The organism is Nonomuraea thailandensis (genome assembly GCF_024172165.1).
GTDB lineage: Bacteria > Actinomycetota > Actinomycetes > Streptosporangiales > Streptosporangiaceae > Nonomuraea > Nonomuraea thailandensis.
In genome coordinates this window covers 9611895-9835775 of the sequence record NZ_JAMZEB010000002.1, presented here as the reverse complement: position 1 = coordinate 9835775, position 223881 = coordinate 9611895, and the positions used below count along the sequence as shown (strand labels likewise).

Here is a 223881-nt window from a genome sequence, read left to right as displayed (position 1 = left end):
CCGGACGGCAGGACCGTGGCCAGCGCCAGCCGCGACCGGACCGTGCGGTTGTGGAACGCCGAGACCGGCGACGGCACCGCGATACTCAACGGCCACACCGACTGGGTGGACTCGGTGGCGTTCAGCCCGGACGGCGCCACGATCGCCACGGCCAGCCACGACCGGACCGTCCGGCTCTGGCACCCGGCGGCCGGCGAGGCCACCGCGGTGCTCTCCGGCCACCGCTACTGGGTCTTCTCGGTGGCCTTCAGCCCGGACGGGAAGACGCTGGCGAGCGCGAGCGCCGACCGCACCGTCCGGCTGTGGGACGTCGCCACCCGCAAGGAGCGCACCGTGCTCGCCGGTCACCGGGGCTGGGCCACCGCCGTCGCCTTCAGCCCGGACGGCAGGACGCTGGCCAGCGGCGGCTACGACCGCAAGGTACGGCTGTGGGAGGTGGCGAGCGGGCGCGGCACCGGCGAGCTGGACGGGCCCGCCGACTGGGTCTACTCGGTGGCCTTCAGCCGGGACGGCGCCACCGTCACCGGGGTCGCCGGTGACGCCACGCTCAGGTTCTGGGGCACGAGCTAGGGAACGGGCTCCGGGGCGCCGGTCACCTCCGCGGACGCGGGCAGCGGGCTACGGGGCGCCGGTCTCCTCCGTGGACGCGGGCAGCGGGCTACGGGGCGCCGGTCTCCTCCGTGGACGCGGGCAGCGGGCTACGGGGCGCCGGTCTCCTCCGTGGACGCGGGCAGCGGGCTCCGCCACACGGTCGGCTCGTCGCCGTGGCCGGTCGCCGTCGAGCCCACGCCGACGAGCTCGCCGTCCACCGTGGTGAACGCGCTCAGCCGCTGGTCGCCGGGCCCTGACATGCCGGTGCCGCGCGGCTGCTCCGGCTTCCACGAGCGGCCGTCCGCGGACGTCCAGATGACCACGTCGCCGGGCCTGCCCACGGTGCCGGCCACGACGAAACCCCGCGGGGTCGCGGCCACGGCCGTGACGCTGGACTGCTCGCCCGCCACCACGGGCAGCGTGATCGGCTGCCAGCTCCGGCCGCCGTCGAGCGAGGCGTACCCGAACGCGGCCGTGCCCGTGCCGTTGCCGGTGACGGCCGTGCCGGCGGTCACCAGGACGTCGTCGTAGGAGGCGATGTGGGGCAACCAGCCCTCGTTGACGCCGGCCGGGATCGGCAGGCGCACCAGCGACCACTTGCGGCCGTCGGGCGAGAGCCACACGGTGGGGCGGCGGACGAAGACGCCGCCGTAGGCGTTGGGGTCGGTCACGCCGCCGGCGGCGACGAAGCCGAACATGCCGCTGGTCACGGAGTTCATCCAGCGCCTGGTGGCCTGCGTGCCGACGAGGTTGTCCTCGCCCGCCGGACGGCCGCGCTCCCAGGTCCTGAGGTCCGGTGACCACCAGGTGGCGGCGCCGAACCCGTCCTCGCCCACGATCACGTAGCCGTCGGGGCCGGCGGCGGTGCCGCGGGCGATCAGCGGGTTCGTGCCGGAGGGCTGGAACGGCGCCGCGCCGTCGGCCCGCCGCCAGCTCTCGCCGTCGGCCGAGGTGACCACCAGGGGGCGGCCGGGTGTCCCGCCGCTCGTCCCGACCGCCAGCCAGCCCGCGAAGCCCGGCGCGACGCCGGTCAGCCGCTGCCGGCCCTGGCCGGTCAGGGCCTTGTCCTTGTCCTGGACGTGCTGCCAGGTGGCTCCGTCGGCGGAGGTCCACACGGCGGCCTCGCCACTGGCGCCGCCGACCGCGATCACCCGGCCGTCGGCCGCGCCGAGCGCGTCCACGACCTTGCCGCTCCCGGTGGTGCCGGGGATGCCGGTGGGGACGTCCTTGCCGGCCTTGTCACGCACCGCGAGCAGGGCTCCCGCGCCGCCGTGGGCCGCGTCGGCGCCCACCGCGACGGTGTTGTCCCCGGCCGCGGCGGCGTCGCGCACCTCGGCGCCCTCGGCCGTCGCACCCGCGGGCTGCCAGGAACGGCCGTCAGCGGTGCGGACCAGCCGGACCCCGCTGTCGGTCTCGATCGCGGCGACCGCGGCCTGCGCCGTGGCGGTCAGCCGTAACAGCCGGCGGAATCCCGGCACCTCGATCTTCGCCGCCGTCGTCCAGCGCACGCCGTCGGGCGAGGTGTAGGTGGTGGCGTGGGAGCCGTCCTGGCGCACCGCGAGCATGGTCGTCGCGGTCGCGGCGAAGGCCAGCTCGGGCTCGCCGGACGTGCCGGGGACGGCGAACGCCTGCCAGGTCTCGCCGGCGTCGGTCGAGCGCCAGGTGATGTCGTACGGCTTGGCGGAGCTCTCGCCGCGCACCACGATGGCGTCCTTGACGCTCGCCACGTGCGTGAGGGCCAGGGTGCCGCCGGTCGGCGGGTGGAGCCGCCAGCCGGCCCGGCGCTCCCAGCTCCGGCCGTCGCCGGACAGCCACACCACCGGGGCGGCGTCGGTGAAGTCGCCCTTGTCGGAGGTCTGGCCCACGGCGGTGAAGCCGTCGCCGGTCCACGCGACGTCGGCGACCCGGTCGCGGGGGCCGAAGGCGAGGCTGGCGGTGGCGTCGGGCTGGCGGGTCCAGGCCGCGCCGTCGGGGCTCGTCCAGACGACGGTGCCGCCGACGCGGTCGCCGAGCGCGACCCAGCCGCCGGGGCCGGCCGCGAGGTGGCGCGGGACCTCGCCCGCGACGGGCGGCTCGCCCTTCGCGGTCCGCACCTGGGCGCGGGCGAAGGTGCGGCCCGAGTCCCTGGACAGGAAGAACTCGGTGCGGTAGCCGGAGTCGGCGTCCTCGCCGCCCGCGACCACCACGGTCGCGCCCGTGGCGGCGACGCCGTTGAGCTCCAGCTGCCGGCCGTCGGCGCTGCTCGCCGATCTTGCCGCGAACAGGTTGCCCGCCAGCTCCGCCGCCGGCTCGTCGCCCTGGCGGGAGGCCACCAGCACGCCGCCGGCCACGATGACCGCGAACGCGACGGAGGCGCCGCCGATCAGCAGCGAGCGGAAGCGCTTGTGCCGGCCGGGGGCCGTCGGGTCGGTCGCCGGGTAGCCGACGTCGGGGTCGGTCAGCTCGGTGGTCGGCGGCACGGACGGCATCGACGGCCGGGACAGCGGCGCCGAGGGCTGGGAAGGCCGCTCGTCGAGCGGCGCCCAGGGCTGGGAGAGCCGCTCGTCCACCGGTGCGGACGGGCGGGAGAGCCGCTCGTCCACCGGTGCCGAAGGGCGGGAGAGCCGCTCGTCGAGCGGTGCGGAGGGCAGCGAAGGCCATTCGCTGAGCGGTGATGACGGCTGGGAGAGCCGTTCGTCGAGCGGTGACGACGGCGGCTGCGAATTCGGCCGTTCATATTCCTGCTCGGGCGTTCCGTCCGGATCGCCCGTCTCGCTCCTCCAACCACCTCCGGTCACCGCAGCCTCTCCCTTTGATATTCTCCCGGCCAGGACGGAGCCCCTCGCCGGAAGTCATTATTTATGGGAAGCGCGACGAAACGAAGTCCGAGCGCGAGCCGGCCCGATGACGGCGGCTGACGGCCCGGCCCGTTCCCGCACCTGGATCCTCGCCGCGGCGATCTGCGTCGCCGTGGTCGCGGCCAGCGCGGCAGGGGTGCGCACGATCGGCGAGACACCCGCTGACGTGGCCGGGAACGGCGAGGCGACGCCACCGCCCGCGCAGTCCGTCGAGCCCCCGCCCCTGGCGCTGCCCGAGGCGTCCTGGAAGCTGAGCTGGTCCGACGAGTTCAACGGGCGGGGCCGCCCCGCCAAGTGGACCGCCCTGTCCGGCACGAGCTGGTCGAACCGCAAGGCGCTGCACTACTACACCCCGGCCAACGCGGTGCGTGACGGCTCCGGCCACCTGGTCATCTCCGCCGAGCGGACGCGGGCCGCGGACGGCACGGCCTGCTGGTACGGCCCGTGCGACTACAGCTCCGCCCGGCTGGAGACCAGGAGCACGTTCGACCAGGCGTACGGGCGGTTCAGCGCGCGGATCAAGCTGCCGCTGGGCAAGGGGCTGTGGCCGGCGTTCTGGCTCAAGCGCACCGACGCGGGCAGCTCCGGCTCCGCGACGTACGGCGAGATCGACATCATGGAGAACCGCGGCCACGAGACCCATCTCGTCCGGGCCTACACCCATTCGAGGGGCCGCAAGGGCGGCGGCCAGATCACGCTGCCGGAGCGCCTGGACGCCGGTTTCCACGTGTACGGCGTCGACTGGACGCCGCAGAGCATCACCTGGTGGGTGGACGGCAAGCCGTACGCGCAGTATCCGCGCCATCCCGGCTGGCCGTTCGACAAGCCCTTCTACCTGATCCTCAACCTGCAGGTGGGCGGCACCTGGGTGGGAGATCCGAGCAGCAGGACGCACTTCCCCGCGCGGATGGTCGTGGACTGGGTCCGGGTGTACCGCCAGCGCTGAGTTCTCCCCTTTTAGCGCGAAGTCCGATCAAATATCCGATTGGAACGCTCCTAAATAACGTTTGTGCCGCCGTAGCCATCAAATTGGGGCACCAGCCGCTCCTGGGACAATAGGATCAACCGTCCCATCAGCATCGTGGTGAAGTCACGCCGTAAATGACGCGATTATTTCCCCGTTCCACTTCTGTTACGACAGCCGCCCTCCTCGGCGCGGTCGTCGTGGCCGTGCTCGGCGCGCAGACCGAGCAGGGGCGCCACCTGCTGCTCGCGGCCGGGCTGGCCGGCGCGCCCGCCGGATACACCGAGCTGGCGTTCGCCGACCCCCAGGCGCTGCCGGAACGGGTGCCCGCCACGTCGTACCTGGCCCCGCCCTCCTTCACCATCCGCAACGTCACCGGGCGGCAGCACGAGTACGCCTGGTCCGTCCGCCTGTCCGAGGCCGGCAGGACCCGTACCGTCGCCGGCGGCCGCGTGACCCTGGCCGACGGCCAGCCGGTGACCATCACGCCGCCCACGAAGGCGCTGTGCGAGCCCGGCCCGATCACTCTGGGGGTCCAGCTCGAAGGCGGCGAGGCCATCGCGTTCCGCGCCACCTGCTCCGCGAACATCGACGAGGGGTAGGCGCGTGCCCGGACGGCCCGTGGTGGCGCTGGTCACCGACGCGATCCACCCGTACAGCTTCGGCGGCAGGGAGATCCGCTACCACGAGCTGTACGCGCACCTCACCGCGCACGCCGACGTGCACGTGTTCACCATGCGCTGGTGGCCGGGCCCCCGCGTGCGCACCGAGGGCGGCGTCACGTTCCACGCCATCTCGCCGCTGCTGCCGATGTACCGCAACGGCGTCCGCTCGACCTGGCAGGCGCTGGTCTTCGCGGTGGCCTGCCTGCGGCTGCTGCGGCACCGGTTCGACGTGCTCAACGTCGACCAGATCCCGTTCCTGCACCTGTTACCGCTGCGTCTGGTCGCCGCGCTGCGGCGCAAACCGCTGATCGCCACCTGGCACGAGGTGTGGGGCCCGGAGTACTGGCGCTACAGCATGCCCACCGGCTGGCGGCCGGCGTGGTGGATCGAGCGGCTGGCGATGCGGGCGCCCGACCGCATCATCGCCGTCTCCCCGGAGACGGCCCGGCGGTTGCGGGCCGAGCTCGGCGAGCGGGCCCCGATCACGATCGCGCCGAACGGGGTCGACCTCGACGGGGTCGGCCAGGCCGTGCCGTACGAGCAGCGCACCGACCTGGTGGTGGTCAGCAGGCTGATGCGGCACAAGGGCCTGGACCTGCTGCTCGCCGCCATCGCCCGGCTGCGGGAGGGCGGCCGGGCGATCACCTGCCGGATCATCGGCGACGGCCCCGAACGCGACGCGCTGCGCGAGGAGGCCGAGCGGCTGGGCATCGCGCACGCCGTGGACTTCCGGCACGACGTCAGCGAGCAGAAGGACGTGTACTCGCTGGTCAAGGCGGGGCGGGTGTTCGCCTTCCCGTCCACCAGGGAAGGCTTCGGCATCGCGGTGCTGGAGGCGATCGCGTGCGGGGTGCCGGTGGTGACCACCTCCGCCAGGGACAACCTGGCCCAGCACCTGGTACGGCGCAGCAGGCGCGGCATCGTCTGCGACCACACGCTGGACGCGTTCGCCACGGCCCTGGCCGCCGCCCTCGACACGCCCGCGGCCGGGCCCCCGGACGGCGCCTTGGCCGAGCCGTGGGTCGGCGAGTACGCCCTGGACTCGATCGCCTCCCACGTGGTGAAGGCGATGCTGCCGTGAGGGTCCTCTACGTCAGCCCGTACCCGCCGGCCCGCGACGGCATCGGCGCCTACACGCAGGTGCTCGCCCGCGCCGTACGCGAGCGCGGCCACGAGATCGCCGTGGTCGCCGCCCGCCCCGATCCCGGCGCGCCCGACGAGGTCATCGGCACGCTGGGCGACGGTGGAGGGGCGTCGATGCGCGCGGCCGTGGCCCGGTTCCGGCCGGACGTGGTGCACGTGCAGTTCGCGGTGCCCGCGTTCGGCGCCCGCAGCCTGGCCGTGGCCCGCCGGCCGGCCGCCTCGGGTGTCCCGGTGGTGGCCACGCTGCACGAGGTCACCCGTGACACGGCGCTGCTGCGCGGGCCGGGCAGGGCGCTGTACCGCCGTCTCGCACGGGGCTGCGACCGGCTCGTCGTGCACACGCGGGCCGCCCTCGAGACCGTCGACGCCCTCGGGCTGGACGCCGAGGTCACGCTGGTCCCGCACTTCTCCGCGCCCCCGCCGCCCGCGACCGGCACCGCCGCCGTCCTGCGGGCCCGCTTCGGGCTGGGGGAGGACCGCGTGCTGCTGGCCTTCGGCCACATCCACGTCAGCAAGGGGCTCGACGACCTGGTGCGGGCGCTGGCGACGCTGCCGCCCGCGGCGCTGGGCGGGGTGCGGGTCGTGGTCGCCGGCGCGGTACGGCGGCGGCACGGCCCGTTCCGCGTGTTCGAGGCCCGCGACCACCTGCACGAGGCGACGGTTCGCCGCCTGGCGCGCCGGCACGGGGTGCGCGACCGGCTGGTCTTCACCGGGTACGTCCCGGACGGCGACATCGCGGCCTGGTTCGCCGCGGCGGAGGCCGTCGTGCTGCCCTACCGCGACGCCGAGCAGAGCGGGGTGGCCAACCTGGCCCGCGCCTTCGGCGTACCGGTGATCGCGACCACGGTGGGCGGGCTGGCCGAGCTGTTCGAGGGCTCCCCGTGGGCGGTCCCGCCCGGCGCCCCCGACCGCCTGGCCGCGGCGATCGACGACCTCCTTACGCGCCCGGCCCCGGCACGCGACACGAGCGCCGTGCGCACGACGGACACCGACCTGGACACGGTCGCGGCGCGGACGATCGCCGTGTACGAGGCCGTCCGCGGCCCCCTGGCCCGCACCCCCGGGAACCGCCCCGATGCCCCCTAGCCTGTCCGTCGTCATCTGCTCCTACAACGGCGCCGCCCGCCTCGGCCGCACCCTCGACGCGCTGCGGGCCCACCCGGTCCTGGAGGTCATCGTCGTCGACGACGGATCCCAGGACGCGACCGGGGACGTCGCGCGCGACCACGGCGCCACGGTCGTCCGCCACGAGGAGAACCGCGGCGCGGCGGCGGCCCGGGACACCGGCCTGCGGGCCGCGAAGGGGCAGGTCGTGGCCTTCCTCGACGACGACTGCGAGCCGTCCCCCCACTGGGCCGAGCGGCTGCTCGACGGCTACGCGGAGGAGGGGGTCGCCGGGGTGGGCGGCCCGATCGTCCCGGTGACGGGGGACGGTTACCTGCCGCGCTTCCTCGAACGCAACAACCGGCACGAGCCGCTGGAGCTGGAGCTCACCGTCAGCGCGGCGTTGCCGTACCGGCTGTGGTTGTACCTGAGACGGCAGTGGGGGACGGCAGCCGGGCCGGCCCGCGGCAGGCGCGACGTCTACGCCTTCAGCGGCGGCAACATGTCGTTCGAGCGGGAGCGGCTGCTGGCCGCCGGCGGGTTCGACCCCAGGTTCCGTTACGCGGCCGAGGAGGAGGACCTGTCCCGCAGGCTGCGGCGGGACCGGCCGGGCCGGCTGGTCTTCGTCCCCGACGCGCCGGTCGGCCACCGGTACACGCCCACGGCGCGCGGGCTGTTGCGCCGCAGCCTCGCCTACGGGCGGGGCGCCGCCATGCAGTACCTGAAGTGGCCCGGGGTGCGGCCGACGCTGTTCCCGTGGCCGGTGCTGGTCGCGGGCCTGGCCGTGGCGGCCGTCCGGTGGCCGGTGCTCGCGGCGGTGGCGGTGCTGCTGCCGCTGCCGCTCTACCCGGCGGGGCCGCGGCACGCGCCGGCGGGCAGGATCGAGGCGCTCGCCGACCCGTACCTCCGGCTCGCCCAGGAAGCGTGCGAGAATGTCGGCTTCCTGCACGGTCTGTGGGCCTTCCGCCGCATGTTCGCCGGGGACAGGGCCGGCCGGGGTGGAGGGCAGAGCACGTGACCGTCCGCGAGCAGGACAGGCGGATGGTGCTGTACGGCGCGGCCCTCGTCCTGATCGTCGGCCTGGCCCAGGTGCGCCACCTCTGGGCGGCCCAGCTGCTGCTCGTGCCGCTCCTGCTGGCCGTGCCCGGGTGCCTGCTGCTGCGCGCGTTGCGGGTGCCGGGCCACCGGGTGGCGGCGTTCCCGCTGTACGTGCCGGCCGCGTCGCTGATCGTGCTCATGGTGTCCGGCCTCGCGGTCACCCTGCTCGTGCCGCTGGCCGACGGAGCCGTGCTCGGCGCGGTGTTCGGCCCCGGCTCGGACCCGGGGACGCCGCTGCGGGCCGGGCCGCTGCTGGCCGGGCTCATGCTGGTCTGCCTGGGCCTGTTCCTCGCCGGGACGGGGGCGCCGCGGGAGACGGCGGTCCCGTGGCGGTCCCTGCCCTCCGCCGGATGGCTGTCGCTGCCGTTGCTGCTGCCGCTCCTCGCCGCCGCGGGCGCGCTGCGCCTCAACCACGGGTACGGCCCCGAGGCGGCGATCGCCGCCGTCGCCGGCTGCGTGCTCGTGACGGCCTTCGGGATCGTCAGGGCCGGGCGGCTGGGCGACGGCCGCTCGGCCGTGCTGCTGTACGCGGTGTCGCTGGCCATGATGTGGTCGTACGCGCTGCGCGGCGAGCTGGTCTACGGGTTCGACATCGCCTCCGAGTACGCCGTGGCGCAGGAGACGGCCACCTCGGGGATCTGGGTGACGGGGCCGCACCCCGACGCGTACGGGGCGATGCTCAGCATCACCGTCCTGCCCGCCCAGTTGCACGCCCTGACCGGGCTGCCGGTCCTGCTGGTGCTCAAGGTCGTCTATCCGGCGCTCTTCGCGATGTTCCCCGTCGCGATCTTCCATCTCGCCAGGCGTTTCCTGCCGGGGCAGTGGGCGTTCGCCGCCGCCGCGTTCGTGACGGCGCAGGGCGCGCTGTCGCAGCAGTTCCCCGCGCTGGCCCGCCAGGAGATCGCCATGCTGCTGTTCGCGGCGCTGTGCGGGGCCCTGCTCGACGCCCGGCTGCGGCACCTGCCCAAGGCGGTGCTGCTGGGCCTGTTCGGGGCGGGCATCGTGGTCTCGCACTACACGACCGCGTACTTCACGGCCGTGATGCTCGGCGGGGCTCTGGTGCTGCAGGCCGTGCTATGGGCCCTGCGGCGGCCGCGGATCGCGCCGCGCGCGGTCGCGGCGGCGCTGCTGCCCGGGCTGCTCGCCGGCGTGCTCTGGTACGTCCCGATCACCCGGTCGACGGCCAACATCGGCGAGTTCCGCACCGCGCTGAGCTCCGAGGGCCTGCGGCTGCTGCCCGGCGCGGAGAGCGCCGGCACACTGCTGTCCGCCTACCTGCGGGGCACCGACGTGACCCGCATCCCGACGTACCTGTACGCCAAGCGGGTGGTGCCCAAGTACCGCCCGCCCAAGGTCGCCGTGACGCCTGCCGCCGACGCCGGCGATCCCCGCTGGGAGCTCGGGGACGCGGGCGTCCCCGTCCCCCCGAAGGCGGCGCCGGCGGTGAGCGCGTCGCTCGACCTCGGCGTGCTGCTGATCCAGCAACTGGCGAACCTGCTCGCCCTGATCGGCGCCGTCGTCATGGCCGTGCGCCGCCACTCCTCGTGGCTGGTCAGGCGGATCGGCGTGCTGGCCGTGCCGATGCTGGGCGCCCTGGTGCTGTTACGCGTCTCGGGCACCCTGGCCGCGTCCTACAACCAGAGCCGCGCCCACCTCCAGGCGCTGACGCTGCTCACCATCGCCCTGTTCTGGCTGCTGCACCGCGTCTCGGCGGCCAAGCTCCCCCTCGTGCTCCGCCGGACGACGTACGGGCTGGCCGGAGCGGCCGTCGTGGTCACCTTCACCACCGGCAGCGGCCTGGACAACGTGCTGCTCGGCGGGGAAAGGGCGACCAACCTCTCCACGCGCGGCGAGGACTGCGAGCGGTACTGCATGTACGAGGCCGAGCTGGCGGGCGCGCGCTGGCTGGAGCAGGCGGCCCGCGGCTCACCCGACCGCCTCTACGCCGACCGGTACGCGCAGCTGCGGCTGTTCGCCGAGCTCGGCCCCGGGCGGCGGATCCAGACCGACATCACCCCCCTGACCCTCGACCGGCGGGCCTGGGTGTACGCGAGCTGGGCCAACACGGCCGTCGGCCGCGCCCGGTCGCTGTTCGACAACCAGCTCGCCCTGTACGCGTTCCCGACCGGCTTCATCGAGGCGCACTACGATCTCGTCTACACGAGCGGAGTCACGAAGGTCTTCCACCGATGATCTCTATCGTCATCATCAGCAAGGACGAGCCCGCGCTCGACGGCACCCTCGGCGCCGTCACCCACGCGGCCGGGGCGGCCGGCCTGCCGTACGAGATCATCGTCGTGGACGCCTCCGAAGGCCGGCTCGACGCCGTCGCCGCCGCCCACCCGCACGTGCGGTGGACGGCCTTCACCCCGCCGCCCGGCGCCCGCGTCACCATCGCGCACCAGCGCAACGCCGGCGTGCGGGCCGCCGAGGGGGAGGTCGTCGTGTTCACCGACGCGGGCTGCCTGCCCCGCGACGGCTGGCTGCGCCGCCTGGTCACGCCGCTGCTCGACGAGGGCGAGAGCGTCGTGTCGGGCCTGGTCACCGGCCCCGAGGGGCACGACAGCCTGTACGACGCCGACGCCCGCCGCCGGGCCGCCGCCCGCTACCTGCCCGAGTGCGGCACCGGCAACCTGGCCGTCCGCCGGGAGGTCTTCGACGAGGTCACCGGCTTCGACGAGACGTTCGGCTACGGCTCCGACGTCGACTTCAGCTGGCGGGTCCAGGACGCCGGGCACCGCATCCGCAGCGCCGGCGACGCGGTCGTCACCCACGACTGGGGGGACCGCCGCCGCCAGCTCCGCCGCTCCTACGTCTACGGCAAGGCCCGCGCCCGGCTCTACCTCAAGCACCGCGGCCGCCGGGCGGACCTGCTGCGCCGGGAGCCGATGGTGCTGGTCTACCCCCTCTTCCTGCTCGGGCTGCCGCTGACCCTGTGGTTCCCGTACTATCCGGCGCTGCTGCTCGTGCCGGCCTGGCGCAACCGGCACAACGGCCCGGCGCGGGTGCTGGCCGACCACCTGGTGTACGGCGCGGGCGTGCTCGCCGAACTCCTCGCCCCCCGCCGATGAAGGTGCTGGTCTTCCCCCGCGACAGCAACCCGTACCAGGAGCTGCTGCACGCGGGGTTACGCGAGGGCGGCGTCCGCGTCCGCTACCTGGGCGAGCTGACCCCCTCCCACACGCTCAACCTCCTGCTGCTGCCCGCCGAGCTGGCCGCCCGGCGGCTGGCGGGGGCCCGGGTCGTGCACCTGCACTGGGTGTGGAAGTTCGCGCTGCCCGGCGGGGACCGGACGCGGCGGGTGGCGCAGCTCTGGTTCGCCGCCGTCCTCGGCGTCGTGCGGCTGCTCGGGCTGCGGCTGGTGTGGACCGCGCACAACGTGCTGCCGCACCGGCCCGTCTTCGCCGACGACGCGGCCGCCCGGCGCACCCTGGTGCGGCGCTGCGACCTCGTGATCGCCCACCACTCGACGGCGCTGGACCGGCTGGCGGCCCTGGGGGCGGCGCCGTCCAGGGCCGTGGTGATCCCGCACGGCCCCTTCCCGGCGCCGCCGGTGCCGCCGCCGGGCCGGTCCGGCAGGCCGCGCACGTTCCTGTTCTTCGGGCGGATCGAGCCGTACAAGGGGGTCGAGGATCTGCTCGCCGCGTTCACGGCGCTGCCCGGCGCGCTGGACGTGCGCCTCGTCGTCGCCGGATCCTGCCCGGACCCGGAGCTCGCGGCCCGGCTGGAGGCGTCGGCCGCCGGCGACGACCGGGTCGAGCTGCGGCTCGGGCGGGTGCGCGAGGAGGACGTCGCCGGGCTGTTCGCGGCGGGCGACGTCGCCGTGCTGCCGTTCCGCGAGATCACCACCAGCGGCAGCGCGCTGCTCGCGCTCGCCCACGGCCGGCCGCTGATCGTGCCCGAACTGCCCGCCCTGGCGGGGCTGCCGCCCGCCGCCCTGGCCTGCTACCGCGGCGGCGTCGCCGGGCTCGCCGCCGCCCTGCGGGAGGCGGCGGGCTGGGACGCGGCGACGCTGGCGGGGATGTCGCAGGCGGCGCTGGAGCACGCGAACGGCGCCGGCTGGCCCGAGATCGCCCACGCGACCCGCACCGGCTACGCCACCGCACTGCGCCACCGGAACCCGACGGAACGCGCCCGCCTCGACCCCGCGGGCGGGCAGGCGGGGGAGCCCGTGACCGGCGATCCCGCGGGCGGGCCGATGGGGGAGCCCGTGACTGGCGATCCCGCGGGCGGGCCGATGGGGGAGCGCGTCCGCTCGCTCTTCCGTGACGTCCTGGTGCGCGGCACCTTCCTGCTGCTGGTGAACACGGTGCTGCTCGCGGCGGGCGGCTTCGCGTTCTTCACGCTGGCGGCGCGCAACTACCCGGTCGAGGCCGTCGGCTGGCTGACCGCCGTGACCGCGAGCGTCAGCCTGCTCTCCACCGTCGCCTCCCTCGGCCTGCCCACCACGCTGCTGCGCCACCTGGTGAAGGCCGGCGACCCGCGCCGCCTGGCCGCGATCGCCGTGACCGCGGTCGGCGCGATCGGCGGCGTGCTCGCCCTGCTGTCCCTGCTGATCCTGGCGCCGCTGCTGCCGGGCGGCCCGGAGCTGATCCGGCAGCCCGGGACGGTCGCGCTGGTCACGGCCCTGGTGATGGTCACCGCCGTCGGCGGGACGCTGGACGCGGGCCTGCTGGCGGTCCGGGGCACGGGGGCGCTGCTCGCCAAGAACGCGGCCGGCACCGTGCTGAAGGTCGGCGCCCTGCTGCCGCTGGTCCCGCTCGGCTTCATCGGCCTGGTCCTCGCCTACGGCGGCGGCACCCTGCTCGCCTGCCTGCTCGGCGGGGCGGCGCTGTGGCGCAGGCTGCGCCGCCCCGCCGGAGCCCGCGCCCGGCCGGTCGACCTGCTGCGGCGGTACCTGCCGTTCTCCGCCGCCGGTTACCTGGCGACCGCGCTCGGCATGCTGCCGAGCACCGTGGTGCCGCTGGAGGTGCTGGCCGTCCAGGGGCCGCAGGCGGCGGCGTACTTCGCGATCGCCTTCCAGGTGGCGGCGTTCCTCAACTTCATCCCTTCGACGAGCGCGCAGGTGCTGTTCGCCGAGGCGCAGCGGATCTCGCTGCGCCGCTACCTGCGCAAGGCCGTGGCGGGCATCTACGGCCTGCTCGTGCCGGCCGTCGCGGTGATCGTGGCCGGCGCGCCGCACCTCCTGCGCGTGTTCGGCGAGGGCTACTCGGCGCAGGCGGCGCAGACCCTCCGGGTGCTGGCCCTGGCGGCGCTGGTCGGGGCGGGGAACTACCTGGTGGACACGATCCTGATCAGCCGGGACCGCACGGTCGCGTACGTCTTCATGAACGGCGCCAACGCGGCGCTGGTGCTGGGGCTGGTGGCGGCGCTGCTCCCGTACGGGCTGACGGCCGCGGCCCTCGGCTGGACGCTCGCGCAGGGCCTGTCGCTGCTGCTGGGGGTGGGCGTGCTGGTCGTCAGCTTCGCCGCCGGGCGGCGCGCGCGGGTCAGCGGGGCGGATCGGCGGCGGAGGCGTACACGCGGACGTGGTCCACGATGAGCTGCTGCGGGAAGCGGGTCGTCGAGTCGGGCGGGCCCGGCCAGTCGCCGCCGACGGCCAGGTTGAGCAGCAGGTAGTAGGGCACGTCGAAGTCCCAGCCGCCGGGCGGCGCGTCCGCCTTGTGCTCGGTGGCGTAGACCTGCCCGTCGACGAGGAAGGAGATGCGGTCGGGATACCAGTCGGCGGCGAAGACGTGGAAGTCGTCGGCGAACCTGCCCCCGCCGGGCAGCCGGTAGGTGTTCTGCTCGTCGTAGCCCTGCTCGCCGTGCAGGCTGCCGTGGACGGTGTCCGGCTCGCGCCCGAGATGCTCCATGATGTCGATCTCCCCGCGCCCGCTGCCCTGCGGGGAGCGCCGCGCCCAGAAGGCCGGCCACATGCCCTGGCCCTCGGGTAACTTGATGCGGGCCTCGATGCGCCCGTAGCGCTGGACGAACTTGCCCGCCGTGAACAACCGCGCGGAGGTGGCCGCGCACACGCGAGGGCTGCAGTCGTGGCCGCCCGCGTCGTCCGACCTGGCGGTGATCACCAGCCGCCCCTGGCCGTCCACGGCCGCGTTGCGCGGCGAGTAGTACTCCAGCTCGTTGTTGTAGCCGAGGTGGTCGTCCACCAGGTTCCACTTCGCCGGGTCCGGCGGCCCGGCGGGCCCGTCGAACTCGTCGGCCCAGACCAGCCGCCACCCCGCCGGCACCTGCTCCGGCGCCTGCCCCGGCGGCGCCGGGGCGGGGTCTCGCGGCGTCACCACGTAGAGCGTGGCCGCGACCGCGACCGCGAACGTGAGGACCAGCGCCCCGGCCACCCACCAGCCCGTCCGATCGCGGCCGGACGCCGCCCTGCCGGTGTGAGGTGAACGGCTCGCACCTCGGCGGGGATCCCGGTGCCATGCGCGGTCATCGGACACGGACCTCTACCCTCCCGGCGGCATGATGTGTCATGGTACGGCCCTTCCCCGATGATCCCGGGGTCCACGTCGTTTTTCTCGTCCCAGTCGTGCTTGAGCCGGGCTCTAGCCGCGCACGCGACCATGAGCAGGAATTGATCAGCGCCATGGCATGACGAGAGACCGGAAGAGGGTCAGATGGCCACCGAAAGCTATCGGCGCGGCGAATTCCCCCGCAGGTGGTTCGCGCTGTTCATCGTCCTCACGGCCATGTTCATGAACCAGCTGGACGTGACGATCGTCAACGTCGCCCTGCCGTACATCCAGCGGGACCTCGGCGCGGGCGTCTCCCTGCAGCAGTGGATCCTGGCGGGTTTCGCGCTGGCGTTCGCGCTGCTCCTGGTCACCGGCGGCCGGCTCGGTGACATCACCGGCCGCAAGAAGGTCTTCCTCACCGGCGTCGCGGGGTTCACCGCCGCCTCGGCCCTGGCCGGGCTGGCCCAGAGCGGCGAGATGATGGCCGCCGCGAGGGTGGCGCAGGGCGTGTTCGCGGCGCTGATGGTGCCGCAGGTGCTGTCCGTGATCCAGGTGATGTTCCAGCCGCCCGAGCGCCTCAAGGCCATGGGGCTGCTCGGCGTCGTCGTGCCGTTCGCCTCGATCACCGGCCCGGTCGTCGGGGCCCTGCTCACCGCCGGGCCGGGCTGGCGCTGGATCTTCTGGGTGAACGTCCCGATCGGCGTGCTGGCCTTCTCGGGGGCGGCGCGGCTGGTGCCGGAGTCGAAGTCCGACCGGCCGCTGCGGCTGGACATCCCCGGCGTGCTGCTGCTCGGGCTCGCCTCGATCATGCTCATGTTCCCGCTGGTTCAGGGCCACGAGCTGGGCTGGCCGGTGTGGACGGTGGTGTCGATGGCCCTGTCACTGCCGCTGTTCGCGCTCTTCGGGATCTACCAGTTCCGCACGGAGGGGGCCTCGCCGCTGGTGCCGCCGGCGTTGTTCCGCAACAGGTCGTTCGTCGCCGGATCCGTGCTGATGGCGCTGGTCTTCTCCGGCATCATGTCCTACCTCATCGTGCTGGTGTGGGACTTCCAGGTCGCGCACGGCTGGAGCCCGCTGCGGATGGCGCTGACGGGGCTGGGCTGGACGATCGGGCTCGGCCTCACCGCGAACATCGCGGTCAGGTACGGAGCCGTCGCCGGTCGCCGGCTCATCGGGCTCGGCCTGGCCGTCATGGTGGCCGGGATGGCGGCCCTGATCCTGGTGCTGCGCCACTACGGCGGCGCCACGGACTCCTGGCAGGTCTTCGCCTGCCTCCTGGTGGCGGGCATGGGCTCCGGCCTGGTCGTGCCCATCCTGGTGGACCTCGTGCTGGCCGGCGTGCCCGCCCGGGACGCGGGCGCCGGGTCCGGCGTGGCCAACGCCACCATCCAGCTCGGCACCGCCGTGGGCGTGGCGATGGTCGGCGCGATCTTCTTCGGGCTGGTCGGCACCGGACCGCGTGACCCGGCGGTGTGGGCGGGCGCCACCTGGCAGACCCTGCTCTACAACGCCGGGGTCTTCCTCCTCGCGGTGCTGCTGGTGCCGCTCCTGCCCCGGCGGACCCGGCGGCACGAGGCCACCGTCGGCGAAGGCCGGTCCACCAGCGCCTCCTGAAAAATGCTCGTCCCTAACGCGACTAATCGCCCGCACAAAAGCGATCGAGTTGTGGACCTGTGCGCATGACAGGAATTGGTGCATAGTCACCAGAGGCCTTGTCAATAAGGCGTGAGTTCGTAAGATCGGAAAAGTGAGGGTGTGCGCGTAGGACGCCACGGCCCCGACGGCACGTCGCGTACATCCGGCACCACGTGACGAGCCGGCGGGGCGAGATCTGGCTCTCCGGCGTTCGTGCAGCTCCATCGCGCACCGAGGTCCACCTGCATGTCGCTTGCCACTAATAACATTCCGGCACGGGGGTCGCTGCACATGGAAAAGGCAATGCGTTTCGCAATCCTGGGTCCCTTGGAGGTGCGGCGGGGGAGCCGGACCATCGCCGTCAACGCCGAGAAACAACGGGTGATCCTGGCGACGCTGTTGCTCTCGGCGAACCGTGTCGTGCTTGCGGACGACCTCATGGAACGACTGTGGGAAGAGCGTTTACCGCGTTATGCGCGGGCCTCGCTGCAGACGCATCTGGCCCGGCTGCGCCGCACCCTTGAAGACGGCAACGGCGACGTGGAGGTGATCAGGACCAGCCCTGGTGGCTACCTCATCGAGGTCGCCCCGGATCATCTGGACCTGCTGCGCTTCCGCGACCTGGTCGATCGCGCCGGGCGCGCGGAGAGCGCGGGCGACCTGGCCGACGAGCTCAGCCTGCTGCGCGAGGGGCTGGCACTGTGGCGGGGCACGGCGCTGGCCGGCATCCGCTCCGACTCCATACTCCGCGACGAGGTGCCGCAGCTCACCGAGGAGTGGTTCCGCTGCCTGCACCGGCGCTTCGACCTGGAGCTCATGCTGGGCAACCACGACCAGATCGTCGCCGAGCTGCGCAGCCTCGTCCGCAAGTATCCGCTGCGTGAGAGGCTGTGCGGCCAGCTCATGATCGCGCTGTTCCGCTGCGGTCAGCAGGTGGAGGCGTTGAAGGCGTACGCGTCCGTCTCCGCGGTGCTGCGCCACGAGTACGGGCTCGACGTCGGTGACGAGCTCGAACGGCTGCAGCACGCCGTGCTCACCGGAGATCCCGACCTGGTGTCAGAAAACGGTTACCGGAAGGCCCACCGCGAGCTGACCCCGGCCGTCTCGCGGTGGGCCACCCCGCGCCAGCTACCCGTCAGCGACGGCGACTTCGTCGGGCGGGCCGACCTGCTCAGGCGGGCCGACGCGGCACTCGACCCGGCCCGGTCCGACGCCATGGCGATCGTCACCATGACGGGGCCTCCCGGCGTCGGCAAGACAGCCACGGCCATCCAGGTCGCGCATCGGGTCCAGGACCGCTTCCCGGACGGCCAGATTTACGTCCGGCTGCACGGGACGGGCGAGCACCCGCGTACCCCCACCGAGGTGCTGGGCGAGCTGCTGGAGGCGACCGGGCTGAGCCCCGGCGCGGTCCCGGAGGGCCAGGAGCAGCGCGCCGCCCTGTTCAGGTCCCGGCTCGCCGACCGCCGGGTCCTGCTCATCCTCGACGACGCCCTCGACCTGGAGCAGGTGCGGCCGCTGCTGCCGGGCACGCCGGCGTGCGCGGTGGTCATCACCAGCCGCCGCCTGCTGTCGGCGCTGCCGGGCACCGTCCTGGTGCGCCTGACGCACCTGCCTGAGCGGGAGTCGCTCGACCTGCTGGAGGCCATGGTCGGCAGCAGGCGGGTCCGGCAGGAGCCGCACGCCGCCGCGCGGATCGCCGCCGCGTGCGGGCACCTGCCGCTGGCCCTGCGGATCGTGGGGGCGAGGCTGGCGGCGCAGCCCCTGGCGCGCCTGGCGACGTTCGCCCACCGGCTGCAGGACGGGCGGCGGCGCCTGGACGAGCTGAAGGTCAGCGACCTGGACCTGCGGCGGAGCCTGGAGCGCAGCTACGTCGCGCTCGACCCGTCCGCGCGCACCGCCTTCCGCCGGCTCGGCCTGCTGTCCGACGCCGACATCACGCCGCGGACCGTGGCGGCGCTCGCCGACGCGGACGACGAGCGCCTGGCCGACCGGCTCATCGAGCACAACCTCCTGGAGCCGGTCGGGCTCAACACGATCCTCGACCCCACCTACCGCCTGCACCCCCTGTCCGCCCTGTACGCGGCCGACCTCGCCAGCCAGGACGACCCGGCCTCCACCGGAGCCGCCCTGCGCCGCTACATCGACTCCCTGCTGGCCTACGCCGAACGGGCGTCGCGGCAGCTGCCCCGGGCGATCGGCCAGCTGCCGCCGGAGGGCGGCGCCACGCCCGCGCTGCCCCATGGCGGCGTGCCGCTCGACGACATCGAGCGGGTGGACGTCAGGCCGTGGAGGTGGCTCGCCACCGAGCGCGACCACCTCAGGGACATGGCCCTGCGCTGCTGCCGGCACGGCTGGCACCAGCGGGCGGCGCGGATCACCGAGATCATCACGCAGCTCGCCAGCCATGACGACGCGATGGAGCCGCTCGGCCGGCTGTGCGTCGCCGTGCGCGACGCCGCGTGGGCCAACGGCGACCAGCGGACCGGATGGCGCACCGAGCACCACCGCGCCATGCTGCTGCTGCGGCAGGGCCGGGTGGAGGCGGCCCGCAGGGTGCTCGGCAAGTGCGTCAACGCCTTCAACCGGCTCGAAGCCACCCGGGAGCTCCCGTACAGCGTGGCGGTCCTGGCGGCCATGAGCGTGATGCAGCTCAGAGCCAGGGAGGGCCTGGCGCTGGCCGAGCACGCCCACAAGCTGGCCACGGCGAACTCCGACCCGCACGCCGAGCTCCTCGCGCTCGCCGCCGTCGGCGACGCGCTGCTGGGCCTGAGGCGCAAGGCCGAGGCGCGCACCACGCTCGAACGGGTGCTGCGGCTGGCCAGGGAGCTGGGGGAGACCCGGCTGGAGGCGGTGACGCTGAACCGCATCGGCTGGTCGTCCCTGCGCGTCGGCGACCTGCGCGCGGCGCCCCTGATGGCCAAGGAGGCGAGAGGGCTGACCGGGATCGGCGACCGGTACGGCAAGGCGCGCCCGCTGGCGTTGCTCGGCGCCGTCGCCCTGGAGCAGGGGCGTCACCGGGAGGCGATCCAGCTCGCCGAGGAGAGCCGCCGCACCTTCGCCCGCCTCGGCGACGCCTGCGGGGAGGCGGAGGTCGCCTGCCTGGTGGGGGAGATCCACCTGTCGGCCGGGCGCGCCCGCGACGCCGTCGCGCTCCTGGTCCCCGGCCTGAGCAGGCTCGACGAGCTGGGCGCCTACCGCGTCCGCGACCGGGCCTCGCGCATCCTCGCCAGGGCGGACGCCGTGCTCGGCGAGCCGCGGCCGGGCGGGCAGGGCGGCCGGTGGGCGGAGGACCTGGCGGTGCGCTCGCTCAGCCGCGACGGGCGCAGCGGTGCCGCCTGACGGGCTCGCCCAGCCGCGGCGGGCGCAGCGGCGCGGCCTGACGGGCTCGCTCAGTCGTGGCGGGCGGCGCGGTGCCGCTTGATGCGGGAGTGCACGAGGCGGACCGTGACGACGGTGGCCACGATCGCCGGAGGGATCAGCGTGCCCCAGACGCCGAGCTCGGCCCCGGCCTCACGATAGGAGGCGCCGACGGCCGTCCCCGCACCGACGTACAGGCACGACCACGTCAGGGCGGCGGGGGCGGCCCAGCCGATGAACCGCCGGTACGGCATGTCCAGCGTGCCGGCCACGATGGGGACCAGAGAGTGGATCACGGTGACGAACCGGGACCCGAACACGGCGGGGCCACCGTGGCGGCGCAGGTACTCCTCGGCCTTGGCCCACTTGGCCGCCCCGATCCGCCTGCCCGCCCAGCTCCGCCGGATCGACGGCCCGAAGCGGCGCCCCAGGGCGTACCCGAACGTCTCCCCCGCCAGGCAGCCGGCGGTGGTGGCCGCGACGAGGAGCGCGTAGCGGGCCGGTGAGCCGACGGTGGTCCCCGCCAGCAGGACCACCGCGTCACCCGGCACGAACAGCCCCACGAGCAGCGACGTCTCCACGCACATGAACCCGAGCGCGGCCGCGCAGAGGAGCAGGGGGTGCAGCTCCGCCAGGTGTTCGAGTAGCGCCATGCCGGGTTGCTCCCCCTCTCCGATATGTCGTGGCGAACGTGCACGCCGGTCATCTCATGATGGCTTTGACTTCTTCCGCCCACTCTCCGATCGCCGTATTGTCAGGGTCATTTCAGGGGGTCCCGGAGAAACGTCAGGGATGTTCCCGATGGCGCCGGCCGGGGTCCCTCGCGATCATGGTGGTACGCGGTCCGATGTCCGGTATCCGACATCAAGGAGCGACTCCATGACCTTCCGCCTCCTCGCCTCCCTGGCGGGATCCCCTCGCGGAGGACACCCGATCGACCCCGCGGAGGACGAACGCCGGCCGCTGCGGCTGCTCATCGGCACCGACACCTACCCGCCCGACGTGAACGGCACCGCCTGCGCCACGTACCGGCTGGCCGGCGCGCTGGTCACACGGGGGCACGACGTGCACGTCGTGTGCCCGTCCGAGCAGGGGCCCCCGCGGGTGGAGCGGGCGGGAGGCGTCACGGTGCACCGGCTGCGCTCGGTGGCCGGGCCCGTGCGACCGGACAGGCGGATCATCATGCCGGTCCTGCTCACGGGAACCCTGGCGAGGATGCTCAGGCGGATCGCCCCCGACGTGGTCCACGTGCAGGACCACTTCGTCGTCGGGCGCGCCCTGATCGACGCGGCCCGCCGGCTGTGCGTGCCGGTGGTGGCCACCACCCGCTTCCTGCCGCACGCGGGGCGGCACGTGCCCGGCACCGCGGTGTGCGATCTCGGCAAGGCCCTGGCCTGGCGCGACCTCGCCCGGGTGTTCGGGCGCGCGGACCACGTCGCGGCCCCCAGCAGGGCCGCCGCGGAGCTGCTCGCCGGCCGCGGCCTCAACCGCCCGGTCGAGCCGGTGCCGTACGGCGTGGACCTGACCCGGTTCCGGCCCAGGGAGGAGCCGAAGACGTGGGCCCGCGGGACGCTCGGCCTGCCCGACCGCGAGACCGCGCTGTTCGTCGGCCGGCTCGACGCCGGGACGCGGCTGGACGAGCTGCTCCGGGCGCTGCGGCAGGTGTGCCGGAGCGCCGACGCGCAGCTCGTCCTGGTGGGCGACGGGCCGCGGCGCGGGAGGCTGGAGCGCCTGGCCGGCGCGCTGGGGCTCGGCGGGCGTACCCACTTCCTCGGCTCCGTCCCCGAGGACGTCCTGCACCTCGCCTACGCCTCGGCCGACGTCTTCGCGATGCCGAAGGTCGCCGGGCTCGACAGCGCCGCCACCCTGGAGGCGATGGCCAGCGGCCTGCCCGTGGTGGCGGCCGAGGCGGGCGCACGCACCTGCCTCGTCCAGCACGGCACGACGGGTTTCCTGTACCGCCCCGGTGAGGTGCCCGCGTTCGCCCGCTTCCTCACCCGGGTGCTGACCGACGGCGAGCTGGCCGCGACGATGGGCACGATCGGCCGCACCGTCGCGGCCACGCACGACCATCTGCGCTCGCTCTCCCGCATCGAGGAGATCTACGCCGGCCTCGCCCAGACGTACGGCGGGCGCGTCCAGCGGCTGGTCTAGAGGCCCTGAGCCGGTCCGGCGGCCTTGTCGGCCACCAGGACGCGGAAGGCCAGCCCGGGCACCTCGTAGCGGCGGCCGTTGACGAACCCGGCCCGATCCAGCATGTGCGTGTAGTCCTGGACGGTGTGCACCTCGCCCTCGAACGTCCACGTCAGCATCAGGATCGAGAACAGGTGCGGCGCGGGGTCCTCGGCGGGCGGCGCGTCCAGGGTGAAGCCCACCAGCACGATCTTGCCGTCGGGCTTGACCGCGGGGGCGAGCCTGGCCAGCAGGTCGCCCGCCCGCTCCGCCGAGAAGTGGTGCAGCACGTTCGTGACGAGCACGACGTCGTACGGGCCGCCGAGCGGCACCTCGAACATGTCGCCGGGCAGCCGGTGCACCCGCTCCCTGACCCCCATCCGCTCGGCGTGCTGCTCGGTCAGCGGCAGCACGTTGGGCCAGTCGAGCGCCCACACCTGGGCCCGCGGGTTGCGCTGCGCCAGGGTCAGCCCGTACATGCCGTGACCGCAGGCCACGTCCAGCACGTCCAGGCTCTCGCGGCCGACCGCCCACGGCTCCAGCGCGTCGGCCACGACGTGGGCCGTGGGGCGGGCCACCGCGACGGCGTAGGACGCGAAGTCCTCCCAGTACTCGTAGCCGGGGGTCTCGGCGTGGACCTCCATGACGGTCCCGCCGTGCCGTACGGCGTCGTGCAGCTTCTTCAGCGCGTCCCACTCCCAGTCGCTGGCCATGACCCGGACCATGTCGCCGAGGTACTCGGGGCTCTTGCTCACCAGGAGCCGCTCGGCCCCGGCGGGCAGGGCGAAGCGGCCGCCGTCCTCGACGGCCAGGCCGACGGCGGCCAGGGCGTTCAGCAGGATCCGCATGCCACGGACGTCGCTGCCGAGCCGCCCCGCCACGGTCTCGGCGTCGATCGGCCCCTCTGCCAGGCAGTCGAACACCCCCATCGTGACGCCCGTCCTGAGCAGGCTCGTCGTCTTGTACGCCTGCATCATCCCGAGCAGCGACTCGCGGCTGATGGTCTTGTCGTTCGTGCTCATCGTCCCTCCCGCCGAAACGGTGACTGTGGTTTCCGGACCGCGCACTCGCCGGCCGGCTGACGTCAGTGCGGAAGCTGGGAGACCCTTCCGGGCTCGGCCTCCCATCGGTAGAACTCGCGGGCCATGGCGTCCCGGGGGGAGCGCCAGGTCTCGGGGTCGTACGGCTCGATGAACTCCGTCAGCCGCTCGCTCAGGCGCCGGAACTCCGGATGCTCGCGGATCTGGCCCATCGTGACCTGGGCGTTGTCGCGCACCTCCATGAGCTGGAAGTACAGGCCGTGGAAGGAGAACAGGCTGCGGCTCACGGCTCCGCCGAGCCACGGCAGCTCGGTGCGGTCCGACTCGGCGAACAACTCGGCGACCTCCGCCTCGGAGGAGGGCCGCATGCGTGCCACGACCAGGATGCGTTCCATTCGGTTCTCCTCGGTGTCTCGCTGGGCCTGCCACGGGCCTCCGCGACCGGCTCAGGAGGCGGGCGGAGGCCGGGATCCGGCGAACGATCTCGGGCTCAGTCTTCCCGGCCCGGCTCGCACGCGGCTTGAGGGAGCCTGGAGGGTCGTGCCGCCCGCCCGCTTCGACCCGTCTTCGACCTGCTCTCTAGCCGTGACCAGGAGCATGAGGTGTCCGGAGACCCGATCACCGGCACGCCACGGACCGCAAGCCCTGGAGGAGTCATGAACCCGCCGTCCGGCACCGCGCGGCCACAAGGCCGGCCGCGCTGGCTCACCACGCTGTTCCTGGCCGACATGTGGGAGAGGTTCAGCTTCTTCGGGATGCAGGCCATCATGATCCTGTTCGCGGTGGCCCCCGCCGAGGAGGGCGGGCTGAACCTGCCGCACTCGACCGCGGTCGCGCTGTACGGCGCCTACGTGGGCCTGATCTTCGTGCTGTCCATGCCGGGCGGCTGGCTCGGCGACCGGTTCCTCGGCGAGCACCGCGCGACGCTCTACGGCGGCATCGTGATCGCGCTGGGCCACTACCTGATGATGGTGCCGAGCAGGCCCACCGCCTACCTCGGGCTGGTGACCATCGCCGTGGGCACCGGCCTGCTCAAGCCGAACATGCTGGCGCTGCTGGGACGTTTCTACGGCCCCGACGAGAGCAACCGGCGCGAGGCCGCGCTCGTCGTGTTCTACATCGGCATCCAGATCAGCGCGCTGCTGGCGCCGCTCGTCACCGGTTTCCTGGGCGAGCGGATGAACTGGCACCTCGGGTTCGGCGCGGCGGGCCTCGGCATGACGTTCGGCGTCATCCAGTACGCCGTCGGCTCCCGGCGGTTCGGCACGATCGGACGTGCTGCGGCGCACCCGGCGAGCCGGGCCGAGCTGCGGGCCGTGGCGAGCCGGATCGCGGTCGCCGCCGCCGTCGTGGGCGTGCTGCTGACCGGCGCCGTCCTGACGGGCAACTTCGCGATCACCCACGGGATCGCGCTCGTCGGCCTCGTCACGCTGACGGCGCCGTTCGTCTACTTCGCGGTCCTGCGCCGCCGGGCCCGGCTCAGCCCGGCCGAGAGCCGGCGGTTGTCGGCGTTCCGCTGGGTGCTGCTGTCGGTGGCGCTGTTCTGGATGTTCGTGATCCAGGCCGGTTCGACGCTCAGCCTGTTCGCGCAGCGGCACACCGCGCGCGAGGTGGGCGGCTTCCTGGTGCCGGCGAGCTGGTTCCAGGCGGCGATCCCGCTGTTCATCCTCCTGGCGGCGCCCGCGGTGGCGTGGTTGCTGATGCGCAGGGGTGGTCAGGTCAGCGTGGTGGACAAGATCGCCTTCGGGCACTGGCTCGCGGCGGCGGGCTTCGGCGTGATCAGCGTGGCGGCCGTGTTCGCGGCAGGCGGGGAGATGGTCTCCCCGCTGTGGCTGCTGTTCGTGCTGTTCACCCTGGCGTGCGGCGAGGTGATCCTGGGCCCGACGGTGATGAGCGCGACCGTGGATCTGGCCCCCTCCGCGTTCGCCGGCCGCACGATGGCCCTGTACTGGATGTTCGCGGGCGTCGGCGGCGGGCTGGGCAGCATGCTCGGCCGGCTGGTCTCCGCGGGGGACCCGCAGCCGGTGTACTACCTCGCGCTGGCCGTACTGGCCCTGTTGACCGCCACGGGGTTCGTCCTGGCCCGGCGGCGGCTCGTGGCCGCCATGTCGTCCGCCTCCCCGGACGCGGCGCTGCAGGAATCTTCCGCCGCAGGCAGGGGCTCCGGCGCGACGTCGTCACCGTCCTGAAACCCGGCGCCTGCTCAGGTGTACGCCCCGTGTCCTCCCCGCTTCCGGGACCTCACGCCCGATGGAGCACGAAAGAGAGACGAAAGCGGCGCTTTACCGCAGTCCATTAGAAAGGCACCTGAGGGGGATCGTGAACTCCCCTCAGGTACGGACAGGCCGGAGAGCCAACGCCGCTACGTGAGGATCGATTCACATGCGTTTTCAGGTGCTCGGAACATTGGAGATCCACGACGGTACGCGCCGGTTGACACCGAGCGCCCCCAAGCAGCGCAGCGTGCTCGCGCTGCTGCTGTCCTCGGCGAACGAGGTCGTGCCCACGCAGGCGCTGATCGAGGAGCTCTGGGAGGGGCGCCCGCCGGTGAGCGCGCTCACGACCCTGCAGACGTACGTGTACCAGCTACGCAAGCTGCTGACGCGCAGCGGTGACGAGCGGGGCGGGCTCCGGCTCGTCACCAAGCACGGGGCGTACCTGCTGCACGTGGACGAGGGCATGCTGGACGCCGTCGAGTTCGAGCGGCTCGTGGACGTCGCCCGCCGGCACCTCCAGGCCGACGACCTGGAACGCGCCTCGGCGGCGCTGTGCGGAGCCCTGGACCTGTGGCACGGGTCGGCGCTCGCGGACGTGGTCTCCGGCCCCCGGCTGGAGATCTACAAGACCCGGCTGGAGGAGCTGCGCGTCCACGCCACCAAGCTCAGGATCGACACCTCGTGGCGCATGGGACGGCACCACGAGACGATCGCCGAGCTCAAGGAGCTCACCGCCGTCCACCCGCTCGACGAGTGGTTCCACCTGAGGCTCATGGAGGGCCTGTCCAGGGAGAGCCGGCGTCACGAGGCGCTGGAGGTCTATCACAACCTCCGCTCCATCCTGCGCGAGGAGCTCGGGCTGGAGCCGGGCTCCGAGATGCGGGAGCTGCAGCAGATGGTGCTGGCCACCGACCACGTGCCCGAGCCCGTCCGTGCCGGGAGGAACGGCCGCCAGCCGGCCCGCAACCCGGTGCACGGGCGAGCGATCGCCCAGAAGGCCGACTGCGCGTTGTGAGAGCGACGCCCGGCACCATGCCCGCGCCGGCAGGGTGCCGGGCAGGGTGCCGGGCAAGGTGCCGGGCAGGGTGCCGGTCACGAAGTCGCGGCCACCATGATGTCCGCGAGCGACGTGGTGTGCCTGGCCTCCTGGAACCGCGCGTCGCCCAGGATGTCCTGCAGGAACTCGATCGTCGTGCAGACCCCGCGTCCCGAGACGTGGAACTCGCTCAGCGCCCGCCGCATGCGGGCGATGGCCTGGTCGCGGTCCGGGGCCCACACGATGACCTTGGCCAGCAGGGAGTCGTACTCGGCGCCGATCGAGACGCCGTCGGCGCCGTGCGTGTCCACCCGCGTGAACGGCCCCCCGGGCGGCAGGAACCTCTCCACGACGCCGGGCGTCGGCAGGAAGCCGCGCCGTGGGTCCTCGGTGTTCACCCGGCACTCGATCGCCACGCCCCGGAGCTCGACGTCCCGCTGGCGCAGGGACAGCGGGCGGCCGGCGGCGATCAGCAGCTGCTCCCTGACCAGGTCGACCCCCGTGACCATCTCGGTCACGGGGTGCTCCACCTGGATGCGGCAGTTGGCCTCGATGAAGTAGAACGCGCCGCCGGGATCGACCAGGAACTCGAAGGTGCCGGCGCCGGCGTAGCCCACGGCGCGCGCCAGGGTGACCGCCGCCTGCCGGATCCGCCCGGTCAGCTCGGCGGACAGGCCGGGCGCGGGCGACTCCTCGATCAGCTTCTGCCTGCGCCGTTGCACGGTGCAGTCACGCTCGCCCAGGCTCACGATGCCGCCGTGGAGATCGCCCAGCACCTGGACCTCGATGTGGCGGGCGTGCTCGACGTACTTCTCGACGAAGACCCGCCCGTCGCCGAACACCGCCTGGGCGCTCGTGCGGGTCTCGGCGCACGCCTTCAGGAAGTCCCGCGGGTCGCGTACGACGGCCATGCCCCGGCCGCCGCCGCCCGCCACGGCCTTGATGATGACCGGGTACCCGATCTCGTCGGCGACCTGCTTGGCCTCCTGGCCGGTGCGCAGCGGCGCGGGGCTGCCCGGCAGGACGGGCAGCCCCGAGGCGGCGGCGAGGTTGCGCGCCTGCGTCTTGTCGCCCAGCGCGGCGATCACGGACGGGGACGGGCCGATGAAGGTCAGCCCCTTCGACTCGCACATCTCGGCGAAGTCGGCGTCCTCGGACAGGAAGCCGTAGCCGGGGTGCACGGCCTGCGCCCCGGCGTTCAGCGCGGCCTCCAGGATCGCGGGCGGGTAGAGATAGCTGCGCTTGGCCGTCGCGGGCCCGATCTGCACCCGCTGGTCGGCCAGGCGCAGCGCGGGGGAGTCACGGTCCGCCGTCGAGTGGATCATGATGACGCGTACGCCCAGCTCGCGACAGCTCCGGGCGATGCGCAGCGCTATCTCGCCACGGTTGGCGACGAGGACCGACGAGAACATGGAGCCTCCAGGCGCTTTCCGTACGCGGTCGGATACCGGTCGTTCAGGGGGTCGCGGGCGGGGCGACGGCGATCAGCTTCTGGCCGTACTCGACCGGCGTCCCGTCCGGGACGAGGACCTCGACGACCTTGCCGGACACGTCGGCCTCGATCGGGTTCATCAGCTTCATGGCCTCCACGATGCCGACCTGCTGTCCCTTCTCCACCGTGTCGCCCACGGCGACGAAGGGCGCGGCGCCCGGCTCGGAGGCCCAGTAGAAGGTGCCCACCATGGGCGCGCAGACGTGGCGCAGGTCGTCGTCCCCGGCGGAGGCGGCGGCCGGGGTGCCGCTGCCGTCCGCCGGCGTGCCGTTCGGCGGCGCGGCGGTCAGCGCGGCGTGCGCGGCGGTGTCCGCCGTGGGATAGGACGTGAGGTTCGGCGGCGCGGCGGCGGGTGGTGCCCAGACGGCGGTGACGGGCGGGACCGCGGTGACGTCCGGCCATTCCAGCTCGACGACCGCGTCACCGGCCTGCAGCCGGACCCGGCGCATCCTGCCGCCGACGGCGATGAGCTCCGCGGCCTGGCGGCACAGCTCTCCCACCAGCGCCTGCGAGGAGCCGTCACCCGCCCGCCCCACGGCCTCCCGCCCGTCGACGCCGCCCTGCCGATCGATGCTGCCGTCCTGCTGGGCGGCGCTGTCGTCCTGCTGGGCGGCGCTGTCGTCCTGCCGGGTGGTGCTGTCGTCCTGCCGGGTGGTGCTGTCGTCCGGCCGCCCCGCGGCTTCGCGCGTGTTCATCGCGACCCCGCGTGGAACTGGCGGAAGCGCTGGCGGCGCTCCGCGACCAGCTTGCGCGGCTCGTGGATGGCGAGGTCGTCGAACGCCTCCGCCACTGCGGCGGCCAGCAGCCGGGCGGTCCCCGCCGGATCCGTGTGGGCGCCCTCGCCCGGCTCGGGGATCACCCCGTCGACGACGCGGTGCCGCAGCAGCTCCCGGGCGTCGAGCCGCAGCGCCTCGGCGGCGCGCGGAGCGGCGGACGGGCTCTTCCACAGGATGGAGGCGCAGCCCTCGGGGCTGATCACCGAGTACACGGCGTTCGACAGGGCCAGGACGCGGTTGGCGACGCCCAGCGCCAGCGCGCCCCCGCTGCCGCCCTCACCGGTGACGACCGCGACGACCGGCACCGGCAGCGTGGACATCAGGCGCAGGTTCTCGGCGATGGCCCAGGCCTGGCCGTTCTCCTCGGCCTCCAGCCCCGGGTACGCGCCCGGCGTGTCCACCAGCGTGAGAATCGGGCACCCCAGCTTGGCCGCCAGCCGCATCAGCCGGGCCGCCTTGCGGTACCCGGCCGGGGTGGGCATGCCGAAGTTGCGCTCGACACGTTCCTTGGTGGTGTGCCCCTTCTGGTGGCCGATGAGGACGATCGGCCGGCCGTGGAGCCTGCCGAGCCCGCCGACGATGGCGGGGCAGTCGCCGCCGAGCCGGTCCCCGTGCAGCTCCACGAAGTCTTCGAGCAGGTATCGGGCGTAGTCGAGCGTCGTGGGCCGGTCGGCGTGCCGGGCGAGCTGGACGGCCGTCCAGCCGCTCCTGGCGGGCAGCCGCTCCGGCTGGAAGAGCAGCCGCGACGTCTCCGTGGCGGGCCCGCGCTCACCGGCGGCCTGAAGAGCGCAGAGGCGGGCCAGCGTGGAGCGCAGCTCGGCGCGGGGCCGCACGTCGTCGATGAGCCCCCGCGCCCGCAGGAACTCCGCGGTCTGGAAGCCGTCGGGGAGTGCCTGGCCGATGGTCTGCTCGATCACGCGCGGCCCCGCGAAGCCGACGTGGGCGCCGGGCTCGGCCAGGATGACGTCGGGCAGGGTGGCGAAGGAGGCGGCCACCCCGCCGTACGTCGGATCCGTGATCAGTGCGATCGTCAGGATCCCGGCCTCGTCCAGCTCGGCCAGGGCCTGGCTGGTCGTGGCCATCTGCATGAGCGACAGCGTGCCCTCCTGCATGCGCGCCCCGCCCGACGCCGTCACCAGCAGGAACGGCACTCGCTCCACCAGCGCGGTCTCGGCGGCGGCGACGATGCGCGCGCCCACGGCGGACCCCAGGCTGCCGCCCATGAACCGGAAGTCCATGACGGCGGCGACGATCCCGTGGCCGTCGATCGTGCCGCGCACGCACAGCACGGCCTCGTCCAGCCCGGACTTCTCCCGCGCCTCGCGCAGCCGGTCCGGATAGGGCCTGCTGTCGGTGAACCCGAGCGGGTCCTCCGGAGTCGTCGGCGCCTCGATGATCACCGTTGATCCGTCGTCGAAGAGCTGCTCGACCCGCTCGCGGGCGGTGATCCTGGTGTGCAGCGCGCACCCGGGGCACACGCCGAGCTCGCGGGCGAATCGCTTGCCGTACACGATCTCCCCGCAGCGCGCGCACCGGATCCATTCGGCCGCCTCGACCTTTGGGGGGAAGGTGATGGTCATCCTCGGTGCTCCTTTTCCTCGCTCAACCACCCGTCGGCGAAGCTGGTCCGCCCGATTGCCTGCAGTCCGGCCCACAGGTGCCGCCCCACCGCGAGCAACGCCCGCCGCACGTCGTGCGGGAGGAGGGGCGGCCCGGCGGGGTCCGTCCGTCCGTGGGGACGGGCCCCGCCGGAGCCGGCGCCGTCAGAACTGGTCCACGACTTCATAGATCCCGTAGCCCTTGCCGCGCTCGTCGTCGCGGTACGACCGCAGCGCGGACGTCTGCCCCTTGTGCCGCGACCCCTGCTCCCAGGTGTTGAACTCCGACAGGCTCGTCCACTCGCTCAGCACGGCGAACTCGCTCGGGTCGAGGGTGGAGCGCAGCAACTGGCTGCTCAGCAGCCCGGCGGTGCCGCGCATGCCCATGTTGACGCGCCGGTAGGCGTCGATCACGGAGCCCGCGTCCCCGTTGGCGGCCGAGTAGTAGACGAGCACCCGGACCACTCCGATCATCGCCTGGCCTCCAGGCGCTCACGGCCGAGGTCGAACACCACGTGCTGGGTCGTCATCGTGCCGTGCGAGCGGTAGGGGTGCAGCTTCTTGCGGTGCTCGACGTGCGCGTCGCTGCCCTCGAAGGCGCGGAACCCGGCCTCGTCGGCCCAGTCGCTCATGATGTAGTAGACGCCCTCCTCCTCGGCGCTCCTCGACAGCCACTGCCCGACGTTCGCCGGGTTCTCGCCGACCACGTCCGCGACCGAGTACCAGACCCGCTCGAACTCCTTCTCCTTGCCGGGCAGGATCTGCATCCTCAGCATCACCCGGAACACCTGCGTGTCAGCCATCTCAGATCCCTCCATCGACGTGCACGGTCTCGCCGGACATGTAGCGGGAACGGTCGCTCGCCAGGAACAGCACGACGTCGGCGATCTCCTCCGGCTCGCCGAGCCGGCCGAGCGCGGTCATGTTGCGGTAGCGCTGCTCCTGCTCGGGGCTGAGCCCTTCGGCGGCGTGGGTGGAGATGATGCCGGGGGCGATCACGTTGATCCTGATCCCCTGCGGGCCCAGCTCCTTGCACAGCGACCTGGCCAGGCCGAGCACGCCCGCCTTGGAGGCCGTGTAGTGCGTGCGCAGCGGCACGCCGACCATCGCCGCCTTGGAGCCGATGGCGACCACCGACCCGCCCTCGGACATCAGCGGCAGCGCGCCGTGCAGGATCAGGTACATGCCGGTGAGGTTGGTGTCCAGCACCCGCTGCCACTCGGCCAGTTCGAGCCGGGCGAACGGCACGTGGCTGATGGCGCCGGCGTTGTGCACGACGACGTCCAGCGAGCCGAGCCGGGCCCGGCACTCGTCGAGCAGGCGGGCGACCTGGTCGGCCCTGCCCACGTCGGCCTGGACGACGCTGTGCTTGCCGGGCGTGGCGGCCAGGTCGTTCTCCAGCCGGGCGGCCGCCTCCGCGTCGCCGCGGTAGCACGCGACGACGTTGCAGCCCTCCTGGGCCAGGCTGAGCACGACGGCCCGGCCGATTCCTCGCGTCCCGCCGGTGACCAGGACGTTCTTGCCGTCAAGCCGAAAACTCATGATGCGTCTCCTCTTGGTTCGCGAGCCGCCGGCGGCGTCTCAGAGCAGCGCGACGGCGGCGGAGCTGTTCAGGACGAGGGCGAGCACGGCCAGCCACGTCCTGGTCCTGTTCCACCACGCCCACGTGCGGCGGAAGGTTTCCATGTCCCACCCGGCCGGCAGCGCGTCCGGGTCCTGCGCCTTGACCCAGCGGTTCATCGGGACGTTGCGCGTGAGCGACACGACCACCACCGAGCCGGCCGTCAGCGCCGCGGCCGCGCACAACACCCGGCCCGCGAGCCGCGGCTCCGTCACCGCGACGAGCACGTCGGCGACGAAGGTGACCAGCAGGCAGGCGGGCTGGAACGGGTCGTACCGCCCGACGGCGAAGGCGTGCGCCCTGACGTAGTCGGGGGTGGCGAGGGTCTTGTAGAACGGCACGACGCCGAGCACCGTGGCCATCAGCACGCCCGCGGCCAGCCCGTTGGCCAGCAGGGCCAGCGGCAGCGCGAATCCGGTCATGAGCCACCGCCCCGGGCCGTCATCCCGGCGGCCCGCGCGGCGCGGGCCCTCAGCGCGGGCATCGCGGCCTCACGCCTTCCCGGCCTGCCGCGCCGCCTGCTCCACCTTCTCCTTGATCAGTTTCATCTGCGTCGGCGAGTTCCCGTCGATCCGCCTGGTCATCTGCTCCAGGTCCACCGGGGAGTCCGGCTTCATGCGGAAGTCCTGGATCCAGCGCATCTCGACGCCGCCCGGCACCTCCCGGTACTCCCAGCGCAGGTTCATGTACTCGAACCAGCCCGTCTCCACGCGGTGCGCCCGCACGGTGCGGGTCCGCGGGTCGGCGGTCCGCTCCGACACCCACGACCAGGCGTTGCCGTTCTCGTCGGGGTGCATGGTCAGGCGGAAGCGCACCGTGTCGCCCGACCGGTGCAGCACCTCCGTCTTGGCGTACTCGTCGAACAGCTCGGGCCACGACTCGACGTCGTTCGTCATGGACCAGACGAGGCCCATCGGCGCGGAGATGACGATCGCGTTCTCGGTGTGTCCTGCGGTCATGGCTACTTCACCGCCGCCCGCTCGTTGACGTAGTCGAGCACCGCGCGGGGCGTCTCCAGCGTGGCGGCGACCTCGTCGGGCACGACCACCCCCCAGTCGCGCTCCAGGCGGCTGGCCAGCTCCAGCACCGCCAGGGAGTCGTAGCCCAGATCCCTGAAGCCGAGGTCGATGATGTCGCCTTCGAGGTCGATCGACTCGTCCTCGCCGGCGCTGATCCGCATCAGGTGCCGCAGGTCGTCGAGCGTGAGTTCCTTCATCGGTCTCCTCCTGTCGAAGTGCTGTGGTCGGGGGCGCGGAGCACGAGCGCGGCGTTGAAGCCGCCGTAGCCGCGGGCGACGATCAGCGCCGAGCGCACCTCGGCGTCGCGGGGCTCGTCCCTGACCAGGTCGATCGCGTAGTCCGGGACGAGCTCGGAGACGCCGATCGTCGGCGGCAGCACCGAGTCCCGCATGGCCAGCAGCGCGGTGGCGACGTCCAGGGACGGCCCGCCCGCGTAGAGCCGGCCGGTCATCGTCTTGGGCGCCGTCACCGGCACGCCGCGGTCCCCGAAGACGGCCGCGATCGCCTCCGCCTCGGCCCGGTCGAGATCCGGGCTGCCGGCGGCGTCGGCGAACACCACGTCGATGTCACCCGGCTCCAGGCCCGCCTGGGCCAGCGCCTGCTCGATGGCGCGGCGCAGCGCGGGCGGGCGCCTTGATCCGGGGGCCGGATCGAAGGTGGCGGCATGACCGGCGATCACCCCGTACACGTTGCGCGCCCCGCGCTCCCTGGCGCTCCCGGCGTCCTCCACGATGAGGATGGCGCCGCCCTCGCCGGGGACGTAGCCGCCGGCGCCGGCGTCGAACGGCCGGTAGGCGAGCTCGGGATCGGTGTGGGTGCTGAGACGGCCGTTGGAGATCTGGCAGGTCAGCCCGTACGGGCTGAACGGCGCGTCGGTGCCGCCGCTCACCACCAGCCGCGCGCCGTCCTCCAGCACCCGCCGGGCCTGTGCGAGCGACTCCAGAGCTCCGGCCTGCTCGGCGACCACGACCCCGCAGGGGCCGCGCATGCCGTGCCGGATGGAGATCTGCCCGGTGGTGGCCGCGTAGAACCACGCGATCGACTGGTAGGCGCCCACGTGCCGGGGGCCCTTGTTCCACAGCTCCTGGATCTCGCGCTGGCCGAACTCCACCCCGCCGGACGAGCTGGCCGTGACCACGCCCATCTCGTACTCGGGCAGGTCCGACGGGTTCACGCCCGCGTCGGCGAGCGCCATGTCGGCCGCCACCAGCGCCATGTGCGTCCAGTGGTCGGTCTGCGGGATCAGCCGGCCGGGCACGTTCCCCGGCGCGCTGAAACCGCGGGCCTCTCCCGCCAGGCGCACCGGGTAGGACTCCGGGTCGAACCGCGTGATCGTGTCGATCGCCCGCGTCCCGCTCAGCGTCGCGGCCCAGTGCTCCGCCACGCCGAGCCCGGTGGGGGCGACGACGCCGATCCCGGTGATCACCGGGGCGTCCTGGGCCGGGCTCATGCCGCCTCCCTCCCGGGGGCGGTGAGCACCATCGCGGTCTGGAACCCGCCGAACCCGCTGCCCACGCTGAGCACCACGTCCACCGGCTGCTCGCGCGCCACGCGGGGGACGTAGTCGAGGTCGCACTCCGGGTCCGGCGTCTCGAGGTTGGCGGTCGGCGGCACCGTGCCGTGCTCGATGGCCAGCGCGCTGGCGGCCACCTCGATGGCCCCGATCGCGCCGAGCGAGTGCCCGACCATGGACTTGATGGAGCTGACCGGCGTCCGGTAGGCGTGATCGCCCAGGCTGCGCTTGAACGCGGCCGTCTCGTGCCTGTCGTTCTGCTTGGTGCCGGAGCCGTGGGCGTTGATGTAGGCGACGTCGTCCGGGTTCAGCCTGGCCCGGTCGAGCGCCACCCTGATGGCCTCCGCCATCTCCCGCCCGTCCGGCTTCAGGCCGGTCATGTGGTACGCGTTGCCCCGCGTGGCGTAGCCGGCCACCTCGCAGTAGACGTGCGCCTCCCTGCGCCGGGCGCGCTCCAGGTCCTCCAGCACGAACACGGCGGCGCCCTCGCCGAGGACGAATCCGTTGCGGTCGCGGTCGAACGGGCGCGACGCGTGCGCCGGGTCGTCGTTGCGCGGCGAGGTGGCCTTGATCGCGTCGAAGCACGCCACGGTGATCGGCGAGATCGGCGCGTCCGTGGCGCCGGCCAGGACGACGTCCGCGGAGCCCTCCGCGATCAGCCGCGCCCCGTAGCCGACGGCGTCGAGCCCGGACGTGCAGCCGGTCGAGATGAGCGTGACCTGGCCCTCCGCGCCGCACGTCCAGGCGACCTCGGCGGCCAGCGAGCTCGGCACCAGGTGGCCGTACAGGTGCGGCACCCCGTAGGAGGGGTCGACGAGCCAGTTGCGGCCGGAGTCGCTGACGACGACGTACTCCTCCTCCAGGCTCATGGTGCAGCCGACCGCGCTGCCCAGCGTCACGCCGGTGCGGGCCAGCTCCAGGTCGGAGGAGTCGAGGCCGCTGTCCGCGAGCGCCTCGCGCGCCGAGACGACGGCGAACTGCGCGGCGCGGTCCATCCGGCGGATCTCGCGGGCGGTGAGGCCCTCGGCGGCCGGGTCGAAGTCGCACTCCGCAGCGATGCGCGACCGGAACGCGCCCGCGTCGAACATCGAGATCGTCCGCGTGGCGGTACGGCCCGAGGTCAGCAGCTCCCAGAACGCCTTGCGCCCGGTGCCGCCGGGGGCCACGACGCCGATGCCGGTGAGCGCCACCCGTCTGCCGGTCATTTCTGGTCCCCCACGTTGAGCGAGGGCTCCGCGGCGTTCGGGAGGGGCTCGGTGTCCACGTGGCCGAGCGACGGCTTCGGCGCGAGCGGGCTGAGATGGAAGACGGCGACGGCCTGCGCCTCGCCGGGGTTCTCCACCCGGTGCCGGACCCCGATGGGGATGTGCAACGCCTCGCCCGGGCTCAGCCGCACCGGCGTCCCGTCCACCCGCACGAGCAATTCCCCCCGGACCAGGCACAGGAACTCCTCGGAATAAGGGTGGTAATGCTCCGACACGAACTCGGCGGGTTCCAGAGTGAGCATTCCCATGAATCCGGAGGTGGCGCCGACCGTCGCCGGGCCGAGCAGGACGCGAATATCACCACCACGCCGCCGATTGGGCGTGATCTCGTCGGCATTGACTTTCGACGCCCGGGTAATCGTCATGTAGAGGCCTCCCTGCCAGCCGGACTACTTTGCTGACAAGCATCATCGCGGCGGCGGCTAGAGAAGACCTCGAAGCGTGCTCAAGCCCCCTCGGGGCCGGCATTTCACGCGCTATTCCCCAGTCATATTCGAGTCCGCCTCAAGGCGCCGTCCGGATACTTCGGGGTGGTGGCAGAGGGAGGAGCGACATCCGTGATGGTCCAGATTCTCACCGCCGCGGTGCTGGTCACCAGCGGTATCGCCGCAGGCGTGCTGTTCACCCACGCCGTCGGCGTGTGGCCGGCGATGCAGGCCATGACCCCCGAGCGCTATGTCGCGGCGCACAAGCTGCTGGGCCGCGCCTACGACCCGATGATGCCGATCATCGTCGGCTCCTCGGCGGTCCTCGACGTCATTCTGGCCATTCTTTCCGAGCCTGGCCAGGCGCGCACCCTGTTCATTGTCTCGGCCGTCTGCCTGGTCGGCGTCGGCGCGGTCTCGCAGACCCGGAACGTGCCGATAAACCGGCGCGTCAAATCGCTCGATCCGCAGGCCATTCCGCCCGACTGGGAGGATCCGCGGGGCCTGTGGGGGAAATGGAACCTCGTGCGGACGTCGTTCGCCGTGCTCGCGCTCGTCGGAAACGCCGCGGCCGCCGTGTCCGCGTTCTGAAATTTTTTCGAAACACCTCTGGCGAAGGGATTCACCATGACCGCGCCCGGTGCCGCGCGGGGAGCCGGCCTCGCCCCTCCCCGCGATCTCGCCCAGCGCAAGGCCGACGTGCTCGGCAAGCTCGCGAGCGAAAGGTACGCCTGGCTCGCGACGAGCGGGGAGTCCGGCGCCCACCTCGTCCCCCTCGGGTGCGTCTGGGACGGCGCCCGGCTGGTGATGGCCACCCAGGAACGGCATGTCACGATCCGCAACCTGCGCAAGGACGGGCACTGCCGCGTCGCGCTCGGCGACCCCACGGACGTCGTCCTCATCGACGGCGCCGTGGACATCGTGGCGCACCAGGACCTGCCGGCCGACGCCCCGCCCGTCCTCGCGGACCTGCCCGTGAACCCCGGCCGGGTGCCGGGCTGCGTCTACCTCTTCCTCACGCCCCGGCGCGTCCTCACCTGGCGGCACCGTGGCGAGATCCCCGACCGGACGGTGATGTCGGACGGCCGCTGGCTCGCCTGAACTCCGTTGACCGTTTCCACGACCTCTTGAGGAGCCCAGATGCCAGAGGCGGCGACAGCCCCGATCGGCAGCATCCCGCATGCGGCCCTGACGGACCCCTATCCCTACTACGAGAGCCTGCGGGCGGCCGGGCGGGTGCACCGCCTCAACACCCCCATCGGGCTGGAGGCGTGGTTCGTCCCGCACTACGAGGACGCCCGCCCGCTGCTCACCGACCCGCGCTTCAGCAAGGCCGCGCACCACTCCGACGTCGTGCGCGAGGACGGGCAGAAGGCGGAGAGCTCGTTCGCCGACAACATGGTCAGCACCGACCCGCCCGAGCACACCCGCCTGCGCAAGCTGGTGCAGAAGGCGTTCACCCGCCGGCGGATCGAGCTGCTGCGGCCGAGGGTGGAGCGGTTCACCGACGACCTGCTCGACCGGATGGAGCGGGCCGGCGAGGCCGAGCTGATGGAGGACTTCTCCTACCCGCTGCCGATGATGGTGATCGGCGAGCTCCTGGGGATCCCGGTGGAGGACCTCGCGGACCTGCGCCACAAGAGCGTCTTCTGGTTCCTGGAGGAGGACTACGCGGGCAACCCGGTGGACCACTTCCGGGCGCGGCAGGCCGCCATCGGCGAGTACGTGCGGGGGCTGATCGAGCACCGGCGCAGCCACCCCAACGACGACCTCATCCAGGGCCTGATCGAGGCCCGCGACGGCGAGAACCGGCTCTCGGAGAAGGAGCTCGTCGCGACGGTGATGCTGCTCATCTTCGCCGGCTTCCTCACCACCGTGAACCTGATCACCAACGGCGTTCACGCGCTGGTGCGCAACCCCGGCCAGCAGGCCAAGCTGGTCGCGCAGCCCGACCTCATCGGCAGCGCCGTCGAGGAGTTCCTCCGCTACGACAGCTCGCTCTCCCTGATCGAGGGGCACGCGAAGCAGGACATCGAGATCGGCGGCACCGTGATCCCCGCCGACTCCCTGATCATCGTCCCCGTGCACTCGGTCAACCGTGACCCGCAGGCGTTCCCCGACCCGCACCGGCTGGACATCACCCGCAACCCCAACCCGCACCTGGCCTTCAGCCACGGCGTGCACCACTGCCTGGGCGCGCCGCTGGCCCGGCTCGAAGCGCAGGTGGCCATCACCGCGCTGCTGCGGCGGTTCCCGGACATGGCCCTGGCCTGCGACCCCGCCGAGGTGCGCTGGCACCGCGACTTCTTCCAGCGCTCCCTGCACGCGCTCCCGCTGCGGCTCAAGCCCTGACCGCCGCTGTCGACCTTCTGAGAAAGGAAGCCCGATGTCTCTTCCCGAGACCGCAACACCCCTTGTCAGGACGGCAACGGGATTCTTCCAGGCGCAGGCCCTGTTCGCCGGGATCGAGCTGGGCCTGTTCGCCCGCATCTGCACCGCTCCCGCCACCGCCGAGGAGATCCAGCGCGAGTTCGGCCTGCATCCCAAGCTGACGCGGGACTACCTGGACTCGCTGGTCGCCATGGAGCTGCTCGGCCGGGACGGCTCCGCCTACAAGGCCTCCCCCCTCACCGCGACCTACCTCGACCCGCGCAAGCCCGAGTACATGGGCGGCTTCCTCGCCCACAACCAGCGCCGCCTGTATCCCGCCTGGGGCAACCTGCCCGGCTTCCTGCGCTCCGGCGAGAGCCTGGTCAAGCAGCTCTCCGAGGGCGACTTCACCGACGGCCTGTACGCCGACCCCAAGCGGACGCGCCACTTCGCCGACGCGATGGACGGCTACGCGGTGCTGCTCGGCCGCCCCCTCGCGCAGAAGTACCCGTGGGAGACCGTCAAGTCCTTCACCGACCTCGGCGGCTGCCGCGGCCTGCTCACGATGCGGCTCGCCGCGGCCCACAGCCACCTGCGCGGGGTGACCTTCGACCTGCCCCCGCTGGAGCCGCTGTTCGACGAGCTCATCGAGAAGGAGGCCGGCGACAGCGACCTGCGCGACCGGGTGTCCTACCACGCGGGCAGCTTCTTCACCGACGACCTGCCCGACACGCAGGTGTACATCTTCGGCCACGTGCTGCACGACTGGGTGGACGAGCGCCGCCGCGCGCTGGTGAACAGGGCCTTCGAGCAGCTGCCCCCCGGCGGCACCCTGCTCATCTACGACAGCATGATCGACGACGAGCGCCGCGACGCCGCTTTCGGCCTGCTGATGAGCCTCAACATGGCCATGATCAGCGGGTCCTCGGAGTACACGGTGTCCGAGGGCGTCGGGTGGATGAAGGAGGCCGGGTTCGAGGTCGAGCGGCCGGTCCCGCTGAACGAGCTCAGCACGCTGCTCGTCGGCAACAAGCCGGTCTGACGGCCGAGAGGGCTGGAGGCCGCCGAGCACCGGGCCGGGGGTCGTGTCGTCAGGCGGCGCCGGCGCCGAAGGCTCGCTCCTTCAGCGCCGGGATCCGCTGGGCGGTGCGCAGGAAGGCGCGGAAGCCGCGCCGCGCCAGCGGGCTCCTGGTGACGAACCGCCGGGCCGTCCGCAGCGAGTCGCGTACGGCGGCGAAGCCGTACTCGCTCATCTGCCGCTCGTAGGCGCCGATCGCCGCGACGACGTCCGTGCCGCCGGCGGCGGCGGCGCTCAGCTCCTGGCAGAGGAGCCGGGCGTCGCGCAGCGCGGTGTTGGCGCCCAGGCCCAGGTGCGGGGCCATGGTGTGGATGGCGTCGCCGAGCAGCGTGATGTTCGTGGCCGGCCACGGCTGCGCCGGCACGGCGCTGCGGATGGGCAGCAGGGACACCGTGCCGGGATCGGTCATGGTGATCATCCGCAGCAGGTCCGGATGCCAGTCACCGATCATCCGGAGGACGAGCTCACGGACCTGCGCCCCCGGCAGCGAGGCGGCGTCCGCGGGGAACTGCCGGGTCTCGGCGCCGAAGGCCCACAACACGTAGCTGCTGGTGTTGTCGTGCATCGCGCCGTCGCGCTCAGTGGCTCCGATGCCGCCGGGCAGCACGACCGGGTCGCCGCCGAAGTCGTGCGGCGCGCAGAACATGGAGTAGCCCCTGGCCGGGACGATGTTGGTCAGCCCCTCGTAGAGCTGGGCCGGGATCTGCCGCTTCGTCTCGTCGCTGAGCGGGAACTTGCCGGCCACGCGGGTGATGCCGGTGTCGATGCGCTCCGCCCCGGGCAGGTACTGCTGCCGCACCCTCGACCCGCTGCCGTCGGCCGCCACCAGGACGTCGGCCGTGGCGGTGGAGCCGTCCGCGAAGTGCAGCGCGATCCGGCCGTCGGCCGTGCGTTCGTACCGCTCGAACGTCCTGCCGAAGCGCACCACCTCGTCCAGGCCGGTGAGCAGGATCTGGCGCAGGGTGATCCGGCTGACCGAGTGGTGGTCGCGCCAGTTGGCGTCCCGCTGGTCGGCCTCCAGTTTGATCAGCGGCTTGAGCTGCTCGGTCATGAAGACGAAGTCGAGCCCGCCCCTGCCGGTGGTGGCCAGGAAGGCCTGCCACAGCTCGGGGCTCAGGCATTCGCGCAGTGCCTGGGCGCCGAGCGGGTTGATGTGCAGGCGGTAGCCCTGCAGGCGGTTGGTCGCGGTGCGGTCCCGCTCGTGGACGGTGACGCGGACGCCGGCTCTGTGCAGGCCCTGCGCCAGGCAGAGCCCGCCCACTCCGGCGCCGATGATCGCTACCTCCAAGGTCATGCTTCCCCCGTTCCGAGTTATCACCCATTCAGGTGACTGTCTCCATCATCGGTATGGAAAGAACGTAACCCGGAACGCCGCCCGCGGCAACGACACGCCCGGAGTGGTCAGGCGTCCCAGGCGACCGGGAGGCTCTTGACGCCGTAGATGTCGGCGAGCTCCGGACGCAGCGCGACCTCTTCCGCCGGTACGGCCAGGCGCAGCGCGGGGAAGCGGCCGAGCAGGGCAGGGAGGGCCACGCGCAGCTCGACGCGGGCGAGCTGCTGGCCCAGGCACTGGTGGATGCCGTGGCTGAAGGCCAGGTGGCCGCCCTCCTGCCGGTGGATGTCGAGGGTGTGGGGGTCGGTGAAGCGCTCGGGGTCGCGGTTGGCGGTGTTGAGGGCCAGGATGACCGTGGTCCCGGCGGCGATGGTGTGGCCGTCGAGCTCGACGTCCTCCAGCGCGACCCGGAAGAACTGCTTGGCGACGGTCAGGTAGCGCAGCAGCTCCTCCACGGCCTGGTCGGTGAGTGAGGGGTCGGCGCGCAGGGCGGCGAGCTGATCGGGGTTCTGCAGCAGGGCGAAGGTGCCCAGGGCGAGCATGTTGGCGGTGGTGTCGAACCCGGCCGAGAGCAGGATCAGGGCCATGCCCTGCAGCTCCTCGTCGGTCAGGTCGCTGTCGAGCAGGTCGCTGAGCACGTCGTCGGTGGGGTGGGCGCGCTTGGCGGCGACCAGCCCGGCGAGGTACTGCTGGGTCGCGACGTAGGCGGCGCCCACCTCCTCGTCGCCGGCCTCGCCGCCGAGGAAGGTGTCGATGTTCTCCTGGAAGAAGCCTCGGTCCTCGTACGGCACGCCCAGCAGCTCGCAGATCACGACGGCGGGGATGGGCTTGGCGAACGCGGTCACCAGGTCGGCCGTCGTGCCGGCCTTCTCCATGGCGTCCAGGTGCTCGGCTGTGATCTGCTCGACCCGCTCGGTGAGCAGCCGCATCCGCCGGACGGTGAACTTGCCGACCAGCGGCTTGCGGTAGCGGCCGTGCTGCGGCTCGTCCATCAGCAGGAACTCGCCGGGCGGCGCCGGGGGCACCTCGATGTCGCCGTAGTCGATGATCGGGTGGTGCTTCATGAACTCCCGGCGGGAGCTGAAGCGCGGGTCGGCCAGGATGGCGCGGGTCAGGTCGTAGCCGGTGACCAGCCAGCCCTGGTGCCCGTCGGGGAAGGGGAAGCGGCTGATCGGGCCGTGCTCACGCGCCTCGATCAGCTCCTTCGGCGGGTCGAAGGGGCAGCCGGGCTGACGGCTGGTGGGCATCGAGGGGAGTGTGTGCGTCATGAGGGCTCCTCAGGAGATCTTGCGGCGGTAGGTGTTCATGGCGAAGGCGTAGGCGACGACGAGGATGCCGACGCACCAGCCCAGGGCGACCCAGATGTCGTTGCCGACCGGCTGCTCGGCGAACAGGGCGCGGATGGCGTTGACGATGGAGGTCACCGGCTGGTTGTCGGCGAAGACGCGCAGCGGGGTGGGCATGGTGTCCGTGGGCACGAAGGCGGAGCTGAGGAAGGGCAGGAAGATGAGCGGGTAGGAGAACGCGCTCGCCCCCTCCATGGTCTTGGCCGACAGGCCGGGGATGACGGCGATCCAGGTCAGCGCCAGGGTGAACAGGACCAGGATGCCCGCCACCGACAGCCACGCCAGCACTCCGGCCCCCGAGCGGAAGCCCATGAGCAGCGCCACGAGCATCACGACCACGAGCGAGACCAGGTTGGCGACCAGCGAGGTCAGCACGTGCGCCCACAACACCGACGAGCGTGCGGTCGGCATCGACTGGAAGCGCTCGAAGATGCCGCCCTGCATGTCCATGAACAGCCGGTAGGCGGTGTAGGCGATGCCGGAGGCGACCGTGATGAGCAGGATGCCGGGCAGCATGTAGTTCACGTACGACGTGCCCGACCCGGTGCTGATCGCGCCGCCGAACACGTAGACGAACATCAGCATCATGGCGATCGGCATGATCGCGGTCGTGATGATGGTGTCGGGGCTGCGCGTGATGTGGCGCAGGGACCGCCCCAGCAGGACGGTGGTGTCACCGAAGAAATGCTTGCTCATTGTCGTGTCCTCTCAGGATTTCGTGCCGACGAGGGAGAGGAAGACGTCCTCAAGGGTGGGCTGCTTCTCGACGTACTCGACCTTCGCGGGCGGGAGCAGCTGCTTGAGCTCGTCCAGGGTGCCGTTGACGAGGATCCGGCCCTCGTGCAGGATCGCGATCCGGTCGGCGAGCTGTTCGGCCTCGTCCAGGTACTGGGTGGTGAGCAGCACCGTGGTGCCGCCCGCGGCCAGCTCCCTGACGGCCTGCCAGACCTCGATGCGGGCCTGGGGGTCGAGCCCGGTGGTGGGCTCGTCGAGGAAGATGACCGGCGGGTCGCCGATCAGGCTCATCGCGATGTCGAGCCGGCGCCGCATGCCACCGGAGTAGGTGGCCACCTTCCGCCCGCCCGCCTCCGTCAGCGAGAACCGGGCGAGCAGCTCGTCGGCGACCTCGCCGGGGTTCCTCAGGTGGCGCAGGCGGGCGACCAGCACCAGGTTCTCCCGCCCGCTGAGGATCTCGTCCACGGCGGCGAACTGCCCGGTGAGGCTGATCGACTCGCGCACGTCCGCCGCCTGCTTGGCCACGTCGAAGCCGTTCACGCGGGCGGTGCCGGCGTCGGGCTTGAGCAGCGTGGACAGGATCTTCACGGCGGTGGTCTTGCCGGCTCCGTTGGAGCCGAGCAGGGCGAAGATGCTGCCCCGCGCCACCTCGAAGGTCACGCCGCGCAGCACGTGCAGGTCCTTGTACGACTTCTCCAGGCCGTGCACCTGGATTGCCGGGGCTTGCTGGGTCGTCATCCCTGTGTCCTGTCTCGTGGTGGGGTGGCCTCGCCGGCGGCGCGGGCGATGGCGCTGGTGAAGCGGTTGCGCTCGCGGGCCCGGTACTGGCCGAGGGGGTAGTTGGCCATGAACGTCTCGACGAACTCGATGGGGTCGTCGCCGAAGAGACCGCGGATCGGGATGCCGTCGGCCACGCTCTGCTCGACCAGGTCGGCCAGGTCCTCGTACATCGTCATCGCGCCCGCGCCGTCGGCCGGCCCGAAGTGCATCAGGTAGCGCTCCAGAGCCTCGACGGCGATGCGGTAGTTCTCGGGCAGTTGCTTGACCCGCGCCCTGTACCGCCGCCAGCGCTTCTTCTCCTCCAGGGAGCCGGTGACGATCTCCAGGTAGTGCAGGTAGCGGCTCTTGTTCTCGTCGGCCACGTCTACTTGCCTCCTCTGCGAAGCTGTTCGAGTCGTTCGGCCAGGAAGCTCCAGGTCTTCCAGAACTCCTCCAGGTACTCCCGGCCCTGGGCGTTGAGGGAGTACACCTTGCGCGGCGGCCCCTTCTCCGACGGCACCTTCTGCACGTCGACCAGGCCACGCTGCTCGATCCTGACCAGCAGGGCGTAGATGGTGCCCTCGGCGATGTCGGAGAAGCCCTGGTCGCGCAGCCAGGCGGTGATCTCGTAGCCGTAGGCGGGCCGACCGGCCAGGATCGCCAGGACGATGCCCTCCAGCGTTCCCTTGAGCATCTCCGTCACGAGCTTGCCCATGGGACACCTCCCTTCAGCTACTCGGTGTTGCTGACTACCGGTACAAAGTAACACCGACTACTGGTACCTAGCAACACCGAATACTGAGGACTCTGCGGGGGGCGGACCGCGCTGACCGTTCATGCCGGCCACCATCGCCCGGCACGCTGACACGGGACCGTCGTCACGCTGACACGACCCCGCCGGGACCTCCGCCGCGCGGGCGCGAACGCGTCCACCCCCTACCGCAGGCCGGCCGCCACCTCGATGTGCCGCACCACGCGGAGCAGCTCCGGCGTCGGCAGCCGTCGCTCAAGCCCCTTCAACCGGGCGCCGAGAAGGCCGCGCTCCGCCTCCGCGAACACGCCACCGGCATCCAGGCACGCCTGTACACATCCGCCCAGCTCCTCCAGAACCGGACCGCCGGAAAGAGGCGGGCGATGCCGCGACCAGAACCACAACGCGTGCCGCGCGGCCTCCTGCGGAGCGCCGTACCAGTACCACCGGCACTGCCGGTTCGGGTTGGCATCTTCCGCCCGCGGAGATCTCCGGCCCTGCCTCTTGGCCTCCCGGCGCCGTGCCGCATAGGTTTCCAGCTCGACACGGAGAGCGGCACGGCTGGCCTCGATGAGATTCAGGGCGCCGAGCAGCGCCGCCTCATCGGACCGAAATCTCCCGGCCTTCGACTGGAGATAACTCAGCGTCGCGTTGAAGCCGAGCGGCCGATACAACTGCACGCAGGAGCGCAACGCCGAAACCCGCCATGGGTACGGCAGCCGGGAGTCGCGCACCTTACGGGCATGGTTGCCGAAGCCCACCGGAGAATGCTAGTCGGTATACCTGCGGCATACCGCCCCTTGGCAGCGTCCCCCGGGCCGACAAGCCGAATGCCGATCGGCAAGACCTGCAACCGCAGCTCCTACCAGCACTGGTCCTGAGCCTTCCGGCGGCGGTTCGCCGATGCCCGGGCTTGAAGTTCTCGACGGCGCTGCTCGCGGCGGGTGGTCGACGTTCCTGAAGCTGTCCACCGCAAGCAGATCCGCCCAGTGCTTCGAGCTGATGCGGCATCGACCGCAGCCCTCAGGCGTCCTTCTCGAGCCAGGCGACGATGCTGCGTACGAACCCCTCGACATTCGTCAGAGGCCGCCCGTCGTTGCCGGCCGTGATCCGCGCGTCGTCGAGGCGGTGGCCGGGGAGGAGAGCGTCGGCGATCTCCAGCAGCTGCTCGGCGGCGGGTTCGGGAGGCTGGGTGATCACGGTCATCTCTTCACGAACCTTCGGGGACGTCACCGCTGAGGCGATCCAGGCGGGAGTAGCCGATCCTCCTCGCGGCCGTTGAACCCGGCGTCGGGCGGCTTGCGTACAACCCGGTTGAGCAACATGTCCCGACAGCCCGCGAGCAGGCAGAGACCTGGGTGATGTCATGACTACCCCAGCAGGCTGGGAGACCCTCGGACTCGCCGGTGACCCCACTCCGGGAAATCCGGACGAGGTGCGCGCGCTGGCAGGCCGCCTGCTGGAGCAGGCGAAGCTGGCCGAGGACAACACCGCCAAGCTCAACAACGTCTCGAGCAACAGCTCGGCGCTGCGGATGCGGGGTGACTACGCGGGCCCGTACGCCGAGGCGCTGGCCGGCCTGCCGACGGAGCTGGCCAAGCTGGGCCGGGCGTACCGCGGCGCGGGCGCCGCGCTGAACACGTATGCCGACAGCTTGCGGCAGGCGAAGTCCCAGGCGGGGACCGCGCTGGCCCAGGGCCGGAGCGCCGACCAGCAGTACCAGGGCGCGTTGCGGGAGGTGCGCGCCCACCTGCCGGCCACGAGCACGACGAGCACGCTGGCCGAGACCGAAGCGGCGGTCACCGCGGCCGGCCCCGCCGTGCAGGCCGGCGTGCGGCCCGCCCTGCAGCGGGCTCGCGACGCCGACGCCGACCGTTCCCGCGCCCGCCGCATCGCCGACGACGCGGCCCGGCTGCGCGGCGACGCGGAGAGGCGGGCGACGGAGGAGATCCAGCAGGCGCTGGAGGGCAGCGGGATCCAGAACAAGTCCTGGCTGGAGAAGGCCTGGGAGACGGTCTCCACCCCGTTCCGGTCGTGGGACGACTTCGTGAACCTGGCCCGTAACGTGGCCATGGTCGCGGGTCTCGCCGTGCTGATCATCGGGACGGGCGGGGTGGCGGGGGCGATCCTGCTCGGGGCGGCGGTCGTGGCCGGAGCCGTGGTCTTCGCCGACAGCCTGAACAAGTACCGCCAGGGCAAGGCAAGCCTGGGACAGGTCGTCCTGGACGGCATCGGCATGTTGCCCGGCGGCAGGAGCGCCGGTCTGCTCGCCCAGGGCGCCAAGGCCTTCGCCGGCTTGAGCGCGGCGGCGGCGGGGGTGCGCGCCGGCGGTGGCCGGCTCCTCGGCTCGGGCGGGCTGCGGGCTGCGGGCGGCGCCATCGCCGGGGCGGGGGTCCGGGCCGGTCAGAAGGCCGCGGATCTGCGTTCCGCGTTCCGGAACGGCGGCGCGCGGGCGGCGACCGCGGCGAGCGCGGCCTGGCAGAAGACCCGGCAGTTCTTCAGCAAGGACCCGGTGCACTTCCCGTCCGGCACCGTGCTGCTGCCGCAGAGCGACCTGGAGCTGCCCGGGGTGCTGCCGCTACGGCTGGAACGCTCCCACCTGTCGACCTATCGATGCGGCCGCTGGTTCGGCCCGTCCTGGGCCTCGACCTTCGACCAGCGCCTCGAGATCGACGACGACGGGGTGTGCCTGGCCACCGCCACCGGCGCGCTGCTCGCCTTCCCGCATCCGTACGACGAGCACCCCGTACGACCAGCGGACGGCCCCCTCCTGACCCTGCGGCGCACGGAGGACGCCTACACCGTCACCGAGCCGGACACGGGCCACCTGCTGCACTTCTCGCCTCTCCCGCCTGGCCCCGGCCAGGCCGGTGAGGAACCGACGGTCCTGCCGCTCACCGCGATCAGCGACCGCAACGGCAACCGCGTCGACCTGCGCTACACCGACGGGATCCTCAGCGCGGTGGAACACACCGGCGGCTACCACCTCGACATCGAGACGTCCGAGGGCCTGATCGTCGCCATCCGGCTGCGGGAGGCCGGGCAGACGCTGCTGTCGTACGGCTACGACCAGGAGGGCCGGCTGACCGAGGTGATCAACTCCTCGGGCCTTCCGCTGCGCTTCACCTACGACGAGCAGGGCCGGTTGACGCGCTGGGAGGACCGGATCGGCACCTGGTACGCCTACACCTACGACGACCAGGGCCGGTGCACAAGTGGCACCGGCATCGACGGCATCTTCGACACCGAGCTCAGCTACGGCGACGGCGTCACCACCGCGCGCGACTCACTCGGCCACGTCACGGCCTACCACTACAACGAGTTGTTCCAGGTGATCCGGGAGACCGGCCCGCTCGGTGAGCAGACCGGCTACCGCTGGGACCGCCACGACCGGCTGCTGGCCCGGACCGACCCCCTCGGCCACACCACCGGCTACGCCTACGACGAGGCGGGTGCCCTGGCCTCGATCACCCGCCCGGACGGCAGGAGCCGCGTCTTCGCCCGCGACGAGCTGGGCCACCCCACGGCCGTCACCGACTTCGACGGCACCCGGTGGCCGCTGACCTGCGACGACCGGGGCAACCTGCTCACGGACAGCACCACCGGCTACACCTACGACGAACGCGGCCGGCTCACGTCGATCTCCGACGCCCTCGGCCACGTCCGTGCCATCGCCTGCAACGCCGCCGGCCTGCCCACCACGATCACCGACCCGCTCGGCGCCACCACCCGCTACGACCGTGACGCGTTCGGCCGCGTCACCGCGGTGACGGACCCGCTGGGCAACCTCACCCGCCTGACCTGGACGGTGGAGGGCCGGCTGGCCGGCCGCGTCCTGCCCGGCGGCGCCGAGGAGCGTTGGGCGTACGACGCCGAGAACAACCTCATCGAACACCTCGACGCGCTCGGCCGGCGCACCCGGGTCGAGGTCGGCCCCTTCGACCTGCCGGCCGCCCAGGTCACCCCGGACGGCATGCGGATCGAGTTCGCCTACGACACCGAGCTGAGGCTGACCCGCGTCACCAACCCGTCCGGATCGACCTGGGACTACACCTACGACCCCGCGGGCAATCCCCTCCGGGAGAGCGACTTCGACGACCGGGTGCTCGCCTACAGGCACGACAGGGCCGGCCGCCTCGTCGAGCGGATCAACGGCGAGGGAGAGGTCACGAGCTTCGTTCACGATCCGCTCGGCCGCGTGATCGAGCGGCGGTCCGGCGAGCTGACCGCCGCCTTCGGCTACGACCTGCTCGGCAGGCTGGTCCACGCGGCCAACGCCGACGCCGAGGTGCGCTTCGGCCGCGACGCGTACGGCCGGATCGTCTCCGAGACCTGCAACGGCCGCACGCTCGCCACCACCTACGACGCCACCGGCCGGCGCGCCGGCCGGCGCACCCCCTCCGGCACGGAGAGCACCTGGGAATACGACGCCGGCGGACGGCTCCGCACCCTGCGCACCGGCGGACGCACCATCGGCTTCACCCACGACCTGGCAGGCCGCGAGACCGGCCGCAGCCTGGGGCCGGACACCGTACTCAGCCACGAATGGGACACCGACTCCCGCCTGCGGGCCCAGACCCTGCACACCGGAACCTCGGCCCCGCACGGCCGCGGCGCCCGGATCGTCCAGCGGCGCACCTACAGCTACCGTCCGGACGCTCAGCTCGCCGAGATCGACGACCTGCTCGCCGGACGCCGCCGCTTCGAACTCGACCCCGCCGGTCGCGTCACGGACCTGTCCGGCCCGAACTGGACCGAGCAGTACGCCTACGACCCGGCCGGCCGGCTGGTCCACGCCACCGGCCCGGGCCTCACGGACACCCGAGGCGAACGCTCCTACACCGGGACCACCGTCCGCCGCGCCGGGCGCGTGCACCTCGACCACGACCGGCAGGGCCGGGTCGTGCTGCGCAGGCGGAAGAGGCTGTCGGGGAAGGACCAGATCTGGCGCTACACGTGGGACGCCGACGACCGCCTGACCACCGTCGTCACGCCGGCGGGCGAGCGGTGGCGCTACCGTTACGACGCGCTGGGCCGCCGCATCGCCAAGGAGCGGGCCGACGGCTCCTCCCGGGTCGAGTTCGTCTGGGACGGTCCCGTTCTCGTGGAGCAGATCCACGACGGGCGGACCACCGTATGGGAGTGGGAGCCGGGCACCTTCCGCCCCGTGACCCAGCTCGAACTCTCGGGCGAGCAGGCAGAACTCTCCGGCGAGCAGGTCGATGAGCGCTTCTACGCGATCGTCACCGACCTGATCGGCAGCCCCGCCGAGCTCGTCGACCCGGCCGGCCGGGTGGCCTGGCGGAGCCGGAACAGCCTCTGGGGCGCCTCCACCGGGCCGATCTCGGCGGGAGCCGACTGCCCCCTACGCTTCCCCGGCCAGTACGCCGACGAGGAGAGCGGGCTCCACTACAACCTCTTCCGCCACTACGACCCGCAAACCGGCGCCTACCTCAGCACCGACCCCCTCGGCCTCGGCGGAGGGCTGGTCCCGCACGGGTACGTGCTCAATCCGGCCCGCTGGGCCGACCCCCTGGGGCTGAGCCCGTACGACCCGGTGCCGAACCGCTACCCCGAACGCCTGGCGGGCGAGAAACAGGCCGCCGCCGAGGCCGGCGTGGCTCCCATCACGGCCGGCACACCCGAGTTCGGCCAGGCGGTCAAGGACGGCGGGTTCTTCCTCTACTCTGTCGAGGCGGACGACACCCTGCGCATCATGACCATGGCCGGGGACATCAAGCATCCGGTCATGACCGACGGCCGCCCGGTGCTGGCCGCCGGTCAAGTCAGGTTCCAATACGGCTCGGTCACGTACATCGACAACAAAACCGGGCACTACACACCGGAGAGGAGTTTCTCCGAGGACTTCTTGCAAGCGGGCGTCCGGGCGTTCGAGAATGCCGGCATCTTCGTCCGCCGGAAGGCTCCTCGCGACATCGGAGAATTCTCGTGAACGACGACTACCGCACTCTCCGCCCGCTGGACGACGCCGCCCGGCGGGCCTGGCTGCGCGAGCGCTTCCCGCAGGGCATGAGCGGCCACTGGTGGAACACCATGGTCGAGCTGGCCGAGCAGCACTCGGCAAGGCCACCGATCACGTCCGAGCCCGAGCGGCTGCAGCAACTGCGTTTCGCCTGCTCACTCCTGGACCTGGGGGTCGAACAAGGCCTGCACCCCGTCTTCGCCGTGCAGTGGGCCGCCCGGCTCGCGCAACGGGAGCTACGGTACGGGACGAACGCCGCCACCCTGCCGGAAACACTGACCCCGGACGGCGTGGCGCACCTGGCCCTCTCCCTCCTGGCAGTCCCGTACGCGGAGGCCGAGGCCCTGACAGAGCGGGGCAAAGCCCTCCTCGCCACCCTGGCGGAGGACGCCTCCCCGGGTGAACGGGGCATGCTCCTGGATTCCCAGCCCGATGAGGACCTGGACAAGGCCGCCCGCATCGACCACATGATCTCTCCGCTGGAACCGCTGGCCGCTCACATCCGGGACGCCGGACTGTCGGCCGAGGTACGGCGGTGGCTCGACGTACTGCGCTACCTGAACTGAGACGCTTATCGAGATGGTGTCCCGCCCGGCCTGCTGGCCGCTCACAGCAGCGCGATGCGGTGCCCCGCCCACCGCCTCGCTCATGGTGCGCCGCATCACGCCGTTCGCGCGGAACACGGCGCTTGTTGCCTCCCAGTCGCAGGAGCGCCTGCCGGTTGACGCGCATTCGGAAACGGGTTCGTGGTGATGGAGAGCTCAGTTGCCTCGCCGTCGGCGCCTCGGTGCGGCCGCAGGGCCGGACACCAGCCACGTCGCCAGTTCCTCCATGAGCTGACCAGCGAGGCGTTCGAACGCCGGGGTCTCCCGCCTGGGGTTGATCTGCAGGGCCATCCGGCGCTGCAGCCGGCGTTCGTCTCGATCATGAGTGACCAGGGCGTACCCATCGAGACCATCGCCGATCTCGTCGGGCACGCCGGCACCAGCGTCACGGAGGCGGTCTACCGGCACCAGCTCAAGCCAGTGATCACCAAGGGCGCCCACACCATGAACACAATCTTCGGCGACAAGCCGACGGGTTGAGTCCGAGTGAGGTGGCTCCCCGATTGGCTCCCATCGACTTCCAGAAACGGAAAAGGGCCCGACCCGCTGAGCGGATCAAGCCCTCTACCTGGTCTAACTCTGTCGGGGTGGCGGGATTTGAACCCACGACCTCTTCGTCCCGAACGAAGCGCGCTGCCAAGCTGCGCTACACCCCGGTGCACACACCCGTCGTGTGCGTGCTTGAAAAGTCTAGCGGACTTCCAAGGTGCTTGTGACCGCCTTTATCTCCGAGGCACCAGCGTCAGCAGAGTCGCCTCCGGGAAGCAGGCGAAGCGGACCGGTGCGTACGGGGAGGTGCCGAGCCCGGCGGAGACGTGCAGCCAGGCCGAGTCGTGGCGGCTGAGCCCCTTGACGCGGGCGCGGTCGATGCCGCAGTTGGTGACCAGGGCGCCGTAGAAGGGAATGCAGAGCTGGCCGCCGTGGGTGTGGCCGGCCAGCAGGAGCTGGTAGCCGTCGGCGGCGAAGCGGGTCATGTTGCGCGGCTCGGGGGAGTGCATGACGCCCAGGCGGAGGTCGGCGTCGGCCGGGGCGGGGCCGGCCACCAGGTCGTAGCGGTCGCGGGAGATGTGGGAGTCGTGGATGCCCGCCACGGCCACGTCGAGGTCGCCGACCTTGATGCGGGCCGTGGTGTTGTTCATGTCGAGCCAGCCCTCGGCCGCCATGCCGGCCCCCAGCTCCTCCCACGGCAGGGAGGGCACGTGCTGGCGGTGGTCGTTCTTGGAGGTGCGCCACAGGTAGCGGGCCGGGTTCTTCGGCACGGGGGCGTACAGGTCGTTGGAGCCGTAGACGAACAGGCCCGGGCGCGACAGCAGGGGCTCCAGGGCGTGCAGGAGCGAGGGGACGGCCTCGGGGTGGGCGATCGAGTCGCCGGTGTTGACGACGAGGTCGGGCTCCAGGGCGCCGAGCGAGCGGACCCAGTTGATCAGCATCGTCCGGCCCGGCGTCAGGTGCAGGTCCGACAGGTGGAGGACGCGCACGGGACGCTGGCCGCGCTCCAGCACGGGCACGTCGAAGCGGCGCAGGCGGAACCAGTTGCGCTCCACCACGGAGGCGTAACCCAGCCCGGCAAGGCCGAGACCGAGCATGGACAGGGGTACTGCGACGGCTTTCCTCACCTCTTCATGATGCCCGAGATCCGGCGCGACATCGGCCGGACCGCATCGAGACGGGGCCGAGACAAGGTGGAGACAGGGCCGATGCGGGGACGGAAGAGGGGCGGGGGAGGGGCGGGACGGCGACGGGACGGTCCTCGCAGGCGGCAAGATGGACCGCATGAGCGCATTGAAGGACAAGCTGAAGGCCGATCTGACGGCCTCGCTGAAGAGCAAGGACGAGGTACGTCTCAGGACGGTCCGCATGGCACTGGCCGCGATCAACGTCGAGGAGGTCGCGGGCAAGGAGGCCAGGCAGCTGTCCGACGACGAGGTCGTCAAGGTCCTCACCAAGGAGGCCAAGAAGCGGCGCGAGGCGGCCGAGGCGTTCGCCAACGCGGGCCGCAAGGAGCAGTCCGAGGCGGAGCTGGCCGAGCAGGCGGTGCTGGAGGAGTACCTGCCCGCGCAGCTCTCCGACGAGGAGCTGGCCGAGCTGGTGGAGGCCGCCGTCGCCGAGACCGGCGCCGCCGGGCCGCAGGCCATGGGGCAGGTCATGAAGGCGGTCAACCCGAAGGTCGCCGGGCGGGCCGAGGGCGGCCGGGTGGCCGCCGCCGTCAAGGCCCGGCTGGCCAAGTAGGCCTTCGCGCGCTTCTCTGCGCCCTGAGCCTCCGCATGGTGCTTCTCCCGCGCCCCTGAAACCCCTCAGGAGCCCTCAGAAGCCGTCAGGAGCCCCGGAGACGAGGCCTCCTCCCACGGATGTGGGCGGAGGCCTCAGCGCCCCGGGGAGCGCCTCTCAGCCGCCCGGCGTGATGATCGGCCCGGCGTCGCCGCCGCCACCGCGGCCGCCGCGACCGCCGCCCGGCCCGTCGCCGCCGCCCGGCCCGTCACCGCCGCGCCCGTCCGGCGGCCCGTCGTCGTTGCCCGGGCCGAAGATGTCGAACGGGTCGTCGGGCCCTTCCTCGTCCTTCTTGTCCTTCTTCGGCTTGGGCGCGCAGTTGTCGGTGCAGCCGCCGAACCGCGAGGTGTCGACCGGGTGGAAGTCGACCGGCTCGACCCCCTTGAGCGCCTGGATCATGGAGTCCTTCCAGATCCGCCCCGAGATCGACGCGCCGTACACGTACGGGTAGTAGCGCCCGCCGATCGTGATCCCGATCAGCTTGTGCGCCGAGGTGCCGCGCGGGTCGCCCAGGCTGACGGCGGAGGACATGTTCGGCGTGTAGCCGGCGAACCAGGCCGACATGTAGTTGTCGGTCGTGCCCGTCTTGCCGGCCGCGTCGCGCCCGATCCCGCCGACCTCGGTCATCGTGCCCTTGGTGAACACCCCGGACAGGATGCCGCTGACCGCGTCGGCGACCTCCTCCTCCAGCACCTGGGAGCACTTCGGCTTGTACTGCTTGGCCTTGCCGAAGCGGTCCTTGATCTCGGTGATGGCCAGCGGCTTGCAGTACTGGCCGCGCGAGGCGAAGACGGCGTAGGAGCTGGCGATCGTGACGGGGTCGACCTCGTTGACCCCGAGCGTGAACGTCTCGACCTCCGACAGCTTCTGCCCGTCGGCCCGCTTGACGCCGAGCTTCTTGGCCATCTTGACGGTGTCGCAGAGCCCGACCTTCTCCTGCAGCTTGATGAAGAACGTGTTCACCGAGCCCCAGGTGCCGGTCTCCAGGGTCTTGAAGCCGCCGCCGCCCTCGCTGGAGTTGCGGACCGTGTGGCTGGGGTCGCCGACGTTCTGGTTCTTGCAGTTCTTGAACGCGCTGTAGCCGTTGGCCTGGTAGCCCGCGGGGGAGGGGAAGCCGTCGTCGTACTTCAGGCCCTCCTCCAGCGCGGCGGCCAGCGTGTAGACCTTGGCCGTCGAGCCCTGCTGGAACCCGCGACCGCCGCCGTGCGCGGCGTCGGCCACGATGTTGTAGCTCATCTCGTTCTTCTTCTTGCTGCCGCCGAACTTGCGCGAGCTGGCCATCGCCTTGATCTCGCCGGTGCCGGGCACCACCATGGCCTGCGAGGCCACGGGCTTGTCCTTGGTGCTGACGTACTTCTTGATCGCCTTCTCGGCGGCCTCCTGCATCTTCGGGTCGAGCGTGGTCTTGATCCGCAGGCCGCCGCGCTGGAGCAGCTTCCTGCGCTCGTCCTGGTTCTTCCCGAAGTCCTCGTTGTTGAGGATCTCGTACTGGACGTAGAGGCAGAAGTACGGATATTTGCTGGCCTCGCAGCCGCCGGGCACCTTGACGTCCTTGTAGCCCAGCTTCTTCTCCTTGGCGGCCGCGGCCTCCTCGGCGGAGATCTTCTTCAGCTCGGCCATCCGGTCGAGCACGGTGTTGCGCCGCTCCAGCAGCCGCTGGCGGGACTCGGGGCCCACGTTGGGGTCGGTCCTGGCCGGGTTCTGGACGGCGCCGGCGAGCGTGGCGGCCTCGACGAGGTTGAGCTCGGAGGCAGGCTTGTCGAAGAAGCGCTTGGCCGCCGCCTGGATGCCGTGGGCGCCCGCGCCGAAGTAGGCGATGTTGAGATATTTCTCGAGAATCTGGTTCTTCGAGTACTTCTTCTCGATCGCCATGGCGTTGCGCAGCTCCGACAGCTTGCGCGAGACCGTGGGGGCGATGGCCGCCGCCTGCTCCTCGGGTGTCTCCGCCTTGTTGACCAGCACCTGCTTGACGTACTGCTGGGTGATCGACGAGCCGCCCTGCATGACGCCGCCGCTGCTCACATTCTTCAGCAGCGCTCTGACCGTTCCCTCCACATCGATCGGCCCGTGCTGGTAGAAACGGAAGTCCTCGATCGCGATCAGCGCTGTCTGCATGATCGGGGCGACCTTGTCGAGGGTCACGGACTGCCGGTTCTCGAAGTAGAACTGGGCGATCTTCTTACCGTCGGCGTCAAAGATCTCGGTGCGTTCGGAAAGAGGAGGTTCGTCGAGCTCTTCGGGCTTGAGGTTGAGTGCGTCCACCGCGCTCCTGGTGGACATGCCCGCCCCGCCGACGGCGGGCAAGGCAACGGCAGCCGCGAGCACCCCCGCAGCCGCGCCCGCGATGATGAGCCGCAGGACGTTGAGCACGGGGTTGGAGCGATCTTTGCGCTGCGCTTGCACGCTACCAAGAGTACGCGGAAACACTGACCGAATCGGTAGCACGACACCATTTCGCCTTGACTGACGGGGGTGACTAGTCATTCCCGGTCAAGACGGCCGCGAGAAATTGGTCCTCTGGGGTCTGTCGGCCCGAACGTGTAGTTGCGTACGTTCTCCTCTGCGGCAACTGAATACGGAGGCTCGGCGCCCGCGCCCGTCGGCCCCAAATGACGACTGACCACCTAAGGGGAGTGGGGTCGAACAATGTGGATCACGGATTGGACCTCCCGTGCCGCCTGTAAGGGTGCGGATCCGGATGCCCTGTTCGTGCAGGGCGCCGCGCAGAACAGGGCCAAGCTCATCTGCCGTGGCTGCCCGGTCCGTACTGAATGCCTCGCCGATGCGCTGGACAACCGCATCGAGTTCGGGGTGTGGGGCGGTATGACTGAACGGGAACGACGTGCGCTGCTTCGACGGCGGCCCGATGTGGACTCGTGGCGAGAGCTGCTCGAGTCGGCCAAGGAAGAGTACGAACGAACCAACGAGCTGATCGCGGGCTGACCCCAGCCCGGCGACCGCGTACGGCCGGCGCCGCCGCCGGCCGTACTTCTATGCGGTGGCCAGCAGGTTTCCGATCTCCCGCAACCCGGTGAGATCGTGAACGTCCTCGGACATGGCGCGGACCTGAACCACGGGCACCGTGGGGTGGGCCGAGACGAAATGCTCCTGCTCGCGGCTTTCGCGAGCGGCGAGCTGCATTCGCCCGGCGTGCAGCCGCAGCACGGCCGCGGTGAGCTCGTGCTCGCCCCTCGACTCCAAGTCCTCCGCGGCGGCGGCGCTGCGGGCGGCGGAGAGCCCCGACGCGGGCACCTCGTGCACCCGGTTGACGACGAGGCCGGCCAGGGGCATACGCTCCTCGGCCAGGCGTTCGACGAAGTAGGACGCCTCGCGCATCGCGTCGCGCTCCGGCGCGGCGACCACCAGGAAGGCCGTGCCTGGCGCCTGCAGCAGCCGGTACGTCATCTCGGCCCGCTGCCTGAACCCGCCGAACACCGCGTCGAGCGCCGACACGAAGGTCTGCAGATCCTTGATCACCTGGGCGCCGAGCAGCTTGGTCATCGCCCCTGCCATCAGCCCGAACCCGGCGTTGAGCAGCCGGAACGCGCTGCGCCCTCCCGCCTTGGCGGGCGCCGTCAGGAGCTTGATGAACCGGCCGTCGAGGAAGCGCCCGAGCCGCTCGGGCGCGTCGAGGAAGTCGAGCGCCGAGCGTGAGGGCGGCGTGTCGACGATGATCAGATCCCACTCGTCGGAGCGGCGGAGCTGGCCCAGCTTCTCCATGGCCATGTACTCCTGCGTGCCCGAGAAGCTGGACGACAGGGACTGGTAGAAGGGGTTCGACAGGATCTGGCGGGCCCGCACGGGATCGGCGTGCGCCTCGATGATCTCGTCGAACGTGCGCTTCATGTCGAGCATCATCGCGTAGAGCTGGCCGCCGCCCTCGGGCGAGCTGACCAGGCGCGGCGTGTTGTCCAGCTCGGTCAGGCCCATCGACTGGGCCAGCCGCCTGGCCGGGTCGACGGTCAGCACGACCGCGCACCTGCCGCGCTCGGCGGCACGCAGGCCGAGCGCCGCCGCGGTCGTCGTCTTGCCCACGCCGCCGGCGCCGCAGCAGACGACGATCCTGGTGCCCTTGTCATCGAGGATGGCGTCGATGTCGAGCCTGGCGGGCTTCTTCACGCTGCTCCCTGGGTGCGCATGCTCTCTGCCAGCTCGTACAGGCCGGCCAGGTCCACGCCGTCGGCCAGCAGCGGCAGCTCGTACCTCGTCAGCCCTGCCCCGGCCAGCGTCTCCCGCTCGGCGCGCTCCAGCTCGGTGCGGCGGGCGTGCTCCACGATCTCCTCGGCGAGCGCCCCGGCCAGCGCCGAGGCCTGCGAGCCGTCGGTCACGCCGGCCGCCTTGAGGCCCAGCGCCAGCTCCTCGGAGTCGAAGCGGCCCTTGACAGCCGTGTCAAGAGCGGCCTGTGGCAGCAGGGACTGGCGCACCATGTTGATGAAGATCCCGCCGGGCGGCAGGCCCGCCGCGCGCAGCTCCGAGATCCCGTCGAGGGTCTCCTGTACCGGCATCTCCTCCAGCAGCGTGACGAAGTGCACAGCCGTCTCGGGGGACTTCACGACGCCGCTGACCAGGTCGGAGTGGTTCTTGATGGGGCCGACCCTGGCCAGGCCCGCCACCTCCTTGGTGACGTTCAGGAAGCGCGTGATGCGGCCGGTGGGCGGGGCGTCGAGCACGACGGCGTCGTAGATGCGGCGGCCGTTCTTGCCACGCCTGCGCACGGCCTCGGTGGTCTTGCCGGTGACGAGCACGTCGCGGAAGCCGGGGGCCACGGTGGTGGCGAAGTCGACGATGCCCATCTTGGTCAGCGCCCGGCCCGCCCTGCGCATCCCGTAGAACATCTCCATGTACTCGAGCATGGCCTCCTCGGGGTCGATGGCCAGCGCGTACACGTCACCGCCGTCCGGCGCGACCGCGATCCTTCGCTCCTCGTACGGCAGCGGCGGCAGGTCGAAGATCTGCGCGATGCCCTGCCGGCCCTCCACCTCCACCAGCAGCACCTTGCGGCCGCCCGAGGCCAGGGCGAGAGCGAGAGCGGCGGCGACGGTCGTCTTGCCGGTGCCGCCCTTGCCGGTGACGACGTGCAGTCGTACGTCGGCCCAAGCCGTGTCCGGAGAGTCCACGCCACCACGCTACCGAACGGTCACTTGTCGTCTGCCTGCGACCAACCTTTGAGATTGCTCACACTACGCTGATCCCCATGAAGAAATGGGAGTACCTCACGGCACCCGTGCTGATCCACAACACGAAGATGATCCTCGACAACTTCGGCGCCGACGGCTGGGAGCTGGTCCAGATCGTCCAGGGCGCCACGCCCGAGCAGCTGGTCGCCTACTTCAAGCGGGAGAAGCAGTGACGACGCCCGAGCAGCGAGTCGAGGAGCTGGGGTTCACCCTGCCGTCGCCCGCCACGCCGGCGGGCTCCTACGTGCCCACCGCCCGCACCGGCGACCTGATCTACACCTCGGGTCAGGTGCCGATGATCGAGGGCAAGCTGCACCAGACCGGCAAGCTCGGCGTCGACCTGGGCGTCGACGAGGGCAAGGCGCAGGCCCGCATCTGCGTGCTCAACGCGCTGGCCGCCCTGAAGGCCGAGCTGGGCGAGCTGTCCCGGGTGCGGCGGATCGTCAAGGTCGTGGTCTTCGTGGCCAGCGCGCCCGACTTCATCGAGCAGCCGCAGGTGGCCAACGGCGCCAGTGACCTGCTCGCCGAGGTGTTCGGGGAGCAGGGCAGGCACGCGCGCAGCGCCGTGGGCGTGGCCGCCCTGCCGCTGGACGCGCCCGTCGAGGTGGAGCTGATCGCCGAAGTCGGCTGAAGCGGGCATATGTCACCATGACCGAGTGATGTTCTAGGAGGAGGTCATGTGACCGGATTGCCACTTCCTGCCGAGCTCGCCGACCGGGCGCGGGACGTCCTGGCCGGCCGGGTCCAGCCGGTGCCGGCGCGGGACGCCGCCACGGTGGTGCTCCTGCGCCCGGGGCCCGAGGTCTATCTGCTGCGGCGCAAGGCGACGATGGCCTTCGCCGCGGGCGCGTACGTCTTCCCCGGAGGCTCCGTGGACGTGCGCGACACCGACCAGGCCGTCGCCTGGGCCGGGCCGTCCCCGGCGGAGTGGGGCGAGGTCTTCAAGGCCGACGAACGGCTGGCGCGCGGGCTGGTGTGCGCGGCCGTGCGCGAGACGTTCGAGGAGTCCGGGGTGCTCCTGGCGGGCCCCGGGCCCGACTCGGTGGTGGCCGACACGACAGGCGACGACTGGGAGGCCGACAGGCTGGCGCTCATCGACCGCAGCCTCGGCTTCGCCGACTTCCTCGCCAGGCGCGGCCTGGTGCTCCGCGCCGACCTGCTCAAGGCCTGGGCCCACTGGATCACGCCGGAGATCGAGCGCAGGCGCTTCGACACCCGGTTCTTCGTCGCCGTGCTGCCCGAGGGGCAGCGCACGCGCGACGTGGGCGGGGAGGCCGACCGGGTGGTGTGGCGGCGCCCCGGCGAGGCGCTGAACGGCGAGTTCTTCCTGATGCCGCCCACCCATCACACGCTGACCGAGCTCACCGCGTACGACAGCGTGGCGGGCGTCCTGGCCGCGCCCAGGGAGATCGAGACGATCATGCCCAGGGCCGTGGAGATCGAGGGTGAGATGCGGCTGGTGACGCGATGAGCGGCCTGCACATCCCGCTCGACACGCCCGACGGTTCCCGTACGGAACACGCCGAGAACCTGCTCGCCCCCAACCCCTCCGCGATGACCCTCGACGGCACCAACACGTGGGTGATCGGAACCGGCGAGGAGGTGGTCGTCGTCGATCCGGGCCCGGACGACCAGGCGCACCTCGGCCGTGTGCGCGACCACCTCGGCGAGCGCCGCGTCACCGGGATCCTGCTCACCCACGGCCACTTCGACCACAGCGGCGGCGCGCGCGCGTTCGCCCGCATGGTGGACGCGCCCGTGCGCGCCCTGGACCCGCGGCACCGCCTGGGCGAGGAGGGCCTCGGCGACGGCGACGTGGTGACCGTGGGCGGCCTGGAGATCCACGTGTACGGCACGCCGGGCCACTCGTTCGACTCGCTGTGCTTCTGGCTGCCCGCCGACCGGGCGATGCTGACCGGCGACACCGTGCTCGGCAGGGGCACCACGATCATCGCCCGCGACGGCGGCCTGGCCGACTACCTGCGCAGCCTCGACCGGCTCAGGGCGGCGGCCGAGGGCCTGGAGGCGCGGGCCCTGCTGCCCGGTCACGGGCCGGTGCTGCCCGACCCCATCGGCGCGCTCGACGGGTACATCGCGCACCGGAGACAGCGGCTCGACCAGATCAGGGCGGCGCGCGCACAGGGCGCCCGCACGCCACGCCAGATCGTCAAGATCGTGTACGCCGACGTCGACCGCTCGCTCTGGCCGGCCGCCGAGATGTCGGTGGCGGCCCAGCTCGACTACCTCGACCGGTTGTAGAGCCGGTCCATGTCGAGGATGACCACGGCCTTGGCCTCGATCCGCAGCCAGCCACGCTGCGCGAAGTCGGCCAGCGCCTTGTTGACCGTCTCACGGGAGGCGCCGACGAGCTGCGCCAGCTCCTCCTGGGTCAGGTCGTGGTGCACCCGCAGACCGTCGTCGGTCTTGGTGCCGAACCGCTCGGCCAGGTCGAGCAGCTGCTTGGCCACCCGCCCGGGCACGTCGGTGAAGACCAGGTCGGCCAGCACGTCGTTGGTCCGGCGCAGCCGCTGCGCCAGCGCGCGCAGCAGGTGCAGCGCGACCTCGGGCCGGCCGGTCAGCCAGGGCCGCAGGTCGTCGTGCCCGAGCCCGGCCAGCCGTACCTCGGTCAGCGCCGTCGCCGTGGCCGTGCGCGGTCGCGGGTCGAACAGCGACAGCTCGCCGAACATCTCGCTCGGCCCCAGCACGCTCAGCAGGTTCTCCCGCCCGTCCGGGGAGGTGCGGGAAAGCTTGATCTTGCCTTCCAGCACCACGTAGAGCCGGTCGCCCGTCTCGTTCTCGTGGAAGAGCGTCTGCCCCTTCGACAGCTGGACCTCGGTGATGCTCGTGCGCAGCGCAGCGGCGCTCTCGCGGTCCAGCGCGGCGAACAGGGGGGCCTTGCCCAGCACATCTTCGGTGTTCACTCTGCCTCCTCTGCTGCCATTGTGACTCACCCCACTCCGGGCAGCACACACAGGTTATGGGAATGCCGGAGTGTTCTGGGCTTGCCCGGGTGCGTGAAAGCCCGGGGGAAAGGTACCGGACCGCCGTTTCCGTACTGTGACCGGACTACCCGGAACCTTTCTCCATCGCCGCGATGGCGGCGTCAACCGGCTCGGCGCAGCGTGGCGACGAGATCGGGCACCTCGCTCACGGCGTCAGCCGGCCTGGCGGGCCAGGAGGTCGTCCACCGAGGCGACCGCCGCCGCCATGGAGCGGCTGAGCAGGACGCGGAGGACGTCCACGGACTTCGGGCGGGCCGCCGGATCGGGCAGGCGGCACTGCTGGACCGCGATGCGCAACGCCGGCGTGAGCACGCGCAGGTCGCCGTCCTCGGCGCCGGTCGCCGCGAACACGACCAGGTCGGCCCAGGCCCGTACGTCCTCCGCCTCCGGCAGGTCACCGGGGGCGGAGGAGGTCTGCCAGCCGATGAGCACCTGCCCGTGCGCGCCGAGCGCCACGCTCTCCTTGCCGGGCCGGATGCCGGAGGTGCCGCGCGCGTGCAGCTTGGCCATGGCCGCCACGCAGCTCACGGCCAGCCGGTGCAGCGCCTGGCCGCGCAGCGGCCCCGCCTGCCTGACGAACTCCGCCAGCGTCGAACCCTGATCACCCATGTCACGACCCCCTTCCGAGGCGCCAGGTTGTACGCGGTCGGGCCCGTCCTGGGTTCAACAGTTCGCGGGAGCTTCTACTCTTGCGGCATGGCGACGAACGCGGCGGGGCGCAAGCCGGAGACCCAGCTCGCACTGGTTCGGCGGGCGCGCAAGATGAACCGCATCCTCGCGGAGACCTACCCTGACGCCCACTGCGAGCTCGACTTCCGCAACCCTCTGGAGCTGCTGGTCGCGACCATCCTCTCCGCGCAGTGCACGGACAAGCGGGTCAACATGGTCACCCCCATCCTCTTCGCGAAATATCCGACGGTGGAGGACTACGCCGCCGCAGACCGCGAGGAGATGGAGGAGATCATCCGCTCCACCGGCTTCTTCCGCGCGAAGACCAACAGCATCATCGGCATGGCCCAGGCGGTCTGCGACCGGTACGGGGGCGAGGTGCCCGCCAAGCTGAAGGACCTGGTCACGCTGCCCGGCGTGGGCCGCAAGACGGCCAACGTGGTGCTGGGCAACGCCTTCGACGTGCCGGGCCTGACCGTGGACACGCACTTCCAGCGTCTCGTACGGCGCTTCGGCTGGACCGAGGAGACCGACCCCGTCAAGATCGAGCACGTGGTGGCCGAGCTGCTGCCCAAGCGCGAGTGGACGATCTTCTCCCACCGGGTGATCTGGCACGGCCGCCGCATCTGCCACGCCCGCCGGCCGGCGTGCGGCGTGTGCCCGCTGGCGGCGCTCTGCCCCTCGTACGGCACCGGCCCCACCGGGCAGGCGGAGGCCCAGAAGCTCGTCAGATCCGGCCCCTTCTCCTGATCGGGGAAGTCATTCGCGCCACGGCGTGTTGGAGGATGCGTGACCCAAGTGCCCGACTGGCTGGAGAGACTGGCGGCGCAAGCGCAGCGGACCCGAGTTCCCGTCCCCCTCCGGCCGCCCGACGGGCGCGGGCGCAGGGCCGCGGTGCTGATGTTGTTCGGCGAGGGGCCGCACGGCCCTGACGTGCTGCTCATCCAGCGCAGCACGCGCGGGCGCAGGCACGCCGGCCAGCCGGCCTTCCCCGGCGGCGGCGTGGACCCCGAGGACGCCGGGCCGGTCGAGGCCGCGCTGCGGGAGACCGAGGAGGAGACCGGGGCCGACCCGCGCGGGGTGCACGTGATCTGCACGATGCCCGAGCTCTACCTGCCCTACAGCGACAACCGCGTCACCCCGGTGATCGGCTGGTGGCGCGAGCCGTCCGCGGTGCACGCGGCCTCGCCCGACGAGGTCGACTCGGTCGAGCGGGTGCCGATCGCCGAGCTGGTCGATCCCGGCAACCGGGTGATGCTGCGGCATCCGCGCGGCACGGCCGGGCCCGCGTTCCGGGTGCGCGGGATGCTGGTGTGGGGGTTCACCGCGATGGTGCTGGACACCGTGCTGCGCGAGGGCGGCCTCGAACAGCCGTGGGACCCCACGCGCATGGAGGACCTGCCGCCCGACGTGGTGCGGCTCGCCTCACGCACGGGCTAGCGAGCCTCGCGTACGGGCCGGCGAGCCTCGTGCCCGGGTGGATGAGCCTCACGTACGGGTGGATGAGTCTCGCGTACGGGCTAGTGCGCCGATCGCAGCGCGACCCCGAGCGAGGCCCATCCGGCCACGTCGGCGTCGCTGTCGGCGGCCAGCGTGCGCAGCGTCTCCAGCCCCGCCCGGTCGGGCGGCTCCCCGAGGACGTGCTGCAGCGCGTACGCGGCCCCGTACCTGACCCTGGGGTCGATGTGACCGGCCAGGTCGATCACGGACGGCAGCGACCGCGGATCGGCCAGATGACCGAACGCGATCAGCACCGAGTACAGCACCATGGCGTCGTCCTCGCTGGCGGCCAGGTAGCGCAGCACCGGCAGCGTCCGGTCCACGAAGGGCCGCAACATGCCCATGATGTCCACGCCGAGCAGCCGCTCGGCCACGGTGTCGGCGGCGCACAACCGCCTGGCCTCGATGAACGACTCCAGGTCACCTCGCTGGCGCAGCAACGAGATCACGTGCCAGCGCAGGGGCCCGTCAGGATCGGTGTCGCGCAGCGCAGCCTGGATGAGTTCGCGCACTGTTCCCTCGTCCGGCGGCATACCGCTCAAGGTAGCCAGGTGAGTGACGCCGTCCTGATCGAAGACGTGCACACTTGACCGTATCGCTGGTTACCTTTGAAGCGTGCGCGGTGATCTGCTTGACCTCATCTTGATCGGCCTCGTGATCGCCTTCGGCATCTCGGGTTACCGGCAGGGTTTCATCATCGGGGCGATGAGCTTCGTGGGGTTCGTGGGCGGTGCCGTGCTGGGCGTCTTCATCGCGCCTCCCATCTCCAAGGCGGTCGTCGACGGTGACACGCCGCAGGCGCTGCTGGCCATCGTGATCGTGTTCCTGTCGGCCACCATCGGGCAGTTCGCCTCCTCGACGCTCGGCGCCGTCGTGCGCAGCCACGTCACGTGGGAGCCGGCCAAGATGGCCGACGCGATCGGCGGCACGTTCGCCAGCGCGCTGTCGGTGCTGGTCATCGCCTGGCTGATCGGCTCGCTGATCGTCTCCACCGCGTTCACCCCGCTCGTCGACCAGGTGAAGAACTCCGCGCTGCTCACCACGGTCGACGACGCGATCCCGCAGGCGGCGCGCAACTGGCAGCAGCCGTTCAAGAAGTTCATCGACCGCTCGGAGTTCCCGCCGGTCTTCGACGCCATCGGCGCCGGCACGCTGATCGACGTGCAGCCGCCCGACCAGAGCGTGCTGCAGGGCGCCAAGCTGGGCCGGGCCCGCCAGGCGATCGTGAAGGTCCAGGGCAACGCCGAGAGCTGCAACAAGCACATCGAGGGCACCGGCTTCGTCTACGCGCGCGGCCGGATCATGACCAACGCGCACGTGGTCGCCGGCGTCACCCGCGACCTTCAGGTGATCGACTACAACGGCGACCGCCACACGGCCACGGTCGTGCGCTACAACCCGCGCCGCGACATCGCGGTCCTCAACGTGCCGGGGCTCGACCTGCCGCAGCTCGCCTTCGACGGCGACGGCAGCCGCGGCGACAACGCGATCATCGCGGGCTTCCCGAAGGGCAAGGGCTTCACCGCCGAGCCGGCCAGGATCGGCGGCCAGCTGGAGGCCGAGGGCCCCGACATCTACCGCGAGAACACGGTCAGGCGGAAGGTGTACGCGATCCGCGGCCAGGTGCTGCCGGGCAACTCCGGCGGGCCGCTGCTCACGGTGGACGGCCAGGTCTACGGCGTGATCTTCGCCGCCGCGATCAACGAGGAGCAGACCGGATACGTCCTGACGGCCGAGGAGGTCGCCCCGGACGCCTCGGCGGGCCGCAACGACACCACGCCGGCCAGCACGCAGGAGTGCGACTGATCCGCTGAACCCCGGGCCGCTTCTTTCGCGTCCCGCCATGTGATAGCCTTTCACAATGTGAAAACAAATCACATGGTGAGACTGGGACGGACGGACATCGAGATCACCCCCATCGGCCTGGGCTGCATGCAGTTCGCCGGCACCGCGAACGTGGCGCGCTGGATGGTCAGGCCCATCGGCCAGGAGACGGCCACCTCCGTCGTACGGGCGGCGCTCGACGGCGGGGTCACCTGGTTCGACACGGCCGAGATGTACGGCAACGGCCACTCGGAGCACCTGCTCGCCACCGCGCTCCAGACGTGCGGCATAGCGCCGGGGGAGGTGACGGTGGCCACGAAGTGGGCGCCGCTGGGCCGTACGGCCGCCAGCATCACCAGGACGATCGGCGACCGTCTGCGCCACCTCGGGGGCTTCCCTGTGGACCTGCACCAGATCCACATGCCCACCGGCTCGTTGTCGAGCATCCCGGCCCAGCTCAAGGCCATGGCGTCGCTGCTGAAGGCCGGCCGGATCCGCTCGGTCGGGGTGAGCAACTTCTCCGCCCGCCAGATGGAGCTCGCCCACCGGGTGCTCGCCGCGGAGGGCGTCACGCTGGCCTCGAACCAGGTGCGGATCAACCTGTTGCACAGGAACGTCGAGCGCGACGGCGTGCTCGACACCGGCCGCCGCCTGGGGGTCACGCTGATCGCGTACTCGCCGCTGGAGGGCGGCCTGCTCACCGGCCGCTTCCACGACGATCCCGCGCTGGCCCGATCGGCGCCGGTGATGCGCAGGTTCTTCGGCCGCCGCGAGCTGAGCGCCCAGGGGCTGGCCCGCACCGGGCCGCTGATCGAGGAGATGCGGGTGATCGGCAAGGCGTACGGCGTCACGATCTCGCAGGTGGCCGTCAACTGGGTCGTCACCCGCTACGGCGACACGGTCGTGGCCATCCCGGGCGCCTCCAAGCCGCGCCAGGCGGCCGAGGCGGCTGAGGCCATGGGCTTCCGGCTCACCGAGACCGAGATCGGCAGGCTGAACGCGCTGTCGCTAACCTGATGCGGTGCCCAGGACGACCAGACGAGACAGCTACCACCACGGCGACCTGCGTGCCGCGCTCATCGACACCGCGATGGAGCTGATCGCCGAGCAGGGGGTGCAGGGGTTCTCGCTGGCGGAGGCCAGCAGGCGGCTCGGCGTCGCGGTCAGCGCCCCCTACCGGCACTTCGCCGACCGCGACGAGCTGCTGACCGAGGTGGGGGTGCGCACGGGGGAGCTGCTGGTCGCGGCCGTGACGGCCGAACGCGGCGGCGACTCGCCCGAGGATCGGCTGGTGGCGGTCGTCCGCGGGTACGTGCGCTTCGCGGCCGGGCACCGGGCCCTGTTCGAGGCGCTGCTGGCCACGCTCACCCCGGCCGGGGAGCCGGAGCTGGATCGGGCCATGCGACCGGTGAAGGGGGCCTTCCACGACGCCGCGACGGCCCTGTCGGGCGGCGACCCGGCGGCGGCGGAGGCGCTGGGGATGGCCGTCATCGCGATCGCGCAGGGGCACGCGGGGCTGCTGTACCTGGGGACGTTCGGCGGGGGCGAGGAGGCCGTGGAGACGGCGGTCCGGCGGGCGGCGGCGGCCACCCGGGCGGTGATCACCGGTCGCGCCGCGCTCGCCTAGCCGGTCGGAGTGTCCCCGTCCGGCTCAGCCGGGCAGCCTGTCCAGGTTTCGTCCGGCTCAGCCGGGCAGCCTGTCCAGGATCAGGGCGATGGCCTCGTCCGGCTCGCTGTCCTGCGTCAGCGTCGAGGCCGCCTTGCCGACGGGGTCGTAGGCGCCGCCGTACGACTGCGCCTTGGCCGCACCCCTGCTGAACAGCGTCACCGCCCCGCGCCCGTTGCCCCGCTGCAGGTGCGTGAGCCCGACGCAGATCTGCGCCAGCCCCTGCCACAGCTCCCGCTCCTCCTCGGGAGCGCACTTCCACCGCCCCTCGAACACCTCGTGCGCGTTGAACGGCAGCCCCTCCTCCAGGAAGCGCCGTCCGTCGGCCAGCGCCTGCTCGGTGGAGGGCGCGTAGTCGTCGGGCACCCGGGGCATCCCGGCGGATCCGTAAGGCAGCGGCCGGCCGTAGGCGTCGCGCGGCCGGGCGTTGCGTGGCCTGCCCTCGGGGTCGCGGTCTCTCATCGGTCGGGCTCCGGGTCGGACAGCCAGCCGAGCAGCTCGGTGTCGAACACGTCGGGAATCTCCTCATGGGGGAAGTGGCCGGCTCCCTCGAACAGCCGCCACCGATAAGGCGCCGCCACGTAGCGGCTCGAACCCTGCGCCGTACGCGGAAGGACGCTCGGGTCGAGCGCCCCGTGCAGGTGCAGCGTGGGCGCCTCGATCTCGGTGCGCATGGCGCGCGCGTAGCGCCGCCCGTCGGGCCGCAGCTGTGAGCGGCCGAACCAGCGGTGGTACTCCAGCGCGCAGTGCGCCACGGTCGGGATCCTGAACGCCTCCCGGTACGTACGCGACTCCGCCGGCTCCGGCCACCCGGGACGCGACCGCTCCTCCAGCAGCCGCCCCACCAGCGCCGCGTCGTGCCGGGTGAGCCGGCGCTCGGGCAGCAGCGGGAGCTGGAAGCCGAACGTCCTGCGGCTGGCCCTGAGCTGCCCGAAGGGGTCGGTCAGCAGCGCGTTGCGCAGCCGCAGCGGGTGGGGGGCGGACACGGCCACGAGCCGGCGCACGCACTTGGGGTCGCGTACGGCCATCGTCCAGGCCAGCAGCCCGCCCCAGTCGTGGCCCACCACGATCGCCCCGGTCTCGCCCAGCGCCCTGATCAGGCCCGTCGCGTCGGCGGCCAGCGTGGGCAGGTCGTAGCCGCGCGGCGGCTTGTCGCTGCCGCCGTAGCCGCGCAGGTCGGCCGCCACGGCCCGGTAACCGGCCGCGGCCAGCGAGACGAGCTGGTGCCGCCAGGTCCACCAGAACTGGGGGAACCCGTGCAGCAGCAGGACCAGCGGCCCCTCGCCCGCCTCCACGACGTGGAAGCGGGTGCCGCCCGCGTGCACCGCGCGGTGCGTCCAGGGCCCCTCGATGTGGACGGCCGACTCGTCAGGCGCCATCTCGGGTCACCGGCTCGCGATCCTTGAGCGCGGGCAGCGCCTGCTCCTCAGGCGTGGCGATCTCCTTGAGATCCTTGATCGAGCGGGCCGTCCGCTTCATCCCGGCCAGCCCCTTGAGCCGGCGGACGCCGACGAACACCAGCAGACCCGCGGCCAGCAGGTAGACCACGGTCACGATGAGGAAGGCCAGCCAGTTGGGCATCACCTGGGCCAGTGCGTACGCGATGGTGAACGAGGCGAGGATCAGGCACAGGTGCGCCATGAAGGCGGCGGCGGCGAACATCCCGGCCGCCATGCCGACCCGCTTGGCGTCGAACCTGAACTCGGCCTTGGCCAGCTCGATCTCCGAGCGGATCAGGGACGAGATGTGACTGCTCGCCTGGGCGACCAGCGAGCCCAGGGATTCTTCCTCGGGAGTCTGCGGCATGAACGTCTCCTATCGAGGCCTGGTGGCCGTGTCAAACATCATCCAGTGCAATGCGACGCTTGCGCACCCGTATGTTGAGCAGCACCGCTGCCAGGATCGACGCGATGAGGCTGGCCGCGAGGATCCCGGTGGTGACGGCCTCGGCGCGCTGCGGGTCGTCGCCGTACGCCAGGTCGCCGACCAGCAGTGACACCGTGAACCCGATCCCGGCCAGCAACGACACCGCCGCCATGTCCCGCCAGTGGAGCTCCTCCGACAGTCTCGCCAGGCCGAGCCGCACTGACAGCCAGGCACCGCCGAACACGCCGAGGAACTTACCGACCACGAGTCCCGCCATCACTCCCAGAACTACCCGATCGGACAAGATAGCGCCGAGGCTTGATCCATCGAGCTTCACCCCCGCCGACACGAACGCGAATGCCGGCACGGCCAGACCCGCGGAAATCGGGCGGAAGTAGTGATCGGCCGCCTCGGCGGGGGAGCGCTGCTCGTGCCCGGCCGTGGTGACCCTGGTCATCAGGCCGAGGGCGACGCCCGCGACGGTGGCGTGCACGCCGCTGGTCTCGACGGCGTACCAGGCGGCCACGGCGAGCGGGACGAGCACCCACGGGCTGGTGACCAGGCGGCGCTGGAGCAGCCCGTACGCGGCCACGAGGGCGGCGCCGAGCAGGAGCATGGGGACGTTGACGTGCTCGGTGTAGAAGACGGCGATGACCGCGATGGCGCCCAGGTCGTCCACGACGGCGCAGGTCAGCAGGAACGCGCGCAGCGCCGCGGGCATCGAGCTCGCGATGACGGCCAGCACGGCGAGGGCGAAGGCGATGTCGGTGGCGGTCGGGATCGCCCACCCTCTGGCGGCGTCCTCCGCTCCCCAGCTCACCAGCAGGAACACGATCGCGGGCAGCACCATGCCCGCCACGGAGGCGATGATCGGGAGGGCGGCCTTGCGCGGGTTCGCCAGCTCGCCGTGGACGAACTCCTCCTTCACCTCCAGCCCCGCCACGAAGAAGAAGATCGTCAGCAGGCCGTGCTGGACCCACTGGTACAGCTCCATGGGGCCGAGACCGGCGTGGCGCAGCGCCTCGTAGCTGTCGATGGAGACGTTCGCCCAGAGCAGGGCGACGACGGCGGCGGCCAGCATGATGACGCCGCCGATCGTCTCCATGCGCAGGGCCTCGGCCAGGGCACGGGCATAGCGGGCGCCGGTGGGGAAGGGCCACTTCTCGGTACGCAAGGAACTCCCTCGGTCGGGTCGGCGTGCTGTCGCACGCGCTCGTCGCACTGACTCGCCGACCAGACTTCCCGGCACACCTTGCTCTACAGCGTACCGATATGAGGCCGCATGCCCCGAATTGTCCGGGACGTGCGGCCTCACATGGGCGCTTCTAGTCCTCCGACTTGGCGGAGGGGAGCTTCTCCGAGATCAGGTTCATCACCGTGCTGTCGGCCAGCGTGGTGACGTCGCCGATGCTGCGGTTCTCGGCCACGTCGCGCAGGAGGCGGCGCATGATCTTGCCCGAGCGGGTCTTGGGCAGCTCGGGCACCACCAGGATCTGGCGCGGCTTGGCGATCGGGCCCAGCGTCTTGGCCACGTGGTTGCGCAATTCGGTCGCGATGTCGTCGCCCTCCTCGGCCGTGCCGCGCAGGATCACGAACGACACGATGGCCTGGCCCGTCAGCGGGTCGGTCGCGCCGACCACCGCCGCCTCGGCCACCTTCGGGTGGCTGACCAGCGCGCTCTCCACCTCGGTGGTGGAGATGTTGTGGCCGGAGACCAGCATGACGTCGTCCACGCGGCCGAGCAGCCACAGGTCGCCGTCCTCGTCCTTCTTGGCGCCGTCGCCGGGGAAGTACATGCCCTCGAAGCGGCTCCAGTAGGTGTCGATGTAGCGCTGGTCGTCGCCCCAGATGGTGCGCAGCATGGACGGCCACGGCTCGCGTACGGCCAGGAAGCCGCCCCCGCCGTTCGGGACGCCGTTGCCCTGGTCGTCCACCACGTCGGCGACGATGCCGGGCAGCGGGCGCATGGCGGCGCCCGGCTTGGCGGCGGTCACGCCGGGCAGCGGGCTGATCATGATGGCGCCGGTCTCGGTCTGCCACCAGGTGTCCACGACGGGGCAGCGCTCGCCGCCGATGTGCTCGCGGTACCAGACGTACGCCTCGGGGTTGATCGGCTCGCCGACGGAGCCCAGGATGCGCAGGCTGGACATGTCGTACTTGGCGGGGATGTCGTCGCCCCACTTCATGAACGTCCGGATCGCCGTCGGGGCGGTGTAGAGGATCGTGATCTTGTACTTCTGCACGATCTCCCAGAACCGGCCGCGGTGCGGGGTGTCCGGGGTGCCCTCGTAGATGACGCTGGTGGCGCCGTTGGCGAGGGGGCCGTACACGATGTAGGAGTGACCCGTCACCCAGCCGATGTCGGCCGTGCACCAGTAGATGTCGGTCTCGGGCTTGAGGTCGAAGACCGCGTGGTGGGTCCAGGCGGTCTGGGTCAGGTAGCCGCCGGTGGTGTGCAGGATGCCCTTGGGCTTACCGGTGGTGCCGCTGGTGTACAGGATGTACAGCGGGTCCTCGGCGTCGTGCGGCTCGGCGGTGTGCTGGTCGCTCTGGCGCTCCACCAGGTCGTGCCACCAGACGTCCTTGCCGCTCGTGGCGACGTCCTCGCCGGTACGCCGTACGACCAGGACGTGCTCGACCTGCGGGCACTCGGCGACGGCCTCGTCCACCGTCGGCTTGAGCGCCGACGGCTTGCCCCTGCGGTAGCCGCCGTCGGCGGTGATGACCAGCTTGGCGTCGGCGTCGTCGATGCGGCTCTTCAGCGCGCTGGCCGAGAACCCGCCGAACACCACCGAGTGGATCGCCCCGATGCGGGCGCAGGCCAGCATCGCGATCGGCAGCTCGGGGATCATCGGCATGTAGATCGCGACCCGGTCGCCCTTGCCCACGCCCAGCTCCTGCAGGGCGTTGGCGGCCTTGCCGACCTCACGCTTCAGGTCGTTGTAGGTGAGGGTGCGGGTGTCGCCCTCGGGCTCGCCCTCCCAGTGGTAGGCGACCTTGTCGCCGCGCCCCTCCTCGACATGGCGGTCGACGCAGTTGTAGGCGACGTTGAGCTCGCCGCCCACGAACCACTTGGCGAACGGCGCCTTCCACTCCAGCGTCGTGTCCCACCGCTTGGCCCAGGTCAGCCGCTCTGCCGCGCGCTCCCAGAAGGCGAGGCGGTCGGCGGCGGCCTCGTTGTATGCGGCTTCGGTCACGTTCGCGGCCGCCGCCAGGTCGGCCGGCGGTTCGAACCGGCGGTTCTCCTTCAGCAGGTTGGACAGCGCCTGGGGTTCGTTACCAGCGGTCTCCGGGGCCACCTCGTGCTCCTTCTATGGCCAGATTGGTCAGGTTCGTGTCCCACTTCACCAGCTCATGACCGTCGTACACAAGAGGTCTAGACAGGTCTGTACCGAGTGCGTGAGCCAGGGCGACGTTTATCGGCGCGCATTACAAACGCTATTGAAACGTTGTCATCCTGAAATCCAGAGAATATGCCGTCCAGGATAAGGGCCCGGATTAAGGGCGGATTTATCGACGCGCGCGGGCGTGCGCGGGCCCGGCGCGCCCGACGCGATGCTCACTGTCCGCCATCTTCCACCCACCAAGCGTCAGCTCGGTAGCCAGGGGGCTCGGGGCCCGTCGGGCGCTCGCGGGCGCGCGGGTAAGGTCGGTTCCTGTGAGTGACCCAGACCCGTTGGCCGTCATCGCCCAGCTCCCCGGCGTCCCCGAGGCGGTGGACGAGGCCCGGCAGGCCGTCGACAGGCTCTACCGGCACCGAGTGCTGCGCCGGGCCAGCCCCGCGGTGTCCACCGAGTCGTCCCTGCGCGGTGCGCGGGCGTCGGCCGCCATCGAGGGTGTGGACGTGCCGCTGGACGCCCTGCGCCGCGACACGGTGCACGACCCGCTCGTCCAGGGCGCGCTGCGCGCCTCGGCGGAGCTGGGCAGGCTGGGCGCGACCTGGCGCAAGGCGCCCAGGCAGGTGCTCGCCAGGCTGCACGCCGTGGCCGCCGCCGGCCTCGCGCCGCAGGAGGCCCTGGGCCGCCCCCGCACCTCCGGCGAGGCTCCCGACCCGCTCGCGCTCGGCCCCGCCCCGGGCGCCGCCGACACCGCGGCCCGCATGGAGGGGCTGTTCGAGCTGCTGGAGCGTCCCACGAAGGCGCCCGCGGTCGTGCTGGCCGCCGTGGTGCACGCGGAGCTGGCGGTGTTGCGGCCCTTCGGCACGGCCGACGGGGTCGTGGCGCGTGCGGCCGGGCGGCTGACGCTGGTCGAGCACGGGCTGGACCCGAAGTCGCTGGTCGCGGTGGAGGTGGGGCACCTGGAGCTGCCGTACGGGGAGGCGCTGCGGGCGTACCTGGAGGGGTCGCCGGAGGGAGTCGCCGCCTGGGTACAACACTGTGCCTCTGCGGTAACCCTCGGGGTTCGCGAGACGACTGCGATCTGTGAGGCCATGCAGCGGGGCTGACTCCTGGCCCGGTTGACATAGCTGACGGCGTCTCAGTCATGAGACGCCGTCCGCCGGTGCGTGACACCGGGTTACCAAGCGTGCACCTCAATCCGTCGGAGCGGGACAAGCCCGTCACGACGCGCCTCCCGCGGCTGGTCGCGCGTGGGTGCCCGGCTGACGCACCCGGACAAGAGGTCCGTGACACCTTTCTACGACGGATCCGCCCTGATGGGAACCCCTCGGACCAAGACCTTTACCCGACCGTGGGCCGGTGTGTGGGGTATCGGGGGACAGGCGGGTCGGCGGGGTCGGTTACCAAGCCGTGATGATCACTCTCTGTGATCAGCTTTATGTGATCGTTATCGGGTGGCGAAAAAACTTGGCGAAAATGCGAGATTGCTGCTCGACGAAACTCGAGTGGATCGGGCAGCATACGGTGGTATCGCCCGAAACTGGAGCGACCTTGCGGGGGATAGCTTTGCGAGTCTCTTGCCAGGCTCCGGTGTAGTGATGAAAGCTTTCTTCTGAAACGGGACCGGCTCTACCCCCCCGGAGCCGGACCGATCAGGCGACCCCCGCTCTCCCCCCCGGCGGGGGTCGCCCCTTTTCCGGCCCTCTTCCCGCCTGCCTCGTCCCATCGGTCGTTGGGTGCTGGGGTGTTTCTGGCGCTGGGGCGGCCGATCGACGTACGGGTGTGCCATCCGCGCTGGTTCCCGCGCTGCCTCTCGTGCGTTGCCGCTCCCGCCCTGGTCCCTCCTCTCGCACCGCCTCCCGCGCTGGTTGCCCCGTACTGCCTCCGCGCTGGCCTCCCGCGCTGCCTCCGCGCTGGCCTCCCGCACTGCCTCTCGTGCGCTGCCGCTCCCGCGCTGGTCCCTCCTCCCGCGCTGGTTCCTGCGCTGACCCCCCTCTGCGTCGTCCCTCCACGCTTGCCTCTCCGCACCCGAGTTTCGGGCTCGCGCTTCCACGCCCCTGAGCCGTGCCTTCCTTTAGCTCGAGCCTGTGCCCCTGGCGGCATGCACCTCCATGCCTGGCCCGCGCTCCTCCGCGCCAGGTTTCCGGCCGCTCTGCCCCGCGCCCCGCCCCTGCGCCTCCGACGCTCCGCCGCGCACCGGGCCGTACCGCGCCCGCGTTCTGCCCCCGCCACGCCCTGCAACACACACACGTCCGCCCGCGTCCCGCCCTCCGCATGTTGCTCCGCGCCTTTCGCCCCTTGTACCTCCACGCCAGCCCCGCGCCCATTCGCGCCAGGCTCCCCGATCCCTCCACACCCAGCCCCCAGCCCGGTGCTGACGCCCGCGCTTGCTCGCGCCTCTCCGCCCGGCCCGCGTCCTCCCCACCCAGTGCGCGTCCCTCCCGCCCCCCTTCTCCACGCGGTCCGCGCCCTTCCTCATCCGGTCCGCGCACCTCCGCGTCGGGCCCGCGCCCTTCCTCGCTCGGCTCGCGCGCCTGCGCACCCCGGTGCGCATCCCTCTCCGCCCCTCCGCCCCTCCGCCCTCGCGCTCCATGCTTTCCCATCCCGCCCGCGGCCCGACGGCGCCTGCGCCGTGGGCTCGTGCCCTGGGCCCGCGCCACGCCTGCGTCCCGCCCCGACATGTCCTGCAACCCACACGCGTCCGCCGCACCTTTCGCCCCCAGCCCGCGCCTTGTTCCCGCCAATCCTCCCGAGCCTCGCGGCCCCGCAGCCCAGCGCCTCACACCCCGGCTGGACCCCACGCCCCGGCGGGACCCCACGCCCCGGACCCCTGCGCCCCGGCCGGACCCTGCGCCCCCACCGGCCCCCGCGCCCCATCCTGCGCTCACACTCCTGCGCCTGAACCCAGCCCTGCTCGTGCGTCCTTCACCCGCGCCGTTGCACCTGCACTGGCACCAGCCAAGGCCCCCATCACGGCGTTATCCACAACCCCAGCCCCCGCACGCACCCTTATCCCCAGAACCCCATTCGGCTCATCCTCCCAACCGCCACCTCCAGCAAACTCGACCTCCACCCCGCCTCGCGCAGGACGCCCAACCCACCACCACGGAGGCCGACATGCACCGCCCCTTGGTCATCACCGAGGACCCAGCCCTCCTCGACGACCTCGTCCGCATAGCAGCCGCAGCCGGCGCCCAACTCGACGTGGCCCAAACCCCCACCCACGCCCGTCCCTTCTGGAACCTCGCCCCGCTCATCGCCATAGGCGCCGACCAGGCAGACCCGATGGCGGCCACCTCACCCCCACCCCGAGACCAGGTCCTCCTCGTAACCCGCGACACAGAAGACCCCGACACCTGGCGAAAATGCGTAGCAGTAGGGGCCCAATCCGTCATGACCCTCCCCAACAACGAACGCGACCTGGTCGACAGACTCGCCGACGCCATGGACCCCGACCCCCGCTCAGGCGTCGTGATCTGCCTGGTAGGCGGCCGAGGCGGCGCAGGCGCGAGCGTCCTCGCCGCCTGCCTGGCCCTGCGAGCCTCGACCGACCACCTCCGCACCCTCCTCGTGGACGCCGACCCGCTGGGCGGAGGCATAGACGCCTTGCTGGGCCACGAGGAGGCGACAGGCGCCCGCTGGGCAGATCTGGTGGCCAGAGAAGGCAGGATCAACTCCAGCGCGCTGCAGGCGGCCCTCCCCGCGTTTGGAGACCTGGCAGTCCTCTCCTTCCACAGAGGCGAGGTCGACGCGATCCCGCCCCAGGCCATGCGCTCGGTCCTCGAAGCGGGCACCCGCGGCTTCGACCTGGTGGTCGTCGACCTCCCGAGGCATCTCGACCCATCAGCGATAGAGGCCCTGACCAGAGCCACCTCCACCCTCCTGATCGCGACCGCAGACGTGCGCGGCATCCTCTCCGCCGTTCAGGTCCTCTCGGACCTGCGCGACCACACAGCCGACATCCGCGCGATCCTCCGCCCGGGCATCCTGGACGACGACACGGCCATGACGGCCCTGGGCATCCCCTCCGCCGGCACCCTCCCCGACCAGCCCAGACTCACCGCCACCCTCAACCGGGGCGAGCTCCCTAGACTCGGTCCCCGCACCGTCCTGGGCGCCCTGTGCACCTCTCTCCTCCGCGACCTCCTCCCAGCCGCATGACCCCCGCCCCCACCACCCAGCCCCCACACCCCCGATCCACCGAGGCGCCACAAACCTGGTCGACCCCGGGCTCACCGTCCCCCCGAAACCGACCGGGCCCTCGACACGAACCGGAGGCATACCGCCGCCCTCAAATGCCCCACCATCCACCACAACAGAAGGACCCCCCGAAGCGTACGAACCCGCCATCCGCGCAGCCGCCGACCGCTCCAGCCTCCCCCGAGCTCGTGGAAGCGGTACGCGTCCGCCTGGCCAGAACAGGCGTCGAACCCACCCCAGCCCAAGTAGCCCTGGCCCTGAGAGCGGAGAAATCCGTCTACGGCGACGCGGAAATCCTCGCCATAGCCCGGGCCCTCTGCGCCGACCTCATCGGCGCAGGCCCTCTGGAGCCCCTCCTGGCCCGCCCGGACGTTACAGACGTCCTGGTCAACGGCCCCCGCGAGGTCTGGATCGACGACGGCGCCGGCCTACGCCGCACTCCCGTCACCTTCACCGACGACGGCTCCGTCCGCAGACTGGCCCAACGCCTCGCAACCGCCGCAGGCCGGCGCCTCGACGACGCGTCCCCGTACGTGGACGCCCGCCTCCCCGGCGGCGTCCGCCTCCACGCCGTACTCCCCCCGATAGCGTCCGGCGGCACCTCCATCTCCCTGCGCCTCCCACCCCGCCGCGCCTTCACCCTGCAGGACCTCGTCACAGCAGGCACGATCGCCCAACCCGCGATCCCGGTGCTCACCGCCATGGTCACCGCCAGGCTCGCCTTCCTCGTCACAGGCGGCACAGGCACGGGCAAGACCACCCTCCTGTCAGCCCTCCTCTCCCTGGCAGATCCAGGCGACCGCCTCCTGCTGGTGGAGGACTCAGCCGAGCTCCGCCCCCTCCACCCCCATGTGGTCCGCCTGGAAACCCGCCCGGCCAACCTGGAGGGCGCCGGCGGGGTAGGCCTGCGCGACCTGGTACGCCAGGCGCTCAGAATGCGCCCGGACCGCCTGGTGGTCGGAGAGGTACGCGGAGCCGAAGTAGTCGACCTCCTGGCCGCCCTGAACACCGGCCACGAGGGCGGCTGCGGCACCCTGCACGCGAACACGGCGGCCGACGTCCCCCCACGCCTGGAGGCGCTCGGCTGCGCCGCGGGCCTGACCAGGGAGGCCGTACACAGCCAACTGGCGGCAGCCCTCGACGCGGTCATCCATCTGACGCGAGGCCGCCCGGACGGCCGAAGACGCGTAGCCGAGATCTGCCTGCTGTCCAGAACGCCGACCGGCTTCGTCGAGTCGGTCCCCGCCCTGACCTTCGACGCCCAAGGCCGCACCCGAACCGGCCCCGGCTACGACGCCCTGGCCCAGCGAGCCCGCCCCTAACAAACCGCCCCCGAGCTGAACCTCCACACCCGACAACCACAGAACCGACAAGCCACCACAGTCCGCGGGCAAACGACCGCAGTCTCAGCCCCGTCCTGTCAACGAACGAACCATCCACGCCCCAGACAAGCTGTCGCGGGTCCGACCAAGCGTGGATCGAGCCATCCCCATTCGGGACGAAAGAGCACGATGACCAGCGCCCTCATAGCCGCGTTGTCCACAGCCTGCGCCGTCTGGCTGTGGACAGGCCCCAACACAGCCACAACCCGCCTGACCAAACTGCTGACCTCGGCCCGCCCCACCCCTCAATGGCCATCGGTACTCAAGCTCCTGACCCACCCCGCAGCCACTCCCACCCCCGCCCGCCGGGCCGAGGCCTGGCGACGCGCGTCGATCGAGCTGTGCCAATCCCTCGCGGCGGAACTCTCCGCCGGCCGCACCCCGAGCGACGCCCTGACCAGAGCCATCACAGCAGTAGACCTCCCAGATCCGGCCCTCCTGCGCCCGGTCATCGCGGCAGCACGGGACGGCGGCGACGTCTCAGCAGCCCTGACCACATCGGCCCCACAAGAGGGAGGCGAGGGCCTACGCCGCCTGGCAGCATGCTGGGAGGTCAGCACCACGGCAGGCGCAGGCCTGGCCGCCCTGATCGACCGGGTGGCGCACACGTTACGAGCAGCCCAAGCCCATCGCCAAGACGTCGCGGCACAGCTGGCGGGTCCACGCACCACAGCCCGAATGCTCGCCGCGCTCCCGGCCCTCGGCCTCCTCATGGCCGCAGCCCTGAACATGCACCCCCTGTCCTTCCTCTTCGGCACCCTCCCCGGCCTCATGTGCCTCATCGCCGGCATCACCCTGGACGTCTGCGGCCTGTGGTGGACCGCCCGCATGGCCGCCCGAGCCCAAGCCTGACCCCGATCGGACCCACCGATGCTCCAACTCCTCTCCGCCCTCTGCGTCGCACTGTCGACCTGGCTATGGCTCTCCCCCCGAACACCCGCAGACCGCCTCACCCGCCTGAACACACAAAAGACGTCCCCCCATGAGCCCGTACACCACCAGCCATCCCCACCCCAGCCCGTCCCCGTCCCCCTCCATCCTTCGCCCACCCAAGCCCTCCATCCCTCACCCACCCAAGCTCCCCATCACTCCCACCGCGACCACCCCCGCCCGAACCGTCCCACCCGCAGAACAACCCTCACCGCCACGGCAGCCGGCCTCCTCTCCGCCCTCCTGATCGGCGGCATCCCCGGAGCCATGGCAGGCATCCTCATCACCCCCGCAACAGCCCTGTTCCTCCACAGACGAGAACTTCACCAACCGCATCTCGACCGCCGCCGCATAGCCGCCGACCTGCCCTTCGCCGCCGACCTGATGACCGCCTGCCTACACGCGGGCAGACCGGTGAGCGCCGCCACAGAAATCGCCGCCAACGCGATCGGCGGCCCGGTGGGCGAACGCCTGTCATGGGTGAGCACCCAACTCCGCCTCGGTGCCGACCCCGACCCAACCTGGGCCTCCCTCGCCAAGGACCCCGCCATGGGCCAACTGTCCCGAGCCATGAGCCGAGCGGCCCAGAGCGGCGCCCCCGTCGCCGAGGTCCTCACACGCTTGGCCGACGACGCCAGAGAAGCATCCAGAGCTTCATCGGTCGCCGCAGCAAGAAGCGTCGGCGTCAAGGCGGTCGCCCCCTTGGGCCTGTGCTTCCTCCCAGCCTTCGTCCTACTCGGCATCATCCCGGTGGTAGCCGGCCTGGCCTCAGCCATCGTCATCCCGTGAGCCACTCACCGTCAGACGTCACGGCCCCGCCATCACCACAACGCGCCCACAAGCGGATGACCACGAAACCCACGCTCCACCGTGCACAAGCACACCGCCGTACCGCGCTCTGCCCATGCGCAGGCACACCGCCGTACCGCGCTCTGCCCATGCCGAGGCACGGTCACGTCCACGGACGTGGTGTATGAATCGATCTTCGCGTGATCCTGTTTCTGCAGGTTAAGCCGTAAGTGTCTGCGGAAGCGGGTTCTGGGCCGGTGTGTCGTCGACGATGAGCCGGACGCGAGCCTTGGCCAGGATGTCCAGGCCCATGTAGCGGCGGGCTTCGACCCACTCGTCGGTCTGCTCGGCCAGCACCGCGCCGACCAGCCGGATGATGGAGGGCCGGTCGGGGAAGATGCCGACCACGTCGGTGCGGCGGCGGATCTCTTTGTTCAGCCGTTCCTGCGGATTATTGGACCAGATCTGCGGCCAGATCTCGCGCGGGAAGCCGGCGAAGGCGATCAGATCCTCGCGTGCGGCGTCGAGATGCTCGGCGGCGGCCGGATGCTTAGCCTCCAGCGTTTGCACGACCCAGGCGTGCTGGGCGCGCACCGAGACGGCGTCGGGCTGGTCGAACAGGGTGCGCACCAGGGTGGCCACGAACGGCTGCGCCGACTTGTGCACGCAGGTCAGCAAGTTGCGCAGGTAGTGACTGCGGCACCGCTGCCACGACGCACCCGCCAGCGTGGCACCGATCGCCGCCACCAGCCCGGCGTGACAATCGGAAATGACCAGCTGAACACCGGCCAGGCCGCGCGCGACGAGGCCGCGCAGGAACGCCAGCCAGCCCGCGCCGTCCTCGGCGCTGGTGACGTCCAGGCCGAGGATCTCGCGCCGGCCGTCGGCGTTCACCCCGGTGGCGACTAGGACGTGCACGTTGACGATGCGGCCGCCCTCGCGCACCTTCTGGGTCAGGGCGTCCAGCCAGACGAAGGTGTACGGGCCGGCATCGGGTGCCCGGGTGCGGAACGCCTCGACCTGCTCATCCAGCGTCTTGGCCATCTGAGAGACCTGGCTCTTGGAGATGTGCTTGATACCGAGCTGCTCGATCAGCTTGTCCACGCGCCGGGTGGAGACACCGAGCAGGTAGCTGGTGGCCACGACGCTGATCAGCGCCTGCTCGGCCCGCCGCCGGCGTTCCAGCAGCCACTCCGGGAAGTACGAGCCCGAGCGCAGCTTCGGGATGGCCAGCTCGATCGAGCCCGCGCGGGTGTCCCACTCGCGGGTGCGGTAGCCGTTGCGCCGGTTGGTCCGCTCGTCGCTGCGCTGGCCGTAGCCAGCCCCGCACAGGTTGTCGGCCTCGGCCGACATCAACGTCTCGGCCATGGTCTTCACCATGGATCGCAACAAGTCGGGGTCACCGGTCTGGATCTGCTGCGCCAGCCATTGCTCGGGCGTCACACTGTTGTCTGCGGCCATCACGTGGTCTCCTTCGATCTTGGTTTGCGCCTTCGAAGGATCACGCGATGGCCGTCGCCATTTCACGGCGCCACGCCTGTGAGCAGGTCAAACTCGTACACCACTCTCGTGGACGCAACCCGAGGCACACCGCCGTACCGCGCTCTGCCCATGCGCGCCCGTAGCGCCTAAGCGCCGCCGCACTGGTCTGTGCCCCATTCCGCACCACCGCGCCTGAGCGTGCCGCCGTACCAGGGGCCTCCCCATGCGCGTCCCTCGTGCCTTGAGCGCACCGTCATACCGCCTGTGCCCATGTGCACCCACAGTGCCTTTGGCGCGCTGCCGTACGGGCTGTGGCAACCGCATTCGGCCGTGCTTGAGCGCGCCGCAGTACGTAGCCGCCAACACTCCGCCGTACGTGGCTCGCGCGCCACTGCGCCGGCTGTCTGGAGGCTGCGCGGCCGATACGTCGGCCATGCCCCGCGCAGCGCCGTTCAGAACACCAACGTCGGGGACGCCGCCAACGCGACCATCGCGTCTCACGCCGCCAACGCGACCGCCGCGACCACTGTCACCAACGCGATCAACGCGTGCTCCAGCGTATGGTCGCAGTGGCCCGTGGGCGTGTCATCCCTGCTGTGAGCGCCCTGTCCTTGTGTGCGTACTGTGCTCCGCGGTCGCCGTGCCCGCACGAATGGGTCGTCTTGCAGCCACGCGTCGTTGACCACACGCGTCGTGGGCGATGTACGCTCCTGCCGCCCTGCCGCCAAGGCGGTCGGTCGAACCCTCCATCGCCTGAAGGGTCCTCTGTGCGCGCGGCTCGGCTCACTTCGGCCTTCGTCCACAAGGCAATGACCATGCCATCGCCCTTATCCACAGAACGCTGTTCGGCCAGCATCTCCCAACCCAGCCTCCGTCACCCTTGAACTCCCGCCGGCCAAGGACCCCGGCTCCCAACTCCTGGAGGCAAGATGCACAGTCCCGCCACCACGCCAGACGACATCGCAGCCGCCACAGCCCATGCGGGCGCCAGCACACCACCCGCTCATCCCGGCCACCGAATCATCCGAAGCCCGGCACCCCTCGCTCCCTTCACCCTCACGTCCCACAAGCATCCCGACCCTGAGGTCAAGATCACCAACGCGGCGACCAGCCCGCGCCGCAGCATCGCGCCCGATCGACGCACTGACGAGACCTCCGCAAGCGCCCTCGCCATCCGTGAAGGGGACTCCCGTGCCCCAAGCACCTCAAGCTCCGGCCAGTCGCCGGCTCCCTCCTCGGCAGGCAAGCATCACCGCATCAGAAGTTCCCGACCCCGAACGAACAGGTGGCTCCACTACGCCGCCACCAACCGGGAGCGCGGCATGTCCACCGCTGAGTACGCAGTCGGAACCATCGCGGCCTGCGCCTTCGCCGCGTTGCTCTTCAAGGTCGTGAGCAGCCCAGAAGTCCAGGAAATGCTGACCTCGCTCATCGACAGAGCGCTCAAAACCGGGCAGGAGTGACGCCGCGCCGCGCGCGGACCTCCAGGAGCATCAAGCGGTCGGCATCGCGGGGCTCGGTGACGGCCGAGACCGCCGCGATGCTGCCCGCCCTCATGGTCGTCCTGGCCGCCGCCCTGTGGGCCATCCAAGCAGTCGGAGTCCAACTCGAATGCGTGGACGCCGCCCGAATGGCAGCCCGCGCCGCAGCCAGAGGCGAGCCTTTGGAGCAGGTTCGCACCTTCACTCAAGCAGCCATCCACCCGAACGCCCAAGTAGCCATAACCCGTGGCCCTGAGCTCACCCAAGTGCAGATCACAGTGGAAGTACGCCCTTCCTGGGGCGAAGCGCTGCCCGCGGTCCGCGTAGAAGCCACAGCCACCGCAGCCACCGAACAGTGATACGGCGCCGCAGCCCGCCACCAACTGACGGAACACCCATCCACAGAACCTCAGGAGTGACGATCAATTCCAAGGACCGAGGCTCGGCCACGCTGTGGGGTGTGGCGCTCATGGGCCTCTTAATGGCAACTGCCACGGCATTCGCCACGGTGGGTTCCGTGCGCGTGGCCCACCACCGAGCCGGCAGCGCCGCCGACCTCAGCGCCCTCGCAGCAGCCAAACTCGCGCTGATCGACCCAGAAGGAGCCTGTGGTAAGGCCTCCGAGCTGGCTGCGGCGAATGGTGTCGAGCTCACGAGATGCCAGATAACCGACGACATCGCCGACGTCTGGACGGCCTTGCCCATCTCGCTGCCGTTATTAGGCCCGCGCACCGTGCATGGCAGGTCCCGCGCCGGCCCCACGGCGTCGACACTCGACTGATGGATCTGAGGGGCTCCTGCTGACGGGAACAAGCATTCGTAGGCGAGCCGGTTGCACTCGTGCGCACGGACGGTGCCCAGCGCAAATGCCGGTCCCGAGGCGGCGAGCCGATCTCCGAGGCGGTCCCGGCCCATACCAGAGGTGACGCGAGCAGGCGCAGGTGCGCGAGCCCATCTCGGTGTGGCATGAGCATGCCGTAAGGGTGCGTGCCGACTCCGAGGAGGCGCCAGCACGCGCTCAGGTACGCGAGCCGGTTCCGAGGTAGCCGGAGATGCACCAGAGAGCGAGTCATCCCCCTGGAAGATGGGCCAATCCCAGCGGTAGCAGGGCATTTCCTCAGTGGCAGGGCGCTTCCGGAGGTGGCAGGGCGCTTCCGGAGGTGGCAGGGCACTTCCGGAAGTGTCAGCTACAGCCTGGGGGCGGCCGCCCAGCCAGGGGACCGGCCAGAGTGCCTTCCGAGGTGGCGCCGCGACGGTTCTCAGATGAGGACGGCCTCGCATTGCGCGACACACGGAGAGGGCGGCTGGAGGGGGTAGGCGTTATGGGGTGATTGAGGCCTGAGGGGCAATGTCGCAATCAAGTCACGACTTCTTAGACGTGGTGTCCAAGAGTCGGATGTCTCCCGTAAGGTTCCGCTTACCCTCGGTCCATGCCGTATGCGTCAAGGAGCCTGGGAGAGCAAGGGCGCAGTCGCTAGGGTGCGGGCCCGGGGACGGTCGGTGACCGTATCGGCCGGGCGCACTGCACTTCCGGTCGTCGCATGAACGCCCAGAGGGTGCTCAGGCGGCGCGAGGCTCTCGATGGAGGGAAGCGTCGTGTCGGTAGTCGGCAGAGTTGTAGCCGCAGGGATGCTCGTGGCGGGATCCATCGCGCTCGGCGGCACTGCCCAGGCGTCCGCGGTGACGGGGCGGGCCGGCTCCTCCGGGCAGATCACGTCGCCCTCCGACGGTGAGGTGATCTCGAGTTCGTCTGTGACGGTCTCCGCGCGTACGGGGCTCATGCAACTGAGGATGGGGCTGTACGTCGACGGGCCTTCCACGCCGAGCCAGAAGGTAGCCGCAGGCGGCGCCAATCAGACGCTGTCCGGCACGTTCGACGCGGGTGACGCCCCCAACGGGACCTTCACGGTGACCCTCAAGGGGGAGATCACCGGGAACAGGTACGCGAGCAGCACGTTCAAGCTGCGCCGACCGGCCGAAGCGCCAGGCGGTGTGAACGCGAGCAGGCAGGGCGCCGACAAGGTGCTCGTCACCTGGAGCAAGGGATCGGAGCCCGACCTGCAGTCGTACGAGGTCTCGAACACGCAGTCCGGCGTCGTCGGACGGCTGTCCGCCGACAGCGTCTGCGCGGGTTCCTCGTGCAAGGCGGTGCTCGCTGTGCCGTCTAAGGCAGCGGGTCAGCGGGTGGGGTTCTCGGTCAAGGCGTTCAGGGGGGATGGTGACGGCGGTTCGATCGGGTCGGGTGATTCGGCGGCCGCGTACGTCACCTTCCCCGCTCCACCGGCGGCCCAGCCGACGAAGAAGGCCACCGACAGCGCGCAGGTGCCGAAGAACAGAGACGCCCGGGGCGTTGATGCGCTGCCGACGCTGCCCGCCAAGAAGCAGACGGTCCCGTCCCGCAAGCCGACCACGCCCACCCGCAAACCGGCGACCACGAAGCTGCCCGACATCCCGGACGCCGACCCGAGCGGCAACCTTCCCATCCCCGCCGCTGACGAGCAGGGCGAGAACAGTGACCTGGTCCCGGCCGATACAAGTGCGAAGGATGGCGACGACGAAACTCCCGTGCAGAGCGACGGCGTGAAGGCGCAGTCGAGCGAGTCGCCGATCGGGAACATCGGGCAGTACGGCCTCTACGTCGCAGGCGGAATCCTCCTGCTGCTGCTCGGTGCGCACGCGGGCGCCTGGGCCAGGCGGCGCGCCCTCGCCACCGGCGCAGGCGGTCCCGCCTCCACGCCGACGCCGGACATCGATACGTCGGCTGGAGTGGCGCAGGCCCACACCGCGCATCCTGGCCTACACGTCAGGCAGGCCGACGCCGGCACTCCATCGACCACGGCTGTGCCTCGTCGGCCGGCCGTCATCCTGGCCGTCGCCAAGACTCGGCTTCCGGAACAGGCTTCCCGGTCCCATCAGGGCCCCGGAACGGAGGCCGAGCGCTCACTCGGCACCCCGAACCAGCAGGCGAGTGGGGAGGCGGGTTCGTCTGCCGAGGGTGGGGGCCGCCGACCGGGCGGGGTGACGGGTTCGTCCATCGAGGGGGGAAGCCGCCGGCCGGTAGAGGGGGCGGAGTCCTGGCTCGATGGTCGAGGGCAACGGCCGGGTGTCAGTCCGGATATGCAGTCGGGGGTTGGCGGGCAGCAGTCAGGTGGGGCGGGGCAGTCGCTGTCTGAGGTCTTGAGGCAGCCGTCGGAGGTGGGAATGGGCGGTGGCGCTGCTGAGTCGCTGCCATCGGCTTCCGCTGTCGAGTCGCCGCCGAGCTCTGTCGCATCGCCTGGACCGCGCGCCTCCGGGTTGTCCGGGGAGCTTCCGTTGAGTGCCGGTGCCGCCCCTGCCACCCCGCGTGGCATGCAGCCGTATGGTGCTGGTCCTGGGCGAAGGAACGAGCCCGCCGCCGATCGGATGCGGGGGGAGGTGTCCACGCCAGGCCGGATGGCCCAGGAGGCGTTCCCTCCTGATCGGATGGCCGGGGAGGCGTTCACACCTGATCGGATGGCCAGGGAGGCACTCAGACCTGATCGGACGGCCGGGGAGGCGTCCTCGCCTGATCGGACGCATGGGGAGACTCTGACGCCTGATCGGGCGCGGGCAGAGGCGTCCATGTCTGATCGGAGGCGTGGGGAAGCCTCCGCCTCTGATCGGGCGGGCGGGGAGACGGTCACGCCTGAGCGGACGCGGCGGATCGCGTCCGGTGGTTCGGTGCCGCACGTTGCTGATGGTGGCGACTCGGGTAGCGGCCCGAAACAGCAGGAAGAGTGGGGGGTGCAGCAGGGGCCGCTGCATATCGCTCTGCCGAGTTCGGCGGTCACGGATGTCTCCGGGCCTGCCGTTCCAACGGTCGCTCCTGCCGTACGTCTTGAGGAGCGCTGGGATGACTACCTGCCGCCGTCGCCGAGATCGATGGAGGACAGCGGGTTCTGGGAGCGTCCACAGCCGGGGGCGGCCGATTTCTGGGCCGCTGATCAGGATGGCGATGATCGGGGCGGTGCGAAGGGTGATGAGCGGGCTCAGGCGGGTCGTCGGCACCGGGATGGCTGGAGTTAGGGGAGGCGTTGGTGCTGTGCGCCAGGGCCCGATCGCTCATGACCGCTCATGAATCGTCGGGTGTTCTCAAGGAGTGGATAGTCCGTAGAAGGTCGGACTCCTTGGAAATGCGTGCACGTGATGGGTGGCGAGATTCCGGCTGGTCTCGGGTGTAAGTGATCACTGAGTGCGCTTGGCGTGCGTTGGACGGCACGGTCTCTGTTGGGCTGTGTTCGCAACTTGCTGCGACTCGGGCAGGGAGTCGTCATGCGTGAAATGTGGCGCTTGTTGTTCGCGGGCCGGGGTTTGTGTTGCTTGGCGGGGATGTGTGCTGGGTATTCGCTTGTGTGTGTTGATCGGGTTTGGGTGATGAGCGGGATCACTGTGAGGCGAGCAGCGTGTTGAGGAGGCGGATGGCGCCTCGTTTGTCCAAGGGTTCGTTGCCGTTGCCGCATTTGGGGGATTGGATGCACGACGGGCAGCCGCGTTCGCACTCGCAGGACATGATCGCCTCGCGGGTGGCCGTCAGCCAGTCCGTGGCGCGGGCGTAGCCGCGTTCGGCGAAGCCGGCGCCGCCTTCGTGGCCGTCGTACACGAAGACGGTGAGCAGGCCCGTGTCGGCGTGCAGCTCCGTGGAGACGCCGCCGATGTCCCAGCGGTCGCATGTGGCGAAGAGGGGGAGCAGGCCGATCGAGGCGTGTTCGGCGGCGTGGGCGGCTCCGCCGAGGTCGATGCCGGCTTCGGCGAGAGGGGCCACCGCGGAGGCGGGGAGCGTCCACCAGACGGCGCGGGTGCGGAGGGTGCGTGGCGGCAGTTCCAAGGGCTCGTCGCCGAGCATCTCGCCTGATTGGAGGCGTCTCTTGAGGTACGAGACGACCTGGCGGGTCACCTCCACCTCACCGAAGTGGAGGGTGCCGGAGCCGAGGGCTTGGGAGCGTTCGGTGGAGAGGATGGAGATGTCGGTGATGTCCCGCGCGAACGTGGTGTAGTCCGGGTTGGCGCTCGTGACCAGGGCGACCCCGGCGTCCAGGTCCAGGAGCTCCACCAGGAACGTCTCGCCCTGGTGCAGGTAGATCGCGCCGGTGTGGACCGTGGTGTGGGCCGAAGGCTCGTCCACGCTGCCCAGCAGGCGGCCCGTGGACGACTCCACGACCTGGATGGGGTTGCCTCCGCCGCCACGGATGTCGGCGAGGTCGGTGGCGCGCTCCCGCCTGGTCCAGAACCAGCCGGCCGGGCGCCTTCTGAGCAGGCCCTGCGCCACGAGGTCATCGAGCACCTTCGACGTGGTGGCGCCGAAGACGGGCAGGTCGTCCTCGGTGAGCGGGATCTCGGCCGCTGCGGCGCAGAGGTGGGGGCCCAGGACGTACGGGTTGCTCGGGTCGAGGACGATCGCCTCCACGGGCTGGCCGAACAGGGCCTCGGGGTGGTGCACGAGGTAGGTGTCCAGCGGGTCGTCCCTGGCGATCAGTACGGCGAGCGCGTCCTGGCCGTCGCGGCCCGCACGGCCCGCCTGCTGCCAGAGGGAGGCTCGGGTGCCCGGCCAGCCCGCGATCAGCACGGCGTCCAGGCCTGAGACGTCGACGCCGAGCTCGAGGGCGTTCGTGGTGGCCAGGCCCATGATCGTGCCGGCGCGGAGGGCCTTTTCGAGGAGCCTGCGGTCTTCGGCGAGGTAGCCGGCCCGGTAGGCGGCGATCTTGTTGGGGAGGTCGGCGAGGTCCGGGTCGGGGGTGTCCGGGAGAGCCCAGGTGAGAGGGCCGTGAGTGGGCGTGGGAGTGGAGGCGGGGGTGGTTCGCGAGGGTCCCGGCTCCGACGCCGGTTCGGGTGCCGGGGCGGACGCCGGGGCTTCAGAGGGCGGGGAGACCTCAGAGGGCGGAGGGATCTCAGAGGGTGGGGGGACCTCGGAGAGCGCGGAGGAGGTGTCAGGCGGTGCCGGGGAGGTGTACGTGGATGCGGATGTTGGCGTGGAGGTGGGGGTGAGTGGGAGGGGGAAGGGGGGTGAGATGGAGAAGGCGACGTCGGCGAGTTTGGCGCGGGCCGACAGGGCGACCGTTTCGGCGCTGCGGCGGGAGCGGACGAAGGCGAGCGTGCGTACATCGGCCAGGACGAGGTCCGCCAGCAGGTCAGCCGTCTCCGCCGTGGCCGTTCGCCGTACAGGAGCCCCTCCCTCGCCCCGGAGCTCCGTCAGGGGCGGCTCCCACAGTGCGATGGTGGTCGAGCCCTTGGGCGAGGCGTCCGCCGTCACCTCGTCCATCTCAAGCCCCGTCAGTCGCGTCGCGAACACGCCGGGCTCGCTGGCCGTGGCCGAGGCGAGCACGAACGTGGGCCGGGCGTTGTAGCGGGCGCAGGCGCGGCGCAGGCGGCGCAGGATCTGGGCGACGTGCGAGCCGAAGACGCCACGGTAGCCGTGGCACTCGTCCACGACGACCAGGCGCAGACGCCGGAAGAACGTCGACCACTGCGCGTGCCGGGGCAGGATGCTCCGGTGGAGCATGTCGGGGTTCGTCAGGACGTAGTTGGCGTGCTGGCGTACCCAGGTGCGTTCCTCGAACGGCGTGTCGCCGTCGAAGCAGGCCGCGCGCAGCTGGGTGATGCGCAACTCGCGCAGCCCGCGGAGCTGGTCGGCGGCCAGGGCCTTGGTGGGCGTCAGGTAGAGGACCGTGCCGCCGTCGAGACACGAGGCGATCGCCGGGGTGAGGTACGCCAGGGACTTCCCGGAGGCCGTTCCTGTGGAAATGATCACGTTTCGGCCACGGTGTGCCAGGTCGGCGGCCTCGTATTGGTGAGGCCAGAGTCCTGTCACCCCGCGGTTCGCCAAGCGCGTAACAAGTACTTCAGGTGTCCACTTGGGCCAACTGACTTGACCCGCCTGACGTGCTGGAACATGCTCCACATGGGTGACACGCTCGTGACGTGCGGGAACGCCAAGCAGGTGGTGGAGGAGTGGACCTGCCTGTTGTGGGGAGGATCCGGTAGAAGTCACTGTTTCCAGTCTTGCATCGAGGGGCAAAGTCGCCGGGAATCGTGATTTCGTATAGACACAAGCCAGGCGCGTGGTTGAATGCCGCGCGTCAGGGTCGGACAGTCTGGGGCCACGCTCCAGATTGCCAGGCCCGCAAGAGTACTTTCGCAGGCGAGGCGCTGGAGGATCTGTGGATCTGAAGTTGGATCACCGCACCGAAGACCGACTCACCATCGTGGAGGTCGAGGGTGAGATCGATGTCTACACGGCGCCGAGATTGCGTGAGCTCCTCATCGACCTGGTCAACAAGGGCAACTTCCACCTTCTTGTCAACATGGAGAAGGTCGACTTCCTCGACTCCACGGGCCTCGGTGTCCTGGTCGGGGGGCTCAAGCGGGTACGTGCGCACGACGGCTCCCTCGAGCTCGTCTGCACGCAGGAGCGCATCCTCAAGATCTTCCGGATCACCGGTCTGACCAAGGTCTTCGGGATCTACGCTTCGGTCGACGAGGCCAAGGAAGCTCACGGCAAAGACAAGTAGCATGGCTACCGTCGAGCTGACGTTCAGCGCCCTCCCCGCGCATGTGCGGACCGCACGGCTGGTGGCGACGGCGATCGCTCGCCGCACCGGCGTGGAGGAGTCCCTGCTGGACGAGGTCAGGCTCGCTGTGGGTGAGGCGTGTTCCCGGGCAGTGGAGGCACATCGCGCTCACTGTCCGGGCGAGCCCATCCGCATCGAGCTGCGTGACGACTCGGGGCGGTTCGAGGTCACGGTCAGCGACCTTGCCCCCAGTGATGAGATCAAGCAGGAACAACCCCTCGACCTGGGCATGCTCTCCGACTCGTTCATGTCGAACTTCGGCATTGCGGTCATCGAGGGCTTGGCGGATGACGTACAGGTCTTTCCCAGCCCCAAGGGGACGAACATTCGCATGAGCTGGCCGGCGGCCGTGGGCGTCTGACCGACCCTGGTGTGAGTCGGCCTGATCCCCCTTCGGGCCTGCTGCGGGCTGGGTTCTGGCTGGTTCTGGCCTGTTCCTTGGGTGCGCTTGGGTGCGCGGCTGTGGTGGGGCAGGTCAGGCGTGGTCCGGGGCTGGCGCGCGCCCGTGTGGGTGGCGTGGCCTGGGTCTTCGGCGCCGGTCGTGTGGTGTCTGGTGCTCGTACGTGCTCCCCGGCGTGTCCGGCGCGGCGCCGGGAAGGCTGCGGGGCGCGTCTGTGGCTCTCAACCGCTGGCTGTGCCTCTCGACCGCTGGCTGTGCCTCTCGACGGAGGTGGCGGGCGGTGGGAGAGGTCTGTCGCCGGGCGAGACGGTTGCGCGGAAGTGCGCCCGCGTGGGGCGGGTCGCACAGGACGCGCGCGGCGGGTCGCGCGAAGGTGTGGTCACGCGGGGTGGGCCGATGCGCGCTCACGCCGGGGCCTGGCCGGGGGCATGTCCGCTCCCGTGCGAGCGGCGGCAGTGCATGTGCGGGCGGTCGTCCAGCAGGTGCAGGGTGGGCGTGGACCCCACCCCCTCGCGGCGACGGTGAGTCGCGTGGCTGGGCCGTCGTCGTGCGGGGACGGGTCGCATGGCGCGTGGGCGGGCGTGGGCTGCGTCGTGCGGAGGACGTTTCACACCGCGCATGAGTGGGCGTGGGCCGCGTCGGGTGGAGGGCGGGTCGCAACGCGGGCGACCAACGATGCAATGGGGACAAACGGCGCGGTGGTGCGGCGGGCGCGCCTGTCCGGAGGGTCGCTGGGAACGCGATCGGTGCAGCGTCAAGCGGCAGGCGCAGCACTCAAGCGACAAGCGGATGCGAACGCTGAAGGCGCACGTCACCTGCCCAAGCCTTTCCTCTCCCTTCCCTCCCATCCACCCCCAAAACCCTCCCCAGCCCCCAAACCATGCCACCTCCAAAGCGAATTACGGTCCGCCCGTTTCTCCCTCTTGCTATGACCGTAACTCAGGGAAATTCCACTTGTCAGATCCCAAACCGGGTCCCAGGCAGGGGATTACTAGACACTCGCACAATTAGCGACCGCGAGAGCCTTCATATCCGCGGAGTGCCTGCGTAGACTCCCGGCACCGGCCAAGGTGATCCAGAGCAACGCGGATTCAACCGGAAGCGGCACCCACAACCCGGATGGTGCCGCAACACCCGCCGAGGAAAACTGCAGCACCGCCCGGGCAGGACGACCGGTCTTGCCGAGGAGAACGATGAGCAGGCACATGCTGGCAGCGGAGCCAGCGTCCAATCTGGCCCTGAGCGGAAACAATCTCACCATCGTGATCGTGGTCGCCGCGGTCGCACTCATCGCGCTGGCCGTAGCAGGCGGCCTCGTACGCGAAGTGCTGGCCGCCGGCCAGGGCACCGAACGAATGCAGAACATCGCGCGCGCCGTGCAAGAGGGCGCCGCCGCATACCTCGCGCGTCAGTTCCGCACGTTGGCGATCTTCGTCGTCGTGATTCCCTTCCTTTTGCTGTTGCTACCTGGAGAAACCGACGTACGCGTCGGGCGCTCCATCTTCTTCGTCGTCGGCGCGGTGTTCTCCGCGCTGACCGGCTTCATGGGCATGTGGCTGGCCGTGCGCGGAAACGTCCGCGTCGCCGCCGCGGCCCGGGAGGCCGGGGAGAAGCGCGCCATGCGCATCGCGTTCCGCACCGGTGGTGTGGCCGGGATGTTCACCGTGGGCCTCGGCCTGTTCGGCGCGGCCGTGGTGGTGTTCGTCTACCAGGGCAACGCTCCCGGCGTGCTCGAAGGGTTCGGGTTCGGCGCCGCGCTGCTGGCGATGTTCATGCGAGTCGGCGGCGGCATCTTCACCAAGGCCGCCGACGTGGGCGCCGACCTCGTCGGCAAGGTCGAGCAGGGCATCCCCGAGGACGACCCGCGCAACGCCGCCACCATCGCCGACAACGTGGGCGACAACGTCGGCGACTGCGCCGGCATGGCGGCCGACCTGTTCGAGTCGTACGCGGTCATGCTCGTCGCGAGCCTCATCCTGGGCCGGGCGGCCTTCGGCGAGGAGGGGCTGGTCTTCCCCCTCATCGTCCCGATGATCGGTGTGATCACGGCGATCATCGGCATCTTCGTCACCCGGCTGCGCGACAGCGACCGCAGCGGCATGGCCGCGATCAACCGCAGCTTCTTCATCTCGGCCGCCATCTCGGCGGTGCTGGTGACGGCGGCCGCGTTCTGGTATCTGCCGAGCAGCTTCAGCGGCCTGACCGGCTCCTCCATCACCGGCTTCGACGCCGACCCGAGGCTGATCGCCATCGGGGCGGTCCTGATCGGCCTGGTGCTGGCCAGCGCCATCCAGCTGCTCACCGGGTACTTCACCGAGACCACCCGCCGCCCGGTCAGGGAGATCGGCGAGAGCTCGGCCACCGGCCCCGCCACCGTCATCCTGGCCGGCATCAGCGTCGGCCTGGAGTCGGCGGTCTACTCGGCGCTGATCATCGGCGGCGCCGTCTACGGCGCGTTCCTGCTCGGCTTCGGCAACGTGACGATCGCGCTCTTCGCGGTGGCCCTGGCGGGCACCGGCCTGTTGACCACGGTCGGCGTCATCGTGTCCATGGACACCTTCGGCCCGGTCTCCGACAACGCCCAGGGCATCGCCGAGATGTCCGGCGACGTCGAGGGCGAGGGCGCCCGCGTGCTGACCAGCCTCGACGCCGTGGGCAACACCACCAAGGCCATCACCAAGGGCATCGCCATCGCCACGGCCGTCCTGGCGGCCACGGCGCTGTTCGGCGCGTTCCGTACGGCGGTGGAGGGCGAGCTGGCCACGGCCACGGCGGCGGTCAAGGGCGCCCTGGGCAGCTTCTCGACCTTCTCGCTCAGCATCGACCAGCCGAACGTCCTGGTCGGCCTGATCGTCGGCGCCTCGGTCGTGTTCCTGTTCTCCGGCCTGGCGATCATGGCGGTCGGCCGGGCCGCGATGCGGGTGGTCTTCGAGGTACGCGACCAGTTCCGCAACAACCCGGGCATCATGGACGGCACCCAGAAGCCCGAGTACGGCCGGGTCGTGGACATCTGCACCCGCGACTCGCTCCGCGAGCTGGCCACGCCTGGCCTGCTGGCGGTCATGACGCCGATCGCGGTCGGGTTCGCGCTGGGGTACGCGCCGCTGGGCGCGTTCCTGGCCGGGGCCATCGCCTGCGGCACCCTGATGGCGGTCTTCCTGTCCAACTCGGGCGGCGCCTGGGACAACGCCAAGAAGCTCGTCGAGGACGGCCACCACGGCGGCAAGGGCTCCGAGGCGCACGCCGCCACGGTCATCGGCGACACGGTCGGCGACCCGTTCAAGGACACGGCCGGTCCGGCCATCAACCCGCTGATCAAGGTGATGAACCTGGTGGCGCTGCTGGTGGCGCCCGCCGTGGTGCTGTACGCGGGCAACCCGGCCGTGCGCATCGGCATCACGGTGGTGGCGGTGGCCGTGGTGATCGGCGCGATCATCGTGTCCAAGCGGCGCTCGGTGACCAGCGAGCCGGCCAGCAACAACAACAACGACCGCGATCCCGAGCCCGTCGCGTCCTGACGAGCCGGACGAGCCGGACGAGCGCGCCCGTTCCTCTGCGAGAGGGGCGGGCGCGTCTGCGTGCGAACGCCGGAGGGTGGCGGGCGCGGCTCCACGCGCAGCCCGGAACGGGACCTCGCGCCCCCCAGTGGGAAACTGGGCACGTGAACGACGAAAACCGGCCCAGCGGCGGGAAGACCCTGGGCCTGATTCTCCTGGCGATGATCGGGATCCTGGCATTGATCATCGCGCTGTCCGTCTGGGCCTCGAGGACGGGATGACTTCGTGCGTACGTTGATCGTGCTCCGCCACGCCAAAGCCGCCCAGGTGCCTGGCCTGGCCGACCGGGAGCGCCCCCTGACGGACCGGGGCGAGCGGGACGCCAAGCGGGTGGGCGACGAGATCAGAGCCGCCGGCCTGGAGCCCGACGTGGTGCTCTGCTCGCCGGCGGTCAGGACCAGGCGCACCGCCGAGCTCGCCTTCCCCGAGGCGGAGATCAGCTACGAGCGCGACATCTACGAGGCCTACCCGGAGGAGCTGCTGGAGCTGGTCCGCCGCACCGACCCCGGTCTGAGCACCGTCGTGCTGTGCGGCCACAACCCGGGCGTGCACGAGCTCGCGCTGGGGCTGGCCGGCGGCGACTACGTGTTCAGGCCGGGGGCGTTCGCGGTCATCCGGGTGGAGCCCCCGTGGGAGGACCTCTGGCCGGGCCAGGGGAGCCTCGTCACCAGGTGGGACCCCAAAGAGGACAGCTGAGGGCCGCGGGCACGCCGTCCTCGGCTAAAGGGGACGGCTGAGGGCCGCGGGCACGCCGTCCTCGGCGTCCGCGGCCTCCACCTCGTCCCGCGAGATCCCCAGCAGGTAGAGGATCGAGTCGAGGTACGGCGTGTTGACCGCGGTGTCGGCCGCCTGCCGCACCACGGGCTTGGCGTTGAACGCGATCCCGAGCCCGGCGGCGGCGATCATGTCGAGGTCGTTGGCGCCGTCGCCGATGGCGACCGTCTGCGAGATCGGCAGCCTGGCCTCGCGCGCGAAGCGCTCCAGCGCCCGCGCCTTGCCGGGCCGGTCGACGATCTCGCCGACGACGCGCCCGGTCAGGTGGCCGTCGACGACTTCGAGCACGTTCGCGGCGGAGTAGTCGATGCCGAGCTCCTCGACCAGCCCGTCGGTGATCTGCGTGAAGCCGCCGCTGACGATGGCGAAGCGGTAGTCGAGCCGCTTGAGCGTGCGCACCAGCGTACGGGCGCCGGGCGTGAGCACGACCTCCTTGCGCACGTGCTCGAACACCTCGGCGGGCAGCCCTTCGAGCAGCGCCACCCGGCGGCGCAGCGACTCGGCGAAGTCGAGCTCGCCGCGCATGGCCTCCTCGGTGACCCGGGCGACCTCCTCCAGGCAGCCAGCGTGCGCCGCGAGCAGCTCGATGACCTCGCCCTGGATGAGGGTCGAGTCGACGTCCATGACGATGAGGCGCTTGGCCCGGCGGGACAGGCCGGTGCGCTGCACGGCCACGTCCACCTCCTGAGCGGCGGCCTCGGCGGCCAGCTCGACGCGCAGCGCGTCGGGGTCGGCGCCGGAGACGGACAGCTCGATGCAGGTGACGGGCCACTGGGCGAGGCGTTCGATGCGGTCGATGTTCGCGCCGGCGGCGGCGATGCGGCCGGCGATGCCCGCGATGGCGGCGGGCTGGAGGGTGGCGCCGAGCACGCTGACCGACAGGCGGCCGCGGCGGCGCTGCTCCTTGGCCTGCGATCCGGTGGAGAGCTCCACCTCCATGCCGAGGTCCTCGGCCACGCGTTCGACGGCGGTCCACATGGCGCCGAGGGTGGTGCCCGTGCCGGTCGAGGGGCCGCCCGCGTACGCGACGAGCACGCCGAGCGTGAGCCGTCCTCGGATGACGACCTGCTCGATGTCGGCGACCGTCACCGGAAAGTGCGACAGAACGGAGAAAAGGCGCGAAGTGACGCCCGGGCGGTCGGGGCCGGTCAGTGTGATCAGGAGGGTGCGCTGGTCCACATCCAGCCACGGTACTGCGCCCGGTCCGATGCTCGCGAAGCAGGTGCGGCATTCGGGCCCGGGCGCGGCGCGTGGACCTTAGCGGACGACCTTGGTCTTGACGGTCTTCGCGAAGGCGTACTCGGGGATGCCGAGGCGGTCGAGCTCCTCCTTGCTCATGTTCTCCATGCCCTGGTCAACGTTGTAGGTGACCACGCCGAGGGTCGCGGTCTGGGTGCCCTTGGCGCTCTTCGTGGTCTTGGCGACGAACTTCATGGTGATCGTCTCGTCCACCTCCACGACCCTGGGCAGGACGCAGTAGAACGCCCGCCCGTCGAGCGCGCACTGGGTGCCCTTCTCGGCCCAGTACTGGATACGGCGCAGGTCGACACCCTTGGGGAACTCCCCGCCGACGAACCAGGAGTCCGCGTAGTGCGGGCCCTTGTTGGTGGCCTGGATGGTGTAGGTGATCTTTCCGCCGGCCTTGACCGTCTTGTTCGCCTTCACCTTCACGGCGAAGGTGGAGAACGGCTCAGCAGCGGTGGTGGCCGAGGCGGGAACGGCCGGAAGCAGCAGGGCGCTTGCCGCAATTGCCAGCGCGGCGCCCTTGAGCAGGGAGTTTCGCATTCACGTCTCCGTTACGAAGGGACACGGGGACGTCACAGAACCAAGCCCCCGTAAATGTCGGCTTTTCCTATCACAAACGCAAAATCTTCGTAAAGTCTATTGCTTCAGGATCAGGTGCGTGTCGCCGAACTCGTGCCACAGATATCCCTTTCGCAACGCTTCTTCGTACGCCCGGGCCAGCGCCGCCTCCCCCGCGATCGCGGTCAGCATGAGCAGGTGGCTGGAACGCGGCTCGTGCAGGCCGGTGATCAACCCCGTGACGGCCCGCACCCCGATCTCGGGCGTGACGACGTGCCCGGTCCAGCCCTCCGACGCGGTGACCCGGCCGTCGGCGCCCGCGGCCGTCTCCAGGGCCCGTACGACCGTGGTGCCCGCCGCGACCACGCGCCCGCCGTTCTCCCTGGTCAGGTTCACCAGCCGGGCCGTGGTGGCCGGCACCTCGTACCGCTCGGCGTAGGGCGGCTCGTCCTTCTCCGCCGAGGCCACCCCCGTGTGCAGCGTGATCGGCGCGATCCCGATCCCGCGCGCCACCAGCGCCGTCACCAGCTCGACCGTGAACGGCCGCGCCGCGCTCGGCATCTCCGCGCTCCCCGGCACGGTCGCGAACACGGTCTGGTACGCCTCGATCGGCCAGTCCCGCTCCACGTACGAGTAGCGGATCGGCACCCCGTGCGCCCGCAGGTAGGCCTCCACGTCCCGGTCGAGCACCGCCCGCCACAGCCGCTGCGTCTCGCGCCCGACCAGCCGCAACGTGGCCCGCCCCGGCATCGGCAGCCACTCGCCGGGCTCGCCGCCGCCGTACGGCTCCGACCCCTTGCCGGTGCGGCGGCGTAGCTCCACCAGCCACGTGCCGTCCGGCCTGGCGGTCGAGAAGTGCACGGCCAGGCGGTCCAGCCGGACGGCCGCGGGCAGGGTCGCCGAGTTGTTCACCACGATCAGGTCGCCGGGGTCCAGCAGGCCGGGCAGGTTGCTGAAGTGGTGATGGGACGGCTCCGCCTCGCCACGGGAGACCATGAGGCGCACGGCGTCCCTGGACATGCCCCTCGCCTCGGGCGGCTCGGTGGCCGACAGGCCGGGCGGCAGCGAGAAGTCCAGCGCGGCGGTCATTGCAGGCTCACCTTCCCGCTCGCCGGGCGGGAGGCGACCAGGTCATGCAGCGCCGCCGCCACCTTGGCGGGGTCCGTGGCGGCCGAGGCCTCCTCGGCGCCCACGGCGTCGGCGAGCATGCGGGTGTTCATCTCGCCCGGGTCGGCCCACCAGACGCGCACGTCGGGCTCCTCGGCGGACAGCACGTTGGACAGCTGATCGAGCGCGGCCTTGGTGGCGCCGTAGCCGCCCCAGCCCTCGTACGCGCCGGTCGCGGCGTCGGAGGTGATGTTCACGATCGCGCCGCGGGAGGCGCGCAGCGCGGGCAGCGTGGCCTGGACGAGGGCGAGCGGAGCCGTCACGTTCGTCTCCAGCAGTGCCCTGAACGTGTCCAGCGGGTAGATCGCCAGCGGCGGGAGCGGCGTCGCGCCCAGGTCGCCGGCGTTGTTGACCAGCAGGTCCAGCTCGGGCGCCGCCTCGGCCAGCCGCCGGACGTGCGCGGGGTCCGTCACGTCGCCGGGGATCGCGGTCGCGCCGAGCTCGTCGGCGGCCCGCTCCAGCTCGTGCGGCCCGCGGGCGGTGAGCACGAGGTTCCAGCCCGCGCCGGCCAGCGCTCTGGCCAGGGCGAGCCCGAGTCCGCGGGAGGCGCCGGTGATAATCGCGGTGTTCGTCATATGACCGACGGTAGGAACGCGGCGCGCGCAGGACATCGGGCGCAGGGCGGGTGCGGGCCTCGGCACATCGTCCTAGGACCATAGAGTGGGCGCCGTGACCTCAGACCGGGACGAGATCCTGCAGGCGGTGAGCTCCGCCGTGCTCGCCGTCACCCGGCACCTGTCGGTCCGCGAGGTGCTGCAGGTCATCGTACGCTCGGCGCAGCGGCTGCTCGACGCCCGCTACGCCGCGCTCGGCGTGCCCGACGAGGACGGGTCGTTCGCCGAGTTCGTCGCCGAGGGCCTGACCGACAAGCAGTGGGACGCGATCGGGCCGCTGCCCAGGCAGCACGGCATGCTCGGCGCGATGCTCCGCGACGGCACCCCCGTCAGGCTGCCCGACCTGCGCAAGGACGCCAGGTTCGAGTGGTGGCCGAAGGCGCACCCGGTGATGAAGGACTTCCTCGGGGTGCCGATCCGCGACGGCGAGCAGGTGCTCGGCATCATCTTCCTGGCGAACAAGCGCGCGGGCGGCGGCTTCACCCAGGAGGACCAGGAGCTGCTCACGCTGTTCGCCGCGCACGCCGCGATCGCGCTGATCAACGCCAGGCTGTACGAGCGCGGGCGCGAGCTGGCCATGGTGGAGGAGCGCAACCGGATGGCCAGGGAGCTGCACGACGCGGTCACCCAGAAGCTGTTCTCGCTGCGCCTGTCCGCGCAGGCCGCCGGCGCCATGCTGGACAAGGCTCCCGACAAGGCCGCGGCCGAGCTCGAACGCGTCCAGCGGCTGGCCGGTGAGGCCCTGTCCGAGCTGCGCGCGGTGATCGTCGAGCTGCGCCCGGCCGAGCTCGACCGGCACGGTCTGTCCGAGACGCTGCGCAAGCACGTGCGCCTGCTCGACCGGCTGCATCCGGCTCTGGTCTCGTTCGAGTGCGCCGAGCTGCCGCCGCTCGACCCGGCGGTGGAGGTGGCGGTGTTGCGGGTGGCTCAGGAGGCGCTGCACAATGCGCTGCGGCACTCGGGGGCCGGGACGGTCTCGGTGCGGCTGGCGTACGGCGGGGGCCGGCTGGAGCTGGTCGTGCGCGATGACGGGAACGGGTTCGAGCAGGCGGACTCGCGCGGGCTCGGCCTGGTGTCGATGCGCGACAGGGCCGAGGCCGTCGGGGGCGAGCTGTCGGTGGAGTCGGCGCCCGGCGCGGGGACCACCGTACGCGTGGAGGTGAGCGTGTGATCCGGGTGCTGATCGCCGACGACCATCCGGTGGTGCGGCAGGGGCTGCGGACGTTCCTCGACCTGCAGGACGACATCACGGTCGTCGGCGAGGCGGGCGACGGGGCGCAGGCCGTCGAGCTGGTCGGGGAGCTGTCGCCCGACGTGCTGCTGCTCGACCTGAAGATGCCGGTGATGGACGGGCTCGGCGCGCTGGAGCGGCTGTCCGGCAGCGCGACCAGGATCGTGGTGCTGACCTCGGTGAGCGACCCGTCCGACGTGGGCCCCGCGATGCGGGCGGGGGCCGCCGGGTTCCTCTACAAGGACGTCGACCCGACCGCGCTCGTCCAGGCCGTACGCGCCGTGCACGGCGGGCAGGTGCTGCTGGCCCCCGAGGCGGCGGAGGCGATGCTGGCCACCGCTGCCGACGCGGTCGTCCCCGCGCCGGTGCCGCTGACCGAGCGCGAGCGCGAGGTGCTCGCGCTGATCGCGGCGGGCCGCTCCAACAGGGAGATCGCGCGAAGCCTGGCCGTGGCGGAGAAGACGGTCAAGACGCACGTCTCCAACGTGCTGATGAAGCTGGGCGTGCAGGACCGCACCCAGGCCGCGCTGTACGCGGTACGGCACGGCCTGGGCTGAAGGCGCTTACGTGTCCTTCTTCTTGTTCGATTCCTCGTGGCTGGCGGGCGGGTTGTAGTCCTTGACCGGAGGCGGCGGCGTCCAGCTCCTGCCCGGGTTGCGCGGCGGGGTGACGATCTTCGTCTTGACCGTCTTGAGGTCGTAGTGGTGCTTGATGCCAAGGCGCTTGAGCTCCGCCTCGCTCATGTTCTCCATGCCCTGGTCGACGTCGAAGGAGATGACGCCGATGCGGGCGGTGGCCGTGCCCTTGGTGCTGCTCTTGAGCGTGAGCTGGAAGTTCAGCCAGTCGGTCTTGCCCTTCTCAAGGGCGAGCGGGCCCCAGCACCAGAACCACTGGCCCTCCCACTCGCACTTGGTGCCCTTGGGGCCGCCCCAGCGCAGGGTGGGCTTGACGCCCTTGGGCAGCTGGCCGCCGATGTAGTAGTAGTCGGCGTAGTGCGGGCCGAGGTTCGTGGCCCGGAGGTTGTACATGATCTTTCCGCCGCGCTTGGTGGTCTTGGTCCACTTGGCGGTGATCTTGAAGTTCGAGTACGGCGCGACGGTGATGCCCGCGGCACGGGTGACCGTCGTCGTGGTCGCGGCGGCGGCCTGTCCCGGCATGGTCAGGGACGCGGCGGCCAGTCCGCCGGCTAAGAACAGGCTGAGGTTTCTACGCATGTGACGGCTCCCCGTACGGTGCTGGAAATCCCCGATCATCTCCAGGATTATTGCGTAGGGCAAATTTTTCGCAAAGAGCGATGATCTTTCGTGACCTGGGATGGCTTGCGGGGTTTTACGTGGGCTCATCACGCTTGTGAGCGGGGGTCAAGCACAAGGGGGAGGACCAGGTGCCGGAAACGCACCCCTTACAGTCCAGTGATCCGGTCACGCTGGGCGAATACCGGTTGCTCGGGCGTCTGGGCAAGGGTGCGCAGGGAATCGTCTACAAGGCCGAGTCACCGGACGGGCGGCTCGTGGCGATCAAGCTGCTGAACACCCGGCTGGACAAACCGGGCCTCGATTCCGAGCGGTTCCTGCGCGAGGTGGCCGCGGCGCGCCGGGTCGCCCAGTTCTGCACGGCGCAGGTGCTCGGGGCGAACATGGACGGGGAGCACCCGTACATCGTCAGCGAGCTGGTCGACGGGGTGTCGCTGCAGGTGGTGGTGCAGCGGGAGGGGCCCAGGGCGGGAGGCGCCCTCTACCGCCTGGCCGTCGGCACGGTCACCGCGCTGGCCGCCATCCACCGCGCGGGCATCGTCCACAGGGACTTCAAGCCGAGCAACGTGCTGCTCGGGACCGACGGGCCGCGGGTGATCGACTTCGGCATCGCGCGGGCGCTCGACTCGGCGATGACGATCAGCAGCGGGGTCGTGGGGACTCCGGCGTACATGTCGCCCGAGCAGATCTCGGCCGAGCGGGTGGGGCCGGCCAGCGACATGTTCAGCTGGGCGCTGACGATGATGTACGCGGCCACGGGGCGGCCCACGTTCGGCCAGGACAGCCTGCCCGCCGTCATCTACCGGGTGATGCACGAGGAGCCGGACCTGTCGGTGCTGCCGGACGACCTGCGGCCCGTCGTGCGGGCCTGCCTGCGCAAGCGGGCCGAGGACCGGCCGGCGGCGGCCGAGGTGCTGTTCTCGCTCCTGGAGAACCAGGGGAAGGACGCGGGGGTGGACGACGAGGTCGCCCTGACGACGGGGTCCCAGGTGGCCGCCGAGCAGAGCCGGCCCCCTGTCCCGCTCTGGGGCACCCCGGACGGCGCCGCCCCTTCCGCCGCCCCTTCCACCGGCCCTTCCGCCGGCCTCGGCCCGGCCTCGCCCGCGGGGAGTGCGCCTGTTCCGCCTTCCGGTGCGGCGGGGTCGCGATGGGACGCCGGCCCGGGGGCGGACGCCGCGGGTGGCGTGGCTGGTGCCGGGAGTGCGGGGGCGGGCTCCGGTAGCGCGGAGGCCGGTGCCGGTAGTGCGGCGGCGGGCTCCGGCTGGGCCGCGCCGGACAGCCGGCCGCCCTCGTCGGGGGCTGCCCCTTCGAGCTGGGTCAGCCCCACGGGGTGGGTCAGCCCATCGGGCGACGGCTACCCGCCGCCCTCGGGCGCGCCCGCCGCATACCCACCCGCACCACCTCAGGGCGCGCCCGCCGGCTATCCGCCCGCGCCACCTGCCGAGTACGCGCCTGCGCCACCTCAGGGTCCGCCCGCCGGGTACCCGCCCGCGCCGCCGCAGGGTCCGCCCGCCGGACGTGCGCCTCAGCCGTCCGCGCCGCTCCAGGGTTCGCCTGCGGGGCCGCCCGAGGGAGGCCCGGCTCGTCCCGCGCAGGGCCCTCCCGCAGGACAGGCGCCGCAGAACGTTCCGGCTGGGCCGGACGCAGCGCCGGGGGCCGGCTCGCCGGGTGCCGGGCCGTACGGCCGAGCGCCGCAGGTCGGCCAGGTGGGCGCGTTCGGGCAGGCGCCGCCGCCCGGTGCGGCGCCGCAGGGCGGGCGGGCGGCTGGGAGCGCGCCGCAGGGTGAGTGGGCGGCGGGAAGCGTGCCACAAGGCGGGCGGGCGGCAGGGCGTGCGCCCTCAGGTGAGCGGGAGCCGTCGCGGGCGCCGTCGGCCGGGCAGGCGCCGGGGCAGGGGACGCCACTGGGTGGCCGGGGCGCCGAGCGGGAGGCGGCGTTCCAGGCGTCGCCGCATGACCAGCGCGGTGACAGGCCCGGTGACGGGCCCAATGACAGGCCCAATGACAGGCGCGGTGACAGGCCCGCCGAGAGGGCCGCAGGGAAGGCCGGGGACGGGAACGACGCGTTCTTCAGGCATGCCCCGGCCGAGGAGAAGCCCGACGAGGTCAGGGCGAGGCGCAGGCGGGCGGCGCTGGTGTCCGGGACGCTGGTGGCCGCGCTGACCCTGGCGGGCGGCATCCTGTACTTCGGCCCGAGGATGTTCGGCACCGGCAACACCGGGACGGTGGCGCAGGTCACCACGTCCGTCACCCCGCCGACGTCGCCGCCGCCGACCCCGACGCCCACCGCGGTGACGCCGACGCCCGTGACCCCCACCCCCACCCCCACCCCGACCACCACGCCCGCCGAGGTGGAGCAGGCGACGGTCCCGGTCCTGGGCAAACAGGACGGCAAATCGCTCAAGGGTCACACGAAGGGCGTGCAGACCCTCTCAGCCGTCCGCACCGGCGACAGGACGTGGCTGGTCACGGGCGGCCAGGACGGCCGGGTGCGCCTGTGGGACCTGGCCGGGCACAGGTCGCTGGCCACGATGAAGGGCCACAGCGAGGAGGTGTACGCGGTCGCCTGCGTGATGATGGGCAAGACCCCGATGGCCGTCTCCGGCGGCTACGACGGCAGCGTCCGCCTGTGGAACCTGAAGACCCGCACGGGCAAGGTCCTCGGCTGGCACGGCGACGCCGTCTACGCCGTCGCGCTGACGAAGGTCAAGGGCAGGTACGTGGCGGTGACCGGCGACGCCAACGGCTACCTGAAGTTCTGGGACCTGAGCAAGCGCAAGGCGACGGGCAAGATGATCAGAGCCCATCGCAAGCCGGTGAACTGGCTCAGCGCCACCCACGTCGGCGACCGCGCGGTGGCGGTCTCGGCCAGCGAGGACGAGACGCTGCGCCTGTGGGACATGTCCTCGCGCAAGCAGTACGGCAAGACGTACAAGGGCCACACGAAGGGCGTGTACGCGGTCGCGCTGGCGAAGGTGAACGACAAGACGGTCGTGGCATCGGGCGGTAAAGACGGAAAAATCAGGCTCTGGGATCCGAAGAACGGCAAGACGATCGGCACCATGTCCGGCCACAAGAAGATCGTCTACTCGCTGTCCTTCGGCACCATGAGCGACCGGCCCGTGCTGCTGTCGGGCGGCACCGACGGCACCATCCGCCTCTGGGACCCGGCGACCCGCAAGCCGCTCGGCAAGCCGGTCAAGGCCCACAGGAGCGGCGTGTACGCCGTCGGCATCGTCCCCCTGGACGAGGGCGTGGCCGTCGTCTCGGCCGGCAAGGACAAGCTGGTCAGGCTCTGGAAGTCCGAGGACGACGCTATTGGTTCCTGACGGGCTCGAAGATCGCGTGGTGCGCCGCCACGAGCGCGCGGCGTACCGCACGGTCGAGCTCGCGCAGGGCGGTCCCGCGCGCGGCGACCTGCATCGAGGTGAGCCCCCGCTCGTCGGCCAGGCGCAGCACCGCCGCCAGCCGCGTGGCCAGGGCGGAGACCCGGTGGGCCCGCCCCGGGTAGCCGGGCGCGAGCTCGCCGCCGCGCGCCGGCCCCTCCGGACGATCCTGCGCGGGGCCGTCGACCGACGTCAGGGCCTCGGTGGCGGAGCGCATCGCGCCGGACAGCTCCCGCTCGGCCTCGGCCAGCGACGGCAGGTCATGGCGGACGGGCCCGGCATCGTGCACCTCCAGCCGTACACCGACATAGGAGGACCCGCGCCGGTCGAGGTGGGGCACGAAACCGAGGTTGCGGCCGGCGAGCACGGCTATGGCCGCCTGGCCGGCGTCCACGGCGGCCGAGTTGAACGGCGGCGGCCCGGACAGCCCGAGCGGGTCTCCGGGCGCGGGCAGGGCCAGCCGCAGCTCGCTCAGGCCTTCGGCGCGCAGGTTTGCGAGGTATTTACGCAGGCGCACGTCGCCCGCGACGGCGGGCCCGCCGACGGCTTCCACGTGGTCAGCCGCCTCGTCGAGCCCCACGTGGCCGGACAGCCACGCGTTGCCCCAGGCGACCAGGGACGGACAGACAGGCGATTCAGGGCGCACCGATCCACGATAAGCGCTCGCCCTGCAATAGGTTTGTCCCGAGGGTGACTCCTAAGGAGGTATCGGGGATGGGTGGTCAGGTGCTGCGGCTCCAGGACGTCGCCGTCAGGCGCGACGGAGCGGCCCTGCTGCGCGGCATCGACTGGACGGTCAACGGCGACGAGCGGTGGGCCGTCATCGGTCCCAACGGCGCGGGCAAGACGACGTTGCTGCAGGTCGCGGGCACGTTGTTGTACCCGAGCGAGGGTGTCGTCGAGGTGCTGGGGGAGCGGCTGGGGCAGGCGGACGTGTTCGACCTGCGACCCAGGATCGGGCTGGCGAGCGCCGCGCTGGCCGAGCGCATCCCGCCGGAGGAGAAGGTCATCGACCTCGTCCTGACCGCCTCGTACGGGATCATGGGCCGCTGGACGGAGGAGTACGACTCCAACGACGTGACGAGGGCCGTCGAGCTGATCGACATGATGGGCGCCGCCCATCTCATCAGGCGGCGCTTCGGCACCCTGTCGGAGGGCGAGCGCAAGCGCGTGCAGATCGCCCGCGCGCTGATGCCCGACCCCGAGATGCTCCTGCTCGACGAGCCGGCGGCCGGGCTCGACCTGGGCGGCAGGGAGGATCTGGTACGCCGCCTGTCGGTGCTGGCGGGCGACTACCGCGCGCCGACGCTGGTGCTGGTGACGCACCACGTGGAGGAGGTGCCGGCCGGGTTCACGCACGCGCTGCTGCTGCGGCACGGCTCGGTGGTGGCCCAGGGGCCGCTGGAGCACGTCATGACCGCCGACAACCTCTCGCAGACGTTCGGGGTGCCGCTGACGCTGGACCGGAGCGCGGAGGGCCGCTGGTACGCGCGCGCTCACTAGATCACCTTTTATGGTGATAAAAGACGCCGATCCCCGAAACCAAATAGGATCTACGTAGTCGGTTCCCTCGACTCCGGAGCGTCGCCATGTCCGTCGAGCAGCTCATCGTCGTCCTGGTCGTGGTCGCGGCGGTGGGCTTCGGGGTGGCCCGCACGATCCGGATCATCCCGCAGGCCACGGCCGCCATCGTCGAGCGCCTGGGGCGCTACCACCGCACGCTCACGCCCGGGCTGAACCTGGTGGTGCCCTTCATCGACCGCATCAAGGACATGATCGACCTGCGGGAGCAGGTGGTCTCGTTCCCGCCGCAGCCGGTGATCACCTCCGACAACCTCGTGGTCTCCATCGACACCGTCATCTACTTCCAGGTGACGAACCCGAAGGCGGCCACGTACGAGATCGCGAACTTCCTGATCGGCGTCGAGCAGCTCACGGTCACCACGCTGCGCAACGTGGTCGGCGGCATGGACCTGGAACGCACGCTGACCTCGCGCGAGGACATCAACACCGCGCTGCGCGGCGTGCTGGACGAGGCGACCGGCAAGTGGGGCATCCGGGTCAACCGCGTCGAGCTCAAGGCCATCGACCCGCCCGCCTCCATCCAGGACTCGATGGAGAAGCAGATGCGCGCCGACCGCGACAAGCGCGCCGCCGTGCTGGCCGCCGAGGGGCAGCGCCAGGCGGCGATCCTGGCCGCCGAGGGCGAGAAGCAGGCGTCGGTGCTGCGGGCGCGCGGCGAGGCGGAGGCCGCCGTGCTGCGCGCGCAGGCGGAGGCCGAGGCGCAGGCCATGCGGGCCAAGGGGCAGGCGGACGCGATCGGCATGGTCTTCAAGGCCATCCACGAGGGCAACCCGGACCAGCACCTGCTCGCCTACCAGTACCTCCAGACCCTGCCCGAGATCGCCAAAGGCGACGCCAATAAGATTTGGATCGTCCCCTCTGAAATGGGCAAAGTCTTGGAGAACCTGGGCGGCCTGTTCACACCCCCCAAGGGACAGGACAGCCGGTAGGAAACCCGCCGCCGCGGCCTCGACCGGGCATTTCGCGGCGGCATCGGGAGGGTTTCGTGACGGGCTGGGAGCTGGCGGCGGTGTGCGCTGCCGGTGTGGTGGCAGGGGCCATCAACGCGGTGGTCGGGTCGGGGTCGCTGATCACGTTTCCCACGCTGGTGGCGCTGGGCGTGGACCCCGTCACCGCGAACGTCTCCAACACCGTCGGCCTGGTGCCGGGCTCCTTCAGCGCCGCCTACGGGTACCGCACCGAGCTCCAGGGCCAGCGCGACCGCCTGCTGCGGCTGGGCGCGGCGTCGGCGCTCGGCGCGCTGATCGGCGGGATCCTGCTGCTGTTCCTCGATCCGGACGTGTTCGAGATCGTGGTGGTGGCCCTGATCGCGCTGGCCTGCGTGCTGGTTGTGACGCAGCCGAGGCTCAACGCGTGGGTGGCCGCGCGGCGCGAGCAGGCGCACCCGCACGGCGGCCTGGCCCTGTGGCTGGGCGTGCTGGGCGCGGGCGTCTACGGCGGGTACTTCGGGGCCGCCCAGGGGGTGCTGCTGATCGGGCTGCTCGGCATCTTCCTCGACGACGGCCTGCAGCGGGTGAACGCCGCCAAGAACGTGCTGGCCCTGATCGTCAACGCGGTGGCCGCGGCCTTCTTCGTCGTGGCCGCCGACGTGGACTGGCAGGCCGCCGCGGGGGTGGCGCTGGGCGCCATCGTGGGCGGCTTCCTGGGCGCCCGGCTGGGGCGGCGCATCCCCGCTCCGGTCCTGCGTGCGGTCATCGTCTGCGTGGGAATTGTGGCGATTGTCGTACTGGTGTACGGATAATCGTCTATGGGTAGGAACCTGGTATGAAAGGTGACCGGGTGGAGATCGTCATCGACGCCGGAGAGTCGTCGCCGCGCACCTACGAGATCAGGGCCACCCGCGCCGGCCGGCGCGTCGAGGTGGCCACCCGGCGAGGGCTGGTGGAGGTGAGCGAGGTCACCCGCACCGGCACCCCGGTGCGTACGGCCCGCTTCATGTCCAGCCGCATCCTCGCCCTCGTCGAGCACCCCGCCGACGGCGCCGCGGCCGAGGGGGCCTGACCTCGATCGGGGGCCGGGTCAGCGGAAGTCCTCCGCGTGGTCCTCGGCCCACTGCCGAAAGCCCAGCGCGGGCCGCCCGAGCAGCCGCCGCACCGTGTCCGTGGCCCGCTCGGGCCTGTCCACGAAGCTCTCCCAGGTCTTCAGCGCGCTGTCCACGAACGCCTCGTCCCCCCAGGCCGCGAGCAGCCACTCCCTGGCCTCGTCCGCCGGCAGGTCCTCCCAGCGCACCGCGCGCCCGACCACCTCGCCGATCACGCGCACCTGCTCGGCCTGGGTCAGCTCGTCGGGCCCGGTGATGGCGTACGCGCCCCCGTTGTGCCCCGCCGAGGTCAGCACGTGCACGGCCACCGCCGCGATGTCCTTCTCGTGGATCAGCGCGCGCGACGCCTCCCCGTACGGCCAGCGCACCACGCCCTGCCGCACCTGGTCCGCCCACCCCAGCGTGTTCGTCGCGAAACCGCCGGGCTGCAGGAAGGTCCAGCCGAGCCCCGACCGCCGGATGAGCTCCTCGATCTCCCCGTAGTGCCCGGCGGTGCCGTCGCCGCCCGGCACGTACGCCGACAGGTAGACCACCCGCCGCGCGTGCCGGGCGATCGCCGAGACGGTCTCCGCCGCGTTGCCCGTGGACATGCCCGGCCAGAGCAGGAACACGCTCTCCACGTCCTTCAACGCGGGTTCGAGCGTCTCGGGGGCGGTCAGGTCGCCCTGAACGGCCTCCACGCCCGCCTGCACCCGCTCGGGTCGCCTGGCGAACGCTCGTACGTCGATGCCCGCCGCGGCGAGCTGAGCCACCACATGCCTGCCGACATTGCCGGTCGCGCCGGTCACAAGAATCTTGCCCATGCCTGTGACCGTAGGACCTCAACCAAACTTCAGGTCAACCCCGGCCGTACCTGGATGGTGCCGTCACGCCTGATCCGCGTCTCGAACACGGGCGCCGGCGCGGTCGCGGGCCCGTGCTTGACCGACCCGTCGGTCAGCCGGAACGTGCTGCTGTGCCACGGGCACACCACGCACGCCTCCCCGTCCTCCATGACGAGCCTGCCCTGGTGCAGGGGCCCCGCCAGGTGCGGGCAACGGTCGGCCAGCACGGTCACGCCGTCGCCCTGGCGCAGCACGAAGAGCTGGATGTAGCCCAGCCTCCTGGCCACCGGACGGCCTTCAGGCAGGTCCTTGAGCGGGCACAGGTCGTGCCAGCCCAGCGGCACCAGGTGGGTCACCTGCGGCGCGTGGTTGGCCCCCGCTGCCTGCCGGTAGGCCAGGTGCCCGCCCAGGTACGCGCCTAGCCCGCCCACGGCCAGCCCCGCGAAGGAGAGCATCCGGCCGGGCCGCTCGCGCCCGCGCACGCGGGCCATCAGCGAGGCGGTCATCAGGCCGAGCGCGGTCATGTTCGCCGCCATGTGCACGAAACCCACGCGCTGCTGCTCGCGGTGGAGCGAGGACCAGTCGGTCAGCCCCGCCGCCGCCGTGGGCAGGGCGTTGACCAGGCCCGTGGCGAGCAGCAGCCGCGAGGCCCGCGGATCGGCGCGCGCCAGGTCCAGCACGGCCGTGGAGAGCCAGCAGCCCAGGCTGACCGTGGCCAGCGGTGGGTGCACCGGCTCTCCGATGGGGACGCCGTGCAGCAGGTCGCGCAGGCGGCCCTGACGCAGCCGCTGCCGCACGAACTTGGCCAGCCCCCTGATCGGCTTGTCCATGGCCTTCGACTTCTCGAGCCGATCGGCAATGGCGACCGGCCCGGCGAAACCCCGAAACTGCCGACGTCTCGCGCGTACTGTCTCTTTCACGACAAGTCCCCTACCCCGGGCATGTGGGGATCACTCGGACAGGTGTCCCCTGGCGACGGACAGTTCGACCAGCTCCAGGGCGTACGCGCCGAGCGAGGCCGAGCCCTCCTCGATGATCCGGACCTTCTCCCTGACCTCCGCGGCCGTCACCTTGAACAGCGGCCACGTGCCGCCCTCGGTGTGGTGGTTGGCCAGGATCGGGGCGAAACGGTCGAGCGCCTTGGCGAACCTCGCCTCCGGCGTCTTCCTGGCCTCGAACTCCTCCCACAGCTCCCGCAGCCACACCCCCTGCTCGTCCGGCAGCAGGCCGAAGATCCGGTCGGCGGCGGCCCGCTCGGCCTCGGCCTGGGCCTCGACCGCCACCGTGTCGTAGATGAACGTGTCACCGGCGTCGATCTCCACCAGGTCGTGCACCAACAACATGGCCACCACCCGTTGGAGGTCCGTTCCGGGTGGGGCGTGCTCTCCGAGGACCATCGCCAGCGTGCCCACGTACCAGGAGTGCTCGGCGGAGTTCTCCCGCCGCGAGCCGTCGATGAGATGGTTGCGGCGGATGATCCGCTTCAACTTGTCGATCTCGATGGCGAAGGCGATCTGGGCGTTCAGGCGGTCCTCTTCTGGCGCGATAGTCACGCGCGACACCCTAATGTGCGATGATCACCCCGGTTGGTGAAATCGTGACCGGAACTCCGTTGAACACTGCGTTACCACTTGGAACGTCTATGGTCGTCTCATCGGTGAGCGTGTTGACGTTGACGCCGGCGTGCTCGGCCGCCACGTTCTGGGCGCTGCCCGCGTGCCCCCATCCGTGAGGCAGGCTGACGACGCCCGGCATGATCGTGTCGGTCGGCTCGACGGCCACGGTGACCTGGCCCTTCGCCGAGCGCACCACGGCCTCGCCGTCCAGGCCCAGCCTGGCCGCGTCCTCGGGGTGGATCTGCAGCGTGCAGGTGTTGCTGCCGCCGACCAGCGGGCCCACGTTGTGCATCCAGCTGTTGTTGGAGCGCAGGTGCCGCCGCCCGATGAGGACGATCTCCGGCGGCTCCTCCTCCAGCCTGCCGCGCAGCCGCTCCACGTCCTCCATGAGCTGCGGCGGCGCCAGCTCGACCAGCCCCGAGGCCGTCTTGAGCACCTCGCCCAGCCGGGGCTCCAGCGCGCCCAGGTCGAGGCCGTGCGGGTTGTCGAGCAGCTTGCGCAGCGACAGGTCGCCCTTGCCGGCCCACTCGCCGTACGGGCCGAGCCTGAGCATGAGGTCGAGCCGCCGCTCGCTGCCGGTCTCGCCCTCCAGCAGGTCGCGCAGCTCCGCCACGTCCCGCCCCTCGATCCCCGAGCCTGGCGTCTGCGCGGCCTTGCGCAACATCTCGTCGATGACGAACGCGTCGAGGTCGCCCTCCAGGCCCGAGGCGATCATGGCCAGCCTGGCGAGGATCTGGGCCTCCGAGGGCCGCTCGTCCAGCGGCAGCAGCGGCGGCGAGTAACGCGCGTAGTTGCGCACCGCGAACCCGAGCAGCGCGAAGTCGTAGTGCCCCGACTGCAGGACCCGCGGCGGCGGCAGGATGACGTTCGCGTGCCTGGTGGTCTCGTTCAGGTACGGGTCCACGCTCACCATGAAGTCGAGCCCCTGGAAGGCCGTGTCCAGCCGGTCGCCGTGCGGCGCCGACAGCACGGGGTTGCCCGCGACCGTCAGCAGGAACCTGACCTGCCCCTCGCCCGGCGTCTCGATCTCGTCGGCCAGCGTGGCCACGGGCAGCTCGCCGTTCGTCTCGGGCAGGCCCCTGACCCGGCTCCTCCACCGCCCCACCGCGTACGGCCTGCGGCGCCCCGCGAACTCGGTCGCGGGCTTGGGGAACATCGCGCCACCGGGCCTGTCGAGGTTGCCGGTGAGCACGTTCAGCACGTCCACCAGCCACTGGGCCAGCGTGCCGAACTCGGCCGTGCACGTGCCGATCCTGGCGTAGACGGCGGCCGTGGGCGCCCCGGCCAGCTCCCTGGCCAGCCGCGTGATCGTCTCGGCGGGCACCCCGGTGCGCCGGGCCACGGCCTCGGGCGGGAAGTGCTTGGCCGCCTCGCGCACCTCGGCCAGCCCGTTGACCTCGTGCCGCGGCCTGGCCAGGTCCTCGGCGAACAGCGTGTGGACGATGCCGAACAGCAGGTACGCGTCCGTGCCAGGGCGGATGAAGACGTGCTCGTCGCCCAGCGCGGCGGTGCGCGTGCGGCGCGGATCGACCACGACGAGCCGGCCGCCGCGCCCCCGCAGGGCCTTGAGCCTGCCGGGGAAGTCGGGCGCGGTGCACAGGGAGCCGTTGGACTCCAGCGGGTTGGCGCCCAGCATCAGCAGGTAGTCGGTCCTGTCCAGGTCGGGCACCGGGATGGCCAGCGGATGGCCGAACATGAGCCCGCTGGCCACGTGCTTGGGCATCTGGTCGGCGGTGCTGGCGGAGAAGACGTTGCGGGTGCCGAGCGCCTTGATCAGCGGGGCGGCGTACAGGGCGCCCGCCATGGTGTGGGCGTTGGGGTTGCCCAGGTAGACGGCGATGGAGCGGCGGTCCGCGACGCGGTCCAGCCCGGCCTTCACGGCGGCGAACGCCTCGTCCCAGCCGGCCTCGCGCCAGAGCTCGCCCTCCCTGATCAGCGGCTTGCGCAGCCGGTCGGGGTCCTCGTCGAGCCGGCCGAGGCTCGCGCCCTTCGGGCAGATGAACCCCTTGCTGAACGGATCGTCCTTGTCGCCTCGGACACCGGTCACGTGCCCGCCGTCGTCGAGGGTGAGTGTCAGGCCGCAGACGGCCTCGCACAGGGGACAGGTCCGGTGGACGGTCGACGTCATCACGACTCCTGAGTTCGCCAGATGAACTCATCTTCGCTCGGACGGGGCGCATGGGGAAGCCCCGGAGCCCCCGCGGTCTCCGGGGCTTGCACCCCTAGGGACGGCCCCGTTCCCTAGGTCCTCACGCCGCCAGCGGCAGTGTCGCCAGATCAGGCGGCTCCTCGAGCTCGGATCTCAGCGGGATCCACGCTCGGCGGCCGTACAGGCGGTCCAGCCCGGGAGAGGTCGCCCCGGGGGCCTCGTCCCGCCTGACGATCTCCACGATGAGCAGCTGGGCGCGGGTGCGGTGCCGGTAGACGTTCACGCTGCGGGCCCAGCACGCCGCAGCGATCTCCTCGCTGTACGCCTCGAACGCCTCGGCGCTGATGCCGGCCCGTACCAGGATCAGTGCCTTCTCGCCCGTGGTCGTCGGCGTGATCCAGAGCACCAGCGGGATGCGGCCCGCCCTGGTGTGCAGGGTGGTCTCCAGGCACGTCCGCTGCAGGCGGTGCCTGGAGACCACGCACCAGAAGTGGGCCGCGATCCAGTTGCGGCCGAACCTGGTGGCGGCGGGCACCGAGACGGCGCCGGCCACCAGGACGAAGGGCGCCCACCGGCCCTGGTGCGCGGCGCTCAACAGGGCCGTGGCGAGCAGCGCGAGCCCGCCGAGCAGCAGCAGCTCGGTGCGCGCCCGCCAGAGCCTGGCCGGCGGCGAGCCGCCGCGCGCGGCCGGAAGGTCCTCGCTGGCCGGGTACCTCTGGTTGCGCGGGTTCCTCGGCATGTCAGGACACCTCCTCGATCACCTTGCTGGGCTGGCGGAGCTGGTCGAAACGTGGGTCGCGGTAGCTGCGGGAGCCGAAGCCCGTCCTGGTGACGGTCCAGCCCACCCGGTAGGCGAATTCGTCGGGCTCCACGCAGATCTCGTAGTCGGCGGAGGCGATGAGATCCTGGATCCAGGACTTGATTCGGCTGACCCCCTTGGTACCTTGTGAGTACATAGAAGACCCCTTTCGCGGCATTTAGAGGTGGCTTCTTTGCCGGTCCGACGGCTGGTGACCGAGTTTCGCCGCAGGGTGGCAGCCCATATGCGGTGCTCGGTGATCAGCCTCGGCCCGGCTTTTTTCGTGCTCGAATGAGCGAAGTCGCGCAGCGTTGTTCAGGCGATGAAGGAATCCTTCCGGCAAGTGGCCTCCCTGTGGCGAATGTGCGTTTCCGGGGCGGCGACGTTGCCGGAGATGCGGCCCTCGTACGGGCGCGCGACGTGGGGCGGAAGGGCTCGTGCGCTGGGCCGTGTCGTCATGCCGGCCTCCTCTACGACTCGAGAACCCTCCTGGTTCTGATCGTCCCCTGCGGCTGACGATGCTGCAAGACTTCCAGCAAGGGAAGATTTACTTTTCTTCGCGTCTTGCGGTGCAACTTGCACGACAAGCGTTACCGGCCCGGTAGAAGGCGGAAGATCTCTCCCGTCTCCAGCCTGTTCGTGAAGCTTGTTCTTGCTCCTACGCTCTACCCATGAAAGCCTTCTGGCAAGGCTGTGCGGCACAACACATGCAACTTGCAGTGTAAGATTGGGCGAACGGCCCAAAAAGCCGGGCTCCAAACGGTCCCATCCGGCTACACCTTCATTCCTGAGAAGGAGGGTGGACGGTGCCATCGCAGCAGGGCAGTCCAACAGTACGGCGGCTCCGGCTGGGGCAGGAGCTACGCCTCCTCCGTGAGCGGCGGAAGTTCACCGGGGCCAAGGCCGCCAGAGAGCTCGGCTGGTCGGCGAGCAAGGTGAGCCGCATCGAGGCCGCCAAGACCATGCCATCGGCCGAGGACATCAAGTCCATGGCGAAGTTGTACCGCGTGGATGGCGACAAACTTGACGAGCTCGTCGGCCTGTTGCGTGATGCGGAGCAGCGCGGCTGGTGGGAAGATTACGAGGACACCCTCCCCGAGGAGTACACAAGATTCCTCGGCCTGGAGGCGGAGGCCATCCACCAGCGCAACTGGGAACCCCAGGCTGTGCCGGGTCTCCTGCAGACCGAGGACTACGCCCGGGAGGTCATCCTCGCCACGCGGGGCATCGCACGCATCACGCACAGCGGTGTCCGCAGCAGGGTCGAGGCCCGTCTCGACCGGCAACAGCGGGTCCTGCACAGGGCTGATCCCTGCCGAATGAGCGTCATTCTGGACGAAGCGGCACTTATGCGCCGTTTTGGGGAGCCCTCGGTCATGCGTGAGCAGATGGAACATCTGTTGGAGGTGTCCCTACTGTCACACGTCAGCGTTCAGGTCCTACCATTGGACTCGCTTCACCCGGTCAACACCGGTGCGTTCATTCATCTCAAGTTCGCGGAATTCGACGATGTGGTCTACCTGGAGCAGCTCTATTCTGCTCACTTCGTCGAGGACCTCGAGCGGGTGGCCGGTTACGAAACAGCCTTCGACCACATGCGGTCGGAGGCTCTGGACGAGGACGAGTCTCGGGTGCTCATCCAGCGCAAGGCCATGCTCTGGCGGCGTTGACGACGCCGTCACCTCAATACACAGGCAACGGAGCCTAGGGAAGAACATGCACAACGACATCACGAAGGCGGCCTGGCGTAGGGCCAGCTACTGCAACGGCGCAACGGCATGCGTCGAGGTCGCACCTCTGGCGGATGGCAACGTCGCGCTGCGTGACAGCAAGCAGCAGGACGGGCCGGTCCTGGTATTCACGCCGTCGGAGTGGGCTGCCTTTGTGGCGGGCGTCCAAGATCACCAGTTCGACCTGGCCACCCTCGCCGCCAGCTCATGACAAACGGCTCTGGGCGGTTGCTGCAGCAACTTCCCAGAGCCGTTTCGACAGAGGCTGTTGACGCGCCCTGTCATGGTGACCCGACCTTTCTGCGGGCATGGACGTTCACATGGGTGAGGCAACCCCGTGCGTGACTGCTAGGCCAGGCCCAGGCCTTGGGCGACGCCGTGGCCGAGGTCCTTGTGCACGTTGTTCCAGTACTGCACGACGCGCTGCTTCATCTCGGGGGTGACCTCGGGGGCCGAGGCGTGGCCGACGATGTTGGAGACCAGGTGGGTGCGGTCGGTGTCGGACAGGACGTTCTCCCACAGGGCGCGGGGCTGGCTGTGGTCGTCGTCCTCGGCGTGCAGGGTGTAGGCGGAGCGGATGAGCTCGCCGGTGACGTGGTAGTGCTCGCCGGCGTGGCGGGACGGGTCGGCGGCGGGGCCGCCCACCGTGTTGGGGGCGTAGACCGGGTCCTGGGGGTTGCGGTAGGTCATCGGGCCGTCGAAGTTGTACGAATGCACCGGGACGCGGGGCTGGTTGATCGGCAACTGCAGGTAGTTGGGGCCGATGCGGTAGCGGTGGGCGTCGGGGTAGGAGAACAGCCGGCCCTGCAGCATCTTGTCCGGTGAGGCGGCGATGCCGGGCACCAGGTTGGCCGGCTCGAAGCCGGACTGCTCGACCTCGGCGAAGTAGTTGCCGGGGTTGCGGTTCAACACGAACCGGCCGATGGTGATCTCGGGGTAGTCGCTGTGCGGCCACACCTTGGTCAGGTCGAACGGGTTGAACCGGTAGTCGGCCGCCGCCTCGAACGGCATGATCTGCACGTTCACCGTCCACGACGGGTGGTCGCCGCGGCGGATCGCCTCGAACAGGTCGCGGGTGTGGTAGTCGGGGTCGGTGGCGGTGAGGGCCTGGGCCTCGGCGGCGGTGAAGTTCTGGATGCCCTGGTCGGTCTTGAAGTGGTACTTGACCCAGAACTTCTCGCCGGCGGCGTTGTACCACAGGAAGGTGTGGGAGCCGAAGCCGTGCATGTGCCGCCAGGAGGCGGGGGTGCCGCGGTCGGTCATCAGGAAGGTGACCTGGTGCGCCGACTCCGGGTGCAGGGTCCAGAAGTCCCACTGCATGTTGTGGTCGTGCAGGTGGTTGTCGGCGCGCCGCTTCTGGCTGTGGATGAAGTCGGAGAACTTCTGCGGGTCGCGGATGAAGAAGATCGGCGTGTTGTTGCCGACGATGTCGTAGTTGCCGTCCTCGGTGTAGAACTTCAGCGCGAAGCCACGCGGGTCACGGGCGGTGTCGGCGCTGCCGTTCTCCCCGGCGACGGTCGAGAAGCGCAGGAAGAGCGGGGTCTCGGCGCCCTTCTGGAAGAGTTTGGCCTTGGTGAACTGGCTGACGTCCTCGGTGATCTGGAGGAAGCCGTGGGCGCCGCCGCCCTTGGCGTGCACGACCCGCTCGGGGACGCGCTCCCTGTTGAAGTGGGCCATCTTCTGGATCAGGTAGTGGTCCTGGAGCAGCAGGGGGCCGTTCGGGCCGACGGACAGCGAGTGGTCGTCGCTGGGGGCGGGGATCCCCGCGTCGTCGGTCGTGAAAGTCATGGCGCGATCCTCCGGATGATCATTCTTGGCAGCTCGGGCAGACGCCCCAGTACGTGACGTCGGCTTCGTCCACGACGAACCCGGCCGTGTCGACGGGGTCGAGGCAGGGTGGCCGCCCCACCGCGCAGTCGACGTCGGTCACGGTGCCGCACACCCGGCACACGAGGTGGTGGTGGTTGTCGCCCACCCTGGCCTCGTAGCGCGCGGGGCTGCCCATGGGCTCGATCCTGCGAACGAGACCGGCCCCGTGCAGCGCGTGCAGCGAGTCGTAGACGGCCTGGAGGGAGACCTGCCCCACGCGATCACGCGCGCCCCGATGGACGTCGTCCACGTCCAGGTGGTCGCCGGCGCGAACGGTCTGCATGATCGCCAGCCGGGCGGCGGTCACCCGCAGCCCGGCCTGACGGATCAGGTCGTCGTCCCCCATGCCTGACAACCTATGCGCTAAACCTGAATCATTCAAGTAAAGGAATTGTCCAAGTCTAGGCGACGGCCGGAACGCGGCGCCGGACGAGGAACAGCGAGCTCAGCCCGGCGAGCACGGCCAGGGCGGCCATGGCGAGGGACGTGGTCAGCGAGGCGGAGGCCGAGGCGGTGGCGCCCTGGTCGAGGGAGATGAACAGCGTGCCCACGGTGGAGACGCCGATGACCTGGCCGAGCTGCATCACGGTGAGCAGCGCGCCGCTCGCGTCCGCCGCGTACGCGTCCTCCACCTGCTCGGTGGCCATGTTCGTCACCGCGACCTGCACGCCGAGGCCCGCGCCGATGAGGGCGCTCATGAGCGCGTACCCGAGACCGCCGCCGGAGGCCAGGCCGAGCCCGACGTAGGCGGGGGCGGCCACCACGTAGCCGAACGGCACCAGCGGCCGCTGCAGCCGTGCGGGCAGGCGCGGCCAGGCGAGCCCGACCAGGCCGAAGGCGAGGGCGCAGGGCACCAGCATCATTCCGGAGGCCAGCGGAGACAGGTGCAGGTCGCCCTGCAGGTGCAGGGCGGAGGTGAACAGGAACGCGCCCCACGTCGCCGGCCCGAACAGCAGGATCGCCAGCCCGGGCCGCATGCCGGGCGCGCGCAGCACCCGCGCGTCCACCAGCGGGCGCCCGCCGCGTGCGGTCACCCACCGCTCGATGCGCACGAACGCGGCGAACGTCACCACGCTGAGCCCCATCGAGATCCAGCCCCACACCGGCCAGCCGAGGTCGCGGCCGAGCACGAGCGGCACCACGAACAGCAGCACGGCGGCCGACAGGGTCAGCAGGCCGAGCGGGTCCAGCCCGGTACGGCCGCCGCCCTCGTCGGCGGGCAGCACCTTGAGCCCGGCCACCAGCAGCAACGCCCCGATCGGGACCAGCGTCAGGAACACGACCCGCCAGCCCAGGCCGAGGCCCAGCAGGATCCCGCCGAGCGCCTGGCCCACCACGATGCCACCGCTGATCACCAGCGACCACAGGCCGATCGCCCGGCCCCTGGCGGCGCCGTGATAGTTGCGCTGGATCAACGTCAGCACCTGCGGCATCATCATCGCGGCCCCGGCGCCCTGCAACAGCCGGGAGGCCACCAGCCAGCCCGTCGAGGGCGCCAGGCCCGCGGCGAGCGTGGTGAGGGTGAAGACCGCCAGCCCGCCCAGGAACGCCTTGCGATAGCCGAACAGGTCGCCGACCCTGGCTCCGGTGATCAAGAGGACGGCGTAGACGATGGTGTATCCGGCGACGATCATCTGCAGCCCGGCCCCCGACGCCTGCAGGTCGGTCTCGATGGTGGGGGTCGCCACGTTCACGATGTTGACGTTCAGGATCGCCAGGAACTGCCCCACGAGGATGATCGCCAGGAGCAGGCCGCTGGCCTTGGGAACGGCTTCCTGTGTCTGGGTGTTCACAGGAGGGGAGAAAGCGGCAGTTTGCGACATGATGTTCAGTCTGCCGGGATCCTGGTACCAGTAACGAGAGCCCATTTATACTGGTACTGGTGCTAACTGGATAAGCTCCCCGTGTGCCCCCATAGTGGAGAAATGACCGTGGCTGAGGCAAGACGTACCGACCTGTCGGCGTTCCTGCGCTCGCGGCGGGAGCGGATCACGCCGGAGATGGTCGACCTCGCTCCCGGCCCGCGCAGGCGGACGCCGGGGCTGCGCCGCGAGGAGGTGGCCCAGCTCGCCGGGGTGGGGGTCACCTGGTACACGTGGCTGGAGCAGGGGCGGCGGATCAACGCCAGCCCGCAGGTGCTCGACGCGATCTCCCGCACGCTCAAGCTCGACAGCGCCGAGCGCCACCACCTCTACCGGCTGGCCGGGCAGGCGGCAGACCCGGTCCCCGTGGACTCCGGCCAGGTGACGCCCGAGATGCAGGGCATACTCGACCGGCTCGGCGACATGCCGGCCTGCGTGTCCAACAGCCGGTGCGACGTGCTGGCCTGGAACGGCGCGTACGCCGCCCTGTTCCCCGAGCTGGTCGAGGCCCCGGACGGCGAGCGCAACTCGCTCTGGCACACCTGCCTGCACCCCTCGCCCACCACTCGGCTGCTCCACCGCGACCACGAGCTGGCGCGGGCGGTGGCCGTCTTCAGGGGCGCCTACAGCCGGCACGCCGACTCCCCGTGCTGGCAGGACTTCGTACGCCGGCTCAGCGTGGAGAGCGCGGAGTTCGCCCGGTTGTGGGCCCGGCAGGACGTGGCCGATCCGGGGCCGAGGGTGAAGGCCTTCAAGCACCGGGAGCTCGGCGGGCTGCGCTTCAGCACGACCAGCCTGACGGCGATGCCGGAGATCCGGCTGATCGTCTACACCCCGATGGATGACAAGACTCGACTGGCTATGTCCAGGTTGATGAGCATGAGGGAGTCTGCGCGGTAGTTCGCCCCACATGGCATGCTCGATCCCTGTAAGACAGGTTTCGAGCGGAAGTGGCGGCAGATGAGATTCCCCCGTGCCCTCCCGGTGATCGCTGTCGTCGGATTACTGGCCGCGTGCTCGGCGGCGCCCGAGCGCGAGCTCCAGAGCAAGGAAGTGGCCGCCAGTCCGGAGCAGGCGGAGGAGACGGCCAAGCCGACCCCCGAGCGAAAGCCGTTCACCATCGCCTTCGGCGGGGACGTGCATTTCGAGGGCATCCTGCGGCCGCGGCTCAACAATCCGCGCACGGCGCTCGGGCCGATCGCGAGCGTGCTGCGCAAGGCCGACTTGGCGATGGTGAACCTGGAGACCGCCATCACCACCGGAGGGACTCCCGCGCCCGGCAAGCAGTACACGTTCAGGGCGCCGTCGAGCGCGCTGACGGCGCTGAAGGCCGCCGGGGTGGACGTCGCGTCCATGGCCAACAACCACGGCATGGACTACATGCAGACCGGGCTGGCGGACTCGCTGGCGGCGGTCAAGCGCAGCAGGTTCCCCGTGGTGGGGATCGGGGCGGACGCGGCGCAGGCGTACCGGCCCTTCCGCAGGACCGTGAACGGCAACCGGGTGGCGATCATCGGGGCCACGCAGGTGCTGGACGCGGAGTTCATCCAGTCGTGGACGGCCACGGCGGAGCAGGGCGGGCTGGCCTCGGCGAAGAACGAGCCGGCCCTGCTGCGCGCGGTGCGCCAGGCGCGCAAGAACTCCGACACCGTGATCGTCCACCTGCACTGGGGCACCGAGATGCAGAAGTGCCCCAACCCGGCGCAGCTCTCGCTGGCTCCCAAGCTGGTCAAGGCCGGCGCCGACGTGGTGGTCGGCGGGCACGCGCACATCCTGCTCGGCTCCGGGTACCTCGACGACGCCTACGTCAACTACGGCATGGGCAACTTCGTCTTCTACAACTCCAACCCGGCCACCACCGGCAGGACGGGCGTGCTGACACTGACCATCAACGGCCGCAAGATCTTGAAGGATTCGTGGACTCCGGCCACGATCCAGGGGGGTATCCCGATACCGATGACGGGGCCGGCCCGCACCAGTGCCGTGGCCGACTGGAAGGCGCTGCGCTCCTGCACGGGTCTGGCCGCCCGACCCTGATCGATCTATTCTACTGGACAATCCGTCCAATAGGAGGTCGCGATGCGGATGGTCGAGTCCGGTGACGTGCGACTGGCGGTGTTCGAGGAGGGCGATCCCGGCAGGCCCGCCGTGCTGCTCCTGCACGGCTACCCCGACACGCATCGCGTCTGGGACGAGGTGGCCGGGCTGCTGCGCCACCGCTTCCACGTGGTGCGCTACGACGTGCGCGGCGCCGGGGCGTCCACCGAGCCGGCGGACCGGGGCGACTACGGGTTCGACCGGCTGATCGGCGACCTGCGCGCCGTGCTCGACGCCGTGGGGGTGGCCAAGGTCCACCTCGTGGGGCACGACTGGGGCTCGCTCCAGGGCTGGGAGGCGCTGGGACGGGCCTCGGTCGTGGGCCGGCTGGCCTCCTTCACCAGCCTGGGCGGCCCCGGGCTGCGGCAGGCGGCGGACTTCACCCGCCATGGGCGGCGGCGCGACGTGGCGGCTCAGCGGGCCAGGTCCTGGTACATCGGGGCGTTCCGGCTCCCGGTGCTGCCGGAGCTCGCCTGGCGCTCGGTGCTGCCGGGGCTGGTGAGGCGTGCCCTGCGCGGCGACGGCATCGCGCCGCGGCCGGGGCATCCGGCGGCGACCCTGGTCAGGGACGGGATCAACGGGCTCGCGCTCTACCGGCGTAACATGCCCGGCTCCGGGCTCGATCCGCGCGTGCCCGGCCTGCCGGTGCAGATCATCGAGGCCACGCGCGACGCGTACGTCACCCCGGCCCTGCTGGCCGCGGTGGGGCGGTGGGCGCCCAGGCTGTGGCGCCGCAGGATCGTGGCCGCGCACTGGGCTCACCGGAGCAGGCCCGAGGCCGTGGCCGGGATGATCGCGGAGTTCGTGGAGCACGTCGAGGGCGGGTCAGAGAGCGGGGAGCTGCGGCGGGCGCGGGCGGCCGGGGCGTTCGGCGGGCGGCTGGTGGTGGTCACCGGGGCGGGCTCCGGGATCGGGCGGGCGACGGCGCGGGCGTTCGCGGCGCACGGGGCTGAGGTGGTCTGTGCGGATATCGATATCGACGCCGCGAAGCGGGTGGCGGACGATATTGCGAGAGACCTTCGGATTACGGCCCACGGCGTGCAGGTCGATGTGGCGAATGCCGATGCGATGGAGGATTTTTCGCGAAATATCATCACTGAATATGGCGTGCCGGACATTGTGGTGAACAATGCGGGGGTCGCCGTCGCGGGGGCGTTCCTCGACCATGGTCTCGACGACTGGCGCAGGACCCTCGACGTCAATCTGTGGGGCGTCGTCCACGGCTGCCGGCTCTTCGGCGCCGCCATGGCCGAGCGGGGGCAGGGTGGGCACATCGTCAACGTCGCCTCCCTGGCCGCGTTCGCGCCCTCCCAGGTGCTGCCGGCGTATTCGACCTCCAAGGCGGCCGTGAAGATGCTCAGCGACTGTCTCAGGGCCGAACTGGCGGGTCACGGCATCGGAGTCAGCACCATCTGCCCCGGATTCGTCTCCACCGGCATCGCGAGCCACGCCACGTACACGAGGGAGAGCCTGCGCGAGGACGCCGTGCGCGGGCTGGCGCGGCGCGGATACCCGCCGGAACGCGTGGCCGCGCACATTCTGCGGGCCGTGCACAGAAACCAGGCGATCGTCCCCGTGAACGCCGAGGGGAAAATCGGCTATGCGCTGTCCCGGATTTCACCGCGGGCGATGCGCGGGCTGGCCCGGTTGAGCAAATTCGCGGGTAACGATCGCCCATACAGGAGAAGATGAATCCGTGTCTTCGCCGCAAATGGACGACGAGTGCGTCCACCCCAACGCCCTCAGGCGGCAGCCAGCACAGCGCCGCAGCGCCCGACGCGTCGAGCGCATGCTCGACGCGTGTGCCGAGCTTCTCGACGAGACCGGTTACGAGGCCCTGTCCACCACCCGCATAGCCGAGCGGGCGGGCGTGGCGATCGGGTCGGTCTACCAGTTCTTTCCCGACAAGCGGGCCATCACCCAGGAGCTCACCCGGCGCAACGTCGAGGAGTTCGTCCGCAGGGTCGATCGCAGGTTCCTCGAGGAGGACTACCGCGGCTGGTGGGAGGCCGTGGACGCGATCATCGACATCTACGTGGACATGCACAGGACGGTCTCCGGGTTCAAGAGCCTGCACTTCGGCGACGTCGTCGACCTCAACCTGCTCGACTCCGACTCCGACAACAACACGGTGATCGCGGGGCGGCTGCGCGGCCTGTTCCTGAAGGAGTTCGGGCTGGCCGACAGCCCCGCGCTCGACCTGGCCGTGCTCGTGGCCGTCGAGGCCGGCGACGCCGTGCTGAAGCTGGCCTTCCGCCGGGATCCGGAGGGCCGGCCGGAGATGATCGACGCGGCCAAGCAGCTGATCAGGGGGTTCCTGACGCGCCAGCTCAGGTCCTGGTCACCGCGTTAGCGCGGGGGAGTCGTAGACGGCGACGGTCAGGGTGCCTGGGCGCCGCTCGTACTCGGAGATCGGGGACGACACCCTGACCTTGATGGTCGCCGTGCCGCCGGGGCCGGGCAGGTTCTTGCGGCCCAGGATGGTGTAGCCCCGGCTGTGGGTGGAGGGCGGGGCCGCGCATTCGCCGCGCAGCGCCTTCTCCAGCCGGCCGTTGACGAAGATCTCCTCGTTCAGCCGGCGCGCGATCCCGCCGCCGCAGTAGACCATCAGGACCGGCGCCCGTCCGGTGGCGGGAACGGTGAGGGTCACCTCGCGGGCCGCCGGCCAGGTGACGCTCTGCGTGGCGACCAGCCGGTACTCGTCCCCCGCCGGGCCGCCGAACATCTTCGGCGGTGCGACGGGAGGCGCGGGCTTCTTCATGGTGCCGGGAGGAGTCCATTCGTAGACGCCGAACCGCCACGCCTTCGGCCGCTCCCCCGACTTGGGCATGGTGATGGAGAACGTGGCCGTGCCCGTGGGCAGCGGGAGCACGTCCACGGGCCGGTTCGAGGTGCACGCCGCGTTCAGGAGGGGCACGGGCGTCAGGGCGGTCCACCGCTCGACCGGCTTCTCGACGGTCACGTGAGGCACTGCGCCGGGCGCTCTCGACGGGCAGTTCGCCATGATGGCCAATGGCCTTCCGCTCACCTTCACCTCGAACGTCACCTTGGACTTCGTCGGCGCGTCCAGCGTCGCCGTGGCGATCCGGCGATAGAGCGTGCCGTCCGGCTCCTCGAAACTCGCCGGGAGCAGGTGGGGCGAGACGGCGGTGGTCGGGGCGTCGGTTACGCGGGGCTGGGCCACCCGGGCGGGTGACCATGGCTCGACGAGCATGCCCGCCACCACGACCGACGCGGCGGCGGCCCCGGCGACGGCGGCCGTGACCAGCCGGCGGCGCCGGGCCGCCCGCGTGCGGGTGCGCAGCCGGTCCCACGGGACCGGCCGGTCCAGGGCGGGGCGGCTGCGCTCCTCCAGCAGGTCATGCAGGTCCTGACGGCTGACGGGCACGTCGCTACCCCTTTCTCGCGTACGCGGCGGCGACCGACTCGTCGATCCGCAGCTTGGCCAGCGCCTTGCTGGTCTGGCTCTTGACCGTGCCGACGCTGCAGCCCAGCGTCTCGGCGGCCTGGGCCTCGGTCATGTCCTCGAAGTAGCGCAGCACGATCACGGCCCGCTGGCGGGCGGGCAGCCGGCCCAGGGCCTGCCAGACCAGCTCGCGCTCGTCCGCCTGCCCCATGCGGTCGGCGAGCTCTGGATGGTCGGGCGGCGTGCCCGTGGTCAGCTCCACCTGCCGCCAGCGCCGCCGCCACCACGACACGTGCACGTTGACAATGATCTTGCGGACGTACGCCTCGTGCTCGTCCCTGATCCGCCCCCAGGCCAGCCACGCCTTCATCAGCGCCGTCTGCACCAGGTCCTCGGCCACCGCCCAGTCCCTGGTGAGCAGGTAGGCCGTGCGGAGCAATCGATGCCACGCCGCCGCGACGAACGCGTCGTACTCCGATCGATCCGCCATGCGCAAGCCTCTCTCCACCGTCGGTCACCCGTACGACGCGGGTGATCGGTGAGAAGGTTGCCCGGCGGCTACTGCGTGGCGGGCGGCTCGGAGAGCCAGGCCGGCATGTCACGGAGCCGGCGCTTGTCCTGGTCCGCGGGCTGGTCCCCGAGGGCGGTGGCGGGCGCCTGGTGCAGGTTCGGCGTCACCGGCGTGCGCAGGCACGGGGCGGGGAGCGAGACGGCGCGCGAGTCCCTGGCCTCGCGTACGTCCAGGCGGGCCTCCAGCGCCCGCAGGTTGCGCTCGGCGGTCTCGACGGCCTCCAGGCGGGCCGACAGATAGCCGGCGACGCCGGGCACGACGGCCGACAACACGACAGCACAGGCCAGCGTGAAGGTCATCTGCTTGGACATACCCATCACAGTCCCTCCGCTCGCGTGGCGGCAAAGTGGACCCGTATATGCCCGCTGACCTGGGCGGACACGCCTTTCCCCGCCAGGCTTGGGCAGGACGTTACCGAATTCGAACGTGACCGGCGATGCGGATTGACCGGGCAAAGGCCCGGGTGGCTCGGTAGTCTCGCGGTGTGGCGCATGTGACCCGTGAGCACCTTGATCGTCTGCTTGAGCAGGCGCTGTTGGCCGACGACCACGATTCCCTGGCCAGCCGGCTGTACGACGTCGCGCTCGACTATTCCTCCGGTGACGTTTCCAGGGCTTCGATCCTGGTTCTCGCCGCCGAGGAGTGGCGAGCCGCGGGGCAGCCGGCGCGCGCGATGGAGTGTTTCCAGCGCGCGGTCGAGGACGGTGGCGAGGCGGGGTTCGACCCGCGTGCCGGCATCGCCGACACGCTTTTCGAGCTCGACAGGCCGGACGAGGCGAGGGAGGTCATCGAGACGATACGCGCGGAGGGAAACGTCTCCACGGCGACGGCTCACACGATCGCCGAGACGCTGGTCGCCTATGGCGATCTCCAGGGAGGCCTCGACTGGGCCACCCAGGCCGCCCTGCGGTGTGACGAGAACGATCCGGAGCAGGTGGCGCTGCTGCGCACCCGCTACCGCATCAGGGTCGATCTCGGGCTCCCCGAGGACGAGCTGGACGAGCTCGTCTCCTGAGGCGGCCGGGCGTCCGCTGAGCCCGGCCCGTCCGGCGGGGCAGGGCTCGTACAGTCATGCCCGCGTACGATCCAGCGGTCGTGGGTCCTCTCGCCGGAGGGGCCGCGGTCCCCGCATGGTCCGTTCGGAGGGACCGCGACCCCTCGGCCAGGGGAAGCCGGGCGTGGCAGGCACGGTCCACGCCCGGACAGGGTGGCTCAGTTCAGCCCGAGACCGCCCACGGCATCGGTGAGTCCGGCCGCCCCGGTCCCGCCGCCAGGCAGGATCGAGACGCCGCTGAGGCTGTCCACCGCCTTCGGCAGCACCTGGCCGATGAGCTCCGCGCTGACCTCGCTGACCGGCTGCTGCAGGCCCAGCGGCGAATCGACCCCGGTGCCGACGACACGGTTGTGGTAGGGGCCCTGGCCCACGGTCATCGCGTGCGGCAGCCTGGTGTCCAGCGGCGTCCCGGGCACCTCGGGCAGCGCCGGGAGCGGCGGCAGGTCCGCCATGGTCGCCAGGTCGGACACCCCGGCCGGGCCCGGCATCATGGGGAAGAGCGCGGGCGAGGCCGAGAACAGCGAGGCCAGGCCCCAGGTGGCCCCCGCGCCGCTCACGTCCGCCATGTTCAGCACCTCCTTGCCCGTCGCCACGCCGGTGAAGCCGACGTGCCTGGCCATCTCGCCTGCCGCCATGGCCACCCTGGTGCTCTCGTCGGTGATCATGCGGCTGCTCGCGGTGCCGCTCTGCTCGATGCGCAGCGAGGTCGGGCTGTCGCAGGTCGAGATGGCTGAGCTGGGCGACAGCAGCGCGGTCTCGGCGCAGTTGCCGGCCGTCGCGGCGCCGGTGGACAGCCAGCTCACGCCGGCGGTCAGAGCGGCCACCGCGATCATGCTCCGGAACTTCTGGAATGACACCGCACGTCCCCCTGAGTCGATGTCGGTGATCTGACGAACGCTGAACGTAGTCACCCGCCGGGTCGGGGGAGCGCGGCTTGTCCGAAGAGTGGGGCGAACCTTACCGAGCGGGTGGCCCGATGACCGTGTCATGACACGCCGGAGCCCGGGGATCGCCTGGACCCCCGGGCTCGCGGAACAGCTGGCTAGGCCGCTCGCTGGACGAGCAGCTCGTCGTCGCCGAGCTCCACCAGGACCTTGTCGCCGTCGGCCACCTCGCCGGACAGCACCGCCTTGGCCAGCTTGTCGCCGATGGCCGACTGCACCAGGCGGCGCAGCGGGCGGGCGCCGTACAGCGGGTCGTAGCCCGTCAGCGCCAGCCACTCGCGGGCCGCCGGCGTGACCTCCAGCGTCAGCCTGCGGTCGGCCAGGCGCCTGGCCAGGCGCTCGACCTGAAGGTCGACGATCTGCGCCAGCTCCTCCGAGCCGAGCGCGTCGAAGAGGATCACGTCGTCGAGCCGGTTGAGGAACTCCGGCTTGAACGAGCTGCGCACCGCCCCCATGACCGCCTCGCGCTTGGCGCCGTTCTCCAGCGACGGATCGACGAGGAACTGCGAGCCGATGTTGGAGGTCAGGATCAGGATCGTGTTGCGGAAGTCGACCGTGCGGCCCTGGCCGTCGGTCAGCCGCCCGTCGTCGAGCACCTGCAGCAGGATGTCGAACACCTCGGGATGGGCCTTCTCGACCTCGTCGAGCAGCACCACGGTGTACGGGCGCCGCCTGACGGCCTCGGTGAGCTGGCCGCCCTCCTCGTAGCCCACGTAACCGGGAGGCGCGCCGACCAGCCTGGCCACGCTGTGCTTCTCGGAGTACTCGCTCATGTCGATGCGGGTCATCGCCCGCTCGTCGTCGAACAGGAACTCCGCCAGCGCCTTGGCCAGCTCGGTCTTGCCCACGCCTGTGGGGCCGAGGAACAGGAACGAGCCCGTCGGCCGGTCGGGGTCGGCGATGCCGGCCCGGCTGCGGCGTACGGCGTCGGAGACCGCCTGTACGGCCTGCTGCTGGCCGATGAGGCGCCTGCCCAGCTCCTCCTCCATGCGCAGCAGCTTGGCCGTCTCGGCCTCCAGCAGGCGCCCGGCGGGGATGCCGGTCCACGACGAGATCACCTCGGCGATGTCGTCGGCCCCGACCTCCTCCTTGACCATGGCGTTGTCGGGCGGCGCGGCCTCGGAGGCGGCCTTGAGCGCCTGCTCCAGCTTGGGCACCTCGGCGTACATGAGCCGCGAGGCCGCCTCGAAGTCGCCGTCGCGCTGGGCCCGCTCGGCCGCGCCCCGCGTGTCGTCGAGCTGCTTCTTCAGCTCGCCGACCTTGTTCAGGCCGGCCTTCTCGTGCTCCCAGCGGCCGACGAGGGCGTTGAGCTCCTCCTGGCGGTCGGCCAGCTCCTGGCGCAGGCGGTCGAGCCGCTGGACGGAGGCCTCGTCGGTCTCCTTCGACAGCGCCAGCTCCTCCATCTTCATCCGGTCCACGTTGCGCTGGAGCTGGTCGATCTCCACGGGACGGGAGTCGATCTCCATGCGCAGCCGCGAGGCGGCCTCGTCGACCAGGTCGATGGCCTTGTCGGGCAGGAAGCGGTTGGTGATGTAGCGGTCGGACAGCGCGGCGGCGGCCACCAGCGCGCTGTCGGCGATCTGCACCTGGTGGTGGGCCTCGTAGCGGCCCTTGAGCCCGCGCAGGATGGCGATCGTGTCCTCGACCGTGGGCTCGCCCACGTAGACCTGCTGGAAGCGGCGCTCCAGCGCCGGGTCCTTCTCGATGCGCTCGCGGTACTCGTCGAGCGTGGTCGCGCCGATCATGCGCAGCTCGCCGCGGGCCAGCATGGGCTTGAGCATGTTGCCGGCGTCCATCGCGCCCTCGGCCGCCCCCGCGCCGACGACGGTGTGCAGCTCGTCGATGAACGTCACGATCTGCCCGTTGCTCTCCTTGATCTCGGAGAGCACGGCCTTGAGCCGCTCCTCGAACTCGCCGCGGTACTTGGCGCCGGCCACCATCGCGCCCAGGTCGAGCGAGATGAGCCGCTTGTTGCGCAGCGACTCCGGCACGTCGCCGGCCACGATGCGCTGGGCCAGGCCCTCGACGACCGCCGTCTTGCCGACGCCGGGCTCGCCGATGAGCACCGGGTTGTTCTTGGTGCGGCGGCTGAGCACCTGGACCACGCGGCGGATCTCGGAGTCGCGGCCGATGACCGGGTCGAGCTTGCCGCCGCGGGCGTGCTCGGTCAGATCGACGCCGTACTTCTCCAGCGCCTGGTAGGTGTCCTCGGGCGTCTCGCTGGTGACGCGGGCGTTGCCGCGCACCTTCTCGAACGCGTCGAGCAGCGCCTGCGGCGTCGCGCCCTGCGACTTGAGCAGCTCGGCCGACCGGCCTCCGTCGGCGGCCAGGCCGACCAGCAGGTGCTCGGTCGAGACGTAGAGGTCTTCGAGGCGGTTGGCGTGCTGGGCGGCGGTGTTCATCACCGTCAGGAGCTGGCGCGAGCTCGACGGCGCCCCCACCGTCGAGCCCTGCGCCTTCGGCAGCGCCGCGAGCTGCTCCTCGGTGCGGGCCCGCAGCGTGCGCCAGTCGGCGCCGACGGCCTCGAGCAGCGGCACGGCGGTGCCGCCCGTCTGGGAGAGCAGCGTGGTCAGCAGGTGAGCCGGGGAGATCTCCGGGTTGCCCTCGGCGGCGGCACGCCGCATGGCACCCGAGAGCGCTTCCTGGCTCTTCTGGGTGAGCTTGTAGTCCATGTCCTTCTAGGCCCCCGGTGGCAGCTCGTAGCGGATCAGGGCTCTGACCATCCGCATCTCGGCGCGCAGGCGGTGAACCTCCTCGCGCAGCCGCAGGGCTTCGTTCTCGAGCTCGAGAATCCGCTTGATCCCCGCGAGGTTGATGCCCTCTTCCTGGGAGAGCCGCTGCACCTCGCGGAGCTGGATGATGTCTCTCGTGGAGTAGAGGCGGCCGCGCCCCGCCGTGCGGCCAGGACTGACCAGGCCGAGCCGGTCGTACTGGCGCAGCGTCTGCGGGTGGAGCCCGGAGAGCTGCGCGGCCACCGAGATCACATAGACAGGGGTGTCGTCTGACAGGTCGAAGTAGTTGGCGTCCATCGGCTACTCGCTTCTGGCTCGCTGTATGAGCTCTGCGCGCGGGTCCTCGCTCGTGTGCGCGGTGTTGAACTCGTTGAGCAGCTCACGCGACTTGTCGTCGAGCGTCTTCGGCACGACCACCTCGACGCTGGCGAGCAGGTCGCCCTTGGTGCCGTCCTTCCTGGCGACTCCCCTGCCGCGCACGCGGAACGTGCGCCCGTTGGGGGTGCCCGCGGGAATGCGCAGCGTGACCGGCATGCCCTTGAGGATCGGTACCTTGATCTCGGCCCCCAGCGCGGCCTCCGTGAACGTCACGGGAACCGTGATCGTGAGGTTGTCACCAGCCCTGCCGAACACGGCGTGCGGCTTGACGTTCGTCTGGATGTAGAGGTCGCCCGCCGGGCCGCCGTTCTCGCCCGGCGCCCCCTTGCCCTTGAGCTTGACCCGCTGGCCGTCGGCCACCCCCGCGGGAATGCGCGCCTGGATGGTGCGGGTGCTCTTGGCACGGCCGCTGCCCTCGCACACGGGGCAGGGGTCGTCCACGATCAGCCCGCGGCCCTTGCAGTCGCGGCAGGGCTCGGAGAAGGCGAAGTTGCCGAGGTTGCGGCTGGCCGCGCCGGTGCCCTCGCAGGTGGGGCAGACCCTGGGGGTCGTGCCCGCCTTGGCGCCGGTGCCGCTGCACGCGGTGCAGGCGGCGGAGCTGGTCAGCCTGAGTGACACGGTGGTGCCCTCGACGGCTTCGGTGAACGTGAGCGTCACCTCGGACTCGACGTCCTGGCCACGCCGCGGGCGGGTCGTCGCGCCGGTCGTACGGCCGGCGCCGCCGCCGCGGTTGAACAGCCCGCCGAACAGGTCGCCGAGCCGCTCACCCGCGCTGCCGCTCTGCCCGGTCTGCTGGCTGGTGCCGCCGAACAGGTCACCGAAGTCGAACGGGAAACCGCCACCGCCCGGACGCTGGCCGCCCACCCCGGACCCGAACAGCGTGCGCGCCTCGTCGTACTCCTTGCGGCGCTTGCTGTCGGACAGGACGTCGTACGCCTCGGAGACCTCCTTGAACTTGGTCTCCTTGGTGGCGTCGCCCTGGTTGGTGTCGGGGTGGTACTGCCTGGCCAGCTTCCGGTAGGCCTTCTTGATCTCCTCGGCGGTGGCGGTCTTGGGCACACCAAGGACGGCGTAGTAGTCCTTTTCCAGGTAGTCCTTGGTGCTCATCTACGGCCCTTCGTCCTAATGCCTTAGTTTTCGTCGTCATCGGACGCGGCAGGGGCGTCCTCGGGCTCGGCGACGGCCACCCGCGCCGGGCGCAGCACCCTGTCACCCATCCGGTATCCAGGCTGCAACACTTCGACGGCCGTCGGCTCGCTCACGTCCGGCGAATAGCTGTGCATCAGCGCCTCGTGGACGGTCGGGTCGAACGGCTCGCCCTTCTGCCCGAAGGCGCTGAGGCCGAGCTTGGTGAGTGCCGACTCCAGCGACTCCGCCACCTTCGCGAAGCCGCCCGTCAGCTCACCGTGGTCGCGGGCCCTGCCGATGTCGTCGAGCACGGGCAGGAGCTCCGTCAGCGCTCCGGCGACGGCCTGCTCGCGTACCGCGGCGCGGTCGCGCTCGACCCGCCGGCGGTAGTTGACGTACTCGGCCTGGAGGCGCTGCAGGTCCGCGGTCCGCTCGGCGAGCTGGGCCTCCAGCTCGCCGTTGCCGTAGCCGGCCTGCGCCTCGGGCGCCTGCTCGGCCGCCTGGTCGGCGGAGTCCCTGACCTGACCCGTCTCCGGGTCGATCTTGCGGTTGTCGCGGATCACCGGCTCCTCGTGCCCGTTGTCGCGCGGCGGCATCACTGGTCCTTCTTCGGCTGGTCGTCGTCGACGATCTCGGCCTCGACCACGTCGTCGTCGGCCTTCTGCTGACCCTCACCGGCCGTGGCGTCCTGCGGGGCGCCCTCGCCGCCGGCCTGCTGGCCCTGGCTCGCGGCGTAGATCGCCGAGCCCATCTTCTGGCTGACCGTGGCGAGCTTCTCCGCCGAGGTGCGGATGACGTCGGTGTCGGTGCCCTCCAGAGCCTTCTTCAGCTCGGCCAGGGCGTCGTTGACCTCGGTCTTGATCTCGCCGGGGACCTTGTCGTCGTTCTCGCGGAGGAACTTCTCCGTCTGGTAGGCCAGACCGTCCGCGTTGTTGCGGACCTCGGCCTCCTCGCGGCGCTTCTTGTCCTCCTCGGCGTACGACTCCGCCTCGCGCATCATGCGCTCGATGTCGTCCTTCGGCAGCGCGGAGCCGCCGGTGATCGTCATCGTCTGCTCCTTGCCCGTGCCCAGGTCCTTGGCGGAGACGTTGACGATGCCGTTGGCGTCGATGTCGAAGGTGACCTCGATCTGCGGGATGCCGCGCGGGGCCGGCGCGATGCCGGTCAGCTCGAAGGTGGCCAGCTTCTTGTTGTAGGAGGCGATCTCGCGCTCGCCCTGGTAGACCTGGATCTGCACCGACGGCTGGTTGTCCTCGGCCGTGGTGAAGACCTCGGAGCGCTTGGTCGGGATCGTCGTGTTGCGCTCGATGATCTTGGTGAAGATGCCGCCCTTGGTCTCGATGCCCAGCGACAGCGGGGTCACGTCGAGCAGCAGGACGTCCTTGACCTCACCCTTGAGCACGCCGGCCTGGAGCGCGGCGCCGATGGCCACGACCTCGTCGGGGTTGACGCCCTTGTTGGGCTCCTTGCCGCCGGTCAGCTCCTTGACGAGCTCGGAGACGGCGGGCATGCGGGTCGAGCCGCCGACGAGCACCACGTGGGCGATGTCGGAGACCTTGATGCCGGCGTCCTTGATGACCTGGTGGAACGGGCCCTTGGTCCGCTCGAGCAGGTCGGCCGTCAGGCGCTGGAACTCCGAGCGCGTCAGCTTCTCGTCGAGGTGCAGCGGGCCCTCGGAGGAGGCCGTGATGTAGGGGAGGTTGATGTTGGTCTCGGACTGGCTGGACAGCTCGATCTTGGCCTTCTCGGCCGCCTCGCGCAGACGCTGGAGCGCCATCTTGTCCTTGGCCAGGTCGACGCCGTGCGCGTTCTGGAAGCGCTTGACGAGCTCGTCCACGACGCGCTGGTCCCAGTCGTCGCCACCGAGGTGGTTGTCACCGGAGGTGGCCTTGACCTCGACGAAGCCGTGGCCGTCCTCCTGGCCGACGTCGAGCAGCGACACGTCGAAGGTGCCGCCGCCGAGGTCGAAGACGAGGATCGTCTGGTCCTGCTCCTTGTCGAGCCCGTAGGCGAGGGCCGCCGCGGTCGGCTCGTTGATGATGCGGAGCACGTTGAGGCCCGCGACCGTGCCGGCCTCCTTGGTGGCCTGGCGCTGGGCGTCGTTGAAGTAGGCCGGGACGGTGACCACCGCGTCGGTGATCTTCTCGCCCAGGTATGCCTCGGCGTCCTGCTTCAGCTTCTGCAGCACGAAGGCGCTGATCTGCTGCGGCGAGAACTTCTTGCCGTCGATCTCCTGGGACCAGTTGGTGCCCATCTCGCGCTTGACCGAGCGGATCGTGCGGTCCACGTTGGTGACGGCCTGCCGCTTGGCGACCTCGCCGACGAGGACCTCGCCGTTCTTCGCGAAGGCGACCACGGACGGCGTGGTCCGCGAGCCCTGCGCGTTGGCGATGACGGTGGGCTCACCGCCCTCGAGGATCGAGACGACGGAGTTGGTCGTCCCAAGGTCGATACCTACCGCACGTGCCATGAGTACGTCCTTGTAGTCAAAGTTGAGTCGGTTGGACTCAACCTATGGATGCGTGTCGTCTTTGTCAAACGACTTGAGCCTACTCGACTCAACCTCGATGAGCGCGAAAGCATTCCCGCCGAAAGGGCAAGAACGGGCGTGACACTGCACAACACGCGTAACGGACCCGAGCGGTCAGGGGTTCCTCCCGATCGCGGCCCGCTTCACCGGCCCGCAGGCGGGGACGCGGCCGTCCCCCGAGCGGCTCGGTGCGCCGGCGAAAAGGGCGGACCCCCGGAACGGTGGGCGCGTCGCCGGGGGTCCGCTATCGGGGATGGCTCTCAGAGCGGGGTGCTCATGTCGGTCTGGATCTCGGTGGTGCTGAGTGCGCGGTTGTAGATGCGGACTTCGTCGATGAGGCCGTTGAAGTGTTCGCCCCAGAGGCTGTTGCCGCCGATGCGCAGGACGCCGTTGTCGGTGCGGATGGGGCCGCCTGCGGCTCGTTCGCTGGTGAGTGCTCCGTTGACGTAGAGGCGCAGGGTGGTGCCGTCGTAGGTGGCGGCGAGGTGGGTCCAGGTGTTGAGGGGGAGTGAGGCGGTGCCGCCGGTGCCGACTTCGCCGGTGGTGTGGATGACGGTGTGGGGGCGGTTGCTGTCGCTTCCGGCGGACAGGACGTAGGCGAGGTCGCCGGTGTACTGCTTCATGATGACGGTGCGCCAGCTGTTGACGGTGGTGGGGTTGACCCAGGCTTCTAGGGTCATGCCGGTGGTGAGGCGGAGGTTGGGGGCGTCGTTGACGGTGACCCAGCTGGAGGTGCCGTTGAAGGACAGGGCGGGGCCGTACTTGCCGGTGGCGGTCCAGGTGGTGTTGGTGAGGGTGCCGGTGTTGGCGCCCGCGGAGTCGGTGAGCGTGGAGCCCGCGTTCTCGTTCATCCCGTAGGCCGCCACCAGGCCCGGGTTCGCCGGAGGCGTGGTGACGGTGGCCGAGACCTCGGCCGAGGACGGGCTCACGTTGCTGGCCGCGTCGAACGCGCGGATCCGGTAGTGGTACATCCCGGCCGCCATGCCCGCGTCGGTGAACGAGGTGGTCTGCGCCGAGCCCACCTGGTTCGCGCCCGACGGCGTGAAGCCGGGCGTCGTGGACCGGTGCACCGTGTATCCCTCGACGCCCACGTTGTCCGTGGCCGCGGTCCAGGTGAGATGGGCGCTGCCGGGGCCGCCCGTGGCGGCGGGGGAGCCGGGGGCGGTGGGCGCCTGGGTGTCGGGCTCCGGCGCCGCGCCGATCGGGGTGTTCATGTCGGTCTGGATCTGGACGGCGTTGAGTGCGCGGTTGTAGATGCGGACTTCGTCGATGAGGCCGTTGAAGTGTTCGCCCCAGAGGCTGTTGCCGCCGATGCGCAGGACGCCGTTGTCGGTGCGGATGGGGCCGCCTGCGGCTCGTTCGCTGGTGAGTGCTCCGTTGACGTAGAGGCGCAGGGTGGTGCCGTCGTAGGTGGCGGCGAGGTGGGTCCAGGTGTTGAGGGGGAGTGAGGCGGTGCCGCCGGTGCCGACTTCGCCGGTGGTGTGGATGACGGTGTGGGGGCGGTTGCTGTCGCTTCCGGCGGACAGGACGTAGGCGAGGTCGCCGGTGTACTGCTTCATGATGACGGTGCGCCAGCTGTTGACGGTGGTGGGGTTGACCCAGGCTTCTAGGGTCATGCCGGTGGTGAGGCGGAGGTTGGGGGCGTCGTTGACGGTGACCCAGCTGGAGGTGCCGTTGAAGGACAGGGCGGGGCCGTACTTGCCGGTGGCGGTCCAGGTGGTGTTGGTGAGGGTGCCGGTGTTGGCGCCCGCGGAGTCGGTGAGCGTGGAGCCCGCGTTCTCGTTCATCCCGTAGGCCGCCACCAGGCCCGGGGGCGTCTGCACGGCCTCGTACGCGGCCGTGTACGTCGTCGCCGTGGCCGGCGCCACCAGGTTGTGGGTCGCCGCGCCGCCGTCCGACCAGGAGTCGAAGGCGTGCTCACCCTGCGGCGACGGCGCCGTGATCGAGTTGCTGGAGCCCACGATCACCGTCCGGGTGAACGGCGCCACCGTCTGCTCCTGGTTGAAGCCGAGCTGGAGGCCCGGCGGGTCGGTCCGGAAGGTGAGGTTCACGGTCTTCGGCTGCAGCAGCACGCTCTTGGTGTCGGTCAGGCCGTGCTGGTCCGTCACGGTGAGGCGCAGCTCCAGGTGCGACGGGTACTCGTGGTCGGGGGCCTGGAAGGAGCCGGACGCGCCGGTGTACCTGGTGATCTCGTGCTCGTGGCAGGCGCCGGGGCAGTGGTGCATGATCAGGGTCCAGGTCATGCGGGAGCCGGGGATCGAGCCCTCCTCCGGGTCCGCGCCGGTGCCCGAGAAGCCGATGGTGTCGCCGACCGCCCACGTGATGGCGGACGACGGCGTGGTGATCGACGCCGTGGGCGCGGTGTTGCCCACGTTGATGGTGACCGTGGCGTCTCCCTGGCCGCCCTTGTCGTCCCTGACGCGCAGCGCGACCACGTACGAGCCGGTCTGCGTGTACGTGCGCGACGGCGTGGCCGAGGTGGAGTCGTCGAGCTCCCCGTCGCCGTCGAGGTCCCAGGCGTAGGTGACGGGGTCGCCGTCGGCGTCCGTCGAGCCGGCGCCGGAGAAGTTCACCGTCAGCGGGGCGGCGCCCGACGTGGGCGCGGCGCTGATGACGGCCGTGGGCGGCGCGTTGTCGTAGAGGTAGCGGACGATCGTGCCGTTGTCGTAGTCGACCGCGAACAGGTCGCCGTTCGGGCCGGTCTCCAGCTCGACGGTGCCGATGCCGGTGTCGAACGTGGTCACCGTCGCCGGGTCGGGCAGGCCGTTCGCGCCCTTGGTCATCGCCCAGACGCACTTGCGGCTGTAGTCGGAGAAGAACAGGGCGCCGTCGTACGCCTCTGGGTACGTGCCGCCCTCGTAGAAGGCGACGCCGCTGGAGGAGGACTGGCCGCCGGGCGCGCAGGTGTCGCCGGGGTAGAGGCGCTGGCCGTGGTTCCACGCGTAGAACGGCTGGGCGTGCGCCGAGGCGCCGGCCGAGTAGAGGTTCTCGCAGAGGGTGAGGTTGAGCGCGTCGTAGCCGTCCTCCCTGGACGCGCCCTCGTAGCAGGGCCAGCCGAAGTTCGCCACGCCGCCGGTCGGGTCGGTGATCCGGTTGATCTCCTCGTAGGTGCCCCAGCCGACCTCGCCGGACCAGATCTCGTCCGTGCCGGGGCGGTGGGTGATGCGGAACGGGTTGCGCATGCCGTGGGCGACGATCCTGGCGACGTTGGGGTCAGAGTTGCCCGCGTTCGGGTTGCCGGAGGCAGCAGCCCCCGTATCCGGATTTATCCGGATGATGGAGCCGTCCAGGCCGGCCGGGTCGCCGTTCGTCCGCACGTCCTGGGCCCGCAGCGCCCCGCCCTGGGCCGCGGGCGGGGTGAGCGCGGTGCCCACAGCGTTCGGCGGGTCGCCGCAGGGGTTGTCCGGCACCACGTCCGAGCCGGGCAGGTTGTCCTGGCCGTAGTCGGGGAACTGGAAGCTGGCGCCGTCACCGGCCGAGGCGTAGAGCGCGCCGTCGCGGCCGAACTGCAGGTCGCCGACCGAGTGGCTCGGATACTGCTGGCACCAGTCGGTGATCAGCGGGGTCTCGGCGCCCGTGGGGGAGATGACGGACAGGCGGCCGGTGATGCGGCAGCCGTCCGCGGTGGGCCCGGGAGGTGAGGGGCACTCGTCGAAGTCGTCGTTGGCCTGGCCCCAGCGGGGAGCGGCGCCGCCGGGCTCGGCGTCGTAGGAGTAGAGCACGTAGACCCGCGGGTCGGCGGGGAAGCCGGGGTGCAGGGCCAGGCCCAGCAGGCCGCGGTCCCAGAAGTCGTGCACCCGGGTGCGCAGGTCGGCGTACACGGTGGGCGTGGTGTCCGTGAGCGAGTCGAAGACCTTGATGTAGCCGCCCTTCTCGGCCACGAACACGCGCCCGTCGGCGGCGAACTCCACGTTCGTCGGGCTGGTCAGCCCGCTGAAGACGGTCTGCTTCTGGAAGCGCTGGGGCAGGGCGACCGCCTGGGGCGCCAGCGCGACGAGGCCGGTCAGGATCAGGGCAGCGGAAACTAGGCAGCGTAACAGCCGTCTCACGGGTCCCCCCATTGGAGCGTGACATCACCCCCGGCGCCCCCACGCCATGGTGCTCTGATCGATGTATCGCAAGTAATCGATCATTTGTCACTGGGGTTGTCCGTAAGTGGACATTTCGCTACTTGGCGCCGTCCACGATCTTGCGCTTGCCCAGGGACTTCTTAAGCTTGACGGTCGTCGTCTTCTCGACCGCGATCATGATGCACGACATGTTCTTCGCCTTGGGCGACGTGCCCTCGTACAGGGTGATCGTGACCTTCTTCGCGGTCTCCTTCACCTTGACCCGGTCGAGCACCGTGCACGGCTCCACCCCCGACCACCACGTGAGCTGGACCTTCTTGCCCTTCGAGACCGCCTTGGCCCTGGTCCAGCGGATCTTGTGGACGTTGATGGCGTCGCCCGTCGGCTTGACCGGCTGAGGATCCTTCGCCGCGGGGGTCGTGGTCACCGGGTTCGACACGACCGGGTTCGAGACGGCCGGAGGCTTCTGCGCGGCCGAGGTGGAGGCCCGCTCGGCCGGCGGGGCTGTCGTGCCGCAGCTCGTGGCGAGCGCCAGACATCCGGCCAGGAGAGTCGCTGTCATTGTCCGCATACCCATACGACGGATCACAGCGCCCGGCGGTTCAGGTGACTAGTGTGGTGCGCGTGCTCCGACAGGCCATGCTCGCCCTTTCGAAGAGCCGGCGCGCCGAGCGGCTCGTCACCACCTCGCCGCTGACCGCGGACGTGGTCAGGCGATACGTCGCCGACGACATCGCAGCCGTGGTCGGCGCGCTGACCCGCGACGGGCTCCTGGTCAGCGCCGACCACCTCGGCGAGGAGGTGCACGACCCGGCCCAGGCCGAGGCGGCCGTCGCCACCTACGTCTCGCTGCTCGCCCTGCTGCCCCCGGGCTCCGACGTGTCGGTCAAGCTCACCGCGCTGGGGCTGCGGCAGTCGCAGCGGCTCGCCACCGCCAACGCCGCCGCCATCTGCGCGGCCGCGGCGGACAAGGACGTCACCGTGACCCTCGACGCCGAGGAGCACGACACGGTCCCGGGGCTGCACGCCGTGCACGCCGCGCTGCGCAGGGACCATCCCGACGTGGGGGTGGTCGTGCAGGCGTACCTGCCCGACTCGCTCGACCGCTGCGAGAAGCTCGGCGGGGCGCGGGTGCGGCTGTGCAAGGGGGCGTACACGGCGCCCGGGGCGTACACCAGGCCCGCCGACATCGACCGCTCCTTCGTGCGGTGCCTGAAGGTGCTGATGGCCGGCACCGGCTATCCGATGGTCGCCACCCACGACCCGCGGCTGCTGCGGATCGCCTCGGCGCTGGCCGTGCTCGACGGGCGGGACATGACCGGCTTCGAGTACCAGATGTTGTACGGGGTGCGGCCCGAGGAGCAGGCCCGCCTGGCCGGGCTGGGCGCGCGGGTGCGCGTCTACGTGCCCTTCGGCTCCGACTGGTACGCCTACCTCATGCGGCGCCTGGCCGAACGCCCCCGCAATCTGGCCTTCTTCCTCCGCTCGCTGCTGTCGCGCGGCTGACCGGCCCCGGGCCCACGCTTTCCCAGCCGCTAGGCTGCCAGGTCAGCGTCTACTTCCTTCGAGGGGCCGAAATGATCGCGATTCTGGGCACGGGCAAGATGGGCGAGGCTCTGCTGTCCGGGCTGCTGCGCGCCGGGTTCAAGCCGGGCGACATCATGGCGACCACGCGCAGGGCCGAGCGCGCGGAGGCGCTGCGCGAGACGTACGGCGTGCGCACCGTGTCCAACTCCGAGGCCGCCAAGGCCGCCGACACGCTCATCCTGGCGGTCAAGCCGCAGGACATGGGGTCGCTGCTGGCCGAGATCGCCCCCCACGTGCCCGCCGAGCGGCTGGTGATCTCCGCGGCGGCGGGCATCACCACGTCGTTCGTGGAGCAGCGGCTGGGGGTGGAGGTGCCGGTGGTGCGGGTCATGTCGAACACGCCGATCCGGTTCGACGAGGCGATGAGCGTGATCTCGGCGGGGGCGTACGCGGGGGAGGAGCACCTGAAGCTGGCCGAGGGGCTGCTGAAGCCGGTCGGCAAGGTGCTGCGGATCCCCGAGTCGCAGCAGGACGCCGCGACGGCGCTGTCCGGGAGCGGGCCCGCCTACTTCTTCTACCTGGTCGAGGCCATGGTGGACGCGGGCATCCTGCTCGGCATGCCGCGGGCCGCCGCGCTCGACATGGTCACGCAGTCGATCGTGGGCGCGGCGGTGATGCTGCGCGACTCGGGGGAGCACCCGGTGATCCTGCGCGAGGCCGTCACGTCGCCGGGCGGGACGACGATCGCCGCCATCGCGGAGCTGGAGCGCCACAGCGTGCGCGCCGCCTTCCTGGCCGCCATCGAGGCCGCCCGCGACCGGGGCCGCCAGCTCGCGTCGGGGTGATCTTCGGCCGGGCCACCCCCGCACCGGCCCGAGCGGGCGCTTGTGCGGGCAGGTGGCGGGGCTCCACGATGGGTCGGGTGACGATTCGTTACGGGGCCGCCCCGTTGCTCGTCCTTTTAGCGCTGACCGGCTGCACCTCCGAAGAGCCGGCCACCGTCCAGGTCGCCGACGTCCGGAGGGCTCCGGTCACCGAGGTCGTCGAGGCGCCCGCCACCATCGGGGCGCGGGCCTCCGCGACGTTGCGCTCGCCCGCCCAGGGCACGATCGCCAAGCTCCACGTCCGCGACGGCGACCGCGTCCGCAAGGGGCAGATCGTGGCCAGGATCCGCTCGCCGCAGGCCGAGGACCAGCTCCGCCAGGCCCGCCAGGCGTCCGAGACGGCCAGGCCGGCCCGGTTCAGCGCCCCGGCCGTGAGCCTGCCGTCGCTCGACACCCGCGCCTTCGACCGCAAGGTGGCGCGGCACTTCGCCCGAGCCCGCGAGGAGGCCGGGAAGGTCGAGGACAAGCGGACCCGCAGGCAGCTCCTGAACGCCATCGACCTGGCCAGGACCCAGCACCAGGCCCAGACCAGGGCGCTGGCCTCCATCACCACCCAGCTCAACCGCTCCGTCAGCGGCCTCATGACCGGCGTCACCAGCGGCCTGACCAGCTCCATGGCCTCGCTGCAGGCCGCCTCCAGGTCCCAGGCCAGGGCCGCGGTCAAGGTGGCCGAGCGGACGGTGAAGTCGCTGACCGTCAAGGCGCCGTTCGCCGGGGTCGTCACGCTCGGCCGGGTGTCGGGCGGCGGCGGAGTGCCCGGCGGCGTCGGGAGCCTGCTCGGCCAGTTGCCAGGCGGGGGCGGCGGGCAGCAGCTGCCCTCGCTGCCCGCCGGCGGGTCCGCTCAGAGCACTCCGGTGGCGGCCGGGGTGCCGGTCTCGCCGGGCGACGCGATCGTCACCGTGACCGACGTGTCCGAGCTCACCCTGGACGCCGACGTGGACGAGACCGACGTGCTGCTCGTGCGCGAGGGCGTGCAGGCGGAGGTCGAGCTGGACGCGGTGCCCGGCGCCACGTACGAGGCCACGGTGACCGGCATCGGGGTCACGCCCATGGAGGGCACCACCGGCGGCGTCAGCTATCCCGTACGCCTCAGGCTCGGCGCGGGCGCGTTCGACGACGGCTCCGAGGCGCCGACGCCCAAGCCGGGCATGAGCGCGGTGGCGCGGCTGACCGTGCGCGAGTCGCCGTCGGCCGTCTCCGCGCCCGCCTCCGCCATCGTCTCCAGCGGGCGCGAGAGCGTGGTCTGGGCGGTCAGGAACGGCGTGGCCGAGCGGCGCGTGGTCAAGCTCGGCGCCCAGGGGGACGCCGTGGTGGAGGTGCTGAGCGGGCTGTCCGTAGGCGAGCGGATCGTGGTCAGGGGAGCGGACTCCGTACGGCAGGGGCAGTCACTGCCATGAGCGGCGGGCTCGCGATCGAGGCGGTCGAGCTGACCCGCAGCTACCAGCTCGACGGCGTGGCCGTCGAGGCGCTGCGGGGTGTCACGCTGCGGATCGGCCAGGGCGAGTTCGCGGCCGTAGTGGGCCCGTCGGGGTCGGGCAAGTCCACGCTCATGCACCTGCTCGGCTGCCTCGACCGCCAGTCCTCGGGCGTGCTCCGGGTGGGCGGGGTGGACATCTCGCGGCTGTCCGACGCGGAGCTGGCCGAGCTGCGGAACAGGACGATCGGGTTCGTCTTCCAGTCCTTCCACCTGCTGGCCAGGACGACGGCGCTGGACAACGTGGCGCTGCCGCTGGTCTACCGGGGGCTGGGCAGGGCCGAGCGGCGGGCCAGGGCCCGTGCGGCGCTGGAGTCGGTGGGGCTCGGGCACCGCCTGCACCACCGGCCCTCGCAGATGTCCGGCGGTGAGCAGCAGCGCGTGGCCATCGCCAGGGCATTGGTGGGCGAGCCCGAGGTGCTGCTGGCCGACGAGCCCACCGGGAACCTCGACACCGCGAGCGGGGCCGAGGTGATGGCCATCCTCGACCGGCTCAACGCCGAGGGCGGCATGGCGGTGGTGCTGGTCACGCACGAGGCCGAGGTGGCCGCCCACGCCAGGCGGCAGATCCACGTACGGGACGGCCTGATCGAGCGGGACGACGGCCCAGGAGGGGCGGCGGCTGATGAGGAGCGGTGAGGCGCTGGCCATGGCGCTGGAGGCGCTGCGCGTGAACCGGCTGCGCAGCGTGCTCACCATGCTGGGCGTGATCATCGGCGTGCTGGCCGTGGTGATCCTCGTGGCCATCGGCACCGGTGCGAAGGACGAGATCGAGAAGCAGATCTCCGGCCTCGGCACGAACATCATCCTCGTCGTCCCCGGCCGCATCAGCCTCGGCGCGGCGCCCACGCAGAGCAAGCTGGGCCTGGCCGACGTGGCCTACGTGCGGCGGGTCGTGGGCGACCCGTCGAAGGTGACGGTGTCGCTGCAGTCGGGCGAGACCGTGCGCGTGGGCAGGACCGAGGCGTTCGTCACGGTGATCGGCACCGACCAGAACCTGGTCAACATCTTCGAGCGGCCCGTCGCCAAGGGACGCCCGCTGAGCGGGACCGACGTGGACACCCGGCGCAGGGTGGCGGTGCTCGGCTCGGAGGTGGCCGACCGGCTGTTCGGCGAGCTGGACCCGATCGGGCGGCAGGTGACGGTGGCGGGTGCGAGGTTCCGGGTGGTCGGCGTGTACGCCACGGTGGGGCAGACGTTCGGGCTCTCCCGCGACCAGGAGATCCACGTCCCGGTGACGACCGCGCAGCGGCTGCTCGGGATCGAGCGGATCAACGGGATGGCGGTGGGCGCGTCCGGGCCCGACGAGATCGACCCGCTGTCGGACCGGGTGACGGCGGCGCTGCGGGACAGGTATCCGGGCGAGCAGTTCTCGGCGGTCACGCAGACCGCGCTGCTCGGCACGATCGGCAGCGTGCTGGGCATGCTCACCGGCGTGCTGGCGGCCATCGCGGGCATCTCGCTGCTGGTCGGCGGCGTCGGCGTGTCGAACATCATGCTGGTCAGCGTGCGGGAGCGGACCAGGGAGATCGGGCTGCGCAAGGCGCTGGGGGCCAGGCAGCGCGACATCCTGGCGCAGTTCCTGATCGAGGCGGTGCTGCTGACGACGATCGGCGGGCTCATCGGCATCCTGCTCGGGGTGGGCGGCTCGTTGGCCATCGCGGCGCTCACGGAGGTGCCGGCGTCGATCACGTGGTGGTCGATCGTGCTGGCGTTCGGGGTGTCGGCGGCGGTCGGGGTGTTCTTCGGCGTGGCGCCGGCGCGAAGGGCGGGCCGGTTGGACCCGGTGATCGCCCTCCGCGCCGAGTGAGCGCTGCCTACGCCGGGCTCAGGCGTCGCGCCGCTGCATGAGGAGCGCGCCCGCGACCGTGGCGACGGCGATCCAGGCCAGGTAGACGCCGAACCCGCCCCACGGTGTGAGCGAGTCGCTGCCCTGCCCGGCGACGAGCAACTGGCCGGCGTTGGTGGTGAAGTACTCGGCCACGACCTTGCCCCACTGCCCGGGGAGCTGGTTGGCCACCTGGGGCAGCACCAGCATGAGCGCGATGGCCGCCACGATCGCGCCGGGCGTGTGCCGGACGAGCGTCCCGAGCCCCAGCCCGAAGATGCCGCAGGCGGTCAGGTAGAGCGAGGAGCCGACCAGCGCGCGGACGACCTCGCCTGCCGCGAGGTCCGGCGGCTGGGTGAAGGCCAGCCCCACGCCGAGCGCGGCGGCGGAGGCGAGCGCCGAGACGACCAGCGAGGTCGCGCCGAACACGAGGAGCTTGCCGGTGAGCAGGTTCATCCGCTTGGGCACGCTCAGCAGCGAGGTGCGGATGCCGCCGGTGCGGTACTCGCTGGAGATCACCAGCACGCCCAGCGTGGCGATGGCGAGCTGCGCGAACATGATGCCGAGCAGGCTCGCGGCGATCCCCTGACCGGCGGGGACGGGCCCCTCGGCGGTGCTCTTGACGGAGGCGCTGAGCAGCGCCGACAGGCCCACCATCAACCCGAACGTGGCGGCCAGCGTCCACACCGTCGAGCGCACCGAGCGGATCTTCGTCCATTCGGACCTGAGGATGTCGATCATGCCGAGAACTCCAGACTGTCCTTGGTCAGCTCCATGTAGGCCGCCTCCAGCGAGGGCTGCACGAACGTCAGCTCCTCCAGCGGGATGCCGGCCCTGGCGGTCAGGGTGCCGATCTCGAGCGTGCTCATCGCGGTCACCCGCAGGTGGTCGGGGTGCAGCTCGCCGACCTTGACCAGCTCGGCCACCTCGGCCAGCCGGGGCGAGCGGACCCGTACGTACCCCTGGGAGCTGCGGCCGATGAACTCCTGCACGCTCGTGTCGGCGATCAGCGCGCCCCTGCCGATGACGATCAGGTGGTCGGCGGTCTGCGCCATCTCGCTCATCAGATGGCTGGAGACGAACACCGCCCGCCCCTCGGCGGCCAGCTCGCGCATGAACGTGCGGATCCACAGGATTCCGTCAGGGTCGAGCCCGTTGACGGGCTCGTCGAACAGCAGGATCTCGGGGTCGCCGAGCAGCGCCGCGGCGATGCCGAGCCGCTGCGACATGCCCAGCGAGAAGCCGCCGACCCGCCGCCTGGCCACCTCGCGCAGCCCGACGGCCTCCAGCACCTCCTCCACGCGGGAGGCCGGGATGCCGTTGCTCTGCGCGATGGCGAGCAGGTGATTGCGGGCGCTGCGCCCGCCGTGCACGGCCTTGGCGTCGAGCAGCGCGCCCACCTTGCGCAGGGGGTGCCGCAGCTCGGCGTAGGGGCGCCCGGCCACGAGCACGGACCCGCCGGACGGGTGGTCGAGGCCGAGGATCATGCGCATGGTGGTCGACTTGCCCGCGCCGTTGGGGCCGAGGAAGCCGGTCACCTGACCCGGCTCGACGTCGAACGACAGGTCTGCGACGGCCATGGTCGAGCCGTAGCGCTTGCTCAGGTTCGTTGCTCGAATCGCGGTCATGATTCGAGAGTGCCGTCGCGCCCGCCGGTTTTCTTCCTGCCAGGGAACCGTTCGCCGGGCGCCGGGGTAGGACCGTGGTCCTACTCTCCAGGGTGGACCAGCGCCGCCTCGTAGGCGATGATCACGGCCTGCGCGCGGTCCCGGACGCCGAGCTTGGCGAACAGGCTCGTGACGTGGTTCTTCACGGTCGAGGGGGAGACGGCCAGGCCGGCGGCGATCTCCGCGTTCGACCGGCCGCGGGCGATCAGCACGAGGATCTCCCGCTCGCGGTCCGTGAGCCCCGACAGCTCGGCGGGCGCGGTGCGCGGGGGCGAGGTGCGCACGAACGTGCCGATGAGCCGGGTCAGCAGGCGCGGCGCGACGGCCGACTCGCCCCGGTGCACGACGCGCACGCCCTCGATCAGCTCCTCGGGGGAGACGTCCTTGGGCAGGAACCCGTCGGCGCCCGCCCGCAGCGCGGCCACCACGTTCTCGTCCAGGTCGAACGTGCTCAGCGCGAGCACCCGCACGCCGGGCAGCTCCGTGGTGATCAGCTCGGTCGCGCGCACGCCGTCCATGCCGGGCATGTGCAGGTCCATCAGCACCACGTCTGGGCGCAGCCGCCTGCTCAGCTCCACGGCCTGCTCGCCGTCCGCCGCCTCGCCGACCACGCTCAGGTCGGGCTGCGCGTCGAGCATGAGCTTGAAGCCCGTACGGACGAGCGCGTGGTCGTCGGCCAGCAGGACACTGATCATGCCTTCTCCAGTGGTAAGCGGGCGTGCACGCGGAAGCCGCCTTCCGGCCGGGGCCCGGTGGACAACTGGCCGCCGCACAGGGCCACCCGCTCGGCCATGCCGCCGAGCCCGAAGCCCGGCGCGCCGTCGTCCTTCGGCAGGCCGTCGTCGAGCACCTCGACCTCCACGGCAGAGCTCTCGTAGGCCAGGCGCACGCTGGCCCTGGCGCCGGCCGCGTGCTTGCGGGTGTTGGTCAGCGCCTCCTGCACGATCCGGTAGACGGCGTGGTCCACGGCGGCGGGCAGCTCGACGGGCTCCCCCGTCACGGTCAGGTGGGCCGGCAGGCCCGCGGACCTGGCCTCCTTGATCAGCGCGGGCAGGCGGTCGGCGCCCACGCCGGTGGCGGCGTCAGGCCCCTCGTTGCCGTCGGCCCGCAGCACGTCGAGCAGGCGGCGCATCTCCGACATCGCCTGGCGGGCGGTCTGCTCGGCGCTCTCCAGGGCCTCCCTGGTGACCGCCTGCTCCGCCGGCAGCGTGGCGCGCGCGCCGCCGACCAGCGCGTTGATCACGGTGATGTGGTGCGCGACCACGTCGTGCAGCTCCCTGGCGATGCGCCGCCGCTCGGCGCGCACGGCGGCGTCGGCGACCTCGCGCCTGCCGCGCTCGTTCAGCTCGGCCCTGAGCCGGACGAGCTGGCCGAGGCCCACGGGTATGGCGACCATGAACAGGGCCGTCGCCCAGGCGGCCTGGATCGGGGTGCCCAGCTCCATCACGAGGGTGTAGAAGAGCCAGGTCACCGCCGAGGCGATCACGGTGGTGCGGCCGGTGGTGAAGCGGCTGAGGCTGTAGAGGGCGACGGTCGTGGCGACGTTGGGGGAGTCGACGAGACCGGTCAGGATGCACACCGTGTCCACGGCGGCCACCAGGGCCATGGTCGTGATCGGCCGGTTGCGCCGCCAGAGCAGGGGCAGCACGGTCAGCAGGTAGTGCACGTTGCCCAGCGCGAGCCGGCTGTCGCCCAGGGTCAGTACGGCGACGGCGCCCAGGACCGAGGGGATGGCGAGCACGATCACCAGCGTCCGGTCGAAGACCTTGGGACGCTGGAAGAATCGCACGATCTTCATGAAGGTCCGCGCCGCGGGCACGCTCAAACCCTAGTTCAGGAAATGTCACCCTTGTCGGGGACGATCAACCCGGGCTACAACCGGGCGTCTGCCCTGCGGTAACGTCGGCGCAAGGCGAGGGACACGCGGAGGGGTTGGCATGAGCCGGTCGGCACGGGTGATCTGGGACGACGCTCTCACCTCCTACAACTTCGGCCCGAGCCATCCACTCGCCCCCGTGCGGGTGGAGCTCACCATGGCGCTCGCCCGCGAGCTCGGTGTGCTCGACAAGGTCGAGATGAGCGGCTGCGGCCCCGCGAGCGACGACGAGCTGGCCATGTTGCACGACCGCGGCTACATCGAGGCCGTCAAGCGGGTGTCCGTCTCCGGCAGGCCCGACCTGGCCGTGGGGCTCGGCACGACCGACAATCCGGCGTTCGCGGGCGTGCACGAGGCGTCCGCGCTGATCGCCGGGGCCTCGCTGGCCGCCGCCCGCTCGGTGTGGGAGGGCGCGGCCGAGCACGCGGTCAACGTCGCGGGCGGGCTGCACCACGCCATGCCCGCCGCGGCCAGCGGGTTCTGCGTCTACAACGATCCGGCGCTGGCCATCGCGTGGCTGCTGCGGCAGGGCGTGGGCCGCGTCGCGTACGTGGACGTGGACGTGCACCACGGCGACGGCGTGCAGGCGGTGTTCTACGACGACCCGAGGGTGCTGACGATCAGCCTGCACGAGAGCCCGCGCACGCTGTTCCCCGGCACGGGCTTCCCCGAGGAGACCGGGGCCGCGGGCACGGCCGTCAACGTCGCGCTCCCGGCCGGCACGGGCGACTCCGGGTGGTTGCGGGCCTTCCACGCGGTGGTGCCGCTGCTGCTGCACGAGTTCCGGCCCGAGATCCTGGTGACGCAGCACGGCTGCGACAGCCACGCGCTCGACCCCCTGGCCAACCTCATGCTCAGCGTCGACGGCCAGCGGGCCGCGTACGCCGCGCTGCACCGCCTGGCCCACGAGACGGCGGGCGGCCGGTGGATCGCCACCGGCGGGGGCGGTTACGAGCTGGTGCAGGTGGTGCCGCGGGTGTGGACGCACCTCATCGCCGAGTTGTCGGGTCATCCGGTCGATCCGGCGACGCCGACGGGTGAGGGCTGGCGGCAGTTCGTACGGGAGCGTACGGGGGAGACCCCGCCGCTGACCATGACGGACGGCCGAAACCCGGAATTTCGAGACTTGTCCGGTGGTTATGATCCAGCGGACCCCATTGACCGTGCGGTCATGGCGACCCGAAACGCGGTGTTCCCCCTGCACGGCCTCGATCCGATGCCCTGACCGAGGCGCACGGCCTCGCTCCGTAGCCCTGACGAGGAAGAACCAGTGCTGAGCCGCGACGAACTCCGAGATCATCTTGTATACAGCCGCATAGCCGGCGATGTCGCGACCCCCCGCGAGAACAACCTGGACCACTACAGCTCGCTGGCCAACGGCGACCCGTACTACGCGCTGGGCCTGACCTTCGACCAGCCGTGGTCGTACCGCGACATCCTCGCCCTGATGGCCAAGTCCGCCGGCGTGGTCTCCGACCCCGGCCACCGCTGGGGCCAGGACACCATCGACCCCGACCTGACGATCGACGCGATCGACGCCATGGCCGAGCGCATCGCCGCGGTGCTGGCGCGGCCGGAGCCGCGCATCCTGTTCGCCACCGGGCACCCCACCGGCCTGCTGGCCGTCCACCTGCCGCTGGCCGCCCTCTGCGCGGCCAGGGGAGCCCGGCTGCTGTCCCCCGCCGAGGGGTGGACGTACGCGGGGTCGGGTTTCGGTCGTCCCAGAAGGATCCGTTATCTCCAGGACATCGCCATGCTCGACGACCGCGGCGCGCTGGTGCACACCCACGACGCGGCCCCGATGCGGCACATGCTGCAGAAGCTGAACGGCGACCTCCCGGACCTCGTGATCGCCGACCACGGCTGGGCGGGAGCGGCCGGAGAGGCGGGTGTGCCGACAGTGGCGTTCGCCGACTGCAACGACCCCGGGCTCTTCGTCGGTGAGGCGGAAGGCAAGCTTGACGTGGTCGTGCCACTCGACGACAACGTGCTACCGCGCTACTACGCTCCGTTGACCGAGCGGTTGGTCACAGGAGTCTCACAAGCCCTTTGAGTCTAATTCGGTCATCCCCATACCGTCTTTTCGCGCCTGCATTCCAAGAGGCTCGCTGTCCCTTTGCCAACTTTTGACGGGGCTCCGGCGACTCTTATGTGTGGCAACTTGGACAGTTCCAACGTCCATGTGCGGTGCTAGGCCAGGCTGCTGGCCAGCGATTTCGTTGGTTCGGCTGACAGGTGGCTCCGGCAGTTGAGAAACTAGGGGGTTTGCGCACTCGGAGTCCCGACTTACGCTGACGGCAGTACACGTGCGTGAGCAATGGCACCAGTGGGGATAACCCGGAAACACGTGCGGAAGAGGCGTCCGATGGGTGCAGGCGAAAGACCTCTCAGCGAGGTGAAGTTCCTGACCGTCGCAGAAGTGGCGACGGTCATGAGGGTGTCCAAGATGACGGTGTACCGGCTCGTCCACTCGGGAGAGCTGCCGGCCATCAGAGTCGGCCGATCGTTCAGGGTGCCTGAGCAGGCGGTACACGACTATCTGCGGGAGGCCTACATCGAGGCAGGTTGACGTAGCGACACGCCGAGTCGTGTCGTGAATGCTCTCGCGGGAGAGGCCCGGCCGCCGCTGGTGCGGCCGGGCTCTCACCCCCCGAGGGGCGATCTACCGTGGATCGCCGGTAGTCTGTGAGCCGGTGTGCGCTCGCACTCCGGTTCAGACGTGCTATCAGTACCTGGGGGTCCCGTGGGCTCTGTCATCAAGAAGCGCCGCAAGCGGATGGCTAAGAAGAAGCACCGCAAGCTGCTCAAGAAGACGCGCATCCAGCGGCGCAACAAGAAGTAATCGACGCAGCTGCGAGGCGCTGATGACCCACACCGTGCTTGTCACCGGGGTCTCGCGCCACATCGGCGCCCGGGTGGCGAGTGCTCTGGCGGCGGACCCGGACATCAGCCGCGTCATAGGAGTGGACACCGTGCCGCCCCCCTCGCTGACGCGAGACGGCGGCATCTCTCTCGGCCGGACGGAGTTCGTCCGGGTCGATCTGCGCAGCCCCGACATCGCTCAGGTGATCGCGGCCGCGGACATCGACACCGTTGTGCACATGAGCCTGGTCAGCGCTCCGTCGCGAAACGGCGGCAGGGCGGCCATGAAGGAGCACAACGTCATCGGCACCATGCAGTTGCTCGGTGCCTGCCAGCGGTCGGCGACCGTGCGGCGCGTGGTGGTGCGCTCCACCACCGCCGTCTACGGCTCGTCGCCCCGCGATCCGGCGGTGTTCACCGAGGATCTGGAGCCGCACGTCGGCCCCGTCCACGGATACGCCAAAGACGCGGCCGAGGTCGAGGGTTACGTGCGGGGCTTCGCCCGGCGCCGCCCCGACGTGGTCGTCTCGCTGCTGCGCTTCGCCAACTTCATGGGTCCTGGCGTCGACTCGCCGCTGACCCGTTACTTCACCCAGCCGGTGCTGCCGACCGTGTTCGGCTTCGACCCGCGGCTGCAGTTCGTCCACGAGGACGACGCGGTCGAGGTGCTGCGCCGGATGGCGACCGAGGATCACCCCGGCACGTTCAACGTGGCCGGGGCCGGCGTGCTGCTCCTGTCCCAGTGCGCAAGGAGGGCGGGGCGGGCGAAACTGCCGCTGCCCTCGCCCGCGTTCAAGGTGCTGGGCGGCGCCGTGCGCCGGGTCGGGCTGGTCGAGTACTCACCCGAGCAGGTCCGCCTGATGTGCCACGGCCGCGCGGTCGACATCGCCCGGCTGGAGGCCGAGCTGGGCTGGAAGCCCAAGTTCACCACCGGCGCGGCCTTCGACGACTTCCTGCGCTCGCGCGGCCTGCGGCCGCTCGGAGGTGTGCGCGCGTGAGCGTCCCCGCGAACGACCCGGAGGTGCACGCGTGAGCGTCCCCCACGGGGAGGAGGCCCGCGTGATCCCCATCAGCGCGGCCCCGTCCTTCGAGCAGCAGCAGCCCTCCGCCGACGAGCTCGCCGAACGGCTCGCCGCGCTGCTGGCCTTCCTGCGCAGGCGGATCACGGGCGACTACGAGGTCGACGAGTTCGGCTACGACGCCGAGCTGACCGACAAGGTGGTGCTCGAGCTCATCAGGCCGCTCTACACCCACTGGTTCAGGGTGGAGACGCTGGAGCTGAAGAACATCCCCGACGACAGCGGCGCGCTGGTCGTGGCCAACCACTCCGGCACGCTGCCGCTGGACGCGCTCATGTTGCAGGTGGCGCTGCACGACGAGGCCGACAGGCCGCTGCGGCTGCTCGGCGCCGACCTGGTCTACCAGCTTCCGCTGCTCAGCCACCTGGCCCGCAAGACCGGCCACACGCTGGCCTGCCGCGAGGACGCCGACCGGCTCCTGCGCAAGGGCGAGCTGGTCGGGGTCTTCCCCGAGGGCTTCAAGGGCGTCGGCAAGCCGTTCTCCGAGCGCTACAAGCTGCAGCGCTTCGGCCGCGGCGGCTTCGTGGCCTCGGCCATCCGCGCCGGGGTGCCCATCGTGCCCACCGCGATCGTGGGGGCCGAGGAGATCTATCCCAAGATCGGCGATCTGAAGACCCTGGCCAGGATGCTGGGGCTGCCCTACCTGCCGATCACCCCGTTCTTCCCGCTGCTGGGGCCGCTCGGCCTGGTGCCGCTGCCGTCCAAGTGGATGATCGAGTTCGGCGAGCCGATCCGCACCGACGAGTACGAGCCGTCCGCCGCCGACGACCCCATGCTCGTCTTCAACCTCACCGACCACGTGCGCGAGGTCATCCAGCAGCTCCTCAACGAGCTGCGGCTGCGCAGGGGCCACGCCTTCCCGCCGTTCCTCTGACCGCCGGGGTGCAACCGCCCCGATCCCGCCGGTGTTCTTCGCACGGATTTTCACGGAACACCGAAGGGAACCCCATGGATCTGCAGCTTTCCGGCCGCGTCGCCGTCGTCACGGGCGCGTCCAAGGGCATCGGCCTGGCCGTCGCCCGCACCCTGGCCGAGGAGGGCGCCCACGTGGTCGCCGCCTCCCGCACGCCGTCCGACGCCCTGGCCGAGGCCAAGGTGCGGCACGTCGCGGTGGACCTCATGGACCCGGCCGCCCCCGCACGGGTCGTCGCGCGGGCCGTGGGGGAGTTCGGCGGGGTGGACATCCTGGTCAACAACGCCGGTGGGCCGCCGCCCGGGGCGACGCTGCCGCGGGCCGGGTTCATGGCGCCGGACGACGCGGACTGGGCGGCGATGTTCGAGTTCAACCTGTTCGCGGCCGTGCGCATGATCCGGGCCGCGGTGCCGTCCATGCTGGAGCGGGGCGGCGGCGCGATCGTCAACGTCTCCTCGACCATGGGCAGGCAGGCCGGAGTCGTGAACGTCGACTACGGCGCGGCCAAGGCGGCCGTCCTGGCGCTGAGCAAGTCCCTGTCCGCCGAGTACGCGCCGCAGGGCGTGCGGGTCAACACGGTCACGCCCGGGGCGGTGCTGACGGACTGGTGGACGAAGGAGGGCGGCGCGGCCGAGGTCTTCGCGGGCATGGTCGGCGCCGACAGGGACAGCGTGATCAGCGAGGTGGCTCCTACGATGATGGGGCTGGCCACCGGCAGGCTCGTCCACCCGCAGGAGATCGCCGACGCCGTCGCGCTCCTCGTCTCGCCCCGCTCGGGCAGCACCACGGGCGCGGAGTTCGTGATCGACGGAGGCCAGCTCAAGGAGATCTGAACCCGATCGGCGGGTTGTGGCAAGACATCCGTGACCGATCCCCCACAGAAGGGCGGAGATGATCACGCAACCCGCCGTCAGGGGTGCGGACGCCGACCTCGTACGAGCCTCGTGGACGGAACCCGAGGCCTTCGCCGAGCTCTTCGACCGCTACTCCGCCATGCTCTACCGGTACGTCTCCAAACGCCTCGGCCCCGAGCCCGCCGAGGACCTGGTCGGTGAGACGTTCCTGGTCGCGTTCTCCCGCAGGAAGAGCTACGACCTGGCGTACGCGGACGCCAGGCCGTGGCTCTTCGGCATCCTCACCAAGCTGATCTCCCGCCACCACCGCACCGAGGCGGCCCGCTACCGGGCCCTCCTGCGTGCCCCTGTGGACTCCGAGGTGGAGTCGCCCGCCGACCGGGTGGCGGCCGGCGTGACCGCGCAGGCCGTGCGGGCCGAGCTGGCGGGCGCGCTGGCCGCGCTGCCCGCCAAGGACCGCGACGTGCTGCTGCTGATCGCCTGGGGCGATCTGACGTACGAGGAGGCCGCGCGGGCGCTCGGCATCCCCGTGGGAACTGTGCGCTCCCGCCTCAACAGGGGCAGGCGGAAGGTACGTGCCGCGCTCGGCGACGCCAACCCGATGGAGGAGGAGTGACGATGGACGACCTGAAGCTGCTCCGGGACCTCGGGGCGGAGCTGGAGCACCAGCCACCTCCCACGCTCGTGCGCCGGCGCGAGAGCTTCCTGCGCGCGCGGCCCCGGCGCAGGTGGTCGGGATGGTGGACGGCCGGTCTCGTGGCCGTGGCCACGGCCGCCGCCGTCGCGGTGCCCGTGGCGTTCGTCGCCGTCCGGCACACGGCCGCGCCGCCCGCCGGGACGGACACGGTGGACATGAGCGGCACGAGGAACGTGCTGGTGATCGGCTCGGACACGCGCGAGGGCGAGGGCAACGAGAAGTACGGCCCCGAGTCGGCCAGGCGGGACGTGGGCCAGCGGTCCGACACCATCATGATCGTGCACGTCCCCGCCGACCGCGGCAGGGCCACCGCGATCAGCATCTCGCGCGACTCGATGGTGCGGATCCCGCGCTGCGGGACGCAGCCCGCCCGGCTCGACCTGATCAACTCGGCCTACGCCGTGGGCGGCGCGGCCTGCCTCAGGACGACGCTGGAGAGCCTGACCGGGCTGCGGCTGCACCACACGGTCGACGTGGATTTCAGCGGGTTCAAGAACATGGTGGACGCCATCGGCGGCGTGACGGTCAAGCTTCCACAGCCTGTGGACGACCGGGCCGCGAAGCTGAAGCTGCCGGCGGGCGAGAACCTGCTCGACGGCGAGCAGGCCCTGGGCTACGCGCGGCTGCGCCACTACGGCGACGGCTCCGACGTCGCGCGGATCAAGCGGCAGCAGGCACTGGTGCTGGCGATGCTGAAGAAGGCGCAGCGGCAGGTGGTCGCCGACCCGGGCAGGCTCAAGGCATTCCTCGGCGAGGTACGCGAAGGCGTGCGGACGGACCTGAGCCTGGAGGCGATGTACGAGCTGGGCAGGCAGCTCCAGGAGGTCAGGATGACGGTCGTGTCGGTGCCCTGGGAGCCCTACCCGGGTGATCCCAACCGCGTCCGGTGGAAGCAGCCGGAGGCCGGCGAGCTCTTCGGCTCGCTCAAGTAGGCGGCGGTCAGCGGCGGTAGTGGCGGCGCAGGGCGATGCCCGCCGCCACGCCGCCCGCCACGGCGCCCACGCCGGCCGCGATCGGCAGGGCCGTCATCGTGGCCTTGCGCCCGGTGCGGAAGTCCTTGATCTGCCAGTCGTGCTTCCTGGCGTGCTCGCGCAGCTCGCTGTCGGGGTTGATCGCCACGGCGGTGCCGACCAGCGACAACAGCGGCAGGTCGTTGGCCGAGTCGCTGTAGGCGGTGCAGCAGGTCAGGTCGAGGCCCTCCCTGCGGGCCAGCGCGCGCACCGCCTCGGCCTTGGCGGGCCCGTGGAGCAGGTCGCCGACCAGCCGCCCGGTGTAGACGCCGTTGCTGGTCTCGGCGACCGTGCCGAGCGCGCCGGTCAGGCCGAGCCGCTGCGCGATCACCCTGGCGAGCTCGATCGGCGTCGCGGTGACCAGCCAGACCCGCTGCCCGGCGTCGAGGTGGCGCTGGGCCAGCGCGCGGGTGCCGCCCCAGATGCGGTCGGCCATGACCTCGTCGTAGATCTCCTCGCCGAGGCGGACGACGTCGTCGACCTTGGCCCCCGCCACGAACGCCAGCGCCGTCTCCCTGGCGACCGCGATGTGCTCGGGGTTCTCGTTGCCGCGCAGCCGGAACACCGCCTGCCCCACCGCGAACTTAACCAAATCAGACGTGGTGAACAGCCCGCGCGTGGCCAGCCCCCTGGCGAAGTGGTAGATCGACGCGCCGCGCATCATCGTGTTGTCCACGTCGAAGAAGGCCGCGGCCCGCAGGTCCGGCTCGACGGGCGCGACGGTGACCGCCGCCTGTGCCGCGACCTCGCCGGCGACCTCGGGCTGCGGTTGCTGTCGTCGTCGCATAAGCCGCCACATGGGCTTCAGCTTACTTACCTACTCAGGGGCGGCCAGACCCTCGATGTAGTCGAGATAGCCCTCTGCCTGGGCGAGCTGGTCCTCGTCGAGCTCCTGGAGCATGGGCTTGACGGCCTCCTCCTGCTCCTGCGCGAATTTCTTGATCTTCGGCGAGCGGGGTTCGGTCCGTTCGAGCCTGCTGATGCCCGCCCGCGTGGACTCCTCCATGTCCTTGAGCGTCTTCTTGACCAGCGGGCCGTCGGCGGAGGAGCCGAGCAGGCTGGCGACCTCCCTGGCGCGGGTCTGGGCCGAGTCCAGCTCGCGCTCGCCGCGCTGGGCGTCGTCGGAGCTGAGATGCACGAGAGTGGTCTCGGCGGCGCGCTTGAGCGGGTACAGCGAGTCGCCGGGCACGGCCTGGTAGGTCGCGAACGAGGAGACCATCAGCGCCGCCGCCAGCCCCACGGCGGACAGCTGGGACAGCAGCGGCCTGCGCCGCGGGCGGCGCCGGCGATGTGCCGGGCCGGCCGGCTCGGGCTCGGGGTCCAGGGCGCCGGACAGCAGCTCGGCGCGCAGCCGTTCCTTGAACGCGGCCGCGGGAGCGCCGCCGATGGGCAGCTCCCGCAGCTCGGTGAGCTGCTCCAGCACGCGTTCGCGCCGCCTGCGCGCGCTACTCATGACGGCTCCCTGACCGACGCGGCCATGACACCTGCCTAACGAGGAGCGGAGGGTGGAGGTTACGCCAGGTCGTGCTTGAGCGCCCTGGCCAGCGCTCGTACGGCACGGAACTGCAGCGCTTTGATCGCTCCACTCTTCTTCCCCATGATCAGCGCGGTTTCCGCGAGCGAGAGGCCGTGCAGGAAGCGCAGGACGACGCATTCCTGTTGTTCGGGATTGAGATCTCGTACGGCTCGCAGCACCCGGTCGTTGATGATGGCCGTGACCACCGCGTTCTCGGGGATGTGCGAGCCGTCGAGCGGAACGTCGATGACCTCTCCCGTCGGGATCTCCAACCGGTAGCGCCCCGACTTGAAGTGGTCGGTCACCAGGTTTCTCGCGATGGTCACGAGCCAGGCCCCGAAGTCGCGGCCCTGCCAGGTGAAGTCGCCGATCCTGCGCAGCGCCCGAAGGAAGGTCTCGCTGGTGAGGTCCTCCGCCAGCGGGTGCGAGCCGACCCGGAAGTAGATGTAGCGGTAGACCAGGTCCACGTAGCGGTCGTAGAGCGTGCCAAAGGACTGCGTGCAGCCGTTCTTGGCGTGCATCACCAGCGTGCGCAGCTCGTCGGAGACGTCTTCGCGCACGGCGAACTCGCCCGTCCGGGCAGGTCCAGCGACCGCTGGCGCAAGCAGCCCGGCGAACGGCGACGAGTCAGGCATCCGGTATCCCTAGGGGTAAGGGGTGCGGCGTGCTCGAACACTCTAGAAATCAACCGCAAAATCCACAATCCACGGAAGTCATGCATGACTAGGCGTAATCGGCAGATACCGTGGTGGACCGACCCGTTCCCTCTTCGGCTACCGGCTGGGAGGCATCGTCCGGCAGCATTGGAGTCACCATGGAGATCCTCGTTGCTGTCATAGCATTTGCCGGTGCGCTCCTGGCCGCCGTCGCGGCCGGTGCCCTGATCCAACGACTGCGCGACGAGCCCGAGGGATGGCTGGTCGCCTGGACCGTTGCAGTCGTGGGCCTGTGCCTGTCACTGGGCGTGATCGGCGTCGGCTCCTTCTTCGGCTTCGGCGGCGTCACGTTCCGGATCTACCAGGTGACGGGATCGCTCATCGCACCCCTGTGGCTGGCCATCGGCCTGGTGCAGCTGCTGTCGGAGAAGGTGCCGCCGAGGTTCCTGGCATGGCTGCTCGGCATCGCGCTGACCTTCGTGTCCGTCGTGATCATGGTCTGGGACCCACTGAAGACCGAGGAGATGGGCAAGTCCCTGCCCACCGCCTCGACGCACTGGAACGTCTTCCCCGGCTACCTGCTGACCGGCGCGCACGTGGTCGCGCTGATCGTCATGCTGGCGATGCTGGTGGTGGCCGGGCTCAAGTGGCGCAACGGCGACGAGTACGACACCGACAACCTGCACGCGACCGTGGTCATCGTCCCGTCGGGGCTGGCGCTCGTGGGCGCGATGCGGTTCCCGGTGCCGGGGTTGTTCACCACGGCGCTGCTGGCCGTGGCCGCCGCCGCGGTCTGGTACACCGTGCTGCGGCCGCTGGCGCCGTACGAGGACGACGACGAGGACGATTTCGACGACGACCGCGAGGAGCGCGCCCCGCGCCGCGAGGAGCGCTCTCAGCGCCGCGAGGAGCGCCCCATCGCGCTGGACGAGCACCGGATGACGCCCGGCGAGCGCCCGATGTTCCGCGACGAGGTGCCGCAGCAGGGCGGCCACCGGGGCATGCCGGAGCCGGTGCCGGCCGCGGACCTGCCGCCCGCGCCGCCGCGCCGCTCGTCGGGGCTGGGGGATCTGGTGGCCGAGTACCGCGCGGGCGACGAGGGCTACCGGCAGCGCGAGGTCGACTACGCCGCCCGCATGGCCGCGCCGCTCGACGACGGCCCCTCGACCGGCTACATCATGAACGGCGCCCCGCCCGCGAGCGCGCCCATGACTCCGCCCGCCCCCGCGACGGGAGCGGTCTTCCCCGGCGCCGACCTGTTCTCACCCGCCCAGCAGCAGCCCGGTTCGGGCCGGCCCTCGCCGCACATCTACGGCCTGCTCACCGTCTTCACGATCGTGGACGGCGCGGGCGACGCGTTCGACCGGCTGGCCGAGGCCACCGTTGAGGCCGTGCGCCGCGGCGAGCCCGACACGCTGGTGTACGCCTGCCACGCCGTGAAGTCGGCCCCGCTGCAGCGCATCGTCTACGAGCTCTACCGCGACGAGGTCGCCTACCGCGACCACCAGCGGCAGCCGCACGTGGAGCGGTTCGTCAACGAGCGCCAGGCGATGGTGCTGGCCACGAACGTCATCGAGCTCGACGTGAACGCCGCCAAGGTGGTGCCGCTGCCCACCGTCAGCTACTGAGCGCGGCCCTCAGCCTGGCCTCGTCCACCCGCCAGAAGTCGTGCTGCACCCCGTCGATCAGGGTGACCGGGATCATCTCCCAGTACTTCTCCCGCAACTCGGCGGACGACTCGATGCTGATCTCCTCCCACGGCACGCCGAGCTCGCCCGCGACCCGGGCGATGACCTCGCGCGCGTCGTCACACAAGTGACAGCCGGGCTTGCCGAGCAAGGTGATGCGATGCATGACGTAACCGTACCCCGCCGACTTTGTGCATCGGTTCACAAAGGGATTAACCTGAAAGACGGTTCTAATCCGTTCACGCGGTCCCCAAGCCGCCCCTACCCTGGAGCACCGGCACGTGAAGAGCCCGTCCACGCCCCGTGACCGCGGTATCCCCGAGGCGACGGTCGCCAGGCTTCCGTTGTACCTCCGGGCGCTCCACGGGATGGCCGAGCGGGGCATCGCGACCGTCAGCTCGGAGGACCTGGCCGTCGCCGCCGGGGTCAATTCCGCCAAGTTGCGCAAGGATCTGTCACATCTCGGCTCCTATGGCACGCGCGGCGTAGGCTATGACGTTGAGTACCTCGTCTACCAGATCTCCCGCGAGCTCGGCCTGACGCAAGACTGGGCGGTGGCGATCGTCGGAGTCGGTAACCTCGGTCGCGCGCTGGCCAACTACGGCGGCTTCGTCTCCAGAGGCTTCCGGGTCGCGGCGCTCGTGGACGCAGACCCCGAAGTCGTGGGCGACACCATCGCGGGATTGAATGTGGAGCACATCGACGAGCTGGAAGCCGTGATCAGACGGCGGGGAGTTTCGATCGTGGTTCTGGCGACACCGGCGGCAGCGGCGCAGGAAGTGTGCGATCGCGTGGTCGCCGTGGGCGTCACCAGCATCCTCAACTTCGCCCCCGTCGTGCTCACCGTGCCCGACAGCGTCGATGTCCGTAAGGTCGATCTATCCATAGAACTGCAGATTCTCGCGTTCCACGAGCAACGCAAGGCTGGGGGGCCACTCATGGCGGTGGACAGTCAATGAGCGTTCTGGCTATCGGGCTGAGCCACCGCACCGCGCCGGTGGCGTTGCTGGAGCGGGTCTCGGTGACGGGCGACGCGCTCGTCAAGCTGCTGCACGACGTGCAGCAGGATCCCTGCGTCGCGGAGGCCATGGTGGTCTCGACCTGCAACCGGGTCGAGGTCTACGTCACGGTCGACCGTTTCCACGCCGCCGTCACCGCCATCAGCGACCTCCTGGGCGTGCACACGGGCGTCCCGGTCGAGGAGCTGACGCCGCACTTCTACGTGCACTACGAGGAGCGGGCGGTCGAGCACCTGTTCTCCGTGGTGTGCGGGCTCGACTCGATGGTGGTCGGCGAGGGCCAGATCCTCGGCCAGGTCCGCCAGGCGCTCAAGCTGGCCCAGCGCCAGGGCACCGTCGGCGCCACCCTCAACGAGCTGGTCCAGCAGGCGCTGCGGGTCGGCAAGCGGGCCCAGACCGACACCGGCATCGACAAGCACGGCGCCTCCCTCGTCACCGCGGGCCTGGCGCTGGCGGGCGAGCTGGCCGGCAGGCGCGCCCTGGTGATCGGCGCGGGCTCGATGAGCTCGCTGGCCGCCGCCACGCTGGCGCGCGCCGGGGTGAGCGACATCGTCGTGGCCAACCGCACGTACGAGCGGGGCGCCAGGCTGGCCGAGTCCGTCGGCGGGCGCGCGGTCGGGTTCGCCGCCGTGGCCGAGGAGCTGGCCGCCGCCGACATCGTCATCACCTGCACCGGCGCGGGCCGCCACATCGTCACGCCCGACATGCTCGGCGGGCCCGCGTTCCTGCTCGACCTGGCGCTGCCGCACGACATCGACCCCGCCGTGCGCGCCGTGCCCGGCGTCACGCTGGTGGACCTGGAGACGATCCAGGAGTCCGGCATCGGCTCGCGCGAGGGCGACGCCGTTCAGTCCGTACGCGCCCTCGTCGCCGAGGAGCTGCGCGCCTACCTCGACGCCGAGCGGGCCGCCAAGGTCACCCCGACCGTGGTCGCGTTGCGCAGCAAGGCGGCCGGCGTGGTCGAGTCGGAGCTGGGCCGCCTGCTCATGCGCGTGCCCGAGCTCGACGAGCGGGCCAGGGACGAGGTCGCCATGACCGTCCAGCGGGTCGTCGACAAGCTGCTTCACGAGCCGACTGTGCGTGTCAAGCAGCTCGCCACCTGCCCAGGGGGCGATCATTATGCGGAAGCCCTGCGTGAGTTGTTCAATCTGGATCCGAAGGTGCCCGAGGCCGTGAGGGAGGTGGAGCTGTGACGTCGCGGTCCGGCGCGTTGCGGCTCGGAACCCGCCGCAGCCTCCTGGCGACCACCCAGTCGCAGATGGTGGCCGACGCCTACGTCGAGCGCACCCGGCGGGCGGTCGAGCTCGTCGGCGTGACCACGTTCGGCGACGTCACCAAGGCGCACCTGGCGCAGCTCGGCGGCACCGGCGTGTTCGTCAGCGCGCTGCGCGACAAGCTGATCGAGAACGAGATCGACTTTGCCGTCCACTCGCTGAAGGACCTGCCGACCAAGCAGGACCCGCGCTTCACGCTGGCCGCGCTGCCGGCCCGCCACGACCACCGTGACGCGCTGGTGGGCACGCGCAAGTTCGCCGACCTGGCCCCCGGGGCCAGGGTCGGCACCGGCTCGCCGCGACGCGTCGCCATGCTCAGCGCGCTCCGCCCCGACCTCCAGTACGTCGCGATCCGCGGCAACGCCGACACGCGCATCGGCAAAGTCAATTCCGGCGAGCTCGACGCGGTCGTGCTCGCCTCGGCCGGGCTGCACCGGCTCGGCCGCGACGCGGAGATCGCGCAGATCTTCGAGGTCGAGGAGCTGCTGCCCGCGCCAGGCCAGGGCGCGCTGGCCGTGGAGTGCCGCGCCGACCGCGCCGACGTGATCGAGTTCCTGCGCGTGCTCGACGACCCCCGGACCCGCTCCGCGGTGACCGCCGAGCGTGCCCTGCTGGCCTCCCTGGAGGCCGGGTGCGCCGCTCCGGTGGGTGCGTTCGCGGTCGATGACGGGCACACTCTGAACCTGACCGCTGTGGTCGTCTCCATCGACGGCCGCGAAACGGTCCGCAAGTCCGCCGCCGGCTCTCCTTCGGAGGCTGCGAACCTGGGCCGCCTCCTAGCGGCCGAGATGATCGCCGAAGGGGCCGACAGATTGATGGGGGAGCATTCCCATTGAGCTCCGATAGTCCAACCTCCGGTTTCGTCGCGTTCGTGGGCGCGGGTCCCGGCGACCCCAACCTGCTGACGCTCCGCGCCGCCGAGCTGCTCGCCAAGGCCGACGTGGTGGTGCTCGACGTCGAAACGCAAACCCCGCTGCTGCGCCACTGCCGTGAAGGCGTCGAGGTCGCCGAGCTCTCCGGCGGCGACTTCGTGCAGCGCGCCGCACGGGGGCAGCTCGTGGTCCGCCTGATCGAGGGCGACCCCATGCTGTTCTCCTCGATCACCGAGGAGGCCGCGGCCTGCACCGCGGCGGAGGTGGACTTCGAGATCGTGCCCGGCGTGCCGCCCGCCACCGCCGTGCTCACCTACGCGGGCATCCCGCCGGCGACGGCGGTGCCCGAGTTCCGCATCGTCGACGCCGCTCAGGAGCAGGACTGGGCCGCACACGCCGCCTGCCGCGGCACGCTGGTCATCTACAACGGCATCGGCGACGCCGTGCCCATCGGCAAGGCGCTGATCGCCGGCGGCAAGCCCGACACCACGCCCGTCGCGGTCAGCAGCGGCGGCACCACCACCGAGCAGTACACCGTCGTGTCCTCGCTCGGCCGCCTCCAGGCCGACCTCAAGCACGCCGGGTTCACCGAGCCCGCGCTGATCGTGGTCGGCGAGGCCGTGGGGCAGCGCGACAAGCTGTCGTGGTTCGAGACCAAGCCGCTGTTCGGGTGGCGGGTGCTGGTGCCCAGGACGAAGGAGCAGTCGCGCTCCCTGTCCGACCAGCTCATCGCCTACGGCGCGGTGCCCGAGGAGGTGCCGACCATCTCGGTCGAGCCGCCCCGCACGCCGCAGCAGATGGACCGCGCGATCAAGGGCCTGGTCACCGGCCGCTACGAGTGGGTGGCCTTCACCAGCGCGAACGCGGTCAAGGCGGTGCGCGAGAAGTTCGAGGAGTACGGCCTCGACGCCCGCGCCTTCGCCGGGCTCAAGGTGGCCGCCGTCGGCGACGCCACCTCGCGGGCCCTGGTCGAGTTCGGCGTCAAGCCCGACCTGCTGCCCTCCGGCGAGCAGTCGTCCGAGGGGCTGGTGGCCGAGTGGCCGCCGTACGACTCGATGCTCGACCCGATCAACCGGGTGCTGCTGCCCAGGGCCGACATCTCCACCGACACGCTCGTGGCCGGGCTCACCGAGCTGGGCTGGGAGTGCGACGACGTCACCGCGTACCGCACCGTGCGGGCCGCCCCGCCGCCCGCGCCCATCCGCGAGGCCATCAAGGGCGGCGGCTTCGACGCCGTGCTCTTCACGTCCTCCTCCACGGTGCGCAACCTCGTGGGCATCGCCGGCAAGCCGCACAACGTCACCGTGATCGCGGTCATCGGGCCGCAGACGGCCAAGACGGCCGAGGAGTTCGGGCTCCGGGTCGACGTCATGGCCGACACGCCGTCAGCCTCCGCCCTGGCCGCCGCGGTGGCCGAGTTCGGAGCCAAGCAGCGCCAGGCGGCCCTGGCCGCGGGCGACACGCCGCGCCGGCCCTCCCAGAACCGCCGGGGCGCCAGGAGGAGAGCCAAATGAGCGCGCAATACCCCGTCTCCCGCCCCCGGCGGCTGCGGCGCAACCCCGCGCTGCGCCGGATGGTGGCGGGCACCAGGCTGCACGCGGCCGACCTGATCCTGCCGATGTTCGCCAAGGAGGGCATCACCGAGCCGCAGCCCGTGGCCTCGATGCCGGGCGTCTTCCAGCACACCCGCGACTCGCTGCGCAAGGCCGCCCACGACGCCGCCGCGGCGGGCGTGGGCGGCGTCATCCTGTTCGGCATCCCGGCCGTGAAGGACGCCCGCGGCTCGGCCGCCGACGACCCCGACGGGGTGCTGCAGGTGGCGCTGCGCGACGTGGTGGCCGAGGTGGGCGACTCGATCGTGGTCATGGCCGACACGTGCCTCGACGAGTTCACCGACAACGGGCACTGCGGCATCCTCACCCCGTCCGGCGACGTGGACAACGACCTGACGCTGGAGCGCTACGCCTCGGTCGCGGTGGCCCAGGCCGAGGCCGGGTCGCAGATGGTGGCGCCGAGCGGCATGATGGACGGCCAGGTGGGCGTGATCCGCGCGGCCCTCGACGCCGCCGGTCACGGCAACGTGCCGATCCTGGCCTACTCCGCCAAGTACGCCTCCGCCTTCTACGGCCCGTTCCGCGACGCCGCCGAGTGCGCGCCGCAGTTCGGCGACCGCAGCACCCACCAGCAGGACCCGGCGGGCCCGCTGGAGGAGGCGCTGCGCGAGGTCCGCCTCGACCTGGCGGAGGGCGCCGACGCGGTCATGGTCAAGCCCGCGCTGGCCTACCTGGACGTCATCGCGAGCTTCCGCGCCGAGGTGGACGTGCCGGTGGCCGCCTACCAGGTCAGCGGCGAGTACGCGATGATCGAGGCCGCCGCGGCCAACGGCTGGGTGGACCGCGAGCGCATGATCATGGAGTCGCTGGTCGCGATCAAGCGGGCCGGCGCCGACCTGATCTTGACATACTGGGCTACGGAAGCGGCTCGACGGCTCTAACAAGGGGTTTCCCGTCAACCCATGGGGCCCGTGGGTTAGAGTTGCATGACAAGTGCTGGTGTGTCCCGCGTGTGCGTAGGTGCTTGCGGCAGGCTGCTCGACGCGGCTGCCGTTCCGTCCGGTGTCGGGGCCTCCTCAGGCGCTGTGAGTCGAACGGGAGACACCATGGTGGGGGTACCACTGGCTCGGCGTACCAGAAAGCGGGCCCAGAAACAGGCACGGCCGACACGCATCTCGGCCGTGCTCGAGTACGCCGCCCTGGGCTGGCCCGTCGTGCCGGGCGCCCATCCGCTGCCACAGGGGCCGCGCGCGTGTTCCTGTGACCGCGTCGGCTGTCCCGACCCGGGGGCCCATCCGCTCTCGCCGGCCTGGCACATGCAGGCCACCACCGACACCGCTCTGCTCACGCGCTGGTGGGAGGCCGAGCCCGAGGCCAATGTGATTCTGCCCACGGGCCGCGTGTTCGACGTCTTCGACGTACCCCTCACCGTCGGCCTGTCGGCCCTCACCCGGATCGACGCCGCCGACGCCCACTCAGGCCCGGTCGCCGCCAACGGCGACCGGGTCTTGTTCTACGTGGCAACGAGGGGCAACCCTGAGGACGAGGACGAGTGGTGGTCGTGCCAGCTCGACTGCGACCCCGCCACCATCGACGACACGCCGGGGCTGCGCTGGCACTGCCGCGACAGCTACGTGCTCGCCCCGCCCTCGACCCTGCCGAGCGGCCAGGCCGTCTCCTGGCTGCGCCCGCCGGACGGCCGGCCCCTGCCCGACCCGCTGCGCATCCTGGAGTGGCTGGCCGACTGACCTCGGGGCCGGCGCCGTGGGCGGATAACCTAGCCCGGTGAGCCGTACACAGAACTCCGAGACCCTGTTCGCCCGCGCCCGTGAGATCGTGCCCGGGGGCGTCAACTCTCCGGTGCGCGCGTTCAACTCGGTGGGCGGCACGCCGCGTTTCATGGCCTCGGGGCAGGGGCCGTACATCACCGACGTCGACGGCAACCGCTACGTCGACCTGGTGTGCTCCTGGGGCCCGATGATCCTCGGGCACCGCCATCCCGCCGTCGTGGAGGCCGTCGAGCGCGCCGTCGCGAGCGGGTTCTCCTACGGCACCGCCACCCGGGGCGAGGTGGAGCTGGCCGAGGAGCTCGTGGCTCGGGTGGCGCCGGTGGAGAAGGTGCGGCTGGTCAGCTCGGGCACCGAGGCGACGATGAGCGCGGTGCGGCTGGCCAGGGGGTTCACCGGGCGGTCCAAGGTGATCAAGTTCGCCGGCTGCTACCACGGGCACGTGGACGCGCTGCTGGCCTCCGCCGGGTCGGGGGTGGCGACGTTCGGGCTGCCCGACACGCCTGGAGTGACGGGAGCGTCGGCGGCCGACACGATCGTGCTGCCGTACAACGACCTCGCGGCCGTCGAGGAGGCCTTCGCCGCGGCCGACGTCGCGTGCGTGATCACCGAGGCGTGCCCCGCTAACATGGGGATCGTCCCGCCGCGCGACGGCTTCAACGCGCGCCTGCGCGAGCTGTGCACCGCCAACGGCGCGCTGCTCATCGTGGACGAGGTGCTGACGGGCTTCCGCGTCTCCGCGGCGGGCTGGTACGGCCTCGACCCCGTCGACGCCGACCTGATGACGTTCGGCAAGGTCATGGGCGGCGGCCTGCCGGCGGCGGCGTTCGGCGGCCGGGCGGACGTCATGGCCAACCTCGCGCCCGAGGGGCCCGTCTACCAGGCGGGCACGCTGTCCGGCAACCCGCTGGCCTGCGCGGCCGGGCTGGCCACGCTCCGGGCGCTGGACGCCGAGGCGTACGCGCGGGTCGACGCGGCGGCGCTCAAGGTGGGCGACCTGGCCTCGGAGGCACTGGCGAAGGCGGGGGTGCCGCACCGGCTGCAGCGGGCGGGCAACCTGTTCTCGATCTTCTTCACGGACGCCGAGGTGACGAGCTTCGCCGAGGCCAAGACGCAGAACACCGCGGCCTTCACCGCGTTCTTCCACGCCATGCTCGACCGGGGGGTCTACCTGCCGCCGTCGGCCTACGAGGCGTGGTTCCTGTCGGCCTCGCACGACGACGAGGCTCTGGGCCGGGTCGCCGAGGCTCTTCCCGCCGCGGCGGAGGCGGCCGCCGCCGTGCTGTGACGGCGGCACGCGGCGCCTGACGAGTGCGGGCGGGGCGGCGGGTCCTGGCACCCGGCGTGCCCGCCCGTCCCGCTGTTCAGCGAGCCGGCTTCTGGTAGCGGATGCGCTGCTCGCGAGCCTGCTCGGCGAGGGCCTTGAGGTACGACACGGAGCTGGTCTGCTGCTTCTTCGTCTTCAGGATTCTCATGCAACTATTTTCGTCTGCTACACATTCAACGACAAGCGAGACTTTCTACGCTAAACCGTTTAGGCTGACTTACATGTTGGACCTGAACCGGCTCAAGGCTCTTCACGCAGTCCACGTCTACGGGTCGGTCGGCGCGGCCGCCGACGCGCTCATGGTCACGCCCTCCGCCGTCTCCCAGCAGATCGCCAAGCTGGAGCGCGAGACCGGCGCCCGCCTGATGGAGCGCAACGGGCGCGGCGTGCGCCTGACGGACGCCGCCGGGCTGCTGGCCGAGCACGCCGAGCGCATCCTCGCCCTGGTCGAGACCGCCGAGGCCGACTTCGAGGCGCTGCGCGGCGAGGTGGTCGGCCGGCTGAACGTGTCCGCCTTCCCCACCGCGGTCCGCGGCCTCATGCCGGGCGCGCTGGTCTCGCTCAAGCAGCGCCACCCCGACCTGTGGGTGCAGCTCAACGAGCGCGAGCCCGAGCGGGTCGTGCGCGAGGTCGCCAGGGGCGAGCTGGACCTGGGCGTGATCCAGGACTGGCTGAACCGCCCCATGGCCATCCCCGAGGGCCTGTCCAAGGCCACTCTGCTCGACGACGTGGCCGACGTGGCCGTGCCCGCCGGCCACCCGCTGGCGGGCGAGCGGGAGATCGAGCTGGCCGCCCTGCGCGGCGAGCAGTGGATCAGCGGCTCCCCGGGCACCGTCTGCCACGACTGGCTGGTGTTCACGCTGCGCAGCGCCTCGCTGGAGCCGGTGATCGCGTGCATGGCCGACGAGTACCCGACGCAGCTCGCGCTCGTCGCCGCAGGTCTGGGCTGCGCCATCGTGCCGCGGCTCGGCCGCGACTGCGTGCCCGACGGCGCGCGGCTCGTCCCGCTGCTGCCGCGCCAGTCGCGGCGCATCTACGCGGTGTGGCGCACCGACGCGGCCCGCCGCCCGGCCATCAGGGCCATGGTGGAGGCGCTGACGGAGTCGAGCAGGAAGCAGGAGAACGCCTGGGCGGTCAACTGACACCGGCCGGGGGCCTTGAGCCGCGCGGCCGGGGCGAGCGGATAGGCTGTGCGCACCATGGCTGAAACCACCGTCGTCCACCTGCTGCGCCACGGTGAGGTGCACAACCCCGGAGGCGTCCTGTACGGCAGGCTGCCCGGCTACCACCTGTCCGAGACAGGTCAGCTCATGGCCGAGACGGTCGCCAAGGCCGTCGGCGGCCGCGACATCGTCAAGCTGTTCAGCTCACCGCTCGAACGCGCCCTGGAGACGGCGGCCCCGCTCGCCGACAAGCTCGGCCTGGAGATCGTCCAGGACGTCCGCCTGATCGAGGCGGGCAACCTGCTGCAGGGCCGCATCGTGGGCAAGGGCCTCGGCGTGCTGCGCGACTGGCGCAACTACCGCTACTTCTACAACCCGCTGCGCCCGTCGTGGGGCGAGTCGTACCCCGTCATCGTCGCGCGCATGAAGTCGATCATCGACGAGGCCAGGGCGGCGGCGCGCGGGCACGAGACGGTGCTCGTCAGCCACCAGCTCCCGATCTGGGCCATCAGGTGCGCCGCCGAGGGCCGCAGGCTCTGGCACGACCCGCGCCGCCGGCAGTGCGCGCTGGCCAGCCTCACCACGCTGACCTTCGACGGCGACCGCCTGATCAGCATCGGCTACAGCGAGCCCGCCGGATCACTGGAGACGGGGCCCTCGCTCCCCGGGGCCTGATGTCCGGAGCGTGCGGGTGCCCCGGTAGAGTTGCAAGCTCTACCGGTTGTAGTACAAGGAGATCTTCCTCCGTGCGCGCCAAGTCCCTCTCCCTCGTTCTCCCCCTGGCCGCGCTGGCCGTGCTGGCGGCAGGCTGCGCCGGCAACGCGGGCGGCCAGCCGCAGGCGGGCGACACCCGGTTCGTCGCGGGTGACGGGAAGATGCAGGTCTTCGAGGCCGCCGAGCGCAAGCCGGCGCCCGCCGTCGAAGGGCCGACTCTCGACGGCGCCACCGCCTCGCTGGCCGCGCACAAGGGCAAGGTCGTGGTGCTCAACTTCTGGGCTTCCTGGTGCGGCCCGTGCCGGGCCGAGGCGCCGGTGCTCAAGGAGGTCGCGGCCAAGACCAAGGCCAGCGGCGTGGAGTTCCTCGGCGTCGACTTCAAGGACCGCCAGGCCGACGCCAAGGCGTTCGAGCGCACCGAGCAGACCGGCTACCCGCACATCTTCGACCAGCCCGGCAAGGTCGCGCTGGCCTTCCAGGGCACGGTGCCGCCCGCGGCCATCCCGTCCACGCTGATCATCGACAAGCAGGGCAGGATCGCGGCCAGGGCGCTGGGCGCCGTCAAGTACACCGACCTGATGAACGCGGTGACCAAGGTGCGCGATGAGTGACGTCGTCGCCTCGGGCTCGCTGCTGCTGGCCGTGCCGATCGCGGTGCTGGCCGGGGTGGTGTCGTTCCTGTCGCCGTGCGTGCTGCCGCTGGTGCCGGGCTACCTGTCGTACGTCACGGGCATGAGCGCCGACCCCAGGCGGGGGCGGCTGGTGCTCGGGGCGTCGTTGTTCGTGGCCGGGTTCGCGCTGGTCTTCGTGCTCAGCGGGGCGCTGTTCGGCGGTCTCGGCTCCGTCCTGCTGGGCAACGCCGACGTCATCACCCGGGTGCTCGGCGTGCTCACCATCGTGCTCGGGCTCGCCTTCCTCGGCGTGCTGCCCGGGCTGATGCGCGACGTGCGCATCCACCGCCTGCCGGCCGCCGGGCTGGCGGGCGCGCCGCTGCTCGGGGTGGTGTTCGGGCTGGGCTGGACACCCTGCATCGGGCCCACGCTGGCCGTGGTGCTGACGCTCGGGCTCAACGAGGGCAGCGCGGGCCGGGGAGCGCTCCTGGCCGTCGCGTACGCCCTGGGCCTCGGCCTGCCCTTCGTGGGCGCTGCGCTGGCCTACAGCAGGGCCCTGCGCACGTTCCGGGCCATCCGCAAGCACTCACGCCTGATCACCAGGATCGGCGGCGGCATGATGGTGGCCGTCGGCGTGCTCCTGGTGACCGGGCTCTGGGGAGAGATGATCGCCGCCATGCAGGGGCTGATCGGCGCGTTCGAGCCGGTGATCTGATGAGCGTTCAGGAGCTGGAGAAGGAGCAGGCGCCCAAGCAGGCCGGGTTCGGCCTGGTGGCCTGGCTGCGCTGGGCATGGCGCACGCTCACCTCGATGAAGACGGCGCTCATCCTGCTGTTCCTGCTGGCGCTGGGCTCGGTGCCCGGATCGCTGGTGCCGCAGCGCAGCGTCGAGCCCGACAAGGTCGCCCGGATCTACGAGCAGAGCCCGGCGCTGGCCGAGTGGTACGACCGCCTCCAGCTCTTCGAGGTGTTCAGCTCGACCTGGTTCGCGGCCGTCTACCTGCTGCTGTTCACCTCGCTGATCGGCTGCATCATCCCGCGCACCGCGACCTTCGTGCGCGAGCTGCGCCGCAAGCCGCCCGCGGCCCCGAAGAACCTGTCCCGCCTGCCCCACTCGGCCTCGTTCGAGAGCGACCTCGGGGTCAGCCAGGCCGCCTGGAAGCTGCGCAGGCTGCGCTTCCGCGTCGTCACCGGCGACGGCTGGGTGTCGGCGGAGAAGGGTTACCTGCGCGAGATCGGCAACCTGTTCTTCCACGTCGCCCTGCTCGGCATCCTGGTGGCGATCGGCGCCGGCTCCCTGTTCGGCTACCGCGGCAACGTCCTGGTCGTCGAGGGCGACGGGTTCGCCAACACCGTGGCCGCCTACGACCGGTTCATGCCGGGCAACCAGGTGTCGGCCGAGTCGCTGCAGCCGTTCTCCTTCACGCTGTCGGAGTTCAAGGTGGCCTACCAGATCGCCGGCGACAAGCGGGGGCAGGCGCTCGACTACTCGGCCCACCTCAAGGTCAGCGACACTCCGGCCTCGCCCGCCCGCGACTACGAGCTCAAGGTCAACGAGCCGCTCGAGGTCGACGGCACGCAGATGTACCTCATCGGCAACGGCTACGCGCCAGTGTTCAAGGTCACCGACGGGAAGGGGCAGGTGGCCTTCGAAGGGCCCGTGCCCTGCCTGATCGAGCAGAAGGCCACGATGACCTCGGGCTGCGTCGTCAAGGTGCCCGACGCCCAGCCGTCGCAGCTCGGGTTCCTGCTGCAGTTCCTGCCCACCAGCGTGCCGCTGACCGACGGCGACCACGCCTCGGCCTTCCCCGGCGAGCTCAACCCCGAGGTGAAGATCCTCGGCGCGTTCTCCGGCGACCTGGGGGTGCGCTCGGGCAGGCCGCAGTCGGTGTACGAGCTGGCCGAGCCCGAGGTGCTGAAGAAGCTCAAGCCCCTGGTCATGGGGTCCAGCGCGCCCAAGCCGCTGGCCGTGGGGCAGTCCATGGAGCTGCCCGACGGGCTGGGCAGGCTCGAGTTCACCGGGGTCAAGGAGTGGATCACGCTCCAGACCTCCTACGACCCTGGGCGCTTCCCCGCCCTGGCGGCCGGCGCCACGGCCGTCGTGGCCATCGCGCTCTCGCTCATGATCCGCCGCCGGCGGGTCTTCGTGCGCGTCTCCGAGGGCCGGGTCGAGGTGGGCGGCCTCACCCGTACCGAGGGCTCCGCGGCGGGCTTCGCCGAGGAGTTCTCCGACATCGTCAAGGTTCTATCAGCAGGAGAAAAGGATGTCCGCTGAGCAACTCGCCGAGCTGAGCGACCTTTTCGTCGTCGCAGCCGTCCTGCTCTACGTCGTCGCCATGGTGTTCTTCGCGATCGACCTCGCGTTCGGCCGGGCCCGCCAGGGCAGGGCACGGGCGGTGCGGCCGGCCGAGGTCAAGCAGCCGGTCACGGTCGGCGCCGCGGGGCCGGAGTCGTCCGGTGAAGGCGCCGACGTGGGGGGCGGCCCCGTGGAGGGCGCGGTGGACGGCGCGGTGGACGGTGCGGCGCCGGGCGCGCCCGCCGCCGCCCAGGCGTCGGGCGGGAGCGCCAAGGCCGGCATGGTCGCGCTCGTGCTCGCCTGGCTGGGCTGGGCCGCCAACCTCGGCGCCATCGTCACCCGCGGCCTGGCCGTGGACCGGTGGCCGTGGGGCAACATGTACGAGTTCGTCGTCGCGATCTGCTTCGCCGCCGTGACCGCGTTCCTCGGCACCCAGCTCCGCCACAACGTGCGCTTCCTGGGCGGGTTCGTCATGGTCACGGCCGCGCTCGGGCTCGGGCTGGCCGTCAAGGTGTTCTACACGGCCGCCGGCCCGGTGGTGCCGGCGCTGAACTCGTACTGGATCGCCATCCACGTCACCGCGGCGATCGTCGCCAGCGGGCTGCTGACGCTGGCCGGCGTCGCCGGCGTGCTCTACCTGGTGCGTCGCGAGGGGGAGTCGCGGTTGCCGTCCCGCGCCGACCTGGAGAAGGTGGCGCACCGGGCGATCGTGTTCGCCTTCCCGCTGTGGACGTTCGCCGTGATCGCGGGCGCGCTCTGGGCGGACCGGGCGTGGGGCCGCTACTGGGGCTGGGACCCCAAGGAGGTGTGGTCGTTCATCACGTGGGTGGCCTACGCGGCCTACCTGCACGCGAAGGTGACGGCGGGCTGGCGGGGGAAGGCCGCGACCATCGTGCAGCTCGTGGCGTTCGGTTGCCTCCTGTTCAACCTGATCGGGGTCAACATCTTCATCGACGGCCTGCACAGCTACGCCGACGTGGACTAGGAGAGGCTAGGAGACGTCGTCGCCGCGCATCCGCCGGTCGAGGTCACGCAGGAAGTCGGGGTCGTCGTCCGGTCCCTTCGGCGCGCCCGGGCCCGGGGGGACGGGCCAGGCCGCGCGCGGTGCGCGCGGGCGGCCGCGCGCCATCCACACGACGCCGCCGAGCAGCGGGATGAGCACGACGATGAGGATCCACAGAGGCTTCGGTACGCTCCGTACCTCGTCTTCGGGTGTGGTGACCACGTCGAACAGTGAGAAGAGCCAGAAGGCCAGCAGCGCCAGGCCGATCAGAACACCTGCCATGTCCCGAACTGTAAGCCATGATTCGGCGTGATCGTGCTGCCCGATGTCCCATTTCGGGTGACTAGCGGAAGATCGGCGTCGTACGGTGGAAGCCGATGCGTCGGTGTCCACGGGGCTCCACGTGGCGTTGAGGGGTGCGATGGCCTTTTCTTCCGACAGGGGACCCAACGACAGAGGACGGCATCGGCGTGGCCGTTGGTGGCGGCGCGGCTCGTACCTCTTCTCGCGTCGCAGCGAGGCCCGCTCCGACGCCGACCGCTCGTTCTGGTCCGACGCGCGCGACAACCGCGGCGATCAGCCGCACCGGGCGGCACGGCCCGGCGAGAGGGGAAGGCCGTCCGGTGCGCAGGACACGAGGATGTGGCCCGCGGGTGACGGACCGGAACGCTCGATGTGGCCCCTCGACGGCCGCCGGGACACCCGCTCCCCGGCCGCGAGCCGGGACGGCTCGGCGGGTCGTGAGCGCGGTCCGGGAACGGTCCGCGACGCCTACAGCGGCCGCGAGCGCGGCCCGGGAACGGTCCGGGACGCCTTCAGCGGCCGCGAGCGCGGTCCGGGAACGGTCCGCGACGCCCACACGGGGCGCGAGCGGGACTTGGGGGCGGGCTGGGACGCGTTCGAGGTGCGGGAGCGTGGCGAGCGCCTTCCCGCCGCCGTCGTGGTCGACCGCCCCCGCTACACCTGGGACGACTTCGAGCTCACCGACGAGCCGCTGCGGGCCCGCCCCCATCGCCCGGACGCGCCCTCGCTGGGCGACGGCCTGCGCCACTGCGGCCGGCTGGAGCCGATCCTGCACCGGCAGTGGGACGCCAGGCAGGGCCGGCCGTCCGCGGACGTGATCAGGGCGGTGGAGAGCCTGGCCAGGCTGCCCGAGCGGCTGAAGGAGCTGCTCGCCTCGGGCCTGGAGGGCATCTACGTCGGCCCGGGCGGCGTGCCGGACCTCGACGACATGGGTTACCTGCGCGGCGCCCCGCTCCCGTCCAGCCGGGCGACCTGGGACATCTGCGCCGGCGCGTACGGCGACCGCAAGATCGTCGTGGGCGACCGCCCCTCGCCCACCCCCGACGTGATGATGCACGAGGTGGGCCACGCCATCGACGACATCGACGCCGCGTACGGCGACTGGGTGTCCGACTCGCCGGAGTTCGTGCGCCTGTACGACACGGCCGTCCCGCTGCTGGCCTCGACGTTCCACCGGCAGGGAGGCGGGCTGGGCCGCAAGGAGTTCTTCGCCGACGCCTTCGCCGCCATCGCCTCGCGCCAGCGCCCGGCCCTGGTGGACATGCTCGGCGGTGACACGCGGATGGCGCTCGACATCATGCTGTTCTTCAACCGGCGCTACGGAATCTAGGTGATCGGCCATGTACGTCATCCGGCTCGCGGACGGGACCTTGCGCGTACCGCAGAGCCTGACCAGCCAGGACGGTCTTCTGATCGGCAACGCCTACGTCGAGGTCCAGCCCGGTGACCCCGACTACGAGCAGTGGCTGCCGGAGTCGCTGACCGAGGAGGAGGCGGAGCTGCGCCGCCGGCGCTGGGAAGAGGAGAACGACGAGCTGGAGCGGGAGTTCCTGGCGTTCAAGGCGAGGCAGGAGGACGCCTGACCGGGCGGCGGCAGGGGGAGTGCGCGGCCCGGTCCGGGCCAACGGACAGGCGCCAGCCACGGTCGGCGGTTGGCGCCGCCCCGTGCCGTTCCCGTACGGAAGTGTGGCCGGGAGGGCACGCGAACAGTGGGTTCCGCCAGCGGTGATCCTGGCGGGGAGGACCGCTGTTCATGCGGCCCGCCGTGCAGGATCACCGACTAGACGGAACGTCAGACGCGCGGGGACTCACCTGCCGGCCTGTCGGCCGTGAGAACGTCCTCGCCTCGGAGAAGGGCGTGGACTTCCGACTCGCGGAAGCGCCGGTGCCCTCCGGGGGTGCGGATACTGCTGATGCGGCCTGCCGCAGCCCAGCGCGTAACCGTCTTTGGGTCTACCCGGAAGAGGGCGGCAACCTCTCCTGGGGTCAGCAGACGCTCGCTGCTACTCTCCACCAATCTCTCCCCCTCGCATCCCGCTTCCTGCCAGCGGGCGGACAGGTAACCAGTGTGTCGAGCGAAGCCTGATTTATCCGTGGTTTTCTACAAAGATCACGGGTTGTTATCAGCTGACTGCCCGATTGTTATATGATAGAGCCTCTTTGGGGCTCTCGTGGGTGTTTCTTTACGAAACTCCCTAACTGGGAACAGTAGCAGTGCTCGCGTCCGATGCGAAGAGCGACCGCTACGCAGGTCCGAGTAACCTCGAACCCGTGCGTCCCGTTCTCGTTTACACCGCGTCGCGGATCGGCCTGTTCGTCGTGACCCTGGGTGTCCTCTGGCTGCTAGGACTGCAAAACCCGTTCTGGCTGATCGTCGCTTCATTTGTGATCAGTGGCATCGCGAGCTACGTCTTGCTGTCCAAGCAGCGCGACACCATGAGTGCGCGTCTCAGCGACAAGATCGACCGGCCCAAGCCACAGAACGACTAGGGCAGGGGGAACATGCCAATCCGGGCATGGTACTCCCGTCCGAGTCTCGTTGTGTCACTACCGACAAGTAGTCCACTGGCGTGCGCGTAAAACGCCTTCACGCCGATGCCGCGCTCCCGCGTGGGATTCCAACTGAGGGCCTTTCCGGTGCTCGGATGAATGGCGCCGATGCCGGGCCGTGACACCGCGCCCGGGCCCGCGGAGTCGCGGCCCTCCGGGTTGTCCAGCCAGCGCTGGTGCCCGCCCACGTACACCGCCGCGCCGGTCACCGCGACGGAGTAGAGCGAGTCGCCGCCGGTGCTGTTCACCCAGGTGGGGCGGATGGCGGAGCCCTTGGCGTAGGTCTCGAACCGGGCTGCCGTGTCGCAGATGCCGCCCTTGGCGCCGCCTGTGGTGACGACCACGAAATAGCGGCCGTCGGGGGAGAAGTCGAGGCCCCTTACATAGGAGGGGAACGCGCTGCTGCACTTGCGCGCGTACGCGTCGGTGCGCCACGGCGCCACCCTGGCGGCCGCCGCGCCGATGTCGATCAGCCCGAGCTGTGGCCGGGAGTGGCCGTCGAGCGTGGTGAACGTGCCGTCCACCGCGAGCCGGTGGCCCGAGACCGCCAGCGCGTAGACCTTCGCCCGCGAGGTCAGCGGCGCGCCGGGCTCGATGTCGAAGCCGGCGTCGGGCGTGCCGGTGTCGGCGTCCAGCCTGGCCAGCGCCGTGCGCGGGCTGGTGAAGTCACCGCCGACGTAGAGGTGCCGGCCCTGCCTGGCCAGCGCGGTCACCATGCCGCCGCCGATGCGCGGCTGGAAGCCCGGAACCAGGGCGCCGTCGGCCAGGTCGAGCCTGGCCAGGCCGCGAGCCCTGCGGTTGTCGACGCCGTGGAACTCCCCGCCCACGTAGACGGTGCCGCGGTCGCCGGCCGCCAGGCCGTAGACGGGGCCGGCCATGCTCGGCGCGAAGCCAGGCAGGACGCGGCCGGTCACCAGGTCGTAGGCGAACAGGTTGTCGCGCGGATGGATCGTGGTGCGGGACGCGTCGCTCACTTCGCTGAACGAGCCGCCGACGACGACGGTGCGGCCGACGACGACGATGGCGTTGACGATGCCGTCGAGCACGTGGGGGGTGCTGTCGATCGGGTCGGCCGACACGACGCGCGCGTGCGGGACGGGGGCCGAGGCGATGATCGCCGCAAGGGCGGCACGGGCAAGCATTCGCCAATATCTAGCAGACGTTCGGTAGTCATGCTGCTACTTTCCGTTGATTGTCCCGGAAGGGTATGACCGCGTACCCGCAGGCGGGCCCCAATAAGGTGGGTGGCATGACGCGCGCTCAGTTGGACAAACAGCCGGACGAGGTCGCCGCGATGTTCGATCGCACCGCCCGGCGCTACGACCTGGTCAATGACGTGATCTCCCTCGGTCAGGTGCGGCTCTGGCGCAAGGCGGTGGCCGCCGCCGTCGACGCGGGGCCCGGGGAGCTCGTGCTCGACCTGGGGGCGGGCACGGGCACGTCCACCGACGCCTTCACCACGCTGGGCGCGCGGGCGATCGCCTCCGACTTCTCGCTCGGCATGCTCGGCACGGGGGTGCGGCGGCACGGCGGCAACGCGCTGTCGGGGCCCGGCGTGCCGTTCGTCGCGGGCGACGCGATGCGGCTGCCTTTCGCCGACGGGGTGTTCGACGCGGTGACGATCTCGGTGGCGCTGCGCAACGTGCACGACACCGCCCAGGCGCTGCGGGAGATGCTGCGGGTGACGAAGCCGGGCGGGCGCCTGGTCGTCCTGGAGTTCTCCCACGTGACGTTCGGGCCGTTCGACCTGGTCTACCGCGAGTACCTGATGCGGATGTTGCCGAAGGTGGCCAAGGTGTTCGGCTCCAACGACGACTCCTACGAGTACCTCGCCGAGTCGATCAGGGACTGGCCGGACCAGCCGACGCTGGCCGCCACCATCCAGGCCGCCGGCTGGGAGCGGGTGGCCTGGCGCAATCTCACGATGGGGATCGTCGCCATGCACAGGGGGTTCAAGCCCGCTTAATCGCCGAAAACTCATTTCCGGCCGGCCGCTTTCCTGCCCGCGGGTCATGCGAAGGTGCGCTTTTCCGGCGGCGGAAATCATCGATTTCCGATCCGCCCAAGCGGCCGCGCTCGCGCGGAAGCGTCTCGAGACCGCATCGCCTCACCGGCCGGGCTCTGAGCGCCCGGGGGCTGCTGCTAGCGTGACGATCATGACTGCGCGGCCTCAGGCGACACGCCGTCCTCATGGATCACAGAACCGCACCCCGACTGCCACTATGTACAGGAAAAGCAGTAGACTGCGGGCCGGTAAGTTTGTGAAGGGGTTCACAAAGGAACGAAGGCGCGACACCCCACGGCCTTCGAGCGTGTAGGGACAGGACAGTCCAGTGACCGTGCCAACAGCCATACCTCAAGCGCAGGAGCTCGCCGCGAGAGAGCGAAGCCAACGAGTGGCGAAGCAGGCGCGACCATGAACACTGATGACGCCGACGTCATCGTCGTCGGCGCCGGTCCCGCCGGTTCCGCAACCGCCTTTTACCTCGCTCAGGCCGGTCTCGACGTGTTGCTCCTGGAGAAGACCAGGTTCCCCCGCGAGAAGGTCTGCGGCGACGGCCTGACCCCCCGTGCGGTCAAGCAGTTGCAGAACATGGGCGTCGACATCGACGCACCCGGCTGGATCAGGAACAAGGGTCTGCGCGTCGTCGGCGGCGGCCTGCGCTTCGAGCTCGACTGGCCGCAGTTGGAGCGGTTCCCCGATTTCGGGCTCGTGCGCACCCGCCAGGACTTCGACCAGATCGTCGCCGCCAACGCGGTCAAGAACGGCGTGCGCCTCATGGAGGGCGTCACCGTCACGGGCCCCGTGCTCGACGACCGCAGCGGCCACATCGTGGGCGTGACCACCAAGGACGGCCGCGAGTTCCGCAGCCGCGTGGTCGTGGCCGCCGACGGCAACAGCACCCGCCTGGCCCTGGGCATGGGCCTGCACAAGCGGGAGGACCGCCCGATGGGCGTGGCCGTGCGGACGTACTTCGAGAGCCCGCGCCACGACGACGACTACCTGGAGACCTGGCTGGAGCTGTGGGACGGCGACACGCTGCTGCCCGGCTACGGCTGGGTGTTCGGCGTCGGCGACGGCACCGCCAACGTGGGTCTCGGCCTGCTCAACACCAGCTCACAGTTCGGCAACATCGACTACCGCGACCTGCTGCGCCGCTGGTGCCGGTCGATGCCGCAGGAGTGGGGCTTCACCGAGGAGAACATGACGGGCCCGATCCGCGGCGCCGCGCTCCCGATGGCCTTCAACAGGCAGCCCCACTACACCCGCGGCCTGCTGCTCGTCGGAGACTCCGGCGGCTCCATCAACCCGTTCAACGGCGAGGGCATCGCCTACGCCATGGAGACGGGCGAGATCGCCGCCGAGGTCATCGCCAAGGCCCTCAAGGACACCACCCCCGCGCAACGCGAACGGATCCTGCGGACCTATCCTCAGACGCTGAAGGACGCCTACGGCGGATATTTCACGCTCGGGAGGTTGTTCGTCGAGGCGATCGGGAAGCCGGGTGTGATGAGCTTCGGCACCAGGCACGGGCTTCCCCACCCGAGGCTGATGCGCTTCGCGCTCAAACTCCTTGGTAATCTCACCGACCGGCGAGGCGATGCGTCCGACATGATCATCAACGCACTCTCAAAGGTCGCGCCATCAGCATGAATCTCGCAATCAACAGATCCGGCTGCGCGCCCGCGCGCGCGGCGACTCCAGAGGAGGCGTAGCGATGGACCTTTACGTGCCCATCCTGGTGCTCGCCGTTCTCGCGGGGGGCTTCGCGATCTTCTCGGTCGCCATCGCTCCCTTCACCGGTCCCAAGCGCTGGAACCGCGCCAAGCTCGACGCCTATGAATGCGGCATCGAGCCCACGCCCCAGCCTGTCGGTGGTGGACGGTTCCCGCTCAAATACATGATCACGGCGATGCTCTTCATCGTCTTCGACATCGAGATCATCTTCCTATACCCGTGGGCCGTCTCGTTCGCTCCGCAGACGGACGACCTCGGCCGCGTGCTCTCCTCGGGCCTTGGCCTGTTCGCGCTCGTCGAGATGCTGCTGTTCATCGTCACCGTGCTCGTCGCCTACGCGTACGTGTGGCGCCGCAAGGGTCTGGACTGGGACTGAAAATGGGACTTGAAGAAAAACTCCCCAGCGGGTTCATCCTCAGCACGGTCGAAGCGGCCGCGGGGTGGGCGCGGAAGAACTCCGTGTGGCCGGCGACGTTCGGCCTCGCGTGTTGCGCCATCGAGCTGATGGCCACCGGTGGCCCCCACTACGACCTGGCGCGCTTCGGTATGGAGCGCGCTTCGGCGTCTCCCCGGCAGGCCGACCTCATGATCGTGGCCGGTCGGGTGTCGCAGAAGATGGCGCCCGTGCTGCGCCAGATCTACGACCAGATGGCCGAGCCCAAGTGGGTCATCTCCATGGGCGTGTGCGCCTCCAGCGGCGGCATGTTCAACAACTACGCCATCGTGCAGGGCGTCGACCACGTCGTCCCCGTCGACATCTACCTGCCGGGCTGCCCGCCGCGGCCCGAGATGCTGATCGACGCGATCGTGAAGCTGCACGACAAGATCCAGAACATGAAGTTCGGCGCGCACCGCGCCAAGCAGATCGAGGAGCTCGAGCTGCAGGCGCTGCGCACGCTGCCACTGATCGACCAGGGGGCCGCGAAGTGACCTCGCCCGACAACCTCCCCGAGGTCCCGGACGCGCAGGTCCCCGAGGTGCCGGCGGCCCAGGAGCCGCCCGTCGCCCGCAGGGGCATGTTCGGCGCCCAGGACAGCGGCGACACCTCCGGCTACGGCGGCCTCGTCGTGCGCCGGGCGCCGCAGATCTCGACGCCGCGCCCGTACGGGGGCTACTTCGACGAGATCGTCGACAGCCTGGCGATGGACGAGGCCATCGAGCGCGTGGTCGTCGACCGCGGCGAGCTGACCCTGCACGTCAGGCGCGAGCGCCTGGTCGAGGTCTGCCAGAAGCTGCGCGACGACCCCGCCCTGCGCTTCGAGCTGTCGACCGGCGTGTCCGGCGTGCACTACCCGCACCTGGCGGGCGAGGAGCTGCACGTGGTGATCCACCTGGTCTCGATCACCCACAACCGGCGGGTGCGCGTCGAGGCGAGCGCGCCCGACTCCGACCCGCACATTCCATCCACGGTCAGCGTTTACCCTGGTCACGACTGGCACGAGCGCGAGACGTACGACTTCTTCGGGATCATCTTCGACGGTCATCCCGCGCTCACCCGGATCATGATGCCGGACGACTGGGACGGTCACCCGCAGCGGAAGGACTACCCGCTGGGCGGCATCCCGGTCGAGTACCGCGGCGCCACGATCCCCTCGCCTGACCAGAGAAGGAGCTACTCATGAGCACCGCTTATGACGAGGCGACCGAGGGCAAGGTCTATTCGGTCAACGGCGCTGACTGGGACCAGGTCGTCACCGGTGTGCGCGACTCCGAGGAGGAGCGCCTGGTCGTCAACATGGGCCCGCAGCACCCGTCCACGCACGGCGTGCTCCGGCTGGTGCTGACGCTCGACGGCGAGACGGTGACCGAGGCGCGCGGCGTCATCGGCTACCTGCACACCGGCATCGAGAAGAACATGGAGTACCGGACGTGGACCCAGGGGACCACGTTCGTGACCCGCATGGACTACCTCTCGCCGATCTTCAACGAGACCGCGTACTGCCTCGGCGTGGAGAAGCTGCTCGGCATCACCGACCGCGTGCCCGAGCGGGCGCAGGCCATCCGCGTGATGATGATGGAGCTCAACCGCATCGCCTCGCACCTGGTGGCGATGGGCACGTTCGGCATGGAGCTGGGCGCGACCACGCCGTTCCTGTTCGGGTACCGCGATCGTGAAATGATCATGGACCTGTTCGAGTACATCACCGGCCTGCGCATGAACCACGCCTACATCCGCCCCGGCGGCGTGAGCGTGGACCTGCCCGCCGGCGCGGTGGACAAGGTCGGCGAGTTCCTCAAGGAGATGCCCAAGCGGATCAAGGACATCCGCAAGCTCCTCGACGAGAACCCCGTCTACGTGCGCCGCACCAGGGACGTGGCCTACCTCGACCTGACCGGCTGCATGGCGCTCGGCGTCACCGGGCCGATCCTGCGCGCCGCCGGCCTCCCGTGGGACCTGCGCAAGTCGCAGCCCTACTGCGGTTACGAGACCTACGAGTTCGACGTCGCCACCGAGCGCGGCTGCGACGTGTACTCGCGCTACCTCGTCCGCATGAGGGAGATGGAGGAGTCCCTCAAGATCATCGAGCAGGCGCTGGACCGCATCGCCGGTCCGCTCAAGGGCGACCCGGTCATGATCGAGGACAAGAAGATCGGCTGGCCCGCGCAGCTCGCGCTGGGGCCCGACGGGTTCGGCAACTCGCCCGACCACATCGCGCACATCATGGGCAGCTCCATGGAGGCCCTCATCCACCACTTCAAGCTGGTGACCGAGGGCTTCAGGGTGCCGGCCGGGCAGGCGTACGCCAGCATCGAGTCGCCCAAGGGCGAGCTCGGCGCCCACGTGGTCAGCGACGGCGGCACGAGGCCGTACCGCGTGCACTTCCGCGAGCCGTCCTTCTGCAACCTGCAGAGCTTCCCCGCGATGGCGGAGGGCGGCCAGATCGCCGACGTGATCGCCGCGGTGGCTTCTATCGACCCCGTCATGGGAGGTGTGGACCGGTGACTTACTCACCGGAGATCCGTGAGCGTCTGGAGCGGGACGCCAAGGAGATCATCGGGCGCTACCCGAAGACGCGCTCCGCCCTGCTGCCGCTGCTCCACCTCGTGCAGTCCGAGGACGGCTACGTCTCCGACGACGGGCAGGAGTTCTGTGCGGAGATGCTCGGCGTCAGCAAGGCCGAGGTCACCGGCGTGGCGACCTTCTACACCATGTACAAGCGCAAGCCCGCCGGCGAGTACCACGTCGGCGTGTGCATCAACGCGCTGTGCGCGGTCATGGGCGGCGACCAGATCTGGGAGGAGCTCTCGGAGCACGTCGGCGTCGGTCACGAAGAGGCGACCGCCGACGGCAAGGTCTCGCTGGAGCGCCTGGAGTGCAACGCGGCCTGCGACTTCGCGCCGGTCATGATGGTCAACTGGGAGTTCTTCGACAACCAGACCCCCGAGTCGGCCAAGCAGCTCGTCGACGACCTGCGCGACGGCAAGGACGTGGCGCCCACGCGCGGCCCCAAGAAGCTGTGCACCTTCAAGCAGGCCTCGCGCGTGCTCTCCGGCCTGCCCGACGAGCTCGCGGGCGAGGGCCCGTCGGCCGCCGGCCCCTCGCTGGAGGGCCTGAAGGTCGCCAAGGCCAAGGGATGGAAGGCACCGGAGGCATGAGCACCACTTTGACACCGGTCCTGACCGCGAACTGGGACCAGCCCAACTCCTTCACCCTCGACTCCTACGGTGAGTACGAGGCGGCGAAGAAGGCCCTGGGCATGGACCCCGACGCGGTCATCCAGGCCGTCAAGGACTCCGGCCTGCGCGGCCGCGGCGGCGCGGGCTTCCCCACCGGCATGAAGTGGGGCTTCATCCCGCAGGGCGACGGCAAGCCGCACTACCTCGTCGTCAACGCCGACGAGTCGGAGCCGGGCACCTGCAAGGACATCCCGCTGATGATGGCCAACCCGCACTCGCTGGTCGAGGGCATCATCATCACCTCGTACGCGATCCGGGCCAACCACGCCTTCATCTACGTGCGCGGCGAGGTGCTGCACGTCATCCGGCGGCTGCACGCGGCCGTGCGCGAGGCGTACGAGAAGGGCTACCTCGGCACCGACATCTTCGGCTCCGGCTACGACCTGGAGCTCGTCGTGCACAGCGGCGCGGGCGCGTACATCTGCGGCGAGGAGACGGCGCTGCTGGACTCGCTCGAAGGCTTCAGAGGTCAACCGCGGCTCAAGCCCCCGTTCCCGGCCGTGGCGGGCCTGTACGCCTCGCCTACTGTCGTGAACAACGTCGAGTCGATCGCGTCTGTTCCCTCGATCATCGCCAACGGCGCCGAGTGGTTCGCCGGGATGGGCACCGAGAAGTCCAAGGGCTTCGGCATCTTCTCCCTCAGCGGCCACGTCACCAGGCCCGGCCAGTACGAGGCCCCGCTCGGCATCACGTTGCGCGAGCTGCTCGACATGGCCGGCGGCATCCGCGAGGGGCACCAGCTCAAGTTCTGGACCCCGGGCGGCTCCTCCACGCCGATCTTCACCGACGAGCACCTCGACGTGCCGCTCGACTTCGAGGCGGTCGGCGCCAAGGGCTCCATGCTCGGCACCCGCGCGCTGCAGATCTTCGACGAGACCACCTGCGTGGTCCGCACGGTGCTGCGCTGGACCGAGTTCTACGCCCACGAGTCCTGCGGCAAGTGCACGCCCTGCCGCGAGGGCACGTACTGGCTCAAGCAGGTGCTCAAGCGCCTGGACAAGGGCCAGGGCACCGAGGAGGACCTGGCCACGATCACCGACATCGCGGACAACATCCTGGGCCGCTCGTTCTGCGCGCTGGGTGACGGCGCGACGAGCCCGATCCACTCCTCGGTGAAGTACTTCCGCGAGGAGTACCTCAAGCACTTCGAGATCGGCGGTTGTCCGTTCGACCCGAAGAAGTCCACTCTCTGGGGTGAGCAGTGACCGTCGTAGAGACAGAAGTGAACCTGGTGACCCTGACCATCGACGGGTTCCAGGTCAGTGTCCCCAAGGGCACGTTGATCATCAGGGCCGCCGAGCTGCTGGGCATCCAGATCCCCAGGTTCTGCGACCACCCGCTGCTCGACCCGGCCGCCAACTGCCGGCAGTGCCTGGTCGACATCCCCGACGCGGGCAACGGCCGCGGCTTCCCCAAGCCGCAGCCGTCGTGCGCGATCGAGGTCGCCGAGGGCATGGTGGTGCAGACCCAGCTCACCTCGCCGGTCGCCGAGAAGGCGCAGCGCGGGGCCATGGAGCTGCTGCTCATGAACCACCCGCTGGACTGCCCGGTCTGCGACAAGGGCGGCGAGTGCCCCCTGCAGAACCAGGCCATGTCCAACGGCCAGGGCGAGTCCCGCTTCCAGGAGCAGAAGCGCACCTTCCCCAAGCCGCTGCCGCTGTCGACGCAGGTCCTGCTCGACCGCGAGCGCTGCGTGCAGTGCGCGCGCTGCATCCGCTTCTCCGACCAGATCGCCGGCGACCCGCTCATCGAGTTCTTCGAGCGCGGGGCCAAGGAGCAGGTTCGCACGGCCGAAGGCAAGCCGTTCAACTCCTACTTCTCCGGCAACACGGTGCAGATCTGCCCGGTCGGCGCGCTCACCGGCGCCGCCTACCGCTTCCGCGCCCGCCCGTTCGACCTGGTGTCCACGCCGAGCTCGTGCGAGCACTGCGCGGGCGGCTGCGCCCTGCGCACCGACCACCGGCGCGGCCGGGTCACCCGCCGCCTGGCGGGCAACGACCCGCAGGTGAACGAGGAGTGGAACTGCGACAAGGGCCGCTGGGCGTTCACCTACGCGCAGCAGCCCGACCGCCTCAAGCAGCCGCTGGTCCGCAACGAGGAGGGCGTGCTCGTGCCCGCCTCGTGGCCGGAGGCGCTGGCGGTGGCCGCCGAGGGCCTGGCCAAGGCCCGCGGCAAGGCCGGCGTGCTGGTCGGCGGCCGTGTCACGGTCGAGGACTCCTACGCCTACGCCAAGTTCGCCAGGCTCGCGCTCGGCACCAACGACGTCGACTTCCGCGCCAGGCCGCACTCCGCCGAGGAGGCGCAGTTCCTGGCCCACGCGGTGGCCGGCAAGGGCATCGAGATCAGCTACACCGACCTCGAGAACGCCCCGCACGTGCTGCTCGTCGGCCTGGAGGCCGAGGAGGAGTCGCCCATCCTGTTCCTGCGCCTGCGCAAGGCGTGGCGCAAGAAGGGCCTCAAGGTCACCTCGATCGCGCCGTTCGCCTCGCCCGGCCTGGTGAAGATGGGCGGCACGCTCGTCCGCACCGCCCCCGGCGCCGAGGCCGATGCGATCGGCGACCTGGTCGGCACGCTGGCCGAGGGCACGATCGTGCTGGCCGGCGAGCGCCTGGCCACCGTGCCGGGCGCGCTGTCGGCCGTCGTCCGCCTCGCCGCCGCCGCAGGCGCCAGGATCGCCTGGATCCCGCGCCGGGCCGGTGAGCGCGGCGCCGTCGAGGCCGGCGCGCTGCCCAACCTGCTGCCGATCGGCCGCCCCGTGGACGACGAGAGCGCCCGGGCCGAGGTCGCCAGGGCGTGGAACGTGGCCTCGCTGCCCGCCACGCCCGGCCGCGACACCTCCGGCATCCTCGCCGCCGCCCGCGACGGCGAGCTGGACGCGCTGGTCGTCGCCGGCGTGGACCCCTACGACCTGCCCGACCCCGCGGCGGCGCTCGAAGCTCTGGAGCACACGCCGTTCATCGTCAGCCTGGAGATCCGCGCCAGCGCCGTCACCGACCGCGCCGACGTGGTCCTGCCCGTCGCGGCGGTGCAGGAGAAGGGCGGCACGTTCGTCAACTGGGAAGGCAGGGGCCGCTCGTTCGAGGCGCCGCTGAAGGTTCCCGGCCTGCAGTCGGACCTCGCCGTCATCGGCAGCCTGGCCGACCGGATGGACGTGCACCTGGGCCTGCCGGACGCCAAGTCCGCCCGGCGCGAGCTGTCCAGCCTCGGCTCCTGGCGCGGCAGCCGCGTCAGCGCGCCGGTCGCCCTGCCCCGCGCCCTGGACATGCCGGAGCACGGTCAGGCGCTGCTGTCCACCTGGCACCTGCTGCTCGACGAGGGCAGGCTGCAGGACGGCGAGCCGTACCTCGCGGGCACCGCCCGCACCGCCGAAGCGCTGGTCTCGGAGAGCACCGCCGCCGAGCTGGGCGTCACGGACGGCGACAAGCTCGTCGTCGGTGAGAACGTCACCCTGCCGGTGCGCGTCGCCGACCTGCCCGACCGCGTGGTCTGGGTGCCGGCGAACTCCGGCGGCTGCTCGGTCACGCGTGACCTGCGCGCGGTGGCCGGCGACATCGTCACCATCGGGAGCGCCTCATGAGTCCCACCCTGGAGAACTTCGGCCACGATCCGCTCTGGATCACCATCATCAAGGCCGTGATGCTGTTCGCCTTCCTGATGCTGGGCATCCTGTTCGGCGTCTGGTTCGAGCGCAAGCTCATCTCGCGGATGCAGCACCGCTACGGCCCCAACCGGGCCGGCAAGTTCGGCCTGCTGCAGTCCGTGGCCGACGGCCTGAAGATGGGCCTGAAGGAGGACATCTTCCCGCGGACCGTGGACAAGGTGCTCTACCTGCTCGCGCCGGTGATCATGGTGGTGCCGGCGTTCCTGGCCTTCTCGATCGTGCCGTTCGGGCCGGTGGTGAACCTGTTCGGGGTGGAGACGCCGCTGCAGCTGGTGGACCTGCCGGTGGCGGTGCTGTTCATGCTGGCCATGGGCGCGGTGTCGGTCTACGGCGTGGTGCTGGCCGGGTGGTCGTCGCGCTCGCCGTACGCGCTGCTGGGCGGGCTGCGCTCGGCGGCCCAGGTGGTCTCCTACGAGATCGCGATGGGCCTGTCGTTCGTGGCGATCTTCCTGTTCGCCGGGACGCTGTCCACCTCCGAGATCGTCAAGGCGCAGGAGCAGACCTGGTTCGCGGTGCTGCTGATCCCGTCCTTCCTGGTCTACGTGGTGTGCATGTTCGGTGAGGCCGCGCGCATCCCGTTCGACCTGCCGGAGGGTGAGGGCGAGCTGGTCGGCGGGTTCCAGACGGAGTACTCCTCGTCGCTGAAGTTCGCGCTCATCATGATGGGCGAGTACCTGCACACCTTCACCGCCTCGGGCATCGCGGTCACCCTGTTCCTGGGTGGCTGGCGGGCTCCGTTCCCGATCTCGTTGTGGGAGGGTGCCAACCAGGGCTGGTGGCCGGTGCTGTGGTTCTTCATCAAGTTCGTGCTGACGTTCTGCTTCATCGTGTGGGTGCGCGCGTCGCTGCCGCGGGTGCGCTACGACCAGCTGATGTCGCTGGGCTGGAAGGTGCTGATCCCGGTCAACCTGGCCTGGATCCTGCTGGTGGCCGCGGTGCGCAACGTCGTGGTCAACCCGGAGAACCGGACGATCGGCATCGGGCTGGGCGTGGTCATCGTGATCGCCGCGCTGGCCGTCTGGATGCGGTTCGACACCGTGAACCAGCGGCGCAAGGAGGCCAGGAAGGCACAGGTGGACGCCGAGTTCGCGCAACTGTCCGAGGAGCCGGCGGCCGGTGGCTTCCCTGTGCCGCCGCTCGACCTGCCGCACTACCACGGGGTGCAGCACAAGGAGATTCCCAGTGGGACTAACTGATTGGCTGAACCCCGTCAAGGGCTTCGGGGTCACCTTCCACACGATGTTCAAGAAGCCCGTCACGACGAACTACCCGGAGGAGAAGAAGCCCACGGCTCCTCGCTTCCACGGGCGTCACCAGCTCAACCGCTGGCCCGACGGGCTGGAGAAGTGCGTCGGGTGCGAGCTGTGCGCCTGGGCGTGTCCGGCCGACGCGATCTACGTCGAGGGCGCGGACAACACCGAGGAGGAGCGCTTCTCGCCGGGCGAGCGTTACGGGCGCACGTACCAGATCAACTATCTGCGGTGCATCCTGTGCGGCCTGTGCATCGAGGCCTGCCCGACCCGCGCGCTCACCATGACCAACGAGTACGAGCTCGCCGACAGCAACCGCGAGAGCCTCATCTACACCAAGGAGATGCTGCTCGCGCCGCTGACCCAGGGCATGGAGCAGCCGCCGCACCCCATGCGGCTCGGTGAGACCGAAGAGGACTACTACCGGCTGGGGCGGACCAATGGGTGAGACCATCACTTTCTGGGTGCTGGCCGTCGTCTCCGTCGGCGCCGCGCTCGGCATGGTCTTCAACCGCAAGGCCGTGTACTCCGCGCTGATGCTCGGCACCGTGATGCTCTGCCTGGCCGTCCTGTACGCGGTGCAGGACGCGCCCTTCCTGGCCGCGGTGCAGATCATCGTCTACACCGGCGCGATCATGATGCTGTTCCTGTTCGTGCTCATGCTCGTCGGCGTCGACTCCTCCGACTCCTTCGTCGAGACGCTCAAGGGGCAGCGCTTCTGGGCGGTCCTGGCGGGCCTCGGCTTCCTGGCGCTGATCGTGCTGGCCGTCGGCAACGCGGTCTTCGCACCGCAGGCCGGCCTGGCGCAGGCCACCGGGCAGGGCGGCTACATCCGCTCGATCGCGCTGCTGCTGTTCACCAAGTACGTGTTCGCGTTCGAGATCACCTCGGCACTGCTGATCACCGCCGCGCTGGCCGCGATGGTGCTCGCGCACCGCGAGAAGCTCACCGAGAAGGTCACGCAGAAGGACCTGTCCCGCGCCCGGTTCCTCGGCGACCACCCCTCGCCGCTGCCCGGCCCCGGCACCTATGCCAGGAGCAACGCCATCGACATGCCGGCGCTGCTGCCCGACGGGTCGGTCGCCGAGTCCTCGGTCAACAGGTACATCGCGCGCTACGACGTCGAGCACGACCACCTGCCCGAGGACCCCAAGCTCGCCGACGCGATCAAGCACACGGCCGAGATCGACGAGGCGCCGACCGAGGCGGAGAAGGAAGCCGAGACCAATGAGGTGACCAAGTGACGACGCACTACCTCGTCCTGTCCGGCATTCTCTTCGCCATCGGCGCCATGGGCGTGCTGATCAGGCGTAACGCGATCGTGGTGTTCATGTGCGTGGAGCTCATGCTCAACGCCTGCAACCTCGCCTTCGTCACCTTCTCCAGGCAGGTCGGCAACCTGGAGGGCCAGATCATCGCGTTCTTCGTGATGGTGGTGGCCGCGGCCGAGGTCGTGGTCGGCCTGGCCATCATCGTGACGATCTTCCGAACCCGCAGGTCCGCGTCGGTCGACGACGCGAACCTGCTGAAGTACTAAGAGGTGACTGGTGGAATCTCATATCGCTGAGATCGTCCAGCACACCGGTGGAGTGATCGGCAACGCCTGGCTGATGATCGCGTTCCCGCTCGTCGGGGCGTTCATCATGCTGGTGTTCAACCGGTTCACCAACCGCTGGGGCCATCTGCTGGGCGTGGCCATGTCCCTCGCCTCGTTCGTCGTGGCGGTGCTGGCGTTCTTCGAGCTGATCGGGTTCGGGGCGGAGGAGCGCCGCCGGGCGGTGCACCTGTACGAGTTCATCCCCGGCATGGTCGACATGGGGCTGCTCATCGACCCCCTGTCCATCAGCTTCGCGCTGCTGATCACCGGTGTGGGCTCGCTGATCCACATCTACTCGATCGGCTACATGGCTCACGACGAGCACCGCCGCAGGTTCTTCGCCTACCTGAACCTGTTCGTGGCCGCGATGCTCCTGCTGGTGCTGGCCGACAACTACGTCGGGCTGTTCATCGGCTGGGAGGGCGTCGGCCTGGCCTCGTACCTGCTGATCGGCTTCTGGCAGTTCAAGCCGTCCGCGGCGGTCGCGGCCAAGAAGGCGTTCGTCGTCAACCGCGTCGGTGACTTCGGCCTGCTGGTCGGCATGTTCATCATCTGGACCACGTTCGGCACCCTGACCTTCAGGGAGCTGGGCGAGCAGATCCAGCCCGGCCAGACGAACGGCACCATGCTCGCCATCGGCCTGCTGCTGCTCCTCGGCGCCTGCGGCAAGTCGGCGCAGCTCCCGCTGCAGTCCTGGCTTCTGGACGCCATGGAGGGCCCGACCCCGGTCTCGGCCCTCATCCACGCCGCGACCATGGTCACCGCCGGCGTCTACCTGGTGGTCCGCTCCGGGGCGTTCTTCTTCCCCGAGGGCTCGGGCGCCGCGCTCGCCGTCGCCATCGTCGGCGCGGTCACGCTGCTCGCCGGTGCGATCATCGGTTGCGCCAAGGACGACATCAAGAAGGGCCTGGCCGGCTCGACGATGTCGCAGATCGGCTACATGATGCTCGGCGCGGGCCTCGGCCCGGCGGGGTACGCCTTCGCGATCGGCCACCTGATCACGCACGGCTTCTTCAAGGCCAACATGTTCCTCGGCGCCGGCTCCGTCATGCACGGCATGAACGACGAGGTCAACATGCGCAAGTACGGCGGGCTGCGCAAGTTCATGCCGATCACGTTCATCACGTTCTTCATCGGCTACCTGGCGATCATCGGTTTCCCGCTGCTGTCCGGCTACTTCACCAAGGACGGCATCATCGAGACCGCGGTGCACCACCAGCCGATCCTCGGCTGGCTGGCCGTGCTGGGCGCCGGCATCACCGGCTTCTACATGTCGCGGATGGTCTTCATGACCTTCTTCGGCGAGAAGCGGTGGGCCGACGACGCGCACCCGCACGAGTCGCCGCTCGTCATGACGGTGCCGCTGATGATCCTGTCGGTCGGGTCGCTCTTCCTGGGCGGCTACCTCGTCCTGAACGGAACGCTGTACAGGTTCCTGAGCCCCGCCGTGGGCGGCGACCCCGCCGCGGCTCCAGAGTTCCACTTCGTCACCACGCCGGGCCTGGCGACGCTGGCGCTCGTCGCGGTCGGCGCGGCCTTCGCCTGGATGCGGTACGGCCGGGTCGAGGTGCCGTCGGTGCAGCCGCGCGGCTCCTTCCTCACCACGTTCGCCCGGCGTGACCTCTACGGTGACGCGCTCAACGAGTCGCTCTTCATGCGCCCCGGCCAGTGGCTGACCCGTCTCGCGGTGTTCTTCGACAACCGCGGCATCGACGGGATCGTCAACGGCCTGGCGGCGGGCATCGGCGGCAGCTCCGGGCGCCTGCGGCGGGTCCAGACGGGCTTCGCCAGAACGTACGCGCTGTCCATCTTCATCGGTGCCGCCCTGCTGACCGGCGCCCTGCTCCTCGTTGGGAACATCTGATGTCACCCTGGCTCCCGATACTCATGGCGGTGCCCGTGGTGGGCGCCGTCGTGGTGGCCCTGCTTCCCAAGGGCAGTGACAAGCTGGCCAAGCAGGTAGCGCTGCTCGTCTCGCTGCTGGTGCTGGTCCTCACGGGCGTCGTGGCCGCCGGGTTCAAGCCGTCCGGCGACCGCTTCCAGTTCGTCGCCGAGTACAACTGGATCCCGAGCTTCGGCGTGAAGTTCGGGGTCGGCGTGGACGGCGTGGCCCTGGTGCTCATCGCGCTGTCGGCGGTGCTGGTGCCGATCGTGATCCTGGCCTCCTGGCACGACGCCGACGGCGTCAAGACCGCCGACGGCACGCTGATCACGCCCAAGCGGTCGGTCAAGACGTACTTCTCGCTGCTGCTCGTGCTGGAAGCGATGATGATCGGCGTCTTCGCGGCGACCGACATCTTCCTGTTCTACGTCTTCTTCGAAGCCATGCTGATCCCGATGTACTTCATGATCGGGTCGTACGGCGGCGCCCAGCGGTCCTACGCGGCCGTCAAGTTCCTGCTGTACTCGCTCTTCGGCGGCCTGCTCATGCTGGTCGCGGTCATCGGGCTGTACTTCGTCGCGGGCAAGCAGACGTTCATGTTCCCCGAGCTCGTCGGGGCCATCCAGGACCCGGTCATGCAGAAGTGGCTGTTCGCCGGCTTCTTCATCGCCTTCGCCATCAAGGCGCCGCTGTGGCCGGTGCACACCTGGCTGCCCGACGCGGCCGCCCAGGCTCCGGCCGGCGCCGCGGTGCTGCTGGTGGGCGTGCTGGACAAGGTCGGCACGTTCGGCATGCTGCGCTTCTGCCTGGAGCTGTTCCCCGACGCCGCCAAGGCGTTCACGATGCCGATCGTCGTGCTGGCGGTCATCAGCATCATCTACGGCGCGATCGTGGCCATCGGCCAGACCGACATGAAGCGGCTCATCGCCTACACGTCGATCTCGCACTTCGGCTTCATCGTCCTCGGCGTGTTCGCCATGTCGGACGTCGCCCAGTCCGGCGCCGCGCTCTACATGGTCAACCACGGCTTCGCCACCGGCGCGCTGTTCCTGGCGGCGGGCTTCCTCATCGCCAGGCGCGGGTCGCCGTTCATCAGCGACTACGGAGGCGTGCAGAAGGTCGCGCCGGTGCTCGCGGGGTTCTTCCTGGTCGCCGGTCTGGCCGGGCTCTCGCTGCCGGGCCTGTCGTCGTTCGTCAGCGAGTTCATGGTGATGATCGGCACGTACTCCACCCAGGCGCACGGCTCCGGCGCGCTCACGGTGGCCGCGATCATCTCGGCGGTGGCCGTCATCCTCGCGGCCGTCTACATCCTGTGGATGATCCAGCGCACCATGAACGGGCCGACGGCCGAGCCGGTCAAGGCGTTCAAGGACCTGAACGCCCGCGAGGTCTGGGTGCTGGCTCCGCTGGTCGCCCTCATCATCGGCTTCGGCTTCTTCCCCAAGCCGCTGCTCGATGTGATCAACCCGTCTGTGCAACAGACGCTGACCAACGTGAAGGTGCCCACCTCCACCATCGCTGAGAAGGGGACAGGTCAGTGAACCCCGCCATCGAAGCGCCGACGATCGAGTACGGCACGCTGGCGCCGCTGCTGATCATCTTCGGCGCGGCCTGCATCGGCGTGCTCGTCGAGGCGTTCGCGCCGCGCTACCTGCGCAAGTCCATCCACGTGCCGCTCACCCTGCTGAGCCTGGCCGGCGCGTTCGCGCTGGTCCTGGTGCAGACGGTGCGCGGCCAGGTGTCCACGACGGCCTCCGCCATGGGCGCGGTCGCGGTGGACGGGCCCGCCCTGTTCATCTGGGGCATCATCCTCGTCCTGTCGTTCGTCTGCGTGCTGCTGATCAACGACGAGGGGCACTTCGTGGCCTCCGCCGCGGCCGTGCCGGGCAGCGCCGACGAGGAGGAGGCCGAGGCCCACGACAACGGCACCGGCCACACCGAGGTCTACCCGCTGGTCCTGTTCGCCGTGGGCGGCATGCTGCTCTTCCCGGCCTCGCACGACCTGCTGATGATGTTCGTGGCCCTTGAGGTCATGTCGCTGCCGCTGTACCTGCTGTGCGGCCTGGCCCGCAGGCGCCGCCTCCTGTCGCAGGAGGCGTCGATGAAGTACTTCCTGCTGGGCGCCTTCTCCTCGGCGTTCTTCCTGTACGGCACCGCGATGGTCTACGGTTTCGCGGGCACCGTCTCGCTGCCGGGCATCAACCAGGCCATGGCCGCGGGCAACGCGCTCGACCCGCTGCTGCTGATCGGGTTCGCGCTGCTCGGCGTGGGCCTGCTGTTCAAGATCGGCGCCGCGCCGTTCCAGGCCTGGAAGCCGGACGTCTACCAGGGCGCCCCGACGCCCATCACCGCGCTCATGGCCTCCGGCACGCTGGTGGCGGCCGTCGGCGCCGTGCTGCGGGTGTTCTGGGTGGGGCTGGGCAACCTCGACTGGGAGTGGCGGCCGGTCATCTGGGTCGTCGCCGCGCTCACGATGGTCGTCGGCTCGATCCTGGCGATCACGCAGACCGAGATCAAGCGCATGCTGGCCTACTCGTCCATCGCGCACGCCGGCTTCCTGCTGGTCGGCGTGATGGCCACGTACGGCAGCGCCCAGCAGAACTCCGGCTCGCTCAAGGCGATCCTGTTCTACCTGGCGGTCTACGGCATCACCACCGTCGGCGCGTTCGCCGTGCTGACGCTGGTGCGCGACCCGGGCGGCGAGGCGGGGCACCTGTCCCGCTGGGCCGGGCTCGGCAAGCGCGCGCCCGTCCTGTCCGGCGTGTTCGCCTTCTTCCTGCTCGCCTTCGCCGGCATCCCGCTGACGAGCGGCTTCATGGGCAAGTACGCCGTGTTCGCCGCTGCGCTGAACAGCGGCACCCAGCCCGGCGACTCGATGGGCGGCTGGATGGCCGGCCTGGTGGTGCTGGGCGTGGTCGCCTCCGCGATCGCCGCGTTCTTCTACGTCCGCGTGATCGTGCTGATGTTCTTCAGCGAGCCGGCGGCCGACGGCCCGGCGGTGGCGGCCCCCAGTATGGGGACCGTGGCCGTCATCGCGGTTTCGCTGCTGGTTACCGTAGGGGTGGGGCTCTATCCGGAGTCCGTGCTCGGTGTCGCCAACGACGCTGCCAGCAGCCTGTTCATCAGATAGACAAGGGGATCTCGTATGTCTGCGCCACCCGTGGTTGACCTTCCCATTGCGGACGAGCGGTTGGCGCAGGACGTGGCCAACGGGCTGGCCGCAGTCGAGAAGCTCCTGCGCTCGTCAGTGGAGACGGAGGACGCCTTCGTCACCGAGGTGTCCAAGCACCTCATCGAGGCGGGCGGCAAGCGGTTCCGTACGCTGATGGTGCTGCTGGCCGCCCAGTTCGGCGACCCGTCGGCGCCGGGCGTGGTGCCCGGCGCCGTGGTCATCGAGCTGACCCACCTCGGCTCGCTCTACCACGACGACGTCATGGACGAGGCCCCGGTCCGCCGGGGCTCCCCGTCCGCCAACGCCCGGTGGGACAACACCGTCGCGATCCTCACCGGCGACTACCTGTTCGCCCAGGCCTCCGACCTGCTGGCCGACCTGGGGCCCGAACTGATCCGGATCCAGGCCCAGACGTTCTCCCGCCTCGTGCAGGGGCAGATCCGCGAGACCATCGGCCCGCGCGCCGACGAGGACCCGATCGCCCACTACCTCGGCGTCCTGGCCGACAAGACGGGCTCGCTCATCGCCGCCTCCGGCCGCTTCGGCGCGCTGCTGTCGGGTTCCCCCGCGGACGTCGAGGAGCGCCTCAGCCGCGCCTGCGAGGCGATCGGCGTGGCCTGGCAGCTCGGCGACGACCTGCTGGACGTGGCCTCCTCCGGTGCCCAGTCGGGCAAGACGCCCGGCACGGACCTGCGGGAGGGCATCAAGACCCTGCCGGTCCTGTACGCGCTGGCCGCCGGCGACTCCCCGCGCCTGACGGCCCTGCTGTCGGGCCCGGTGGCCGAGCAGGACGTCGAGGAGGCGCTCACCCTGCTGCGCGCCCACTCCGGCATGGCGCGGGCCCGGGCGGAGCTGGGAGCCTGGGTGGACCGCGCCCGGGCCGACATCTCGGGCCTGCCCGACATCCCGGCCAAGGACGCGTTCCTGGCGCTGTGCGACTACGTGGTCGAGCGCTCCGGCTGAAGCATCGCGGCCCTGCGGGCGGTACGGTTCATCCGTGCCGCCCGCAGGCTGTCGTAGGTGAAGACGGCCAGCGCCAGCCACACGATCGAGAACCCGATCCACCGGCTCGACGGCATGACCTCCTTGGCGATCAGCACCCCGCACCCGAACTGCAGGATCGGCGCGATGTACTGCAACAGCCCGATCGTGCTCAGCGGCACGCTGATGGCCGCCGCGCCGAAGCAGAGCAGCGGCACGGCCGTGATCACCCCGGCCCCCACCAGCAGCAGCGCGTGCCCGGCGCCCTCCTGGGCGAACGTGCCCTGCCCCGTCGTCTGCAGGAACCCCACGTAGGCGAGGGCGGGCAGCAGCAGGACCAGCGTCTCGACGGCCAGGCTCTCGGTCGCGGGCACGCCCGCCTTCTTCTTGACCAGCCCGTAGACGCCGAAGCTGAAGGCCAGCGTGAGGGCGATCCAGGGCAGGCGCCCGTAGTCGAAGGTCAGCACCAGCACCGCCAGCGCGCCGAACCCCACCGCCACCCACTGCAGCGTACGCAGGCGCTCGCGCAGCAGCACCACGCCGAACAGCACGTTGACCAGCGGGTTGATGAAGTAGCCGAGGGCGCTCTCCACGACGTGGCCGGTGTTGACGGCGTAGATGTAGGTGCCCCAGTTGACCGTCACGAAGATGGCGGCGAGGGTCAGCAGGCCGAGCTTCTTCGGTTGGCGGACCATCTCCTTGACCCAGGCCCAGTGCTTGCGCAGAGCGAGCACGGCGACGACGACCACCAGCGACCAGACCATCCGGTGGGCGAGGATCTCGACGGCTCCGGAGGGCTTGAGGAGGGGCCAGTAGAGGGGGAACAGCCCCCACATGATGTAGGCGGCGATCCCGAAGAACACGCCACGCCGAAGGTCAGGCATGTACCCCATTGTCGAGCCTTACCACCCTTAATCACAAATTTCATGCACTAAGCGGAAATGTGTAGATATCCTTAAGTGTTGCGGCGTGAGTAGGCTGGATCTGATCCAGGGAGGTAGCGCCATGGGCTGGCTGTTCGGCGGCAACAAGACATCGATGGTCCGGCCCGAGGACGCGCTCCCAGGCCGCCCCGACCCCATCCCCGTCCCGGCCCGCCATGCGGTCCTCGACGCCCCCCTCGCGCCCCCGTACCCGGAGGGCCTGGAGGTCGCCGACTTCGGCCTCGGCTGTTTCTGGGGCGCCGAGCGCAAGTTCTGGCAGACGCCCGGCGTCTACACGACGGCGGTGGGCTACCAGGGCGGCTACACGGAGAACCCGACGTACGAGGAGGTCTGCAGCGGCCTCACGGGCCACACGGAGGCCGTCAGGGTCGTGTTCGATCCGGCCCAGGTGTCGTACGAGGAGCTCCTGAAGGTCTTCTGGGAGGCCCACGACCCCACCCAGGGCATGCGCCAGGGCAACGACGTCGGCTCCCAGTACCGGTCGGCGATCTACCACCACTCGCCGGAGCAGCAGAAGGCGGCTGAGGGGGCGCGGGAGGCGTACCAGGGGGTGCTGAAGGGCGCCGGCTACGGGAAGATCACCACGGAGATCGCCCCGGCCGGGCCGTTCTACTTCGCCGAGGACTATCACCAGCAATATCTGTACAAAGTGCCCAATGGGTACTGCGGAATCGGCGGCACGGGTGTCGCCTGCCCGGCCGGGTGGTGAGGCTCGATCTCAGGCTCGCCCAGGCGGTGGGTGGCCGCGTGGTCTCGGTCGAGGTGTACGGGGACGCGGATGACGTCCTGCGGCGGCGGGTGGGGCTGGCCTGCGACGTTGCCGCCGCGTACGGCCTGAGCCGGACGTGAACTGCCTGTATGGCGTCCTCGTCTTCGGCGAGTTTCCGGATGATGCAACATCCAAGGGGTCCTGATGCGTCTCAGACGGGATGAACGAGAGGATCCCCCTTCGTGGATGACGCACCGGATTTCGCGGACTTCGCCGCCAATCGGGGCCATGCGTTGTTCCGCTACGCCTACATGCTCACCGGCAACCCGCACGACGCCGCCGACCTCGTGCAGGAGGCGATGATGCGGCTGCGCGGCTCGTGGTCGCGCGTGCAGCGCAAGCACAACCCGGAGAGCTACGTGAAGACCACGATCGCCCGGCTGCACATCTCCGTCTGGAGGCGGCGCAGGCGTGAACACCTGGTGTGGGAGGTGCACGAGCAGCCCCAGCCGGTGGCGGAATCGCCGTTGGACCTGTGGGACGAGCTGGCGAAGTTGCCCAAGCGTCAGCGGGCCGTGCTCGTCCTGCGTTACTACGAGGACCGGTCGGATGTGGAGATCGCCGAGATGCTCGGCATTTCTCCGGGAACCGTGCGGAGTCAGGCGTCCCGTGCCCTGGACAAGCTGCGCGCCACCGTCACCCAGCCGAGGAGCCTGCAATGATCGATGTTGAAGAGGCCTTGCGTCGTACGTTCGCCCGCGCGCAGGAGCGGGTCCCGGCGATGCCGCCGGAGCTGCTGCGGCGGATGACAGTGCCACCACAGGCTGGGCGCAGGCGCCGGGGGCTGGTGCTGGCGGGTGTGGCGGCGACCGGGCTCGTGATCGGGGTGACGGCGGTCGTGGTGGAGCGGGCTTCCGGGCCGGAGCCTGCCGTCACGCCGCAGCCCGCCGTGACGGTGAGGCCGACGCCGCGGATCGAGGGGGCACGGGTCGTGGAGGAGGTCGCGCCGCCGTTGGAGCAGGCGCTGCCCGCGGTGGTCGCCGAGGTGCCGCGGAAGGTTCCGGGTGGTAGGGCCTTCACGCCGAAGCTGTTCATCGATGCGCGCACCATGCTGGGATACGTGTCGAAGCAGGGCTACGATCCTGCGCCTGAATTGTGGGCTTATCGCCTGGATTCGCGGACGTTCCGGCGGCTGGCCACCCTCGACAGTCCCATCGCGCCGGTGAACTCGCCGGCGGTAGGGGAAGGCGTGATCGCCTGGTTCAAGTACGTGAAGCGGGACATCCACATCATGACGATCCCGGTGACGGGGGGCACGCCCCGCACGGTGGTGTCGTTCCCGGCCGAGCGGGACGTGGACAAGGTGAACGGCGACAGCATCCACGGTGTCGACCTGGCCATCGGGGACGGCAAGATCTTCTGGTCGTCGACCAAGTCGGGCGGGGTCCATCAGGTTCCGGTGCGGGGCGGCGAGCCGTCGTCCGTGCCGGACACGGAGAAGCTCCGGCTCTTCCGCTGGCCCTGGGCCGGGCGGGCCAACGACGGCTGGGTGGGAATGAGGGAACTGCTCAACCTGAGTACCGGGGCGCGGCCCGACGACCCCCCGCAGGCGCTCTGCGACGTGACCTGGTGCCTCACCGGCAACCAGGCGATCCGCCGCGACGGCAGCCGCGTCGTGGATCTTCCGGGCAACCACCCCCGGTCGCTCGTGGCCGATCGTTTCGTCACCATCAGCCAGGTCGACAAGCAAGGGCGGAAGGCCGAAGCGGTCTTCGATCTCGAGACGTCACGGGCCGGCAGGTTGTGGATCACCGACCTCCGCAAGGCCTCCCCGACCCTCTACGTCGGCACGGACACGCTCCACTTCAAGCGTGGGACCAACTGGCTCGTCATCCATGACAGCACAGCCGGTTAGGCGGGCACCGCTAACCTCTTCGGATGATTACCTACCGTACGATCGTCCCCGCGGACCTCGACCGGGTGACGGACTGGATCGTGACCGAGCCCGTCGGCTGGATCGCGGCCGATCGTTACCTCGCGGAGCTGTCCGAGAACATGTACCGGCCGGAGTGGACGTGGATCGCCGAGGCCGAGGGGCGGGTCGTGGGGCGGGCTCTGTGGTGGGGGCCGGGGGACAGCGCGTATCCGGTCGCGCTCGACTGCCTCGACGTGGACCCGAGTGTGGGGGATCGGGCAACGGTCGCCGCCGGGCTGATCGAGGCCGCGCTGGGCGGGTTCCCGCGCCCGGTGCAGTACGCGATCAAGGTGGCCGGGGGATGGCGTGAGGATCCGGTCGTCTCGGCGGCCGTGGGGTGGCGGCGGGCGGCCGCGCGGGCGGCCGGGTTCACCCGGGAGGTGGAGCGGCTGCAGTTCGAGTGGGCGCCGGGCGACGGGGTGCCTGCGGCGGCGGGGACGTTGCGGTTCGCGGGGGCGTCCGATGAGGAGTTCCTGGCGGTGTTCCGGAGGATCGCCGAGGGCAGTCTGGATGCTCAGACGCGGGCGAGCGTGGCGGCCAAGGGGTCGGAGGCGGCGGCGCGGGAGGAGATGGACTTCTATCTCGGCGCGCCGGGTAAGCGGGAGTGGTGGCGGATCGCCTGCACGCCCGAGGGCGAGGTGGCGGGCATGGCCATTCCTTCGGCGACGCCGTACAGCGTGAATGTGGGTTATCTCGGGGTGGTCCCGGAGTTTCGGGGGCGGGGGTACGTGGACGAGGTGCTGGGCGAGATCACCCGCATTCACGCGGGCAACGGTGAGTCGCGTATCACCGCCACCACCGACCTGGGTAACGCGCCGATGGCGGCGGCGTTCCGGCGGGCGGGATACCGCAACACGGAGATTCGCATCAACCTTTCCAACGACGCGCCTTCCTGAGCGGCATGACGATCTACCGGTGCCTTCAGCAGACGCCCGGCAAGCGGCACACCTTGACGGCCATCTTCCTGGCGTTCTCGGTCAGCCGGCCGGGGTCGTGGAAGCCCTCGCTGGTCGTGTAGATCATCAGAGCGCTGCCCCTGCGGGCGACGAGGCCGGTGATCGTCTGGTTCACGCCGCCGCCCTGCCGGGTCTCGTAACCCATGCCCACGGCCTCGTCCCCCGCCTTGGCCCCGCTCGTCCGCCACTGGATCTTGAGTCGCGGCTCCGACGGGTCGCTCTTGCGCGCGCATCGCTTGACGTCGGCGCGCAGGCCGTTCAGTGCGGCGTGGGCGGCGCGGGGGCTCCTGTAGAGGACGAGCTGTTCGGAGGAGTTGCTCGGGGCGCTGGTCCAGTGGGTGATCGTGCGGGCCGCCAGCCGGTCGCGGTCGGTCGCGCGCTTGTGCAGGCACGGATTCAGCTCCAGCGGGACGGTCAGCTTGCCGCTGATCGTGTAGCCCTGCTCGTCGGCCTGCACGGGGCCCGGGTTCCTGCGCGCGTCGCGTTCGCTCAGCAGGAAGTTCTTCGGGATCTCGGTGGCGGCCGCGGGAGACAGGGCCAGGAGCAGGGAGAGTGTCGCGCTGATCATGATGGGTTGGACACGGGTGCGGGCGAGTTGGTTCGCTGAGCGCCGATGACCTTCAGGAGCTGGAGCGCCCGGTGGGCGGGGGAGCCGGGGTCGGCGGTGAAGATGATGACCTGTTGCTCCTGCTCGGGGACGGTGAGGATGTCGAATTCCAGCTCGATCGGGCCGATCTCCGGGTGGCGCACCGTCTGGCGCAGGTGCCGGTCGATGCGGAACTCGTGGGAGTTCCACATCCTGGCGAAGTCCTCGCTGCCGGCCAGCAGCTCGTCCACCAGGCTGAGCAGCTCCGCGTTGTCGGGGTAGCGGGTGACGGCCATGCGCAGGTAGCTGACCGCCGTGACGACGAACCGTTCCGGGTCCGTCACACCGTAACGCGGCCGGTCCTTGTCGGGGTTCAGGAAGTAGCGGCGGATGACGTTGCGCTCCTGGCCCTCCAGGTCGGAGAAGTCCTCGAACACGGCCGCCGCCAGCGGGTTCCAGGCCAGGACCCGGCAGGTGGGGTCCACGACGATCGCGGGGGAGTCGGTCAGGCGGCCGATCAGGTTCAGGATGCTCGGCTGCACCTCGCGTACCGGGGTGGCGGCCTCCCGTTCCTCCCGCTCGCCCGCGAGCTGGAACAGCCGCGCCCGCTCCTGGGACGACAGGCGCAGCGCGCGCGAGATGCCGTCCAGCACGCGCCGTGACGGGTGGCGTCCGCGTGCCTGCTCCAGGCGGGTGTAGTGGTCGACCGAGATGTACGCGAGCTGGGCGACCTCCTCGCGCCGCAATCCCGGTGTACGCCGGCGGCGTCCCTGCGGCAGGCCCACGTCGGCGGGGCTGACCCGTTCGCGCTTGTTGCGCAGGAATTCGCCCAGGGCGTGCTTGTCCATGGTTGCGACTCTATGTCCGCAGGTGGGGCGTTACCCAAGGACTCATGGTCCCTGGTTGTGCGGAGGCGATGGCGGGAGCGTGAGGTCGTACCGATCATCTACCTAAGGCGTACGAAACCATGCAGATCTTCATCACCGGAGCGAGCGGCTACGTCGGCGGGGTCGTCGCCGAGCACCTGGTCGAGGCCGGTCACGATGTCGCCGCGCTGGCCCGCTCCGACAGCGCGCGCGAGCGCGTCGAGGCGCTGGGGGCGAAGGCGGTGCGCGGTGGCCTGGAGGACCTCCAGACCCTGCGTACGGCGGCGGCCGGCGCCGACGCCGTGGTGCACGCGGCCGTCGACTACGCCCATCCCGGGATGGGCGAGATGGAGGACGGCGCGCTGCGCGCGATGCTGGACGGGATGCACGCCGGAGGCACGTTCGTCTACACCAGCACCGGCCTGGTCTACCCGGACGGCGAGGGCGTCGCCGTGGACGAGGGGCGACCGCTCGACCCGGATGAGTCGCCGCAGCCGTACAAGGTGCTGGGCGAGCGCCGGGTGCTGGCCGCCGATCACGTGGCGGGCGCGGTGATCCGGGCGGCCCTGGTGTACGGCCGGGGCGGGTCGGGCCTGTTGCAGGGGCTCATCGCCGGCGGCAGGCAGAGCGGCACCGTGCCCTACATCGGGGACGGCGCCAACGAGTGGTCGTCGGTGCACGTGGACGACCTCGCCGCGCTCTACCTGGCCATCCTGGAACGCCCGTCCCCCGGGACCGTCGTGAACGCGGCCACGGCAGAACGCACGCCCTTCCGGCGGATCGCCGAGGCGGTGGCCGGGCTGACCGGCGCCAGGGCCGTCTCGCTCACGGCGGAGCAGGCGGTGCGGGCCATGGGGCCGTTCGCCGCCGTGCTGGCCAGGTCCGCGCCGATGGACTCGTCCAGGGCCGGGCGGCTGTTCGGCTGGAAGCCCACCGGCCCCGCACTCCTGGAGGACCTCGCCGGCGGTTCCTACCGGTGACGGTGTCAGCGCCTGGCGGCGTCCAGGGCGGTACGGATCTTCTCCGTGCCGGCCGGCACTCCCGGTGACTGGGCGAAGTTCGGGTCGTCTCCCGCGTACGCGTTGCCGTACACCGGGGTCCCGGGCTGGAACCGCCAGCCCTGCGCCAGCGGGCCCGCGTCGACGGCGTCGTACCCGATCGCGTCCAGGAACGCGGTCACCGTCTCCTTCGCGGCGGCGTCGTCACCCGCGATCGGCAGGGCGGTGCGGTCGGGAGCGCCGCTCGGGCGGGGCAGCGCCCTCAGGTGCACGAAGAAGATGTTGTTGAAGACCTTGACCACCCTCGACGCCGGGAGGTGCTGCTGCAGCAGCTCGCTGGACGTGAGCGAACCGTCGTCGAGCCGGGGGAAGTCCCCGTCCCGCTGCGAGTAGTAGTTGTTGGTGTCGATGACCGGCTTGCCGGCCAGCGGCTCCACCGGGACGTCGCGGTAGGCCCGCAGCGGGATGCTGACGACGACCAGGTCGCCGGCCTCCGCCGCCTCCGCCGGGGTCGCCGCGCGGGCCTTGGGGCCGAGCTCGTCGACCAGGTCCTTGAGCGTCTCGGGGCCGCGGGAGTTGCTGAGCACGACGTCGTAACCGGCTTCGACGGAGAGCCGGGCGACGGTGCCGCCGATGTGTCCACTGCCGATGAAGGCGATTGTCGTCATGACGGCCCCAACTGCGCGGGCGGGTGCGGCATTCCCTCGTGGGACGACGCCGCGAGCGTGGTCGTGGCGGCCAGGTGGCGCAGCCCGGCCTCCGACTCCGAGCCCGCCTCGGCCGCGAACAGGTCCATGCCCTGCAGCTCGGGGTCCCCCGGCAGGGTGACGAGCTCGGCCGACAGCCGCAGCTCGCCCACGATCGGATGGTCGAGCACGTAGTCGCGGTGCGTCGCGGCGGCCACGTGATGCTCCCGCCACAGGTCGCGGAACTCGGGGCTCTCCTGGCGCAGGGCGTCGACATGTGCCATGACGTGCGGGTTCTGCGGGTAGCGCGCGGCCAGGATGCGGAGCTGGGCCACGTGCTCCCTGGCCAGGCGCGGCCAGCGCTCGCCGTGCAGGCGCCTGATGCCCGCGTCCAGGAAGATCAGGTGGGCGATCGTCCTGCGGTCGCCGGGGATCGCGGCGAAGTCGGCGAACACGGCGGCGGCGAGCCTGTTCCAGGCCACGATGTCGGCGTGGCGGCCCAGGACGAAGGCCGGGGTGAGCACGAGGGAGTCGAGCAGCCGTTGCAGCCCCGGCCGTACCGGCGTCCGGGGGAAGTCGCGGCAGCGGTGCGCCGGGTGGGCCAGCGCGTGCAGGTACGCCCGCTCGTCCCCGGTGAGCCGCAGCACGTCGGCGATGGCGTCCAGCACCTCGGCCGAGACGTTCTGGCTGCGTCCCTGCTCCAGGCGGGTGTAGTGGGTGACGCTCACGCCGGCGAGCAGCGCCAGCTCCTCGCGGCGCAGCCCGCGCACCCGTCGCGTGCCGTTGCTCCGGTACGGCACGCCGACCTCCTCGGGCCGCAGCCGGGCCCGCCGGGACTTGAGGAACTCACTCAGCTCAGCGCTTCGATCCACATCCGCCCAGCCTAGGCAAAAATTGACTAGCCAACACGCGGGGCTGGCTGCGGTTCGGGACCGCCAGCAGGCTGTCCGGCATGAGATCCATGATCCCTCTTTTCCTGCTGGGGCTGGGCAGCATGATCACTGCCCTCGATTTCACGATCGTCTACGTCGCGCTGCCGGAGATCGGGCGGGAGGTCGGGTTCGCCTCCTCCGACCTGCAGTGGGTGGTCAGCGCGTACGCCGTGCCGTTCGGGGGCTTCCTGCTGCTCGGGGGGCGGCTGTCGGACCTGCTCGGCAGGCGGCGCATGTTCGTGCTGGGCATGATCCTGTACGGCGTCGCGTCGCTGCTCGGCGGGCTGGCCGGTGCTCCCGGGGCGTTGGTCGGTGCGCGGGCGCTGCAAGGGCTCGGGGGCGCGGTGCTGATGCCGGCGACTCTTTCGCTGGTGGTGACCATGTTCGAGGAAGGGCGGGCGCGGAATCGGGCGATGACGGTGTGGGCGGTGTGCGGGGCCAGCGGGATGAGCGTGGGGGCGCTGCTCGGTGGTGTGCTGACCGGGGCGTTCGGGTGGGAGGCGGTGTTCTTCGTGAACGTGCCGCTGGCCGTGGTCGCCGTTGTGGCGGCGTTCGGCGTGCTCGCGCCGGACGGGGAGCGTCGTGCGGGCGGGTTCGACCTGCCCGGGGCGCTGACCGGCACCGCGGGTGTCACCGGGCTGGTGTTCGCGATCTCGCGTGGCGCCGAGTGGGGGTGGGGCTCCGCCGGAGTGCTGGTGCCGCTGGTGGCGGCGGTGGGTCTGCTGGTCGCGTTCGTGGTGATCGAGGCGCGCAGCCGTAGCCCGCTCATGCCGTTGCGGCTGCTGGCCAACCGGCACACCAGCGCCGCCGCCGGGGCCATCCTGCTGTACGGCATGAGCATGCAGTGCGTGCCGTACTTCCTCACCCTGCACTTCCAGGACGTGCTCGGCTACGACGCCATGCAGTCGGGCCTGGCCTTTCTCGGGCCGACGCTGGGGATCGCCCTGGGCAACCTCGTCGGCGAGCGGCTGATCCCGCGCATCGGGCTGCGGGGCACGCTGCTCCTCAGCGTGCTGGTGGGGGTGGCCGGCACCGGTGTGCTGGCCTTCGGTTTGTCCGTGGACGGTACGTACCTCGGGCTGCTCGTGGGGGCCGTCGGCTTCGGGGTGGGGTCCGGGCTGTCGTTCACCACCATGTTCATCCTTGCCTCTACCGGGGTGGCCGCGCATGAGCAGGGGGCGGTGTCCGGGCTCTCGTCCACGGTCCTGCAGGCCGGGAGCGGGGTGGGGCTGGCTGTGCTGGTGGCGGTGGCCGGCCGTGGGGGCGAGGGACCGGCCGGTGAGGCGTTGCGGGTGGCGACGGTCGAGGGACTGCGTGGGGCGTTCCTCGCGGCGGCGGGGATCGCGGTGGTCGGGGTGCTGGCCGGGCTGGCGATCCCGCGGAAGGTGCCCGTTTCGCGGTGAGTTGACCTGACGTGCGGTCGGATACTCGGGGATGGGAGAAGTCCCAGGTACGACCAGGGGTGGACGCGAAATCTCCGACCCTGGTCAGATGCCCCGCCCGGCACCCCCGCGATACGTTCTCCGCATGATGAGCCCAGCACGGCGGATGGTGTGGCGGCCGGTCGCCGAGGCCGGTGCGGCGGTGGCCCTGACCCTGTTCCTCGGCTACGCGCTCGTCGATCCGCCGGGGCCGTCCTCGTGGCTGCCGGTGTGGGCGGCCTGGCCGGTGGCCGCGGTCATGAGCCTGCCGGTCGCCTTCCGGCGGCGATGGCCCCAGGCCATGTTCGCCGTCGCGGGCTCGGCGGCCGTGCTGGCCACCGCGGCGGGCGCCGTGGCCGCCGGTGCCATCTGGGTGTCGTTCATCCCGGCGGCGCTCGCGCTCTACCTGGTCGCCTCCACCGCTCCGCTCGGCCGCTCGGCGGCTCTCCTGGCCGGATGCCTGTGCGCCGCGGCGGCCGCCGTACTGGTCTTCTACGCGCAGGTGCTGCCGACCCTGCCGCCCGCTCTCGAACGCACCGAGTTGCCTCCCTACCTTCCGGTCGAGGGCAGCGCGATCGGCATCTTCATGAGCGCCGCGTGGGGCATCGGCGTGATGGTCCGCCGCCAGCGGTTCCTGGTCGCCCGCCTGGCCCGCCACCGTGCCGAAGCCGCCGTCGCCGACGAGCGCAGGCGCATCGCCAGGGAGCTGCACGACATCATCGGGCACAGCATGAGCGTGATCGCCGTCAAGGCCACCGTGGCCAACCACGTGGCCGACCTCCATCCCCAGGAGGTGCGTGCCGCGATGGCGGTCATCGAGCAGACGAGCCAGAGCACGCTCACCGAGATCCGCCGGGTCCTCGGCCTGCTGCGATCCGACGGCGACCCGGACGACTCCCTGACGCCGGTGCCCGGCCTGGCCGACCTGTCCGGGCTGGTGGATCAGGCCACGTCGGCGGGGGTGGAGGTGGAGCTGAGCGTGCCCGCGGACGCGGCGTTGCCGTCCGCGGTGGCCCTGTCGGCGTACCGGATCGTCCAGGAGGCCCTGACGAACGTCGTCAAGCACGCGGCGCCCACCCGATGCTCGATCACCGTGCGGCTCGATAACGGACAAGCGGTGATCGAGGTCCGCGACGGCGGCCCACGGACGCCACGCGAAGCACGGTCGGCGGTCCCGGGCGGGCACGGTCTGGTCGGGATGCGTGAACGGGCGGTGATGTTCGGCGGCACGCTCAGCGCCGGGCCTCACACCGACGGCGGGTTCCACGTGGTGGCACGCCTGCCCTACGGTCCGGTGGGTGCCGCGGCATGACCCCGGCGGCCGCACAGCCGGCGTGGTCGTGTCCGGGGAGGCTGGGGGCGGTCGGCACGGGGTCGGGTGGCATGATCTGTTCGGCCCGGACGGGGTGGTGGCGTGAGCCTTGACGTGGTGAGGGAGTAGGTCGCTTGGAGGCACAGGAGGGGGCGGGCTCGTCCATCAAGGTCCTGCTCGCTGAAGATCAGGTGCTGTTGCGCGACAGCTTCAAGATGCTCATCGACAGCACGCCCGGGATGGTGACCGTGGGCGAGGCGGGCACAGGCGGCGAGGCGGTGCGGCTGGCCGGCCGGTTACGTCCCGACGTCGTGCTCATGGACGTGCGCATGCCGGAGATGGACGGGATCGAAGCGACCAGGCACATCTGCGGCTCCCCGCAGAGCTCCGGCACTCGCGTGCTGATCCTCACCACCTTCGACCTGGACGAGTACGTGTACGCCGCGCTGCGGGCCGGTGCGAGCGGCTTCCTCATCAAGAACACCACGGCGGCCGAGCTCCTGAGCGCGATCCGGGTGGTGGCCGGTGGGGAAGCCCTGCTCGCGCCGACCGTCACGCGCCGGCTCATCACGGAGTTCCTGCAGCGTGCCGCACAGGTTCCCGCGCCGCGCTCCCTCGACGGGGTCACTCCCCGCGAGCGCGAGGTGCTCACGCTCGTTGCCACGGGGCTGTCCAACCGTGACATCGCCGAGCACCTTCACCTCACCGTCGGCACGGTGAAGACGCACATCGGTCATCTCCTGGCCAAACTGGAGGCTCGTGATCGGGCGCAGCTCGTGATCGCGGCATTCGAGGCCGGGCTCGTGAGCAGCCCTTCCCGGAGCGATCGTCGGTGATGCGGGATCCGGCGCGGACATCGCGCCGGAGAGGGAGTGGGCGGAAGTGCCGGGCGGGAGGGGAAGGGCCCGGGCCTCAGGCAGGTCCGCGGGCACCTCAGGCAGGTCCGCGGGCTTCGGCGCCACCGCCCCGCCCTGGCGGCACGTCGAGCGATGCGGGGCGGGTGGAGGCTCCGACCTTGAGTACGCCCTGCGGGCTTCGGCGTCATCGGATCACCCGGTAGGTCGGTGTCACCGGATCACCCGGTAGGTCAGGTGGGTGACGAGGCGGGTGCCGGAGGGGGCGCCGAGGGGTTCGAGGGTGATGTCGCCGACGTTGTGGAGCAGGCGTTCGCCTCTGCCGAGGATGACGGGGGCGACGTGCAGGCGCAACTCGTCGATGTGGCCCGCCGCCAGGTACTGGTTCACCGTCGCGGCGCCGCCCGCGATGGCGATGTCGCGGTCGCCCGCGGCCTCGCGGGCCTGGGCCAGCGCCGACTCGATCCCGTCGGTGACGAACATGAACGTCGTGCCGCCCTTCTTCGGCAACGGCTCGCGCGGGTGGTGCGTGAGGACGAAGACCGGCGCGTGGTACGGCGGCTCCTCGCCCCACCAGCCGGTCCAGTTCAGGTCCCAGGCGCCGCGGCCGGGGCTGAACATGTTGCGGCCCATGATGAACGCGCCGGCCGCCGTGATGCTCTCGAGCACCGCTGCGTGCTGCTCGGCCTCCTCGAACATCCACTGGTGCAGGCGGTCGCCCACACCCTCGCCGAACGGCTCTTCCAAGCTCTGGTGCAGCCCTGCCACGAAGCCGTCGACGGACATCGCCATGTCGCACGTGACCTTGCTCATCTCACTGCCTCCTGCTGTTCGGGCGCCTGTCTGGCGCCGCCTTCACCATGAGGTCGGAGCCGCCCGGACGTCTTCTACACGCCGGCGGCACGAATTTCTGGGACTGTATGGGCGCGGGCGACTGCGTCAGGGAAGGGACGGCCTGGGTGGAGCATTGCTGCGCGGAGATGGCGACGCGTCTGGAGCATGCGTGCGACCTGCATCCGGAGCCCTTCGACTGCCCGGATGCGGTGGTGACCTTCCTCGCCGAGTACCGGGGCTACGGGCTGCCGATCCATGACGGGGGAAGCAGCTTCATCGCCATCCGGCACTGCCCGTGGTGCGGGGCGCGGTTACCGCAGCGGCTCGATGAGGAGTGGGAGGAGGAGGTACGCGCCACAGGATTCGATCCGGATGCTGAGGAGGGTGAGTTGCCGGCCGAGCTGAAATGGGACACCTGGCGCGAGGCTCGCCGATCGGTGTGATGACCTGGGTGGTTGATGCGGGCGCCGCTGTCTCTTGGGTGCGGCACCGTCCCCGTACATGCGGCACCGTCCCCGTACGTGTGCTGCGGTGTCACTTCTTGACGGTGCTCCAGAAGCGGTACTGGTGGTCCTCGACGAAGTCGGCGCGCTTCCAGGTCCCACTCGTCAGCGACTGCACATGCCACCCCGCCTCACCACGATCATCCCGCAGAACGGCCCAGCTCTGCTCGCCGTCACCGTTGGGGTCGCCGGTGCGGGCGAAGCGCGTCCAGGTGGCGATCAGGCGGTCGGCGAGGCGGGTCTGCTGGGGCGACAGCTTCTCGAACAGGGCCAGGTCGAACAGGTAGGGCAGTTCGGCCATGTGCTGGGCGGCGGCGGGGAAGCTCGGCTTCGGGTAGCCCGCGTACCAGGGAGTCCGCTGCTCGGCGAACTCGAACATGCGCGTGGAGGTCCAGCGGGACAGGGCGCGGGCGGTGTCGAGGGTCGGCGCCGACCAGGTCGAGTCGGTCTTGAGCGTCGCCAGGGTCCTGCCCGCCGACTTGCCCAGGGGGTAGCGCCGCAGCACGGCGGCGGCGTTCCCGCCGTACGCCTGCTCGACGGCGGGCCGGTAGGCCGCGGCGGCCATGGGCTTGCCGGTGGCCAGCTCCAGGCCGAGGATCATGCCGTTCTCCTCGTCGTGATTGACGCCGACGAGGACGGGGACACGGTTGAAGCGGCCCGTGCGCAGGGCCTGGTCGACGGGGAGCGGCAAGGAGGGCGTGCCGCTGTACGGGCGCGGCTCCCGCTCGGTGCCGTAGGCGTCCAGGAGCTTGGCCATGGGGAGCTCGCGCAGGCAGCTCGCCACGTCGGGGGCGTCGGCGCAGCCGGCCTTCTCGATGACCTCCGTGCTCTCCGCCAGCGCCTCGGCCTCGGTGCGTGAGGCTTCCCCGCAGGGTGCGCTCTGGATGATCGCCCGCTGGAACAGGCCCGCGGAGGCGGGGGAGGCGAGGTGGCCGCAGACGGCGAAGCCGCCGCCGGACTGGCCCATGATCGTCACCTTGCGGGGGTCGCCGCCGAACGCCGCGATGTTCTTGCGCACCCAGCGCAGTGCCGCGCGCTGGTCGTCCAGGGCCAGGCCGCCGGAGTCCGGCAGCGACGGGTGGGTCAGGAAGCTGGTGACGCCCAGGCGGTAGTTCATGGACACCACGACGGCGCCGCCGGCCGCCAGCCGGTCTGCCCGGTACAGGTCGCCCATGCCGTACATCAGGCTGCCGCCGTGGATCCACACGATGACCGGTAGCTTGCCGCGCTTGCCCGCGGGGGTGGTGACGTTGAGGTTGAGGCAGTTCTCGTCGGTGCTGGGCTTGCCGATGGGGTAGCCGACCGGTTGGGCGCACACGTTGCCGGGCTTGGTGGCGTCTCGGGTGCCCTTCCACGCGGCGATGGGGGCCGGGGCGGCGAAGCGGGCGGCGGTGGCGTACGGGATGCCCTGGAAGGTGCGCACCTGCGGGCCGGTGGTGCCGCGGACGGCGCCGTCGGCGGTCCTCACGACGGCCGAGGCCGAGGCAGCTGCGGAGCCGGAGGCCGACGAGGCGGAGGCGTAGGAGCCGGGGCCCGAGGACGCGGAGGAGCCGGGGCCCGAGGAGGCGGCGGCTGGGGTGCCGTACGGGGTGAGCAGTGCCAGGCCGAGGCCCGCCGACGCGATCATCTGCTTCTTCATGGTCGTTCTCCCTGTCGATCAAGCGATGGCAGAACCCTAGCCCACATTTGCACGATCGCGCAAAACGAACGCGCAAAACGAATGCATCAAACGTTCGTGCTAATCTGTTGGTACGGTGTAGCCCATGGGAAACCGTGAAGACCTGCTCGCGGGCGCCAAGCGCTGCCTGCGCGAGCAGGGATACGACCGCACCAGCGTCCGCGACATCGCCGCCGCGGCCGGCGTGAGCACGGCGGCGATCGGCTACCACTACGGCTCGCGGGAGGCGCTGCTCACTCAGGCGCTGTTCGGCCTGCTGGACGAGTGGGGCGACAGCCTCGGTCGCGCGCTGGCCCCTGAGGCGGGCGACGACGCGGTCCGCGCGTACGAGCGCATGTGGGAAGGGCTCGTGCGGCAGTTCGCCGAGCATCCGGACCTGTGGCTGGCCACGGTGGAGCTGTTCCTGCAGGGGCGGCGGCAGCCCGAGCTGCGCTCCAGGGTGGCCGAGGGCATGGCGGAGGGCTGGCGTGGCATGGGCGCGATCCTGGAGAGCGTGCCGGAAGAGAGCGTGTCCGAGCGGTCCGCTCGCACTCTCGGGATGGTGCAGACGGCGTTGATGTCCGGGGTGATGATCCAGAGTCTGGGCAATCCGGAGAACGCGCCCAGCGCGGCCGAGGTCCTGGAAGGGCTGCGGGCGCTGGCGAAGCTGGCGGGTCCGGCGGACTCCTGACGGGGCTCCACCGGGTCTCTGCCGGGTCTCCAGCGGGTCTCCAGCGGGGCTCCACCGGGCCTCCTGGCGATGCGAAGGTCCGGTGGAGCACTGGCGGGCTGTCCACTGGATCTCCGGACGATCCGAAGGTGGTTCAGTAAGGTCGCCCGCGATGGCGATCACGAACCGTCCACGGATTCGGGTACGTTCCTGAGACACCGCAGGCGACGGACGGGCCGGCGTTCGAGCCTGCCCGCGACCATCCGCCCCTCCGCGCCGCGCTCACCCGGCTGGAGCGGGCGCACGGCACCAGCGAGGCGCAGGGATCGGCGAGGCGCACGGGATCAGCGAGGCGCACGGGTTCGCGACCGGGCGGATCAGGGAGCTGGGCGCGGTGCTGCGGCACCCCCCACGGACAGCCCGCCGAGCTCGGCGGGCACGTGCTCAGCTCGTGCGGGCGTTACCCCGCGGTCGGCGGTCGGCGGTCGGCGGTCGGCGGTCGGCGGTCGGCGGTTGGCGGTCGGCGGCTGGTGGCTGGTTGCTGGTGCGGTGGGATGGGAGGGGAGGCGGTGGAGGTGTTCATCCGGACGCCGCGCAGGACGCCGCATGAACCGGCCCTTTCCGTCAGGTGGCTATTTGCCGGGCGATGAGGCATTAGGTGGACAACAGGGATTCGGCCATCAGATATTGGAGGGAACGCGAAGGACGGTGTTGTATGCATGCACGCCTTGACCATCTCGTCTGCTGGGTCTCCGACCCCCGCGCGTCCCTGGACTTCTACGAGCAGGTGATCGGCCTGCCCGGGGTCCGGGCCGAGGAGTTCCGCGACGGGATGGCGCCGTTCCCCAGCGTGCGGATCGCGCCCGAGACCATCCTCGACCTGATGGCGTACGAGGCGATGCGCGGCGTGGACGAGGGCACCGGCGTGAAGGGCAGCGCCGGGCACCCGATCAACCACTTCTGCCTGGCGGTCGGCAAGGACGACTACGACGCGCTGCAGGTGCGGCTGAAGCAGCACGGCGTGGAGATCACCGGCGGCGGCGCGAACTCGTTCGGCGCCCAGGGCATCGCGCCCGAGACTATGTTCTTTCCCGACCCGGACGGGAACGTGATCGAGGTCCGATACTACGAGTGAGCCTGGCCCGCACGGTCCTGCGCAGCACCGGCCCCAGGTCGTCCAGGACCGTCACCAGCGCGGCCAGCTCCTCCAGGGCGTCCAGCGCCTGGGCCGCGCCGTCGGCGTCGACGCCCTCGTAGAGCTCCAGCCCCACGAACGCCGCCGCCGTCGCCTTGGCCAGCCCGGTCACGTCCACGAACTCCGCCAGGGGCGAGCTCGCCAGCACCCGGCCCAGCGCCTGCTCCACCTCGGCCATCCACAGTTCGAGCCCCTTCACGACCGCCGCGGCCAGCTTCTCGTCGGTCTGGCTGCCCGCCAGGAGCTGGGCCAGCGCCGCGACGCTGCCTTCCGCGCGCTCCTGCGCGTGCAGCTCGCGGCCGAGGTCGAGCAGCTCGCGCAGCGAGGTCACGGCGGCGAAGCGGTCGCGGTAGAGGGGGATGCGCTGCTGGGCGCCGTGCTCGCAGGCGGCGGCCAGGAGCTGGTCGACGCTGCCGAAGTGGTAGAAGACGAGAGCCTGGTTGACGCCCGCGGTCGCGGCGATCGTACGGGCGGAGGCGCCGGCCATCCCCTGCTTCTTGAGCGTTTCGAGCGCCGCGTCGAGCAGCTTCGTACGTGTGTCGGCCACCGGGCTCCCTCGAGCGTTCACAGGCGGGCCACCTCCCGCCTGGGCCTCACGCTAGCGGGAACGCCGTGCGCCGCGACGTCCACGTACGAGGCGGTGAAGCTGCCCCAGTAGCCGAAGATCCGGCCGAGCAGCGGGTTCGACACGGTGACCGCGATCCTGAAGCGCCCGGCGCGGTCGTCGTAATGCTCGGTGACCAGGGCGGTGCCGGTGGCGGCGGCCGGGATGCGGACGGCGAGCGGGCCCTCCAGGAGGCGTTGCGGGCCCGAGCGGATGACCAGGCCGCCGCGCTCGTCCACCGACAGGGCGAGCGGGGTGGCGATGTGCTGGTGGGTGCCCAGGTAGTCGACGACGCGGGCGCCGGCCTCGTCGTAGATCATGGTCGCGTCGAAGCGGCTGAGGGGGAAGGTGCGCACGAAGGTGACGGTCTCGCGGCCGTGCGAGTCGGTGTACGGGTAGTTCTCGATCCGGAACGGGACGTCGCGGCCGGTGTCCTTGATGAGGATGTTCCTGAGGCCGCCGAGCGTCAGGAACGGGCGGACGGCGGGGCCGGCGTTCCAGACGCGGCGCATGACCCCCTCGCCTATGCAGGCCTCGCCGCTGTCGAGCCCGACGCCGAAGCGGCGCTGGAGCTGGGGGTGGAGGCGGGCGAAGTCGGGGCCGAGCGCGCGCTGGAAGATCGAGGGCATGGTCGCTCCCGTGGATGCTCGATGGGACGGCGTAGGCAGCGGCGGGCCGCTGGGGTGCCCGGCAGGGGCGGGACGGCGACGGCGAGCGCCGCCGCGGCCAGTGCGGGCAGGGGCCCGAGCAGCCAGGCGGCCAGGCCGACGGCGGCCGTTCTGGTCGCCGCTTCCGCCAGGGCCTGGAGGAGGGTGCGCACGGGCGATCTACCGGTCTCCAGCCACAGGCGCAGCCGGTCGAACGACCAGGCGGTGGCCCACCACATGAGCCGGGGCGGCAGGACGTGCGGGCGGTAGTCGTAGGAGGTGAGGAAGCGGATCCCGGCCGGGGTGGGCAGGTAGCGCCAGTAGCCGGAGCCCGCGCGGATCGGGGAGAGCGGGTGGTCCGAGCCGAAGCGGAGTGCCGAGGTGCAGGTGCCGTCGGAGGCGTGCCGGTCGCCCGTGTGCACGCCGACGCCAGTGATGCCGAGGGTCGAGTAGCGGAACCTGCGCTCGGACAGGCGCTTGATGCTGCCGAAGCGCAGGTCCCAGCGCTCGTGCCGGGCCGGATCCTGGGTGGCCTGCCACAGCGCCTCCAGGTCGGCCCTGATCAGGATCTCGATGTACAGCCGCATGACCCCTCATCGTGAGATTTGAGCGATCGCTTAAGGCGACTATAAGAGTGTTTGAGCGATCGCTCAAGACGCTCGGAAGTGTCGGCGGGTTCTGGTACACAGGCGGCATGGGTGTCACCGTCGATGAGTTCCTGAAACTGCTGGACGAGCTGCCCGACGTGCGGATGAGTCACGGCGGCGAGTGGGTCGGCCTCAAGGTGCACGACAAGGGGTTCGGCTACCTGTGGGAGGCGACCGAGACGGTCGGGCTGAAGGCGACGATCGAGGAGCAGATCGCGCTGGTCAGCGAGCGGCCCGAGGTGTTCGAGGTGCAGTTCACGGCCGGGCGGTTCGGTTGGGTGGTGGTCCACCTCGACAGGATCGACGCGGAGGAGCTGTTCGAGCTGATGGCCGAGGCGTGGTGCCTGACCGCACCCAAGCAGCTCGTGGACGACTTCGAGGCGACCCATCCGATCGGGAAGAAGGTGCAATCCGGGTAATCTCCGACATTGTGACCCCTGTGAACGTGCGGCTGCGGGAGTGGCGCGAGGCCGACGCGCCCGTCGTGCTGCGTGCCTTCCAAGCTCCCGACCTGCGCCGCCAGGCTCCCTGGCCCGTCGTCACGCTCAAGGACGCCTCGGGCTGGATCGCCTCCTGGGAAGGGGTGGGGCACGCCTTCGCCGTGGTCGAGGGCGAGCGGGTCGTCGGGAACGTGGCCGTGACCAAGCTCGACTCCCATGGCAACGGCTGGGTGTCCTACTGGGTCGTGCCCGAGGCCAGGGGGAAGGGGGTCGCGGTGGCGGCCACCGAGCTGGTGGCGCGGTGGGCGTTCGACGAGCGCGGGCTCTACCGGCTGGAGCTGGGGCACCGCACGAACAATCCGGCCTCGTGCCGGGTCGCCACGAAGGCCGGGTTCCTGCCGGAGGGCATCGAGCGGGGCAAGCTCTGCTACGAGGGCGTCCGGTACGACGTGGAGCGGCACGCCCGCCTGGCCACCGACTGATCGGGCCGCGCTGTCGGTCGGCGAGGGCCGGTCGCCTGGCGTCGCGCGTGCGGGCTGAACTACGCTGTGGCGGGTGGACAGCGAGAGTCTGGCCGCGGCCGGGCTGTTGGAAGCTCTGAGCCGGGCGTCGGAGATTCTCGCCGAGTTACGCCATCCGTTCGTGAGAAGCGAGCAGTTCTCCTATTTCTTCCCGCCGGCAGGCGCCCGCGTCGGCACCACCTTCGTGCTGCCCGACGGCCGCGAGGTCAGGTTCGAGGTCTCCATCGCCGCGTCCGGCAAGGCATTTCACGTGGAGGGCGGCATCCAGGCCGAGGCGGAGACGCTGCTGGAGCTGCCCCGCAAGAGCGTGCCGGACATCGAGGAAGGGCTGGCCGCGTTCGACGACTACGCGGGGGAGGTGGCGGCGCCGGCGGAGCGGCTCATCGGGCAATTGCTGGAAGAATTGTCTGACAACTAGACGAATGCTGTCTGGTTGTCTGACAATGGGTCCATGAGGAATGGACCGCTTGCCGTCGTGGGTGCCTCCGTGCTCTGGGGGACCGCGGGCACGGCCGGGCTGCTGGTGTCCGCCGACTCGGTGGCGCTGGCCGCCGCCCGGCTCGTGATCGGAGGCGCCGCGCTGGCGCTCGTGGCCGGGGCCGGGCTGTGGAAGGCCGTCAGGCCGGGGCTGTTGCTGGGGGCCGTGGCGGTGGCCGCGTACCAGCTCTGCTTCTTCGCGGCCGTCAGCCGTACCGGGGTGGCCATCGGCACGGTGGTCGCGATCGGCAGCGGGCCGGTGTTCACCGGGCTGCTGTCCTGGGTGCTGCACGGGCGCAGGCCGACGAGGCGGTGGAGCGCGGCCACCGCGGCGGCCATCTGCGGATGCGCGGCGCTGATCGTGGGCGGCGGCGCCGACGCGGGCGCGCAGGTGGTCTCCGGCATCGCGCTCGCGCTGCTGGGCGGGCTGCTGTACGCCTTCTACGCCGTCATGGCGGCCCGGGCGATCGGCCAGGGCGGCCAGTCGAACGCGGTGATGGGGGTGATGTTCGGCGGCGCCGCGCTGATCATGGTGCCGGTGCTCGCGGTCAGCGGCGTCGCCTGGATGGGCGAGCCGCGGGCGCTGCTCGCCGTGCTCTACCTCGGGCTCGGCACCACGGCCCTGTCCTACTTCCTGTACGGCCGGGGCCTGCGCACCACGCCCGTGGCCACGGCCGCCACGCTGTCGCTGGCCGAGCCGGCCGTGGCCGCGCTGCTCGGGCTGGTGGTGCTGGGCGAGCGGCTGGCCCCGGTCTCGATCGCCGGGCTCGTGCTGCTGGGGCTGAGCCTGGCGGCGGTGGCCGTACCGGAAAGGACGCGAGAAAGGGAGCGTATGCCGGAAAGGGAGCTAGAGTCGCAGCCGTGACGTTGCCGCTCAGACCCGTCTCCACCGTCGGTGCGCTCGCCGACGCCCTGCGCAGCAGGGTGTTGTCCGGCGAGATCCCGCCCGGCACCGCGCTGCCCGAGCAGGAGATCGCCGCCTCGTACGGCGTCGCCAGGCCGACCGTGCGGGAGGCGCTGGCGAGCCTGGTCCACGAGGGGCTGCTCAGACGCGAGCGCAACCGCAGTGCCTATGTCCCGGAAGTGACGCTTTCGGACCTCGAAGATCTCATGTACGTCCGCCGCCCCCTGGAGGACCTCATGGCGCGGGCCGTGGCCGGCAGGACGGTGCCGGGTGCGGAGGCGGCGCTGCACCGGATGGCCGCCCTGCCCGCGGACGCGCCCTGGTCGGAGGCCGTGGCCGAGCACATGGCCCTGCACCAGGCGCTCATCGAGGCCGTCGGCAGCCCGCGGCTGGAGCGGCTCTACGGCGTGCTGGCCGCCGAGACCCGGCTCGGGCTGGTGCGGCTGCGCGAGGTCTACGAGGACAGGGACGTGCTGGTCGCCGAGCATCGCGAGCTGCTCGACGCCATCGCGAACGGCCCGGAGGAGGCCGCGCGGGCGGCCGTCGCCGCGCATCTCAGCCACTCGTGGGGCGGCGACGGCCGAGTACATCGGCACCTTTGAGTGCGAACCCTTGCGGGACTGCCCCGTAACTCGCAAGAATCGCGGCCATGCACGGCAACCCGATGCCGGACTCCTACGTGTATGTCACGGAAGAGGGCGTCACTCGTCACTATGCGGACGGTAGCGTCGAGGCCCTCGCCTGGGAGGACGTGGTGGAGGTCCGTGTTGTCACGGAATCAGGGGAAGACGTCCTCTATATCCTTCTCGACCGCGACGGAGAGGGCTGCGTCGTGCCCCGCTCCGCCACGGACGCGACGTTTCTCGCCCGGTTGCGTTACCTCCCGGATTTCGACCTCGACCGGCTGACCCTGGCCGCCGACTCCGCGCACGACGGCGTCGTGGTGGTCTGGCGCAGCCCCGACCCGCCGTCGGCGCTGCCGGACCTGGAGTACGACTAGCCCTTCATAAATCGGCAACCTGCAGAAATATCGCAGTAAATCTGGCATTTCCCTTGTCAACTGCTGCCACTTGTGGACCGTTCCGTCAAGCCCCCGCAGGCCCTGGCAATCGTCCGAATGTGGACATTTGCCGGTATTCCTCATGCCGGAATCGATCTTTACTCTTTAGTGGGGGCCGCCGCCCTTGATTGTGCGTGGGACTTGTCAACCCATGTGGTTCAAGGAACGTCAAGTTATCGCGGTGCACAGAGTTGTCAGGGTGGTGCTATGAGGGTGGGGACTGGGGAGTCCGCTGTCGTGCTCCTCGAGGCCGTACCGCGCCGCGCGTCGAGCATCTGGACGCGTGCGTACTTACGGCTCCTGTTATCGGGTGACACGGCGTGCGCGCTGCTCGCGTGCGTGTGCGTGCTGGGCATCCGGCTGATCGCCGGCGCGTACATTCCGACGGTCGAGTTCCTGCTGGGATTCGGCCTGGTCATCGCCTGGCCCATCGCGCTGTGGATGGGCGGCGCGTACCGCCAGCGCGCCAACGGCGAGGGAACGGAGGAGTTCAAGGCCGTACTGAACGGCGGCATCGGGCTGATGGCGGCCGTCGCCATCATGGCCTACGCCACGCAGACCGCCATCGCGCGCAGCTTCGTGATGGCGATGTTGCCGCTGGCCCTGCTCGCGACGCTCTACTACCGCTACCGGATGCGCAAGCGGCTGCACCGGCGCAGAGCGGTGGGCGACTACATGCGCCAGGTGATCGCGGTAGGGCACCGGGAGTCGATCCTCGACCTGGTGATGCAGTTCAGGCGCCAGCCGTACCACGGGATGCAGGTGGTGGGAGCCTGCCTGCCGGGCAACGCCATGGACGTGGACCTCGACGGCATCCCGGTGCTCGGCGACTTCGGCGACGTGGCCACTGTCGTCCAGCGGGAGCAGGTCGACGCCGTGGCCGTGCTGGCCTGCCCGGAGCTGGACGGCGCCGCGCTGCGCCGGCTGGCGTGGAGCCTGGAGACCGCGCGCACGGACCTGTTCGTGGCGCCCGCGCTCCTCGACGTGGCCGGGCCGCGGATCAGCATCAGGCCGGTCGCGGGCATGCCGCTCCTGCACGTGGAGCATCCCGAGTTCGGCGGGATGCGGCAGTTCGTGAAGACCGTCTTCGACCGCCTGGTGGCGGGGGTCGCGCTGCTGGTGCTCGCGCTGCCGCTGCTGGCGATCGCGCTGGTCATCCGCCTGACCAGCCCCGGCCCCGCGCTCTTCTACCAGACCAGGGTCGGCAAGGGCGGCAAGGAGTTCCGTCTGGTGAAATTCAGGACCATGGTGGTCGATGCGGAGCGGCTCAAGGGCGCGTTGCTCGAAGCGAACGAGTTCGACGGAGTGCTCTTCAAGATTAGGAACGATCCAAGGATCACCAGGGCAGGCGCTTTCCTCCGGAAATACTCCCTCGACGAGCTGCCCCAGCTGCTGAACGTCCTGCGCGGCGAGATGTCGCTCGTCGGCCCGCGCCCGCCGCTGCCGGAGGAGGTCGCCGAGTACGGCACCGACGTCCGGCGCCGCCTCGTGGTCAAGCCGGGCATCACCGGGCTGTGGCAGGTCAGCGGGCGTTCCGACCTGACGTGGGAGGAGTCCGTACGCCTCGACCTGCGCTACGTGGAGAACTGGTCGCTCATCCTCGACCTGCAGATCCTGTGGAAGACCTGGTCCGTCGTCACCCGTGGAGAAGGGGCTTACTAGCGGTGAAAGCACTCGTGCTCGCCGGGGGGTCGGGCACCCGGCTACGCCCCATCACGCACACGTCGGCCAAGCAACTGGTCCCCGTCGCCAACAAGCCGGTCCTGTTCTACGGCCTGGAGGCCATCGCGGAGTCCGGGATCCAGGAGCTCGGCCTGGTGGTCGGGGACACGCACGCGGAGATCGAGGCGGCCGTGGGCGACGGCTCGGCGTTCGGGCTGCAGGTGACGTACCTGCGGCAGGAGGCCCCGCTCGGGCTGGCCCACGGCGTGCTGATCGCCCGCGACTACCTGGGCGACGACGACTTCGTCATGTACCTCGGCGACAACTTCGTCGTGGGCGGCATCAACGACCTGGTCGACCGGTTCGCCAGGGAACGCCCCGCCGCGCAGATCATGCTGACCAAGGTCGGCGACCCGCGCCAGTTCGGGGTGGCCGAGCTGGACACCGAGGGGCGCGTGATCGGCCTGGAGGAGAAGCCCGAGCGGCCCAAGAGCGATCTGGCGCTGGTCGGCGTCTACCTGTTCAGCCCGGCCGTCCACGCGGCGGTGGCGGAGCTCAAGCCGTCGTGGCGGGGCGAGCTGGAGATCACCGACGCGATCCAGTGGCTGATCGAGGCGGGGGAGCGCGTCGAGTCCTCGGTGATCTCCGGCTACTGGAAGGACACCGGCAACGTCACCGACATGCTGGAGGTCAACCGGCTCGTGCTGGAGTCGGTCGAGCCCAGGATCGACGGGCGGGTGGACGCCGCCAGCGAGCTCATCGGCCGGGTCGCGATCGAGCCGGGCGCGGTGGTCGAGCGCTCGCGCGTGGTCGGCCCGGCGATCATCGGCGCCGGCGCCCGCATCCAGGACAGCTACGTCGGCCCGTACACCTCCATCGGCGCCTCCTGCGCCGTCAACGGCAGCGAGATCGAGTACTCGATCGTGCTGCCCCGCGCCTCCATCGCCGGGGTGGGCCGCATCGAGTCGTCGCTGATCGGCCACGACGTCGAGGTCACCCCGGCGCCCAACACGCCCAAAGCCCACCGTCTCGTACTGGGCGATCACAGCAAGGTACAGATCAGTTCATGACAAGAATTCTGGTCACCGGTGGCGCGGGATTCATCGGCTCCCACTTCGTCCGGAACCTCCACGAGTCGACTTCTGATGCGCCCGGGTCCGGCGCGGCCGTCACGGTGCTGGACAAGCTGACGTACGCCGGCAACCGCGCCAACCTCGACGGGGTGCGGCACGAGTTCGTGCACGGGGACATCTGCGACGCCGAGCTGCTCGCGCGGGTCGTCCCCGGCCACGACCTCGTGGTCAACTTCGCCGCCGAGTCGCACGTGGACCGGTCGATCGAGGGCGCCGCCGAGTTCATGCGCACCAACGCGCTCGGCACCCAGACGCTGCTGCAGGCGTGCCTGGAGGCCGGGGTGCCGAAGGTGGTGCAGGTCTCGACCGACGAGGTGTACGGCTCGATCGACATCGGCTCCTGGGACGAGGCCGCGCCGGTGCGGCCCCGGTCGCCGTACGCGGCGTCGAAGGCGAGCGGGGACCTGATCGCCCGCGCGTACGCGATCACGTACGGGCTGAACGTGTCGATCACCCGCTGCGGCAACAACTACGGGCCCAGGCAGTACCCCGAGAAGCTCATCCCGCTGTTCGTCACGAACCTGCTGCGCGGCAGGAAGGTGCCGCTGTACGGCGACGGCGGCAACGTGCGGGACTGGATCCACGTCGAGGACCACTGCGCGGGCATCCGCCTGGTCGCCGAGAAGGGCGAGCCGGGCGAGATCTACCACATCGCGGGCACGGCCGAGCTGACCAACAAGGAGCTCACCGCGCGCCTGCTCGAAGCCTGCGGCAAGGGCTGGGACATGGTCGCGTACGTGGCCGACCGCAAGGGCCACGACCGCAGGTACTCGCTGGACGACTCCAAGCTGCGGGCGCTGGGCTACCGCCCTGAGATCCCGTTCGAGCAGGGGCTGAAGGACACCGTCCGCTGGTATGCCGCGCACCGCGACTGGTGGGGCCGCGATGGATCCGCAGCGTAGCGAGGACTCGATCGCGGTCTTCTCCGAGCGGAGCTCGGCGATGGGACAGGGGATCGCCCGATCAGGCCGGGAGGCCGCATGAGGTGGCTCATCACGGGGGCGGGCGGAATGCTGGCCGCCGACGTCCTCTGCAGGACCGCGCTGACGGGCGAGCCGGTGCTCGCGCTCGGCCGGGCCGACCTGGACGTGCGTGACAGGCGGGCGGTGCACGACTTCGTCTCCGCCTACCGGCCCAGGGCCGTGCTGAACTGCGCGGCCTGGACCGCGGTGGACGACGCCGAGACGCACGAGGCCGAGGCGCTGGCGGTCAACGGGGACGCCGCCCGCTGGCTGGCCGAGGCGTGCGACCGGATCGGCGCCCGGCTCGTGCACGTGTCCACCGACTACGTCTTCGACGGGGCGGCGGGCCCGCCGTACACCGAGGACGCGCCGACGGGGCCGGTGAACGCCTACGGCAGGACCAAGCTGGCGGGCGAGCGGGCGGTGCTGGAGCTCGGCCACTACGTGGTGCGCACCGCCTGGCTGTACGGCGCCCACGGCGCGAACTTCGCCACCACCATGATCAGGCTGGCCGGGGAGCGGCCCATCCTGGACGTGGTGGACGACCAGCACGGCCAGCCCACCTGGACGGCCGACCTGGCCGACTACCTCGTCCGGCTGGCGCAGTCGGACCTGCCGCCGGGCGTCTACCACGGCACGAGCGCGGGGGAGACGACCTGGTGCGGGTTCGCCAGGGAGATCTTCACGCTGCTGGGCCAGGACCCGGAGCGGGTGCGCCCGGTGCCGACCTCGGCCTTCCCCCGCCCGGCCCGGCGCCCGGCCAACAGCGTGCTGGCGCACACCCGGGGGGAGCCGATCCGGCACTGGCGCGCCGCGCTGCACGCGGCCTGGCCCGTCCTGTCGAGGAGCCGTCAGTGCAGCGTGGCGTAGAACTCCTGGCAGGCGGCGTGGTCGGGCAGCAGCCCGGCCCTGAGCGCCTCGTCGAGCGTGGGGGCCTTGGCGTCCTTCTCCGAGAGCACGGGCTCGATGCCGGCCGGCCAGGCGATGCCGAGCGCCGGGTCGAGCGGGTGCACCCCGTGCTCGCGGGCCGGCGAGTACGGCTCGGAGCACAGGTACATCACCGTGGCGTGCTCGCTCAGCGCCATGAACCCGTGCCCGAGGCCCTCGGCCACCAGGACGGCGCTCCTGCTCACGTCGTCCAGTGTCACGCCCTCCCACCGGCCGAAGGTGGGCGAGCCCGTGCGCAGGTCCACGACGACGTCCATGACGCTGCCGGACAGGCACATCACGTACTTGGCCTGCCCCGGCGGCACGTCGGCGAAGTGCACGCCGCGCAGCACGCCGCGGGCCGAGACGGAGCAGTTGACCTGTGCCAGGTCGAACCGCCGCCCGGGCAGGTCGGCGGCGCGGAAGGCCTCGTAGAACGAGCCGCGGGGATCGGAGTGGACAGGCGGCGTGTGGCGCCAGACGCCATCGATGCCGAGGGGATCCATGGGCTGACAGTAACGAGATCACCGGCCCTCGCGAAATATCAATCTCTTGGAGCGTGCGAATGATGACTTGCCGGTTATGCGGCTCGGACGATCTCACCGGCGTGGTGGACCTGGGGGCGACGCCGCCCTGCGAGCGGATCCTCACGGCCGACCAGCTCGACGAGCCCGAGGTGACCTACCCGCTGCACCTGCGCGTGTGCACGTCGTGCTGGCTCGCGCAGATCCCGCCGTTGATCACCCCGGAGGAGACGTTCACGGACTACGCCTACTTCTCCTCCTACTCGGCCTCCTGGGTGGAGCACGCCCGCGCCTTCGTGGCGGGCCTCGACCTGCGGCCGGACTCGTTCGTGGTGGAGGTGGCCAGCAACGACGGCTACCTGCTGCGGCACGTGGTGGAGCGCGGGGTGCGCTGCCTGGGCGTCGAGCCGTCGGTGAACGTCGGCCAGGCCGCCAGGGAGCGCGGCGTGCCGACGGTGACGGCGTTCCTGACGCCCGAGAGCGCGCAGGCGGTCGTGGCGGAGCACGGCAAGGCCGACTACGTGGTGGCCAACAACGTCTACGCGCACATCCCCGACGTGATCGGCTTCACCGAGGGGCTGCGCACGCTGGTCGCCGACGACGGGCTGGTCTCGGTCGAGGTGCAGCACCTGCTCACGCTGATGCAGCTCAACCAGTACGACACGATCTACCACGAGCACTTCCAGTACTACACCGTCGCCTCCGCCCAGCGGGCCCTGGCCACCGGCGGGCTGACGCTGGTGGACGTGGAGCTGCTGACCACGCACGGCGGCTCGATCCGGCTCTGGGCCGCGCCGTCGGGCGCCCCGTCGCAGCGGGTGTCGGACGTGCTGGCGATGGAGAAGGCCGCCGGGCTGCACGAGATCTCCGGCTACATCGACTTCACCGAGCGGGTGGCCAAGGTCCGGCGCGACCTGCTGGGCTTCCTGATCACCGCTGCCGAGGAGGGCAGCACGGTGGTCGGGTACGGGGCTCCCGGCAAGGGCAACACGCTGCTCAACCACTGCGGCGTCCGGCCCGACCTGCTGCCGTACACGGTGGATCGCAACCCGTACAAGCACGGCAAGTTCACCCCCGGCGCGCGCATCCCGATCTTCGAGCCGGAGCGCATCGCCGCCGACAAGCCGGACTACGTGCTCGTCCTGCCGTGGAACCTGCGCGACGAGCTGATCGACCAGCTCTCCTACATCCGCGACTGGGGCGGCCGGCTGGTCTTCCCCATCCCCACGCTGGAGGTCGTGTGAAGGTCGTGCTCTTCTGCGGGGGTTACGGCACCCGCATGCGTACGGGCGCCGCCGGCGACGCGCCGAAGCCCATGCAGCTTGTCGGTCCCCGGCCGCTGATCTGGCACGTCATGCGCTACTACGCGCACTTCGGCCACAAGGAGTTCATCCTCTGCCTCGGCTACGGGGCCGAGCAGATCAAGGAGTTCTTCCTCCGCTACGAGGAGACCGCCTCCAACGACTTCGTGCTGCGCGGCGGCGACGTCGAGCTGCTGGGAGCCGACATCTCCGACTGGACGATCTCGTTCGTCCACACCGGCGTCGAGTCGTCGATCGGGGAGCGGCTGCGCCGGGTGCGCGACCATCTCCAGGGCGACGAGAT

Annotated in this window: 217 protein-coding genes, 1 tRNA gene and 1 pseudogene (2 of these 219 running past the window's edge); 131 read left to right on the top strand and 88 right to left on the bottom strand. The window is 71.0% G+C overall.

Annotated elements, in window-relative coordinates:
* Positions 1-570: the final stretch of a WD40 repeat domain-containing serine/threonine protein kinase gene (locus HD597_RS49300; RefSeq protein WP_253754070.1), read on the top strand. Its footprint begins 1572 nt before the window's first position; the window shows 570 of its 2142 coding nt (coding positions 1573-2142); its start codon lies off the left edge, out of view; the stop codon is at positions 568-570.
* A 128-nt stretch (positions 571-698) separates the two neighbouring features.
* Here HD597_RS49300 and HD597_RS49295 read toward each other — a convergent pair whose 3' ends face one another.
* A complete protein-coding gene (locus tag HD597_RS49295) occupies positions 699-3368 on the bottom strand; it encodes a hypothetical protein (RefSeq protein WP_253754068.1) in 2670 nt (889 codons plus the stop codon).
* Positions 3369-3474: 106 nt separating this feature from the next.
* Here HD597_RS49295 and HD597_RS49290 point away from each other — a divergent pair, with 106 nt between their 5' ends.
* The 8 genes from HD597_RS49290 to HD597_RS65270 all read left to right on the top strand — a co-directional run bounded on the left by HD597_RS49290 (position 3475) and on the right by HD597_RS65270 (position 13944).
* Positions 3475-4374, top strand: coding sequence for a glycoside hydrolase family 16 protein (locus tag HD597_RS49290; protein WP_253754067.1), 900 nt, complete (start codon positions 3475-3477; stop codon positions 4372-4374).
* Positions 4375-4529: 155 nt separating this feature from the next.
* The gene (locus tag HD597_RS49285) at positions 4530-4994 is read left to right on the top strand and encodes a hypothetical protein (protein WP_253754065.1); all 465 of its coding nucleotides are present in this window, start codon (positions 4530-4532) and stop codon (positions 4992-4994) included.
* 4 nt (positions 4995-4998) lie between these two features.
* Positions 4999-6138 carry a glycosyltransferase gene (locus HD597_RS49280; protein WP_253754063.1) on the top strand — a complete coding sequence of 380 codons (1140 nt, stop codon included), beginning with the start codon at positions 4999-5001 and terminating at the stop codon, positions 6136-6138.
* A complete protein-coding gene (locus tag HD597_RS66220) occupies positions 6135-7286 on the top strand; it encodes a glycosyltransferase (protein WP_253754061.1) in 1152 nt (383 codons plus the stop codon). Before HD597_RS49280 ends, HD597_RS66220 begins: the two co-directional genes overlap by 4 nt.
* A complete protein-coding gene (locus HD597_RS49270; protein WP_253754059.1) occupies positions 7276-8322 on the top strand; it encodes a glycosyltransferase family 2 protein in 1047 nt (348 codons plus the stop codon). Before HD597_RS66220 ends, HD597_RS49270 begins: the two co-directional genes overlap by 11 nt.
* Positions 8319-10595, top strand: a complete 2277-nt coding sequence (locus HD597_RS49265) for a hypothetical protein (RefSeq protein WP_253754057.1) — start codon at positions 8319-8321, stop codon at positions 10593-10595. The genes HD597_RS49270 and HD597_RS49265 overlap by 4 nt, the downstream gene beginning before the upstream one ends.
* Complete coding sequence (locus HD597_RS49260) at positions 10592-11473, top strand: glycosyltransferase family 2 protein (protein ID WP_253754055.1); 882 nt, start codon at positions 10592-10594, stop codon at positions 11471-11473. The genes HD597_RS49265 and HD597_RS49260 overlap by 4 nt, the downstream gene beginning before the upstream one ends.
* A complete protein-coding gene (locus tag HD597_RS65270) occupies positions 11470-13944 on the top strand; it encodes a glycosyltransferase (protein WP_276083222.1) in 2475 nt (824 codons plus the stop codon). The genes HD597_RS49260 and HD597_RS65270 overlap by 4 nt, the downstream gene beginning before the upstream one ends.
* Here HD597_RS65270 and HD597_RS49250 read toward each other — a convergent pair.
* Entirely contained in the window at positions 13892-14740 is an 849-nt protein-coding gene (locus HD597_RS49250) for a glycoside hydrolase family 16 protein (RefSeq protein ID WP_253754054.1), read from the bottom strand. The genes HD597_RS65270 and HD597_RS49250 overlap by 53 nt on opposite strands.
* 279 nt (positions 14741-15019) lie before the next feature.
* Between HD597_RS49250 and HD597_RS49245 the strand changes: the two genes are divergently transcribed.
* Positions 15020-16471 carry an MFS transporter gene (locus tag HD597_RS49245; protein WP_253754051.1) on the top strand — a complete coding sequence of 484 codons (1452 nt, stop codon included), beginning with the start codon at positions 15020-15022 and terminating at the stop codon, positions 16469-16471.
* 324 nt (positions 16472-16795) lie between these two features.
* Entirely contained in the window at positions 16796-19834 is a 3039-nt protein-coding gene (locus HD597_RS49240; RefSeq protein WP_253754049.1) for an AfsR/SARP family transcriptional regulator, read from the top strand.
* Between the two features lie 50 nt (positions 19835-19884).
* On the opposite strand, the gene HD597_RS49235 is transcribed toward HD597_RS49240, so the two are convergent.
* Complete coding sequence (locus HD597_RS49235; RefSeq protein ID WP_253754047.1) at positions 19885-20505, bottom strand: DedA family protein; 621 nt, start codon at positions 20503-20505, stop codon at positions 19885-19887.
* A 226-nt stretch (positions 20506-20731) separates the two neighbouring features.
* Here HD597_RS49235 and HD597_RS49230 point away from each other — a divergent pair, with 226 nt between their 5' ends.
* Positions 20732-22006 carry a glycosyltransferase gene (locus HD597_RS49230; RefSeq protein WP_253754045.1) on the top strand — a complete coding sequence of 425 codons (1275 nt, stop codon included), beginning with the start codon at positions 20732-20734 and terminating at the stop codon, positions 22004-22006.
* Here the strand turns inward: HD597_RS49230 and HD597_RS49225 are convergent.
* Positions 22003-23046: a class I SAM-dependent methyltransferase gene (locus tag HD597_RS49225; RefSeq protein WP_253754043.1), complete on the bottom strand. Its 1044-nt coding sequence runs from the start codon at positions 23044-23046 to the stop codon at positions 22003-22005. The genes HD597_RS49230 and HD597_RS49225 overlap by 4 nt on opposite strands.
* Before the next feature lie 62 nt (positions 23047-23108).
* Positions 23109-23459, bottom strand: coding sequence for a TcmI family type II polyketide cyclase (locus tag HD597_RS49220; protein WP_253754042.1), 351 nt, complete (start codon positions 23457-23459; stop codon positions 23109-23111).
* 261 nt (positions 23460-23720) lie between these two features.
* Here HD597_RS49220 and HD597_RS49215 point away from each other — a divergent pair, with 261 nt between their 5' ends.
* The gene (locus HD597_RS49215) at positions 23721-25253 is read left to right on the top strand and encodes a peptide MFS transporter (RefSeq protein WP_253754040.1); all 1533 of its coding nucleotides are present in this window, start codon (positions 23721-23723) and stop codon (positions 25251-25253) included.
* Between the two features lie 193 nt (positions 25254-25446).
* Complete coding sequence (locus HD597_RS49210; protein WP_253754038.1) at positions 25447-26295, top strand: AfsR/SARP family transcriptional regulator; 849 nt, start codon at positions 25447-25449, stop codon at positions 26293-26295.
* Between the two features lie 77 nt (positions 26296-26372).
* On the opposite strand, the gene HD597_RS49205 is transcribed toward HD597_RS49210, so the two are convergent.
* From HD597_RS49205 to HD597_RS49150, 12 genes are all read right to left on the bottom strand, one after another.
* Entirely contained in the window at positions 26373-27728 is a 1356-nt protein-coding gene (locus tag HD597_RS49205; protein ID WP_253754036.1) for an acetyl-CoA carboxylase biotin carboxylase subunit, read from the bottom strand.
* Between the two features lie 43 nt (positions 27729-27771).
* Positions 27772-28503 (bottom strand): acetyl-CoA carboxylase biotin carboxyl carrier protein, encoded by a 732-nt coding sequence (gene accB, locus HD597_RS49200; protein ID WP_253754034.1) that lies wholly within the window; start codon positions 28501-28503, stop codon positions 27772-27774.
* The gene (locus HD597_RS49195) at positions 28500-30164 is read right to left on the bottom strand and encodes an acetyl-CoA carboxylase carboxyltransferase subunit alpha (protein ID WP_253754032.1); all 1665 of its coding nucleotides are present in this window, start codon (positions 30162-30164) and stop codon (positions 28500-28502) included. The genes accB and HD597_RS49195 overlap by 4 nt, the downstream gene beginning before the upstream one ends.
* 183 nt (positions 30165-30347) lie before the next feature.
* Positions 30348-30656, bottom strand: a complete 309-nt coding sequence (locus HD597_RS49190) for an antibiotic biosynthesis monooxygenase family protein (protein ID WP_253754030.1) — start codon at positions 30654-30656, stop codon at positions 30348-30350.
* Positions 30653-30985, bottom strand: a complete 333-nt coding sequence (locus tag HD597_RS49185; RefSeq protein ID WP_253754028.1) for an antibiotic biosynthesis monooxygenase family protein — start codon at positions 30983-30985, stop codon at positions 30653-30655. Before HD597_RS49185 ends, HD597_RS49190 begins: the two co-directional genes overlap by 4 nt.
* 1 nt (position 30986) lies before the next feature.
* On the bottom strand, positions 30987-31724 hold the full coding sequence (locus HD597_RS49180; protein WP_253754026.1) for an SDR family NAD(P)-dependent oxidoreductase: 738 nt from the start codon (positions 31722-31724) through the stop codon (positions 30987-30989).
* Positions 31725-31763: 39 nt separating this feature from the next.
* Positions 31764-32225 (bottom strand): anthrone oxygenase family protein, encoded by a 462-nt coding sequence (locus HD597_RS49175; protein WP_253754023.1) that lies wholly within the window; start codon positions 32223-32225, stop codon positions 31764-31766.
* Positions 32226-32294: 69 nt separating this feature from the next.
* A complete protein-coding gene (locus HD597_RS49170) occupies positions 32295-32762 on the bottom strand; it encodes an SRPBCC family protein (protein WP_253754021.1) in 468 nt (155 codons plus the stop codon).
* Between the two features lie 2 nt (positions 32763-32764).
* Positions 32765-33019, bottom strand: coding sequence for an acyl carrier protein (locus tag HD597_RS49165; RefSeq protein WP_253754019.1), 255 nt, complete (start codon positions 33017-33019; stop codon positions 32765-32767).
* Positions 33016-34272, bottom strand: a complete 1257-nt coding sequence (locus tag HD597_RS49160; RefSeq protein ID WP_253754017.1) for a ketosynthase chain-length factor — start codon at positions 34270-34272, stop codon at positions 33016-33018. Before HD597_RS49160 ends, HD597_RS49165 begins: the two co-directional genes overlap by 4 nt.
* Positions 34269-35540 carry a beta-ketoacyl-[acyl-carrier-protein] synthase family protein gene (locus tag HD597_RS49155; RefSeq protein WP_253754015.1) on the bottom strand — a complete coding sequence of 424 codons (1272 nt, stop codon included), beginning with the start codon at positions 35538-35540 and terminating at the stop codon, positions 34269-34271. Before HD597_RS49155 ends, HD597_RS49160 begins: the two co-directional genes overlap by 4 nt.
* Complete coding sequence (locus HD597_RS49150; protein WP_253754011.1) at positions 35537-35965, bottom strand: cupin domain-containing protein; 429 nt, start codon at positions 35963-35965, stop codon at positions 35537-35539. Before HD597_RS49150 ends, HD597_RS49155 begins: the two co-directional genes overlap by 4 nt.
* A 195-nt stretch (positions 35966-36160) precedes the next feature.
* Between HD597_RS49150 and HD597_RS49145 the strand changes: the two genes are divergently transcribed.
* From HD597_RS49145 to HD597_RS49130, 4 genes are read left to right on the top strand one after another with little or no spacing between them, the layout of a single operon-like run.
* Positions 36161-36616 (top strand): anthrone oxygenase family protein, encoded by a 456-nt coding sequence (locus HD597_RS49145; RefSeq protein ID WP_253754009.1) that lies wholly within the window; start codon positions 36161-36163, stop codon positions 36614-36616.
* 36 nt (positions 36617-36652) lie between these two features.
* On the top strand, positions 36653-37126 hold the full coding sequence (locus tag HD597_RS49140; RefSeq protein ID WP_253754007.1) for a pyridoxamine 5'-phosphate oxidase family protein: 474 nt from the start codon (positions 36653-36655) through the stop codon (positions 37124-37126).
* Positions 37127-37165: 39 nt separating this feature from the next.
* On the top strand, positions 37166-38377 hold the full coding sequence (locus HD597_RS49135; protein WP_253753996.1) for a cytochrome P450 family protein: 1212 nt from the start codon (positions 37166-37168) through the stop codon (positions 38375-38377).
* Positions 38378-38411: 34 nt separating this feature from the next.
* Complete coding sequence (locus HD597_RS49130) at positions 38412-39437, top strand: methyltransferase (protein ID WP_253753993.1); 1026 nt, start codon at positions 38412-38414, stop codon at positions 39435-39437.
* A 49-nt stretch (positions 39438-39486) separates the two neighbouring features.
* Here HD597_RS49130 and HD597_RS49125 read toward each other — a convergent pair whose 3' ends face one another.
* From HD597_RS49125 to HD597_RS49090, 8 genes are all read right to left on the bottom strand, one after another.
* Complete coding sequence (locus tag HD597_RS49125; RefSeq protein WP_253753991.1) at positions 39487-40767, bottom strand: FAD-dependent oxidoreductase; 1281 nt, start codon at positions 40765-40767, stop codon at positions 39487-39489.
* Between the two features lie 107 nt (positions 40768-40874).
* The gene (locus HD597_RS49120) at positions 40875-42074 is read right to left on the bottom strand and encodes a cytochrome P450 (protein ID WP_253753989.1); all 1200 of its coding nucleotides are present in this window, start codon (positions 42072-42074) and stop codon (positions 40875-40877) included.
* A 9-nt stretch (positions 42075-42083) separates the two neighbouring features.
* Entirely contained in the window at positions 42084-42848 is a 765-nt protein-coding gene (locus HD597_RS49115; protein WP_253753980.1) for an ABC transporter permease, read from the bottom strand.
* A gap of 12 nt (positions 42849-42860) precedes the next feature.
* Positions 42861-43625, bottom strand: a complete 765-nt coding sequence (locus tag HD597_RS49110; RefSeq protein WP_253753978.1) for an ABC transporter ATP-binding protein — start codon at positions 43623-43625, stop codon at positions 42861-42863.
* Positions 43622-44029, bottom strand: coding sequence for a DUF1048 domain-containing protein (locus HD597_RS49105; RefSeq protein ID WP_253753975.1), 408 nt, complete (start codon positions 44027-44029; stop codon positions 43622-43624). The genes HD597_RS49110 and HD597_RS49105 overlap by 4 nt, the downstream gene beginning before the upstream one ends.
* 2 nt (positions 44030-44031) lie before the next feature.
* Complete coding sequence (locus HD597_RS49100) at positions 44032-44361, bottom strand: PadR family transcriptional regulator (protein ID WP_253753973.1); 330 nt, start codon at positions 44359-44361, stop codon at positions 44032-44034.
* Between the two features lie 221 nt (positions 44362-44582).
* Complete coding sequence (locus tag HD597_RS49095; protein ID WP_253753970.1) at positions 44583-45158, bottom strand: hypothetical protein; 576 nt, start codon at positions 45156-45158, stop codon at positions 44583-44585.
* 262 nt (positions 45159-45420) lie between these two features.
* The gene (locus HD597_RS49090; protein ID WP_253753968.1) at positions 45421-45603 is read right to left on the bottom strand and encodes a hypothetical protein; all 183 of its coding nucleotides are present in this window, start codon (positions 45601-45603) and stop codon (positions 45421-45423) included.
* Positions 45604-45763: 160 nt separating this feature from the next.
* On the opposite strand from HD597_RS49090, the gene HD597_RS49085 reads away from it, so the two are divergent.
* The 3 genes from HD597_RS49085 to HD597_RS49075 all read left to right on the top strand — a co-directional run bounded on the left by HD597_RS49085 (position 45764) and on the right by HD597_RS49075 (position 51465).
* Positions 45764-50350 carry an RHS repeat-associated core domain-containing protein gene (locus HD597_RS49085; RefSeq protein ID WP_253753966.1) on the top strand — a complete coding sequence of 1529 codons (4587 nt, stop codon included), beginning with the start codon at positions 45764-45766 and terminating at the stop codon, positions 50348-50350.
* Positions 50347-50946 (top strand): hypothetical protein, encoded by a 600-nt coding sequence (locus HD597_RS49080; protein WP_253753964.1) that lies wholly within the window; start codon positions 50347-50349, stop codon positions 50944-50946. The genes HD597_RS49085 and HD597_RS49080 overlap by 4 nt, the downstream gene beginning before the upstream one ends.
* Positions 50947-51126: 180 nt before the next feature.
* Positions 51127-51465, top strand: a complete 339-nt coding sequence (locus HD597_RS49075; RefSeq protein ID WP_253753962.1) for a site-specific integrase — start codon at positions 51127-51129, stop codon at positions 51463-51465.
* 102 nt (positions 51466-51567) lie between these two features.
* Here the strand turns inward: HD597_RS49075 and HD597_RS49070 are convergent.
* A tRNA-Pro gene (locus tag HD597_RS49070) sits at positions 51568-51641 on the bottom strand.
* Between the two features lie 66 nt (positions 51642-51707).
* Positions 51708-52571, bottom strand: a complete 864-nt coding sequence (locus HD597_RS49065) for a metallophosphoesterase (protein ID WP_253759809.1) — start codon at positions 52569-52571, stop codon at positions 51708-51710.
* A 187-nt stretch (positions 52572-52758) separates the two neighbouring features.
* Here HD597_RS49065 and HD597_RS49060 point away from each other — a divergent pair, with 187 nt between their 5' ends.
* A complete protein-coding gene (locus HD597_RS49060) occupies positions 52759-53214 on the top strand; it encodes a GatB/YqeY domain-containing protein (protein ID WP_253753960.1) in 456 nt (151 codons plus the stop codon).
* Between the two features lie 156 nt (positions 53215-53370).
* Here HD597_RS49060 and HD597_RS49055 read toward each other — a convergent pair whose 3' ends face one another.
* Positions 53371-55656 carry a transglycosylase domain-containing protein gene (locus HD597_RS49055; RefSeq protein WP_253753958.1) on the bottom strand — a complete coding sequence of 762 codons (2286 nt, stop codon included), beginning with the start codon at positions 55654-55656 and terminating at the stop codon, positions 53371-53373.
* A gap of 243 nt (positions 55657-55899) precedes the next feature.
* On the opposite strand from HD597_RS49055, the gene HD597_RS49050 reads away from it, so the two are divergent.
* Positions 55900-56196 (top strand): WhiB family transcriptional regulator, encoded by a 297-nt coding sequence (locus tag HD597_RS49050; protein ID WP_020542548.1) that lies wholly within the window; start codon positions 55900-55902, stop codon positions 56194-56196.
* Positions 56197-56244: 48 nt separating this feature from the next.
* Here HD597_RS49050 and bagB read toward each other — a convergent pair whose 3' ends face one another.
* Positions 56245-57372, bottom strand: coding sequence for an ATPase BagB (gene bagB / locus HD597_RS49045; protein ID WP_253753956.1), 1128 nt, complete (start codon positions 57370-57372; stop codon positions 56245-56247).
* Complete coding sequence (bagA, locus tag HD597_RS49040) at positions 57369-58370, bottom strand: ATPase BagA (RefSeq protein ID WP_253753954.1); 1002 nt, start codon at positions 58368-58370, stop codon at positions 57369-57371. The genes bagB and bagA overlap by 4 nt, the downstream gene beginning before the upstream one ends.
* Before the next feature lie 77 nt (positions 58371-58447).
* Here bagA and sp36 point away from each other — a divergent pair, with 77 nt between their 5' ends.
* From sp36 to HD597_RS49020, 4 genes are read left to right on the top strand one after another with little or no spacing between them, the layout of a single operon-like run.
* Complete coding sequence (gene sp36, locus HD597_RS49035) at positions 58448-58603, top strand: Sp36 family protein (RefSeq protein WP_148438127.1); 156 nt, start codon at positions 58448-58450, stop codon at positions 58601-58603.
* A complete protein-coding gene (locus tag HD597_RS49030) occupies positions 58600-59061 on the top strand; it encodes a RidA family protein (RefSeq protein WP_253753952.1) in 462 nt (153 codons plus the stop codon). Before sp36 ends, HD597_RS49030 begins: the two co-directional genes overlap by 4 nt.
* Before the next feature lie 57 nt (positions 59062-59118).
* Positions 59119-59901, top strand: a complete 783-nt coding sequence (locus HD597_RS49025) for an NUDIX hydrolase (protein WP_253759807.1) — start codon at positions 59119-59121, stop codon at positions 59899-59901.
* Entirely contained in the window at positions 59898-60689 is a 792-nt protein-coding gene (locus HD597_RS49020; protein WP_253753950.1) for an MBL fold metallo-hydrolase, read from the top strand. The genes HD597_RS49025 and HD597_RS49020 overlap by 4 nt, the downstream gene beginning before the upstream one ends.
* On the opposite strand, the gene HD597_RS49015 is transcribed toward HD597_RS49020, so the two are convergent.
* Together HD597_RS49015 and HD597_RS49010 are read right to left on the bottom strand one after the other, a co-directional pair.
* Positions 60671-61351, bottom strand: a complete 681-nt coding sequence (locus HD597_RS49015; protein ID WP_043629901.1) for a Crp/Fnr family transcriptional regulator — start codon at positions 61349-61351, stop codon at positions 60671-60673. The two genes, HD597_RS49020 and HD597_RS49015, sit on opposite strands and share 19 nt — an antisense overlap.
* Before the next feature lie 234 nt (positions 61352-61585).
* Positions 61586-62041, bottom strand: a complete 456-nt coding sequence (locus tag HD597_RS49010; RefSeq protein WP_253753948.1) for a hypothetical protein — start codon at positions 62039-62041, stop codon at positions 61586-61588.
* An 87-nt stretch (positions 62042-62128) separates the two neighbouring features.
* On the opposite strand from HD597_RS49010, the gene nth reads away from it, so the two are divergent.
* Both nth and HD597_RS49000 read left to right on the top strand, forming a co-directional pair.
* On the top strand, positions 62129-62851 hold the full coding sequence (gene nth / locus HD597_RS49005; RefSeq protein ID WP_253753946.1) for an endonuclease III: 723 nt from the start codon (positions 62129-62131) through the stop codon (positions 62849-62851).
* Between the two features lie 39 nt (positions 62852-62890).
* The gene (locus HD597_RS49000) at positions 62891-63541 is read left to right on the top strand and encodes an NUDIX hydrolase (protein ID WP_253753944.1); all 651 of its coding nucleotides are present in this window, start codon (positions 62891-62893) and stop codon (positions 63539-63541) included.
* Between the two features lie 80 nt (positions 63542-63621).
* Here HD597_RS49000 and HD597_RS48995 read toward each other — a convergent pair whose 3' ends face one another.
* Positions 63622-64113: a HEAT repeat domain-containing protein gene (locus tag HD597_RS48995; protein WP_253753942.1), complete on the bottom strand. Its 492-nt coding sequence runs from the start codon at positions 64111-64113 to the stop codon at positions 63622-63624.
* A gap of 103 nt (positions 64114-64216) precedes the next feature.
* Here HD597_RS48995 and HD597_RS48990 point away from each other — a divergent pair, with 103 nt between their 5' ends.
* The 3 genes from HD597_RS48990 (at position 64217) to HD597_RS48980 (ending at position 67052) form a co-directional block, all read left to right on the top strand.
* On the top strand, positions 64217-65407 hold the full coding sequence (locus HD597_RS48990; protein ID WP_253753940.1) for a MarP family serine protease: 1191 nt from the start codon (positions 64217-64219) through the stop codon (positions 65405-65407).
* Positions 65408-65479: 72 nt separating this feature from the next.
* Positions 65480-66442: an aldo/keto reductase gene (locus tag HD597_RS48985; protein ID WP_253753937.1), complete on the top strand. Its 963-nt coding sequence runs from the start codon at positions 65480-65482 to the stop codon at positions 66440-66442.
* Positions 66443-66446: 4 nt separating this feature from the next.
* A complete protein-coding gene (locus tag HD597_RS48980; RefSeq protein ID WP_253753935.1) occupies positions 66447-67052 on the top strand; it encodes a TetR/AcrR family transcriptional regulator in 606 nt (201 codons plus the stop codon).
* A gap of 57 nt (positions 67053-67109) precedes the next feature.
* On the opposite strand, the gene HD597_RS48975 is transcribed toward HD597_RS48980, so the two are convergent.
* The 5 genes from HD597_RS48975 to acs all read right to left on the bottom strand — a co-directional run bounded on the left by HD597_RS48975 (position 67110) and on the right by acs (position 72256).
* A complete protein-coding gene (locus HD597_RS48975) occupies positions 67110-67553 on the bottom strand; it encodes a DUF309 domain-containing protein (RefSeq protein WP_253753932.1) in 444 nt (147 codons plus the stop codon).
* Positions 67550-68470: an alpha/beta fold hydrolase gene (locus tag HD597_RS48970; protein ID WP_253753931.1), complete on the bottom strand. Its 921-nt coding sequence runs from the start codon at positions 68468-68470 to the stop codon at positions 67550-67552. Before HD597_RS48970 ends, HD597_RS48975 begins: the two co-directional genes overlap by 4 nt.
* Positions 68460-68897, bottom strand: coding sequence for a phage holin family protein (locus tag HD597_RS48965; RefSeq protein ID WP_253753929.1), 438 nt, complete (start codon positions 68895-68897; stop codon positions 68460-68462). The genes HD597_RS48970 and HD597_RS48965 overlap by 11 nt, the downstream gene beginning before the upstream one ends.
* 31 nt (positions 68898-68928) lie before the next feature.
* Positions 68929-70131, bottom strand: a complete 1203-nt coding sequence (nhaA, locus tag HD597_RS48960; RefSeq protein WP_253753927.1) for a Na+/H+ antiporter NhaA — start codon at positions 70129-70131, stop codon at positions 68929-68931.
* A gap of 151 nt (positions 70132-70282) precedes the next feature.
* Complete coding sequence (acs, locus tag HD597_RS48955) at positions 70283-72256, bottom strand: acetate--CoA ligase (RefSeq protein ID WP_253753925.1); 1974 nt, start codon at positions 72254-72256, stop codon at positions 70283-70285.
* Positions 72257-72615: 359 nt separating this feature from the next.
* Between acs and HD597_RS48950 the strand changes: the two genes are divergently transcribed.
* The 5 genes from HD597_RS48950 to HD597_RS48925 all read left to right on the top strand — a co-directional run bounded on the left by HD597_RS48950 (position 72616) and on the right by HD597_RS48925 (position 79596).
* Entirely contained in the window at positions 72616-73401 is a 786-nt protein-coding gene (locus HD597_RS48950) for a Fic family protein (protein WP_253753923.1), read from the top strand.
* Between the two features lie 2023 nt (positions 73402-75424).
* Entirely contained in the window at positions 75425-76456 is a 1032-nt protein-coding gene (gene ssd, locus HD597_RS48945; protein ID WP_253753921.1) for a septum site-determining protein Ssd, read from the top strand.
* A 227-nt stretch (positions 76457-76683) separates the two neighbouring features.
* The gene (locus HD597_RS48940; RefSeq protein ID WP_253753919.1) at positions 76684-77817 is read left to right on the top strand and encodes a TadA family conjugal transfer-associated ATPase; all 1134 of its coding nucleotides are present in this window, start codon (positions 76684-76686) and stop codon (positions 77815-77817) included.
* 189 nt (positions 77818-78006) lie between these two features.
* Positions 78007-78729 (top strand): type II secretion system F family protein, encoded by a 723-nt coding sequence (locus HD597_RS48935; RefSeq protein ID WP_276083220.1) that lies wholly within the window; start codon positions 78007-78009, stop codon positions 78727-78729.
* A 345-nt stretch (positions 78730-79074) separates the two neighbouring features.
* Positions 79075-79596, top strand: coding sequence for a type II secretion system F family protein (locus tag HD597_RS48925; protein ID WP_253753917.1), 522 nt, complete (start codon positions 79075-79077; stop codon positions 79594-79596).
* 219 nt (positions 79597-79815) lie between these two features.
* Here HD597_RS48925 and HD597_RS48920 read toward each other — a convergent pair whose 3' ends face one another.
* The gene (locus tag HD597_RS48920) at positions 79816-81057 is read right to left on the bottom strand and encodes an IS256 family transposase (protein WP_253753915.1); all 1242 of its coding nucleotides are present in this window, start codon (positions 81055-81057) and stop codon (positions 79816-79818) included.
* Positions 81058-82007: 950 nt separating this feature from the next.
* Here HD597_RS48920 and HD597_RS65265 point away from each other — a divergent pair.
* The 4 genes from HD597_RS65265 to HD597_RS48900 all read left to right on the top strand — a co-directional run bounded on the left by HD597_RS65265 (position 82008) and on the right by HD597_RS48900 (position 86603).
* Positions 82008-82541: a DUF4244 domain-containing protein gene (locus tag HD597_RS65265; RefSeq protein ID WP_276083219.1), complete on the top strand. Its 534-nt coding sequence runs from the start codon at positions 82008-82010 to the stop codon at positions 82539-82541.
* Between the two features lie 56 nt (positions 82542-82597).
* Positions 82598-82918: a TadE family type IV pilus minor pilin gene (locus HD597_RS48910; RefSeq protein ID WP_253753911.1), complete on the top strand. Its 321-nt coding sequence runs from the start codon at positions 82598-82600 to the stop codon at positions 82916-82918.
* A 56-nt stretch (positions 82919-82974) separates the two neighbouring features.
* Positions 82975-83340, top strand: coding sequence for an Rv3654c family TadE-like protein (locus tag HD597_RS48905; RefSeq protein ID WP_253753909.1), 366 nt, complete (start codon positions 82975-82977; stop codon positions 83338-83340).
* 854 nt (positions 83341-84194) lie between these two features.
* Positions 84195-86603 carry a hypothetical protein gene (locus tag HD597_RS48900; protein ID WP_253753907.1) on the top strand — a complete coding sequence of 803 codons (2409 nt, stop codon included), beginning with the start codon at positions 84195-84197 and terminating at the stop codon, positions 86601-86603.
* 358 nt (positions 86604-86961) lie between these two features.
* Here HD597_RS48900 and HD597_RS48895 read toward each other — a convergent pair whose 3' ends face one another.
* Complete coding sequence (locus HD597_RS48895; RefSeq protein ID WP_504928485.1) at positions 86962-89472, bottom strand: DEAD/DEAH box helicase; 2511 nt, start codon at positions 89470-89472, stop codon at positions 86962-86964.
* 259 nt (positions 89473-89731) lie between these two features.
* On the opposite strand from HD597_RS48895, the gene HD597_RS48890 reads away from it, so the two are divergent.
* The 4 genes from HD597_RS48890 (at position 89732) to HD597_RS48875 (ending at position 94795) form a co-directional block, all read left to right on the top strand.
* A complete protein-coding gene (locus HD597_RS48890) occupies positions 89732-90082 on the top strand; it encodes an STAS domain-containing protein (protein ID WP_043629845.1) in 351 nt (116 codons plus the stop codon).
* A 1-nt stretch (position 90083) separates the two neighbouring features.
* Entirely contained in the window at positions 90084-90503 is a 420-nt protein-coding gene (locus tag HD597_RS48885) for an ATP-binding protein (protein ID WP_253753903.1), read from the top strand.
* A gap of 1232 nt (positions 90504-91735) precedes the next feature.
* Complete coding sequence (locus tag HD597_RS48880; RefSeq protein ID WP_253753901.1) at positions 91736-94060, top strand: sodium-translocating pyrophosphatase; 2325 nt, start codon at positions 91736-91738, stop codon at positions 94058-94060.
* A 264-nt stretch (positions 94061-94324) separates the two neighbouring features.
* Entirely contained in the window at positions 94325-94795 is a 471-nt protein-coding gene (locus HD597_RS48875) for a SixA phosphatase family protein (protein ID WP_253753899.1), read from the top strand.
* Positions 94796-94819: 24 nt separating this feature from the next.
* Here HD597_RS48875 and serB read toward each other — a convergent pair whose 3' ends face one another.
* From serB to HD597_RS48855, 4 genes are all read right to left on the bottom strand, one after another.
* A complete protein-coding gene (serB, locus tag HD597_RS48870) occupies positions 94820-96052 on the bottom strand; it encodes a phosphoserine phosphatase SerB (RefSeq protein WP_253753897.1) in 1233 nt (410 codons plus the stop codon).
* Between the two features lie 78 nt (positions 96053-96130).
* The gene (locus HD597_RS48865) at positions 96131-96658 is read right to left on the bottom strand and encodes a DUF11 domain-containing protein (RefSeq protein ID WP_253753895.1); all 528 of its coding nucleotides are present in this window, start codon (positions 96656-96658) and stop codon (positions 96131-96133) included.
* A gap of 96 nt (positions 96659-96754) precedes the next feature.
* Positions 96755-97765, bottom strand: coding sequence for an S-adenosylmethionine:tRNA ribosyltransferase-isomerase (locus tag HD597_RS48860; RefSeq protein ID WP_253753893.1), 1011 nt, complete (start codon positions 97763-97765; stop codon positions 96755-96757).
* Positions 97762-98418 carry an SDR family NAD(P)-dependent oxidoreductase gene (locus HD597_RS48855; protein WP_253753891.1) on the bottom strand — a complete coding sequence of 219 codons (657 nt, stop codon included), beginning with the start codon at positions 98416-98418 and terminating at the stop codon, positions 97762-97764. The genes HD597_RS48860 and HD597_RS48855 overlap by 4 nt, the downstream gene beginning before the upstream one ends.
* Before the next feature lie 94 nt (positions 98419-98512).
* Between HD597_RS48855 and HD597_RS65260 the strand changes: the two genes are divergently transcribed.
* Both HD597_RS65260 and HD597_RS48835 read left to right on the top strand, forming a co-directional pair.
* Complete coding sequence (locus HD597_RS65260) at positions 98513-99628, top strand: GAF domain-containing sensor histidine kinase (protein ID WP_308210852.1); 1116 nt, start codon at positions 98513-98515, stop codon at positions 99626-99628.
* Complete coding sequence (locus HD597_RS48835; RefSeq protein ID WP_308210851.1) at positions 99625-100245, top strand: response regulator; 621 nt, start codon at positions 99625-99627, stop codon at positions 100243-100245. Before HD597_RS65260 ends, HD597_RS48835 begins: the two co-directional genes overlap by 4 nt.
* 6 nt (positions 100246-100251) lie before the next feature.
* On the opposite strand, the gene HD597_RS48830 is transcribed toward HD597_RS48835, so the two are convergent.
* A complete protein-coding gene (locus tag HD597_RS48830) occupies positions 100252-100902 on the bottom strand; it encodes a hypothetical protein (RefSeq protein ID WP_253753889.1) in 651 nt (216 codons plus the stop codon).
* Between the two features lie 170 nt (positions 100903-101072).
* Between HD597_RS48830 and HD597_RS48825 the strand changes: the two genes are divergently transcribed.
* Positions 101073-104267, top strand: a complete 3195-nt coding sequence (locus tag HD597_RS48825) for a protein kinase domain-containing protein (RefSeq protein ID WP_253753887.1) — start codon at positions 101073-101075, stop codon at positions 104265-104267.
* Here the strand turns inward: HD597_RS48825 and HD597_RS48820 are convergent.
* Complete coding sequence (locus tag HD597_RS48820) at positions 104254-104970, bottom strand: Rv1486c family protein (protein ID WP_253753885.1); 717 nt, start codon at positions 104968-104970, stop codon at positions 104254-104256. The genes HD597_RS48825 and HD597_RS48820 overlap by 14 nt on opposite strands.
* 68 nt (positions 104971-105038) lie before the next feature.
* Here HD597_RS48820 and HD597_RS48815 point away from each other — a divergent pair, with 68 nt between their 5' ends.
* The 4 genes from HD597_RS48815 to HD597_RS48800 all read left to right on the top strand — a co-directional run bounded on the left by HD597_RS48815 (position 105039) and on the right by HD597_RS48800 (position 107909).
* Positions 105039-105827 carry an ABC transporter ATP-binding protein gene (locus tag HD597_RS48815; protein WP_253753883.1) on the top strand — a complete coding sequence of 263 codons (789 nt, stop codon included), beginning with the start codon at positions 105039-105041 and terminating at the stop codon, positions 105825-105827.
* Positions 105828-105913: 86 nt separating this feature from the next.
* Complete coding sequence (locus tag HD597_RS48810; protein WP_253753881.1) at positions 105914-106837, top strand: SPFH domain-containing protein; 924 nt, start codon at positions 105914-105916, stop codon at positions 106835-106837.
* A gap of 56 nt (positions 106838-106893) precedes the next feature.
* Entirely contained in the window at positions 106894-107649 is a 756-nt protein-coding gene (locus HD597_RS48805; protein ID WP_253753879.1) for a sulfite exporter TauE/SafE family protein, read from the top strand.
* A gap of 23 nt (positions 107650-107672) precedes the next feature.
* A complete protein-coding gene (locus HD597_RS48800) occupies positions 107673-107909 on the top strand; it encodes a DUF8836 family protein (RefSeq protein ID WP_253753877.1) in 237 nt (78 codons plus the stop codon).
* An 18-nt stretch (positions 107910-107927) separates the two neighbouring features.
* On the opposite strand, the gene HD597_RS48795 is transcribed toward HD597_RS48800, so the two are convergent.
* The 6 genes from HD597_RS48795 to HD597_RS48770 all read right to left on the bottom strand — a co-directional run bounded on the left by HD597_RS48795 (position 107928) and on the right by HD597_RS48770 (position 113494).
* A complete protein-coding gene (locus HD597_RS48795) occupies positions 107928-108752 on the bottom strand; it encodes an SDR family oxidoreductase (protein WP_253753875.1) in 825 nt (274 codons plus the stop codon).
* 29 nt (positions 108753-108781) lie between these two features.
* Complete coding sequence (locus tag HD597_RS48790; RefSeq protein ID WP_253753873.1) at positions 108782-109603, bottom strand: Rieske (2Fe-2S) protein; 822 nt, start codon at positions 109601-109603, stop codon at positions 108782-108784.
* Between the two features lie 120 nt (positions 109604-109723).
* Positions 109724-110335, bottom strand: a complete 612-nt coding sequence (locus tag HD597_RS48785; RefSeq protein ID WP_253753871.1) for an HD domain-containing protein — start codon at positions 110333-110335, stop codon at positions 109724-109726.
* Position 110336: 1 nt separating this feature from the next.
* On the bottom strand, positions 110337-112517 hold the full coding sequence (locus tag HD597_RS48780; protein WP_253753869.1) for a molybdopterin-dependent oxidoreductase: 2181 nt from the start codon (positions 112515-112517) through the stop codon (positions 110337-110339).
* A gap of 121 nt (positions 112518-112638) precedes the next feature.
* Positions 112639-113277 (bottom strand): hypothetical protein, encoded by a 639-nt coding sequence (locus HD597_RS48775; protein WP_253753867.1) that lies wholly within the window; start codon positions 113275-113277, stop codon positions 112639-112641.
* A gap of 1 nt (position 113278) precedes the next feature.
* Complete coding sequence (locus HD597_RS48770; RefSeq protein ID WP_253753865.1) at positions 113279-113494, bottom strand: hypothetical protein; 216 nt, start codon at positions 113492-113494, stop codon at positions 113279-113281.
* Positions 113495-114143: 649 nt separating this feature from the next.
* Here HD597_RS48770 and HD597_RS48765 point away from each other — a divergent pair.
* The gene (locus tag HD597_RS48765) at positions 114144-115007 is read left to right on the top strand and encodes a helix-turn-helix domain-containing protein (protein WP_253753863.1); all 864 of its coding nucleotides are present in this window, start codon (positions 114144-114146) and stop codon (positions 115005-115007) included.
* Positions 115008-115053: 46 nt separating this feature from the next.
* Positions 115054-115278: a DUF397 domain-containing protein gene (locus HD597_RS48760; RefSeq protein WP_253753861.1), complete on the top strand. Its 225-nt coding sequence runs from the start codon at positions 115054-115056 to the stop codon at positions 115276-115278.
* A 137-nt stretch (positions 115279-115415) separates the two neighbouring features.
* On the opposite strand, the gene HD597_RS48755 is transcribed toward HD597_RS48760, so the two are convergent.
* Genes HD597_RS48755 through HD597_RS48745 form a run of 3 tightly spaced genes read right to left on the bottom strand, consistent with a single transcriptional unit; the run spans position 115416 to position 118729 of the window.
* Entirely contained in the window at positions 115416-116855 is a 1440-nt protein-coding gene (locus HD597_RS48755) for a catalase (RefSeq protein WP_253753859.1), read from the bottom strand.
* A gap of 19 nt (positions 116856-116874) precedes the next feature.
* Positions 116875-117282, bottom strand: coding sequence for a Fur family transcriptional regulator (locus HD597_RS48750; RefSeq protein WP_253753857.1), 408 nt, complete (start codon positions 117280-117282; stop codon positions 116875-116877).
* A 55-nt stretch (positions 117283-117337) separates the two neighbouring features.
* Positions 117338-118729 carry an MFS transporter gene (locus tag HD597_RS48745; RefSeq protein WP_253753855.1) on the bottom strand — a complete coding sequence of 464 codons (1392 nt, stop codon included), beginning with the start codon at positions 118727-118729 and terminating at the stop codon, positions 117338-117340.
* A 138-nt stretch (positions 118730-118867) separates the two neighbouring features.
* Between HD597_RS48745 and HD597_RS48740 the strand changes: the two genes are divergently transcribed.
* The 4 genes from HD597_RS48740 to HD597_RS48725 are packed head-to-tail and all read left to right on the top strand — an operon-like array spanning position 118868 to position 123248.
* On the top strand, positions 118868-119698 hold the full coding sequence (locus HD597_RS48740; RefSeq protein WP_253753853.1) for a helix-turn-helix transcriptional regulator: 831 nt from the start codon (positions 118868-118870) through the stop codon (positions 119696-119698).
* Between the two features lie 60 nt (positions 119699-119758).
* Complete coding sequence (locus HD597_RS48735) at positions 119759-120835, top strand: CapA family protein (RefSeq protein WP_253753851.1); 1077 nt, start codon at positions 119759-119761, stop codon at positions 120833-120835.
* Positions 120836-120877: 42 nt separating this feature from the next.
* Positions 120878-122587, top strand: a complete 1710-nt coding sequence (locus HD597_RS48730; RefSeq protein ID WP_253753849.1) for an SDR family oxidoreductase — start codon at positions 120878-120880, stop codon at positions 122585-122587.
* Between the two features lie 19 nt (positions 122588-122606).
* Positions 122607-123248 carry a TetR/AcrR family transcriptional regulator gene (locus HD597_RS48725; protein WP_253759801.1) on the top strand — a complete coding sequence of 214 codons (642 nt, stop codon included), beginning with the start codon at positions 122607-122609 and terminating at the stop codon, positions 123246-123248.
* Here HD597_RS48725 and HD597_RS48720 read toward each other — a convergent pair.
* The 3 genes from HD597_RS48720 to HD597_RS48710 all read right to left on the bottom strand — a co-directional run bounded on the left by HD597_RS48720 (position 123237) and on the right by HD597_RS48710 (position 125183).
* On the bottom strand, positions 123237-124283 hold the full coding sequence (locus tag HD597_RS48720) for a hypothetical protein (protein WP_253753847.1): 1047 nt from the start codon (positions 124281-124283) through the stop codon (positions 123237-123239). The genes HD597_RS48725 and HD597_RS48720 overlap by 12 nt on opposite strands.
* Positions 124284-124287: 4 nt before the next feature.
* Positions 124288-124791: a SigE family RNA polymerase sigma factor gene (locus HD597_RS48715; protein ID WP_253753845.1), complete on the bottom strand. Its 504-nt coding sequence runs from the start codon at positions 124789-124791 to the stop codon at positions 124288-124290.
* Positions 124792-124859: 68 nt separating this feature from the next.
* Positions 124860-125183, bottom strand: coding sequence for a hypothetical protein (locus HD597_RS48710; protein ID WP_253753843.1), 324 nt, complete (start codon positions 125181-125183; stop codon positions 124860-124862).
* A gap of 173 nt (positions 125184-125356) precedes the next feature.
* On the opposite strand from HD597_RS48710, the gene HD597_RS48705 reads away from it, so the two are divergent.
* On the top strand, positions 125357-125887 hold the full coding sequence (locus HD597_RS48705; RefSeq protein ID WP_253753840.1) for a tetratricopeptide repeat protein: 531 nt from the start codon (positions 125357-125359) through the stop codon (positions 125885-125887).
* Positions 125888-126084: 197 nt separating this feature from the next.
* Here HD597_RS48705 and HD597_RS48700 read toward each other — a convergent pair whose 3' ends face one another.
* The 8 genes and pseudogenes from HD597_RS48700 to HD597_RS48665 all read right to left on the bottom strand — a co-directional run bounded on the left by HD597_RS48700 (position 126085) and on the right by HD597_RS48665 (position 138270).
* Positions 126085-126783, bottom strand: a complete 699-nt coding sequence (locus HD597_RS48700; protein ID WP_253753838.1) for a hypothetical protein — start codon at positions 126781-126783, stop codon at positions 126085-126087.
* Between the two features lie 185 nt (positions 126784-126968).
* Positions 126969-129542, bottom strand: coding sequence for an ATP-dependent chaperone ClpB (clpB, locus tag HD597_RS48695; protein WP_253753836.1), 2574 nt, complete (start codon positions 129540-129542; stop codon positions 126969-126971).
* Positions 129543-129575: 33 nt separating this feature from the next.
* A pseudogene (locus HD597_RS48690) lies at positions 129576-129899 on the bottom strand (heat shock protein transcriptional repressor HspR); the annotation flags it as partial.
* A 3-nt stretch (positions 129900-129902) separates the two neighbouring features.
* Entirely contained in the window at positions 129903-131087 is a 1185-nt protein-coding gene (dnaJ, locus tag HD597_RS48685) for a molecular chaperone DnaJ (protein WP_253753834.1), read from the bottom strand.
* Between the two features lie 23 nt (positions 131088-131110).
* Positions 131111-131704, bottom strand: a complete 594-nt coding sequence (gene grpE, locus HD597_RS48680; RefSeq protein ID WP_253753831.1) for a nucleotide exchange factor GrpE — start codon at positions 131702-131704, stop codon at positions 131111-131113.
* On the bottom strand, positions 131704-133578 hold the full coding sequence (gene dnaK / locus HD597_RS48675; protein WP_253753830.1) for a molecular chaperone DnaK: 1875 nt from the start codon (positions 133576-133578) through the stop codon (positions 131704-131706). The genes grpE and dnaK overlap by 1 nt, the downstream gene beginning before the upstream one ends.
* A gap of 320 nt (positions 133579-133898) precedes the next feature.
* On the bottom strand, positions 133899-137687 hold the full coding sequence (locus HD597_RS48670; protein ID WP_253753828.1) for a LamG-like jellyroll fold domain-containing protein: 3789 nt from the start codon (positions 137685-137687) through the stop codon (positions 133899-133901).
* 118 nt (positions 137688-137805) lie between these two features.
* A complete protein-coding gene (locus HD597_RS48665; protein WP_253753826.1) occupies positions 137806-138270 on the bottom strand; it encodes a hypothetical protein in 465 nt (154 codons plus the stop codon).
* A gap of 62 nt (positions 138271-138332) precedes the next feature.
* Between HD597_RS48665 and HD597_RS48660 the strand changes: the two genes are divergently transcribed.
* The 5 genes from HD597_RS48660 to HD597_RS48640 all read left to right on the top strand — a co-directional run bounded on the left by HD597_RS48660 (position 138333) and on the right by HD597_RS48640 (position 143403).
* A complete protein-coding gene (locus tag HD597_RS48660; protein ID WP_253753824.1) occupies positions 138333-139214 on the top strand; it encodes a proline dehydrogenase family protein in 882 nt (293 codons plus the stop codon).
* A gap of 71 nt (positions 139215-139285) precedes the next feature.
* Positions 139286-140080, top strand: coding sequence for a pyrroline-5-carboxylate reductase (gene proC / locus HD597_RS48655; protein ID WP_253753822.1), 795 nt, complete (start codon positions 139286-139288; stop codon positions 140078-140080).
* A gap of 77 nt (positions 140081-140157) precedes the next feature.
* Positions 140158-141516, top strand: a complete 1359-nt coding sequence (locus tag HD597_RS48650; protein ID WP_253753820.1) for an efflux RND transporter periplasmic adaptor subunit — start codon at positions 140158-140160, stop codon at positions 141514-141516.
* Complete coding sequence (locus HD597_RS48645) at positions 141513-142232, top strand: ABC transporter ATP-binding protein (protein ID WP_253753818.1); 720 nt, start codon at positions 141513-141515, stop codon at positions 142230-142232. The genes HD597_RS48650 and HD597_RS48645 overlap by 4 nt, the downstream gene beginning before the upstream one ends.
* On the top strand, positions 142219-143403 hold the full coding sequence (locus HD597_RS48640) for an ABC transporter permease (RefSeq protein ID WP_253753816.1): 1185 nt from the start codon (positions 142219-142221) through the stop codon (positions 143401-143403). Before HD597_RS48645 ends, HD597_RS48640 begins: the two co-directional genes overlap by 14 nt.
* Before the next feature lie 18 nt (positions 143404-143421).
* On the opposite strand, the gene HD597_RS48635 is transcribed toward HD597_RS48640, so the two are convergent.
* The 4 genes from HD597_RS48635 to HD597_RS48620 form a co-directional block, all read right to left on the bottom strand.
* Positions 143422-144162, bottom strand: a complete 741-nt coding sequence (locus HD597_RS48635; RefSeq protein WP_253753814.1) for an ABC transporter permease subunit — start codon at positions 144160-144162, stop codon at positions 143422-143424.
* Positions 144159-145049 carry an ABC transporter ATP-binding protein gene (locus HD597_RS48630; protein ID WP_253753812.1) on the bottom strand — a complete coding sequence of 297 codons (891 nt, stop codon included), beginning with the start codon at positions 145047-145049 and terminating at the stop codon, positions 144159-144161. Before HD597_RS48630 ends, HD597_RS48635 begins: the two co-directional genes overlap by 4 nt.
* An 80-nt stretch (positions 145050-145129) precedes the next feature.
* Positions 145130-145783, bottom strand: coding sequence for a response regulator (locus tag HD597_RS48625; RefSeq protein ID WP_253753810.1), 654 nt, complete (start codon positions 145781-145783; stop codon positions 145130-145132).
* Complete coding sequence (locus HD597_RS48620) at positions 145780-146886, bottom strand: sensor histidine kinase (RefSeq protein ID WP_253753808.1); 1107 nt, start codon at positions 146884-146886, stop codon at positions 145780-145782. Before HD597_RS48620 ends, HD597_RS48625 begins: the two co-directional genes overlap by 4 nt.
* Before the next feature lie 139 nt (positions 146887-147025).
* On the opposite strand from HD597_RS48620, the gene HD597_RS48615 reads away from it, so the two are divergent.
* The 9 genes from HD597_RS48615 (at position 147026) to HD597_RS48575 (ending at position 154301) form a co-directional block, all read left to right on the top strand.
* On the top strand, positions 147026-148189 hold the full coding sequence (locus HD597_RS48615; RefSeq protein ID WP_253753806.1) for an acetoin utilization protein AcuC: 1164 nt from the start codon (positions 147026-147028) through the stop codon (positions 148187-148189).
* 45 nt (positions 148190-148234) lie between these two features.
* Positions 148235-149017: a phosphatase gene (locus HD597_RS48610; protein ID WP_253753804.1), complete on the top strand. Its 783-nt coding sequence runs from the start codon at positions 148235-148237 to the stop codon at positions 149015-149017.
* Between the two features lie 312 nt (positions 149018-149329).
* A complete protein-coding gene (locus HD597_RS48605; protein ID WP_026214222.1) occupies positions 149330-149533 on the top strand; it encodes a helix-turn-helix domain-containing protein in 204 nt (67 codons plus the stop codon).
* Between the two features lie 174 nt (positions 149534-149707).
* Positions 149708-149806, top strand: a complete 99-nt coding sequence (locus HD597_RS48600) for a 30S ribosomal protein bS22 (protein ID WP_018654693.1) — start codon at positions 149708-149710, stop codon at positions 149804-149806.
* A gap of 22 nt (positions 149807-149828) precedes the next feature.
* Positions 149829-150824 (top strand): NAD-dependent epimerase/dehydratase family protein, encoded by a 996-nt coding sequence (locus tag HD597_RS48595; protein WP_253753803.1) that lies wholly within the window; start codon positions 149829-149831, stop codon positions 150822-150824.
* Positions 150825-150855: 31 nt separating this feature from the next.
* Positions 150856-151779 carry a lysophospholipid acyltransferase family protein gene (locus tag HD597_RS48590; protein WP_372513573.1) on the top strand — a complete coding sequence of 308 codons (924 nt, stop codon included), beginning with the start codon at positions 150856-150858 and terminating at the stop codon, positions 151777-151779.
* Positions 151780-151853: 74 nt separating this feature from the next.
* A complete protein-coding gene (locus tag HD597_RS48585) occupies positions 151854-152651 on the top strand; it encodes an SDR family NAD(P)-dependent oxidoreductase (RefSeq protein ID WP_253753801.1) in 798 nt (265 codons plus the stop codon).
* Positions 152652-152709: 58 nt separating this feature from the next.
* The gene (locus HD597_RS48580) at positions 152710-153288 is read left to right on the top strand and encodes an RNA polymerase sigma factor (protein ID WP_253753799.1); all 579 of its coding nucleotides are present in this window, start codon (positions 152710-152712) and stop codon (positions 153286-153288) included.
* Between the two features lie 2 nt (positions 153289-153290).
* Positions 153291-154301 carry an LCP family protein gene (locus tag HD597_RS48575; RefSeq protein WP_253753796.1) on the top strand — a complete coding sequence of 337 codons (1011 nt, stop codon included), beginning with the start codon at positions 153291-153293 and terminating at the stop codon, positions 154299-154301.
* 7 nt (positions 154302-154308) lie between these two features.
* Here HD597_RS48575 and HD597_RS48570 read toward each other — a convergent pair whose 3' ends face one another.
* The 3 genes from HD597_RS48570 to HD597_RS48560 are packed head-to-tail and all read right to left on the bottom strand — an operon-like array spanning position 154309 to position 156530.
* Positions 154309-155166, bottom strand: coding sequence for an HAD family hydrolase (locus tag HD597_RS48570; protein ID WP_253753794.1), 858 nt, complete (start codon positions 155164-155166; stop codon positions 154309-154311).
* Between the two features lie 30 nt (positions 155167-155196).
* Positions 155197-155832, bottom strand: coding sequence for a DUF5667 domain-containing protein (locus HD597_RS48565; protein WP_253753792.1), 636 nt, complete (start codon positions 155830-155832; stop codon positions 155197-155199).
* A 59-nt stretch (positions 155833-155891) separates the two neighbouring features.
* Positions 155892-156530 (bottom strand): sigma-70 family RNA polymerase sigma factor, encoded by a 639-nt coding sequence (locus HD597_RS48560; protein ID WP_253753790.1) that lies wholly within the window; start codon positions 156528-156530, stop codon positions 155892-155894.
* Positions 156531-156709: 179 nt separating this feature from the next.
* On the opposite strand from HD597_RS48560, the gene HD597_RS48555 reads away from it, so the two are divergent.
* Positions 156710-158179, top strand: a complete 1470-nt coding sequence (locus tag HD597_RS48555; protein WP_253753788.1) for a putative quinol monooxygenase — start codon at positions 156710-156712, stop codon at positions 158177-158179.
* Here HD597_RS48555 and HD597_RS48550 read toward each other — a convergent pair.
* Positions 158169-158405, bottom strand: coding sequence for a glutaredoxin family protein (locus HD597_RS48550; protein WP_253753786.1), 237 nt, complete (start codon positions 158403-158405; stop codon positions 158169-158171). The two genes, HD597_RS48555 and HD597_RS48550, sit on opposite strands and share 11 nt — an antisense overlap.
* Positions 158406-158520: 115 nt before the next feature.
* On the opposite strand from HD597_RS48550, the gene HD597_RS48545 reads away from it, so the two are divergent.
* The 13 genes from HD597_RS48545 (at position 158521) to ccsA (ending at position 171839) form a co-directional block, all read left to right on the top strand.
* Positions 158521-159198: a redox-sensing transcriptional repressor Rex gene (locus HD597_RS48545; protein WP_253753784.1), complete on the top strand. Its 678-nt coding sequence runs from the start codon at positions 158521-158523 to the stop codon at positions 159196-159198.
* A complete protein-coding gene (locus HD597_RS48540) occupies positions 159195-160451 on the top strand; it encodes a glutamyl-tRNA reductase (RefSeq protein ID WP_253753782.1) in 1257 nt (418 codons plus the stop codon). The genes HD597_RS48545 and HD597_RS48540 overlap by 4 nt, the downstream gene beginning before the upstream one ends.
* On the top strand, positions 160448-161368 hold the full coding sequence (gene hemC, locus HD597_RS48535; protein ID WP_308210850.1) for a hydroxymethylbilane synthase: 921 nt from the start codon (positions 160448-160450) through the stop codon (positions 161366-161368). Before HD597_RS48540 ends, hemC begins: the two co-directional genes overlap by 4 nt.
* A gap of 35 nt (positions 161369-161403) precedes the next feature.
* Positions 161404-162918, top strand: coding sequence for a bifunctional uroporphyrinogen-III C-methyltransferase/uroporphyrinogen-III synthase (locus HD597_RS48530; RefSeq protein WP_253753780.1), 1515 nt, complete (start codon positions 161404-161406; stop codon positions 162916-162918).
* Entirely contained in the window at positions 162915-163898 is a 984-nt protein-coding gene (gene hemB / locus HD597_RS48525; RefSeq protein WP_253753778.1) for a porphobilinogen synthase, read from the top strand. The genes HD597_RS48530 and hemB overlap by 4 nt, the downstream gene beginning before the upstream one ends.
* A gap of 165 nt (positions 163899-164063) precedes the next feature.
* Entirely contained in the window at positions 164064-164705 is a 642-nt protein-coding gene (locus HD597_RS48520; RefSeq protein ID WP_253753776.1) for a bifunctional DNA primase/polymerase, read from the top strand.
* Between the two features lie 37 nt (positions 164706-164742).
* On the top strand, positions 164743-166032 hold the full coding sequence (gene hemL, locus HD597_RS48515; RefSeq protein ID WP_253753775.1) for a glutamate-1-semialdehyde 2,1-aminomutase: 1290 nt from the start codon (positions 164743-164745) through the stop codon (positions 166030-166032).
* Positions 166033-166292: 260 nt separating this feature from the next.
* A complete protein-coding gene (locus tag HD597_RS48510) occupies positions 166293-167213 on the top strand; it encodes a LysR family transcriptional regulator (protein ID WP_253753773.1) in 921 nt (306 codons plus the stop codon).
* Between the two features lie 57 nt (positions 167214-167270).
* Entirely contained in the window at positions 167271-167909 is a 639-nt protein-coding gene (locus tag HD597_RS48505) for a histidine phosphatase family protein (protein WP_253753771.1), read from the top strand.
* A 71-nt stretch (positions 167910-167980) separates the two neighbouring features.
* Entirely contained in the window at positions 167981-168559 is a 579-nt protein-coding gene (locus HD597_RS48500) for a TlpA family protein disulfide reductase (protein ID WP_253753769.1), read from the top strand.
* Complete coding sequence (locus tag HD597_RS48495) at positions 168552-169274, top strand: cytochrome c biogenesis CcdA family protein (protein WP_185110867.1); 723 nt, start codon at positions 168552-168554, stop codon at positions 169272-169274. Before HD597_RS48500 ends, HD597_RS48495 begins: the two co-directional genes overlap by 8 nt.
* Complete coding sequence (gene resB, locus HD597_RS48490) at positions 169274-170833, top strand: cytochrome c biogenesis protein ResB (protein ID WP_253753767.1); 1560 nt, start codon at positions 169274-169276, stop codon at positions 170831-170833. Before HD597_RS48495 ends, resB begins: the two co-directional genes overlap by 1 nt.
* The gene (gene ccsA / locus HD597_RS48485; RefSeq protein ID WP_253753765.1) at positions 170823-171839 is read left to right on the top strand and encodes a cytochrome c biogenesis protein CcsA; all 1017 of its coding nucleotides are present in this window, start codon (positions 170823-170825) and stop codon (positions 171837-171839) included. The genes resB and ccsA overlap by 11 nt, the downstream gene beginning before the upstream one ends.
* 6 nt (positions 171840-171845) lie before the next feature.
* Here the strand turns inward: ccsA and HD597_RS48480 are convergent, their stop codons facing one another.
* Entirely contained in the window at positions 171846-172139 is a 294-nt protein-coding gene (locus tag HD597_RS48480) for a PLD nuclease N-terminal domain-containing protein (protein ID WP_253753756.1), read from the bottom strand.
* A 391-nt stretch (positions 172140-172530) separates the two neighbouring features.
* Here HD597_RS48480 and HD597_RS48475 point away from each other — a divergent pair, with 391 nt between their 5' ends.
* Both HD597_RS48475 and HD597_RS48470 read left to right on the top strand, forming a co-directional pair.
* A complete protein-coding gene (locus HD597_RS48475; protein WP_253753754.1) occupies positions 172531-173490 on the top strand; it encodes a hypothetical protein in 960 nt (319 codons plus the stop codon).
* A 10-nt stretch (positions 173491-173500) separates the two neighbouring features.
* The gene (locus HD597_RS48470) at positions 173501-173743 is read left to right on the top strand and encodes a hypothetical protein (protein ID WP_253753752.1); all 243 of its coding nucleotides are present in this window, start codon (positions 173501-173503) and stop codon (positions 173741-173743) included.
* Positions 173744-173952: 209 nt separating this feature from the next.
* Here HD597_RS48470 and HD597_RS48465 read toward each other — a convergent pair whose 3' ends face one another.
* Positions 173953-174174 carry a BldC family transcriptional regulator gene (locus HD597_RS48465; protein WP_026214226.1) on the bottom strand — a complete coding sequence of 74 codons (222 nt, stop codon included), beginning with the start codon at positions 174172-174174 and terminating at the stop codon, positions 173953-173955.
* A gap of 257 nt (positions 174175-174431) precedes the next feature.
* Between HD597_RS48465 and HD597_RS48460 the strand changes: the two genes are divergently transcribed.
* Complete coding sequence (locus HD597_RS48460) at positions 174432-174650, top strand: DUF4229 domain-containing protein (RefSeq protein ID WP_253753750.1); 219 nt, start codon at positions 174432-174434, stop codon at positions 174648-174650.
* Here the strand turns inward: HD597_RS48460 and HD597_RS48455 are convergent.
* Positions 174647-175852: an NHL repeat-containing protein gene (locus HD597_RS48455; protein WP_253753748.1), complete on the bottom strand. Its 1206-nt coding sequence runs from the start codon at positions 175850-175852 to the stop codon at positions 174647-174649. The genes HD597_RS48460 and HD597_RS48455 overlap by 4 nt on opposite strands.
* Before the next feature lie 107 nt (positions 175853-175959).
* Here HD597_RS48455 and HD597_RS48450 point away from each other — a divergent pair, with 107 nt between their 5' ends.
* The 17 genes from HD597_RS48450 (at position 175960) to HD597_RS48370 (ending at position 194652) form a co-directional block, all read left to right on the top strand.
* Entirely contained in the window at positions 175960-176676 is a 717-nt protein-coding gene (locus tag HD597_RS48450; protein WP_253753746.1) for a demethylmenaquinone methyltransferase, read from the top strand.
* A 450-nt stretch (positions 176677-177126) separates the two neighbouring features.
* Entirely contained in the window at positions 177127-178365 is a 1239-nt protein-coding gene (locus HD597_RS48445; protein ID WP_253753744.1) for a geranylgeranyl reductase family protein, read from the top strand.
* A gap of 64 nt (positions 178366-178429) precedes the next feature.
* Positions 178430-178825, top strand: coding sequence for an NADH-quinone oxidoreductase subunit A (locus tag HD597_RS48440; protein ID WP_080043646.1), 396 nt, complete (start codon positions 178430-178432; stop codon positions 178823-178825).
* A gap of 2 nt (positions 178826-178827) precedes the next feature.
* On the top strand, positions 178828-179379 hold the full coding sequence (locus HD597_RS48435; RefSeq protein ID WP_132608802.1) for a NuoB/complex I 20 kDa subunit family protein: 552 nt from the start codon (positions 178828-178830) through the stop codon (positions 179377-179379).
* Positions 179376-180071 (top strand): NADH-quinone oxidoreductase subunit C, encoded by a 696-nt coding sequence (locus HD597_RS48430; protein ID WP_372513572.1) that lies wholly within the window; start codon positions 179376-179378, stop codon positions 180069-180071. The genes HD597_RS48435 and HD597_RS48430 overlap by 4 nt, the downstream gene beginning before the upstream one ends.
* On the top strand, positions 180068-181393 hold the full coding sequence (locus HD597_RS48425) for an NADH-quinone oxidoreductase subunit D (protein ID WP_253753742.1): 1326 nt from the start codon (positions 180068-180070) through the stop codon (positions 181391-181393). The genes HD597_RS48430 and HD597_RS48425 overlap by 4 nt, the downstream gene beginning before the upstream one ends.
* Positions 181390-182046 carry an NADH-quinone oxidoreductase subunit NuoE gene (nuoE, locus tag HD597_RS48420; RefSeq protein ID WP_253753740.1) on the top strand — a complete coding sequence of 219 codons (657 nt, stop codon included), beginning with the start codon at positions 181390-181392 and terminating at the stop codon, positions 182044-182046. Before HD597_RS48425 ends, nuoE begins: the two co-directional genes overlap by 4 nt.
* On the top strand, positions 182043-183332 hold the full coding sequence (gene nuoF / locus HD597_RS48415) for an NADH-quinone oxidoreductase subunit NuoF (RefSeq protein WP_253753738.1): 1290 nt from the start codon (positions 182043-182045) through the stop codon (positions 183330-183332). The genes nuoE and nuoF overlap by 4 nt, the downstream gene beginning before the upstream one ends.
* Before the next feature lie 17 nt (positions 183333-183349).
* Positions 183350-185704, top strand: a complete 2355-nt coding sequence (locus HD597_RS48410; protein WP_253753736.1) for an NADH-quinone oxidoreductase subunit G — start codon at positions 183350-183352, stop codon at positions 185702-185704.
* Entirely contained in the window at positions 185701-186984 is a 1284-nt protein-coding gene (gene nuoH, locus HD597_RS48405; RefSeq protein WP_253753734.1) for an NADH-quinone oxidoreductase subunit NuoH, read from the top strand. Before HD597_RS48410 ends, nuoH begins: the two co-directional genes overlap by 4 nt.
* Positions 186971-187486, top strand: coding sequence for an NADH-quinone oxidoreductase subunit NuoI (gene nuoI, locus HD597_RS48400; RefSeq protein WP_308210849.1), 516 nt, complete (start codon positions 186971-186973; stop codon positions 187484-187486). Before nuoH ends, nuoI begins: the two co-directional genes overlap by 14 nt.
* A complete protein-coding gene (locus HD597_RS48395; protein WP_253753732.1) occupies positions 187479-188282 on the top strand; it encodes an NADH-quinone oxidoreductase subunit J in 804 nt (267 codons plus the stop codon). The genes nuoI and HD597_RS48395 overlap by 8 nt, the downstream gene beginning before the upstream one ends.
* Positions 188279-188575: an NADH-quinone oxidoreductase subunit NuoK gene (gene nuoK / locus HD597_RS48390; RefSeq protein ID WP_148433096.1), complete on the top strand. Its 297-nt coding sequence runs from the start codon at positions 188279-188281 to the stop codon at positions 188573-188575. The genes HD597_RS48395 and nuoK overlap by 4 nt, the downstream gene beginning before the upstream one ends.
* A 73-nt stretch (positions 188576-188648) precedes the next feature.
* A complete protein-coding gene (gene nuoL, locus HD597_RS48385; protein ID WP_253759791.1) occupies positions 188649-190499 on the top strand; it encodes an NADH-quinone oxidoreductase subunit L in 1851 nt (616 codons plus the stop codon).
* Entirely contained in the window at positions 190499-192058 is a 1560-nt protein-coding gene (locus HD597_RS48380) for an NADH-quinone oxidoreductase subunit M (protein ID WP_253753730.1), read from the top strand. Before nuoL ends, HD597_RS48380 begins: the two co-directional genes overlap by 1 nt.
* A complete protein-coding gene (gene nuoN, locus HD597_RS48375; protein WP_253753728.1) occupies positions 192055-193647 on the top strand; it encodes an NADH-quinone oxidoreductase subunit NuoN in 1593 nt (530 codons plus the stop codon). The genes HD597_RS48380 and nuoN overlap by 4 nt, the downstream gene beginning before the upstream one ends.
* 15 nt (positions 193648-193662) lie before the next feature.
* Positions 193663-194652 carry a polyprenyl synthetase family protein gene (locus HD597_RS48370; RefSeq protein ID WP_253753726.1) on the top strand — a complete coding sequence of 330 codons (990 nt, stop codon included), beginning with the start codon at positions 193663-193665 and terminating at the stop codon, positions 194650-194652.
* On the opposite strand, the gene rarD is transcribed toward HD597_RS48370, so the two are convergent.
* On the bottom strand, positions 194628-195554 hold the full coding sequence (rarD, locus tag HD597_RS48365; protein WP_253753724.1) for an EamA family transporter RarD: 927 nt from the start codon (positions 195552-195554) through the stop codon (positions 194628-194630). The two genes, HD597_RS48370 and rarD, sit on opposite strands and share 25 nt — an antisense overlap.
* Positions 195555-195675: 121 nt before the next feature.
* Between rarD and msrA the strand changes: the two genes are divergently transcribed.
* From msrA to HD597_RS48340, 5 genes are all read left to right on the top strand, one after another.
* Entirely contained in the window at positions 195676-196323 is a 648-nt protein-coding gene (gene msrA, locus HD597_RS48360; protein ID WP_253759789.1) for a peptide-methionine (S)-S-oxide reductase MsrA, read from the top strand.
* Positions 196320-196463 (top strand): hypothetical protein, encoded by a 144-nt coding sequence (locus tag HD597_RS48355; RefSeq protein ID WP_253753722.1) that lies wholly within the window; start codon positions 196320-196322, stop codon positions 196461-196463. The genes msrA and HD597_RS48355 overlap by 4 nt, the downstream gene beginning before the upstream one ends.
* Positions 196464-196565: 102 nt before the next feature.
* Positions 196566-197045, top strand: coding sequence for a SigE family RNA polymerase sigma factor (locus HD597_RS48350; protein WP_253753720.1), 480 nt, complete (start codon positions 196566-196568; stop codon positions 197043-197045).
* Complete coding sequence (locus tag HD597_RS48345; RefSeq protein WP_253753717.1) at positions 197042-198238, top strand: cell wall synthesis protein CwsA; 1197 nt, start codon at positions 197042-197044, stop codon at positions 198236-198238. Before HD597_RS48350 ends, HD597_RS48345 begins: the two co-directional genes overlap by 4 nt.
* Before the next feature lie 23 nt (positions 198239-198261).
* A complete protein-coding gene (locus tag HD597_RS48340; protein ID WP_253753715.1) occupies positions 198262-199194 on the top strand; it encodes a GNAT family N-acetyltransferase in 933 nt (310 codons plus the stop codon).
* 25 nt (positions 199195-199219) lie between these two features.
* On the opposite strand, the gene HD597_RS48335 is transcribed toward HD597_RS48340, so the two are convergent.
* Positions 199220-199822 (bottom strand): hypothetical protein, encoded by a 603-nt coding sequence (locus tag HD597_RS48335; RefSeq protein WP_253753713.1) that lies wholly within the window; start codon positions 199820-199822, stop codon positions 199220-199222.
* Entirely contained in the window at positions 199819-200688 is an 870-nt protein-coding gene (locus HD597_RS48330) for a helix-turn-helix transcriptional regulator (protein ID WP_253753711.1), read from the bottom strand. Before HD597_RS48330 ends, HD597_RS48335 begins: the two co-directional genes overlap by 4 nt.
* A gap of 119 nt (positions 200689-200807) precedes the next feature.
* Between HD597_RS48330 and HD597_RS48325 the strand changes: the two genes are divergently transcribed.
* Positions 200808-201686 (top strand): NAD-dependent epimerase/dehydratase family protein, encoded by an 879-nt coding sequence (locus HD597_RS48325; protein ID WP_253753709.1) that lies wholly within the window; start codon positions 200808-200810, stop codon positions 201684-201686.
* 5 nt (positions 201687-201691) lie between these two features.
* On the opposite strand, the gene HD597_RS48320 is transcribed toward HD597_RS48325, so the two are convergent.
* Positions 201692-202372 carry an NADPH-dependent F420 reductase gene (locus tag HD597_RS48320; RefSeq protein ID WP_253753707.1) on the bottom strand — a complete coding sequence of 227 codons (681 nt, stop codon included), beginning with the start codon at positions 202370-202372 and terminating at the stop codon, positions 201692-201694.
* Positions 202369-203262 carry a helix-turn-helix domain-containing protein gene (locus tag HD597_RS48315; RefSeq protein WP_253753705.1) on the bottom strand — a complete coding sequence of 298 codons (894 nt, stop codon included), beginning with the start codon at positions 203260-203262 and terminating at the stop codon, positions 202369-202371. Before HD597_RS48315 ends, HD597_RS48320 begins: the two co-directional genes overlap by 4 nt.
* Positions 203263-203342: 80 nt before the next feature.
* On the opposite strand from HD597_RS48315, the gene HD597_RS48310 reads away from it, so the two are divergent.
* The 3 genes from HD597_RS48310 to HD597_RS48300 all read left to right on the top strand — a co-directional run bounded on the left by HD597_RS48310 (position 203343) and on the right by HD597_RS48300 (position 206891).
* Complete coding sequence (locus tag HD597_RS48310; RefSeq protein ID WP_253753703.1) at positions 203343-204725, top strand: MFS transporter; 1383 nt, start codon at positions 203343-203345, stop codon at positions 204723-204725.
* A 124-nt stretch (positions 204726-204849) separates the two neighbouring features.
* A complete protein-coding gene (locus HD597_RS48305) occupies positions 204850-206055 on the top strand; it encodes a sensor histidine kinase (RefSeq protein ID WP_253753701.1) in 1206 nt (401 codons plus the stop codon).
* Positions 206056-206189: 134 nt separating this feature from the next.
* On the top strand, positions 206190-206891 hold the full coding sequence (locus tag HD597_RS48300; RefSeq protein ID WP_276083209.1) for a response regulator: 702 nt from the start codon (positions 206190-206192) through the stop codon (positions 206889-206891).
* Positions 206892-207122: 231 nt separating this feature from the next.
* Here HD597_RS48300 and HD597_RS48295 read toward each other — a convergent pair whose 3' ends face one another.
* Entirely contained in the window at positions 207123-207722 is a 600-nt protein-coding gene (locus HD597_RS48295; protein ID WP_253753699.1) for a dihydrofolate reductase family protein, read from the bottom strand.
* A 107-nt stretch (positions 207723-207829) separates the two neighbouring features.
* Between HD597_RS48295 and HD597_RS48290 the strand changes: the two genes are divergently transcribed.
* Positions 207830-208186, top strand: coding sequence for a DUF6980 family protein (locus tag HD597_RS48290; protein ID WP_372513571.1), 357 nt, complete (start codon positions 207830-207832; stop codon positions 208184-208186).
* Between the two features lie 91 nt (positions 208187-208277).
* On the opposite strand, the gene HD597_RS48285 is transcribed toward HD597_RS48290, so the two are convergent.
* Complete coding sequence (locus tag HD597_RS48285) at positions 208278-209885, bottom strand: carboxylesterase/lipase family protein (RefSeq protein WP_253753695.1); 1608 nt, start codon at positions 209883-209885, stop codon at positions 208278-208280.
* A gap of 124 nt (positions 209886-210009) precedes the next feature.
* Here HD597_RS48285 and HD597_RS48280 point away from each other — a divergent pair, with 124 nt between their 5' ends.
* Entirely contained in the window at positions 210010-210594 is a 585-nt protein-coding gene (locus HD597_RS48280; protein ID WP_253753693.1) for a TetR/AcrR family transcriptional regulator, read from the top strand.
* A 694-nt stretch (positions 210595-211288) separates the two neighbouring features.
* Positions 211289-211708 carry a VOC family protein gene (locus tag HD597_RS48275; protein WP_253753691.1) on the top strand — a complete coding sequence of 140 codons (420 nt, stop codon included), beginning with the start codon at positions 211289-211291 and terminating at the stop codon, positions 211706-211708.
* On the opposite strand, the gene HD597_RS48270 is transcribed toward HD597_RS48275, so the two are convergent.
* From HD597_RS48270 to HD597_RS48260, 3 genes are read right to left on the bottom strand one after another with little or no spacing between them, the layout of a single operon-like run.
* Positions 211653-212315, bottom strand: a complete 663-nt coding sequence (locus tag HD597_RS48270) for a TetR/AcrR family transcriptional regulator (protein ID WP_253753689.1) — start codon at positions 212313-212315, stop codon at positions 211653-211655. The two genes, HD597_RS48275 and HD597_RS48270, sit on opposite strands and share 56 nt — an antisense overlap.
* A gap of 17 nt (positions 212316-212332) precedes the next feature.
* Positions 212333-213001 carry a DUF4166 domain-containing protein gene (locus tag HD597_RS48265; RefSeq protein WP_253753687.1) on the bottom strand — a complete coding sequence of 223 codons (669 nt, stop codon included), beginning with the start codon at positions 212999-213001 and terminating at the stop codon, positions 212333-212335.
* Positions 212896-213606 (bottom strand): hypothetical protein, encoded by a 711-nt coding sequence (locus tag HD597_RS48260; RefSeq protein ID WP_253753685.1) that lies wholly within the window; start codon positions 213604-213606, stop codon positions 212896-212898. Before HD597_RS48260 ends, HD597_RS48265 begins: the two co-directional genes overlap by 106 nt.
* A 164-nt stretch (positions 213607-213770) precedes the next feature.
* Here HD597_RS48260 and HD597_RS48255 point away from each other — a divergent pair, with 164 nt between their 5' ends.
* The 10 genes from HD597_RS48255 to rfbD all read left to right on the top strand — a co-directional run bounded on the left by HD597_RS48255 (position 213771) and on the right by rfbD (position 221695).
* Positions 213771-214085 (top strand): MmcQ/YjbR family DNA-binding protein, encoded by a 315-nt coding sequence (locus HD597_RS48255; protein ID WP_372513649.1) that lies wholly within the window; start codon positions 213771-213773, stop codon positions 214083-214085.
* Positions 214086-214096: 11 nt separating this feature from the next.
* Positions 214097-214588 (top strand): GNAT family N-acetyltransferase, encoded by a 492-nt coding sequence (locus tag HD597_RS48250; RefSeq protein WP_253753681.1) that lies wholly within the window; start codon positions 214097-214099, stop codon positions 214586-214588.
* Positions 214589-214661: 73 nt separating this feature from the next.
* Entirely contained in the window at positions 214662-215045 is a 384-nt protein-coding gene (locus HD597_RS48245) for a hypothetical protein (protein ID WP_253753678.1), read from the top strand.
* Positions 215046-215078: 33 nt separating this feature from the next.
* Complete coding sequence (locus HD597_RS48240) at positions 215079-215969, top strand: DMT family transporter (protein ID WP_253753676.1); 891 nt, start codon at positions 215079-215081, stop codon at positions 215967-215969.
* Positions 215966-216610: a GntR family transcriptional regulator gene (locus HD597_RS48235; protein WP_253753675.1), complete on the top strand. Its 645-nt coding sequence runs from the start codon at positions 215966-215968 to the stop codon at positions 216608-216610. The genes HD597_RS48240 and HD597_RS48235 overlap by 4 nt, the downstream gene beginning before the upstream one ends.
* A gap of 47 nt (positions 216611-216657) precedes the next feature.
* Positions 216658-217008 carry a hypothetical protein gene (locus HD597_RS48230; RefSeq protein ID WP_148433120.1) on the top strand — a complete coding sequence of 117 codons (351 nt, stop codon included), beginning with the start codon at positions 216658-216660 and terminating at the stop codon, positions 217006-217008.
* 267 nt (positions 217009-217275) lie between these two features.
* Positions 217276-218730 carry a sugar transferase gene (locus HD597_RS48225; RefSeq protein WP_253753673.1) on the top strand — a complete coding sequence of 485 codons (1455 nt, stop codon included), beginning with the start codon at positions 217276-217278 and terminating at the stop codon, positions 218728-218730.
* Between the two features lie 2 nt (positions 218731-218732).
* Positions 218733-219800: a glucose-1-phosphate thymidylyltransferase gene (locus HD597_RS48220; protein WP_253753671.1), complete on the top strand. Its 1068-nt coding sequence runs from the start codon at positions 218733-218735 to the stop codon at positions 219798-219800.
* Positions 219797-220765 (top strand): dTDP-glucose 4,6-dehydratase, encoded by a 969-nt coding sequence (gene rfbB / locus HD597_RS48215; RefSeq protein WP_253753669.1) that lies wholly within the window; start codon positions 219797-219799, stop codon positions 220763-220765. Before HD597_RS48220 ends, rfbB begins: the two co-directional genes overlap by 4 nt.
* Positions 220766-220843: 78 nt before the next feature.
* Positions 220844-221695, top strand: a complete 852-nt coding sequence (gene rfbD / locus HD597_RS48210) for a dTDP-4-dehydrorhamnose reductase (RefSeq protein ID WP_253753667.1) — start codon at positions 220844-220846, stop codon at positions 221693-221695.
* Here the strand turns inward: rfbD and HD597_RS48205 are convergent.
* On the bottom strand, positions 221677-222258 hold the full coding sequence (locus HD597_RS48205; RefSeq protein ID WP_253753665.1) for a dTDP-4-dehydrorhamnose 3,5-epimerase family protein: 582 nt from the start codon (positions 222256-222258) through the stop codon (positions 221677-221679). The two genes, rfbD and HD597_RS48205, sit on opposite strands and share 19 nt — an antisense overlap.
* 59 nt (positions 222259-222317) lie before the next feature.
* On the opposite strand from HD597_RS48205, the gene HD597_RS48200 reads away from it, so the two are divergent.
* Both HD597_RS48200 and HD597_RS48195 read left to right on the top strand, forming a co-directional pair.
* Complete coding sequence (locus HD597_RS48200; protein WP_253759785.1) at positions 222318-223520, top strand: class I SAM-dependent methyltransferase; 1203 nt, start codon at positions 222318-222320, stop codon at positions 223518-223520.
* Positions 223517-223881: the 5' end (the start) of a sugar phosphate nucleotidyltransferase gene (locus HD597_RS48195; RefSeq protein WP_253753663.1), read on the top strand. 412 nt of this gene lie beyond the right edge of the window; only the first 365 of its 777 coding nucleotides appear in the window; the start codon lies at positions 223517-223519; its stop codon lies beyond the right edge, outside the window. Before HD597_RS48200 ends, HD597_RS48195 begins: the two co-directional genes overlap by 4 nt.

Excerpts from the sequence above, each read along its gene's own strand:
- HD597_RS49240 (WP_253754049.1), top strand. The coding sequence starts at position 16,796 with ATGCGTTTCGCAATCCTGGGTCCCTTGGAGGTGCGGCGGGGGAGCCGG.
- HD597_RS49130 (WP_253753993.1), top strand. The coding sequence starts at position 38,412 with ATGTCTCTTCCCGAGACCGCAACACCCCTTGTCAGGACGGCAACGGGA.
- HD597_RS49135 (WP_253753996.1), top strand. The coding sequence starts at position 37,166 with ATGCCAGAGGCGGCGACAGCCCCGATCGGCAGCATCCCGCATGCGGCC.
- HD597_RS49235 (WP_253754047.1), bottom strand. The coding sequence starts at position 20,505 with ATGGCGCTACTCGAACACCTGGCGGAGCTGCACCCCCTGCTCCTCTGC.
- HD597_RS48795 (WP_253753875.1), bottom strand. The coding sequence starts at position 108,752 with ATGGGCAAGATTCTTGTGACCGGCGCGACCGGCAATGTCGGCAGGCAT.
- HD597_RS48305 (WP_253753701.1), top strand. The coding sequence starts at position 204,850 with ATGATGAGCCCAGCACGGCGGATGGTGTGGCGGCCGGTCGCCGAGGCC.
- proC (WP_253753822.1), top strand. The coding sequence starts at position 139,286 with ATGATCGCGATTCTGGGCACGGGCAAGATGGGCGAGGCTCTGCTGTCC.
- HD597_RS48665 (WP_253753826.1), bottom strand. The coding sequence starts at position 138,270 with ATGACAGCGACTCTCCTGGCCGGATGTCTGGCGCTCGCCACGAGCTGC.
- HD597_RS48605 (WP_026214222.1), top strand. The coding sequence starts at position 149,330 with ATGGGTGCAGGCGAAAGACCTCTCAGCGAGGTGAAGTTCCTGACCGTC.
- HD597_RS49115 (WP_253753980.1), bottom strand. The coding sequence starts at position 42,848 with ATGAGCAAGCATTTCTTCGGTGACACCACCGTCCTGCTGGGGCGGTCC.
- HD597_RS48455 (WP_253753748.1), bottom strand. The coding sequence starts at position 175,852 with ATGCTTGCCCGTGCCGCCCTTGCGGCGATCATCGCCTCGGCCCCCGTC.
- HD597_RS48495 (WP_185110867.1), top strand. The coding sequence starts at position 168,552 with ATGAGTGACGTCGTCGCCTCGGGCTCGCTGCTGCTGGCCGTGCCGATC.
- nuoH (WP_253753734.1), top strand. The coding sequence starts at position 185,701 with ATGAGTCCCACCCTGGAGAACTTCGGCCACGATCCGCTCTGGATCACC.
- clpB (WP_253753836.1), bottom strand. The coding sequence starts at position 129,542 with ATGGACTACAAGCTCACCCAGAAGAGCCAGGAAGCGCTCTCGGGTGCC.
- HD597_RS48645 (WP_253753818.1), top strand. The coding sequence starts at position 141,513 with ATGAGCGGCGGGCTCGCGATCGAGGCGGTCGAGCTGACCCGCAGCTAC.
- HD597_RS48575 (WP_253753796.1), top strand. The coding sequence starts at position 153,291 with ATGGACGACCTGAAGCTGCTCCGGGACCTCGGGGCGGAGCTGGAGCAC.
- HD597_RS48880 (WP_253753901.1), top strand. The coding sequence starts at position 91,736 with ATGAGCAGGCACATGCTGGCAGCGGAGCCAGCGTCCAATCTGGCCCTG.
- HD597_RS49260 (WP_253754055.1), top strand. The coding sequence starts at position 10,592 with ATGATCTCTATCGTCATCATCAGCAAGGACGAGCCCGCGCTCGACGGC.
- HD597_RS49190 (WP_253754030.1), bottom strand. The coding sequence starts at position 30,656 with ATGATCGGAGTGGTCCGGGTGCTCGTCTACTACTCGGCCGCCAACGGG.
- HD597_RS48320 (WP_253753707.1), bottom strand. The coding sequence starts at position 202,372 with ATGACGACAATCGCCTTCATCGGCAGTGGACACATCGGCGGCACCGTC.
- HD597_RS48780 (WP_253753869.1), bottom strand. The coding sequence starts at position 112,517 with ATGACGTCGACCGTCCACCGGACCTGTCCCCTGTGCGAGGCCGTCTGC.
- HD597_RS48800 (WP_253753877.1), top strand. The coding sequence starts at position 107,673 with ATGAAAGGTGACCGGGTGGAGATCGTCATCGACGCCGGAGAGTCGTCG.
- HD597_RS49210 (WP_253754038.1), top strand. The coding sequence starts at position 25,447 with ATGCGTTTTCAGGTGCTCGGAACATTGGAGATCCACGACGGTACGCGC.
- HD597_RS48340 (WP_253753715.1), top strand. The coding sequence starts at position 198,262 with ATGATTACCTACCGTACGATCGTCCCCGCGGACCTCGACCGGGTGACG.
- HD597_RS48445 (WP_253753744.1), top strand. The coding sequence starts at position 177,127 with ATGAACACTGATGACGCCGACGTCATCGTCGTCGGCGCCGGTCCCGCC.
- HD597_RS48205 (WP_253753665.1), bottom strand. The coding sequence starts at position 222,258 with ATGGATCCCCTCGGCATCGATGGCGTCTGGCGCCACACGCCGCCTGTC.
- HD597_RS48480 (WP_253753756.1), bottom strand. The coding sequence starts at position 172,139 with ATGGCAGGTGTTCTGATCGGCCTGGCGCTGCTGGCCTTCTGGCTCTTC.
- HD597_RS48935 (WP_276083220.1), top strand. The coding sequence starts at position 78,007 with ATGACCAGCGCCCTCATAGCCGCGTTGTCCACAGCCTGCGCCGTCTGG.
- HD597_RS49120 (WP_253753989.1), bottom strand. The coding sequence starts at position 42,074 with ATGACGCACACACTCCCCTCGATGCCCACCAGCCGTCAGCCCGGCTGC.
- HD597_RS48260 (WP_253753685.1), bottom strand. The coding sequence starts at position 213,606 with ATGCGGCTGTACATCGAGATCCTGATCAGGGCCGACCTGGAGGCGCTG.
- HD597_RS49225 (WP_253754043.1), bottom strand. The coding sequence starts at position 23,046 with ATGAGCACGAACGACAAGACCATCAGCCGCGAGTCGCTGCTCGGGATG.
- dnaK (WP_253753830.1), bottom strand. The coding sequence starts at position 133,578 with ATGGCACGTGCGGTAGGTATCGACCTTGGGACGACCAACTCCGTCGTC.
- nuoF (WP_253753738.1), top strand. The coding sequence starts at position 182,043 with ATGAGCACCACTTTGACACCGGTCCTGACCGCGAACTGGGACCAGCCC.
- HD597_RS49215 (WP_253754040.1), top strand. The coding sequence starts at position 23,721 with ATGAACCCGCCGTCCGGCACCGCGCGGCCACAAGGCCGGCCGCGCTGG.
- HD597_RS49175 (WP_253754023.1), bottom strand. The coding sequence starts at position 32,225 with ATGACCGGATTCGCGCTGCCGCTGGCCCTGCTGGCCAACGGGCTGGCC.
- HD597_RS48345 (WP_253753717.1), top strand. The coding sequence starts at position 197,042 with ATGATCGATGTTGAAGAGGCCTTGCGTCGTACGTTCGCCCGCGCGCAG.
- HD597_RS48620 (WP_253753808.1), bottom strand. The coding sequence starts at position 146,886 with ATGAAGATCGTGCGATTCTTCCAGCGTCCCAAGGTCTTCGACCGGACG.
- HD597_RS48570 (WP_253753794.1), bottom strand. The coding sequence starts at position 155,166 with ATGCGACGACGACAGCAACCGCAGCCCGAGGTCGCCGGCGAGGTCGCG.
- HD597_RS49220 (WP_253754042.1), bottom strand. The coding sequence starts at position 23,459 with ATGGAACGCATCCTGGTCGTGGCACGCATGCGGCCCTCCTCCGAGGCG.
- HD597_RS48985 (WP_253753937.1), top strand. The coding sequence starts at position 65,480 with ATGGTGAGACTGGGACGGACGGACATCGAGATCACCCCCATCGGCCTG.
- HD597_RS48965 (WP_253753929.1), bottom strand. The coding sequence starts at position 68,897 with ATGCCGCAGACTCCCGAGGAAGAATCCCTGGGCTCGCTGGTCGCCCAG.
- dnaJ (WP_253753834.1), bottom strand. The coding sequence starts at position 131,087 with ATGAGCACCAAGGACTACCTGGAAAAGGACTACTACGCCGTCCTTGGT.
- HD597_RS48440 (WP_080043646.1), top strand. The coding sequence starts at position 178,430 with ATGGACCTTTACGTGCCCATCCTGGTGCTCGCCGTTCTCGCGGGGGGC.
- HD597_RS48520 (WP_253753776.1), top strand. The coding sequence starts at position 164,064 with ATGGTGGGGGTACCACTGGCTCGGCGTACCAGAAAGCGGGCCCAGAAA.
- HD597_RS48565 (WP_253753792.1), bottom strand. The coding sequence starts at position 155,832 with ATGAGTAGCGCGCGCAGGCGGCGCGAACGCGTGCTGGAGCAGCTCACC.
- HD597_RS49245 (WP_253754051.1), top strand. The coding sequence starts at position 15,020 with ATGGCCACCGAAAGCTATCGGCGCGGCGAATTCCCCCGCAGGTGGTTC.
- HD597_RS49165 (WP_253754019.1), bottom strand. The coding sequence starts at position 33,019 with ATGAAGGAACTCACGCTCGACGACCTGCGGCACCTGATGCGGATCAGC.
- hemB (WP_253753778.1), top strand. The coding sequence starts at position 162,915 with ATGAGCGCGCAATACCCCGTCTCCCGCCCCCGGCGGCTGCGGCGCAAC.
- rfbD (WP_253753667.1), top strand. The coding sequence starts at position 220,844 with ATGAGGTGGCTCATCACGGGGGCGGGCGGAATGCTGGCCGCCGACGTC.
- HD597_RS48640 (WP_253753816.1), top strand. The coding sequence starts at position 142,219 with ATGAGGAGCGGTGAGGCGCTGGCCATGGCGCTGGAGGCGCTGCGCGTG.
- nuoL (WP_253759791.1), top strand. The coding sequence starts at position 188,649 with ATGATCGCGTTCCCGCTCGTCGGGGCGTTCATCATGCTGGTGTTCAAC.
- HD597_RS49155 (WP_253754015.1), bottom strand. The coding sequence starts at position 35,540 with ATGACCGGCAGACGGGTGGCGCTCACCGGCATCGGCGTCGTGGCCCCC.
- HD597_RS48715 (WP_253753845.1), bottom strand. The coding sequence starts at position 124,791 with ATGGCGGATCGATCGGAGTACGACGCGTTCGTCGCGGCGGCGTGGCAT.
- HD597_RS49180 (WP_253754026.1), bottom strand. The coding sequence starts at position 31,724 with ATGAGTTTTCGGCTTGACGGCAAGAACGTCCTGGTCACCGGCGGGACG.
- HD597_RS48975 (WP_253753932.1), bottom strand. The coding sequence starts at position 67,553 with ATGAGAGACCGCGACCCCGAGGGCAGGCCACGCAACGCCCGGCCGCGC.
- nth (WP_253753946.1), top strand. The coding sequence starts at position 62,129 with ATGGCGACGAACGCGGCGGGGCGCAAGCCGGAGACCCAGCTCGCACTG.
- HD597_RS48735 (WP_253753851.1), top strand. The coding sequence starts at position 119,759 with ATGAGATTCCCCCGTGCCCTCCCGGTGATCGCTGTCGTCGGATTACTG.
- HD597_RS48380 (WP_253753730.1), top strand. The coding sequence starts at position 190,499 with ATGTCACCCTGGCTCCCGATACTCATGGCGGTGCCCGTGGTGGGCGCC.
- HD597_RS48200 (WP_253759785.1), top strand. The coding sequence starts at position 222,318 with ATGATGACTTGCCGGTTATGCGGCTCGGACGATCTCACCGGCGTGGTG.
- HD597_RS48275 (WP_253753691.1), top strand. The coding sequence starts at position 211,289 with ATGCATGCACGCCTTGACCATCTCGTCTGCTGGGTCTCCGACCCCCGC.
- HD597_RS48760 (WP_253753861.1), top strand. The coding sequence starts at position 115,054 with ATGCACAACGACATCACGAAGGCGGCCTGGCGTAGGGCCAGCTACTGC.
- HD597_RS49060 (WP_253753960.1), top strand. The coding sequence starts at position 52,759 with ATGAGCGCATTGAAGGACAAGCTGAAGGCCGATCTGACGGCCTCGCTG.
- HD597_RS49170 (WP_253754021.1), bottom strand. The coding sequence starts at position 32,762 with ATGACCGCAGGACACACCGAGAACGCGATCGTCATCTCCGCGCCGATG.
- HD597_RS48450 (WP_253753746.1), top strand. The coding sequence starts at position 175,960 with ATGACGCGCGCTCAGTTGGACAAACAGCCGGACGAGGTCGCCGCGATG.
- HD597_RS48625 (WP_253753810.1), bottom strand. The coding sequence starts at position 145,783 with ATGATCAGTGTCCTGCTGGCCGACGACCACGCGCTCGTCCGTACGGGC.
- HD597_RS49195 (WP_253754032.1), bottom strand. The coding sequence starts at position 30,164 with ATGACCATCACCTTCCCCCCAAAGGTCGAGGCGGCCGAATGGATCCGG.
- HD597_RS48580 (WP_253753799.1), top strand. The coding sequence starts at position 152,710 with ATGATCACGCAACCCGCCGTCAGGGGTGCGGACGCCGACCTCGTACGA.
- msrA (WP_253759789.1), top strand. The coding sequence starts at position 195,676 with ATGGGCTGGCTGTTCGGCGGCAACAAGACATCGATGGTCCGGCCCGAG.
- HD597_RS48290 (WP_372513571.1), top strand. The coding sequence starts at position 207,830 with ATGGGCGCGGGCGACTGCGTCAGGGAAGGGACGGCCTGGGTGGAGCAT.
- HD597_RS48475 (WP_253753754.1), top strand. The coding sequence starts at position 172,531 with ATGTGGCCCCTCGACGGCCGCCGGGACACCCGCTCCCCGGCCGCGAGC.
- HD597_RS48925 (WP_253753917.1), top strand. The coding sequence starts at position 79,075 with ATGGCAGGCATCCTCATCACCCCCGCAACAGCCCTGTTCCTCCACAGA.
- HD597_RS48240 (WP_253753676.1), top strand. The coding sequence starts at position 215,079 with ATGAGGAATGGACCGCTTGCCGTCGTGGGTGCCTCCGTGCTCTGGGGG.
- HD597_RS49065 (WP_253759809.1), bottom strand. The coding sequence starts at position 52,571 with ATGCTCGGTCTCGGCCTTGCCGGGCTGGGTTACGCCTCCGTGGTGGAG.
- rfbB (WP_253753669.1), top strand. The coding sequence starts at position 219,797 with ATGACAAGAATTCTGGTCACCGGTGGCGCGGGATTCATCGGCTCCCAC.
- HD597_RS49010 (WP_253753948.1), bottom strand. The coding sequence starts at position 62,041 with ATGGGTGATCAGGGTTCGACGCTGGCGGAGTTCGTCAGGCAGGCGGGG.
- HD597_RS49110 (WP_253753978.1), bottom strand. The coding sequence starts at position 43,625 with ATGACGACCCAGCAAGCCCCGGCAATCCAGGTGCACGGCCTGGAGAAG.
- HD597_RS48790 (WP_253753873.1), bottom strand. The coding sequence starts at position 109,603 with ATGGACAAGCCGATCAGGGGGCTGGCCAAGTTCGTGCGGCAGCGGCTG.
- HD597_RS48755 (WP_253753859.1), bottom strand. The coding sequence starts at position 116,855 with ATGACTTTCACGACCGACGACGCGGGGATCCCCGCCCCCAGCGACGAC.
- HD597_RS48710 (WP_253753843.1), bottom strand. The coding sequence starts at position 125,183 with ATGTCCAAGCAGATGACCTTCACGCTGGCCTGTGCTGTCGTGTTGTCG.
- HD597_RS49100 (WP_253753973.1), bottom strand. The coding sequence starts at position 44,361 with ATGGGCAAGCTCGTGACGGAGATGCTCAAGGGAACGCTGGAGGGCATC.
- HD597_RS48635 (WP_253753814.1), bottom strand. The coding sequence starts at position 144,162 with ATGATCGACATCCTCAGGTCCGAATGGACGAAGATCCGCTCGGTGCGC.
- HD597_RS48830 (WP_253753889.1), bottom strand. The coding sequence starts at position 100,902 with ATGCGTAGAAACCTCAGCCTGTTCTTAGCCGGCGGACTGGCCGCCGCG.
- HD597_RS48750 (WP_253753857.1), bottom strand. The coding sequence starts at position 117,282 with ATGGGGGACGACGACCTGATCCGTCAGGCCGGGCTGCGGGTGACCGCC.
- HD597_RS48510 (WP_253753773.1), top strand. The coding sequence starts at position 166,293 with ATGTTGGACCTGAACCGGCTCAAGGCTCTTCACGCAGTCCACGTCTAC.
- sp36 (WP_148438127.1), top strand. The coding sequence starts at position 58,448 with ATGAAGAAATGGGAGTACCTCACGGCACCCGTGCTGATCCACAACACG.
- HD597_RS48810 (WP_253753881.1), top strand. The coding sequence starts at position 105,914 with ATGTCCGTCGAGCAGCTCATCGTCGTCCTGGTCGTGGTCGCGGCGGTG.
- resB (WP_253753767.1), top strand. The coding sequence starts at position 169,274 with ATGAGCGTTCAGGAGCTGGAGAAGGAGCAGGCGCCCAAGCAGGCCGGG.
- HD597_RS48285 (WP_253753695.1), bottom strand. The coding sequence starts at position 209,885 with ATGAAGAAGCAGATGATCGCGTCGGCGGGCCTCGGCCTGGCACTGCTC.
- HD597_RS49285 (WP_253754065.1), top strand. The coding sequence starts at position 4,530 with ATGACGCGATTATTTCCCCGTTCCACTTCTGTTACGACAGCCGCCCTC.
- HD597_RS48265 (WP_253753687.1), bottom strand. The coding sequence starts at position 213,001 with ATGCCCTCGATCTTCCAGCGCGCGCTCGGCCCCGACTTCGCCCGCCTC.
- HD597_RS48335 (WP_253753713.1), bottom strand. The coding sequence starts at position 199,822 with ATGATCAGCGCGACACTCTCCCTGCTCCTGGCCCTGTCTCCCGCGGCC.
- HD597_RS48560 (WP_253753790.1), bottom strand. The coding sequence starts at position 156,530 with ATGCCTGACTCGTCGCCGTTCGCCGGGCTGCTTGCGCCAGCGGTCGCT.
- HD597_RS48725 (WP_253759801.1), top strand. The coding sequence starts at position 122,607 with ATGGACGACGAGTGCGTCCACCCCAACGCCCTCAGGCGGCAGCCAGCA.
- HD597_RS49205 (WP_253754036.1), bottom strand. The coding sequence starts at position 27,728 with ATGTTCTCGTCGGTCCTCGTCGCCAACCGTGGCGAGATAGCGCTGCGC.
- HD597_RS48470 (WP_253753752.1), top strand. The coding sequence starts at position 173,501 with ATGTACGTCATCCGGCTCGCGGACGGGACCTTGCGCGTACCGCAGAGC.
- HD597_RS48770 (WP_253753865.1), bottom strand. The coding sequence starts at position 113,494 with ATGTACTCACAAGGTACCAAGGGGGTCAGCCGAATCAAGTCCTGGATC.
- HD597_RS48540 (WP_253753782.1), top strand. The coding sequence starts at position 159,195 with ATGAGCGTTCTGGCTATCGGGCTGAGCCACCGCACCGCGCCGGTGGCG.
- HD597_RS48230 (WP_148433120.1), top strand. The coding sequence starts at position 216,658 with ATGCACGGCAACCCGATGCCGGACTCCTACGTGTATGTCACGGAAGAG.
- HD597_RS48395 (WP_253753732.1), top strand. The coding sequence starts at position 187,479 with ATGGGTGAGACCATCACTTTCTGGGTGCTGGCCGTCGTCTCCGTCGGC.
- HD597_RS48425 (WP_253753742.1), top strand. The coding sequence starts at position 180,068 with ATGAGCACCGCTTATGACGAGGCGACCGAGGGCAAGGTCTATTCGGTC.
- HD597_RS49140 (WP_253754007.1), top strand. The coding sequence starts at position 36,653 with ATGACCGCGCCCGGTGCCGCGCGGGGAGCCGGCCTCGCCCCTCCCCGC.
- HD597_RS48970 (WP_253753931.1), bottom strand. The coding sequence starts at position 68,470 with ATGGCGCCTGACGAGTCGGCCGTCCACATCGAGGGGCCCTGGACGCAC.
- HD597_RS48595 (WP_253753803.1), top strand. The coding sequence starts at position 149,829 with ATGACCCACACCGTGCTTGTCACCGGGGTCTCGCGCCACATCGGCGCC.
- accB (WP_253754034.1), bottom strand. The coding sequence starts at position 28,503 with ATGAACACGCGCGAAGCCGCGGGGCGGCCGGACGACAGCACCACCCGG.
- HD597_RS49230 (WP_253754045.1), top strand. The coding sequence starts at position 20,732 with ATGACCTTCCGCCTCCTCGCCTCCCTGGCGGGATCCCCTCGCGGAGGA.
- HD597_RS49050 (WP_020542548.1), top strand. The coding sequence starts at position 55,900 with ATGTGGATCACGGATTGGACCTCCCGTGCCGCCTGTAAGGGTGCGGAT.
- HD597_RS48555 (WP_253753788.1), top strand. The coding sequence starts at position 156,710 with ATGGAGATCCTCGTTGCTGTCATAGCATTTGCCGGTGCGCTCCTGGCC.
- rarD (WP_253753724.1), bottom strand. The coding sequence starts at position 195,554 with ATGCCTGACCTTCGGCGTGGCGTGTTCTTCGGGATCGCCGCCTACATC.
- HD597_RS48815 (WP_253753883.1), top strand. The coding sequence starts at position 105,039 with ATGGGTGGTCAGGTGCTGCGGCTCCAGGACGTCGCCGTCAGGCGCGAC.
- HD597_RS48615 (WP_253753806.1), top strand. The coding sequence starts at position 147,026 with ATGAGCCGGTCGGCACGGGTGATCTGGGACGACGCTCTCACCTCCTAC.
- HD597_RS65265 (WP_276083219.1), top strand. The coding sequence starts at position 82,008 with ATGCACAGTCCCGCCACCACGCCAGACGACATCGCAGCCGCCACAGCC.
- HD597_RS49085 (WP_253753966.1), top strand. The coding sequence starts at position 45,764 with ATGACTACCCCAGCAGGCTGGGAGACCCTCGGACTCGCCGGTGACCCC.
- HD597_RS49090 (WP_253753968.1), bottom strand. The coding sequence starts at position 45,603 with ATGACCGTGATCACCCAGCCTCCCGAACCCGCCGCCGAGCAGCTGCTG.
- HD597_RS65270 (WP_276083222.1), top strand. The coding sequence starts at position 11,470 with ATGAAGGTGCTGGTCTTCCCCCGCGACAGCAACCCGTACCAGGAGCTG.
- HD597_RS48435 (WP_132608802.1), top strand. The coding sequence starts at position 178,828 with ATGGGACTTGAAGAAAAACTCCCCAGCGGGTTCATCCTCAGCACGGTC.
- HD597_RS48865 (WP_253753895.1), bottom strand. The coding sequence starts at position 96,658 with ATGCGAAACTCCCTGCTCAAGGGCGCCGCGCTGGCAATTGCGGCAAGC.
- HD597_RS48310 (WP_253753703.1), top strand. The coding sequence starts at position 203,343 with ATGAGATCCATGATCCCTCTTTTCCTGCTGGGGCTGGGCAGCATGATC.
- HD597_RS48255 (WP_372513649.1), top strand. The coding sequence starts at position 213,771 with ATGAGTCACGGCGGCGAGTGGGTCGGCCTCAAGGTGCACGACAAGGGG.
- HD597_RS48295 (WP_253753699.1), bottom strand. The coding sequence starts at position 207,722 with ATGAGCAAGGTCACGTGCGACATGGCGATGTCCGTCGACGGCTTCGTG.
- HD597_RS48330 (WP_253753711.1), bottom strand. The coding sequence starts at position 200,688 with ATGGACAAGCACGCCCTGGGCGAATTCCTGCGCAACAAGCGCGAACGG.
- HD597_RS48775 (WP_253753867.1), bottom strand. The coding sequence starts at position 113,277 with ATGCCGAGGAACCCGCGCAACCAGAGGTACCCGGCCAGCGAGGACCTT.
- HD597_RS48855 (WP_253753891.1), bottom strand. The coding sequence starts at position 98,418 with ATGACGAACACCGCGATTATCACCGGCGCCTCCCGCGGACTCGGGCTC.
- HD597_RS48630 (WP_253753812.1), bottom strand. The coding sequence starts at position 145,049 with ATGACCGCGATTCGAGCAACGAACCTGAGCAAGCGCTACGGCTCGACC.
- HD597_RS48225 (WP_253753673.1), top strand. The coding sequence starts at position 217,276 with ATGAGGGTGGGGACTGGGGAGTCCGCTGTCGTGCTCCTCGAGGCCGTA.
- HD597_RS49020 (WP_253753950.1), top strand. The coding sequence starts at position 59,898 with ATGAGCGGCCTGCACATCCCGCTCGACACGCCCGACGGTTCCCGTACG.
- HD597_RS48505 (WP_253753771.1), top strand. The coding sequence starts at position 167,271 with ATGGCTGAAACCACCGTCGTCCACCTGCTGCGCCACGGTGAGGTGCAC.
- HD597_RS48920 (WP_253753915.1), bottom strand. The coding sequence starts at position 81,057 with ATGGCCGCAGACAACAGTGTGACGCCCGAGCAATGGCTGGCGCAGCAG.
- HD597_RS48585 (WP_253753801.1), top strand. The coding sequence starts at position 151,854 with ATGGATCTGCAGCTTTCCGGCCGCGTCGCCGTCGTCACGGGCGCGTCC.
- HD597_RS48280 (WP_253753693.1), top strand. The coding sequence starts at position 210,010 with ATGGGAAACCGTGAAGACCTGCTCGCGGGCGCCAAGCGCTGCCTGCGC.
- HD597_RS49125 (WP_253753991.1), bottom strand. The coding sequence starts at position 40,767 with ATGACCTTGGAGGTAGCGATCATCGGCGCCGGAGTGGGCGGGCTCTGC.
- HD597_RS48885 (WP_253753903.1), top strand. The coding sequence starts at position 90,084 with ATGGCTACCGTCGAGCTGACGTTCAGCGCCCTCCCCGCGCATGTGCGG.
- HD597_RS49185 (WP_253754028.1), bottom strand. The coding sequence starts at position 30,985 with ATGGCTGACACGCAGGTGTTCCGGGTGATGCTGAGGATGCAGATCCTG.
- HD597_RS49290 (WP_253754067.1), top strand. The coding sequence starts at position 3,475 with ATGACGGCGGCTGACGGCCCGGCCCGTTCCCGCACCTGGATCCTCGCC.
- HD597_RS48860 (WP_253753893.1), bottom strand. The coding sequence starts at position 97,765 with ATGACCGCCGCGCTGGACTTCTCGCTGCCGCCCGGCCTGTCGGCCACC.
- ccsA (WP_253753765.1), top strand. The coding sequence starts at position 170,823 with ATGTCCGCTGAGCAACTCGCCGAGCTGAGCGACCTTTTCGTCGTCGCA.
- HD597_RS49150 (WP_253754011.1), bottom strand. The coding sequence starts at position 35,965 with ATGACGATTACCCGGGCGTCGAAAGTCAATGCCGACGAGATCACGCCC.
- HD597_RS48730 (WP_253753849.1), top strand. The coding sequence starts at position 120,878 with ATGCGGATGGTCGAGTCCGGTGACGTGCGACTGGCGGTGTTCGAGGAG.
- HD597_RS48325 (WP_253753709.1), top strand. The coding sequence starts at position 200,808 with ATGCAGATCTTCATCACCGGAGCGAGCGGCTACGTCGGCGGGGTCGTC.
- HD597_RS49145 (WP_253754009.1), top strand. The coding sequence starts at position 36,161 with ATGGTCCAGATTCTCACCGCCGCGGTGCTGGTCACCAGCGGTATCGCC.
- HD597_RS49160 (WP_253754017.1), bottom strand. The coding sequence starts at position 34,272 with ATGAGCCCGGCCCAGGACGCCCCGGTGATCACCGGGATCGGCGTCGTC.
- HD597_RS48370 (WP_253753726.1), top strand. The coding sequence starts at position 193,663 with ATGTCTGCGCCACCCGTGGTTGACCTTCCCATTGCGGACGAGCGGTTG.
- HD597_RS49270 (WP_253754059.1), top strand. The coding sequence starts at position 7,276 with ATGCCCCCTAGCCTGTCCGTCGTCATCTGCTCCTACAACGGCGCCGCC.
- HD597_RS48550 (WP_253753786.1), bottom strand. The coding sequence starts at position 158,405 with ATGCATCGCATCACCTTGCTCGGCAAGCCCGGCTGTCACTTGTGTGAC.
- grpE (WP_253753831.1), bottom strand. The coding sequence starts at position 131,704 with ATGCCGCCGCGCGACAACGGGCACGAGGAGCCGGTGATCCGCGACAAC.